The sequence below is a fragment of the Brevundimonas sp. SS2672 genome (genome assembly GCF_059579685.1).
Genome location: NZ_CM184201.1, coordinates 501,933 through 726,470, shown reverse-complemented (window position 1 = coordinate 726,470; position 224,538 = coordinate 501,933). Strand labels below are relative to the sequence as shown.

Here is a 224,538-nt window from a genome sequence, read left to right as displayed (position 1 = left end):
GTCCGGTCAGACGCTGGAGAATGCGCTTGGCGTGTTCACGACCCGTCCGGGGACGGCGACGCACCTGCTGCGGCGAAGACCCTGCGACCGTTCGGGACGGCTGCGCGACTTCGGCCCCCACCTCCCCCACCGACGACCAAGGCGAGACCCAGCCGGGCTCGCCTTTTTTCATGCCCTGGAGGCGTCCATGAGCAAACGATCGGCCATCAAGCGTCAGCTGCGCGAAGGCGTGCTGGATCTCGCCCGAATTCATTCAGGACGCCAAGGTGCGGCGATTGCCCGCCCGCGTCGGCGGCTGGTCGCCTCTGCCCTCGAACGACGAGCGGGACCAGGGCTATCTCAAGACGCTGAAGCCCAAGTCCGACGGCCAGGCCGAACTGATGGAGGCCGTCGACCACGCCAATCTGGTGCTGGCGCTCGGCCCGGCAGGCACCGGCAAGACCTATCTGGCCGTCGCCAAGGCGGTCGAGGCGCTGGAGGCGGGCAAGGTCGGCCGCATCGTCCTGAGCCGCCCCGCCGTCGAGGCCGGGGAATCGATCGGCTTCCTGCCCGGCGACATGGAGGACAAGCTGGCCCCCTACCTGCGGCCGCTCTACGACGCCCTGTCGGACCGTCTGTCGATGAAGCGGGTCAAGGCGCTGATGGCCGAGGGCCTGATCGAGATCGCCCCCATCGGCTATATGCGCGGCCGCACGCTGAACAACGCCTTCATCGTCGTGGATGAGGCGCAGAACTGCACCTACGTCCAACTGAAGATGCTGCTGACCCGTCTGGGCTGGCACTCGACCATGGTGGTCACGGGCGACCCGCACCAGTCGGACCTGCTGCCCGGCGTATCGGGCTTGTCGGATATCGCCGACAGACTTGAGGCCGTGCCCGAAATCGCCGTCGTCCGACTGGCCGAACGCGACATCGTGCGCCATCCGCTGGTGGCCAGCATGATCGGAGTGCTGTGACCCCTTTCCGCCTCTGGTGAGAGAAGGAAAAAATAGAGTCCAATTCGTCTGAATCGTCTGAAATCCCCTCTCGGCCCGGATGCAGTCTAGCACAGGGGCCGAGGGGGATGGTCGATTGTGATCCGGCGACACCGTGCATCATCCGCTGGTGGCGGGCATGATCGGGGTATTGCGCTCCTTGTCCTTCTCCCCTTGCGGGAGAAGGTGGCGGGCGAAGCCTGACGGATGAGGGGTTGCGCGACACTCGCCTCGCAACTCCTCATCGGATTTCGGAGAAACCCCTCATCCGGCCCTGACGGGCCGCCTTCTCCCACAAGGGAGAAGGAAGATCGGTTTACGCTCGCACAGCCCGGCTGGCGTCGACGCCCAGGGCGGTCACGGCGGCGGCGGCGATGTGTTCGGCGTTCAGGCCGGCCTGGGCGTACATGGCCTCGGGCTTGTCCTGATCCTGGAAGATGTCGGGCAGGTGAAGGGTGCGGATCTTCAGGCCCGCGTCCAGCGCCCCCTTTTCGGCCAGCAGTTGCAGCACGAAGGCGCCGAAGCCGCCCATGGCGCCCTCTTCCACCGTAATCAGCGCCTCATGCTCGCGGGCCAGCCGCAGAATCAGATCGGCGTCCAGCGGCTTGGCGAAGCGGGCGTCGGCGACGGTGGCCGAGACGCCGCGCGCGGCCAGCATGTCGGCGGCCTTCAGCGATTCCTGCAGGCGCGTGCCCAGCGACAGGATGGCGACGGACGTGCCTTCGCGGACGATGCGGCCCTTGCCGATCTCCAGCGGGGCGGCCAGTTCGGGGATGTCGACGCCGACGCCCTCGCCGCGCGGATAGCGGAAGGCGCTGGGGCGGTCGTCGATGGCCAGCGAGGTCGAAATCATCGCCGCCAGTTCGGCCTCGTCCGAGGCCGCCATCAGCACCATGCCCGGCAGGGCGCCCATATAGCCGATGTCGAACGACCCGGCGTGGGTCGCGCCGTCGGCCCCGACCAGACCGGCCCGGTCCATGGCGAAGCGCACCGGCAGGGACTGGATCGCCACGTCGTGGACGACCTGATCGTAGCCGCGCTGCAGGAAGGTCGAATAGAGGGCGCAGACCGGCTTCATCCCATCGGCGGCCAGGCCGGCGGCGAAGGTCACGGCGTGCTGCTCGGCGATGCCGACGTCGAAGGTGCGGTCCGGGAAAGCCTGGCCGAACAGGTCCAGCCCCGTGCCGGACGGCATGGCGGCGGTGATGGCCATGATGGTCGGGTCGGCTTCAGCGTGCTTGATCAGCTCGGTCCCGAACACCTTGGTGTAGCTGGGGGCGTTGGAGACGGACTTGGCCTGCTTGCCCGACACCACGTCGAACTTGACCACCGCGTGCAGCTTGTCGGCGCTGCTTTCGGCCGGGGCGTAACCCTTGCCCTTCTGGGTGACGACGTGGACCAGGACCGGGCGGTCGGTGATGGCCGCCGCATTCTTCAGAATGGGGACCAGATTCTCCATGTCGTGACCGTCGATCGGCCCGACGTAGTAGAAGCCCAGCTCCTCAAACAGGGTGCCGCCCACGATCATGCCGCGGGCGTATTCCTCGGCCTTGCGCGCGGCGTCGCGGAAGGGGCGCGGCATATGGTCGACGAACTTCTTCCCGACCTTGCGGATGTTCTGATAGGCGCCGCCCGAGACCTGCTTGGCCAGATAGGCGCTCATGCCGCCGACGGGCGGGGCGATCGACATGTCGTTGTCGTTCAGGATGACCATCAGCTGGCCGCTGGTGGCCTCGGCGGCGTTGTTCATCGCCTCATAGGCCATGCCCGCCGACATGGAGCCGTCGCCGATGACGGCCACGACGCGGTTGTTCCCGCCCTTGGCGTCGCGCGCGGCGGCGAAGCCCAGCGCCGCCGAGATGGAGGTCGAGGCGTGGGCTGCGCCGAACGGGTCGTATTCGCTCTCGGAGCGCTTGGTGAAGCCCGACAGGCCGCCGCCTTGACGCAGGGTGCGCATCCGATCGCGCCGCCCGGTCAGGATCTTGTGCGGGTAGCACTGGTGTCCGACGTCCCAGATCAGGATGTCGTCCGGCGTCTCGAAGACGTGATGCAGGGCGACCGTCAGCTCGACCACGCCCAGACCGGCGCCCAGGTGCCCGCCGGTGACGGACACGGCGTCGATGGTCTCGGCCCGCACCTCGTCCGCCAGCTGTTTCAGCTGGGGAATGTCGAAGCCCCGCGTGTCGGCGGGAAACTTGACGGTGTCGAGAAGCGGGGTGTTGGGCATGGGGATCGGGGGCCTTCAGACGACGGAGCGTCAAACAGTAACCCGCTGAGGGCGGGCGCGTTTCCTATCAGGACCGGCGTTTAAGCACAAAGTCCACGCTGGCCTTGAGGATTTCGGCCTCATGACCGAACAGGTCAAGGTGCGAGCGGGCCTGATCGGCCAGATGCGCGACCCTCTGCCGCGCCGCATCGACGCCCAGCAGGGTGACGAAATTGGTCTTGCCCAGCGCCGCGTCCTTGCCGCCCGCCGCCTTGCCCATCTCTTCGGCCGAACCTTCGGCGTCGAGGACATCGTCGACGATCTGATAGGCCAGACCGATGTCGTGGGCGAAGCTGGTCAGGGCGTGCCACGCCGCCTCATTGGCGTCGGCGACGATCAGCGGAATCTCGAAGGCGTAGGCGAACAGGGCGCCGGTCTTCAGGCGCTGCATCCGGGCCACCCCGCCCAGATCGTCGCGGACCCCCATCAGGTCGATCATCTGGCCGCCGGCCATGCCCCGCGCACCGGAGGCGAAGGACAGGCGCCGCGCCAGTTCGCACCGCACGGCCGGGTCGTCGTGCGTCTCCTCGTCCAGGATGATGTCGAAAGCCGCCGTCTGCAGGGCGTCGCCGGCCAGGATGGCGGTCGCCTCGTCATAGGCGATGTGCAGGGTCGGACGGCCGCGCCGCACATCGTCGTCGTCCATCGCCGGCAGGTCGTCATGCACCAGCGAATAGGCGTGGACGCATTCCAGGGCGCAGGCGGCGCGCAGGACGGCGCATTCCTCGACCTCCAGCATCCGGCCCGCCTCGATGGCGAAGAAGGGGCGCAGCCGCTTGCCCGGTCCCAGGGCGGCATAGCGCATGGCCTCGGTCAGCCGGGCCTCGGGCCCGTCGGCGCGCGGCAGAAGGCGGTCCAGGGCGACGGTGACCACATCGGCGATCTCGGCCACCCGGTCGATGACGGCCTGCTCGGGCGAATTGGCGGCGAGCATGGTCAAAACAGCCTCCCGCCCAGCGGCAGGTCGCGGTCGACGCCGACCAGGACGACATTCCCCTCGGCGTCGGGGAAGCCGAGCGTCAGCACCTCGGACATCACCGGCCCGATCTGGCGCGGCGGAAAATTGACCACGGCGGCGACCTTGCGGCCGTCCAGCTGGTCCAGCGTGTAGTGATGGGTGATCTGGGCCGAGGACTTCCTGACCCCGATCGCGTCGCCGAAGTCGATGGTCAGCTTATAGGCGGGTTTGCGGGCCTCGGGGAAAGGCTCGGCCTTGATGATCCGGCCCACGCGGACATCGACCTTCATGAAGTCGTCGAAGCCGATCTGCGGCGCGATGGCGCTTGCGTCCGACATCAGCCGAACTCGGCCGGTTCGACGCCCTTGGCCTGGCCGTCGGCGCCGACGACGATCTTCTCGACCCGCAGTTGGGCGGCCTTCAGCCGCGCCTCGCAATGGGCCTTCAGCCGTGCGCCCTCTTCATACAGGGCGATGGATTCCTCGAGCGGCGCCTGACCCGATTCCAGGCGCGAAACGATGCCCTCCAGACGCGACAGGGCGTCCTCGAAGCTGAGATCGGCGGGCACGGCGGGGGAGGCGGATGCGTCGGTCATGATGGGCGCAACCTAGAGAGGCGCGCGCGCCGCTTCAACGGCCTTCCTGAGGCCGCGACGTCAGCGCTTCACGAAACGGCGCTGGGACCAGTATTTGAAGCCCTGATTGTGCGCCAGACGCCAGCCGTGCGCCTTCAGCCGCTGGCCGACCATGTGGTTGAAATAGCCGTGCGCCAGCACTAGGACATCGTGGCCTTCCGAGGCGCGAGCGATCAGGACGCGCGCAGCCTGATCGGCGCGGACCTCGGCCTCTGCGCGGGTTTCCTGGCCCTCGTGGTGGTTGAAGGCGTGCCACCAGACGCGGGAGATCACGCCCCAGTAGCGCGGCGACAGCTTGATCCAGGACGGAAAGCGCGGCGGCGGCAGGGGGGCCTCAATGAACAGGGCGTCGACCAGCACGTCGCGGCCCGGCGCCACGGCCTTGGCGGTTTCCTGGGCGCGCGGGCGGGTGGAGGCGTAGATGGCTCCCGCCCCTTCGGCGGCGGTCAGCAGGGTCTGCGGCGGCGTCTGTCCCGCGCGAAGCCCGCCGATCTCATAGCGCCCCCACCAGTCGCGATACTGGTCCGAAGTAATCATGCATTTGCGCGACAGGGCCGGCTCGCCGTGACGGGCCAGGGTGATTGCGCCGAAACGGACGCCCGCCTCGACGGCCTGAACGGCCGCGACCGGCGTCTGAACTGCGGATTCGGAATGAGTCATGAGCGCAGGAGAAGTCATAGCACGGGATCAGCCTGTGAAACCAAGGCCTTGGCGTCCCTATACCTCCCCGATTCCAGCATTGGCGCACGCCGCGAACGACGCACATTGGACAAGGGTGGTAGCTCTCGTCGCGCGGCCCTGCAACCACGCAAAGATGACGAGGCCGTATTGAACGGGGGGCCAGGCGTCGAGGCGCGCCTTCTCCCGGCCCTCTCGCGGCGCTATGGGTCGGCCGATGAGCGCTCCCGTGATCCGCCCCGCCCGCCCCGAAGACGCCGCCGCCCTGGCCGTGCTGGGGCGCCAGACCTTCATCGACACCTTCGTCACCGGCTTCGGCATTCCCTATCCGGCCGCCGACCTGACCGCCTTTCTGGACGCCAGCTTCAACACCGAGACGCTCACCACCAAACTCGCTGAACCGGGCGCCGCCTGGTGGGTGGCCGAGCGCGAGGGCGAACTGCTGGCCTTCGCCAACGCCGGGCCGAACACCCTGCCCCACCCTGACGGCCGGGCCAGCCACGCCGAGCTGCGCCGCCTCTATGTCGGCAAGCCGGCGCAGGGCCTCGGCCTGGGCACGAAGCTGCTGAAGATCGCGCTGGAGTGGATGGAAGCCCACACCAACGGCCCCCTGTGGATCGGCGTCTGGAGCGGCAATGAGAAGGCCCAGAAGCTCTACGCCGCCTACGGCTTCGAGAAGGCGGGCGAGTATCAATATCCTGTCGGCGCCTGGATGGATGACGAGTTCATCTTGCGGCGCGGTTAATATCCGCCTCTATTTCGACGAGAACATAGAGGCCCAAGGACACCCGATGCTAAGCGGAATCTTGCTGGTAGGCGCCTTGGGGGTCGCCATGACAGCCCCAGCATCAAGGGAAATACCCCAGCATCAGCAGCTCGGCGCTGCCGTTGACCATTCCGCTCCAGGCTGGCGCACGCCACCCTCTCCCGACGCTGTAGCGCAGAACTTCCCGGGCTTCGCCATGGCTATCGGCATTTCGGGCGAGGTCGCCTTGGAATGCAGGGTTGTCGTATTGGGGCCTCCTCAGGACTGCAAAGTCACTGCGGTCGCTCCAGAAGGGCTTGGCTTCGAGAGGGCGGGCCTGAACGTGGCGGCGACCGGCGTCGCCAGACCCGCGATCGTGGACGGCGTTCAAGTGACGCGCCGGATCGCGTTCCGCATCCTGTTCTCGACGGACACCATCGAGGAAACGGCGGATGAGCCCTCCCCCTACTCCGGGCCGCCTCCATCGGCGGCAGCGCTAGCCTTGGCCAAGCAGATCGTCACCCAAGACCTCAGCGTTATAATGGCGAACGAAGAGGAATCTCTCCTGAACGGACTCGCGCCCAGCCGCATTGAGATCGTTCGCCAATGGCTGCGAGAAAAACGTCCCTTGGGCGACAATGAGTACATTGAGAGGCAAGCGCTAGCTATCGCGCGCCTATCGTCAGAAGATGAGATGATCGCCTATCTTTCGGACGGAACGCCCTCGCGTACCCCGACAGAGGACGAGTGGCTGCGCGTCACGTCGGATTTTCCTTCTAGAAGCGACGAAGCCAAATGGATCGGCCTGAGGAACAGATACTGCGCGCGCTGGTCCTGCCATCTTCCTGCGGAAGATAACTAATGCTCCTGCCCTTCTTCACCGCCCTGCGCGAGGCCAAGGTGCCCGTGTCGCTCAAGGAATGGCTCCATCTGATGGAGGCCATGGACAAGGGCGTGGCCGGGCGCGACGTGGAGGCTTTCTATCACCTGTCGCGCGCCGTTCTGGTCAAGGACGAGAAGCACTACGACCGCTTCGATCAGGTCTTCGGCAAGGTGTTCAAGGGGCTGGAGGGCGTCGGCCCCGGCGAGGAGATCACCGCCGACATCCCCGAGGACTGGCTGCGGCTGCTGACCGAAAAATACCTGACCGACGAAGAGAAGGCCCAGATCGAGGCGCTCGGCGGTTTCGAGCAGCTGATGGAGACGTTGAAACAGCGCCTCGAGGAGCAGAAGGAGCGCCACCAGGGCGGCAACCGCTGGATCGGCACGGGCGGCACCAGCCCCTTCGGCCACGTCGGCTACAACCCCGAGGGTGTCCGCATCGGCGGCCCCGGCCGTCACGGCCGCGCGGTCAAGGTCTGGGAAAAGCGCGAATACAGGAACCTGGACGACACGGTCGAACTGGGCACGCGCAACATCAAGGTCGCCTTACGCCGCCTGCGTCGCTTCGCCCGCGAAGGCGCGGCCGAGGAACTGGACATCGACGGCACCATCGACGGCACGGCGCGTCAGGGCTGGCTGGACATCCACATGCGGCCCGAGCGGCGCAATACGATCAAGGTGCTGCTGTTCCTCGACGTCGGCGGCTCGATGGACGGCCATGTCCAGCTGTGTGAAGAGCTGTTCTCGGCCGCGCGGACCGAGTTCAAGAACCTGGAGTTTTTCTACTTCCACAACTGCCTCTACGAAGGGGTGTGGAAGGACAACCGACGCCGCCACAGCGAGCGCATCCCGACCTGGGATCTGATCCACAAATACCCCGGCGACTGGCGCGCCATCTTCGTCGGCGACGCGACTATGTCGCCCTATGAGGTGACCATGCCCGGCGGCTCGGTCGAGCACTGGAACGAGGAGGCGGGCGCCGTCTGGCTGAAACGCGCCCGTGAACAGTGGGACAAGTCGGTCTGGCTGAACCCCGTCCCCGAACGCCACTGGAGCTACACCCCCTCGGTCAGCCTGATCGGCGAAGTGATGGAGCATCGCATGTTCCCCCTGACGCTGGAGGGACTGGAACGGGCGATGCGAACGCTGGCGCGCTAATCGATGCTAAGCGCGCCGAAGGCCGGCCGGATGCCCGCTGCGGTCTCCTGACGGAAGAAATAGCGGCCGGGGTGAAGAAAGAACGTCGCCTCCGACGCGCCGGGCGCCAGCAGATAGTGATCCGACGGCAGACCGGCGGCGGCTTCCGCCATCGGCAAGGCTTGGATCAGCGCCTGTTCGTTCAAGGTGGGGACCTTGATCATGACGCGCCGCCGCTCAGGATCGGCCGCCAGCCACCCTGGTCGCCCCGCCACGGGCGCCATGCGCGGGTGGAAGACCGACAGATCCATCTTCCCGGCATAGTTGGGCGAGGCGATGCTCTCGCCGTCCTTCGACGCCACGATCGGCGCTTCGGGCGCAAAACGGGTCAGGACAGCGGCGACGTGCGGCGCGTCATTCTCGGGCGCGATCGCGGGCCAGTTCATCGACTGCTCAATGGTCAACGGGTCGATGCCCGTCTTGGCCTTCAGGCGCGCGGCGAACCACAGCCCGCCCCGCCCTTCCTTCTCCATGGCGTGACTATAGCCGACGAAAACGAAGACACGCGCGTCAGGATTGGCCGACAGGATGTTGGCGATCAGGTTGTCGGCCTGCGCCTCTTCACGCGCGGCGATCTGCGCGGCGGCGTCCGCGCCCTCAGGCGCCCTTTGGTCAAAGCGTTGTTCATAATCCGAGAAGCGGTAGCCGAGTCGAGCCGCCTCGCGCACCATCTCGGCGAAGACCGGATCATGGGTGTAGTAGCCATAGCCGGCTAGGAAGGGGGCGCCTTTCGCATAGGCGCCGATCCGAACAAGGGTATCAGGCTGAGGCGGGGTGAAGGTCTCGGCGGCGAACCAGTCATAGCCCAGCGGGCGCAGCGCCCGCATGACCCGCGCTGCGAAGGCGCGGTGCCCTGAAACATTATGCGCTTCGTTCAGGATGACGATGCGGGTATTGCGAGCGGCCTCGGTAATGGCCTCCATTGCATCTCGGGCCACGGCGCCGTCGAGATCGGGCGGAACGACAGACGGCCGAGGCGGCCGTTCGTCCAGACCGACGGCGGTATCCTCATCGCCCAGAAAGGACGCGAACTGGCTCAGCATCTGGCGTGCGGCCTCGTCGCCCGCTTCGGACCGGGCCTTCAGGTCCAGATAGGTGGGCAAATAGCGGCCTTCGCTGAAGAAGAGCTCGTCATTCGACAGCGCCTCCTGCGGCCAAACAGGCGTCGCACGCGCTACGCCCGCCCCTGCAGCCCCTAACAAGATCGATCGTCGCGACCACATCCGCCTGCTTCCCCCAGCAGCAACTGACATGACGACGATACTTAAAACAGATTTCGGCAGGACTGTGGCCGCGACCGCCGCCCAGCAAGGGCGGCGGCCAGGACGAAATCAGCCCTTGTCGCCCTTCAGCGCGTCCTTGACGCCGCCGACGGCGTTCTGGACCTTGCCCGCCACCTGATCGGCGCGGCCTTCGGCATTCAGTTTTTCGTCGCCGGTCAGCTTGCCGGCGGCTTCCTTGAGCTTGCCGCCGATGTTCTTGGCGGCGCCTTCGATGCGATCGTGGTCGGGCATGGGGAGCTCCCTGTAGGGCGAGCCGCCGGGAGTGGCGGCCCTCAGGGAAAACAACCCTTTCTACTCAGCCGGGTTCCGAGGCGGCGGCGTGACGATCGCGCAGCCAGCGGGCGACGGCCCAGCTGTGGGCCTCATGACGCAGGCTGAACAGGGCGCGCATCGGCTCCAGCCAAACCAGTTCATGGTCGGCTTCCTGCTTGGTCGAGGGATCGGCGCCGGTCACGCTGACGATCCAGACGCCGCCGACGTTGTTGACCGGCGTGCCGTCCGACCTGAGGAAATACTGCGCCGCCTCTGTCAGGCGGTCGACCGGCTGGATGATCAGGCCCGTCTCCTCGGCGAACTCGCGCACCAGCGCCTGCTGCTCCGTCTCCTCGCCGTCCAGGGCGCCGCCGGGCAGGTCGAAATAGGCGTGTCCGTCGCCGCGATCCACGCGCACGCAGGCCAGGCGGCCGTCACGCTCGGCGATGCCGAAGACAGCGGGGCGGTGGATGTAGTCGAGACCGGGGCGGGCTGTGCCGAACTGAAGCTTCATCTCGCGGAGACTAAACCCGCCGCGACGCCGGACGAAACCCCCAAAGCGTCGTCTAGAGATCAAACGCCAGGCGAGCGCGCACGCCATGGTGGGAGGGATCGACCTCGATCGCCGAGCGCAGGCCGCCGGCCATGGCCGAGATGATCTTGGAGCCCAGACCCGTGCCCTTGGGCTGGCCGTCGCCCAGCCCCGGCCCGTCGTCCTCGACCGTCAGCAGGGCGCGGCGTCCATCCTCCATCCGCTCAAGGATCACACGAATCTCGCCCGCCGCGCCGGGCTCATAGGCGTATTTCACGGCGTTGGTGACCAGTTCGGTGACGATGACGCCCAGGGAGACGGCCTGGTCGGTCGTCACCTGCAGCGCCTCGGCGCGCAGGGCCAGTCGCGGTCCATCGTCGTCGGGGCCGATGGACTTGCCCAATTCCTCGACCAGGCCGGCGAGATACTCGTCCATCTGCACCCGCTCGACATCGGCCGAGGTGTAGAGGCGGCGATGGACATGGGCCACGGCCTCGATGCGGACCTGGGCCTCGCGCAGGGCGTCGCGCGCCCCCTCATCGACAAGCTGGCGCAGCTGCAGGGAGATGAAGCTGGACACCAGTTGGAGGGAGTTGCCGACGCGGTGGTTGACCTCGCGCAGCAGGGCCTCGGCGCGATCGCGCGCCTGGCGGACTTCCTCATGCGCCTCTTCGTTCTCACGCTCCAGGCGGCGGCGCAGCAAGGCGTCCTCGACAGCCGAACGCAGAAGGGCGGTGAAGTCCTCGGACACGTCCTTGATGACGTAGTCGGCGGCCCCGGCGCGCAGGGCGGCCACGGCGATGCGGCCGTCCTGGGCCCCGGTGACATAGACCACCGGCGGCGGCGTCGGCAGGGCCAGAATGTCCGGCAGGACGTCCAGCCCTTCGCGGCCGGGCATATAGTGATCCAGGGCGCAGACGTCGAACTGGCCGGCCTTCAGCGTCTCATAGCCGGTGTCGGCGTCGGGCGCGCAGGTGACCTCATAGCCGTGGCGGCCCAGCTCCTTCTGGACCAGCCGCGACAACCCCCGGTCGTCGTCGATGTACAAGAGACGGATTGAAGCCCCCGGTTCCGTCACGGCGTCAGATCTCGGGCGCCTGCATGACGGACAGGAACAGACCCAGCTGGCGGATGGCGCCCGCAAAGGCCTCATAGTCGACAGGCTTGGTGATGTAGACGTTGCAGCCCAGATCGTAGCAGCGCTGGATCTCGACCTTGTCGTCCGTGGTGGTCAGAACGACCACAGGCGCGCGTCGCAGATTGTCGTCGGACTTCACCTTTTCCAGGATATCCGTGCCCGACATGTCCGGCAGATTCAGGTCCAGGAGGATCAGCACCGGCCCGTTGTGGCGAACCTCTTCGCTGAACAGATAGTCCAGGGCCGCCTCCCCGTGATCGAAATGAACGATGTCGTTGGCGATGTTCGCCCGCCGGATGTTCTTTTCAATGAGCTTGGCGTGCCCATGGTCGTCCTCGACCATGACGATCTTCACCGAGTGGCTCACAGGCGATCTCCTTGGTAGTCACCCAGCATAGCCAGACGTTTCGGAAATTTCAGGTAAAAAGTCGACCCTTGGCCCAATTCTGATTCGATTTCGATCGAACCGCCCAGACGCCGCACGATGTTGCGCACGAAGGCCAGGCCCAGACCTTCGCCCGGCTTGTCCTGCTTGCCCGAGCGGCGGAAGAGCTCGAAGATGCGCTCGTGATCCTTGGGCGACACGCCCCGGCCGTTGTCGATGATGCGGTATTCCACCCAGCCGTCGGGCGTCTCCTGCCCCTGGACCTCGATACGGATGGGACGGTCGGGCTGCTGATACTTCACCGCATTGTCGATCAGGTTGCCGAAGATCTGCTCGACCGCCAGACGATCGCTCTCCAGCGGCGGCAGGGAGCCGACCACGATTTCGCCGCCCGTTTCAGCGACCTGATGGTGGACGGTGTCGGCGATGGTCTGGGCCACGCCGGTCATGTCCAGCCGTTCAGGCGCCAGGGCGCGCCGTCCCTCGCGCGACAGCCGCAGAATGGCGTTGATCAGCCGGTCCATCTTGGCCGTCGAGGTGCGGATGAAGCCCACGGCCTCGGGCGCGTCCTCGCGCACCGCGCGCAGGACGTCGGGGTCCGTCAGACCGGGGTGCGCCGCGTCGACCGCCGTCAGTTGCTCATCCACCATCCTTGAGACCTGCTCCAGTTCGGAGGTGTAGCCCATGACGTTGACCAGGGGCGCGCGCAGGTCGTGGCTGACGATATAGGCGAAGCGCTGGATTTCCTCGTTGGCGCGGGTCAGTTCGGCGGTGCGATCGCGGACCTCGTTCTCCAGACCCGCGTTGACGCGATCGAGCTCGAAATGCGCGGCCTCGATCTCCGCCACATAGCGCCGCACCAGCCAGACGCTGATCCCCGCCAGCACCAGGATCAGCACCCCGGCCAGGGCGTTGACCGCCACGGTCACGGCCTGGGCCCATTCCGACTGGTGGGTGCGCTCGGCCAGGCGGCGCGCCTCGATGGCGTCGATCGCCGCCAGTTCGACCCGCATGGCGTCCATCAGCGTCTTGCCCTGGCCGCCGCGAATGCGCGCGACGGCCTCGCCGATGCGGCCCGTCCGGGTCTGGTTGATGGTTTCGTCCATCAGCGCCAGACGCTCGCGAGCCATCTGCTTGACCTTGGCCACGCGTGCGGAGGACTCGGGATCGTTCTGCACCAGGGTCTCAAGGCGCTCGAGCACTGCCGGCAGCTTGGCGACGGCGTTGTCGTGCACGCCCAGATACTCGGCCCGCGCCGTCAGCATGAAACCGCGCTGCCCGGTCTCGGCGTCGGTCAGCAGCATCACCGTGTCCTTGGCCGCCAGGCGCACCTGCTGGCTGTGGTCGACGGTGTCGTTGTAGTTGGAGGTGCGCTGGATCATCACCAGCGTCGCCGTATTGACGGCCAGCAGCAGCAGCAGCGCCAGGGCCAGAAGGGCGATGATCGAGCGACTGAGGGTCGGGGTGCGCAGGAAGATTCCGAAGGTGCGCAGAGCCGGCCGGAAACGTTTCATATCCCGAACCTTATTCGCCGCCGAAGCCGTGTCCAGCCCCTACCGCAGGGTCTAGACCGAACCGACCGTCCGGAGCCGGGCCTTGGGATGAATTTCGTTCTGGCTCATCACCACCGTCTGGCCGCGGAAGCGTTCGATGATGGAGCGGACGTAGGGGCGCACCTGCGGCCCGGTCAGCAGGACCGGGTTCTCGCCCGTCATGGCGGCGCGCTCGAACACCTCGCGCACGGCGCGGATGAAGTCCTGCAGGCGGCTGGGCGCCATGGCCAGCTGCTTGTCCTCGCCCGGACCGACCAGGCTCTCGGCGAAGGCCTGCTCCCACTCGGGCGACAGGGTGACGATGGGCAGGGCGCCGTCGTCAGCCTTGTGCTGCCAGCACAGCTGGCGCGCCAGGCGACTGCGGACGTGTTCGACCAGGGTGGCGACGCTGGTGGTGTGCGGCGCGGCCTCGGCCAAGCCTTCGAGGATGGCTGGCAGGTCGCGGATCGACACCTTCTCGCGCAACAGGGCCTGAAGCACGCGCTGCAGCGTAGTGACGGTGACGACCGAGGGGATCAGTTCGTCGACCAGCTTCTGCTCCTCGCCCTTCAGCTCCTTCAGCAGCTTCTGCACCTCGGCGTAGGAGAGCAGCTCGGCCATGTTCTCCTTGAGGATTTCGGTCAGGTGGGTGGTCAGCACCGTCGAGGGATCGACGATGGTGTAGCCGCGGAAGGTCGCCTCTTCCCGCAGCGACTCGTCGATCCAGGTGGCGGGCAGACCGAAAGCGGGCTCGCGCGTGTGCTCGCCCGGCAGCTCGACCTGACGGCCCGCCGGGTCCATGGCCATCAGGGAGGCCAGGCGCACCTCGCCCGATCCGGCGTCCATCTCCTTGATGCGGATGGCGTAGCCCTGATTGGGCAGGCGCATGTTGTCGAGGATCCGGACCGACGGCATGACGAAGCCGTATTCCTGGGCCAGCGAGCGGCGCAGGGCGCGGATCTGGTCCGTCAGCCGCCGTCCCTCCAGATCGTTGATCAGGGCCAGCAGGGCGTAACCCAGCTCGATCTTCACCTCATCGATGGTCAGGGCGGTGGAGATCGGCTCCTCCACATCCTCCTTCGGCTTCAGATCGACCGGCTCGGCGGGCGGAGGCTTCAACCGGTCGCGGCCCAGCTTCCACGCCATGAAGCCCGTCCCCAGCGCCAGCGCTGCGAACGGCAGCAGCGGCATTCCCGGGATCAGGCCGATCAAGCCCGCCGTGCCCGACACCACGCCCAAGGACACCGGATTGGTCGCCAGCTGGGCGGCGAAGGCCTTGTCGGCCGAGCCTTCCACGCCCGCCTTGGTGACGAGAAAGCCCGCCGCGACCGAGACGATGATGGCCGGGATCTGCGTCACCAGACCGTCGCCGACAGTCAGCTGCACGTAGGTGTTGGCGGCGTCCATGGCCGGCATGCCGTGCTGCAGCACGCCGATCAGCAGGCCGCCGATGACGTTGATGAAGGTGATGATCAGACCCGCCACGGCGTCGCCGCGCACGAATTCCGAGGCGCCGTCCATGGCCCCGAAGAAGGTCGATTCCTGCTCCAGCTCCTTGCGGCGCAGCTTGGCCTGATCCTCGTTGATCAGCCCGGCCGAGAGGTCGGCGTCGATGGCCATCTGCTTGCCCGGCATGGAGTCCAGGGTGAAGCGGGCCGAGACCTCGGCGATACGGGTGGCGCCCTTGGTGATGACGACGAAGTTCACCACCAGCAGGATGGCGAAGATGATGACGCCGATGATGAAGTTGCCCCCCATCATCAGCTCGCCGAAGGCCTGGATGATCTTGCCCGCGCTGTCGTGGCCTTCCTGACCGTTGCTGAGGATCAGCCGCGTCGAGGCCAGGTTCAGCCCCAGCCGATACAGGGTCGAGACCAGCAGCACCGTGGGGAAGATGGCGAAGTCCAACGGCCGCTTCATCATCACGGCCGTCATCAGGATCAGCACGCTGGACACCAGCGAGATCGCCAGCAGCAGATCCAGAAGCATCTTCGGGATCGGCACGATCAGCAGCATGATGACGGCGATGACGCCGACCGCCATGCCGACCTCGCCGCGCATCAGCCAGCCGAGGGCCTCGCGCCCCGTGGGGCGCGCCAGCCCGTCCTTCATCAGGATCGGCGCATCAGCCATGACGACGTGCGAAGGTCATGCCGCCTGATGACAGGATTCGGCGGCCGTCAGCCATGCCCCAGCGCCTTGAGCGCCTGCCGGGTCGCGTCGGCGACTGCCGCCTCGCGCTGGGCGTCGGTCGAGATCCTTCGTGGCGTGGAAATAGACCGCGATAGCGATGGCGGGCCCATTCGGCGGCAGGATCAGGCCGATGTCGTTGACCGGGCCATAGCCGCCGGTGCCCGTCTTGTGCGCCACGGTCCAACCGGCGGGAACGCCCGCCTTGATCCGCCTCTGCCCCGTCGGCGTATCGACCAGCCAACGCATCAGCAGGGTCTTGGACGCCGTATCCAAGGGCGTGTCGGCCGCGACCAGCAGCCGCTGGATGTTCTTCACGGACTGGTCGGGGGTGATGGTGTCCTTGTCGTCGTCTGCGACGTTCAGTTCCGGCTCGAGCCGGTCGACGCGCGTGCTGTCGTCGCCGATGCTGCGATAGAAGGCGCGCAAGGGCTCCAGCCCGCCCATTTCGCGGATCAGGATGTTGGCGGCGGGGTTGTCGCTGACCTCGACCGCGCCCTTCATCAACTGTTCGATGGTGAGGCTCGAGCCGACCGCCGGCTCCGTGACCGGGGCGTGGCTGATCATGTCGGCCTGCGTCACCGGGATCGCCCGGTCCAACCGCTCCTGTCCCGCCTGAACCCGCAGCAGGGTCGCCGCCGCCAGGTACATCTTGAAGGTCGAGCAGTAGACGAACCGCTCATCGCCGCGCCAGGCGGCCTGCTTGCCGTCGGTCGCGACCGAGACGCCCAGACGGCCGCCGTGGCGGGCTTCCAGCGCCGACAGGTCGAGATCGAGCACGACCGGTTCGACGGCCGCTGGCTCCGTCGCTCGCGTACAGGCGCCCAGAGCGAGGGCGCCCGCGCCGATCAGCAGGGTGCGACGGTCGGCGCGCATCGGCTCAGCCCGCCGCGCCGTAGGCGGCCGCGACGCCCGACTGGGGCGCCGGGATCGGCGTGCCCTGGTCGGCGTATTCGTTCAGCTTGTTGCGCAGGGTGCGGATGGAGATGCCCAGGATCGTCGCCGCATGGGTGCGATTGCCCAGGCAGTGGCTGAGCGTGTCCAGGATCAGGGTCTTCTCCATCTCGGCCACGGTCTGGCCGACGAAGCTGCGGGTCACGGCGTCGGCGACCTGGGCCGCCTGACCGGCCACGCCGGCGTCATAGGTCGCGGCGGCGGGCGTCCCGCCTCCCTCGCTCCCGCCCAGCAGCGGGCGGCCGTCCGGCAGGCGGATGGCGTCGACGTCGATCTCGGCGCCCGTCGCCAGCAGGACGGCGCGGTGCATGGCGTTTTCCAGCTCGCGCACGTTGCCGGGCCAGCGGTGGGCGACCAGGGCGCGCCGGGCCTCGCCGCCGATGGCGCGGGGCGGCACGCCGTTGGCGGCGGCGTATTTCTTGACGAAGTGGTCGGCCAGCACGGCGATGTCGCCGGGGCGTTCGCGCAAGGAAGGCAGGCGCAGGTTCACGACGTTGAGGCGATACAGCAGGTCTTCGCGGAACGTCCCCTCGGCCACAGCCTTGGCCAGATCGCGGTTGGAGGTGGCGATGATGCGGATGTTGACGGGCACGGGCTTGGCCCCGCCGACGCGGTCGATCACCCGCTCCTGGATGGCGCGCAGCAGCTTGGCCTGAAGCCGGGCGTCCATCTCGCTGATCTCGTCCAGCAGAAGCGTGCCGCCGTCGGCCTCCTCGAACTTGCCGATCCGGCGGGCCACGGCGCCGGTGAAGGCGCCCTTCTCGTGGCCGAACAGCTCGGATTCCAGCAGGTTATCCGGGATGGCGGCGCAGTTGACGCTGATGAAGGCCTTGTCCGCCCGGCGCGAGTGGGTGTGCAGATAGCGGGCCATCACCTCCTTGCCGACACCGCTTTCGCCGGTGATCAGGATGGAGGCTTCCGAACGCGCCACCTGATCGGCGAGTTGGATGACCGACTTCATCGCCGGATCAGCCGAGATCATCGGCCGCTCGTCATCCGCCACCGCCGACAGGACGGCGGCGATCAGGTCCGCCTCGGGCGGCAGGGGGATGAACTCCTTGGCTCCGGCGCGGATGGCGTCGGCCGCCTCGCGCGCGTCGGCGTCGACGCCGCAGGCCACGACCGGCACATGAATGCGCTCGGCGTCGTTGGCGGCGATCAGGGCGGCGATGTCGATGCGGTAATCGACCATCAGCAGGTCGGCGCCCTGCCCCCGGCGCAGCTGCTCGGTCGCCTGATCGGCTCGCTCAACGTGCTGGACCTTGGCGCCGTGCGCCATGGCCATCTTCACCGCCGTCGCCAGCTGGCCGCTGAGCCGGCCCACCACCAGAAGACGCATCGCCCTACTCCTTCAAAATCCTGTCCGTGACGGGGCGGCCGATCAGGCGCCCTTGTCCTCGGTCTTGATGATTTCCGTCATGGTCACGCCCAGGCGGTCCTCGACGACGACGACCTCGCCGCGCGCCACCAGCCGATTGTTGACGAAGATGTCGATCGCCTCGCCGACCTTGCGGTCCAGCTCCAGCACCGAGCCCTTGTTCAGTTTCAGCAGCTGGGCCACCGACATGTGCGCCTTGCCCAGCACCGCCGAGATGTTGACCGGCACGTCAAAGACGGGCGCCAGGTCGACGGCGGATTTCTCACCACCCTCGTCAGCCAGATTGAGGGCGGTGGATTCGCCGAATTCCTCGAGCGAGAGATCGTCGGTGGCCATCAGAAGCCCCTCCTGTCATGGGCGCCGCCTTCAAGAGGCGGCTCGGCGTGGCCGGCTTCGGCGGCCAGGGCGGCGTCGAGGGCGGCGGCCACACGGCCCTCCGCCTCGGCCGGATCGAACTCGGCGCGGCCGTCGGCCCATTCCAGGGCGAAGGCGGCGGCGGGCCGGTGCGGCTCATCGCGGAACACCACCAGCCCCGAGAAGCCCGCCTGGGCGCACAGGGCCTCGATCTGGGCGCGGCCTTCGTCATCCAGACCCGAGGCGCGGACCAGCAGACGCGGCGTGGCGTCCATCTCCTGACCCAGGGCCTCGATGGCGGCCTCCAGCGGACGGCGCGGGAAGCGGTCAAAGGCGGCCGAACCGATCACACGCGCAGCCGCCAGGGCCAGTTCGGCGGATTCGCGCCGGTGCGCCTCGGCCACGCCGCGCAGGGCGGTCGCGGCCTGGGACACCGTCTGCGCCACGATCGACAGGGCGTCGGCGCGCAGGGCTTCGACCTCGTTCAACGCCTGCTGTCGGGCCTCAAGCCGCGCCTGGGCGATCAGGGCGTCGACCTCGGCCGGTGCGAAGGACCGCTTGGTCGGCTGCCAGGTCGAGGCGCGCAGCACGGCGCCGTCGGCCCCGAACTCGGTGTCGAAGGCGAAGGGGACGGCGTTGGAAGGGAGGGCGCTCATGTCAGTAGATCAACTCGTCGTCGCCGCCCTGGCCGGCCAGCATGATGTCGCCGCGCGCCGCCAGATCCTTGGCCACCTGGACCATGGCCATCTGGGCGTTGTCGACGTCCTTGAGGCGGACAGGCCCCATGGATTCCATGTCCTCGCGCATGATCTTCGAGGCGCGCTCGGACATGTTGGAGAAGAACATTTCGCGCAAGGAGTCCGACGCGCCCTTCAGCGCCAGCCCCAGTTGGTCCTTCTCGACCGCGCGCAGCAGGGTCTGCACCCCGCCGGGATCGAGACGCGACAGGTCCTCGAACACGAACATCAGGGCGCGGATGCGCTCGGCCGCGTCGCGGTTGCGTTCCTCCAGCGCGCCGATGAAACGGGCCTCGGTCTGGCGGTCGAAGCTGTTGAAGATGTCCGCCATCAGCTCATGGCTGTCGCGCTTGGACGTGCGCGCCAGGTTGGACATGAACTCGCTGCGCAGGGTCTGTTCGATCTTGTCGAGGATGTCGCGCTGCACCGGCTCCATGCGCAGCATCCGCTGGACGCACTCCAGGGCGAAGTCCTCGGGCAGGGCCGTCAGCACGCGCGAGGCGTGGTCCGGCTTGATCTTGGACAGGACCACCGCGACCGTCTGCGGGTATTCGTTCTTCAGATAGTTGGCGAGCACGGCCTCGTTCACATTGCCGAGCTTGTCCCACATGGTGCGGCCGGCGGGACCGCGGATCTCCTCCATCAGGGCCTCGACCCGGTCGGACGGCATGAAGGAAGCCAAGAGGCGCTGCGTCTGCTCGTAGGAGCCCATCAGCGAGCCCGAGCCGCCGATGCCGGAGACGAACTCGACCAGCACCTCTTCGACCACGGCGGCGGTGACGCTGCCCAGCCCCGCCATGGCCTGGGAGACCTCCTTGATCTCCTCGTCGTCGAGCTGCTGCCACAGGGCCGTGTGCTCTTCGCCCAGAGACAGAAGAACGACGGCGGCCTTTTCGGGCCCCGTCAGCTTCTTGGCGTCGTCGACCGCCGCGCCCTTTGAAACCAGCCGCGCCGCCATCAGGTTTCATGCATCCAGGCGCGCAGGATCGCCGTGGATTCCTCTGGGTGGCTGTCGACGAAATCGGCGACCTTCTTGATGGACGAGGCCTTCACCTGCCCCTCGATGCGGGCGATGTCGATGCGCTGCTCCATGTCGCTGGGTCCGGCCAACATGGGCGCGCCGCCCGGCAGGGTTCCGCCGACAAGCTGGGTGTCCAGCGCCGTGACGGGAATGCCGCCGGCGCCGACGACGGCGGGCGCGCCGCCCGGCCCGGTCGCCGCCTTCAGCAGCGGGCGCAGGACGAAGAAGACCAGCACGAAGCCCGTGATCACCAGGATCAGCAGCTCGACCCCGCGCATGATGTCGTTCTTGTCGAAGGCGAACAGCGACGAACCCTGCGCCTCGCCCGGCGCGGCCGAGGGCTCGCGGTTGAAGCGGACGTTGACGACCTCCAGCTTGTCGCCGCGCGCCTCGTCGATGCCGACGGCGGCGGCGACCAGGGCCTTGATCTGCTGCACCTCCTCTTCGGTGCGGGCCGCGTAGGTCGGTTCGCCCCCGCCCTCGGCGGCGGGGGTGTATTTGCCGTCGACCGCCACCGAGACAGACAGCTTCCGGACCTCGCCCGGCTCCTTCACCGTCGTCGTGGTGGTGTTGGAGATTTCATAGTTGGTCGTCTCAGTGTTCTCGGCGCGGGTCGAACCGAGCGGCGTCGCGTTGGGCGCCTCTCCGCCGGGGATGTTGTTGGTGGCGGTGACGCCGCCGTCCTGCTGGCCGGTCGTATCCTGCGACTGGCTGCCGTTGGTCGAGGTCGAGCGGACGACCTGGCCATCCGGATCGAAACGCTGCTCCTGGGTGGTCGAGCGGCTATGGTCGATGTCGGCCGTCACCTGCACGCGCGCGGCGCCGACGCCGACGACGCCCTCGACGATGTCCTTGATGCGGGCCTGCATCTGGGCCTCGGTCGAGGCCTTGGCCGCTTCGGCGGTGGCCGAGGTGAAGCCGGTGTCCTCGGACCCGGCCGCCAGGGTGCGGTTGGCCTGGTCCGTCACCGTGACCTTGTCCGGCTTCAGGTTCGGCACGGACGAGGCGACGACGTTGCGGATGGCCCGCACCTGATCGGCCGTCAGATCGCGGCCCGACAGCCCCACCACCACGGCGGCGGTGGGATCGATGGCGGCGGCCTGGAACATCTCGCGCCGAGGCATGGTGATGTGGACGCGGGCCGAGGAAATGCCGCGCATCGACATGATGGTGCGCGCCAGTTCGCCCTGCAGGGCGCGCTGTTCGTTCAGGTTCTGCTGGAACTCGGTCTGACCCAGCACCGACTGGTTGTCGAAGATCTCGTAGCCGACGCTGCCCGAGGTCACGAGCCCCTTGCCCGCCAGCATCAGGCGCGCCGCGCCGACTTCGTCGCGACTGACGAAGATGGTCGAGCCGTCGCCCTTGGAGGAGTATTTGATACTGGCCTGATCCAGGGCCGCGCCGATCTCGGCCGCCTCGCGCAGGTCGAGGTTGGAATAGAGCAAGGCGTCCGGCGCCTGGCCCACGCGCAGCATGACGGCGACCAGGACGGCGGCCACGCCTGCGGCCACGCCCAGGATGGCGGCCAGGCGTCCGACGCCGAACTTCTTCAAAGCTTCCGTGAAGCCGCCCACGCGCAACCGCCCCTGCACACGCGGGACGAACCGAACCCGCTAGGCAGAAACTGCCGCCTGGATGGTAAATGCGGCGTTAAGAGGCGTTAAAGACTTGGCAAACTCATGTCCCTCTCCCGATGGGAGAGGGGCCACGGCGCAAAAGAAAAAGGGGCTGCAGGACCATCACGCCCCGCACCCCCTTCGGCGCCCCCGGCGCCCGCCCGCCTCCTCAAGGAAGGCAGGCTGTCTTGTCGAAGACCCTTAGACCTTCTGGGCTTCGGCCTTCTTGTCGGCCGCGGCCTTGATGCGGGCCTCGGCGATGGCGTCGGCGATCAGGTGGGTCGGCTTGTTCTCGGAGACCGAACGCTCGAGGATTTCCTCGAAGGTCTCCATCAGGCGCGACAGCTTGCCTTCGACCCACGAGGCGTCATAGGCGCCGCCGGTCTGACGGGCGTTCATTTCCGAGGCGACGTTGATGATGCCGCCGCCGTTGATGACGTAGTCCGGCGAATACAGGATGCCGCGCTTGAACAGTTCGTCGCCGATGTCGGCGGTGGCCAGCTGGTTGTTGGCGGCGCCGCACACGGCCTTGACCTTCAGGCGGTCCAGCGTCTGCGGGTTCAACGTCGCACCCAGGGCGCACGGGGCGTAGATGTCGGCGGCGACGTCATAGATGGCGTCCGGGGCGACGATCTCGGCGCCCGTCCTGGCGGCGACGGCCTCCAGGTTGGCCTGGTTGACGTCGGTGATGATCAGCTTGGCGCCGGCCTTGTGCAGCTTCTCGGCCAGATAGGCGCCGACGTGGCCCACGCCCTGGATGGCGACGGTCAGGCCGGTCATGTCGTCCTGTTTGAACAGGCGGCGCGCGACGACCAGGTTCGAGCGGAACACGCCCTCGGCCGTGACCGGGCTCGGGTCGCCCGAGGCTTCCGGGCCGTCCTTCAGGCCCAGGACGTATTCGGTGACCTTGCGCGCTTCGGCGATGTCCTCGACCGAGGTGCCGACGTCTTCGGCGGCGTAGTAGTGGCCGCCCAGGCCGTTCAGATAGCGGCCGAAGGCATGGAACAGCTCAGGCGACTTCTGGGTGCGGCTGTCGCCGATGATAACCGACTTGCCGCCGCCCATCTCCAGGTCCGCGACGGCGTTCTTGTAGCTCATGCCCTTGGACAGGCGCAGCACGTCTTCCAGCGCCTCGGCGGCGGTGGCGTAGTTCCACATGCGAGTGCCGCCCACGGCCGGACCGCGCGCGGTCGAGTGCACCGCAACAATCGCCTTCAGGCCGGTTTTCTCATCATAGAAGGCGTGGACGCCTTCGTGGTTCGAGAAAGAAGGAGAATCAAACAGCGTCATGCCCATGACAGGCCTTTCCTGGGGTATTTTTTGTGCGCATGGACATACGCGCCCCTCCGACAAACGGCAAGCATCACCGTGCCGGCGCCGCCAGTTCCGGGTCGACTGCGGCTTCAGGCCCCGATTTCCGTGTTTCCTGCGTTCAGCCTTCGGCCAGGGCGGGTCGTTTCGGACGTTCAAACCGAGCCATCACCCACCGCCGCGCCGGAGTCTCGAACAGCTTCCAGCATAGCCAGCTGGCGACCAGAACCCCCGCCAGCCAGATCAGGCCGATCAGGGGCGACGGCGCCAGGAAGGGGATCTCGCTTCAGCACCACGCTGGTCGCCTCCAGCAGGGAGCCGTGCAGCAGGTAGATGGAGTAGGAGGCCCCGCCCAACACCACGCCGGGACCGACGCTCAGAATGCGCGGAGCTGAGACCGCCGTCATCCACACGACCGCCGGGAAGACGCAGGCCAGGAGCAGCAACTCGACGCCGAGGACTGTGAAGGATCGCCCCAGCACCACATAGACCGCTGCGGCCGCGACCAGGGCCAAGGCGCCCCAGGCCAGCAGGGGGCGCGCGGTCGTCTTCGCCGCATTGTCTCGCGCCAGGAAGACGCGCGCCGTCATCATGCCCAGGCAGAAGCCGGTCAGGGCGCGCAGGCCTCCGACATGGAAATTCGCCAATTGCCACCCCCCGTCCACCGATCCCATCGACCAGGTCGCCGCCGCCAGCGCCAGGAAGGCGACAGCTCCGACCACGAGCAGGAACCGCAACCCCGCCTTCGCCCAGAAAACGAAGACCACGGACATGACCATTTCCCAGAAGATCGACCAGCCGAGGTCGACATAGGGGAACAGCACCTGGGCGTCGTGCAGACCCGAGGTGTCGAGCACCGCCGGGATCATCAGCAGACCGCTGATCAGCGCATAGACCGACGCGCCCGCCTCGGCGCCCAGATTTCCGTTCGCCGCCAGCCACAGGGTCGTCAGGGCGAACCCCATCAGCGTCGCCAGCACATAGAGGGGATAGAGCCGAGCGATCCGCCGCAGCATGAAGGCTCCTGCGCCCATCGGCCGCTGCGCGCCGGGCAGCAGGACATGGGCGTAGCGGTAATAGAGAACAAACCCGCTCAGCACGAAGAAGAAGTCCACCGCCACATAGGCGTGCGGCGCCAGGGCGCTGAGCCCGAACAGCGGCGTCGCATGCATCAGGCAAACGGCCAGGGCGGCCAGTCCGCGCAGACTATCGAGGGCGGGCAGATGGGGGCGAGAAACGGTCATCCCGCTCGGTTACGACGACCGCGGTTATCATATGCTCAATATTCGGGCGGCTCAGACCTCAGCGCGCCTTCGGATCGGCCGCCAGGGCCGGCAGCACGGGCGGCGCGCCGGACGGCAGCGGACGGGCCGGATCGCGCAGCCAGGCTTCGACGTCGGCGAAGACGGTCTCGGCCTGAAGGTCGCGGTTCAGGATGTGCCAGCCGTCGGCGTAGTAGCCCGTCGTCAGGTTCGGCCGCTCGCCCGCCTGTTCCAGGGCGCGGCGCATGGGGCGTTTGGTGATGATCTGATCGTGGGCGCCGTAGAACAGCAGGGTCGGCGTCTCGATCTTCCCCAACCGACGCGTCGCCGTCTCCATCAGATCGACCAGGCCGTACAGGGAATCGAACCGCGTCGACAGGATCGACAGGGGATCGCGGCCGTTGCGGATCAGCTCCAGCGTATTGTCCGAGGCGCGGATGTCGCGCACGGCGAAGGACGGCGGCTCGACCCGCTTGGCTCCCATCAGGCGAGCGGCGGTCCACAGCCCTGCGCGGTTGAAGGCGCTCTGGCTGGACCAGCCCCACACGCCGGGGGCCAGCAGCACCACTCGATCGGCGTCCGGCGGCGCGTCGGAGCCGAAGGCGGCGATGGTCGAGGAGCCGCCCATGCTTTCGCCCGCCACCACGATCAGGGCGTTGGGCCGCTGGGCCCGGACCAGGGCGACGATGGTGCGCAGGTCCTGGCTGGTCAGGCTTTCGGCCGCGAACTCGCCCCGGTTGGGGGCCAGGCCGAAGCCGCGCTGGTCATAGGCCCAGGTCTCAATGCCCCGCGTCGCCCACCACGGCCCGGCGAAGCGGAAGGAGGCGTAGTGGTCGTTGAAGCCGTGCAGGGCGACGATGACGGCCCACGGCGCCTGGCCTTCCGGGCTCCAGCGCAGATAGGGCAGCCGCGCCCCGTCCTGCACCACGAAGGCGCCTCGGCCCAGGGTTCCCGCCTCGATGCGCGGCCCGTTGAACCCGTTGGGCGGCGTCAGCGGCGGCTGAACGTGCGGCGTGGCGCAGGCGGCGAGGGCGAGAGAAAGAAGGGCGGCGACCCATCCGCCCTTTCTTCCTTCTCCCCTCGAGGGAGAAGGTGGGCGCCGGAGGCGCTCGGATGAGGGGGCTGCGCCGACGGGCAGAACGGCCATGGATGAGGGTGAAGCAAACGCCCCCCTCATCCGTCTCGCTCCGCGAGCCACCTTCTCCCACAAGGGGAGAAGGGAAAAGCGATAGGTCACGCCAATATCTCCGCTGTCCGCCGACGAAGGTAGGGCAGAACCTCGGCCTCGAACCAGGGGTTCTTCTTCAGCCAGGCCGTGTTGCGCCAGGACGGATGCGGCAGTGGCAGGACAGAGGGCGCATAGTCGCGCCAGGCGCGGACCGTCTCGGTCATGTTCGCCTTGGTTCGATCGCCCAGGGCCCAGGTCTGGGCGTAGCCGCCGACCAGCAGGGTCAACTCGACCTTCGGCAGTTCCGCCAGCAGGCGCGCCCGCCACAGCTCGGCGCAGCGGCGCGGCGGGGGATAGTCGCCGCCTTTCGGATCGGTGCCGGGAAAGCAGAAGGCCTGGGCCGCGACGCCGATGCGCGGGTCGCCGTAGAAGGTCGCCTCGTCCACGCCCATCCAGTCGCGCAGACGAACCCCGGACGGATCGGTGAACGGCAGGCCGCTTTCATGCACGCGCCGGCCCGGCGCCTGGCCGCAGATCAACAGCCGGGTTTCGGGCGTGACCATGACCACCGGACGCGGCGTATGCGGCAGCAGTCCCAGGCACGCCCGGCAGGCGCGGATTTCGGCCAGGACGTCGTCGAGCGCCGTCTGCGGGCCGGCGTCCGGATCAGTCGAAGTCGTCATCCGACGCTTCGACCGGCGGCAGGGCCGCGAGGGCCGCGGCCGTCTCGGCCTCGGTCGGGAGGCGCAGACGGATCACGCCGCGGAAGTTGTTGGGATCGACCGCCTTGCCCTTCTTGGTGATGGTCAGCCTGCCCTGACGCATCAGGCCCAGCGCCGTCGCCTTCACCTTGGGCAGCATCCGCTGCCACTGCTCGGGCTGCAGCTCCTTGGCCACATCGGCCGGTTCGATGCTCTTGCCGCCGACGTTCTTGGGATCGGCCTTGGCCAGTTTTTCGAAAATGGCCGCTTCGATTGGATCGCTCATGCGCGCTATATGCGGCAGCGCGAGATCAGAAAGAAGGCGTAATCGCATGGTCGGCAAGATCACCATCACCGAAGGCGAGTTCGCGGGGTGGGAGACCTATGAGGTCTCCGGCGCCACCTTCGACTCCACCGTCGGCCCCTTCTATCGCAAGCCGGACCCCGACGGCTCCATGCGTTGCGCCTTCCGCGCCGAGCAGAAGCACATGAATTTCGGCGGACGGATGCACGGCGGCTGCCTGATGACCTTCGCCGACATCGCCATGTTCCAGATCGCCTATCAGGAAATGGAGGGCGCCTCGGGCGTGACGGTGCAGCTGGATTCGACCTTCATCGACGGCGCCTACGTCGGCGAACTGATCGAGGCGACGGGCGAGGTGTCCAAGGCGGGCAAGAGCCTGATCTTCGTGCGCGGCCAGATCGTCACCGGCGAGCGCCTGCTGATGACCTTCTCCGGCGTGATCCGGAAGTTCACGCCACGCGGTTGAACCTCATCTTCAGCGCCAGAACCATGGCGAGCGCGGCCGCCGGCCACAGGGCGATCAGCCCCAGGCGGCCATAGACCGCGGCCCCCATCAGCGCGCCCCCGGCCAGGCCCGCCCAGAGCGCCATATAAGGTCGGAACGCCCAGGGATCGCCGCCGCGCAGGGCGGCGGCCAGGGCGTGCCCCGTCTTGACCAGGGTTCCGGTCATATAGGTCAGGCTGACCCCGACCTCGCCGTCGCGCAGGAAGACCGAGTTCTCGACCGCCATGGCCAGGACCATCAGGCTGATCGCCAGGGGCGCGAGCCCGGCTCCGGCCGCCAGGGCGGCGCCGGCCAGCAGCGCCGCCTCCAGCGCCAGCACCCGACTGCGCGAGCGCGCGCCCTCCCCGCCCGCGACCAGGGCGCCGAGCATGGCGCCCAGAATGAACAGCAGGAGCACGCCCCCCACCGCGCCCGCCGCCAGCCACCGTCCTTCGGCCAGGCTGACGGCCAGGCGCGTGGTGTTGCCGCTCATGAAGGAGACGAACACCCCGCCCAGATGCAGGAATCCCAGGCTGTCGACATAGCCCGCCAGGGCGGCCAGCAGCAGGGCCAGCCAGCGGTCCGGCGCAGTCAGAGTGCGCAAGGTCGGATCACATCCCCGCCGCCGCCGCCGGACGAGCGCGACAGGCCTCCAGCCAGCGGGCCAGATGCGTCAACTCCTCGGGCGGCCGGTATTTGACCAGGCGGGCGAAATCCAGTCCCACGGCCCCGACGATGTCGGCGATGGTGAAGCGGTCGGCGGCGATGAACTCATGATCCGCCAGATGCCGATCCAGCGTCTTCATGAAGCGTTCGGCGCCCAGGCGGTTGTATTCGGCGACCTGGGGCTGAGGCGCCTCCAGCGCGGCCAAGGCCGGATGGGTGAAGCGCACGTTCAGCATCATTGGATTGGCCAGATACATCTCGCACCGCCGCATCCACATCTCAATGATGGCCTGCTCCTTCGGATCGCGGCCGAACAGGTTCGGCTCGGGGTGCAGCGCCTCCAGATAGCGGCAGATAGCGATGGATTCGGTCAGGCAGGTCCCGTCGTCCAGCTCCAGCGCCGGGACGTGCGGCACGCCGAACTTGGCGCGATAGGCCGGTGTGCGGTGCTCGCCCGCCAGAAGCTCGATCTCGACCCGCTCGACGTCGGTCACGCCCTTTTCCGCCATGACCCAGCGGACGCGCGGCGGATTGGGCGCGCGGCGGCTTTCATAGAGCTTCATCAAAGGGTCCCTTCGGCTGCCCTGCGCGACGCTACTAGGCGAAGACGGCGGCGGGCAAGGCCCCGACGATGCAGGCGGTCATCAGGGTGGCCAGGAAGCCGGCGAACAGCGCCTTCCACACCAGCCCCAGCACCTCTTCGCGACGCTCGGGCATCAGCACCGACAGGCCGGTGACGGTGATTCCGACCGAGCCGATATTGGCGAAACCGCACAGGGCGTAGGTCATCAGCATCCGGGTGCGCTCGCTCATCTCGGCGGCCGGAACCTTGCCCAGTTCGATGAAGGCGACGAACTCGGTCAGGGTCAGCTTGACCCCCAGCAGCCAGCCCGCCTTGTGGGCGTCGGCCCATTCCACGCCGGTCAGCCAGGCCACGGGCGCGAACAGCACGCCCAGGATGCGCTCGACCGTCAGCGGTTCGCCGGCGATGACGAAGCCGCCCAGGATGATGTTGGCCAGGGCCACCAGGGCCACGAAAACGATCAGCACGGCCGAGATGTTCAGCACCACCATCAGGCCGTCGGACGTGCCCTTGACGATGGCGTCGACGGCGCTGTCGTACTTCAGCGCCGAGTTGTAGTCGGCCACCGCCCCGCCCTCGCCGGGCTTTTCGGGGATAATGACGCGGGCCAGCATGACGCCAGCCGGCGCCGAGACGATCGAGGCCACCAGCACGTGCCCCGCAGCATTGGACAGGACCGGCGACAGAATGGTCGCATAGGCCACCATGGTCGAACCGGCGACGGTGGCCAGGCCCACCACCATCATCAGGAAGACTTCCGAACGGGTCAGCTTGTCCAGATAGGCGCGGATGACGATGGGGCTTTCGATCATGCCCAAGAAGACGTTGGCCGCCACCGCCAGCGCCGAGGCGCCGCCCAGCCCCATGGTCCGCTGAAACAGGAAGCCGAAGCCGAGGGTGATCCACTTCAGGATCTTCCAGTGCCACAACAGGGCCGACAGGGCCGAGATCACCAGGATCAACGGCAGCACGTTGAAGGCGAAGGTGAACAGCGCGCCCTCATTGGCCACGGCGTAGGGCTGGTCCCCGCCCGCCAGGAAGCCGAAGACGAACCTGGTGCCCTCTTCGGTCGCCAGCTCCAGCCCCTTCACCGCATTGTTGATGCCGTCCAGCACCACCTGCGAGCCGGGTATGGCGAAGGTCGCCAGCACCAGAGCCGCCTGCACCAGCACTGCGCCGATCGCCAGCCGCCACGGAAAGGCGCGGCGGTTCTCTGAGATCGCCCAGCAGAGGGCGACGATGACGACCAGCCCGAACAGGCTCTGGAGGTTCAGGAGGCTGAACATGAAATAAGCGGCTCCGGCCCCGGCGCGCGGCCGACGTTTGTGGTTTTGCTTGAACGCACCCTGCGGCCCGCTGGTCAAGAGCTCGCGCGACGTTCGGACGCGGCAAAGCCTTCCGTCAGCCCAAACTTCGCCGTTATGCTCCTCCCCTATCAGCGTTACGCATCAATGGGGAGGCAGGGCATGCGCAAGGAACTGATGGCGGCGCTGATGGTCGGCGGAGCAGCCCTGGCCGGGTGCGGCCCAGCTCTAGACAACTATGTCGACGAAGCCGTCGATGTCGAGTTGATGGCTCCCCCGGCGGCGCGGCAGCCGCAGGGCCTGACGCCGCAGCAGACGCTCCACGCTCTGCTCGAACAAGCGACGACACGAGCGCGCCCAGCATCGCTTACGCCTATCGATTCGGGCTCGAACTCCCTACCGAGGCGGCGCCTCGCCTCATGTTCCGCCACGAGCAGGCCTGCATCAGCGCCGGGCCGACGCAATGTCAGGTTCTCGGCGCACAATCGAACCGCGTGGGGCGAGACTCGCTGTCGGCGCGACTCGAAATGCGCGCCTCCCCTGCCTACGTCGCCCGCTTCCGCGCAGGACTGGAAAAGGAGGCCAAGGGCGCGGGCGGAAGCGTGATCGATCAAGCGGTCGAGAGCGAAGACCTGACACGGCAGTTGATCGACACAGAGGCAAGGCTGAAGGCGCTGACCACCCTGCGTGATCGGCTGCAGCAGTTGCTGTCGACCCGCAGCGGCACGCTGGAACAGTTGCTGCAGGTCGAACGTGAATTGGCGCGGGTTCAGGGAGAACTGGACGCCGCCCGATCAACGCTGGAGGTCATGCGCACACGGGTTCAGACGTCACGCTTGGACGTCTATTATCGCGCCGCAGGGCGTCTGGCGCCCGACAGCGCCCTGCGGCCTGTGTCCGACGCCATGAACTCGGCGACCTATGCCTTCATGTCTTCCCTGGGCGGTGTGATCCTGTTCGTGGCTGGCGCGCTGCCTGTCCTGCTGCTGGGCGCGCCGCTGCTCTGGCTGATTTGGCGTTGGCGCAGGCAGGTGCGCGCCCGCAAGGCCGCGGCTCAGGCAGCGCTCACGAAAGAGGCGGAGGCAAGCCCCTCCGCCTGATCGGGGTCAGAGCTGGCCGCGCACCAGCTTGCCGTAGTCGTCCATCAGACCCAACGACAGTTCGCCCGGCGTGAAGCGATAGTCGCCGACCTGCCCCACCGGGGTGACTTCGGCGGCCGAGCCGGTCAGGAAGCACTCGGAGAAGCCGGCCAGCTCTTCCGGCAGGATGTCGCGCACCACGACCTCGGTCCCGCGCGCCTGGGCCATTTCGATCACCGTCTGGCGGGTGATGCCGTCCAGGATGTGGTCGACGCGCGGCGTGTGCAGGGCGCCGTCCTTGACGAAGAAGACGTTGGCGCCGGTCGCCTCGGCGACATAGCCGCGCCAGTCCAGCATCAGGGCGTCGTTGAAGCCGCGCTTCTCGGCCGCCGTCTTGGACATGGTGCAGATCATGTACAGCCCCGCCGCCTTGGCCGTGGACGGGGCCGTCGCGGGGTCGGGGCGGCGCCATTTGGCCCACTCCAGCGCAATGCCCTTCTTCTTGACCTCGGGGTCGAAATAGCTGGGCCATTCCCAGGCGGCGATGGCCAGGTGGACCTTGCTGTTCAGCGACGAGACGCTCAGCTGTTCGGCCCCCAGATAGGCGATAGGCCGGATATAGCAGTCGATCAGGCCGTTGCGGGCGCAGGTTTCCTTGCAGGCGGCGTCGATCTCGGCCACGCTATAGGGAATCTCGAAGTCGAGCAGTTCGGCGGAGCGCTTCAGGCGCTGGCTGTGGGCTGTGAGCTTGAAGATTTCACCGCCATACATACGCTCACCCTCGAACACCGACGAGCCGTAGTGGAGGCCATGGGTCAGGACGTGCGTTTTCGCCTCCCGCCAGGGGACGAAGTCGCCGTCAAACCAGATCCAGCCGTCACGATCGTCGAAAGGAACGAAGGCCATTGAAGTACGTCTCCTGCGCAACGATCTCGGTTAGACGCCTGCCGCAACCCAGCGTCAACGGCGCCTCGCAAGGAGAATGGCGATGAGCATGGTCGAGCCGCGCGCCAATGGCCGTTCCGGCCCCGTCGCCCCGGCCGGCAGCGGACGGCACATCCTGGTCGTCGACGACGACGACCGCATCCGCGAACTGCTCAAGGAATTCCTGAGTCGCGAGGGCTATCGCGTCACCGGCGCCGCGCACGCGGGCGCGGCGCGGCGCATGGTGGAACTGATCGAGTTCGACCTGATCGTGCTGGACGTGATGATGCCGGGCGAAAGCGGCTTCGACCTGACGACCTGGATCCGCAGCCAGGCGGCCCTGTCCAAGACGCCAGTGCTGCTGCTGACCGCCAAGGGCGACCCGGACGACCGGATCGAAGGCCTGTCGCGCGGGGCCGACGACTATATGTCCAAGCCCTTCGATCCGCGCGAACTGGCGTTGCGGATCGAGGCCATCCTGCGCCGCACCGGCGGCAAGCTGATGACGCCGCGGGAAATCCACATGGGTCCCGCCGTCTTCGACATGGAGCGGCTGGAGCTGACGCGCGACGGCGCCCTTCAGCGCCTGACCGAGGCCGAGGCGCAACTGCTCAAGACTCTGGCCATCCACGCCCATTCGCCGGTCGAGCGCATGACCCTGTCGCCCGACACCGCCGATGTGACCGGTCGGGCCGTCGACGTGCAGGTCACGCGCCTGCGCCGCAAGCTGGAGGCGGACCCCAAGAACCCGCGCTACCTCCAGACCGTGCGCGGCATCGGCTATATGCTGGCCCCGGACTGAGGCGACGCCGATGCGGCTGATGCCGTTCAACGTCTGGACGCGCTGGATCAAGCGCCGGGTGCCGACCTCCCTGTGGGGCCGCTCGCTGTTGATCATCGTCCTGCCTGTCCTGATCATGCAGGCGGCGGTGACCTGGGCCTTCTTCGACGCCCACTGGCAGGCGGTGACGGCGCGCCTGTCCGAAGGCCTGGCGGGCGACGTGGCCTGGGCGGCCGAGAGCTATCGCGACGACCCCTCGGCCCGGAATCTGGCGCTGATCTCGGAACGCGCCGAGCGGTCGATGCAGTTGTCCATCGCCTTCCAGCCCGAAGCCTCCCTGCCCGCCGAAGAACGGCGCGGCGCCCTGGGACTGGTCGACCGCACGCTGGAGAAGGCGCTGGCCTCGCGGCTGGACCAGCCCTTCTGGTTCGACACCACCCGCTACCCCGCCTATGTCGACATCCGCGTGCAGGAGGCGGACGGCGTCCTGCGCGTCATCGCCCCGCGCGAGCGGGCCGTGGCGACGCAGGCCCACATCTTCGTCCTGTGGCTGATGATCGCCACCGTGCTGCTGCTGGCCGTGGCGGTGCTGTTCATCCGCAATCAGGTGCGCGCCATCGAGCGCCTGGCCCATGCGGCCGAGGCCTTCGGCCGGGGCGAAAGCGTGCCGCGTTTCAAGCCGCACGGCGCGCGCGAGGTGCGGGCCGCCGCCAGCGCCTTTCTGGACATGCGCTCGCGCATCCAGCGCCACATCGACCAGCGCACGGCTCTGCTGGCCTCGGTCAGCCATGACCTGCGCACGCCCCTGACCCGTCTTCGCCTTGAACTGGCCCTGGCGCCGCCCTTCAAGCGCGCTGAGGCAATGAAGGGCGATCTGGACGAGATGGAGCATATGATCGACGAATACCTGGCCTTTGCGCGCGGCGAGGCCGGGGAAGCCGCCCAGACGATCTCCGTGCCCGAAATGCTGCGCCGCGCCGCCGACGACGCCCGCCGCGCCGGGGCCGCCGCCGAGGTCGAGACGCCCGACGACCTGAACATGCTGGCCCGGCCGCTGGCCTTCCGCCGGGCGATCAACAACCTGGTCGGCAACGCCGCCTCCCATGGCGAGCATGTGCGGCTGTCGGCGCGTCCCCTGCCCTCCGGCGGGCTGGAGATCACGGTCGAGGACGACGGCCCCGGCATCCCCGAAGACATGCACGAAGAGGCCTTCCGCCCCTTCTCCCGGCTGGACGCCTCGCGCAACCAGAACCGCAAGGGCGTGGGTCTGGGCCTGGCGGTGGCGCGCGACGTGGCGCGCAGCCACGGCGGCGACATCGCCCTGGGCCGCAGCGAACTGGGCGGGCTCAAGGCCGCGATCCGGCTGCCGGCGGATCGTCGCGCCCCCTAGATCTTTGAGCGGCGCCCCTAGCGGAACCGTAAAATCATCGCCATCTTGTCCGGTGTTCCAGGGGGGCCTGGAATTCTGGAGCCTGACTATGCGTCCTATTGCTTTTCTTGCACCGATCGCCGCCGTTTTCGCCCTCTCCGGCGCCGCTGCGGCTCAACCCTCGGCCGTCGTCGTGACGGTCAGCCCCGACTTCGCCAAGACCGCGGCGGAACTGGGCGAGCGCGACGTTCAACAGCAGGTCAGCGACCTGACCCGCACGCTTGAGCGCGTGCTGACGGATCGTCGTGCGCTGGACGGCGCCCGGCTTGAACTGGTCATCACGGACCTGAAGCCCAACCGTCCGACCATGCAGCAACTGTCCGACAAGCCGGGCCTCGACGCCATGCGCAGCCTGTCGATCGGCGGCGCCGCGGTCGAAGGCACGGTGACGACGGCCTCCGGCGAGGTTCAACCGGTCAAGTTCGACTACTACACCCCGACCCTGGCCGACGCGCGCGGCGCCACCACCTGGACCGACGCCCAACGCGCCTATGACCGCCTGGCCCGCAACCTGGCCGACGGCCGCTTCGTCAAGCGGTGAGGCGCCTGACGATCAGCCGCTGAGTTCAGTGGACTTGGCGACCGCCGCCTTCACGGCGCTTTCGACAGAATGGTCGAGGGCGCCGTTTTCATTGAGAGCGACCAAACCCGCCTGCGTCACCCCGCCCGGCGAGGCCACACGGTCGATCAGGGCATTCAGCGCCTCGTCGCCCTCTACGCCCGCCGCAGCAGAACGCAGGGTGGCGCGCGCCAGACGGGCGGCGGCCTCACGCGACAGGCCCTCGGATTCGCCCGCTTCAGCCAGAGCTCGCGTGAAGGCGAAGAAATAGGCCGGTCCGCAACCGGACACCGCCGTCGCCGCGTGCATCAGGGCCTCGTCGTCCAGCAGCACCGTCTCGGCGATCGGCTCGAACAGATCGCGCCCTACCTTCAGGGCGTCGGCCTCAGAGGACCACAGCGTCGCCACGCCCCGCGCCTGCGCCACGCCGGTCGTCGGCATCACGCGCACGACCGGGCGGCCGTTGTAACCGTCAGAGATGGTCTCGCCGCGCACCCCGGCCATGACCGAGACGATCACCGCGTCAGCGGCCAGATGCGGCAGCACCGCCTGCGCGGCCTCCAGCCATTTGGCGGGTTTGACGCCGATGACGAAGGCGCGGGCGTTCGCCAGCTCTTCCAGCGGCGGATTGATCCGCGCGCCCTTCGCCCGCGCCGCCTCGGCGACCGGCTTTTCGGACGGCGTCAGAATAATCAGATCGGCCGGATCGACGGCGCCCGTCGCCAGCCAGCCTTCCAGAATGGCCGAGCCCAGGCGTCCCACGCCCTGAAGCACGACCGGACGTCCAGAACCGCTCATCAGGCGTTGCCCACCGTCTCGAACAGGCAGGCGTCGATCGCCTCCTTCGGCTTCTTGGAGCCGCGCACCATGAAATCGAAGGCGGGATAGTAACGGTCCGCCGCCTCGACCGCCGCGTCGATCATGGACGCGGCCTGGGCCAGGGTCGGCCGTTCGGTGTGCGGCAGGGCCAGGGCGTGGCGGAAAACGATCTCGCCTTCATCCGGCCAGATCTCGAAATGGCCCAGCCAGGTGCGCTGATTGATCATCGACACCAACTCATAGGCGGCCGCGCGGCGCGTCTTGGCCACCCGCAGGTCCAGCGCCAGACACAGTTGAAGGCAGTCGCCCTCGGGCCGCCAGGCGAACCAGAGTTCGTAGTCCTTCCAGTCGCCGGCCAGGGCGAAGGCCAGATCGCCCTCGTCCGTACGGTCGAACGGCAGGTTCTCCGCCGTCAGGACGTGTTCGACCACATCCAGCGGATCAAAGGGCAGGTCGACCTCTTCGGGTCTCACAGCATCCATCAGGCGTTCAACTTCTTCAGCAGCGACAGCGACTCGATTGAGCGCTTTCGAGGACGGTAGGCGTGTTCGCAGATTCGGCTCAACCGGCTGAATCCGGGGTCGAGGCTGCGTCTGTGGACGATCCCTTGGCGGCCTTCTTCGGGGCGACGGCGGCGGCCTTCAGCGCTGCGATCTCGGCGCGCAGGGCGGCGATCTCGTCCTTCAGCACGTCGAACTCGTCGCGACGCACCAGATCCATTTCGGCGACGAAGCGGTCGGCCTGGGCGCGCCACGCGGCCTTGGCCTCTTCGCCCGCGGCCTGGGCCAGGCCCATGGCGCCGGTGGTCAGCTTGGCGAACTCATCAAGGAGGGGATTGCGCGTCTGCATGGCGGCCTCTTGAGAACTCCCGGACCATCGGGCCCGGACATGGTTAACGGTGCATTGATTTGGGTAAACCAAACCTTACCTGCCAGCGGCCTATAGACTGCTTCGCGGGAAAAGCGCGCGACGAATGCAGTCCCGCTTGCTAGACCATGGGCCAACTTCTGAAGGCGCAGACGGAGGCCCCGTGCCCTTTCCCGAATTCGACCCCGTCCTGATCCATCTCGGCCCCTTGCCCATCCGATGGTACGCCCTGGCCTATGTGGCCGGCATCGTCCTGGGCTGGTGGTACGCCTCGCGTCTCGCCAAGACCGAGCGGCTGTGGGCGCCCGGCAAGCCGCCGGTGACGGGACCGCAACTGGACGACCTGGTGCTGTGGATCACCCTGGGCGTCATCCTGGGCGGCCGTTTCGGCTACGCCCTCTTCTACAAGCCGGCGATGTTCGCCCAACTGTTCACCGGCGACAGCTGGGGCGAGCGGCTGGAGCTGTTGCAGCTGTGGACCGGGGGCATGAGCTTCCACGGCGGCTTCCTCGGCGTGGTGATCGCGCTCGCCCTCTACGCCCGTCGCCAGAAGGTGAACCCGCTCAGCCTGGGCGATCTGATCGCCCCGGTCGCGCCGCTGGGTCTGTTTTTCGGCCGCATCGCCAACTTCATCAACGGCGAGCTGTGGGGCCGCGAGACGACCGTCCCCTGGGCCATCCGCTTCTGCAACGAGCGCATTCAGCAGATGTACGGCTTCTGCCCCGCCGGCAACGAACCGCGTCACCCCAGCCAGCTATATGAGGCCGGGCTTGAGGGCCTGCTGCTGTTCGTCGTCCTGTCGCTGGCGATCTGGAAGTGGCGGATGCTGAAGCGTCCGGGCTTCGTCACCGGCCTGTTCCTGCTGGGCTACGGCGTCTGCCGCGCCGCGCTGGAGAATGTGCGCCAGCCCGACGCCGGGCTGGAGAACCTGCCGCTGGGCCTGACCATGGGCATGATCCTGTCGATCCCGATGATGCTGGTCGGCGCCTGGCTGATCTGGCGGGCGCTGAAGAAGCCGGAAGTCGCGGAGGCGTAAGACCATCATGGCGGAGACGCTCAAGGACCGACTGGTCCGCGAGATCGTGCTGACCGGGCCGATGACGGTGGCGGACTACGTCACTCGCTGCCTGCACGACCCCAGGGGCGGCTATTACGCCACGCGCCCGGCGCTGGGGGAACGCGGCGACTTCATCACCGCGCCCATGGTCAGCCAGATGTTCGGCGAACTGATCGGCCTGTGGGCGGTCGAGACCTGGACCCGTCTCGGCGCGCCCGAGCGGGTGCGGCTGGTCGAGGTGGGCCCCGGCGACGGGACGCTGATGTCCGACGTGTTGCGCGCGGCGCGGCTGGTCCCCGGCTTCCTGCAGGCGGTGGACCTGATCCTGATCGAGCCCAGCGCCCCCTTGCGCGCCGAACAGGCCCGGCGGCTGGCTGACGCTGACGTGCACCCGCGCTGGCTCGGCGCCCTGCACAAGGTCGAGACCGACGCCCCGGTCATCCTGATCGCCAATGAGGTGCTGGACTGCCTGCCCGCGCGCCAGTTCATCAAGACGGAAGGCGGCTGGGCCGAGCGCCGCATCGGCGTCACCGACGACAATGAGCTGACCTTCGGCCTGACCGCCATCGCCGACGGCTTCGAGACGCCGGGCTTCGAGGTCGAACCGGGCCAGATCATCGAGATTTCAGAACAACAGGCCGCCTTCGGCCGCGATCTGGCCAGCCTGATCCGCGCCGCATCCGGCGCCGCCCTGCTGATCGACTACGGCCGCAGCAAACCCGAGGCCGGCGACACGCTTCAGGCCCTGCGGCGGCACCAGAAGGTCGATCCCCTGTCCACGCCGGGCGAGGCCGACCTGACGCAATGGGCCGACTTCCCCCTGGTGCTGGAGGCCGCCGTGCGCGGCGGCGTCGACGTCACCGGCTGCGTCGGTCAGGGCGCCTTCCTCAAGACGCTGGGGATCGAAGCCCGCGCCCAGCGGTTGATGCAGGGACGCCCCGAGGCCGCCCCGGTCATCCAGCGCCAGCTGGACCGCCTGACCGCGCCGGATCAGATGGGCGAACTATTCAAGGCGGCGGCGATCTTCTCGCCGCGTTCGCTGGCCCTGCCGGGCTTCTGACGCAGCCCGCCGGATGATGGAGGCTGATGCGCCCATGACCTTCACCGACCACGAACGCCAGATCCTGCTGGCGACCAAAGGCGTCGGCCCCAAGGTGATCGAACGGCTGGAGGAACTGGGCGTCGGCGGCTTCGCCCGTCTGGCCCAGGCGGATGCGGCCGTCGTCTGCGCCGGGGCCGCCGCCAGCGTCGGCTCGACCTGCTGGAAGAACAGCCCCCAGGCCCGCAAGGCCGTTCAGGCCGCCATCGACGCCGCCCGTTTCGAACTGGAAGCCGCCGCATGAGCCTGAACCCGATCACCCATCCGCTGCTGACCAAGGCCGGGGTTCGCCACGGCTTCTTCACGCGCGCGGGCGGCGTATCGGACGGCATCTATGCCGGACTGAACGCAGGCGTCGGCTCCAAGGACGACCCGGCCCGCGTCTCCGAGAACCGCCGCCGCGTCGCCGAATGGATGGGCAGCGGCGCCGACGACCTGTGCGGCTGCTATCAGGTCCACTCCGCCGTCGCCCGCGTGGCCGAAAGCGGCTGGGCCGGAGAACGCCCCGAGGGCGACGCCGTGGTCGCGGGCGTGAAGGGGCCGGTGCTAACCGTCCTAACCGCCGACTGCGCCCCCGTCCTGTTCGCCGACGCCGAGGCGGGCGTCATCGGCGCCGCCCACGCGGGCTGGAAGGGCGCCCTTGGCGGCGTCATCCACTCGACCGTCACAGCCATGCAGGCCCTAGGGGCCGAGCCGTCGCGCATCGTCGCCGTCGTCGGCCCATGCATCGCCCAAGGCTCCTATGAGGTCGGCGCCGACTACCAGGACCGCTTCGCCCACCACGACCCCGGCAGCGAACGCTTCTTCGCCCCCGGCGCAGCCGACGACAAGCGTCAGTTCGACCTGCCCGGCTTTGTCCTGTGGCGACTGGAGCAGGCGGGCGTCGGCGAGGCCGCCTGGACCGGCGACGACACGCGCGCGGACGAAAAGCGCTTCTACTCCAACCGCCGCGCCTATCTGGCGGGTGAACCGGACTTCGGCCGGTTGATCAGCGCGATTACGCTAGCCTGAGCCTTCTCCCCTTGTGGGAGAAGGTGGGCGCCGGAGGCGCTCGGATGAGGGGTGTCAGCGCGGCATCTAAAAATTAGAGAGGACGGCGACGCGACAATCTGGATGCCAGGGCGTCGCCACCCCTCATCCGTCAGGCTCCGCCTGCTACCTTCTCCCTCAAGGGGAGAAGGAAGAATTCAGCCCGCCATCGCCATGTCGGGCACGCGAACCGTCTCGCGCCAGGCATCCGGCTGGGCCAGCAGGGCGCGGACCAGCTTGTTGTTCAGGGCGTGGCCCGCCTTGACGCCTTCGTATCGGCCCAGCAGCGGTGCGCCGAGCACATACAGGTCGCCGATGGCGTCCAGCGCCTTGTGGCGCACGAACTCGCGCTCCATGCGCAGGCCGCCGGGGTTCAGGATCTGGTCGCCGTCGATCACCACGGCGTTCTCCAGCGAACCGCCGCGAGCCAGCCCGGCCTGACGCAGGGCCTCGACCTCATGGGCGAAGCCAAAGGTGCGGGCGGCCATGATGTCCGAGCGGAAGGTCGCCTCGTCGACGACGAAGTCCACCACCTGATTGCCGATGACCGGCGTGGGGAAATCGATCTCGAAGCGCATCTCATAGCGGTCGCAAGGCAGAAGGACGGCGGACTTGTCGCCCTCCTCCACCCGGATCGGCTTCAGGATCTCGATAAAGGTCTGGGGCGCTTCCTGACGACGGAAGCCCGCGCGGTCCAGCAGTTGCACGAACTGCAGCGCCGAGCCGTCCAGGATCGGCAGTTCCGGCCCGTCCACCTCGATCACGGCGTTGGAGACGCCCAGCGCCGACAGGGCGGCCATCAGGTGCTCGATCGTCGACAGGCGCACGCCCGCCACGTTCTCGATCATGGTGTTCAGGCGCGCGTCCACGACCGCCTCGCCCGAGACGGGGATGCGGTTGTCGCGGTCGGTCACGTCCGTGCGCACGAAGACAATGCCGTGGCCGGGCGCAGCCGGGCGCACGACCAGACGCACGCGGCGGCCGGTGTGCACGCCGACGCCGGCGCAGATGGCCGGGGCGACGATGGTCTGTTCGTACTGGTCGTTGCGGACCGTCACTCGGATACTCTCTGTTGCGCGACCCGCCCCAAACGGGACGGTCTTCGCCTCGCCTGTCGTTTACGCCTCAGGGCTCAAGCCCGAAATGAAAGTCGAGTTTCGGATTGTTTCGGTTCGGCGACAGCTCGACGCCTTGCGCCCACACGCAAAAACGCCCCGGAGGTCGGCTCCGGGGCGTTTCAGTATCAGGGCTTCCTGGGCCGATCAGTTCGCGAGGCGGCGGAGAAAGGAAGGGATCTCCAGGTCGTCATCCTCGGACTGGCCCACCTGCGGATCCTGCTGCTGAGGCTGCATCGACTGCGTCTGACGCAGTTGCTGGGTCGTGCGGTTCGACGACGGCGGGGGCGCATAGGATTGTTGCTGCTGCGGCTGCTGACGCTTGCGGCCGAACAGGCTCCAGCCGCTGCGACGATGATCGCGCTCGTCGTAGAAGGGCTCCTCGGCGGGCTCTTCATGACGGGCGGCCGGGCGCTGGGCCGGTTGTTGCGGCGCAGGCTGCTGACGCTGCGGGGCGCGGTCGAAATAGAGATCGCCCTGCTCCGAAGACGCCGCAGGCTGGGCGCGGCCGGCGCCCTGCTCATATTCCTCGACCCACGGATCGACGATCGGCTCCAGGTTGCGCGGCGCGTCGTGGATGACCGGTTCGGGCTTGGCCTCGATCTTCGGCTCGGGCGCGCGGGCGGCCGGGGCTTCATAGGTCGGGGTCGGCGCCGGTTGCGACGCGGCTTCACGCACCGGATCGATGCGGACTTCCGGCTGACGCGGCGCAGCGGCCGACAGACCGCCTGGGCGACCGCCGAAGGTCTGGCCCTGCGGCTCGATCTGCTGGATGACGGCCTCATCCATGCCGGTGGCGACGACCGAGACGCGGATCTTGCCGTCCAGCGCCGGGTCGAACGCGGCGCCGAAGATGATGTTGGCGTCGCCGTCCACTTCGCCGGCGATGGCGTTGGCGGCCTCGTCGACCTCCAGCAGGGTCATGTCCATGCCGCCGGTGATGTTCACCAGCACGGCCTTGGCGCCCTTCAGGCTGGTCTCGTCCAGCAGCGGGTTGGCGATGGCGTTCTGGGCCGCCAGCAGGGCGCGGTCGTCGCCCGTGGCCTCGCCCGTGCCCATCATGGCCTTGCCCATCTCGCTCATCACGGCGCGGACGTCGGCGAAGTCCAGGTTGATCAGGCCCGGCAGGATCATCAGGTCGGTGATCGAGCGCACGCCCGAGTGCAGCACCTGGTCGGCCATGCCGAAGGCGTCGGAGAAGGTGGTGCGTTCGTTGGCGACCCGGAACAGGTTCTGGTTCGGAATGACGATCAGGGTGTCGACGTAGCGCTGCAACTCGGCCACGCCGGCGTCGGCCAGGCGCATCCGGTGGCGGCCTTCGAAGGTGAAGGGCTTGGTCACCACGCCGACAGTCAGGATGCCGCGATCACGCGCGCATTTGGCGATGACCGGCGCCGCGCCGGTGCCGGTGCCGCCGCCCATGCCGCAGGTGATGAAGACCATGTGCGCGCCTTCCAGGTGCGCGTGGATCTCGTCCGCGCTCTCCTCGGCGGCGTTCATGCCGACTTCGGGGTGGGCGCCCGCGCCCAGCCCTTGCGTGATCGTCTCGCCCAGCTGGATGCGACGGTCGGTCTTGGCGAAGCTCAGATGCTGGGCGTCGGTGTTGGCGACGACGAACTCCACGCCCTCAAGGCCGGAGTCGATCATGTTGTTGACGGCGTTGCCGCCCGCTCCGCCTACGCCGAAGACGACGATGCGGGGCTTCAATTCCGTGGCTTCCGGCCTGACCAGCGAGAGAGACATTATAAAATTCCGACCTAAGGACCCTGCCCTTCGTCCCCGATGCGAACTCCCCGCCGAATCGCATTGGTTATGAGCGCGTTAAGGAAAACCCCGTCTGCGTTAACGAAGAGTTACCCTCGGTAATGCGAGTCGACGGATTTGGAAGCCCGTACCGTAGCTTGGCCGCAGATTATCCCTGCATACGACGCTGAAAACGACAAAAGGGCGGCTCCAAGAGCCGCCCTCCGCCTTTCTTGAGGATATGGTGGTAGTTACCACATCTTCCAGTTCACGCCGATGTGGTAGCGCGTGCCCCACGGATCGAAGTTGGGGTAGAGAGTGAAGCCCAACCACTTAGCTTGCTCGGCATCGAAGGCATTGGTGACGCCTGCGCGGACCGAGACATCATCCGTGACGTTGTAGCGAACCGTGAAGTCATGACGGGCGAAGTTGCCGGTGTTCGTATATTGCAACAATCGCGCGTCCGCGTTCGCCACGAAGTTGCGCATCTGCGAGATGTCCTGAGCCGTCTGCCAGTCCATCGTCCAGTTCACGCTCCACTTCGAGGTCGGACGATACGTCAGCGATGACGTCATGCGAACGCGAGGATACAACAGCGTCGAATCCAACCCCGTATAATCGTTGGGATTCTGAGCGTTGTTGAACTGCTTCTGTTCGATCAGCCACGTGCCGCCCAGGCGGTAGTCCAATCGGCCCAGGTTCAAGCCAAACATCTCTTCGATGTCGACCGAATAGTTAGCCGTGAAGTCCAGACCGCGCGTAGAGCGCTTGGCGTAGTTGATCGAGCTTTCGATGTAACCGCCGACCGGATCGCTGCTGGGAGCGCCAACCCCGAACGGAACGTCAGGGTTGTTGCGGAAGATAAAGGAGCAGGCTCCCTCATTGAGGGTGGGACCGTTGACGCAGTTCTCCGCCAACGTCTGTGCCGAAACAGAGGCGATGACGTTCGTCAGTTCGATCTCATAGTAGTCGAGAACTAAGCTGAAGTTCGGAATGAAACGGGGCTGAAGAACGACCGAGAAGGTGAACGATTCGGACTCTTCAGGCTCCAGATTCGGATTACCCCCGGACACGCCCGAGATGCTGGACGTGGAGTAAAGCCGACCAAAATCGTCCGTCGTTCCCGGCGTGTCGCCGGCAAAATCGAACGTCAAGCCTTGCTGAGCGGCCAGAGCGGTACAGTTTTTGATCCTGTTCGCACGATACTCGGCGTTAGCGGCGGCATTGATGTTGGTCGTGTTACAGGGATCGTTCGACCCAAAGAACGAGAACGTCTGCGAATAAGGACCATACACTTCTGACAGCGTCGGAGCCCGCAAAGATGTATTGAAGCTCGTCTTGAAGGCGATGTCCCGGATCGGCCGATAGACGAGGTTGACGCCGTAGACGTCGCCCGTACCGATATGGCTGTAATCGAAGTAGCGGTACGAACCGCTCAGCTCGGCATACTGGCCGAGGAAGCTGTCACGGAACAGGGGGATGGAGATTTCGCCGAAGATCTCGTCGCTCTCGTATTGCACCGGCTCCTGATCAGGACCGCTGTTCAGGAACAAGAGGCGATCACCGAATTCACGATCGCGGCCCGTGCCTTCAGTGAACTCACGCCGATGCTCGGCACCGATCGCCATGCCGATGCGGCCAGCGCCCCAGAAGTCCCACAACTGCCCGGAGAACGAGCCCAGCAGTTGCTCTTGCTCATTACGATCCGTCGTGCCGACTTCAGCGTAGATATAATCCAGTGCTTCCTGGCTCTGCTGTCCAGCGCCGAAGATGTTCAACGGCTTGCACTGATCGATTGCAGCGCGTCCAGCTTCAGAGCTGCGAACGTCACCGCCCCGCACCGGATCGCCGAGTTGCCCCATCGGGACACCCTGCTTGGCGAGCAAGGTGGAACGGCAGACAATACCGCCCGGGGCGCCAAGCAGACCCGCCGTGTCACGCACGGCGTCCGACGCGAACGCCATGCGCTCGACATCGACGCCGCGTTCACGGTTGGCGACCTCGACCTCGCCGTAGGTGTAGCCGATGTCCCAGCTACCATCCTTGACGAACAGGAAGTTGTCGAAGCGCCCTTCCAAAGAGGCCACATAGCGTGTCAGATCGCGCGTGTTGAGCTGGCTACGATCCGGGCCGCGCAGCGCCGAGCGAGCGTAGGGCGCAGCGGCAGTGCCGAGCAGTTGACCAGGTTCGGTCGCGGTCGGCTGCGAATAGATGTCGATCCTGTTGTTGAGGATCGCCTGCCGCAGATTCTCCGGAATGAAGGCGTTGTCACTTAAACGAATGTCGAATGCGCTCGTCGCACGGATGGTCGATAGCCGGTTCGCAGCCGTGCGGTCCGAGATGAAGATATCGAAGAAGGTAGGTTGTCCTTCGTCGAAGGTCTCTTCCTCGACCCGCTTCGCTTCCACACGCGCCAGGATATTGTCCGTGACACGGAAGTTGGCGCCGACCTGGAAGCGCTTGGCTTCGGACCGCGGGAAGAAGGTGTACTGGCCGTACTCCGAAGCGGGCTCCCCGTCGCCGCCGACGTTGTAAACCGGCGACAGACCCGTCCCGACGCGCGTGCCGAAGTCCGCAAGCCTCGCCGAGCCATCGCCGTTGAACACCCAGGACTTGCCAGGGGCGAGTTGAGTGCAGTTGGTGTTGTTGTAGTTCGCGGTCGGCACCGCGGAGCCAACAACGCCGCAGCTGAAATAGCTCGTATCCGGGTCATTTGTGGGGCTGGCGGCGCGGTTGTTCGCCAGATTCACGACGCCCCAGCGCAGCCGCTGCATGGTGCGAAGGTTGGAGAACAGGGTCGAGTCGATAATGCCGTCGAAAGGTCGCGCCACCGGGTCAGCATCGGTTGAGACGAGAGCCGTCGAGCCACGCAGCCAATCGACATCCGCTGCGCGGACTTCATCCGCCTTCTCGTACTCGCCAAACGCATAGACGTTCAGGCGGTCGTCGAAGAAGTTCTTGCCGACAAGCGCGGAGATGCGCTGGTTCGCCTCGCCGCCCTGGTTGATCATGCCGTAGTTGGCGTCGATCTCAGCCCCTTCGTAGTCCTTACGGAGATTGAAGTTTAGCACGCCCGACACGGCGTCGGCACCGTAAACGGACGCAGCCCCGCCGGTGATGATCTCGATGTTCTCAATCAGCAGGCGCGGGATGGTGTCCACATCGACCGCCAGAGAACCGCCGTTGGAGCCGACATGACGGCGGCCGTCAACGAGGGTCAGAGTGCGGCCGGAGCCGAGCGAGCGGAGGTTCGGCAGCGACAACCCGCCATCGCCCAAGCCGGAGCCCGTCGTATCCGACGGAACCACCGAGTTCGACAGGGCCGGAATGGTGGCCAAGTAGTCGATCATCGTCGACTGACCGCTTTCCAGCAACTGCTCGCGCTGAACCTGAATCAGAGGTGTAGGAGCGGTCGTCGGATCACGACGAATACGCGAACCGGTGACGACGATTTCGCCGACGGTCGTCGCCTGCTCATCCGCCTGAGCCGAAGGGACGTTTTCGACACTAGTCGCTTGCTGCGACTGTGCGAATGAGGGAGCTGAAACTGCGAGCATGCTCGCGAGGATCGTAGTCCCAAATAGATAATTTCGTTTCAGGTGCATGGATGCTCGCCCCCCAATCTCGGCAATTAAACTTCGACCGCTCAAAGCGAATATCGCTCAAGCCACTTCATCCGCTTTAGCCAAATTGTGTCAATGAGCAAGATTATAGCCACATTTTAGACGATATAAAACTAGCCCTGTAACAATGACGCCACACTTATGTCCCCTTTCCGCAAAGAAGCAGACGCGAGCACACACGCTCACGCGGCGCCTTCCGCGCGCTCGAGGCCGCTATTGTTCAAGATGATAAAGGCTACGGGTGTTATAAATTATCCCGCAGCCACCCCGCCGCCCGCGCCACCATGCCGCCGCGATGCACCTTGGGCGCATCCGCAGCCGTGATCTGGCGGGACATCAGCTTGCGGGCCGAGACCGCCTCGCGCGGGCCGTAGGCGGCGCGCAGCAGGACGCCTGCGGCCGAGCAGAAGGCCGGGCCAGCGGCGGCGTCGGCCAGGTGGGGCGCGCGTTGCGGGCGGCCCAGACGGACCGGGCGGTCGAAGACGCGCACGGCCAGTTCGCGCACGCCGTTCAACTGGCTGGCGCCGCCGGTAAGCACCAGGCCTGCACCGGGTTCGAGGCCCATACCGGCGTGTTTCAGGCGGTCGCGCAGCAGCTCCAGCGTCTCTTCGACGCGCGGGGCGATGACGGTCTTGAGCATGGCGCGCGGGACGATGACCGGACCGGCGGAGGCGTCCTCGCCGCGCGGCGGGGCTTCGAGCATTTCGCGGTCTTCGTTGGCGCTGGCCATGGCCGAACCGTGCAGGGTCTTCAGCCGTTCGGCGCCGACGCGCGAGGTCGACAGGCCGCGGGCGATGTCGGCGGTCACATGGTCGCCGCCGACGTTCAGGCTTTCGATATGCAGCAGGGAGCGACCGCCCCAGACCGCCGCCGAGGTCGAACCGCCGCCCATGTCGATGCACAGGGCGCCCAGCTCCATCTCATCCTCTTCCAGCGCGGCGAGGGAGGAGACGACGGGCGCAGCGGCCACGCCCTGCAGGTCCAGATGGGCCAGTTCAAGGCAGTGGCTGAGGGCGTTGAACGAGCCCTCGGACATGGAGACGACCAGCAGGTCCAGCCCCAGCGAGCCGCCGCGCATCGAGCGCGGGTCGTGGACGCCGCGCGCCCCGTCCACCGACCAGGCGATGGGCAGGACGTGGATCGGGCGGCGGTTCGGCAGACGGATCTGCGCCAGGGCCATGCCGATGGCGCGCGCCAGATCGGCGTCGCTGATCGGGTGGGAGCCGAGCGAGACGCGCGCCTGCACCCGGTGGCTGGCCATCTGGCCGATGGCCGTGGTGACGACGACGCCGGAGACGGGGGCGCCCGCCGCGCGCTCGGCGCGTTCGACGGCGTGGCCGATGGCCTGAGCCGTCTCGTCCATGTTGACGATGGCCCCGCCCTTGACGCCGCGCGACTGGACATGGCCGGCGCCGGCGACGCGGATGGTGCGGTCGGCGTGGCGCACGCCGTCGGGCTTCATGATGAAGCAGGCGACCTTGGCCTGACCGAGATCGAGCGCGGCCACGACCGGCGCGCGCGGCGCGCCCCTGCCCTGTTCCGGCTTCATGTCTCGGCTGCGTCCAACCATGGGGGCGTGTCCTAAGGGGTCAGAGGGTCAAGCGGCGCCTTCGGAAGGGCGAACAGCCACTTCTTCCGGCGTGCGAAGGTCGATGCGGGCGAAGCCCAGGTCCAGCAGGCGTTCGCGCTGGTCCAGGGCGTCGAGGCGGATGAGGGCGGATTCCTGATCCACGGCGGGCAGCTGGATCAGGGCGCCGTCCTTGAGGCGCAGGTCCCAGCGGCGCTCGTCCACGCGGACAAGGGCGTCGATCTTGGCCATCAGGCGCGGACGCTGGGCCAGCAGGGGCAGGACGTCGGAGGCCGCCTGATCGGCGCCCTTGCCCACCACCAGCGGCAGTCGGGGATAGCGGCCCGCGTCGGCGCCGGAAATGACCAGCCCCTGCGCGTCGATGACGTGGGCCTTGCCGCCCACCTGCCAGACGGCGAGGCGGTCGTGTTCCTTGACGTCGACGATCAGGGTGTCGGGCAGCAGGCGCACCACGCGCGCCTCCTTGACCCAGCCGACGGTCTGCACCCGCTCGCGCACGGCGGCCAGATCGAGGCTGACGATGGGCTGATCGGCATGGACGCCGACGGCGGCGCGCACGGCGGCGGCGGCCTCGGGCGAGGCGCCGGTGACGTGAACCTGACGCACCTTCAGACCCATGCCGGTCGTGACCGAGTCAAAGCGTTCGGAGACGGCCGTCGAGATGCGCTCGGCCCTCGCGCCCGTGGCCAGCACGGCCGCCAATATGCCGACGCCCACCACCAGGGTCGCCGCCACAACGCGCGGAGACATGTCCAGACGGCCGATCTCGGCCGCGCGGCCGGACGGAGCGCCGCGCGCGCCGCCCTTGGCCGAAGACTGTCGCCGACCGCCGCGCACTACCGCGGGCATGAGGCGTCCTCCACCATCCAACGAACCAGTTCGCGATAATCCATACCGACGAAGGCCGCCTGCTCGGGAACGAGCGAGGTCGGGGTCATGCCGGGCTGGGTGTTCACCTCCAACAGAACGAGAACGTCGTTAACATCGTCATAACGGAAGTCGGCCCTGGACACGCCTCGGCACCCCATGGCCGCGTGGGCCAACTCGGCCTGACGTAAAGCCTTGTCAAAGACGTGCGGCGGCAGCTCGGCGGGCAGGACGTGGCGCGAGCCGCCGGGCGCGTATTTGGCCTCGTAGTCGTAGAAGCCCTTGGTCGGGGTGATGTCGGTGATGGTCAGGGCGCGCGGGCCGGACGCCTCGCCCACGACGGCGACCGCCAGCTCCTTGCCGGGGATGAAGGGTTCGACCATGACCTGGTCGCCATAGGCCCAGTCCTCGGCGCCGACCTCGGCGACGGGACGATTGGCGCCCTCGCGCACCAGGAAGACGCCGACGGAGGACCCCTCGGCGTTCGGCTTGACCACATAGGGAGGGTCGATGACGTGGCGGCTGGCCACCTCATGCCGGTCGAACAGGCCGCCGCCCGGCACGATGACGCCCGCCGCGTGCAGAACGGCCTTGGACTTGTCCTTGTCCATCGCCAGGGCCGAGGCCAGGACGCCGGAATGGGTATAGGGCAGCTTCAGCGTCTCGAGGATGCCCTGGACGCAGCCGTCCTCGCCCCATTTGCCGTGCAGGGCGTTGAAGACGACGTCCGGCTTCAACGCCGTCAGCACCTGGGCGAGATCGCGCCCGGCGTCGACGCGCGTGACCTTGGCCGCCTGCCCTTCCAGGGCGTCCGCGCAACCGCGACCCGAGGACAGCGAGACCTCGCGTTCCGACGACAGGCCGCCCATCAGGACAGCGACATGGAGGGTGTTCAGGGGCGCACGCATGACCACATCCGAAGACTAGCCCGCCCCTATGCCCTGAATACGGTTAACCGGTTGGAAACGATACGGGGTCGTGGAAGGAAATTCGTCACCTTTCGCCCCTCTCCCCTTGAGGGAGAAGGTGGCTTGCGGAGCAAGACGGATGAGGGGTGCGAGGATACGGACGAGCGGCCGGGATTGGGGCCTGGATTAGGGAAACGTCGCGTCGACACCCCTCATCCGGCCCTGACGGGCCACCTTCTCCCGCAAGGGGAGAAGGATTACGGGCGCCCGATCCGTTTGATTTCCCAGTTCAATTGCACGCCCGTCTTCGCCAGCACATCCGCGCGCACGGCTTCGCCCAGCCCCTCGATATCGGCCGCCGTAGCCTCGCCGGGGTTAATCATGAAGTTGGAGTGCAGTTCGCTGAACTTGGCGCCGCCCCCGGTAACGGCGTGCAGCTTGCCGCGCCAGCCCGCCTCATCGACCAGCTTCCAAGAGGAATGGCCGTCCGGGTTCTTGAAGGTCGAGCCGCCGGTCTTCTCGCGGATCGGCTGGGTCTTCTCGCGGCGCTCGGTAATTTCCTGAATACGGGCGGCGACGGCCTCGGGCGCGTCGGGCGTCCCGCGCCAGGTCGCCTCGATCCAGATGATGTCAGCCGGGGCGTTGGAATGACGATACGTGTAGCCGAAATCGGCCAGGGCCAGCTCGACCCGCTCGCCCTTGCGGTTCAGGCCCCAGGCGGAAACCAGCACGTCTTTCGTCTCAGCGCCGTAGCAGCCCGCGTTCATCGTCAGGGCGCCGCCGATCGAGCCGGGGATGCCCGCATAGAACTCCAACCCGGCGATGCCCGCCTTGGCCGAGGCGCGCGCCACCATGCTGTCCAGCGCGCCTGCGCCCGCCGTGACCGTGACGCCGTCGGTCGTCACCTGCCCCCAGGCGCGGCCCGCCAGACGGATCACCACGCCCTCAACCCCGCCGTCGCGCACGATCAGGTTGGAGCCGACGCCGATCGTCGTCACCGGCACGTCCTCGGGCAGGGCCTTCAGGAAGTCGGCCAGATCGTCGGCGTCCGCCGGAATGAACAGGGCGTCCGCCGCCCCACCCACGCGGAACCAGGTGTAGGGGCCCAGCGGCTCGTTCAGCAGCAGCTTGCCGCGCACGGCGGGGAGATTATCGCGCCAAGGCATCATTATTTCCGCTCATCCCCGCGGAGGCGGGGACCCAGTAAGAGCTACTGCGATGCCCGCTCATGACAACCCGCGCAAGACCCCGAGCGTCGCAGCCTGAAGCCAAAGCACTGGGTCCCCGCCTCCGCGGGGAGCGGACGGTGGGGAGATTCAGCCCAGCGCCTCCAGCTGCGCCGGCAGGGCGTAGGCCCAGCTGGTGATGTCGCCGGCGCCCAGCAGGACGACCAGATCGCCAGGTTTCGCCTCTTCGCGGATGACGCGCGGCAGGGCGGCGGCGTTCTCCAGCGCCGCGACGTGGCGGTGGCCGTAGCGGCGAACGCCCTCGACCAGGGCGTGCTTGTCGACCCCCTGGATCGGCTGCTCGCCCGCCGGATAGACGTCGGCGACCAGAACGCTGTCCGCGTCCGAGAAACAGGTCGAGAAGTCCTGCATCAGATCGCGCAGGCGGGTGTAGCGGTGCGGCTGGACCACGGCGATGACGCGGCCGGGATTGTCGGCGTTGTGGACCACCTGACGCGCGGCCTTCAGCACGGCGGCGATCTCGACCGGGTGGTGGCCATAGTCGTCGATGACCCGCACGCCGTGGGCCACGCCGGTGGTGGTGAAGCGGCGCTTGACCCCGCCGAACCCGGCCAGACCGGCGCGGATGGCGTCCTCGTCCACCCCGATCTCGCGCGCCACGGCGATGGCGGCCAGGGCGTTGGAGACATTGTGCCAGCCCGCCATCGGCAGATGCAGGTTCTCGATGCGCGCGGGCTCTTCCAGAGCATCCATGCCCTGACGCTGGATCACCACGTCGAAGCGCGAGCCGTCCGGGTCCATCCGCACATTGTCGGCGCGGACCATGGCCTGCGGATTGAGGCCGTAGGTGACCAAACGACGGTTATCGATCTGGGCCGCCAGTTTCTGCACCTCGGGGTGATCCAGACAGACCACGCCGAAGCCGTAGAAGGGAATGTCCTTGATGAAGTCGCAGAAGGCCTTCTTCACCGCGTCGAAGTCGCCGTAGTGGTCCAGATGCTCCGGGTCGATGTTGGTGATGATCGCCACGGTGCATTTGAGGCGCAGGAAGGAGCCGTCGCTCTCATCCGCCTCGACCACCATCCAGTCGCCGTCGCCGACCTTGGCGTTGGTGCCATAGGCGTTGATGATGCCGCCGTTGACCACCGTCGGGTCCAGCGACCCGGCGTCCAGCAGGGCCGCCACCATCGAAGTCGTCGTCGTCTTGCCGTGGGTGCCGCCGACGCCGATCGAGAACTGCAGCCGCATCAGCTCGGCCAGCATTTCAGCCCGACGCACCAGAGGGATGCGGCGTTCGCGCGCCACCATCAGTTCGGGGTTCGTCGGCTTGACCGCCGTGGAATAGACCACCGCCGAAACGCCCTCGGTCACATGGGCGGCGTCGTGGCCGATATAGATGCGGGCGCCCAGCTTCTCCAGCCGCTCGGTGTTGGCGCTGGCCTTGGCGTCCGAGCCCTGCACCTGATAGCCGATCTTCAGCATGATCTCGGCGATGCCGCTCATGCCGATGCCGCCGATGCCGACGAAGTGGACAGGCCCGAGGGCGAACGGAACGGGGCGAAGACGACGGATCATCTTCGCCCCATAGCTCAAACAGGATGCGATTTGCACCATGCCTTCGCCGGGCTGAGCGGGTTTATGCCGCCGGGACCTCAGCCCATTCGCGCCAGAAGGCGTGCAGGGCCGCGATGTCGCCGCTGCACAGCAGGGGCATGGCCGCGCCCAGCCGGGCGTCGTCCCAGTCCCACCACTTCATTTGCATCAGCATGGCGACGCTGTCGTCGTCGAACCGCTTGCGGATGACCCTGGCCGGATTGCCGCCGACGATGGCGTAGGGCTCGACATCGCGCGTCACCAGCGCCCGCGTGCCGATCACGGCGCCGTCGCCGACCTTCACGCCCGGCATGATGATGGCTTCGCTGCCGATCCAGACGTCGTTGCCGATGACTGTGTCGCCCGCCTTCTCGAAGGCGTCGACCGCCCCAGCGAAATGCGGGACCTCGGGCATGTAGAAGAAGGGGAAGGCGCTGGCCCAGTCGTTCCGGTGCCCCTGATTGCCGGCCATGATGAAGGCCGCCCCGCTGCCGATCGAGCAGAAATCGCCGATGATCAGCCGGTCCACGCCCGGCTCAGCCATCAGATAGCGGGCGCAATCGTCAAAGCCGTGACCGTGATACCAGCCGGAATAATAGCTGTAGCGCCCGACGATGATGTTGGGATTGGTCACCAGATCGGACAGCAGTCGGCCCTTGAACGGGCTTTCGAAAACCTGAGTCATGGAAATCTCTATGTGCGCGGCCGCACCCGGTCAGCGCCGGGCAGCCATTGAATTTTACTGAAGCTATGAAGCGCGCAGCCGTCATGCGCCGGGCGAAACCGGGTCGCACAGGATGCGCCGCTCGGGGGCGTCAGGCCCGCACGGACGCTATCAGAAGGGTCTGACCGCCATTTCCATGCTGTGATCATGGCGCCCGCACCGCCCGGGCGCAATCAGCACAATCGCCGCCGCGTGAATCTTGGTTACTCCGCCTTAACCGTAAGGATTCACCATAAGCGCCTCATCTGTCCGGGGCCGCTTTTCCATGTCCGAGTTGAAGACCGACGTCATCCTGCGTGGCGACTGCATCGAGGTGCTGAAGGGCCTGCCGGACAAGTCGGTGGACATGGTCTTCGCCGACCCGCCCTATAATCTGCAGTTGGGCGGCGACCTGCTGCGTCCGGACAACTCCAAGGTCGACGCGGTCGACGACGACTGGGACAAGTTCGACAGCTTCGCCGCCTATGACGCCTTCACCCGCGCCTGGCTGGGCGAGTGCCGTCGGGTGCTGAAGGACGAGGGCAGCCTGTGGGTCATCGGCAGCTATCACAACATCTTCCGCCTGGGCGCGGCGATGCAGGATCTGGGCTTCTGGGTGCTGAACGACATCATCTGGCGCAAGTCGAACCCGATGCCGAACTTCAAGGGCACGCGCTTCACCAACGCCCATGAGACCCTGATCTGGGCCGCCAAGTCGCGCGAGCAGAAGCGCTACACCTTCAACTACGACGCGCTGAAGGCCTTCAACGAAGACACCCAGATGCGCTCGGACTGGACCCTGGCGCTGTGCACCGGCAATGAGCGGCTGAAGGACGAGAACGGCGACAAGGCCCATCCGACCCAGAAGCCCGAGGCCCTGCTGCACCGCGTCCTGCTGTCGGCCAGCCGCGTCGGCGACGTGGTGCTGGACCCCTTCTTCGGCACCGGCACGACGGGGGCGGCGGCCAGGCGTCTGGGCCGTCACTTCATCGGCATCGAGCGCGACGAGACCTACGCCAAGCTGGCTGAAAAGCGCATCAAGGCCGTCATCCCCGCCGCGCCGGAAGACCTGGTCGTCACCGGCTCCAAGAAGGCCGAGCCCAAGGTGCCGTTCGGCGCCCTGGTCGAGGCCGGGCTGCTGGCGCCGGGCGACAAGTTGTATTGCCCCAAGGGCGAGCGCGAGGCGCGGGTGCGGGCGGACGGTTCGCTGGTGTCCGGCGCCCTGACCGGCTCGATCCACAAGCTGGGCGCCCTGCTGGAAAACGCCCCGGCGTGCAACGGCTGGACCTACTGGCGCTTCAAGACGGATACGGGCCTGCGCCCCATCGACGCCCTGCGCGCCGAGATCCGGGCCGGGATGCAGTAAAGGGCGAATTCCGTTCGCTCCTAACTCACAGGCGGGATTGAAGAATATCGTTCCAGCAACGCTGGAACCCAGGCGAACCTGGGCGGATTGAGGTTGCAGCGCCGCGTATCGACGCGACGCAGGAGCCCGCCATGAAAATCGCCCAAGTCACGCCTTTGTATGAGGCCGTGCCGCCCCGTCTTTACGGCGGCACGGAGCGCGTGGTCGCCCATCTGACCGACGCCCTTGTCGATCTCGGCCACGACGTCACCCTGTTCGCCAGCGCCGATGCGCGCACCCGCGCCCGCCTGGTTCCGGTTCGCGACCAGGCCATGCGCCTGGACCCCGCCCCGCTGAAGTCGGATCTGGCGGCGCATATGAGCCAGCTGGCCGAGGTGCTGGACCGCGCCGACCGTTTCGACGTCATCCATTTCCACACCGACATGGTCCATTTCCCCTTCTTCGAGGGCTGGGCGGACAAGACGGTGACGACCCTGCACGGGCGGCTCGACCTGAAGGATCTGGCGCCCGTCTATGACCGCTGGTCGGAGTTCGGCCTGGTGTCGATCTCGGACGATCAACGCCGCCCCCTGCCCCACGCCAACTGGCGCGCGACCGTGCACCACGGCATGCCGGGCGACCTCTATCGCTTCTCGCCCCGGTCGCAGGGCTATCTGGCCTTCCTGGGCCGCATCTCGCCGGAGAAGCGCCCGGACCGCGCCATCGAGATCGCCGCCCGGCTGAACAAGCCGCTGAAGATCGCAGCCAAGGTCGACGCCGCCGACCGCGTCTATTGGGAGACGGTGATCGAGCCGCTGGTGCGGGGCAATCCCCTGGTCGAGTTCGTCGGCGAGATCGGCGATGCGGAAAAGTCCGCCTTCCTGGGCGGCGCCGAGGCCTTGCTGTTCCCCATCGACTGGCCCGAGCCGTTCGGCCTGGTGATGATCGAGGCCATGGCCTGCGGCACGCCCGTCGTGGCCTTCGCCTGCGGCTCGACTCCCGAGATCATCGAGGACGGCGCCACCGGCTTCCTGGTCTCGAGCATGGAGGAGGCGGTCGCCGCGGCCGCCCGGGCGCATCGGCTGGACCGGGAGGCGATCCGCGCGCGGTTCGACCTGCGCTTCTCGGCCACGGCCATGGCGCGGCGGTATCTGGACGTCTACGCCGATCTTCTGGCGCAGCGGCCGTTCGCGGCGCCGATGCGGAGCATCGAGGAAGAACGCAGCTTCGCCGCCCTGGCCTGACCTCTCCGCCTGATCAGCCGAGCCTGACGACGAACGCCGTTTTCATCTGAACTGAACCGCCTCCCCGGCCGTTCGCTTGTGACTTCATCAGGGGGACGAACCGCAAGCGGAGACGCTTATGGACGACGCCTATTCTGTCCAGGCCACGGCCGCCGACACCAATGATCAGGACGGTCTCGAGACCCTGATGGCGCTGAAGGACGGCGACGCCTTCCTCGTCGCCGATCACTGGGGGGACGTGAAGGCGGGCGCAGACGGCCTGTTCGAGCGGGACACGCGGCTGCTGTCCCGCTTCGTCCTGACGGTCGGGCGCGCGCGGCCGTCACGGCTCAGTTCGGGCGTGACCAAGGACAACGTCTTCTTCACCTGCCATTCCACCAACCGGCCCCTGCCGCCGATGGGCGGGCGCTCGGCCCCGGCGGGAGTGCTGCACCTGGAGCGACGACGCTTCCTTTGGAACCGGCGCCTGTTCGAGCGGGTGCGGATGGTCAACCACGGCGTCGAAGACATCCTGCTGCCGCTGACGTTCGAGTTCGACGCCGACTTCGCCGACATCTTCCAGGTGCGCGGCACGGTGCGGCCCCAGCACGGTGAAATCCATCCGCCAGTGATCGACGGACGGCGCGTGACCTTCAGCTACACCGGCCTTGACGGCGTGGGACGGACCAGTTGCCTCGCCTTCTCGGAACCGCCGGCCCGTCTCAGCGCCAACCGGGCCGAGTTCATGTTCAGTCTGCCGCGCGGGCGCAGTCTGGACCTGTTCATCGAATGCGGCCTGGACGCCTGCGAACAACCGGACGAGACGCGCTGGCGCTGGCACGCCATCCTGGCGCGGCTGGCCATGCGGCGACGGCTGCGCCGGGGCGCCATCGTCGAGGGCGGGCGCAACCAGGGCTTCAACGACTGGCTGCGACAGTCGCGGGCCGACATCGCCCTTCTGGTCACCGACCTGCCGACGGGCCCCTATCCCTATGCGGGGACGCCGTGGTTCTCGACCCCGTTCGGGCGCGACGGCATCATCACCGCCTGGCAGATGCTGTGGATCGACCCCGGCCTTGCCAAGGGGGTGCTGACCTATCTGGCCTCGCGTCAGGCGACCGAGACCAACGCCTTCATGGACTCGGCCCCCGGCAAGATCATGCACGAGACGCGCGGCGGCGAGATGAGCGTGCTGGGCGAGGTGCCGTTCGGCCTCTACTACGGGGGCGTCGACACCACCTGCCTGTTCATCGCCCTGGCCGGCGCCTACGCCAAGCGCACCAACGACTATGAGACGGTGCGCGCCCTGTGGCCCCATTTGATCGCGGCGGCGGGCTGGATGAGCGACTACGGCGACAGCAACGGCGACGGCCTGATCGACTACGCCCGCGCGGCGGACACAGGCCTTTCGAACCAGGGCTGGAAGGACTCCGAGGACTCCATCTTCCACGCCGACGGCCGCTTTCCCAAGGGGCCGATCGCCCTGCTGGAGGTCCAGGGCTACGCCTTCGCCGCCTGGAAGGCGCTGGCCGAGATGGGCGTCGTACTTGGCGACGGTCGCGCCCTCGAGTGGGCTGCGCGGGCCGAGGCGCTGCGCGCCCTGGTCGAGGACCGCTATTGGATGGAGGACGAGGGCTTCTACGCCATCGCCCTGGACGGAGACGGGGAGCAATGCCGCGCCATCGCCTCCAACGCCGGGCATCTGCTGTTCACCGGCCTGCCTTCGCACGAACGGGCGCGACAAGTGACCCGGCGAATGCTGACGGCCGAGTTCCGTTCCGGCTGGGGCTTGCGAACCTTGGCCAAGGGACAGGCTCGTTTCAACCCGATGAGCTATCACAACGGCTCGGTCTGGCCGCACGACACGGCCCTGGCGGCGGCGGGCATGGCCCGCTACGGCGAGCGGCGGGCGGTGGCCATGCTGCTGGGCGAGATCTATGGCTCGGCCGCCCATTTCCAGATGCGCCTGCCCGAACTGTTCTGCGGCTTCGTGCGCGAGACGGGCGAGCCGCCCATCGCCTATCCGGTCGCCTGCCTGCCCCAGGCCTGGGCGGCGAGTTCGGTCTTTCTGATGATGCAGTCGGTGCTGGGCCTGAACATCGACGCCGCCGAAGGCCTGGTCGAGGTCAACAATCCCGCCCTGCCCGCCGGGCTGGACCGGCTGTCGATCACGCGCCTGAAGGTCGGCGAGGGGGTGATCGACCTGCACTTCCAGCGCCTGAGCGGCCATGTGGTGGTGATGCCGCGCGAACGCAGCGGGACGGTGAACCTGAGGGCGACAGGTTAGGCGGCGCCCAGAGCCCGCTCCAGCGCCTTTCTGAACACGGTCGGCAAGGCTTTGGCCGCCTCGTCCGCCGGGGTCCATGAGAAATCGCCCTCGCCCGTCGCCACATGCACCTCCAGCGTCAGGCTGAAGTGGGTGAAGACGTGCTCCACCGCCCCGGCCGCGCGCCAGTCGCCCCCGATCGGCGGGGCGAAATCCGGCGTCGCCCCCCAGTCCGACGTCGGCAGGCCCGCCATGCCCCCCAGCAGTCCCTTGTCCGGCCGCCGCACCAGGGCGACGCGCCCCGCGCCATCCGTCAGCACATAGGCGTGGCCGCGCCGATGCGGCCGTTCGGCCTTCTTCGTCTTCAGGGGATAGCGTTCAGGCGCCCCCGTCTTCAGCGCCTCGCAGCCGAAGGTCAGCGGACATCGCTCGCATAGCGGCGACTTGGGCCGACAGACCCCCGAGCCCAGGTCCATCAAGGCCTGCGCCCAATCGCCCGGCCTGTGCGCGTCGACGAACAGGCCCGCCAGCCGCCGCAGTTCGGGCCGGGCGGCGGGCAGCGGCGTCTCGACCGCGAACAGGCGGCTCATCACCCGCTCGACATTGCCGTCGACGACGTTGGCGGGCTGGTCGAAGGCGATGGCGGCCACGGCCGCGGCGGTATAGGCGCCCACCCCCGGCAAGGCCAGCAGTTCGACCTCGGTCTGCGGGAAGGCCCCGCCGTGCTCGGCCGCCACCGCGCGGGCGCAGGCCAGCAGGTTGCGCGCCCTGGCGTAGTAGCCCAGCCCCGCCCAGGCGGCCATCAGCTCGACGTCCTCCGCCGCCGCCAGATCCTTCACCGTCGGCCAGCGCGTGGTGAACCGTTCGAAATAGGGCGTCGCGTGCGGCACCGTGGTCTGCTGCAGCATCACCTCGGACAGCCAGACGCGATAGGGGTCGGTCTTCGCCCTGGCCCCCGGCGGCGCGCGCCACGGCAGGCGGCGCGCATGGGCGTCATACCAATCGAGCAGGGCGGTGCGGAGGGAGGGGACGTCGACCATGAGTTCAGGCTATATAGAACGAATGCGCCGCACCCTGCCTACCGAAGCTGAAGCGCGCCAGATTCTGGCGCAGAGGCGTACGCGCCCGGCCCTGCGCCCGCCGCCGCCTGCGGGTCGGTCGCTGGCGCCGTTGATCAAGAAGTTGGACGCCCAGTTCGGACGCGGCGCCTCGGCGCTGGAGCCGCGCTGGGTCGAGATCGTGGGCGAACGGCTGGCGCGCGTCACCCGCCCGCAGAAGCTGACCAAGGGACGCGGCAACGCCGGCGGGACTCTGGAGCTGCGCGTCGCGGGCCCCGCCGCCCTGCTGGTCCAGCATCAGTCGGCGGACATCATTCAGCGCGTGAACCTGTTTCTCGGCGCGGGCTCGGTCGAGAAGCTGCGCATCGCCCAGGGGCCGGTGAAACCCCCGCCCGCCTCGGGCGCCAAGCCCCGCCCGCGCGGCCGCGCAGTCCTGCCGCCCCTGCCCGCCGCCACGGAAGCGGCGCTGAACGCCTCGGTCGAGGCGGCGCCTGAGGGGCTGAAGGCGGCCCTTGGCAAGCTGGGCCGCGCCGTGCTGTCGCAGCCGCCGCGCGACGAGAGGCGTTGACAAACCTTCGCCATCGGCGTTCTCGACATTCAGACGATTTCGCCTGGGCGCGCGAATCGCGCGACGTTCCTGAATCTCATTTCTGACAAGGACCATCCGATGGCCCCGACCTTCAAATACGCCGCCATGAGCCGCCGTGCGGCGCTGTCCGCCGCGGCCCTGGCCTCCATGGCCGTGCTGGCGGGTTGTTCGGGCGGAGCTTCCGGCGGCGCCGCCGAGGGCGACATGGCGCTGGGCGCCGATGAAGGCGCCAAGGTCACCGTCGTCGAATACGCCTCGGTCACCTGCGGCCACTGCGCCGTGTGGAACGAGGAAGTCTGGCCTGAATTCAAGACGAAGTACGTCGACAACAAGAAGGTCCGCTACGTCTTCCGCGAGTTCCCGACGCCGCCGCAGGACATCGCCGTCGCCGGCTTCCTGATCGCCCGCTGCGCCGGACCGGACAAGTATTTCGACGTCGTCGAGGACATCATGGCCAGCCAGAAGGAATGGATGGCGGGCGTCCAGCCGCGCACCACCCTGTTCCGCGCCGGTCAGGCGGCGGGCCTCAGCGAGCAGCAGATCAACGACTGCATCCGCGACAAGGGCGCCATCGAGGCGATGGAGAAGCGCATCCAGGCCGGCATCAGCGCCGGCGTGACCGGCACCCCCTACTTCCTCGTCAACGGCGTCAAGGTGGCGGACAGCTCGCTGTCGGGCCTGTCCGAGGTCATCGACGCAGAACTGGCGAAGTAAGCCGATGCTGCGGCCGCGCCTGACTCTCAACGCCCTGTTGGGCGCAGCCGCCCTGGCGACAGCCGCCGTCGCCAGCCCTTCGGTCGCGCTCGATCCGGCCGTGACGCGCGCCTCCACGACGGCGGCTGTCCCCGCGGTCACGGCCGCCGACCGCGTGCTGGGTCGGGCCGACGCCCCGGTGACGGTGATCGAATACGCCTCCTTCACCTGCAACCACTGCGCCGCCTGGACCAATGAGACCCTGCCGCAGTTCAAGGCGCGCTACATCGACACCGGCAAGGTGCGGCTGGTGTTCCGCGACATGCCCACGGCGCCGGCCCAGATCGCGGCGACGGCGGCGGGCATAGCGCGCTGCGCCGCGCCGAACCGCTTCTTCGATGTCGCCCACAGCCTGATGAGCGGTCAGGCCGCCGCCTTCGAAAAGGGCGACGCCCGCGACTGGTTCGCCGCAGCCGTCGCCGCCAGCGGCCGCAGCCAGGAACAGATCGAAGCCTGTATGAAGGACCCCGCGACCAGCCAGGCCCTTCAGGCCGAGGTCGAGGGCGCCGTGGCGGCCGGGGTGACCGGCACGCCCTCCTTCTTCGTCAACGGCAAGCGGGTCAGCGACCATTCGCTGGAGGCCCTGTCGGCGGCCATCGACCCGCTGATCCGGACGCGCTGATCGGGACGCGATGCAGTTCCAGCGCCTCCGGCTCGTCGGCTTCAAATCCTTCGTCGACCCGGCCGAGGTGCAGATCGAGGCCGGGCTGACCGGCATCGTCGGGCCCAACGGCTGCGGCAAGTCGAACGTGCTGGAAAGCCTGCGCTGGGTCATGGGCGCCAACTCGGCCAAGGCCATGCGCGGCCAGGGCATGGAGGACGTGATCTTCGCCGGCGCCGCGGGCCGTCCGCCGCGCAACCACGCCGAAGTCCAGCTGACCATCGACAACGCCCAGAAGCGCGCGCCCCAGCCCTTTACCGACAGTCCCATGCTGGAGGTGTCGCGCCGGATCGAACGCGGGCGCGGCTCGACCTATCGCATCAACGGCAAGGAGGTGCGGGCGCGCGACGTGCAACTGCTGTTCGCCGACGCCTCCACCGGCGCCAACAGCCCGGCGCTGGTGCGTCAGGGCCAGATCTCGGAACTGATCGCCGCCAAGCCCCAGAACCGCCGCCGCATCCTTGAAGAAGCCGGGGGCGTGGCGGGCCTGCACACCCGTCGTCATGAGGCGGAGTTGCGGCTCAAGGCGGCCGAGACCAACCTCGACCGACTGGACGACATCGGCAAGGAGCTGGAGTCGACGCTGAACCGGCTGAAACGCGAGGCGCGTCAGGCGGAGAAATACAAGAAGATATCGGCCGAGATCCGCGCGCTTCAGGCCGCGTTGCTCTACGTCCGCTGGACGGATGCGAAAACGGCGGCCGAGACGGCGGCGGCCGAACTGCGCGAGGCTGACCGGCTCGTCGCCGAGACGACCACGGCGGCGGCGGCGGCCCAGACGGCGGCCCTGAACGCTCAGGAAGGGCTGAAGCCTGCGCGTGAAGAAGACGCGGTCGCCACCGCCCTGCTGAACCGGGCCGTCATCGAACGCGACCGGCTGGACATGGCCGAACAGGCCGCCCGCGCCGAGGTCGACCGCCTGAAGGCCGAGGTCGCCCGCATCGAGGCCGACCGCGTGCGCGAGGACGGCATGGCCGCCGACGCCGGGCGCGAACTGGAACGGCTGGACCGCGAGCTCGAGAAGCTGAAGGCCGAGATCGCCGCCGCCCCCGAGCGCGGCCCCGAACTGGAACGCGCCCTGCTGGAAGCTGAGGACGCGCGCAAGGCCGCCGACGCCGAGGTCGAACGACTGGCCGGGACGCTGGCCGCCGTCGAGGCCCGCGCCAACGCCGAAAGCGCCCGCAAGCGCGACGCCGAGGCCCGGCTCGCGCGGGTGAAAGGCCAGCACGAACAGGCCCGCCGCGAACGCGAGGCGCTCGGCCCGCTGGAGACGCCTGAGATCGACACAGCGCGCACGGCGCTGGAGACGGCGCAGGCCGACCTGACCGCCGCGCGCGAGGCCGTCGAAGCCGCCGAAGCCAAACGCAGCGACATCGCCCGCGCCGAGCAGGAGGCGCGCACCGCCGCCCGCGCCGCCGAGGACCGGCTGGGCCGCCTGCAGACCGAGGCGCGCGGGCTGGCGCAACTGCTGGTCACGGGCAAGCGCGAACATCCCCCGGCGCTGGATCAGGTGTCGGCGGCCAAGGGGTATGAGGCCGCGCTGGCGGCGGCGCTGGGCGATGATCTGGACGCCGCGCTGGACGCCCGCGCGCCCGCGCACTGGGCGGGCGCCGACGCGGCGCCACCGGACTGGCCTCAAGGCGTCGAGCCCCTGTCCGCCCATGTGACGGCGCCGGACCAGCTGGCGGCGCGTCTGGCCTTCTGCGGCGTGGCCGCGCGCGAGCGGATCGCCGAACTGGCCCGCGCCCTGCCGCGCGGCGCGCGCCTGACGACGGTCGAGGGCGACCTCTATCGCTGGGACGGCTTCGTCAGCCGCGCCGACGCGCCCCGCCCCGCCGCCGTGCGTCTGGCCCAGCGCACCCGCCTGTCTGAACTGGAAGCCGAGATCGACCTCGGCAAGCCCGCGCTGGAGACGGCGCAAGCCGCGCTGAAAGCCGCAGGCGAAGCCTTCCGCGCCGCCGAGGAAGCGGTGAAGGCCGCGCGCCTGCGCCCCTTCACGCTGGACAAGCAGGTCGTCTCGGCGCGCGACCGGCTGGAATCCCTGATGCGCGATCAGGCCCGCAAGGAGGCCCGCGCCCAATCGCTGGACGAGAGCGTAGCCCGGCTGGAGGGCGAGGTTGAGGAGGCCGAGACCGCCTTCGCCGAAGCCAGTTCGGTGGAGTCGTCCTCCGACGTGGTGGTCGGCCTGCGGCAGGAACTGACCGAGGCGCGCGGCGGGGCCGAACGCGCCCGACTGGCGGCGCAGGCGGCCCGCTCGACCCGCGACGAGGAGGCCCGCGACCGCGCCATGCGCGAACAACGGCTGGGCAGCCTGACCCGCGCCCGCGAGGGCTGGGTCACGCGATCCGGCGACAGCGCCGCCCGCCTCAAGACGCTGGAGCGCGATGCGGAGAAGGCGCAAGTCGCCCTGACCAAGGCCGAAGCCGCGCCCGCCGGTTTCGCCGAGCAGCGCAACGCCCTGATGGACTCACTGGCCGAGGCCGAGAAGCGCAAGCAGGCGGCGACCGACGCCGTCGCCGTCGCCGAGGCGGGCGCGCAGGAGGCCGACCGCGCCGCACGCGCCGCCGAAACGGCTGCGTCTCATGCCCGCGAGAGCCGGGCAGGCCTGTCCGCCCGCGCCGAGGCCGCCGCCGAGAAGCTGGTCGAGAGCGCCGCCAACATCCGCGAGACGGCGCAGATGTCGCCCGAGGAGCTGGGCCGGAAGCTGACCGACGACGCCATCGCCCGCCCGCCGGACGCGGCGGGGGCCGAAAGCCTGCTCTACGGTCTTGAGCGCGAGCGCGAGGCGCTGGGCGCGGTCAACCTGCGCGCCGAGGAAGAGGCGGCCGAATACGGCGACCGGCTCAGCGCCATGAAGACCGAGCGCATCGACCTGACGCAGGCGATCGCCAAACTGCGCGACGGCATCGACGAACTGAACGCCGAGGGGCGCGAGCGGCTGATCGCCGCCTTCGAGGTCATCAACACCAACTTCAAGACCCTGTTCGAGGCCCTGTTCGGCGGCGGCCAGGCCGAGCTGAAACTGGTCGAGAGCGACGACCCGCTGGAGGCGGGGCTGGAGATCTACGCTTGTCCGCCCGGCAAGCGGCTGTCGGTGATGAGCCTGATGAGCGGCGGCGAGCAGGCCCTGACGGCGGCAGCGCTGATCTTCGGCGTCTTCCTGGCCAATCCGGCGCCGGTCTGCGTGCTGGACGAGGTCGACGCCCCGCTGGACGACGCCAACGTCGACCGCTTCTGCCGGATGCTGCACGAGATGCGCAGCCGCACCGACACCCGCTTCATCGTCATCACCCACAACCCGGTGACCATGAGCCGGATGGACCGCCTGTATGGCGTCACCATGCCCGAGCGCGGCATGAGCCAACTGGTCAGCGTCGACCTGCAACAGGCCGAAGAGATCGTCACGGCCTGACCTGAGGCGCATGGTCGAGGCGGACGCAAAAAACAGAGTCCAATTCGTCTGAATCGTCTGAAATCGGCCCGGTCGTCTCCTTGTCAGCCCGCGCCGTCGTCGGCGCGCTGAGGAGTATGCGGGATGGCTAGAAGACGGCCGATCGATCCCGTCCAGTCGAGATAAAATCCTTGGAATTCAAAGCCTAGACCAGCGGCATTGCGATGGCTGACAAGGGCGCGGTTCAGCGTTTCCTGCGCCGCATGGCCTCTCGCACATCCGCCAACGCCGGTCCGATCAGGAACCAGGGCTCGATGCAGTAGCGCGCAAACAGCCGCTTCGGATCGGCGATCAGGCGGAACAGCCATTCGACGCCCAGCCGTCCCATCCAGCGCGGCGCGGCCTTCTGAACCCCGGCCTCATAGTCGAAGGCGGCGCCCACCGGCAGGATCGGAACCGCCGGCAGAGACGCCAGATTGTCCGCGATCCACAGCTCCTGACGCGGCATCCCCATGCCGACGAACAGCACGTGCGGGGCGAAATCCCTGACCGCCGCCAGAACCGCCGTATTGCCCAAGGACCCGGGCGTCGCGTCGAAATAGCCGCTGAGCCCCTTCACCATCGCGCCCGGATAGCGGGCCGCCAGCCGCCGCGCCGCCTCTTCGGCCACGCCGTCAGCGCCGCCGACATAGAGGACGCGCCAGCCCTTGCGGTCGGCCAGGCTCCAGAAATGATCGCGCCAGTCCAGATAGGTGCAGCGGTGCTGCGGCCGCGCGGGATGGCCCAGCAGACGCGCGAAATGAATCAGCGGCGTCGAGTCCAGCTCGATCAGATCGGCCGCCTCGTACAGGCGCCGCATCCCCGGCGTGCGCCGGATCAGGTAGAGGCTGTGCAGATTGTGGTTGGCGACGATGCTCTGCACGCCCGCGTCCACGCTGCGCTCCAGATGCAGCAGCACCTCTTCGGGCCGAACCAGATCGATCGGCTCGCCCAGCAGGGTGATCCGCTCGTCGGGACGACGCGTCTGGCGAAACGGCGCGCGGATGCGTCGCCGCCGATCGGGCGGAGGGCCGGAAGGATCGAAACCGAAAGGCGCGTGGTACATGCCGTCTGTCTAGCGCGGCCGTTTCAACGGCAGGTGTGCGGACAGGGTTAACCGCCGTCGCTCCTCAGGTCACCCCTGCCCCAGGCTGTGCGTCTGACAGCAAAACGCCCGCCCTTCGATCGAAGAGCGGGCGTTGCATCTCTCGGATGCGTAAGCGGATTACTTACGCGTGGCGCGGGCCGGCTTACGGCCGCCCTGGCCCAGACCCATCTGCTTGGCCAGTTCCGAACGCGCCTTGGCGTAGTTCGGGGCGACCATGGGATAGTCTTTCGGCAGACCCCACTTGGCGCGGTATTCTTCGGGGCTCATGTTGTATTTGGTGCGCAGGTGACGCTTCAGCGACTTGAACTTGCGACCGTCCTCCAGGCAGATCAGGAAGTCCGGCGTGATCGACTTGCGAACCGGGACCGCCGGTTCCTGGGGCTCGGGCTCGGGCTCGACCGGAGCGACCGAAACGCCCGAAAGAGCCGCGTGGACCTGTGCGATCAGACCCGGCACGGCGTCAGCCGAAACGGAATTGTTGCTGACATAGGCCGACACGATGTCAGCGGTCATCTCGAGCAGTTCGGGTTTTTCTTCCATCTGCATCAGCCTCTTGCATGCCCCATTTTCAATCGACTGATCTGAATCGACCTGCCGTCGAGCGGTTTCATACTTATGTTTTGTATTGAAAGCAATGCGGAGGCGATTTCTCGCTCAAGAAGCGAAGTGTGAGCTCGAATTCAGCATAGATCAGGAACGGCCATTTCAACGACCAAAGTTATCCGCCAAGGCGAGCGCCGCCGCGCGCTCGGGCGCCGAGTATTCGTCGATCATCTGGTCTTCACCATCGCGAATGGCGCGCAGCAGGGTCGGCGTCAGAGCGGATGACAGGGACCAGTTCCAGTAACGCAGCACTGTCTGGGCGCGATCGACGGCCAGCATTTCATAGGTCAGCTGCACCCGGCTCCAATCCGGATGCACGGCGCCGTCCCCGGTCGTCTCGGGTCGACGCATGGATCGCCACAGGGTCTGAAGACTAGAACGCGTCAGCCCCGCCGCCTTGCAGAGTATAGCCACAGGCTCTCCGCCGGGATCGCCCATGATCTTGGCCGCCGTCAGCGGCTTCACCCCGGAAAGATGGCCGATCTCGCCAACCAGGTCGCGCGACAGGCCGTGGGCGGCCGCCGCAGCGACGGCGGCCTCAAGGTCAGCATAGGGGCTCTTCTCTATCGCCGCGCGATTTCGCTGACGTCTTTCAATGAACTGAAGCGCCTTGCGCGCCACCGGGTCGGCCCAGCTCTCCTCGGCCGCCAGGGCGAAGACGTCCTCGACGCTGGTCTGCATGACGTCGCGCGAGACGGCGAAACGCTGCAGGATGACGCGTCGGTCGTCCGGCCCGCACCACCAGAACATCACATAGGCCCCCGAGGGGCGCAGTTCCGGCCGCTTCAGCAGAGCCGTGCAGAGCGCGCGCGACGAACGGCTGAGAGCGATCACGCCCTCGAGGCTGGTCTGGGTCAGGCGAGCGGAGGGGTTGGCCAGGACGGCGGCGATGACCGGCTCCTCGCCCCAGCTCAACAGGGTGTCGGTCACAGCCTCCGACAGGTCGCGCCGGGCGGCCATCATCAGCCGATGCCGGATCGTGGCGTCCCGCGCGCAGCCGATCAGATCGGCGTCCGACAGGGCGGCGCAGTCTTCCAGCAACGGCGCCGCCACCGGCGGTTCGTCGCGCAACAGCAGGCGTTTCAGGGCGTCCGGCAGTTCGCCGAGAGGGGCCAGCCGCAAGGCCACGCGCCGCCGCTCCTCCAGCGTCGCCGGACGCAGCACGTCGACCAGAAGATCGCCGACCACCGCCCGCTCGAAGGCGTTGATCCGGCTGGCGGGCAGGCTGACGACATCGGCCAGCCGACGCAGCAGCACCTGCCGCGCCGTGCGCCCGCGCGGCGTGCTCGTCTCGTTCAAACTGGCCTGGGTGTCGCCCATGACGACACCTTAGGCGTCAGCGGTTAACCAGCAGTGCAGCCGCGCTCCAAGCGGCGTCACAGTCCCTCGAACAGGGCCGTCGACAGATAGCGCTCGGCGAAGCTGGGGATGATGGTCACGATGGTCTGGCCCGCATATTCATCCTGCGCCGCCAGGCGGAAGGCCGCCGCCAGGGCCGCGCCCGAGCTGATGCCGACAGGTACGCCGTCCTCGCGCGCGACGCGGCGGGCCATGTCGAAGGCCTCCTCATTGGTGACCTGCTCCACGCCGTCGATGACCGCGCGGTCGACCACGGCGGGGATGAAGCCCGCGCCGATGCCCTGAATCTTGTGCGGGCCAGGCGCGCCGCCCGACAGGACGGGCGAGGCGGTCGGCTCGACCGCGATCATCTTCACCGAGGGCTTCTTCGCCTTCAACGCATGGCCGACGCCGGTGATGGTGCCGCCGGTGCCGACGCCGGACACGACCACGTCGACGGCCCCGGCCGTATCGTTCCAGATCTCCTCGGCCGTCGTGGCCTCGTGGATCGCGGGGTTGGCCAGGTTCTCGAACTGGGCCGGGCTGACCGAGCCGGGTATTTCCGTCAGCAGTTCCTCGGCGCGGGCGATGGCGCCCTTCATGCCCTTTTCGGCCGGCGTCAGCTCCAGGCGCGCGCCCAGCAGGGCCAGCATCTTGCGCCGCTCGATCGACATGCTCTCGGGCATGACCAGGATCAGCTTGTAACCCTTGGACGCGGCGACGAAGGCCAGGGCGATGCCGGTGTTGCCGCTGGTCGGCTCGATCAGGGTCGCGCCCGGCTTGATCTTGCCCAGTTGCTCCAGCGCCTCGACCATGGCCACGCCGATGCGGTCCTTGACCGAGGCGATCGGGTTGAAGAACTCCAGCTTGGCCAGCACCGTGGCCTTGGGCTGAAGCGCCGCCGTCAGATTGGGCAGCCGCACCAGGGGGGTGTCGCCGATGGTGTCGACGATGCTGTCATAGACCCGGCCCCGCCCCGCCTTCTTGTGGCGGCTGGCGTCATAGGCGGCGTTGGAAGCGTCGGACATGGGAGGTCTCCGTGCGGGTGTCGGCTCAACAGATAAGTCTTATACGCCGCGAACAAAGCAGACCCGCGCAGGGATTCTGACGCAGGCTTTAGCAGAGCTCATCGCGCCAGGGCGCGGCGGGCGGGATCGAAGGGCAGGACCTCGCGGATCGAGATCAGGGTCTTGAAGGCGCGGACGCGGGCGTCGTCGTTCAGCATCTCGCGGGTGAAGACCTCATAGGCCTCCATCGTCGGCACCACGACATAGAGGATCAGGTCGGTGTCGCCCGTCACATACCAGGCGGCCTGAACCTCGGGCCGGGCGGTCAGCTTGTCGATCAGGGCGTCCAGAACGGCGGTGCCCTCGCGCTCCATCTCGACCAGGACGTGCATGGTCAGGGCCCGCGCCAGGCGCGCCGGGTCGACCACGGCGACGTCGGCGATGATGACGCCCTCGTCGCGCAGCCGCCGCAACCGCCGCGACACCGCCGATTCCGACAGGCCGACCTTTTCCGCCAACAGACGCGCGGGTTGGAGATTGTCGCGCCGGACCAGGGCCAGCAGGCGACGGTCGAAGGAATCGAGGTCGGTGTTTTCTTGCATTATCAGGCATCATACGCCTGTTTCTTGCGTCATGGCAGGTGAAATCAGCGAGAAACGCAGGCGGGTTTTGGCTAGGTTCCGCGCCATGTCCTCCCTGACGCTCGCCCTTCGCACGCCGCGCCTCGCGGCTATCCTGCCCTATCTCGCCCTGGTCGGCGGGATGGTGTCCCTTTCGGCCGGCACCTCCTTCGCCAAGACGCTGTATCCGATGGTCGGGCCGGCGGGGACAGCAGCGCTGCGCGTCGGCCTGTCGGCCCTGGTGCTGCTGGCGATCTTCCGGCCGTGGCGCACCGCCTTCACCCGCAACGACCTGCGGGCCCTGGCGGTCTACGGCGGAGTCATGGGGTTGATGAACCTCAGCTTCTACATGGCGCTGAACACCATTCCGCTGGGCGTGGCCCTGGCCATCGAGTTCATGGGGCCGCTGTCGGTCGCCCTGTTCAACTCGCGCCGCCTGATCCATTTCGTCTGGGTGGGCTTTGCGGTGCTGGGCCTGAGCCTGCTGCTGCCGCTCGACGGCGCCGTGGCGACGCTGGACCCCGTCGGGTGCGCCTATGCGGCGGCGGCGGGCCTCTTCTGGGCGGGTTACATCGTCTTCGGCAAGCGGGTCAGCCACCTGCCCAGCGGCGCGACCGTCGCCGTGGGCATGTCGATGGCGGCCGTGACGGTCGTGCCGTTCGGCCTCGCCGGCGCAGGACTGGCCCTGTTCGATCCGAAGATCCTGGCGCTCGGCCTGGTCGTGGCCCTGGTGTCCAGCGCCCTGCCCTATACGCTGGACATGATCGCCCTGCGCCACATTCCCAAGCGCACCTTCGGCGTGGCCGTCAGCGGCGATCCGGCCATCGGCGCCCTGGCCGGGCTGTTCGTGCTGGGCGAGCATCTCAGCACCCTGCAATGGCTGGCCATCGCCGCCATCATCACCGCCTCGGTCGGCGCGGTGCTGACCTCGCCCTCGGACGAGGCTCAGCCGCTGCAGGACCCCGCCGCCCCCGCCTGACCACAGACGCGTTTCGATGAAGTTCCTGCTGTCCCGGCTGCAACGGCCGATTCCCAACCTGATCGCCTGCCTGGTCTTCGGCGCAGTGCTGGCCCTGCTGATGCGAGCGGCGGTGAAGCTGCTGTTCTAGGGCCTAGAACTCGGTCCATTCCTCCACCGCCGGACCGTTGGCCACGGCGCGCAGGCGCGCGCGCTGGGCCTCCAGCGCCGGAGGCGGGCCGCCGCGGCCGGGCATCTCCCGACCTTTCAGCTCGCGCGCCCCGCCCTCGTCCGCGCCCGTGCGGAAACGCCCCACGAGTTCAGCCAGGTGTTCGGCCTCGGTCTTGAGATTGGCGGCCGCCGCCGTGGTCTGCTCGACCATGGCCGCGTTCTGCTGCGTCACCTGGTCCATCTGGTTCACCGCCTGATTGACCTGCCCCAGGCCCGAAGCCTGCTCCTGGGCCGAGGCGGCGATCTCGGCGACCAGGCCGTCCATCTCATTGACCTGTTCCGCGATCGTCGTCAGGGCGCGGCCCGTCTCGGCGACCAGCTCCACGCCTTGCGCCACCTCGGCGCCCGAGGCGGCGATCAGGGTCTTGATCTCCTTGGCGGCCTCGGCCGAGCGCTGGGCCAGGGCCCGCACCTCCGAGGCGACCACGGCGAAGCCGCGTCCGCTGTCGCCCGCCCGCGCCGCCTCGACCCCCGCGTTCAGCGCCAGCAGGTTGGTCTGGAAGGCGATCTCGTCGATCACGCCGACGATGTCGCTGATCTCGGCCGAGCGGCGGCTGATGCCGTCCATGGCGGCGACGGCCCGGCGCATGACGTCGCTCGACCGATCCGCCTCTGCGTGAGCCTTGGACGCGACCGTCGCCGCCTGGCGCGCGCCTTCGGCCGCCCGCTGCACGGTGACGGTGATCTGATCCAGGGCCGCCGCCGTCTCCTCCAGCGAAGCGGCCTGCTGTTCGGTGCGGCGCGACAGGTCATCCGAGGCCTGGCTGATTTCGTCGGAACCGCCGCGCAGCGTGGCCACGGCCGCCAGCACCTGCCCCAGTGCCGTGCGCAGGCTGGCGACGGCGCCGTTGAAGTCCGACTTCACCGCCTGGTGGGCGCCTTCCATCTCCTGCTCGATGGCCGCCAGGAGATCGCCGTCCGAGAGGCGGGAGAGCTGTTCAGCCAGGGCGCCGACAAGGCGAGCCTGCGCCGCCTCGGCCGCCAGGCGGGCCTGCTCCGCCCGCTGCGAGGCCTGTTCGGCCTCGGTGATGTCGACCGCCAGCTTGACCACCTTCAGCGGCCGACCGGCTTCGTCCAGCACGGGATTGTAGGAGGCTTCGAGCCAGACTTCGCGCCCGCCCTTGGCGATGCGGCGGAACTTGCGGGCGACGAAGCGGCCCTCGTTCAGTTCCCGCCAGAAGGCGCTGTAGTCGGGCGTCGACGCCTCATCGGGGTCCATGAACATCCGGTGATGCCGTCCCTGAATCTCGTCCAGGGCGTAGCCCATGGTCTGAAGCAGATTGTCGTTGGCGCCGAGAATCGTCCCGTCCAGATTGAATTCGATCACGGCCTGGGACCGCCCGATCGCCGCCATCAGGCGGTCCAGTTCCTCAAGCCGCTCCAGATCCGCAGCCTGTTTTCGCCGACGATTTCTGCTGAACATCCGACCCGCTCCCCTTCTGATTGCGGTGATGACCCTAGGCACGTCTGAGGGAAGTCTACGGCCGGAAGCTTTCTTTTTCCTTTCTCGCGCGCATAGGTTGTAACGTCAGGCCGGCTTCATCGCTCATTAACCATGATGCAGCAGTGTCCGCCCATCGGCCGCGCGCCTGGGATCGCCCCATCGCGCCTGCGGTCCAGGGGCTTTCTTTGCGCAATCTCGTCGCCGCCGTCGAAGCGATCGACCCTTTGGTCGTCACCGGCAAGGTGGCGGGCGTCAGCGGCCTGCTGATCGAGTCGCGCGGCGGCCTGTCGCGTCTGGCCGTCGGGGCGCGGGCCGAGATCGAGCGGCGCGGCCAGCCGCCCCTGCCCGCCGAGGTCGTCGGCTTTCGCGAGGCCAAGGCCCTGCTGATGCCCTTCGGCCCGGTCGAGGGCGTGGCGCCCGGCGCCGACATCAGGATCATCGACACAGCCGCCAGCGTGCGCCCCACCACCGCCTGGCTGGGCCGCATCATCGATTCCTTCGGCGAACCGATCGACGGCCTGGGGCCGTTGACGCCGGGCCTCGTCCCCTATCCCTTGCGCGCCCCGCCGCCGCCCGCCCATTCGCGCGGCCGGGTGGGCGAGCGGCTGGATCTGGGCGTTCGGGCGATGGACGTTTTCACCACCACCAGCCGAGGGCAGCGCCTGGGCATCTTCGCCGGTTCGGGCGTGGGCAAGTCGGTGCTGCTGTCCATGCTGGCGCGACAGGCGACCTGCGACGTCGTGGTGGTCGGCCTGATCGGCGAGCGGGGCCGCGAGGTTCGCGAGTTCATCGAGGAGACCCTGGGCGAAGAGGGGCTGAAGCGCGCCGTCGTCGTAGTCGCCACCAGCGACGAGCCGGCGCTGAAACGGCGTCAGGCCGCCTATATGACCATGGCCGTGGCCGAGTTCTTCCGCGATCAGGGGCTGGAGGTGCTGTGCCTGATGGACAGCGTCACCCGCTTCGCCATGGCCCAGCGCGAGATCGGCCTGGCGGCGGGCGAACCGCCGACGACCAAGGGCTATACCCCCACCGTCTTCACCGAACTGCCCAAGCTGCTGGAGCGCGCCGGGCCGGGGCCGATCCGGCCGGACGGGACCGAGGCGGGGCCGATCACCGCCCTGTTCACCGTACTGGTGGACGGGGGCGACCATGACGAGCCGATCGCCGACGCGGTGCGCGGCATCCTGGACGGCCACATCGTCATGGACCGCAAGATCGCCGAGCGCGGCCGCTTCCCCGCCATCGACGTGCTGAAGTCCGTCAGCCGCACCATGCCCGGCAACCAGTCCCCGCCCGAGCGCGAGCTGAACCGCCGCGCGCGCCAGTGCCTGAGCGCCTATTCCAACATGGAAGAGCTGATCCGCATCGGCGCCTATCGCACCGGGGCCGACCCCATCGTCGACCGCGCCATCGCCCTGAACCCGGCCCTGGAAGGCTTCTTGACCCAGGACAAGGACGACGTGACGCGCCTGGCCGACAGTTTCGACAGACTTGAAACCATCCTGAACCAAGGCATGGTGGACAAATGATCGCGGGAGACGACGCATGACGGCCTGGGCCCAATCCCTGATCCGCATCTCCAACTATGAGGTCGAGACGCTGCAGAAGCGTCTGGCCGAAATCAGCGCCCGCAAGGCCGAGGCCGAGATGCGGGTCGCCGTCCTGGACGCCGAGGCCGAGGTCGAGCGTGAGAATGCGCGGCACGACCCGTCGTCAGGCATGATGCTGCAGGCCTATCTCACCGGCTGGAAGCAGCGCCGCGCCGACGCCGAGGCCGAGGTCGCCGCCGTCGCCGCCGAGGAAGAAGGCGCCCGCGACGCCCTGACCGGCGCCTTCGAGGAACTGAAGAAGTTCGAGCACGTCGCCGAGACCACCCGGCTGAACAAGCTGATGGCCGCCGCCAAGCGCGAGGCCGCCGCCTATGACGAAATGGGCCTGCGTCGCCGTGGCTGAAAGCAGCAGCGGCGCCTCTCCCTCCCCTTCATGGGGAGGGTGGCTGAGGCCGTCAGGCCGAGGCCGGGTGGGGGCGACGTGGCTATTCAAGCGCCGAGGCCAGGATCGCCTGGCCCTCCCCACCCGGTCGCTTCGCGACCACCCTCCCCATGAAGGGGAGGGAGAAGCGCTGTGATCGACCGCCGCGCCCTGCTGGCTTCGACCCTCGCGCTCGCGTCCTGCGGCGCGGGCGAGGCGCCTGCTCCGTCGCCGACCGGTCCCATCCGCCCGCTGAAGTCCATCGCGTCCTTCCCTGTCGGGACCGTCGCCATGTCGGGCCAATTGTCCGATCAGGACTGGTTCCGTCTGGTCTCCACCCACTTCTCCCAGCTCACGCCCGAGTGGGAGATGAAGATGGAATACATCCTCCAGAAGGACGGCTCCCTGCGCTTCGACGCGCCGGACCGCATCGCCTATTTCGCGCGCGATCTGGGCATCCGCCTCTTCGGTCACGCCCTGATCTGGTATGCGCAGGATCATCCGTGGTTCACCGCCATCGTCGATGACCGCCCGCGCTTCATCGCCGAACACGACCGCTATATCGCCGAGGTCGCCGGGCGCTGGCGCAGCCAGATCGTCGGCTGGGACGTGGTCAACGAACCGGTCGAGGATGACGGGAGCGGCTATCGCGACTGCGTGTGGAGCCAGGGCCTGGGCGGCGTCGACGCCTATATCATCCGCGCCTTCGAACAGGCCCGCATCGCTGCGCCCGAGGCGACCCTGTTCCTGAACGACTACAATCTGGAGAACACGCCCAAGAAGGGCGCCGCCTTCCTGCGTCTGGTCGAGCGGCTGCTGAAGGCGGGCGCCCCGGTTCAGGGCATCGGCGTCCAGTCTCACCTCGACATCGAAATCCCCGACGGCCGGATCGCCGGCTTCATGAACGAGGCCCGCCAGTTCGGCCTGCCCATCCATGTCTCCGAACTGGACGCCTCTCTGAAACGCGGCGGCCGGATGCCCGACCTGCGTCCCGGCGCCCAGCGACGCGAACAGCAGACGGCGCGCGTGGCCGAACTGGCGGAAGCCTTCATGGACCTGCCGCCCGCGCAGCGGTTCGCCTTCACCGTCTGGGGCGTGCGCGACAGCGACTCCTGGCTGCGCCGCGCCGAGAACGACGACGGCAAGGACAGTCCGCTGCTGTTCAACGACGAGGGGCGGCCGAACCCGCTGTTCGGCGTGCTGTCAGGCGCATTCGGCGCCTGACGCCTCTTCAGGGCCGGGCCTACAGGCTGATCGGATTCAGCACGCGCACGGGCTGGCCGCGCTCCAGACCCAACTCTTCATAGGTCCAGCTGACCGTCTTGCCCTCAGGGACCAGGGCCTTGCACAGGTCAGGCGAACGGCGGGCCAGGGTCAATTCGGCGGGATCGCCGTCCTTGATCTGCACCTCGAAACTGGACGCCTCGGTGCAGCCGTTAGAGCCGACGACGACGTTCAGGCGCTGGCCGTCGAAATCGACCTTGCGGACGGCTTCCAGCGGCTCGTCCCGAGCCGCGCTCTGGTCCGTGACGATCGAGACCTTCTCTCCGCCCTCGTTGGAATAGATGACGCAACCGCCCAGCAGCGGCAGCAGGGCGACGGCGGCGACGACGGCCAGGCGCATCAGTTCGCCTCGGCAGGGGCCGAGTGGATGACGCGGGTGGTCGGCTTCTCGGTGGCGATGATGATGCAGCCCGACAGCATGGGCGCGGCGACCGCGGCGACGGCGAGGGCGATGATGAGACGACGCATAGGTGTTCCCCTTGTTGGTTGGCGGCAAACTGCCAGCCTCGCGGTTGGGGATCACGTGAATAATCGGAAAGGGAGGCCTTGAACCCAACCGCCACAGTCATAGCTACTGTGCCCCGCCTCCCCGGGGTTCATCGAGAGATTCACGCATGAGCCTGCTGTTCACCCCGCGCGCCGTCGGGCCGCTGACGCTGAAGAACCGCATCGTCATCGCCCCCATGTGCCAGTATTCGGCCGTGGACGGCGTTCCTCAGCCCTGGCACGCCCAGCATGTGGCCAGACTGGCTCTGTCGGGCGCCGGACTGGCGGTGATCGAAGCCACGGGCGTCGAGGCGGCGGGCCGCATCTCCTGGGCCGACACCGGCCTATGGAACGACGAGCAGGAAGCCGCCTTCGCCCGGATCATCCGCGACATCCGCACCTATTCGGACACGCCGATCGGGATTCAGCTGGCCCACGCCGGACGCAAGGCCTCGACCAATCCGCCGTGGATCGACCGGGGCGGGCCGGCGCCGGCGGACAAGGCGTGGGAGACCTTCTCCGCCTCGGCCCAGCCCTATCGCGACGACTGGCACACGCCGACCGCCCTGGACCAGGCGGGCATGGATCGCGTGGTCGCCGCCTTCGTCGATGCGGCCGAGCGCGCCGACCGCGCCGGGTTCGACCTTGTCGAGCTGCACGCCGCCCACGGCTACCTGCTGACCCAGTTCCTCTCGCCGTTGTCGAACGAACGGACAGACGAATACGGCGGCTCGCTGGAGAACCGGATGCGCTTCCCCTTGGGCGTCGCCCAGGCCCTGCGCGACGCCTGGCCCCGGACCAAGGCCCTGGGCGTCCGCTTCAACGGTTCGGACTGGACCGAGGGCGGCATCACCCCGGACGAGGCCGCCGTCTTCGGCCAGGCCCTGCACGAGATGGGCTATGACTACTTGCACCTTACCAGCGGCGGCAACGTCGCGACCGCGCGCATCCCCGGCGACCAGCCGGGCTATCAGTTTCCCTTCGCTGAGGCGGTCAAGGCGGCGGTCCCCGAGGCCAACGTCATGGCCGTGGGCATGATCGTCACGCCGCAACAGGCCGAAGCGGTGCTGACCGAGGGCAAGGCCGACCTGATCGCCGTCGCCCGCGCGGTTCTGGACGACCCGAACTGGGGCCATCACGCCGCCGTCGCCCTGGGCGCGGAAGAGGCCCTGCCCGTCCAGTACGAACGGGCGGACGCGACGCACTGGCCGGGCTACGCCGCCGCGCGCTCGGCCTGAGGCTCGGCGGTTTCCGTCGCAGCGATCCTGACCGCGCCGTTCAACAAGGCGTCGGCCTCGGGCTGAGGCCGACCCAGCAGGTAGCCCTGCACCTCATTGCAGCCCTGGGCGCGCAGGAAGGCCAACTGCTCCGCGGTTTCGACGCCTTCGGCCAGGACCGGGATCGACAGACTTTCGCCGATGGTCAGGACGGCGCGGATGATGGCCCGCGACTGCGGCGCCTCGCCGTCCAGTTCGGTCATGAAGGAGCGGTCTAGCTTGATCTTGTCGAAGGGGAAGGCCTTCAGCGTCGACAGGGAGGAATAGCCCGTGCCGAAGTCGTCCATGGCGATGCTCACGCCCAGAGCCTTCAGCTGGCGCAACACATGGGTGGTGCGCTCCATGTCGGTGATCATGGCCGTCTCGGTGATCTCCAGCTCCAGGCGCGACGGCGCCAGGCCGGTCTCCAGCAGGATTTGGTGCACCAGACGAGGCAGGTCGACGTGGCTCAACTGGACCGGCGACAGGTTCACGGCGATGCGATGAGGCTCGGCCCAGGCGGCGGCCTGACGGCAGGCCTGGCGCAGCACCCATTCGCCGATCGGCAGGATCAGACCGTTCTCCTCGGCCACAGGGATGAAGTCGGCCGGCGAGATGTAGCGGCCGTCGTGATCCTTCCAGCGCAGCAGAACTTCATAGCCGGTGGCCTTGCCGGTCTCGACCGAGGCCTGGACCTGGTAATGCAGCTCGAACCGCTCATTCTCGAGCGCCTCACGCAGGGCCTGGGTCACACGACGGCGCGCACGGACCGCCTGGTCCATGTCCGCCTCATAGAAGCAGACGTCCTGGGTCAGGGAGGCCTTGGCGCGATACATGGCCAGGTCGGCGTTGTTGATCAGGGTAGAGACGTCGTGGGCGTCCTCAGGCCACAGCGCCACCCCGATGCTGGCGCCGCAGGACAGGTCGGCGTGGTCGAGGGTCACGGTCTGAACAACGGCCTGACGCAGGCGCTCGGCGACAGCGCGAGCCTCGTCCCGGTCGGCGACCGAGGCCAGGGCCAGGAATTCGTCGCCGCCCTGGCGCGCGATGAACTCGCCCTCGCGCAGCGCCCCCTTCATGCGCTCGGCGATGACGCACAGCAACTGGTCTCCAACCGCGTGACCGTACAGATCATTGACTTCCTTGAACCGGTCCAGGTCCAGGGCGAACAGGGCCAGGGCCTCCCCCTCGGCGGCGGTCTGCTTCTGGCGGGTCAGACGCTCCAAGAAGGAGGCGCGGTTCGGCAGACCGGTCAGGCTGTCGTTGCGCGCCAGATGGGCGATGCGGCGCTCCTGGGCCATGCGGGCGCGCAGGTCGCGTACGGCGTAGATCATGGTGCGGCTGCGCGCGGTGAGGTCACGACGGGCCGATAGTTCGACGGGAATCTCCTGTCCCTTCGCCATCAACACGGTCTGGGTCACAGCCCCGTCATCGAGACGGCGGGCGTCCTGCACCCAGGCCTCCAGATCCGAGCCGATCAGGGCCTGGCGATCCGCGCCCGTCAGTTCCGCCAGCACTTCGTTGACGGCGACGATGACGCCGTCCCGCTCGATCGCCATGCCGTCCACGCCGGTCTCGAGCAAGTACTGCAGGCGTTCACGGTTCTGCGCCAGAGCCTCGCGGTCCAGAGCGTGGCTGGCGGCCCCGGCGCCCAGAACCAGCAGGCCCACCCCGGCCACGCCCAGCGCCAGCACGCCACGCGCGTTCTCGCCCGTCAGCATGCCGTCCAGCGGCGCCAGGGGGATGACCGTCATCGCCGCCATGGCGGTGAAGTGCAGGCAGACGATGCCCAGCACCATGGCCGCTCCGCCCTTCAACCGGGCGTAACGGTCGTCGGCCGACGCCAGATGGAAGCTCAGAGCGCCGAACAGCACCGAACCGGCGACGGATACGGCCAGATAGACGGCCGACCAATGAACCACGCCCTCGACCGACAGGGCCGCCATTCCCACAAAGTGCATTGCCGCCACGGCCGCGCCGAACAAGATCCCGCCAGCCTCGACGGAGAACCGGCGGCGCATGGAGGCGGCCGCCAGCGCCAGGCCGACGCCCAGAATCGCCACCGCCAGGGAGACGCCCGTCAGCAGCGGCTCATAGGCCGTCTCGACGCCTGGCCGGTAGGCGATCATGGCCACGAAGTGGGTGCACCAGATCGTCGCCCCGCCCGCGACGGCGCCCAGGAAGAGCCAGGACAGACGAGCCATCCCTGCGTTCTCCCTGACCCTTTTCAACAGTCCTGTGGTGATGAAGCTGCCCAGCAGGCAGATCAGGGCAGCGAGGGCGACGAGCCCCAGATGATGCTCGTCGGTAAGGCAGGTCAGGACACGCATGGAAGACGCCGGGGAGGAAAAGAGCCGGCCGTTCTAGCTCCCAGGCGTTAACCCTGGCTGTTTCGATATGGATAAAGGAAAGTTGAAAAAGGCCGCCCTAACGGCCTTCGCCCTCACTGGCTGATGGCTACGGCCGCGCCGTCCATCATGTAGGGGTTGTTGACCACGACATTGGCGCCGGGCGGCAGGCCCAGTTCCTGGAAGGTCCATTCGACCTGGACCCCGCCCTTGATCGGACGGGTGCAGCGATCCTCGTCCAGGCGACGCAGGGTGATGACCGCCGAATCCTTGAGCCGGGTGATGAAGGGCTTCACGTCGCTCTTGTCGGTGCAGCCGTTGGAGCTGACGCGGAACACGGCCAGGTCGCGGGTGAAGGCGGCGGCGTGGATCGGCTCCAGCTGGCCCGGCATCCCTTCGGTCCGCACCAGCGAGCCCGGCTTCTGGGCGCAGCCGGTCAGGACGACGGATAGCGCCACAGCGGCGCAGAAAGCGATCCGATATCTCATTTCAGCCTCCCGCGGCTCGATCCTGACAGCCGGCGCAACATGCCTTGGTTTGGCCCAAAAGGGAACCGCCGCTGCGTCGGATAAAAAAAGAGGCCCCGGCGAGCCGGAGCCTCTTCTTGATCCTGAAACCGCGCCCGACGGATCGGGCAGGTCCGTCGAACTTACGAGGAGTAGTATTCGACGACCAGGTTCGGCTCCATCTTCACCGGGTACGGAACGTCGGACAGTTCCGGCACGCGGCCGTAACGGACCGAGAAACCACGATCGCCCAGCTCCAGATAGTCAGGCAGATCGCGCTCGCTCGACTGCTGGGCTTCGAGCACCAGAGCCATGTTGCGCGACTTTTCCTTGACCTCGATGACCTGGCCCGGCTTGACGCGGTACGAACCGATGTCGACCTTCTTGCCGTCCACGGTCACGTGGCCGTGCGAGACGAACTGACGGGCGGCCCAGACGGTCGGCACGAACTTGGCGCGGTAGACGATGGCGTCCAGACGCGATTCCAGCAGACCGATCAGGTTTTCCGAGGTGTTGCCCTTGCGGCGGGCGGCTTCGGCGTAGGTCGCCGCGAATTGCTTCTCGGTGATGTTGCCGTAGTAGCCCTTCAGCTTCTGCTTGGCCTTCAGCTGCAGGCCGAAGTCAGAGACCTTGGACTTGCGGCGCTGGCCGTGCTGGCCGGGGCCGTAGGAACGCTTGTTGACGGGAGACTTGGCGCGACCCCACAGGTTTTCACCCATGGCCCGGTCGAGTTTGTACTTGGCGCTATGGCGCTTGGACATGTGTCACTCTTCATCATGATGCGGCCCGGCCCCTCCCCTATTGGAGCGGCGATCTCAACGGCGGTCCACGCATCGTCCGTAATAGACATCGCGCCTCGGGCGAAACCCGGTGCGAGAAGGCCGGGCTTATGAAGGCGGCGAGGCCGGGAGTCAATGTCGGCGGCCGTTCTCGCCTCCAGCATGACAGAAAGGAAACTTGAGCCTGCAGCCTCCGCCCGTGCAGTTGTCCGAACCAGAAGAAACAGCTCGGGAGGAGACGACATGATGGGCAAGCTCTGGCGCACGGCGGCGACGGCCCTGGCCGTTCTGACCGCGACGGCGGCGCAGGCCGGCGAGGCCGACCGACCCGACGCCCTTGTGCTCTCCGGTCGGATCATCGACGGCTCGGGCGCGGCGCCGATCCCTCAGGGCCGGGTCGTGGCGATCGACGGCGTCATCACCTGCGTCGGCAAGGCGGCCGATTGCCCCGCGCCTCCAGGCGCCGTTTTCATCGACGCGGGCGAAGGCAGCATCATGCCGGGCCTGATCGATCTGCACGCCCACCCGCGCCCCCACTACTATGGCTGGTTCCTGGCTTCGGGCGTGACCACGGTGCGGTCCGCCAACACCGATCTGGCGATGGTCCGGGCCCTGAAGGCCCTGCCCGCGCCGCAGACCCGTCTGGTCTGGGCCGGGCCGATGCTGGACGGCGAGAACAGCATCATCAAGCGCTTCTACCCTGCGGCGGAGCCGGACGGGCCGTCGCCCGCGCGCCCGGCCGACGGCCCGTCCCTGGAAGGCGTCGAACTGTTGATCGCGGGGACGCCCGAGCAGGCGATCGCCGCCGTGGACGCCCTGGCGGCGGAAGGCGCCGACTGGGTCAAGCTGTACGAACAGCTGCCGCCCGACGCCTTCACCGCCGCTGTTCAGCGCGCCAGGGCGTTGGGCCTGCCGACCATGGCCGATCTGGGCATGGCCTCGACGCGCGGTCTCGGAGGCGCGGAGGTCGATCTCCTTCAAGCCGCCGCCTTGGGCCTGGACAGTCTGGAGCACGCCAGCGGCGCGGCCCTGGCCTACCGTCGTCTGGGCGGCGATCTGGACGCAGACGTTCTCGATCCAGCCCTGATCGATCAGCTGGCCCGCGCATTGCTGACGGCGCAGACGGCGCTGGTCCCCACCCTGTCCGTCTCCCACTTCACCGCCGAGACGCAATCGCCCGATCCGGTGTTGGCCGATCTGCCGTTGGGCGATGCGCAGGGGTCGGTCCGCGGCGGGCTGGATCAGCAATGGCGCGGCGTCCATCAGCATTTCCACGCCAATGCCGAGAGCAACGGCAAGGCGAGGCTGGACGCCCGCGTCGGCGCAGCCGTGATGGTGCGTCTGGCCCAACTGGGCGGCCGCATAGGCGCAGGCTCCGACACCCCCGCCGGCGCCTACAACCTGCCGGGCGGCGGTCTTCATCTGGAAATGGAGCTGATGACCCGCGCGGGCCTGAGTCCCCTCCAGGCGCTGTCGTCGGCGACCGGAACCGCAGCGGACATCCTGCAACGCGAGGACATCGGCCGCATCGCCGTGGGACGCCGCGCCGACCTGCTGGTCGTGGAGGGCGACCCGTCGCAGGACATCCGCGACACCCGACGCCTGCGTCAAATCATACTGGACGGTCAGGTCCTTGACCCCGCCGCCCTGAAGAACAGGGCCCTACAGGACGGCGAGGCGCTGCTGGCCGCCGTCATGGCCGAGCAGGCGGACTAAATGAAAACGGCCGCCGCTTCCCTTCGGAAACGGCGGCCGCAGATCAGGCGCTCAGACGCGCGACGATCAGCCCTTGGCGGCTTCGTACAGTTCGTTGACCTTGTTCCAGTTCACCACCGACCAGAAGGCCTTGAGGTAGTCGACGCGGCGGTTCTGGTATTTGAGGTAGTAGGCGTGCTCCCACACGTCGGCGGCCAGAAGGACGGCGCCCTTCTCGTCGGCCACGTCCATCAGCGGGTTGTCCTGGTTCGGGGTCGAGGTGACCTTCAGCTTGCCGTCCTGCAGGATCAGCCAGGCCCAGCCCGAGCCGAACTGGCCGGCGCCGGCGGCGTCGAAGTCAGCCTTGAACTTGTCCATGCCGCCCAGTTCGGCGTCGATCTTGGCTGCCAGTTCGGCCGAGGGCGCGCCCGCCTTGTCGGCCGGGGCCAGCAGTTCCCAGAACAGGCTGTGGTTCCAGTGGCCGCCGCCGTTGTTGCGGACCGCCTTGGGCAGCTTCGACATCTGGGCGAACAGGTCTTCGAGCGACTTGCCCTGCAGCGAGGCGTCGGCGTCGATCGCCTTGTTCAGATTGTCGACGTAGGTCTGGTGATGCTTGTCGTGGTGGAAGGTCATCGTCTCCTTGTCGATGGCCGGCTCCAGCGCGTCATAGGCGTAGGGCAGCGGGGGCAGGGTGAAGGCCATGGGAGACTCCTCTTTACGGCGTTTGATTCCTCTGGACCCTATCTAGGGCCGCGCGCGACATACCCAAGCCTTGAACGTCGCCTTTGTTCACAATTCTCGAGCCAAAGCCGATTTTCGGAACCTAAAGCGCGAAATAGCTGTTTTCCGAACGCCCCTGACCGTCTTTCCGGTCGCTTTTCAGGGCGGTGCGCCATGTCTGGTCGTTCTCGCGACGCCTTCCTCTCCGACGCCGAAGCCGAAAGCCTGCGCCTGCAGTTGCTGGAAGTGATTCCGCGTCTCCGCCGTCATCAGCTGATCGATCTCGCCGACACCCTGCACGAAGCCGCGCGGGAGCGGCGCTGGTCGTCGGACGATCGGCTCGACCTGAGGGCCTGACGCCCTCGCCCTGCATCAGCCCGCGTGAAGCTCCTGCTTCACCCGTTCGGCCAGGGTTTTGATGTCCAGCGGCTTGGGCAGGAAGGAGACCCCCACCTCGTCCTGCAGCAGGTCCGAGAAGTCGCTCTCGGCATAGCCCGAGATGAACATCACCGGCGCGTCGCCCAGGAAGGGCCGCGCCTTCCTCAGCAGCGACGGCCCGTCCAGCCCCGGCATGATGACGTCCGAGATCAGCATGTCGATCTGGCCCGCCCATTCCTCGGCCAGGACCAGGGCCTCCTCGCCGTCGGCGGCCTCGATCACCTCATAGCCGCGCTGGCGAAGCAGGCGGGCGGCGATGCCGCGCACGGCGGCCTCGTCTTCGACGAACAGGATGCGGCCGGCGCCCGACAGGTCGCGCGGCGCCTTGACGACCTTCTCGACCACCGGGGCCTCGACCAGCTCCTCGGCCGTGGCGGCAGGCAGGAAGATGCGGAAGGCGGCGCCCGCATTCTCCAGATTGGCGACGGTGATGTGCCCCCCCGCCTGCTGGGCGATGCCGTAGACGGTGGCCAGACCCATGCCCGTCCCCTCGTTCACCGCCTTGGTGGTGAAGAAGGGCTCGAAGATCTTGTCCAGCAGGGCCGTCGGCACGCCGGGGCCGGTGTCCGACACCTCGATCAGGGCGACGTCCTCGGACGCCTCGCGCCAGCCCAGGTCGCGCGCCTGCGCGCCGGTCAGACGACGGGTCTTGATCGTGACCACGCCCGCGCCCGGCTCGACCACGCCGCGCATGGCGTCGCGGGCGTTGACGGCCAGGTTCATCACCGCCGTCTCCAGCTGGCTCTTGTCGGCCAGCACCAGCGGCAGGTCGCGACCGTAGTCCGTTTCCAGCCGCACGTCCTCGCGCAGCAGGCGACGCAACAGCACGGCGAATTCCCCGACCAGTTCGCCCAGGTCCAGCCGCTCGCGCCGCACCGTCGACTTGCGCGAAAAGGCCAGCAGCTTGCGCACCAGATCGGCGGCGCGGATGGCCGTCTGACGGATCTCGTTCAGCCCCTCATAGGAGGGATCGCCGACCGGGTGCCGCTCCAGCAGGCCGGACAGCTGCAGCTGGATGGCCGTCAGCAGGTTGTTGAAGTCGTGCGCCACCCCGCCCGCCAGCTGGCCCACGGCCTGCATCTTCTGGGCCTGCGACAGCTGCAGCTCCATCGACTTCTGCGCCGCCACGTCGAACAGCCAGACGCGGCGCCGATCGCCTTCGGGCGCGACATAGAGGTGCAGCTGGCGATCCGGGTGGGCGCGGGCGATCAGCTCGATCGGGCCGGACGATCCGGCCTCCAGCTTGGTCCTGGCCTCGGCCACGCCCGCCGGGTCGAACAGATGGCCGAAGGCGGCGTCGCCCGAGGCGGCAGGGCCGGTCAGCAGGGCCAGGGCCGCATTCGGTTCCTCGACCCGGCCGGCGAACAGGTCCTCGCCGCCGATCACGGCCGAGCCGAAGGGGGCGCCGGCCGCCATGGCGCGGGCTTCGCCCGTCGGGGCGGCGGGCTGGGGCGCGGCGGGCGCGGACGGAGCCAGCGGCAGGACGGCGTCGGGCGCGGCGCGGACCAGGAAACGCCCCTGCCCCGCCTGGCCGATCAGCACCTCGATCTCACGCGCGCCGATCTGGACGATGGCGCGGCCCTGATGTCCCTCGCGCGCCTGGGCGAAGGCCATGTAGAGAGCCTGGGCGGACTTGCCCCCTCCCTTGCCGGATCTGGGCAGGGTGGTGACGGCCCCGTTCTCCTCGGCCCAGGCGGCGTTGTAGGCCAGCACCTGGCCCGACGGCCAGACGAGGGCGGCGGGCTCGGCCATGGCGTCCAGCATCTCGACCGCCGTGTCGCCCGCTGCGGGACGCCGCTCGGACCGGCCGAACGCCGACAGCCAGATCAGCGCCGTCGCCCCCGCTGCGAAGATCAGGATCAGCCCCGGCGCGGTGAAGGCGCTGGCCCGAAACGCCGGATAGGCGATGGCCGCGATCGCCAGGGCGAAGCCGACCGCCATCACGACCAGCCACGGATCGAAGCGCGGGCGACGCACGGCGCGAGCCTTCTGGCGGTCCTGCGGTCGGGAAATGGTCATGGCGTCTCGCCCGGGCGAATCAGGGTTCGTCAGCATACCGAAGCTCTTTCACGCGCCCTAACGCGCAGCCGAGACGCCTCTCCCTCCCCTTCATGGGGAGGGTGGTCGCGCAGCGACCGGGTGGGGAGGACGAGGTGACGCTGGATGCAGCGCTTGACCAGCCAAGACGCCCCCACCCGGCTTCGGCCTGACGGCCTCAGCCACCCTCCCCATGAAGGGGAGGGAGAGACGGCGCCTTCGCCCCTCATCGCCGCTTCCTCTGCTGCATGACGAAGCCGATGACCTTGGCCGCCGCCTCGAAATGTTCGCGCGGAATGATGTCGTCCACCTCGACCGCCGCATAGAGGGCGCGGGCCAGGGGCACGTTCTCGACGATGGGCACGTCGTGCTCCCTGGCCACCTCGCGGATGCGCAGGGCCAGGGCGTCGACGCCCTTGGCGACGCAGACGGGCGCGCCGTCGCCCTGGTCCGGCTCATAGCGGAGGGCGACCGAATAGTGGGTCGGGTTGGTGATGATGACGGTGGCGTCGGGCACGGCCTGCATCATCCGCTGACGACCGCGCTGCATACGGATCTGACGCAGCTTGGCCTTTACGTGCGGGTCGCCTTCGGACTGTTTGAAGTCTTCCTTCAGCTCTTCCTTGGTCATCCGCATCCGCTTGGCGAAGCGCATCCGCTGCCACAGATAGTCGGCCCCCGCGGTCAGTCCCAGAAACACCAGGGCCGACAGCATCAGCGCCAGGGCCAGGTCGCGCGCGAAGGGCAGGATGGAGGCCGGGCTCATGGCGGCCAGGTTCTCAAGCTCGCGCGTGTGAGGCTTCAGCACCCACCAGCAGACAAGGCCGATGGCGACCAGCTTGATGAAGGTCTTGAGGAACTGCACCAGACCGTCCGGGCCGAAGATGCGCTTGAAGCCCTCCAACGGATTCACCTTGGACCATTTGGGCTTGATCTTCTCGGTGGTGAAGATGAGGCCGGACTGCGCCAGATTGCCGCCCGCCCCGCCCAGGATGACCGCGAACATCAGGGCCGCCAGAAAGGGCGCCGCCGCCCAGACGGCGCGCATGCCGATCTCGACGCCCGCCCCCGCCTCCAACCCGCCGATCATGGCGTGCGGCTGGGCCAGGAAGGGAGTCAGCGCCTCGGCGATCCGGGTCGAGAACCAGCCGCCGCCGGCCAGCAGCACGCCCGCCGCCCCGGCCAGCGACAGGGCGGCCGCCACGTCCGGCGACTTGGCGACGTCGCCCTTTTTCCGCGCATCCTCGAGTTTTCGCGGGGTGGCGTCTTCTGTTTTCGACTCGGGATCGGGGCCGTCAGCCAACGGCGCCTCCCGTGAAGAAGGCCGCCACCGAGCGGTAGCGGTCGATGAAGACCGTCCCCAGCACGCCCAGGCTCAGGGTGAACACCGACAGGCCCAGGATGACGCTGAGCGGCGCGGCGGCGAAATAGACCTGGAAGCTGGGCATGACCCGCGCCACCAGCCCGGAGGCCAGGTTGAAGATCAGGGCGAAGACCAGAACCGGCGCCGCCAGCTGCACCCCCAGCATGAAGCTCTGACTCAGGGTCCGCACCGCCATGGCGGTGAAGTCCGACACGATCAGCGGCCTGGCCGGGGCGATGGCCTCATAGGAGCCGACCATGCCGCCGATGAACAGGTGATGGGTGTTGGTGGCGAACACCAGGGTCACGCCCAGCAGCATCAGGAAGGCCGACAGGGTCGTGCCGGGCTGGGCCTGCAGGGGGTTGGCGGTCTGGGAGAAGCCGAGCGTCGTCTGCAGGGAGACGATCTCGCCCGCCGTGGTCATGGCGGTCATGAAGCTGCGCAGGACGGCGCCGATGGCCAGGCCGGTCAGCACCTCGCGGATCACCCAGCCGACGGTGGCCCCCAAGGTCGCCGGAAGAGCGGGCAGGCTGCTTCCCACGATGGGCCACAGCGCCAGCGACAGCACCAGAGCGAGCGACAGGCGCACCCTTGGCGGCACATAGGATTCGCCGAAGCCGGGCAGCAGCATCAGGATCGCCCCGACGCGCGCGAAGATCAGCCCCCCGGCCCAGACCTGTTCCGCCGTGGCGTAAGGCTCCATGCCCTCTCGCCCTCGCCTACATGCCCGCGATGCGGGCGGCGATCTCGCGCATGAAGCCGCCCAGAAGCGCGCCCATCAGCGGCAGGAACAGCAGCAGCGACACGAAGACGGCGACGATCTTGGGCGCATAGACCAGGGTCTGCTCCTGGATCTGGGTCAGGGCCTGGAACAGACCGATGGCCACGCCGACGACCAGGGCCACGATCAGGGCCGGCAGGCACAGCTGGATCGTCAGCCACAGGGCGTCGCGACCCACATCCAGAACTTCCGCGCCGTTCATCGCCGATCCCCGAAGCGCCCCGAACACACGCGCGGGACAGTGGGCAGAAAATGCCGACAGGATGGTTAACGCGACGTTAGGACGAGAGAAGGAGGTCAGGGTTCCGGTCGAGGCCGTTTCACGCGATTGACAACACCGGCGACTAGACGAACGGTTTCGCCCTCCTCGATTCCACGCCTGAAGGATGCCCCATGAAACCGTTCCTGCGTCTCGCCTCCGTCCTGATGATCGCGGCCTCGGCGTCGCTGGTCGCCGCGTGCGACAACAAGGCGCCGGAACAGACCGAGACGACCGCGGCTCCGGCCGAGGGCGCGTCGGCCGCCGCAACGGGCGCCTTCGACGTGAACGGCGTGGCGCTGTCGACCGCCAGCCTGGGCGACTTCCCCTATCTGCGCCTGCCTGAGGGCTACAAGCCGCAGAACAGCGAGACGCAGGAATTCGCCGACTTCCCCTTCTGGACCGGATCACGCTTCGAGATGGTCGAAGGCCGCATCCATCAGGTTCGGATCACCAACGACAGCGACAAGACCTTCTCGAGGCTGGAACTGCTGCGGAACATGGAGCACGCGCTGAAGGACGCCGGCGCCGTGCGCATCTTCGACGGTCAGATCCCGAGTGAAGCCGCCCATGCCCTGCCCGAAGCCGTGCAGCTGGCCGCGCTGGACGGCCTCGGCGACATCTACAACGACCCGTCGCAGACCTGGGTCATCCGCCAGGCGGACCGCACCGTCTGGGTCCACCTGCATGTCGGCAGCGCGTCCGGCTCCCTGGCCGTCGCCGAGATCAAGGCCCTGGTCCCGACCGCCGGCCTGCTGCCCGCCAGCGAACTGGCGAAAAAGATCGCCGCCGACGGCCGCGTCGCCGTGCCGGTCGAGTTCGCTCTGGACAAGGCCGACATCCTGGACGCGTCGCGGCCGCAGGTCGACGCCGTCGCCCAACTGCTGAAGGAGGATGCGGGCCTGCGCCTGTCTGTCGAGGGCCACACCGACAACACCGGCGCGCCCGCGCGCAACCGCCCCCTGTCCGAGGAACGCGCCCGCGCCGTGGTCGCCGCCCTGACGCAGCAGGGGATCGACGCCCAGCGACTGGAGGCCAAGGGCTTCGGCGCCGACAAGCCCGTCGCCGACAACGCCAGCGACGAAGGCCGCGCCCGCAATCGCCGCGTCGAGCTGGTTCGTTTGTCCTGAGCCGGAAAGAGACTGTTTTAAACAGCGGCGCCGTTTCCAAAACCGGCGCAGGGGGGTATGCAGCCTGTCATGAGCGACCAGACCCCCTTTTCCCCCGCCGTTTCCCAGGAAGAAGCCGAAGCCGCCGTCCGCACCCTGATCCGCTGGGCCGGCGACAACCCTGACCGCGAAGGCCTGATTGAAACGCCCAAGCGCGTGACCAAATCCTATCGCGAGCTGTTCCAGGGCTATGAGGTCGAGCCGCGCGACTATCTGGAAAAGACCTTCGAGGAGGTCGGCGGCTACGACGAGCTGGTCGTGCTGAAGGACATCCGCTTCGTCAGCTTCTGCGAACACCACATGCTGCCGGTGGTGGGCAAGGCGCACGTCGCCTATCTGCCGACCGACCGGGTCGTCGGCATCTCCAAACTGGCCCGCGTGGTGCGCGGCTACGCCCGCCGCCTGCAGATCCAGGAGAAGATGACCTCCGAGATCGCCAACGCCATCCAGGACGTGCTGCGTCCGCTCGGCGTCGGGGTGGTCATCGAGGCCGAGCACAGCTGCATGACCATGCGCGGCGTCGACGTTCCGGGCGCCAGTCTGTCGACCAGCTGCCTGCTGGGCGCCGTCCGCGAAGACCCGCGCACCCGCGAGGAGTTCCTGCGGCTCGTGAGAGGGTAAGGCCAGGCTTGCCGTCCGGCGGGTCCTAAGGGTTCGCCGGTTTTCCCGCTGCGGCCGACGGCGTCATGACGACCGGCGCAGTGGGCGCCTGCCCCGCCTCCAGACCGTCGATATAGGCAAGCTGAGCCTTGGCGGATCGATCTTCAGGGTCCAACTTCAACGCCTCGTCATAGGCGGCGCGAGCTTCCGGCAACCGCTGCAGTTCGATCAGGCTGAAGCCCCGGCTGCGATGCAGAGCGCCGGCGTTCAGCAGGATGCGGATCGAATCGGACGCCAGCGCCTCGCTCGCCAGTTTGAGAGCTTCTTCATTGCGCCCGGCTGCCTGCAGAGCCGACGCTTTTTCCTTAATCAGCACCCAGTCGTCGGGCTGACGCGCCAGCCCCTGATCCAACACGGCGATCGCCTCGTCCAGGCGCCTGCGTTCGACAGCCTCGCTGCCCAGCATCAGCGCGACAAGCTGGTAGACGTTGGGTTGCTGCCGCACCGTCACAGACGACGCGCCGTCTTCCTGCGCCGCAGCCTGAAGCATCGTCGCCGTCAGCACAGTCTCGCCGATTTCCAGCGTGCGCACGATCCACTCGTCGGCGTTCCGCTTTTCGACGTAAGGGTAGATGGCCGGCGCGCGCGCCAGGGCGCGCCTGAGCGCGGGGAGATGACGGTCCAGGCCTGCGTAACCTCGCGTCTGTATGTCGCGCATCGCCCGTTCCACGAGGTCGAAGTCCCGCTTCTCCTGCCCCGAAAGGTCGCCGCTCACGATATTCAACGTTACGGTCGGCCGCTCCTCCATCTTGGAAGAACTCTGGGGCGTCGAAACCTGCTGTGCGCGGACATCGCTCGGCGCCGAAAGAACTAGGGCCATGGCCAGGGCAGCCGCGCCGCCTATCCTTGCTGTAGCCGTCTTCATGATCGCCGCCTTGCTGACATACGAGTCTCGTCAATACATTACAGCGTTACATCAAGGGCGATTAATCTTGCAATGGTCCGGCCTCGTTCCTGCATGGCTCGCCCTGAACAAGGGGGTCGCCATGCTGCAGGCCGTGTTTTCGTCCCGGAATGAACCGCCGCCGATCTCGCGCGGCGGATGGCTGGATGCGCTGCGCTTCATCGTGGCCGCCCTGATCATCCTGCATCACTTCCAGATGTCGGCGCCCGTTCCCCTGGCCGAGAGCCTTCATCCCGTGTTCGAGCGAGGCGGCTTCCTGCTGACCAACTTCTTCCTGATCGACAGCGGCTATGTGCTGATGCGGGTCTACGGCCGCGCGGTCGGCTCGGGTCGCATGTCGAAGACCGACTTCTTCCTCAAGCGGGCCTTGAGGGTCTATCCGGCGCACCTGATCGTGCTGGGCCTGCTGGTCGCCCTGGTGCTGGCGGCGACGCTCGCCGGAAAGCCGCCCAGCCATCCCGAGTGGTTCGCCTGGGATCAACTGCCCGCCCAGGTCGCCCTGGTGCAGTCGTTCGGCGTGTACGGCGGCATCGGCTGGAACGCCCCGACCTGGTCGATCTCGGCCCTTCTGGGCTGCTATGTCGCCTTCCCCTTCGTGCTGCGCGGTCTCAGCCGGATCGGGCCGTGGACCGCGCTGGCCCTGGTCGTGGTCGGCTATCTGGCGGCCAATGAGCTGAGCTGGGCGATCCTGAAGTATCCCGTCTATCAGATGCCGCTGAACCTGGGCATTTGGCGCGCCCTGCCCTTGTTCATCCTCGGCATGGGGCTGGCCTGGTTCGCGCAAGGGGTGTGGATCAACCCACGCGTCGCCGGCTGGACGGGTGCGCTGGCCGCCGTCGCCCTGGCGGGGGTGCAGCATTTCGACAAGCACGCCCTGATCTCGCTGGTCTTCATCAGCCTCATCATCGTGGCGGCGGGCGCGGCGCCGGGCCGCAAGCCGTCGAAGCTGGTCGAGCAGGCGGCCATGGTGTCCTTCTCCATGTTCATCTCCAACGAGGTGGTGCGCATCGCCTGGTTCGGCCTGGCCGAGGTCTTCGCGGACAAGCTGGCCCTGGGCGACGCCTGGCGCTGGGGCCTGTGGGGCCTGGGCGTGCTGGCCGCCTTCGTCTTCGCCTTCGGCCTGCACTATCTGATCGATCAGCCGATCCAGAACCGCATCCGCGCCTGGCTGAAGGCGCGGGGCCGCGAGAAGCCTGTCAGCCAGCCGGTCGTCTCGCTGGAGGGCTAGGCTGCGCCCGCTCCGCCGAACAGGTGCAGGATGTTGCCGTCCGGATCCTTGAACCAGGCCAGACGCAGTCCCCCGGCGACATGGATGTCTCCGTCATGCTCCATGCCGTCGTAGCGCTCGAAGGCGACGCCCTTGGCCTTCAGATCGGCGACGATGTCGTCCACCTCCACGCCCACGTCCCAGACCACGGCGTTGGCCCGGTTGGTCCCGGCGAAGTCCGAGCGATAGACCGTCAGCCAGGTGGCGCCGGTGCGATAGCCCAGAACCCCGTCCATCCCGGTGTCCGCCAGATTCAGCCCCAGCACGTCCGAGTAGAAGGTCCGGGCGCGCTCCAGATCCTTCACCGCCACAATGGCCGAGGAATTCTTGTTCTTGAGCATGGGTCTCTCCTCTTCTGCTGAAGAGAAACCCCAGGCGCGCGGTTCGATCCCGCGTTCCACGCGGCTGAGCGGCCGCGTGCTGACAATCCGCCAACAAAAAAGACGCGAAGGTCGCCCTCCGCGTCTTCCTGTTTGATGAACCCGAAGGTCCGTCAGGCCTTAGAGGAGCTTGAGCTCCACAGCCGAGGTCTTGCCGCGCTGGGTTTCCAGCTCGTATTCGACCTTGGCGTTGTCATCCAGGCCCGCCAGACCCGCCTTCTGGACGGCGGTGATGTGGACGAAAACGTCCGAGCCGCCCGTGTCGGGTTGAATGAAGCCGTAGCCCTTGGTGGGGTTGAACCACTTGACCGTGCCGGTCGCCATATTGCGTCTCCGTAAACGCGCTTTGCCAGGCGGGCTTCCATGCAGGAGAGCCCGTCAGCCCATCTGGACAAGCTCGTTCAGGCGAAGGAGCGAGACGCGGGTTTGGACCCCACGTGAAATCCGGACTGCGGCGATGTTGTCACCCGACTATCCACAGCGGTCAACTGTAAAGCGAAACCGAACTGACAGTCGTTACAGTTAATTTCGCCGCCGCGCGCATACTCCCCGGCCCGCTGCGTCCAGGTGAAAGTGGTCGCGATGCGCAGCGTTGTAGTCCGGCGTCAGCACATTGCCGAACAGACGACATCCACCATCCCGCAAACGCCGAAGAAACGCCGCCCCGGCGGCCCCTGAAGGGCCCTGACCGTCCCAATCGGCGGCCAGCGTCGTCCGGCGGCCGTCCGATAGGCCCACGCCCGCCACGTCGAGCGCATTGGCGCGTGCGTGCTGGCTGGGTCGCGCCGCCGTGTCGGCCGATCCGTAGACGCGACGGCAGGCGTAGGTTCCCAGATTGTCGATCCGGACGGCCTCGGCGCCCATGATCTCGCGGGCGGCGGGACGGACGACCTCGCGATCCCACAACAGGAACCGCGCCGCCATGGGGCAGCGCATGGCCACGCCCGACGGGTCGAGGGGCGTCAAATCGCCGCCGGTCAGACGCACCGCCCCCTGCACGACGCAGAACCCGCCGTCGTCGCGATCCGGCGCCCGCTCGACCGCGACGCCCGCCTGACGCAGCAGGGTGATGCAGCGCGTCGTGCCGGTCTCGACCTCGGCGGCGGTCGCCGTCGGCGGCAGGTCCAGCGCCCGTATCTTTGCGGCCGTGGCGACGCCCATGGGCAGGCGCAGGTCGAGCGGCTTCCACGGCAGATCCTGCGGCGGGGCCCAGACGTCGATCAGGGCGAAGGCGCCGCAGGCGGCCAGGGCCAGCATCCACGCCTCGCTCCAGAGATCGGCCAGAGGGGTGGACGGCGGCGTGGACGGCGGGGGCTTGGACCTTGGCGGCGCGGAAGGGGAGGTCATCGCTGAGCCAATGCTCAGAGCGCGCGCAGGATCCCCATGGCCAAAGCCTGGCAGGCCGGGCCGCCGCGGCCCCCGTCGTTCGACAGGCCGAGCACGGCCCGACCGCCCGCCGGATCGACCAGAGCGATGGCGTGCCACAGGGTGTTGGAGCCTTCGTGAGCGATCACGGGGCCCCTGGCCCAGGGCTGGGGCGGCAGGACGATCCAGCCGCAGGCGTAGGTCCGCCCCTCGCCCGGCGTGACCAGCCGCCGCACCGTCTCGGGCTTCAGCCAGCCGTCGCCTTCGGTCAGGAAGACCTTGAGGAAACGGGCGTAGTCGGCCGCCGTCATATGCACCGTGCCCGCGGGGCCCAGGGCGAGCGGATTGTCCGATCCCGGATCGGCCGGGTCCGTCGCCAGGGCCGTTTCGCCCGTGCGGCGATGGCCCCAGGCGTTCGCTCCCCCGGAGATATTGGTCCCAGGAGCGCCGAAACCCGCCGAAGTCAGGCCCAGAGGTCCGAACACCTCGGCCTGCATGGACTCTTCCCACGACCCGCCGGTGATCGCCTCGATCGCCGCCCCGACCAGCACATAGTTGGCGTTGCCGTAGGCGAACGTCCCGCGCACGCCCGACGGCGGCGCAGACAGCGCCCGTTCGACGATGGCGCGGCGTTGCATGGTCAGGGACTGGGGATCGGCGCGGGCGGTCATCAGCCAGGCCATCCCCATGACCGCCTCGTCCTTCAGCCCCGCCGTATGGGTCATGAAGTCGTCCAGCGTCACCCCGTCCCAGCCCGCGTCGATGGTCAGGTCGGGAAAGGCCTCGGCCAGCGGCATCGCCCAGCGCGCCCGCCCCTGCTCGACCAGACGGGCGAACAGGGCCGCCGTCATCGCCTTGGTGTTGGAGCCCAGGTGCCAGCGGTCGGCCAGCGTCGCCGGATCGTCTCGCCCCGCCCGCCGCACGCCCCGCACGCCGGACCAGACCAGGCCCTCGTCCGTCACGACGCCGCCCGCCAGGGCGACCGGCTTGACCGCGTCGAAGGCCGCCACCAGGGCGGCCTCGAACGCCCCCTCCCCTTCCGCGCGCGCGGCCGAAGGCGCGACGGCAGCCGCAGCGCCGACGGCCAGGACATGACGTCGATTGATCATTTCACGCTCCTTTGCGTTGCACCCTGAACGGCGAGGCTGGCGACGCCAGTGAATTCGCCGCAAGGTTCGCCGATCGCGACACAAGGACACGCCCATGGCCAAGGACGACTACGACGACATGCTGGAAGCCCTGCAGATCCAGATGGTCGAGACCCAGGCCTGGGCCATCGAACAGGGGCTGAAGGTCGTCATCGTCTTCGAGGGGCGCGACGCCGCAGGCAAGGACGGGGCGATTAAGCGCATGACCGAATACATGGCGCCGCGCCAGACGCGGGTCGTCGCCCTGCCCAAGCCGACCGATCGCGAGACGACGCAGTGGTATTTCCAGCGCTACGCCGCCCATCTGCCGGCGGCCGGCGAAATCGTCATCTTCAACCGCTCCTGGTACAACCGGGCCGGGGTCGAGCCGGTGATGGGCTTCTGCACGCCTGCGCAATACGAGCGCTTCCTGCACGACGCCCCGCATTTCGAGCGGATGCTGACCCAGTCCGGGACCTTGCTGATCAAGCTGTGGCTGGACATCAGCCGCGACGAACAGGGCCGCCGTCTGGAGGAGCGCGTCGATCATCCGCTGAAGCGCTTCAAGGTCTCGTCCCTGGACGCCGAGGCCCAGGCGCGCTGGAGCGACTATTCCAAGGCGCGCGACGAAATGCTGAAGCGCACCCATGTCGACTATGCGCCCTGGACCGTGGTGGCGACCGACAAGAAGAAGACGGCGCGGCTGAACATCCTGCGCCACGTCCTGCGCCGCCTGAACCGGCCCGGCCTGGAGTGCCGCGAACCGGACCCGGACGTGGTCTTCCCCGGCGATGAAGCCCAGGGACGGCTGGCGGAATAGGCGTCGTCAGCCGCCGAACAGGCGCCGGTTCCTGTCGATGAAGGCGCGCATGGCCCGCACCAGCGGCCCGCCTTCGCGTCCCTTCAGATAGGCCCAGCCGGCGCCCGCCCCGATCAGGGCGCCGATGGAGTCGACGATCAGGTCCCACATGGTGTCGACCAGGCCGGACTTCTGGGTGTTGAGGCCGAACACCTGGTCCAGCATGAACTCCCAGATCTCCCACAGGGCGCCGATGGTCACGGCGAAGCAGAAGGCGAAGAAGGCTACCGTCAGGGGCGCGGCCTTCAGCTGGCTGCCCTGCACCAGCATCAGCATCAACAGGGCGCCGACCAGGCCGAAGGCCACGGCCGAACCGCCGTGCAGCACCACGTCCCACCACCAGTAACGCTCGTAGAAATCGCCCAGTTCGCCGAGGAACAGGGTGGCGCACAGGAAGACGGCGATGGCGGTGACGAAGCCGATCGGCAGGTTCAGCCCGACGCGCGGCGCCAGCCAGAACGGGACGAGCGTCAGCAGGAAGGTCCCGGCGCCGACGAAGGTGACGCTGAACTCCCCCGTCAACAGGCCGCCGACGGCCGCGCCCAGCAGCACCAGCCAGGTCAGGACGAGCAGCCAGGGGAACGGGGCCTTCCTGCGTATCGTCATCCGTCCTGTCCGACCGGCTGCTGTTCTCGGGTCTCGAGCCTAACCGGACGGCTCCGAGGCGCAAGCCCGGCGTTGCGCTTCACCCCCAGCACCAGGCCCAGCGGTCCCAGGCGACGCGCGACCTCATAGGCGGCCCAGCAGCCGCCGAAGGTGACGGCGATCAGCAGCCCCGCCTCCAGCCCCTGCGGCAGGCCCAGCTTCGACAGGTGGTAGGCCGCGACCACGGTGATCGTCTGGTGCACGATGTAGAAGCAGAAGACGCCGCCCGTTAGATAGCGCAGCCACGGCCCGCCCCGGTTCAGATAGCGTGCGCCATAGCCCAGCACCGCGGCGATGAAGGCCCACTGATCCAGCGCATAGACGAGGCGCATGGCGGCTCTCAGCGCTTCGGGCGGCGTTCCGCTGTCGCGATAGGTCCAGGCATAGGCGGCCCATCCCGCCCAGGCGCACAGGGCCAGGATCAGCGCCGGTCGCCGCAGCCGCTCATAGGTCGCCTTCAGCACCGCCGAGCGGACACTGAGAAAGCCGAACAGGAAGGCGCTGAACGACACCGCGTGGTTGTACCAGTCGTCGGTCAGGGCGTGGGTCGTCGGGAAGATGCGCGCCAGGGTCCAGCGCAGCAGAAACAGCCACAGCACCGGCCAGATCAGCAGGCCCCAGCCCTTCAAGGCGCGCTCCAGCCCGGACTGGATCACGGGCAGCAACCCCCGCCCGAACGCCAGCAGGCCCGCCAGCACCAGACTGTAGACGAACAGATAGGCCACGAACCACATGTGGTTCCACGTCGGCGTGATCAGGCAGCCGTCGGCGTCGCACCAGCCGCCGGACGCCGTGGCGTATTTCACCCAGAAGTCGGCCAGCCAGGGCGAACGCGCCGGGTCGACAACGCCCAACCCCGAAGCCGCCTCGACCACCTCATAGTAGGACTGCGGCGGCACGATCACGAACATGGCGAACAGCAGCGGCGGCAGCAGCCGCCAAGTACGCGATCCGGCGAAACGGCGCGCGGCGCCCTTTCCCTCGCGTTCAAAACTGTCGAACAGAAATCGCGTCGCCGCGCCCGAGACCAGGAACAACAGGGTCAGCCGCCAGGGGTTGGTCAGTTGCATCACCGGCTCCAGCCATTCGACCGGCCGGGGGCTGTTCACATGCCAGTCCCAGGGCACGTAGAACATGCCGACGTGGTAGAGGATCAGCAGCATGAAGGCGCAGACCCGGATCCAGTCCAGGTCATGGCGGCGCAGGACTGCGGGGTTTTCGGATGCGAGGGATTCTGAGGACATGGACGACCTGAAATGACGGAAACGACGCCATCCGTCGTGCCTCGGGCGCCTCACGTCCGGCAAGGCGCAGGGGCCGTCCGGTCAGACTCGGGGGCCGGACCGCTGGCGCCAGGGACGAGCGGCGCGGCCGCCGGGACGAACGGGGCGGACCGGCGCGACCTGCTGACCGGCGCGCCGATCATCATCGCCGTCACCCTGGGCTTTCTCGTCGTCAACGCCCTGACGGTTCAGGCCGACTGGCCGAGCCTGCGGTCATGGGCGCCCTGGGTGTGGGAAGGATCGAGCGCCCTGGCCCTGGCGTTGCTGATCTGGCTGCCGTGGATGGCGGCCGCCGCCGCGCCGACGGACCTGTTGCATGACGGCTGGCGCGCGCGAGGGCGGTTCCTGGCCCTGCACCTGGGCGCCGTCTGCCTCTACAGCCTGCTGCACGTCCTGATGATGGTGGCGATGCGGCACGGCGTCTACGCCCTGATGGGCGAGGTCTATGACTATGGCCCGCCCGTCGAGCGCTTCGTCTATGAACTGCGCAAGGATCTGCTGAGCTACACCCTGTTCGTCGGGACCTTCTGGGGCGTGCGCGGCCTGCGCGAGGCGCGCGAGACGCCGCTGCGGCCCGTCAGCTTCGACATCCGCGACGGAGCGCGGCTGATCCGGGCGCCGCTGAACGACATCCTGGCCGCAACCTCGGCGGGCAACTACGTCGAGTTCGTCCTGGCCGACGGGCGCAGGCCGCTGATGCGCGTCACCCTGGCGGCGGTCGAGGGCGAACTGGCGCGCTTCGGCTTCGTGCGAACGCACCGGGGCTGGCTGGTCAACGCCGCGCGGATGACCGGACTGCGGCCTGAAGGCTCGGGCGACTGGACGGTGGAGCTGGGCGCCCTGGACGTCCCGCTGTCACGTCGTTACTCCGAGGCGCTGGAGCGGCTGCGCGCCGCCTGAAGCCGCATCCACCCCGCGATGCCCAGGGCGCAGACAAGGCTCAGCACCGCGCCGACCGCAAAGGTCGCCTGCGGCCCGAAACCGTCCCACAGCAGGCCCGCCGCCACATTGCCCGCCAGGGCGATCAGGCCCGAGATCAGGGCGAACAGGCCGAACGCCGAGCCGCGCAGATGGGCGGGAGCCGCATCGGCGATCAGGGTCATCAGCAGGCCCTGGGAAAAGCCCATGTGCAGGCCCCACAGGGCCACGCCCAGATAGAAGACGACCTGATCGCTCGCCAGCGCCAGCGCCACATCGGCGGCGGCCAGGAAGACCAGGCTGAGCAGCAGCAGGGAGGTGCGGCCGATGCGGTCCGACAGCGCCCCCACCGGGAAGGCGGCCAGGCCGAACACCAGGTGCAGCAGGACGATGGCCGCCGGCGCGAAGGCGGCGGGGACGCCGACGTCCAGCCCCTTCATCAGCAGGAAGGACTCGCTGAACCGCGCCAGGCCGATCACCGCCGTCAGGGCGATCATGGTCCAGGTGGCGGCGTCCAGACGCAGCGCCCCCTTCAGGTTGGGCGGCTTCCTGGCGCCCTCGTCGGGACGCGGCGGGTCGGACACGCCGCCGACCAGCAGGACCACGGCCAGGAAGGCGGGGATGGAGGCCAGCCAGAACACCGCCTTGATATCGTTCGCCAGCACCACCATCAGCCCGATCGCCAGCAGCGGGCCGACGAAGCCGCCGACCGTATCCAGCGATTTTCTCAGGCCGAAGGCGCGTCCACGAATGTCCGGCGGCGTCACGGCGGCCACCAGGGCGTCGCGCGGGGCGGTGCGGACGCCCTTGCCGATCCGGTCCACGCCCTTGGCCAGCAACACCCCCTCGACCGAGGCCGCCAGAGGGAAGATCGGCTTGGACAGGGCCGCCAGTCCATAGCCCGCGACCGCCAGCCACTTGGGCCGCGAAATACGATCCGACCAGAAGCCCGACAGGAACTTCACCGCCGTCGCCACGACGACGGAAAAGCCTTCGACCAGACCGATCATCACCGCCGAGGCGCCGAGCCCCACCACCAGATAGATGGGCAGAAGCGTCTGGATCATCTCCGACGAGACATCCATCAACAGGCTGACGAGGCCCAGAATCCAGACGCTGCGGGGGATGGAGCTGCGAGCCATTCGCGCCCAGTGGCGGATACGGCGCTCACTGTCCAGCCTGGGCCGCAAACTTCATAAATCTGAGACTTCGCCTTTCCGCCAGATGGCGGTCAGAGCGCTATTTCAGTCCGTCTTCCGCCAGGGTGTGCGCCACAAGGGCGTTGGCGTGGCCGTGTCCCATGTCGTGCTCGTTCTTCAACATGGCGACCAGTTCCATGTGCTTGGCCGGGTAGCCGGCGCGGATCTCCGCCTTCCACTCGGCGACGGGGCGGCCGTACTTCTTCTCGATGGAGGGGAAATAGGACGCTGGGCCCTTGATCGGCGCTTCGGTCATCGGCGGCTCGCTTCTGTCTGATCGCAAGTAAAGGCGGTGCGGCGAGCCGATGCAACCGTCTGGAGAGACGCCGGTTCGAAGCCCCCTCTTCACCCGCAGCGTCATCAAGGTCTAAGACGGTCGGCATGAACACAGCCCCGCTTCCCGACGCCGCCGGCCAGAACTGGGTCGACCGTCATGCGCCCGAGCGTCTGAAGCCCTGGCTGAAGCTGGGCCGCTTCGACCGGCCGATCGGGACGTGGCTGCTGCTGCTGCCCGGCTGGCAGGGGATCATGCTGGCGCTGAACCAGTATGATCGGCCGTTCGGCGGCTATGAACTGTGGCTGGTCGTCGGCTTCGCCGTCGGCGCCGCCCTGATGCGCGGGGCGGGCTGTGCGGTGAACGACATCGTCGACCGCGACTTCGACGCCCAGGTGGCGCGCACCGCCCTGCGCCCCATTCCGGCGGGCCAGATCAGCGTCAAGCAGGCCTGGGCCTTCGTCGGCGCCCTCAGCCTCATCAGCCTGTGCATCCTGCTGACGATGAACCTGACGTCGGTGCTGCTGGGCGCCCTGTCGCTGGGGCTGGTGGCGGCCTATCCCTTCATGAAGCGCATCACCTGGTGGCCGCAGGCCTGGCTGGGCCTGACCTTCAACTGGGGCGCCCTGCTGGGCTTCGCCGCCGCGACGGGCGGGCTGTTCGCGCTCGGCTGGCTCTATGTCCTGAGCGTGAAGGCCAGCGGGGACAGCTACTGGATGGCTGAAGGCCTGAACCGCATGGGGAACGTCGCCCTGTCCGCGGGGCTGCTCTACGCGGGCGGCGTCTTCTGGACCCTGGGCTACGACACGATCTACGCGCTGCAGGACATCGAGGACGACGTCATGGCCGGGGTGAAGTCCTCGGCGCGGGCGCTGGGCGGCAAGGTGAAGGAAGGCGTGGCCGTCTTTTACATCCTGGCCGTGGCCCTGGCGGGCGCGGCGGGCTACGTCGCCGGTCTGGGGCCGGTCTTCTATCTCGGTCTGGCGCTCTACGCCCTGCATTTCGTCTGGCAGGTGCGGCGGCTGCAGCCGGACGATCCGAAACTTTCCCTGCGTCTTTTCAAGTCGAATCGCGATGCGGGGTTGATCCTTCTGGCCGCCATCGCGTTCAACGGCCTAGCTTTCTGATCGAACCGTTCCAAAGGAGCCCGGCATGATCCCTTCGCGCCCCCTTCGCGTCCTTCTCGTCACCGCCGCCGTCGCGGCCTCGCTCGCCGCCTGCCAGCGCAATGAGAAAAAGGACACGCCCGCCGCGCCGGCCGCCTCCGCCCACGCCGTCGAGGGGCCGCTGAAGTACGACAGCGCCACGCCCTACGCCAAGGTCAGCCTGAGCCTGCCCGAGGCCGTGCTGTCCTATCCGGCGCTCTACACCCCGCTGTACCGCGACGAGGTGGCCAAGCTGAAGGAATACGCCGAGGGCGCCCAGGCCGACCGCACCGAGGCCGGATCGCCCGAAGGCATGCCCCCCTACGAGAAGACCATCGTCTACGGCGCCCCGATCGAGACCGGCCGCCTGTTCAGCCTGATGCGGACCGACTTCGACTACTCGGGCGGCGCCCACCCGAACACGGTGGCCACCGGCCTGCTGTGGGACAAGGCCGAGACCCGCCGCATCGCCGCGGCCGACCTGTTTGCGGATCGCGCCGACACGACCAATCTGGAGCGCGCCCTCTGCCAGGCGGTGAACACCGCCAAGACCAAGCGCCCCGGCTCCACGCCGGTCTCGACCACGGGCGACATGTGGGCCTGCCCCAAGCTGAAGGACGTGGCCGTGACGCTGGCTCCGGGCACGGTTCCGGGCAAGGCGGGCGGCCTGACCTTCCTGCTCGACGCCTATGCGGTCGGCCCCTATGTCGAGGGCGCCTATTATCTGACCCTGCCGCTGTCGGCCTTCCAGAGCGCCCTGTCCCCGGAATACGCGGGCGAATTCCAGGGCGAGCCGACCAAGGCGGGCGACGTCACCGACGACCTGCGGCTGAAGGCGCCCGCCGCCTGATCCGCGATCCGTCCTGTCTCTTGAGGAAGGCGTCGATCAGGGGATCGGGATGACGCCCCCCTGTCCGGCCCTTCCTGCGACTGGCTTCGCCGACCGCCCTTCCCCTCACGGGGGAAGAAGGATTGGAGCGCCCCGTCTTGACTCACCGGCCCTCTCGCCCGACACGACCGGTCCATGATCACGCGCTATTCCCGCCCCGACGCCGTCGCCATCTGGTCGCAAGAGACCAAGTACAAGATCTGGTTCGAGATCGAGGCCCACGCCGCCACCAAGATGGCCGAGCTGGGCGTGATCCTGAAGGAATCGGCCGAGGCCATCTGGGCCAAGGGCAAGGACGCAAACTTCGACGCCGACCGCATCGACGAGATCGAGCGCACCACCAAGCACGACGTCATCGCCTTCCTGACCCATGTGTCGGAAATCGTCGGCGAGGAAGCCCGCTTCCTGCACCAGGGCATGACGTCGTCGGACGTACTGGACACATGTTTCGCGGTGCAGCTGGCGCGCTCGACCGACCTGCTGCTGGGCGGCGTCGACCGCGTCCTGGCCGCGCTGGAGACCCGCGCCAAGGAGCACAAATACACCCCGACCGTCGGCCGCTCGCACGGCATCCACGCCGAGCCTGTCACCTTCGGCCTCAAGCTGGCCGGCTATCACGCCGAGTTCCAGCGCGCCAAGCGCCGCCTGATCACCGCCCGTGAAGAGATCGCCACCTGCGCCATCTCGGGCGCCGTCGGCACCTTCGCCAACGTCGATCCGGCGGTTGAGCAATATGTCGCCGACCAGATGGGTCTGGCCGTCGAGCCCGTCTCGACCCAGATCATCCCGCGTGACCGCCACGCCGCCTATTTCGCGGCGCTCGGCGTCGTCGCCTCCTCCATCGAACGGCTGGCCACGGAAATCCGCCACCTGCAGCGCACGGAAGTCCTCGAAGCCGAGGAGTTCTTCGACAAGGGCCAGAAGGGCTCGTCGGCCATGCCGCACAAGCGCAACCCGATCCTGACCGAGAACCTGACGGGCCTGGCCCGTCTGGTCCGCTCGGCCGTGACCCCGGCGATGGAGAACGTCGCCCTGTGGCACGAGCGGGACATCAGCCACTCCTCGGTCGAGCGCGGCATCGGCCCGGACGCCACCATCCACCTGGACTTCGCCCTGCACCGTCTGGCGGGCGTGATCGAACGCCTGAACGTCTATCCCGAGAACATGCAGAAGAACCTCGACCGCCTGGGCGGCCTGGTCTTCTCGCAGCGGGTCATGCTGGCCCTGACCCAGGCGGGCGTCTCGCGTGAGGACGCCTATGCGGCGGTTCAGGAGAACGCCATGAAGGTCTGGCGCGGCGAAGGCGTCTTCATCGACTTCCTCAAGGCCGACCCGCGCGTCACCCTGCCCCACGACCAGTTGGAGGCCCTGTTCGACCTCGGCTACCACACCAAGAACGTCGACGTGGTCTTCGACCGGGTGTTCGGGGCGTGATTCCGGCAGGCGGCCTGGCGCTCAACCCCGCTCTGGTCGCCGCCGACCACGCGGAAATCTACGCCCGCGACGGCATGGTGCAGATCGGCGACTTCCTGACCAAGGAAAGCGCCGAATGGCTGGCCTCGACGCTTGAGCAGGCGACGCCCTGGCGGCTTGCTCTGTCACACCAGGGCAAGGGCCAGATGCTGAGGCCTGAAGATGCGCGCACCCTGGGCGCCGCAGAACTGCAGCGGCGGGTCGCCGCCGCCGGCGCGGACGCCGCCAACGGCTTCGCCTTCATCTACCAAGCCTACCCGATCATAAGCGCCTTGCTGGACGGCGAAGACCCTGGTCACCCGACCCATGTCCTTGCCGAATTTTTCAACAGTCCAGCCTTCCTGGCCTTCGCCCGCGCCGTGACAGGCGAAGCCAGCCTGACCAAGATCGACGCTCAGGCGACCTGTTTCCAACCGGGCAACTTCCTGACCCTGCATGACGATACGGGCGATGGGGAACGACGCGCGGCCTACACCCTGGGCCTGACCCGCGAGTGGCGCGCCGACTGGGGCGGCCAACTTCTGTTTCACGACGAAGACGGGGACGTCCTGCGGGGTTTTAAGCCGCGCTTCAACGCGTGGACCGTGTTCCGCACCCCCCAGATTCACTCCGTATCGCAGGTCGCCAACTACGCCGCCAAACCCCGCCTGACCGTGACCGGCTGGCTAAGGGACGACCCGCCTCACAAATCGAGCTGAAAGGATGGACTGGGGCAACGCGCGACGCCACGCCTTCCCGCCCGTCTTCGGCGTACACGCTCGCGTCCTGATTCTGGGCAGCCTGCCAGGCGAGGCCTCTTTAAAAGCGGCGCAGTATTATGCCCACCCGCAGAACAGCTTCTGGCGACTGATGGGAAGCCTGCTGGGTCAACCGGACCTCGCCTCCTTGCCTTACGAGGCGCGGCTGGAAAGCCTGAAGGCCGCGCGGGTCGGTCTTTGGGACGTGATCGCCTCGGCCGAGCGCAAGGGCAGTCTGGACGCCGCCATCCGCACGCCCGAGGCGGCCGATCTGATCGCCCTGACGCACCGCCTGCCCGACCTGCGAGCGATCGCCTTCAACGGCGGAACCGCCGCGCGACACGGGCGGCGCATCCTGGAAGGCGCGACGACCGCCGCCCTGATCGACCTGCCGTCGTCCAGTCCGGCCCACGCCCGCGCCTTCGAGGAAAAGCTCGCCCATTGGCGGATGCTCGAACCCTATCTGGGCTGAAGGTTCACGCGCGACGCCTGAAAATTTGGACCCGCTCGCATCCTTTTGCGTATCTGGGCCGTATCCCTTCCACCGGGGCCATGTCGTCCCGTGCGCCGCTATCGAAGGAGAGACGCCATGAATATCCGCATTGCAGTACTCGCCGTGTCCAGCGTCGCCGTCTTGACCCTGGCCGCCTGCGGTCAGAACGACGGCAAGAAACAACCGTCCATGATCGAGGGCCCCACGCCTTCGGCCGTTCCCGCCACGACCGAACCCATGGTCGGCGGCGCCGCGATGAATCCTTCCGACAACCTGGTCGCCAACGCGTCCAAGGCTCCCAACCTGACCACCCTGGTCAGCGCGCTTCAGGCCGCCGGCCTGACCGAGCGCCTGCAGGGCCCCGGCCCCTTCACGGTCTTCGCCCCTGACAACGCCGCCTTCGACAAGATTCCCGCCGCCACGCGCGAGAGTCTGATGCAGCCGGCCCAGAAGGCTGAACTGACCAAGATCCTGACCTATCACGTGGTGCCGGGCCGTTTGACCGCCGCCGATATCGCCGCCCAGGCCCAGGCCAACGGCGGAACCGCGACCCTGACCACGGTTCAGGGCGAGAAGCTGACGGTCAAGGACGCCGGCGGCGGCCAGTGGCGGATCACCGACGCCAAGGGCGGAACCTCGACCATCACCCAGGCCGACATCGCCCAGTCGAACGGCGTGGTCCACGTCGTGGACACGGTGCTGATGCCGAAATAGGCGCCGGATCGAACCGAACCGATCGAACTGATAGGCCTCAGGCGCGTTGATCAGATGCGCCCCGGCGCCTCCGGTCACCCCCGTTTCCCCGGCGGGAGGCAGATCGAAGAAGGGCCGCAACCGTCGCCGGTTGCGGCCCTTCTGTCATCGGGTGGCGATACGCCCTATTCGCCGGCGCGGATTTGTTCGCGCGCGATCGACGCCAGTTCGTCCATCTTGGAGCGAAGCTCGCCCTCGGACACCGTCATGCCCGAGGCCTTGAAATCGCCGGCCACCTTGCGGAAGACGTCTTCCTCGCCCGGCTGCTCGAAGTCGGCGCGGACCACGGCGGCCGCGTATTGCTCGGCGCTTTCGGTCGACAGGCCCATCTTCTCGGCCGCCCACAGGCCCAGCATCTTGTTGCGACGCGCGATGGCCTTGAATTCCTGTTCCTGATCGAGGGCGTACTTGGCCTCGAAGGCCTGTTCCCGATCGTCGAAGGTCGTCATGCGCGTCGTAACTCCAGTCACGGGCCAGTCTCGCCCGCAAACGGCTCTATGGCCCCCGGCGCGAGCGAACGCAACCAGACTTCGGTCGCGGATGCTGACGCAGGGTCGCTTCAGGATATTTGTGTCACAGACGCCCTTCGGTTAAAGGGCGCGTGGTTCTATTAGAGCCGCCGTCGATTCAAGGACCGCGCCGCCCCGACCTTCGGGCCGCGCGTTTTTCGTTTTGAGGCCGTCCGTTTCCTTCCCGTCCGGGACCCGAAGATGAACACCAAGCGCAAGAAGCTCTACGAGGGCAAGGCCAAGATCCTGTACGAAGGGCCTGAGCCGGGCACGCTGATCCAGTATTTCAAGGACGACGCGACCGCCTTCAACGCGCAGAAGAAGGCAACCCTGGAAGGCAAGGGCGTCATCAACAATCGCATCAGCGAATTCATCATGTCGCGCCTGAACACGATCGGCGTGACCAACCACTTCATCAAGCGTCTGAACCTGCGCGAGCAGCTGATCCGCGAAGTCGAGATCATTCCGCTGGAAGTCGTCTGCCGCAACGTCGTCGCCGGTTCGCTGGCCCAGCGCCTGGGCCAGGAAGAGGGCACGCCCCTGCCCCGTTCGATCATCGAATTCTATTACAAGAAGGATGAGCTGAACGACCCAATGGTGACCGAAGAGCACATCACGGCGTTCAACTGGGCCACCACCCAGGAACTGGACGACATCCTGGCCATGACGGTGCGGGTGAACGACTATCTGTGCGGCATGTTCGGCGCCGTCGGCATCACCCTGGTCGACTTCAAGATCGAGTTCGGCCGCGTGTGGGAGAACGACTTCAGCCGCGTCATCCTGGCCGACGAGATCAGCCCCGACTCGTGCCGCCTATGGGATTCGACCACGGGCGAGAAGCTGGACAAGGACCGCTTCCGCCGCGACATGGGCGACGTCATCGAAAGCTACACCGAGGTGGCCCGCCGCCTCGGCATCATGAAGGACATGCCGACCGTGATTCAGGGAGGGCTGCATTAATGGCCAAGGTTAAAGTTCACGTCTTCCTCAAGCCCGGCGTCCTGGACGTCCAGGGCAAGGCCGTCGAAGGCGCCCTGCAGGGTCTGGGCTGGAACGGCGTGTCGAACGCCCGCGTCGGCAAGCTGATCGAGTTCGACCTCGACGACGCCGTCGCCGACAAGGAGGCCGAGGTGAAGCGCATGTGCGACACCCTGCTGGCCAACACCGTCATCGAAAGCTACCGGATCGAAGTCGCCTGAGGCGCCTTATCCTTCTCCCCTCGGGGGAGAAGGTGGCTTGCGGAGCAAGACGGATGAGGGGGCCGCCGGCCTGGCCCTCGACATCAACCGTTCTGCACGCTGACACAGCCCCCTCATCCGAGCGCCTGCGGCGCCCACCTTCTCCCCCGAGGGGAGAAGGATCAGGCGATCACCCGCACAGATAATCCCGGCTCAGCGGCACGGCGGTCTGTTTTTTCGTCAGTTGCAGCTGGAAGACCATGTGGCCCAGTTCGCGGAAGGCGACCTCGCTGCAGGCCAGATAGAATTCCCACATCCGGCAGAAGCGCTCGTCATACATGGCCCGCGCCTCGCCGCGCCGGGCCAGAAACCGCTCGCGCCAATGCCGCAAGGTCTCGGCGTAATGCAGACGCAGCACCTCCATGTCCGTGACCCACAGGCCCGCCCGCTCGATGGCGGGCAGCACTTCCGACAGCGCCGGAATATAGCCGCCGGGGAAGATGTATTTGCGGATCCAGGGCTGGGTGCGATTGGGCGGCGAGTTACGGCCGATCGCGTGGATCACCGCCACCCCGTCGTCATCCAGCAGGCGGGCGACGGTGTCGAAATACTCCTGATAGTTCGGCGCGCCGACATGTTCGAACATGCCGACCGAGATGATGCGATCAAAGGTCTGGTCCAGGTCGCGATAGTCCTGAAGCCGGAAGTCCGCCCGGTCCGTGACGCCCAGAGCCGCCGCACGCTCATTGGCCGTCCGGTGCTGCTCTGTCGACAGGGTGACGCCCGTCACCCGCGCCCCGCGCTCGACCATGGAAAGCCCCAGCCCGCCCCAACCGGCGCCGATGTCCAGGGCGCGATGCCCCGGCTCCAGCAACAGCTTGTCGATAAGGCGGCGCTTCTTGGCGACCTGGGCCTGCTCCAGGCTAGCGTCCGGCGTCTCGAAGAAGGCGCAGGAATATTGCAGGTCGTCGTCCAGAAACAGGCGGTAGAAGTCGACCGTCAGATCATAGTGGTGATGCACATTGCTGCGCGCGTTCAGTCGATCATTGGCCTGCTCGGCGCCACGCTTGATCCGCTGCATCCAGGTCATCTTCGGCGCGCGCGGACGCAAGGCCATCTGCGAGGCGGCCAGTTCCAGAAACTCATAGATGCCGCCGCCCTCGACCTGGAATGTTCCATCCATGAAGGCTTCGCCCAACGCCAGGTCAGGATTGGCGGCGATGGCGACGGCCGCCTTCATATCGGTCAGCACGGCCGTCAGTTCCGGCTCGCCCGGCCCTGCCGTCAGCTCGCGGCCGTCGGGAAATCGCACCCGGATCGACCGCGTCTGAAAGGTTCGGTCCAACAGGGCTTGCAGCATCCCGTTCCTCCGCTCATCAAGACAGCTTGACCTTAGCTAGGGACAGAATGTCGCGACGCAACGTCCGTGACCAGTCTTTCGTTAGTCCTGTTTCAGTTTCGGCGACCTGATCCGCCGCCAAAGGGAGAACGCCGCCATGAGCTTCACTGTCAACTCGACCGCCTTTTCTGACGGAGGGGTCCTGCCTGACGCCCAGGTCAAGGCGCTGGGCGACACGTCGCCGCAGCTCTCATGGTCGGGCGCCCCGGAGGGGACCAGGAGCTTCGCCGTCACCTGTTATGACCCTGACGCGCCGACCGGATCGGGTTTCTGGCACTGGACCGTCGCCAACATTCCAGCCGATGTCGCCGAACTGGCGGCCGGCGCGGGCGCGGTCGGCGGGGCGAACCTGCCCAGGGGCGCCGTCCAGGGCCGCACCGACTACGGCGAGGCCGGTTTCGGCGGCGCCGCCCCGCCCCCAGGCCACGGCCCGCACCGCTACATCTTCACCGTCTTCGCCGTGGATGTGGACCGGCTGGACGTGACGGAAGACAACTCGGGCGCGGTCTTCGGCTTCAACCTGCACTTCCACACCCTGGCCAAGGCGTCGATCACAGCGACCTACGAAAACCGGAGCTGACGCCCGGCCTCCCGAGGCATGGACACAAAGCGTGATAAGCGCTTCGACGCCGCTCCGGTTGATGCCGTGGGCCGCGTTCCTATTTTGCAGCGCAACCTCCCCTTTTGCTGCATTGCGATACCTCATGGCCCCTGCCGACGCCGCCCCCTGCCTCGACGAAACCGGCTGCATCACGGCCGGTCGCGACATCGAGCGTGTGGCCGAGCCGGGCAAGACGGCGCTGGTGCTGCTGGCCCTGGCCATGGGCGGCTTCGCCATCGGCGTGACCGAGTTCGCGGCCATGAGCGTCCTGCCCGACTTCGCCGCAGGCCTGGGCGTCAGCGAACCCAAGGCGGGCCACGTCATCAGCGCCTATGCCGCCGGGGTGGTGGTCGGGGCGCCGATCCTGGCCGTGCTGGGCGCGCGCCTGCCGCGCTGGCTGCTGCTGATCGGCTTCATGGCCCTGTTCGCGGTCGGCAACGCGCTCAGCGCCATCGCCCCGACCTATGAGTGGATGCTGGCCTTCCGCTTTCTCAGCGGCGTGCCGCACGGGGCCTATTTCGGGGTGGCGGCGCTGGTGGCGGCGTCGCTGGTTCCTCTGCGCCTGAGAACCCGCGCGGTCTCGACCATCCTGCTGGGCCTGACGGTCGCCACGGTGATCGGGGTGCCGGTCGCCAACGCCGTCAGTCATGAGTTCGGCTGGCGCTGGACCTTCGCCATCGTCAGCGTGCTGGCGGTGCTGACCATGGCGCTGGTCGCCCTGTTCGCGCCGCGCGATCCGGCCCATCCCGACGCCAGTCCCTGGCGCGAACTGGGGGCCCTGAAGCGCGGCCAGGTCTGGCTGACGCTGGGCGTCGGCGCCGTCGGCTTCGGCGGCATGTTCGCGGTCTACGCCTACCTGGCCTCGACGCTGAAGGCGGTGACGGGCGTGGGGCCTGAGGTCCTGCCCTGGGTCTTCGCCCTGTTCGGTCTGGGGATGATGGCGGGCAATCTGCTGGGCGCCTGGGCCGCCGATCGCTTCGGCATGCTGGCGGCGGGCGGCCTGTTGCTGTGGAGCGCGGCGGCGTTGGCCCTCTACCCCTTCGCCGCGCCGCATCTGTGGGCGGTGATGATCGTGGTGCTGCTGATCGGCGGCGGCGGCGGGCTGGGCTCGGTGCTGCAGACCCGGCTGATGGACGTGGCCGGCGACGCCCAGACCCTGGCCGCCGCCCTGAATCACTCGGCCTTCAACACGGCCAACGCCATCGGCCCCCTGCTGGCGGGCATGGCGGTGGCGGCGGGCTGGGGCTGGACCTCGACCGGCTGGGTCGGCGTCGCCCTGTCGCTGGGCGGTTTCGCGGTCTGGGCGGTCGCCTGGACCACCGGTCGCAAGACGCCGCAAAGCGACGCCTGACATTCTCCACGAAGGGTGCTAGGAGGCCCGGTCATGAGCGCAGCCGTCATCGTCTTCCCCGGTTCCAACTGCGATCGCGACTGCAAGGTCGCCGTCGAACGTTCCACTGGCGAACAGGTCCAGATGGTCTGGCACGCCGAGACCGAACTGCCCAAGGGCCTCGATCTGATCGTGCTGCCGGGCGGGTTCTCCTACGGCGACTATCTGCGCTGCGGCGCGATGGCGGCCCAGGCCCCGATCATGCAGGCGGTCAAGAAGGCCGCCGACGACGGCGTCACCGTGGTCGGCATCTGCAACGGCTTCCAGGTCCTTTGCGAAGCCGGGATGCTGCCGGGCGCCCTGATGCGCAACAGCAGCCTGAAATACATCTGCAAGCCCATCAGCATCACCGTCGCCAACGGCCAGACGCGCTTCACCTCGGGCTATCAGGGCCAGCGCGAAATCGTCATGACCCAGGGCAACGCCGACGGGAACTATTACGCCGACGCCGAGACGCTGAAGCGCATCGAGGGCGAGGGCCAGGTGGTCTTCCGCTACGTCGACAACCCCAACGGCTCGGTCGCCGACATCGCCGGCCTGCAGAACGAGCGCGGCAACGTCCTGGGCATGATGCCCCACCCGGACCGCGCGTTCGAAGCCGAACTGGGCAGCGCCGACGGCGCGACCCTGTTCCAGAGCATCTACGCGGCGGCCTGACCGGCGCCATCGCCGGCCGTCGCCCCGATTGCCGTCATCCTCGGGCTTGACCCGAGGATCCAGCTGCATGACATCTGACGTCGCGCCTCAAACGGCCTTCATCCAGCAGCACCACGGCTGACGTTGCGACTCGACGAGCCTTGACCCACGGCGAAGGGGCTGGATCCTCGGGTCAAGCCCGAGGATGACGGCGGAGGGCGGCCTCATGCCCCCAACTTCGGCGCAGCCGCGCCGCTGGCGTCGATGGTGGCGAACAGGGCGCGGATCAGGTCCTGCTCCTCGGCCGTGATCTCGGGCTTCCAGACATCGAAGATCAGGATGGTGCGGTCCTGGTCGCTGTCGTTGGCGGCCTCGTGCTCGATCGTGTCGTCGAAGGCCCAGGCCTCGCCCGCCCTCCACTGGCGCTCCTCGCCGCCGACACGGAACCAGCAAGCCGGCGGCACGACCAGCGGCAGGTGACAGATCAGCCGCGTGTTGATCAGGCCGTGATGCGGCGGGATGGTCGCGCCCGCCTGCAGTTTCGAGAACAGGATCGACGGCGAACGGCTGGGGATACGGCACAGGGGCGCCGCCGCCAGCGCCTTCATCGTCTGCGGGCAGCGCGCCGCGATCTCAGGAACCTCGACCCCGTCCTTCCACAGGAAGACCGCGCTCCAGGCGTCATTGCCCAGCAGCCCCGCCTGATCGTTCCGGGGCCGGTTGGAGCGGTCCTCGATATAGGGTGCGAACAGCGCCGGTTCGGCCAGGATGGCGTCGAGTTCGGCGCGGATGGCGGGCGCCGCCGCCTCGATCTCGGCCAGCCAGGCGACGGTCTCGCGCGGCTGGAACTCGATCTGCGGCAGGCCGGGAAACATGTAGAATTTCGGCTGCTGGTAGTAGAGCCGCCGCTTGCCCGTCATCAGATCCAGAGAGGCGGCGAAGCGTGAGCTGGAGGTTGCGGGGTCGAAGCCGCGCCTGGCCAGCCCGTCGCGCAGACCCTGCTCGAAGCGACGAGCGCCCTCGGCCTGGGCTGCGGCGGCGTGTTGCAGTTCCGCCCGCAGGTCCGGCGGCGGGGCGGCGATCGCCCGACCCTGAGCCAGGGCGGCGCCGTAGAAGCTCATGGCCGAGCGATGATCCCCCTGGGCGCTGAGGGCGTCGCCCTTGAACACCAGGGCGCGCGGCTCGCGCGGGTTGATCCGCAACAGCGCCTCGGCCGCCGCCGCCAGGGCCGCAGCGTCCGACCGCTCGCGCGCCCGCCGCGCCTCGCGCAAGAGGGCGTCGACCTGAAGTCGTGGATCAGGGGAGCGAACGTCGGTCATGGGAGGATGGAACCGCCCTCCATCGCGACGGTCAAGCGTCTCAGTCGCCCTTGCGATCCAGGACGCTGGCGCTGCGGCCGGCGTCGCCGACCTCGACCTCTTCCTCGATCGGTTCGCCGTCCTCGTCGGTCGCGCGCTCCAGCGTGCCTTCGGCGCCGGATTCGTGAATGGCGGCCAGTTCGCGAGCGCCGACGCCCAGGCCCTGCTCCAGGGCGCGATTGGTCTCGACCTCTTCCTCGAGCGTCTGTTCAATGGGGTCCGGTTTGTCGGGGTCGGTCATGACGGCCTCCTTCTCAATGGCCTGAAAGCAAGGCGGGAGGACCGGTCGCGGTTCCATGCCCCGCCGATGAACCTTCTTCGGCGCCGCGCGTAGATACGGCGAAGCTGAGCCGGAGAGACGCATGACCGCCATCGAACGCCCCACCCCCGCCCAGCAGACGCGCCGCCTGGCCGTGCTGGCCGCCGCCGTCTTCGCCGTCATCGTTCCCATCGTTCAGGCCCTGGGCGGTTTCGGCCTGAGCCAGGCGGAGTTCGCCGCCGACGGAAACCAGACGTTGCGGGTGGCCGGTTACGCCTTTTCGATCTGGAGCCTGCTCTATCTGGGCCTGCTGATCTACGCCGGGCGTCAGGCCCTGCCCCAGACGGGCGAAAGCGTCCTGATCAACCGCATGGGCTGGCCGTCGGTCGTCGCCTTCTTCGGCATCGGCTTCTGGATCATCATGGCGGCGCTGAACCTCAAGGCGGCCAGCGTCATCGTCATCTTCGCCTCGCTCCTGGCCCTGCTGCTGCCGATGCTGGCCAGCGCACGCACGATCCGCGCGACCGGGGCGATGGAGCGGGACCGCTGGTTCCTGATCTGGCCGCTGGCGGCGCTGGCCGGGTGGCTGACCGTGGCGGCGCCGCTGAACCTGATCACCGTGGCGACGGCGTTTGAGGCCCTGCCCGCCGCCCTGTCGCCGACCGGCTGGGCCGTGCTGGCCGTGGCTATCACCACCCTTGTCGGGATCGGCGTGACCTGGGCCTTGCGGACCCTGGCCTATCCCCTGCCCATCGCCTGGGGCCTGGTCGGCGCCTTCGTGGCCGAGCAGGAGGTCAAGCCGGTGCTGGCCTTTACGACCCTGGCGGCGGCCTTCGTCGTGGTGGTGGCCGGCGTCATCGTCACCTTCGGCCTGAGGCGCGGAATCGAACGCCGTCGTTGAGTCTCGCCAAGGCCGCTTCGGATGGGCTGACAGACGCCCCAGAGACGGCTAGAAGGCCCGCCCATGAGCGCGCCCCAAAAGACCATCGCCCAGCTGGCCGAAGAGTACGGCCTCGCCCCCAATGAATATCAGGTCCTGCTGGACCGGCTGGGCCGCGAGCCCAACCAGGTCGAGCTGGGCGTCTTCTCGGTCATGTGGTCCGAGCACTGCTCCTACAAGTCGTCGAAGAAGCAGCTGATGAAGTTCCCGGTGACGGGCGAGCGCGTCATCTGCGGCCCCGGCGAGAACGCCGGCGTGATCGACATCGACGACGGCGACGCCTGCATCTTCAAGATGGAGAGCCACAACCACCCCTCCTACATTGAGCCCTATCAGGGCGCGGCGACGGGGGTGGGCGGCATCATGCGCGACGTCTTCACCATGGGCGCGCGCCCGGTGGCCCTGCTGAACGCCCTGCGCTTCGGCGATCCGTCGCATGAGAAGTCCAAGCGTCTGGTCAAGGGCGTGGTCAGCGGCATCGGCGGCTACGGCAACTGCGTCGGCGTGCCGACCGTCGCGGGCGAGACGAATTTCCACGCCGGGTACAACGGCAACATCCTGGTCAACGCCATGTGCGTCGGCCTGGCCCGCGCCGATGAGATCTATTATTCGGCCGCGCCGGAAGCGGGCCACGACGTGGTTTACTTCGGCTCAAAGACCGGCCGCGACGGCATCCACGGCGCCACCATGTCCTCGGCCGAGTTCGACGACGAGTCGGACGCCAAGCGCCCGACGGTGCAGGTCGGCGACCCCTTCGCCGAGAAGCTGCTGATCGAAGCCACGCTGGAGCTGATGGCCTCGGGCGCCGTGGCCGCCATTCAGGACATGGGCGCGGCGGGCCTGACCTCGTCGTCCGTCGAGATGGCGGGCAAGGGCGGCGTCGGCGTCGAGCTGGATCTGGACAAGGTGCCCCAGCGCGAAACCGGCATGACCGCCTATGAGATGATGCTATCGGAATCGCAGGAGCGCATGCTGGCCGTGCTGAAGCCCGGCTATGAAGACGTCGGCTATCGCATCTTCCAGAAGTGGGATCTGGACTTCGCCATTATCGGCAAGACGACCAACACCGGCCATCTGGTGCTGAAGCATCACGGCGAGGTGGTCTGCGACGTGCCGCTGGCCCCGCTGTTCGACGACGCGCCCCTGTATGACCGTCCGTGGGTCCAGCCCGAGCTGCAACCGCGCCTCGACCCGGCGGAAGTCCCCGCGCCGGAAAGCTGGAACGACGCCGTGCTGAAGGTCGTCGCCTGCCCCGACATGGCGTCCAAGCGCTGGATCTGGGAGCAATACGACCGCCACGTCATGGCCGACACGCTTCAGGATTCCTCGACCGGCGCCGACGCGGGCGTGATCCGCGTCCACGGCACGGAAAAGGGCCTGGCCGTCACCAGCGACTGCACCCCGCGCTATGTCCAGGCCGACCCCTATGAAGGCGGCAAGCAGGCGGTGGCCGAGGCGTGGCGCAACCTGACCGCCGTCGGATCGCGTCCCATCGCCATCACCGACAACCTGAACTTCGGCAACCCGCAGCGGCCCGAGATCATGGGCCAGATCGTGCGCGCCACCGACGGCATGGCCGAGGCCTGCCGCGAGCTGGACTTCCCGGTCGTGAGCGGCAACGTCAGCCTCTATAACGAGACCAACGGCGTCGCCATTCCGCCGACACCGACCGTCGGCGCCGTGGGCCTGCTGACCAACTACGACGTGACCACCGGCTTCGGCGGCGCAGCCGAGGGCGACCAGCTGGTGCTGATCGGCCAGACGCACGGCGAACTGGGCGCCTCCATCTATCTGCGCGAAGTTCTGGGCCGCGAGGACGGAGCCCCGCCGCCGGTCGACCTGAAGCTGGAACGCAAGACCGGCGACTTCGTGCGCGGCCTGATCGAGGCGGGCGAACTGACGGTCGTTCACGACCTGTCGGACGGCGGCCTGGTCGGGGCGGCGGCGGACATCGCCCTGGCCTCGGACGTCGGCATCGAACTGAACGCCTCCAGCCAGGCTCACGCCCACGCCTTCCTGTTCGGCGAGGACCAGGCTCGCTATCTGGTCGCCGTGGCGGACGCCGACGCCCTGATCGCCAAGGCCCAGGATGCGGGGCTGCACGCCTCGGTCGTGGGTCTGGTCAAGGGAACGGACTTCGCCTCCTCGGGTCCGAAGGGCGAGCTGTTCCGCCTGCCGGTCGCTCACCTGCGCGAGTTCCACGAAGGCTGGATGCCGAATTGGATCGAAGGCTGATGCGAGCCGCCGTCCTCACCCTCGTCGTCGCCGGCGCAGCCCTGCTGTCGGCCTGCGAGTTCGAGGGCGGCGATCCCGTCCAGCACGCCCTGCGCGATGCGGCCGCCGCCCGGCAGGCCGCCGCGCTGAAGACCACCGAGGAAGAAGAGGTCCAGGCGATCCGTCGCCCGACCGCCTCCGGCCCGGCCCTGCATGAGCCGGATGAACTGTCGCGACTGATCGCCGCACGACGCCAGGCGGTGGAGGAGACCCGCGCCGCCCTGGCCGCCGTCGCCGATCCGGCGCTGAAAGCCCAGTTGGCCGAAGATCTGAAGGCCGAGGAAGCCAGTCTGCGCGCGCTTGAAGCGCGTCGCGCCGCACAACCTTAAGGCGGATTGTCAGCAGCCGTTCATGTTGATGGTGTAGGGCGCTCGGCATAGCCAAGCCCCGACGGAGCCCTCCGCTGAAAGTCGCTGTCGTCCTGCCTTCCGGTTGCCGCTTCTCCGCATCCCAGCCGAATTCCATGGAGACGGTCGTGCGGACTCTGGCTCGCGGCGCGCAGAAGGCGGAACTCCGCATCTTCTGCTGCGAGGGCGCTGACGACCACGGCGACCTGCCGGCCCACCGCCTGCCCAGCGACAGGAAGCGGATGGCGGCGCTTGAAAAGGCGCTGAGCGACTATCAGCCGGATGTGATCGAATTCCATCAGCAGCTCCGACAGGCCCTTCATATCGCCCGCCGGTTTCCGCGCGCCACGCGGGTTCTCTATCGGCACAATGCGCTGAAGTCCCCACGCACCCCGCTTGATCGCTGGCGTTACGAGCGGCGCTTTCGCCAGTTGGACGGCCTGGTCTTCGTCAGCGAGGCCGGGCGGCGGGAATTCCTGCACGACTTTCCGCGCCAGGAGCCGAAGGCCTTCGCCGTTCCCAATCCGATCAGCGTCGATCTGTGGCGGGCGCCGGTCGAGAACCGCGAGCCTGTGATCGCCTTCGCCGGTCGCGCCATGCCGGAAAAGGGGGTGCACCTGATCTGCGCCGCCCTGCCCGCCGTGCTGGAGCGCCATCCGGACTGGCGCGCCGTGCTGATGCTCAACGACTGGGACAAGCACGCCGCCTGGGCCGCGCCGCACGTCGCGCCGTTGGAGCAGTTCGGCGATCGCGTATCGGTGCTGAAGTCCGCGCCGCTGGGCGAGGTCCAGGCGGTGATGCAACGGGCGGCCATCGCCCTGACGCCTTCGGTCTGGGCCGAGCCCCTGGGTCTGACCGCGCTGGAGGCCCATGCGGCGGGGGCGGCCCTGATCTCGTCGGGACGCGGCGGCCTGCGCGAAGCCAGCGGCCCGCACGCCGTCTATGTCGACGACCTGACCGCCGAAGGACTGGCTGCGGCGATGGACGGTCTCATCGGCGATCCCGAACGACGCCTGGCGCTGGCCCGGGCCGCACAGACCTATGTCCTGCAGACCCACGCTCCCCAGCGTCGCGCGACGCAACTCCACGACCTGCGTGAACGGTTGCTCAGCGCCAGGCGTTTGGCGGGATAGCCTCGAAGCCCCTTCATTTTGACATTATAGTCAATAAATATGGAGTCGACCTGAGAAGGAGCGCTCCATGACAGACGCCGCCGCCTCGACCTTCCGTCCCTGGACGCCGCCGCGCCGGACCGCGCGGATGAGCCTGCTGCCCTTCCTGTGGCAGAGCTGGCGCGATCCGCTGCAGATCTGGGGCGAGGCGCATTTCAGGGAGCTCTACATCAGCGGCCAGTCGCCGCTGGGACGGTCGCTGGTGGTCAGCGACCCGGCCGGCGTGCGTCATGTCCTGACCGACAACGCCGCCAACTATGTGAAGGGCGACCTGCAAAGACGGGTGCTGGGGCCCATGCTGGCCGACGGCCTGCTGCTGACCGAGGGCGAGCAGTGGCGGCGGCAACGCCGCATCATGGCGCCGCTCTTCACGCCCGCCTACACCGCCCGAACGGCGGAAATCATGGATGGGGTCTGCCGCCGCCGGGTCGAGGGCTGGCGCCTGCCGCACCACGGCGCGCGCGTGCTGAACATCGACAGCGAGATGAGCGGCCTGACCTTCGACATCCTGTCGGCGACCATGTTCTCCGACGACCTGGACGGCGACGCCGCCGGGTTTGAAAGGGCCTTGAACCAGTATCTGTCGGTCGGGGCGCGGATCAGTCCGCTCGATGCGCTGAAGGCGCCCGACTGGATCCCGCGTCTGGGCCGCGTGGCCTCGGGCGGGGCGGCGCGCTTCTTCGAGGAGCGGGTGGCGGCCCTGGTGGCGCGACGGCGCGCCCGCCTGACCCACGGCGACGCGCCCGACGACCTGCTGACCGCCCTGCTGAACGCCCGGGATGAAGAAGGCGACGGTTCGGGCCTGTCGGATCATGAGGTCGCCTCCAACATCCTGACCTTCATCCTAGCGGGACATGAGACGACGGCCAGGACCCTGGGCTGGACCCTGCACCTGATCAGCCGCGACCGCCGCGTGGCCGACATTCTGAAGGCCGAGGCGGACGGCTGGGACCGCAGTCCGGCGGGCGTGCGCGACCTGATCTGGCACCGTGCGGTGATCGAGGAGGCCATGCGTCTGTTTCCGCCCGCCCCCGCCATGATCCGGCAGGCGCTGGAGGACGACGAGATCGGCGGCCATGAGGTGGAGGCGGGTCAGAGCGTGCTGATCGCGCCCTGGGTCATCCATAGGCATGAGAAGTTGTGGGTCGAGCCCGACGCCTTCCGCCCCGAACGCTTCCTGCCCGAGAACCGCAAGTCGATCGATCGCTACGCCTGGTTGCCCTTCAGCGGCGGCCCGCGCATCTGCATCGGCGCCGCCTTCGCCATGCAGGAGGCGGTGATCGCCCTGGCCGAAATCCTGAAGGCCGCCGAGGTCGAGGCCATCACCCCGATCGAGCCCCGCCCCATCCATCAGGTCACCCTGCGCAGCCAGCGGACCCTGCGCCTGCGGCTCAGGGCGCGGAAGCGGGCCGCTGCGGCCTAGACCTGCGGGATCGCCTGGCTGAGACGGCCGCCGACGCGGATCGGCTCGACGCGCTTGGCCAGGCCGGTGCGGTCATCGGTCTCGACGAAGACGCCGCATATGGTGGCCGGACCGCTGGCCGGGGTGTAGCGCCCGCCCGACAGGCGGGTGGTGAAGCGGCGCAGGGGCTCTTCCTTGTCGTTGCCGATGACCGAGTCGTAGTCGCAGCAGCCGCCCGCGTCGGTCTGATAGGCCGTGCCGTGAGGCAGGATCTGGGCGTCCGCCGTCGGGACGTGGGTGTGGGTGCCGACCACCAGGCTGGCCCGGCCGTCGCAGAAGTGGCCCATGCCCATCTTCTCGCTGGTCGCCTCGGCGTGCATGTCGACGATGACGGCGTCGGCGACGACGCCCAGAGGCGCGGCCTCCAGCTCGCGCTCCACGGCGCTGAAGGGGTCGTCCATCGGGTCCATGTGGACGCGGCCCAGAACGTTGATGACCAGCACTCGGCGCCCGTCCGGCGTGACGAAGACGTCGGCGCCGCGTCCCGGCGCATCCATCAGGCGCGGATAGTTGGCCGGCCGGATCAGGCGCGGCTCGCGCACGATATAGGTCAGGGCTTCGCGCTGGTCCCAGCTGTGGTTGCCCAGCGTCAGGACGTCGGCCCCGGCGTTGAAGATGTCGTTGGCGGTGTTCTCGGTGATGCCGAAGCCGCCCGCGGCGTTCTCTGCATTGACCACCACGAAATCGAGCCTGAGGTCGCGCCTCAGCCCCGGAAGGTGGTCCGAAAGTCCGTCGCGCCCGGACTTGCCAACCACGTCGCCGAAAAAAGCCAGTCTCATTGGGGGAGCCTCATGGGAAGGCTCTATAGCCGGTCTCGTTCAGAACGCCATGCAAACGGATGTCATGCTGCTCCAGATCCAGGCGTTCGACCGCCTGTCCGGCATAGGCGAAGCCGATACGCCGGGCATCGGGCAGCGCCGCGAAGGTCCGGTCGTAGTAACCGCCGCCCTGCCCCAGCCGCCCGCCGTGAGCGTCGAAGGCCAGCAGGGGCGTCAGGATCAGGTCGGGCGTCACCACCTCGCCGAGAGGCAGGGGCGCGGGGCACCCGGCCGCGTCCAGCTCCAGCGGCTCGCCCGGCGCCCAGGCGCGGAAGATCATGGCCGCGTCGCGCTCCAGCACCACCGGCAGGCACAGACGACGCCCCGCCTGATGCAAGACATTGGCGAGAACGTCCGTATCCAGCTCCGATCCCATGGCGCGGTAGAGGGCGACGATCTCGCCGGAAGGAAGGGCGTCGGCATGGCCTGCGGCGCGCTCGGCCGCCTCGGGGTCGGCCTCGGCCAGACGCTTGCGAAGCGCGCGCATGGCGGCGCGAAGTTCGTGCTTGGGGGTCATCGCCGCTCGGCCCTTCGCCAATCCCACCGTCATCCTCGGGCTTGACCCGAGGATCCAGCCCAACGGCGCGCTGAACGCCGACAAGCAGAGCGCGTCGCCCAACCCGATCCTCGGGTCAAGCCCGAGGATGACGGCGGAGGGAGGAACGGGAGAAGAACTGGGCTAACACGCTCAAACAGCGAGACGCGACGCGGCGAGCGATGGCGCACAGAACGCGCTCAAGCAGCGAGCGACCGCGTCGCGAGCGTAGCGCACAAAAAAGAAGGTTGGCGGCGCCGCGTGAGCCGTAAAGCGCGTTTAAATCCTCTCGACCTGGGTAGCCAGGTGGGCTCCGTATGCCCAGGCCCTCGAGCCCGGACAGGGACAGATCCCTATGAGTGAATTAAGGTCAGAAGGATATGTTGTCTTCGACGTGAGCCGCAGCAGGACCCGCCGCCGCACAAGATAGGCGTTCGGGCGGGTTTCAACAATGGCGAACATCCCTCTCCCTCCCCTTTATGGGGAGGAAGAAACCGCGCTCAGATCGTTTGAGTGATCTTCTCGATCCTTGCGGCCACGGCGTTCAGGGCTTCGGCCACGCCGTCGCTGGCGGAGGCCGGCGCAACGGCGGCCGCAGCCGTCGCCTTGGCCCGGCCCGAGTTCTGGACCGCCGCCTGACGTTTCGCCTCTCCAAGCTCGTCGGCCAGCATCAGAGCCGCCATCAGGAACAGGCGCACGTCCCCGACCTGGCCGACCTGATCGGCCACGCCCTGCACCCGCTCGTTGAACTGGGACGCCAGGTCGCGCACCCGCGCCTCCTGACCATCGGCGCAGCCCACCGCATAGGGGCGGCCGTGAACCTCTACCGTCACCGTCGCCATCAGTTCGTCTCCTCTCGCCCAGCGGCCTGCTGTGAGGCCGCCTGCTGTTGCGCCAGCACCTCGCGCACGGCGTCGGCCGCAAGGGCCAGGGCCTGGGCGGTTTCCTGGCCGACCTCTTCAAGCTCGGCGATGCGCGCCAGATCGGCCGCGTTCGAGGGACGTGGCGCGAACAGATCGTCATCGGCGATCGGCGGCGCCGAGGCGGGCCTCGCCTTCAGCTCCAGCACCTTGCGCTCCAGATCGGCCAACGCTCGATCAATCCGCGCCTTTGCAGCCGTAACGGCGTCCATGGGGGTCCTTTCTTCCAGATTCCGTGTAGAACCTGCCGGCGCGCCGGGGTAAAGCGGCGCCGCCCCCGCTTTATCCTGTTCCTGAGGAAAGGTCTCGCCGTGACCGACGCCCAAGCCGCATTCGCCAAGCCTTCGCCCAAACAGATGGCCGACGCCATCCGGGTGCTGTCCATGGATGCGGTCGAAAAGGCCAAGAGCGGCCACCCCGGCATGCCGATGGGCATGGCCGACGTCGCCACCGTCCTCTATTCGAAATTCCTGAAGTTCGACGCCAGCCGTCCCGACTGGGCCGACCGCGACCGCTTCATCCTGTCGGCCGGTCACGGCTCGATGCTGATTTACAGCCTGCTGCACCTGACGGGCTACAAGGACGCGACCAAGGAGCAACTGGAAAACTTCCGCCAGTGGGGCTTCAAGACCGCCGGGCACCCAGAATACGGCCACATGGCCGGGATCGAGACGACCACCGGCCCGCTGGGTCAAGGTCTGGCCACCTCGGTCGGCTTCGCCCTGGCGGAGCGGCATCTGGCGGCGCGTTTCGGCAAGGATCTGGTCGATCACCGCACCTGGGTCGTCGCCGGGGACGGCTGCCTGATGGAAGGCGTGTCGCAGGAAGCGATCGCGCTGGCCGGGCGCCTGAAGCTGAACAAGCTGTGCGTCCTGTGGGACGACAATGAGATCACCATCGACGGCAAGCTGTCGCTCTCGGACGCCACCGACCAGCTGGCGCGCTTCAAGGCCTCCGGCTGGGCGGTCAAGGCCATCGACGGCCACGACTACAAGCAGATCCAGAAGGCGCTGAACTGGGCGACCAAGCAGGACAAGCCGACGCTGATCGCCTGCAAGACCAAGATCGGCAAGGGCGCCGCCACCATGGAAGGCAGCCACAAGACCCACGGCGCCGCCCTGGGCGCCACCGAGATCGCGGCGACCCGTCAGGCGCTGAACTGGCCGTTCGAGCCGTTTGAACTGCCGGAAGGGATCAAGACCGCCTGGGCCAAGGTCGGCAAGCAGGGCGCCAAGGCCCGAAAGGCCTGGGAAGCCCGCCTGCTGAACCACGACCACCGCGACGACTTCACCCGCGCCATGGCCGGCGACCTGCCCACCGGCGCCTTCGAGGCGCTGGACGCCAAGCTGAAGTCGCTGGTCGTCGACAAGCCTGCCCTGGCTACGCGCCAGTCCTCGGGCGAGGCGCTGGAGACGGTGTTCAACGCCATCCCCGAAATGGTCGGCGGCTCGGCCGACCTGACCGGCTCGAACAACACCTTCGTCAAGAACACCCAGATCATGGACGCGCCGGACTATGCCGGTCGTTACCTGAACTACGGCATCCGCGAGTTCGGCATGGCCGCGGCGATGAACGGCCTGGCGCTGCACGGCGGGATCATCCCCTACGGCGGCACCTTCATGGCGTTCGCGGACTACAGCCGCCCGGCGATCCGTCTGGGCGCCCTGATGGGCGTGCGCGCGATCCACGTCCTGACGCACGACAGCATCGGCCTGGGCGAAGACGGCCCAACGCACCAGCCGGTCGAGCATCTGGCGGCCCTGCGCGCCATCCCGAACCTGCTGACCATGCGCCCCGCCGATACGGTCGAGGCGCTGGAGTGCTGGCAGGTCGCCCTGCAGCACAAGACCACGCCGACCGCCCTGTGCCTGTCGCGCCAGAAGACCCCGGCCGTGCGCGTGACCGACGCGGGCGAGAACCTGTCCCGCAAGGGCGCCTATGAGCTGAAGGCCGCCAACGGCGCAGCGAAAGTCACCCTGTTCGGCACCGGCACCGAGGTCGCCGTCGCCCTGAAGGCCGCCGAGACGCTGGAGGCCGAAGGCGTGCCCACCCGCGTCGTCTCGGTCCCCTGCTTCGCCCTGTTCGAGCAGCAGCCCAAGGCTTATCAGGACGCCGTCATCGGCCGCGGCACGGTGCGTGTCGCCGTCGAGGCTGCGATCAAACAGGGCTGGGAACGCTTCATCGGCGAGGACGGCGGCTTTGTCGGCATGTCGTCCTTCGGCGCCTCGGCCCCGGCCGAAGTCCTCTACCGCGAGTTCGGCATCACCGCCGAGGCCGTGGTCGAAGCCGCCAAGGCCCGACTGTAACCCTCATGCGCCGCCTCGCCCTCGTCCTGAGCCTCGGCTTGTCGATGGCGGGCGGCGCGACCGCTCTCGCCACACCGGCCGAGGACGCGCCCGCCGTCGCCGAGACGCCCATCGTCATCGGCCGGTCCTACGCCCTGCCCTCGGCCGTCATGGGTCAGACGCGCGAGATCAACGTCTGGCTGCCGCCCGGATATGCTGAAAGCGTCCAGACCTATCCGGTCCTCTATGTGCTGGACGGCGGCCAGGATCAGGACTTCCACCACATCTCGGGCATCGCCCAGTTGGGGACCATCGTCGGCGCGACCCGCGATGTGATCGTCGTCGGCGTCGCCTCGGTCGACCGTCGCAACGAACTGGCCCTGCCGACGGAAGACGCCGAACTGATCGCCCGCTATCCGACGCAGGGGCATTCCGACCGCTTCCGTCGCTTCATCGGCGAAGAGGTTCAGCCCTTCATCGAGAGCCGCCTGCGCACCAGCGGCGAGACGGCGCTGATGGGCGAGTCTCTCGCGGGCCTGTTCGTGGTCGAGACCTTCCTGAAAGAGCCGCAGATGTTCGACGCCTATGTCGCCGTCAGCCCCAGCCTGTGGTGGGACGGCGGCAGGCTGGCCCGGCAGTCCGGCGCCCATCTGCGCGACCACTCCAACGATCCGCGCACCCTGATCCTGACGCTAGGCGACGAGGGCGAGATGATGCAGGCGCCGATGGACGTGCTGACCGCCAATCTGCGCGACCACGCCCTGCCCGGCGTCACATGGGACTTCACCCCGCGCCCGGCTGAAAGCCACGCCACCATCTATCACGGGGCGGCGCTGGACGCGTTTCGTCGCCTCTATGCGGTTCCGGCCGAGCCGGGAACCTGAACGACTTTTCGGAGCCTGACGCCATGAAGATCGGCACGCCGCTTACCGACCACGCCACGCGCGTCATGCTGCTGGGCTCGGGCGAGCTGGGCAAGGAGGTCGCGATCGAGCTGCAACGCCTCGGCGCCGAGGTGATCGCGGTCGACCGCTACGCCAACGCCCCGGCCATGCAGGTGGCGCACCGCAGCCACGTCATCCCGATGACCGACGCCCAGGTGCTGAACGGCGTCATCCTGGCCGAGGCGCCGCACATCATCGTGCCCGAGATCGAGGCCATCGCTACCGACGTGCTGGCCGGCATCGAAGCGGCGGGTCTGGCCCGCGTCATCCCCACCGCGCGGGCGACGCAGCTGACCATGAACCGCGAGGGCATCCGTCGTCTGGCCGCCGAGGAACTGGGCCTGCCGACCAGCCCCTATGCCTTCGCCGCCTCGGCCGAGGAGCTGGCGGCAGGCGCGCAGGCCGTGGGCTTCCCTTGCTTCGTCAAGCCGGTGATGTCGTCCTCGGGCAAGGGCCAGTCCTATGTCGAGGGGCCGGAGGGCGTGGCCGACGCCTGGGCCTATGCCGAAGCCTCGGGCCGGGTCGCGGGCGGCGTCGTCATCGTCGAGGGGCGCATCGACTTCGACTATGAGATCACCCTGCTGACGGTGCGGTCGTTGCGCGATGGCGCGGTCCGCACGGACTTCTGCGCCCCTATCGGCCACCGCCAGCAGAAGGGCGACTATGTCGAAAGCTGGCAACCGCAGGCCATGAGCGAGGCGGCGTTGAAGGCGTCGCAGGCCATCGCGGCCAAGGTGACGGAGGCTCTGGGCGGTCTCGGCGTGTTCGGCGTCGAACTGTTCGTGAAGGGCGACGAGGTCTGGTTCTCGGAGGTGTCGCCGCGCCCGCACGACACGGGGCTGGTGACTCTAGCGACGCAGGTGATGAGCGAGTTCGCGCTTCACGCCCGCGCCATCTTGGGCCTGCCGGTGGACCTCACCTTGCGCGAGCCGGGCGCCAGCGCCGTCATCTACGGCGGGATGGAGGCCGAGGGCGTGGCGTTCGAGGGCGTGGCCGAAGCTCTGTCGGTCCCGACCGCCGACCTGCGCCTGTTCGGCAAGCCCGAGGCCTATGAGCGCCGCCGCATGGGCGTGGCGCTGGCGCGGGGGGCGGACACGGACGAGGCGCGTGCCCGCGCGACCGAGGCAGCGAGCAAAGTGCGAGTGGTCGCTCCGTAATCCTTCTCCCTCTCCCGATGGGAGAGGGCTTGAGACTCCAAGAGCCGCAGGCGATTGGTTAAGGCGAAAGGGTGAGGGTTCACGGCTGAAGTCGGTCGAAGACCGTAGCGCGACGGCTTACGCCGACGGACAGGACAAGCCCCTCACCCTTTCGCGCAAGAACGACGGCTGCGCCGCCGTGCGCTCAAGCCCTCTCCCGCCGGGAGAGGGTTGAGACATCGGTCAAGCTTCTTCGACTTTTGTCGATTGGCGCCGGGCGTGATTAGGGTCCAAAAAAGGCGAAAGGTCGCACCCAGTCGACCCGGAGGACCGTTCGCATGGGCAAGCTCAAGACGGCGCTGATATTCGGCGCCATCGCCATATTGGGGGCCGCAGCCCTCGCCGTCATCGCCCTGCACCAAGGCGAAAGCATCAGCGCCGTCTGGATCGTGGTCGCGGCGCTGTGCGTCTACGCCATCGCCTACCGCTTCTACGCCCGCTACCTGGCCGGAAAGGTGCTGGGGCTGAACGCCCGCAGGCCCACGCCGGCCGTGCGGCGCAACGACGGGCTGGATTACGTCCCGACGCCGCGCAACGTCCTGTTCGGCCACCATTTCGCGGCCATTGCGGGCGCGGGGCCTCTGGTCGGGCCGGTGCTGGCGGCGCAGATGGGCTATCTGCCGGGCGTGCTGTGGATTCTGGTCGGCGCCGTGCTGGCGGGGGCGGTGCAGGACATGATCGTCCTGTTCATGTCGACCCGACGCGACGGTCGCTCGCTGGGCGACATGGTGCGCACCGAGATGGGCCCCATCCCCGGCGTCATCGCCCAGGTCGGGGTGCTGATGATCATGGTCATCATCCTGGCGGTTCTGGCGCTGGTGGTGGTCAAGGCCCTGGCCGAGAGCCCGTGGGGCACCTTCACCGTCGCCGCCACCATTCCCATCGCCGTCTTCATGGGTCTGTACACCCGCTATCTGCGGCCCGGCCGCGTAGGCGAGGTGTCGGTGATCGGCGTGGTGCTGCTGGTCCTGGCCATCATCGGCGGCGGCCATATTGCGGCTGATCCGTTCTGGGGGCCGGCCTTCACCCTGTCGGGCACGACGCTGGCCATCGCCATGATGGCCTACGGCTTCATCGCCTCGGTCATTCCGGTGTGGCTGCTGTTGGCCCCGCGCGACTACCTGTCCACCTTCCTGAAGATCGGCGCCATCGTCGCCCTGGCCGTCGGCATATTGATCGTGCGCCCGCACATCCAGATGCCCGCCATCACCCCCTTCATCGACGGAACCGGGCCGGTCTTCTCGGGCGCCCTGTTCCCCTTCCTGTTCATCACCATCGCCTGCGGGGCCGTGTCCGGCTTCCACGCCCTGATCTCGTCCGGCACCACGCCCAAGCTGCTGGAGAACGAGAACCAGATCCCGCTGATCGGCTACGGCGCCATGCTGTGCGAAAGCTTCGTGGCGATCATGGCCCTGATCGCCGCCACCGTGCTGGACCCGGCCGTCTATTTCGCCATGAACAGCCCGGTCGCCGTCATCGGCGACAACGCCGCATCCGCCGCCGCCGCCGTGGCCCAGTGGGGCTTCCACATCACCCCGGCCGAGCTGGAGAACCTGGCCCGACAGGTGGGCGAGCACTCCATCCTGTCGCGCGCAGGCGGCGCCCCGACCCTGGCCGTCGGCATGGCCCACATCCTGTCGGGCGTCATCGGCGGCGAGGCCATGATGGCCTTCTGGTACCACTTCGCCATCCTGTTCGAGGCCCTGTTCATCCTGACCACGGTCGATGCGGGCACCCGCGTCTGCCGCTTCATGATCCAGGATCTGCTGGGCATGGCCGTGCCGAAGATGCGCCAGACCCATTCCTGGACCGGCAACGTCGTGGCCACGGCCCTGACGGTCGGGCTGTGGGGCTATTTCCTCTATACCGGCGTGGTCGATCCCCTGGGCGGGATCAACAGCCTGTGGCCCCTGTTCGGCATCGCCAACCAGATGCTGGCGGCGGTCGCCCTGATCCTGGGCACGGTCGTCCTGTTCAAGATGAAGCGGCAGAGGTTCGCCTGGGCCACGGCGGTCCCAGCGGTCTGGCTGCTGATCTGCACGGTCACGGCGGGGCTGCAGAAGCTGTTCCACCCCGACGTGAAGATCGGCTTCCTGGCCCATGCCCGGAAGTATCAGGACGCCATGGCCGCCGGAGAGATCCTGGCCCCGGCCAAGACCATCGGCGACATGCACCGCGTCATCGTCAACGACTACGTCAACTCGGCGCTGACGGCGGGCTTCCTGTTCGTGGTGCTGACGGTCGTGGTCTATGGCGTCGGGGCCTGCCTCAAGGCGCTGAAGTCCGACCAACCGACCGTGGTCGAGACCCCGGCCGAGCATGAGCTGACCCTGGCCGACGAAGCCATGGACATCGCCCGTGCCTAGGCCCTCTTCATCCTCGGCGACAACCGGGGCGCGGACCTGCTCTGCGCCTGTCGCGACACGCTGGTGCGGTGGGGCAAGGACGCCCGCCGCACCGCCGGGCTGATGATCGGCCAGCCCGACTACGACGCCTATGTCGCCCATGCGAAGGCGACCCACCCGGATCAGGAACCGCTGGACCGCACCGCCTTCTTCCGCCTGCATGAGGCGCGGCGGTTCGGCGAAGGGGGCGGCTTCCGCTGCTGCTGAAGGGCTGGGCCGCGCTCGGACAGTTACAGGCGATCATACCTTGTTACGGGCCTTGTTACGGCGACGGGGTTGCAACCGCGCGCGCTCCGTCCCACTAAGGCGCCAATCATAAATAACCCTTGGTTCAGGAGACCTCCCCCCATGACCGTTCGCGTCGCCATCAACGGCTTCGGCCGCATCGGCCGCCTCGTCCTTCGCTCCATCGTCGAGCACGGCCGCAAGGACATCGAGGTCGTGGCGATCAACGACCTGGGCCCGGTCGAGACCAACGCCCACCTGTTCCGCTATGACTCGGTGCACGGCCGCTTCCCCGGCACGGTCACGACGGGCGAGGACTGGATCGACGTCGGCACGGGCAAGATCAAGGTCACGGCCGAGCGCGACCCGGCCAATCTGCCGCACGCCGAGCTGAAGGTGGACATCGCCCTGGAATGCACGGGCATCTTCACCTCTAAGGACAAGGCCTCGGCTCACCTGAAGGCCGGCGCCAAGCGCGTGCTGGTCTCGGCCCCGGCCGACGGCGCCGACAAGACCATCGTCTTCAAGGTCAACCATGAGACCCTGACCGCCGACGACATCGTCGTGTCCAACGGCTCGTGCACGACCAACGCCCTGGCCCCGGTGGCCAAGGTGCTGCACGACCTGTTCGGCATCGAGCGCGGCTATATGACCACCATCCACGCCTACACCGGCGACCAGCCGACGCTGGATACGATGCACAAGGACCTGTACCGCGGTCGCGCCGCCGCCCTGAGCATGATCCCGACCTCGACCGGCGCCGCCAAGGCCCTGGGCCTGGTCCTGCCGGAACTGAAGGGCAAGCTGGACGGCTCGTCGATCCGCGTCCCGACCCCGAACGTCTCGGTCGTCGACCTGAAGGTCGTCGCCGGTCGCGAAGTCACCGTCGAGGAAATCAACGCCGCCCTGCTGGCCGCCGCGAACGGCCCGATGAGCGGCGTCCTGGCCACGACCACCGATCCGCTGGTGTCGATCGACCTGAACCACGTGGCCGCCTCTTCGACCGCCGCCCTGCCCCAGACGCAGGTCGTCGACGGCAAGCTGGCCCGCGTCCTGACCTGGTACGACAACGAGTGGGGCTTCGCGACCCGCATGTCGGACACCGCCCTCGAGATGGCGAAGTTCCTCTAAGATCGCATAGAGAACCCCGGCATGCTCTTGTTCACAGGACTGCCGGGGTTTTTTCTATTCGCCTTGTACTCTCTGCCGTGGTCGCTTCTGGCCATCGTTGCATGGAGCCTCATCGTCTGGCTCGGGCTAAAGAAGATCGACCTTGGTCCATTGGCTGACGGCTCCTTCGTTCTTAGGAGCGGCGGCGTCGCAGCCTTGCTACTGGTCGGGATCGCCGTCCCCCTTGTGACCCGTTCATGGCCAGACCCGGCCGCGACTTTCGCCTGGTTCGGGATTCCGGTTCTCTTGGCAGGCTTTGCGGTCGCAGCTTGCCGAGAGCATGCGAAACGTGGTCGGCGTTTCATCGCCATGGCGGTCCCGGCAATCGCCCTACAAATTCAACTTATGATCCACGGCGCTCTGCTCTGGATTGGACAAATCTTCTCTGGAGGCAGCCCAATATGACCTTCCGCACCCTCGACGACGTTTCCGACCTTTCGGGCAAGGCCGCCCTGGTCCGCGTGGACTTCAACGTGCCGATGGAGGACGGGAACGTCACCGACGACACCCGTCTGAAGGCCGCCCTGCCGACCATCCACCGCCTGCGTGAGGCGGGCGCCAAGGTGGTGCTGCTGGCCCACTTCGACCGCCCCAAGGGCGAGCGCGTGCCGTCGATGAGCCTGAAGCCGGTCGTTCAGCCGCTGGAGATGCTGCTGCACGGCCCCGTGCGCTTCGCTGACGACTGCGTGGGCGACGAGGCCAAGACCGCCGTGGCCGATCTGGACGCGGGCGGCGTGCTGCTGCTGGAGAACGTCCGCTTCCACAAGGGCGAGGAAAAGAACGACCCGGCCTTCGCCCAGCAGCTGGCTGAGCTGGGCGACCTCTACGTCAACGACGCCTTCTCGGCCGCACACCGCGCCCACGCCTCGACGGAAGGGCTGGCCCGCCTGCTGCCCGCCTATGCCGGTTGCGCCATGGCGCGCGAGCTTGAGGCGCTGGATGCGGCGCTCGGCAAGCCGCAGAAGCCGGTCATCGGCATCGTCGGCGGCGCCAAGGTCTCGACCAAGCTGGACCTGCTGAAAAATCTGGTCGCCAAGCTGGACTATCTGGCCATCGGCGGCGGCATGGCCAACACCTTCCTGTTCGCCCAGGGCGTCGATGTCGGCGGTTCGCTGTGCGAAAAGGACCTGGCCGACACCGCCCGCGAGATCATCGAGGAAGCCCGCCGTCAGGGCTGCGAACTGCTGCTGCCGGTCGATGTGGTGGTGGCCAAGGGCGTCAAGCCGGGAATCGAGTCGGGCGTGCGCGCCCTGGATCGCATCGCCGCCGACGACCTGATCCTGGACGCCGGGCCGGAGACGGTCGCCCGCCTGAACCGCGCCATGGACCTGTCGAAGACCCTGATCTGGAACGGCCCGCTGGGCGTGTTCGAAGTTCCGCCCTTCGACAAGGCCACGGTCGAGGCCGCCAAACACGCCGCTGAACTGGCCAAGGCCGGCAAGCTGGTCGCCGTGGCCGGCGGCGGCGACACCGTCGCGGCCCTGAACCACGCGGGCACGGCCGACGACATGACCTTCGTCTCCACCGCGGGCGGCGCCTTCCTGGAATGGATGGAGGGCAAGGTTCTGCCGGGCGTCGAGGCCCTGCGCGCCGCTTAAGCGCAACCATCAAGGCGAGGGCTGTTCGCGGCCCTCGCCCCTGACGTCCCAAGCTTTAGTCTTCGCCGTCCATGTCGACGGCGCGCGCGACCAGATCGCGCCACGTCGGGTCGGTGTCGTCCACCAGATCGACGTCATCCAGCAGGGCCACCGCCCCGCCGCCGTCCGGCAGGATCAAGCCCAGCACTTCCATCAGATCGCCGTCGGGCCCGACATGGGCTTCGGCCTGGACGATCACGGCCGCCTGCTCGCCGTCCTCCTCCCACCAGATGACCGGCTGAGGCAGTTCCATGTCGATGACGCGCGCCTCTTCCGTATCGCCCAGGGCGAAGACGGCCTTGCCCGCCTGGACGTCATCCAGCGTCGCCACCGTGGCGGCGAAGGGCGTCAGCCGCGACCAGTCGTCGACGTCGAAACCGCCGCCGTCCTCGTCCAGCGCATCATCATTCTGGCCCATGGCCGCTCCCTGGTCTGACGCTGTTCACGCGTCGGAACCCCATAAGGCTTCAGCGTACAAAGTCCACTACGCCGCGGCGCTGTAACCCGGCGTGACTTCCCCCGCCCGAACGGCTAAGAGGTCGGGCAAAATCATAACCGGTTCAGGAGACTATCCATGGCGCGCATTACGCTGCGACAACTGCTCGACCACGCGGCGGAGCACGACTACGGCCTGCCCGCCTACAACATCAACAACATGGAGCAGGGCCTGGCCATCATGGAGGCCGCCGACGCCGTCAACGCGCCGGTCATCATCCAGGCCTCGCGCGGCGCCCGCTCCTACGCCAACGACATCGTCCTGGCCCGGCTGATCGACGCCCTGGTCGAACTGTATCCGCACATCCCGGTCTGCATGCACCAGGACCACGGCAACGGCCCCGCCACCTGCGCCACCGCCATCCAGTACGGCTTCACCTCGGTGATGATGGACGGCTCGCTGGAAGAAGACGCCAAGACGCCCGCCTCCTACGACTACAACGTCGACGTCACCCGCCGCGTCACCGAAATGGCCCACTCGTGCGGCGTCTCGGTCGAGGGCGAACTGGGCGTTCTGGGCAGCCTCGAGACCGGCATGGGCGAGGCCGAGGACGGCCACGGCTTCGAAGGCAAGCTCGACCACTCGGCCCTGCTGACCGACCCGGATCAGGCCGTCGACTTCGTCAAGGCCACCAAGGTCGACGCCCTGGCCATCGCCATGGGCACCTCGCACGGCGCCTACAAGTTCACGCGTCAGCCGGACGGCGAAGTCCTGGCCATGAACGTGATCGAGGAAATCCACCGCCGCCTGCCCAACACACACCTGGTGATGCACGGATCAAGCTCGGTGCCGCAGGACCTGCAGGACATCATCAACCAGTATGGCGGCCAGATGCCCCAGACCTGGGGCGTGCCGGTCGAGGAAATCCAGCGCGGCATCAAGAACGGCGTGCGCAAGGTCAACATCGATACCGACAACCGCATGGCCATGACCGGCGCCATCCGCAAGGTGCTGGCCGAGAAGCCGGGCGAGTTCGACCCGCGCGCCTATCTGAAGCCCGCCAAGGAAGCCATGCGCAAGCTGTGCATCGAGCGCTATCAGGCCTTCGGTTGCGAAGGCCAGGCCTCGAAGATCAAGCCCCTGTCCACCGCCCAGATGGCCAAGCGTTACGCTTCGGGCGAACTGGACCCGCGCATCGGCTGATCGCCGGTCGCGTCCTGATCGGACGGAAACGCCCGCCTCCAGTCGATGGAGGCGGGCGTTTTCATCTTCACCAGACGCCGTAGCGGCCGCCGATCGCGCCGCGCACCGCCCGCGCCTCGATCTCGGCGTAATGAAGCGCCTCCTCGGCCTGACGCGCATCCCGGCGAGCGACGCGGATTTCCTCGCGCACCTCGCGGATACGGTCGCGGATGCGACGACGTTCCTCATCGGTCAGCCCTTCCTGACGCAGTTCGCGCTGTTTGGCTTCCAGCTTGTCCTCCCGATTGCCGATGCGGCTGATCGCCGAGTTCAATGCGCTCTCCGCCGAGCTCACCGCCTGCTCGACCGCATGGATGCGTCGTCCGTCCTCATAGGCGGGCAGGAAGTCGCGCTCCTCGGCCGGGGCGCAGACTCCCCCATAGCTGTTCCCTTCACGACCCTGCCGGAAGCCGTTCTCCCACGTGCAATAGGTCCGCAACCCGTCCTCTCGCGAGGCCAGATAGGCGCTCATGTTCGGCGCCACCCCGTATTTGGCGCAGGCCTTGGCGTGATCGTCCAGACGGCTGACCTGGCGTCCGGCCGCGCCGTCGCGCCAGCCCTGACCGCCCCAATCGCCGACAAGACACTGGTCCTCGTTCATGGTGGCGCAGCCCGACAGCAGGACCACGCCCGATACAGCGACAACAGCGGCGATCAGCGACTTCATCTTCGGCCCCTCCAGGGCGTATTGCGTGCGTTCAAGGACCGATGACGCCTCTCTGCGCAAGCCATGCTATTTCGCCCTATGGCCGATGAACCCTTGCTGACGGAAGACGACGAAACGCTTGAGGAGGCGCCCCGCGACGCCGTCGAGGTGATGCAGGCGCGCATCGACGCCTCCGGCGTGCGCCTGGACAAGGCGCTGGCCGAGGCCTTCCCCGCCTTGTCGCGCGCCCGGCTTCAGGCCCTGCTGACCGACGGCGCCGTGACCCGCGACGGGCAGGTCGTCTCCAGCGGCTCGGCCAAGGCCCGACCCGGCCTCTACGTCGTCGCCCTGCCGCCTGTCGCGCCGGCGACGCCGCAACCCGAATCCCTTCCCCTGACGGTTCTGTTCGAGGACGCCGACCTGATCGTCATCGACAAGGCGCCCGGCATGGCCGCCCACCCGGCGCCCGGCTGCGAGACCGGCACCCTGGTCAACGCGCTTCTGGCGCATTGCGGCGACAGCCTGTCCGGCATCGGCGGCGTCGCCCGCCCCGGCATCGTCCACCGCCTCGACAAGGACACCTCGGGCGTCATGGTCGCCGCCAAGTCCGACCGCGCCCACGTCGGCCTGTCCGCCCTGTTCGCCGCCCATGACATCGAACGCACCTATGTGGCTCTCACGCGCGGAGCCCCCACGCCCGAGAAAGGCCGCATCCAGACCCAGATCGGCCGCTCCAGCGGCGACCGCAAGAAGATGGCCGTGCTGCGTTCCGGCGGACGCGAGGCGATCACCGACTATGTAGTCCAACAGACCTTCGGCCGCCCGGCCAAGGCCTCGAACGCCCCCCTGGCCGCCCGCGTCGCCTGCACTCTCCACACCGGCCGCACCCACCAGATCCGCGTCCACCTGGCGTCCAGAGGCGCGCCCCTGCTCGGCGATCCCATCTACGGTTCGGGCAGCCCCTCCGCCCCGGTCCGCGCGGCCGTCGAGGCGGCCGGGCTGAAACGCCAGGCCCTGCACGCCGCCGTCCTCGGCTTCGTCCATCCTGTGACCGGTCAGGCGCTGCGCTTCGAAACCGCTCCGCCCGAGGACATGCAACGCCTGGAAGCCCTTCTGGCCGACCTCTGAGGCGGCCCCAGAGCGCGCCGCTTTATTCGCAACAACATCTGTGCTAGATAGCTGGTCGACGACGACGGACCGTCGCCGCCGAATTGGGACAATCCGCCCCTTCCGCTTCGGGCAACGGATTCCCATCTTGTCAGTTGAGGGGCGAGGTGAAGATGCACGTCATGTGGTCGGAACCGTAGCGCCAGCTCATGCAGCCGGAGGGACCATATGGCCAACAATACGCTGACGGTGATGTCGCCCGAACAGGGACTGTCCCGTTATCTTACGGAAATCCGTAAGTTTCCCATGCTGACCAAGGACGAGGAGTTCATGCTCGCCAAGCGGTGGAGCGAACACCAGGACACCGAGGCCGCCCACCGTCTCGTGACCTCTCACCTGCGCCTCGTGGCCAAGATCGCCATGGGTTATCGCGGCTACGGCCTGCCGATCGGCGAGGTGATCTCGGAAGGCAACGTCGGCCTGATGCAGGCCGTCAAGAAATTCGACCCTGACAAGGGCTTCCGCCTGGCGACCTACGCCATGTGGTGGATTCGCGCGTCCATTCAGGAATACATCCTGCGCTCCTGGTCGCTCGTGAAGATGGGCACCACGGCGGCGCAGAAGAAGCTGTTCTTCAACCTGCGCAAGGCCAAGAGCCAGATCTCGGCCTTCGAGGAAGGCGATCTGCACCCCGACCACGTCTCGCACATCGCCACCAAGCTGGGCGTGACCGAGCAGGACGTCATCGACATGAACCGCCGTCTCGGCGGCGACGCCTCGCTGAACGCTCCGTTGCGCGCCGACGGCGAAAGCGAGTGGCAGGACTGGCTGGCCGACGACAACGCCGTCAGCCAGGAGACCGAACTGGCCGAGAGCGAGGAAAAGTCGATCCGCATGGGCCTGCTGCAAGAGGCCATGGAAGAGCTGACCGACCGTGAGAAGCACATCCTGACCGAACGCCGGCTCAAGGACGACCCGGTCACGCTCGAAGAACTGGCCGGTCAGTACGGCGTCAGCCGCGAGCGCGTCCGCCAGATCGAGGTCCGCGCCTTCGAAAAGCTGCAGAAGGCCATGCGCGCGGCCGCCGAAGAACGCAATCTGGTCGACGCCTGAGGGCCTGGTGGATCGCCTCAACGGTCGCTCTCTACCGTCATCCTCGGGCTTGACCCGAGGATCGAGGGCGGCGGCCCGCTCGTCCTCGCCAGCGCCGCGCTGGGGGACAGTCCGATACTCGGGTCAAGCCCGAGGATGACGGCGCAGAGGCGGCCGCAGCAGGAGCAGCGATGTCGGCGCGCCCCCTACCCCGCCCGCGCCAAGCTCTCCGGTGCGGCCAGCTTCAGCACCGCCTGAACCGGCGCCGTCAGCGAAGCCTTGGTCGGCGCTCCGGCGGCCAGCACCGTGTCCAGTCCGGCCGCGGCGATGGCCAGCGGCGCATCGCCCGTCTTGATCGCCAGCGCCTTCAGGGTCTCGGCCTGCTGCTTGATGGCGCGCACGGCCTGCAACGGGTCGCTGTCGAACTGCGTCAGGGCCGAGAACAGGATCCGCATCGCCTGATCCTTGACCGCCACCGCAGCCTCGGCGCCCGAGCGCGGCTTGTCCGCCCGTCGCTTCTGCGGCCCCGCGTAGTCGTCCGAGTTGAAGCGCCGCCGGTCCGGTCCGACATAGCCCACCGCCTCGACCCAGTCGCGCGGCTTGGTCGCCAGGTTCTCGATCCGCCGCTGCAGGTCGCCGCTGGTGAAGGGCTTTCTCAGGAACTCATGCACGCCGGAGTCCCGCGCGCCCTTGATGGCGCTGGCGGTCGCCTCGGCTGTGACCATGATGATCGGCGCGCGTCGGCACAACAGGCTGGAGCGACGGATACGCCGCACCAGAGCCTCGCCGTCCAGCTTCGGCCCCGCCCGCTCGGTGCAGATCAGCCCCGGCTCCATCTCCCGCGCCAGGTCCAGCACGCGCGACTCGTCGCCTTCGACCACCACCTCGCGCGACCCAAACCCCTTGAGCAGGTCCATCAGCAGGCGCGCGGCGGCGGGATTGGGATCGACGATCAGCACGCGCCGCACCACCGGCGCGATCCTCTGCATCGTCTTGGCGTCTAGGGCGAACACGGGGCGAGCTCCATTCCAGAGCCCGACCCTATGCTCGACGGGTTAAGGCGTCGTTGCCTTATCCCAGAATGTAAACTCAGCCTTGGAAGGGATCGCGCATCAGAATGGTGTCGTCACGCTCGGGGCTGGTCGACAGCAGAGCCACCGGCGCGCCGATCAGCTCCTCGATCCGCCGCACATACTTCAGCGCATGGGCGTTCAGATCCTTGAAGCTGCGGACGCCGCCCGTGCTCTCGGTCCAGCCTTCCAGTTCCTCGAACACCGGCTCGGCCGAGGCCTGATCCTTCAGGCTGGACGGCAGATAGTCCAGCACCTCGCCGTTGATGCGATAGCCGACGCAGATCTTCAGCGTCTTCAGCCCGTCCAGCACGTCCAGCTTGGTCAGGGCGATGCCGTCGATGCCGTTGATCGCCACCGACTGGCGCACCAGCACGGCGTCGAACCAGCCGCAGCGGCGCGACCGGCCCGTGTTCACGCCGATCTCACGCCCCACCACCGCCAGGTGCTGGCCGACCTCGTCGTTCAGTTCGCAGGCGAAGGGCCCTTCGCCCACACGGGTCGTATAGGCCTTCACGATGCCCAGCACGTAACCGACGCCGCGCGGACCGATGCCCGAGCCCGCCGCCGCCTGTCCGGCGACCGTGTTGGACGACGTCACATAGGGATAGGTGCCGTGGTCCACGTCCAGGAAGGCGCCCTGCGCCCCCTCGAACAGCACCCGCTTGCCCGCCTTCTGGGCCTGATCCAGCACGCGCCACGCCGGCTTCACATAGGGCAGGATCTTCGGCGCGATCTCCAGCAGTTGCGCCAGCAGGGCCGCCGGGTCGATCGGCTCCAGCCCCAGACCGGCGCGAAGCGGATCGTGGTGCGAGCGCAGGCGGTCGATCTTGATCTTCAGGTCGTCTTCATTGGCCAGGTCGCAGACGCGGATGGCGCGACGCCCCACCTTGTCCTCATAGGCCGGGCCGATGCCGCGCCCCGTGGTGCCGATGCGCGCGCCCGGCGCGCTGGCCGCCGCCTCGCGCGCCACGTCCAGCGCCGGATGGATCGGCAGGATCAGGCAGGCGTTGTCGGCGATGGTCAGGATGTCGGGCGTGATGGCCACGCCCTGGCCCTGGATCTTCTCGATCTCGCCGACCAGGTGCCAGGGGTCCACGACCACGCCATTGCCGATGATCGACGGCTTGCCCTGCACCACGCCCGAGGGCAGCAATGCAAGTTTATAGACCTTGCCGTCGACGACCAGCGTATGGCCGGCGTTATGGCCGCCCTGGAAGCGCACCACCATGTCGGCGCGATTGGACAGCCAGTCCACGATCTTGCCCTTGCCCTCGTCGCCCCATTGGGCGCCGACCACCGCGACGTTCGCCAAGACCGTTTCTCCGCAATCCAGAATGCGGTGGGAGCCTATAACCCCTGAATCGTCCGGAGTCGCCCCACTCGCACGGAATGAGGTGCAGAATTATCCCGCCAACTCGCCGACCGCCGTCTGGAACGCCCATTCCAGCCACGGCGTCGCGGCTACGACGTCCGCCGTCTCGATCGTGCAGCCGCACCACAGACGCAGGCCCGGCGGGGCGTAACGATGCGGCTCCATGTCATAGACCGCCCCCTCGCCTTCCAGCAGCGCCTTGAACCGCTTCACGAAAGCCTTCTGGCCCGCCTCGTCCATCGCCGCGATGCGCGGATCGACGAACTTCAGGCAGACAGAGGTGGTCGAACGGATTTCCTCCCGCTCCGGCAGGAAGCCGATCCAGTCGGTCCGCTGCACCCATTCGGCCAGGGCCGCATAGTTGGCGTTGGTGCGCGCGATCAGCGCGGGCAGGCCGCCCACGGCCTTCGCCCAGTCCAGGGCGTCGATCCAGTCCTCGATGGTCAGGATCGAAAAGGTGTTCATCGCCACCCCGTCCGCCAAGGTCCGATCGAAGCCCTTCTTGTCGACGATCCGCAGCACCTTGGGCACGGCCCGATCCGGGCGATAGGCGTCCAGCCGCGCCACGGCGCGCGGCGACAGCACCATCAGGCCGATGCCCGCCTCGCCGCCCAGCGCCTTCTGGAAGCTGAAGGTGGTCACGTCCAGCTTGTCCCACGGCAGGTCCATCGCGAACGCCGCCGAGGTCGCATCGCAGATCGTCAGCCCCTCGCGGTCATCGGCGATCCAGTCGGCGTCCGGCACGCGCACGCCCGAGGTCGTGCCGTTCCACGGAAAGACCACATCCTTCTTCGGGTCGACCCTCGCCAGGTCCGGCAGTTCGCCCCACGGCGCCGTCAGGGCCTCAGGATCCAGCCCCAGATGCTCCTTGACGTCCGCCAGCCACGTCAGGCCGAAATTCTCATAGGCGACCACCTGCACCGGCCGCTCGCCCAACATGCACCACAGCGCCGCTTCGACCGCCCCCGTGTCCGATCCCGGCGTATAGAGCATGACATAGTCGTCCGGCGGGCTCAGCACCTCGCGCGTCAGCCGCAGTCCATGCGCGAACCGCTCGACCACTTCCGGCGCGCGGATGCCCCGTCCCATCAGGTTCGTCGGCAGGTTCGCCAACTCCCAGCCCGGACGCTTGGCCGTCGGCCCGGCAGAGAACCAAGGGCGAGCGGGCTTGGCGGCAGGCTTGGGCGTCATGACGGTCTCTGAAGTCTCGCAAGAGAGGAGGAAGGCCAAGCCTTTAGGCCATCAACGGCCGGGCTTGTAGGGCCGGCGCTCACGCCATCCGGTCGCAAACCGGACCAGTTCGTCGTCCGGCGTCTCGGGCAGCGTCACCACCAGCTTCGCCATCAGGTCGCCGCGCCTGCCGTTCGCATAGGCGCCGCGTCCCTTCAGACGCAGCACCTTGCCCGAGTTCGAGCCCTTGGGAATGGTCATCATCACCGCGCCCTCGGGCGTCGGCACCTGGATCTTGCCGCCCAGCACCGCGTCCGGAACCGACACCGGCAGATCCATCGTCAGATCGGCCCCGTCGCGCTTGAACACCGGATGCGGCTGGATGCGCAGTTCGATCAGCGCGTCGCCTGACTGACCGCCCCGCCCCGGCGCGCCCTGCCCCTTCAACCGGATGGTCTGGCCTTCAGACGCCCCCTTGGGGATGGTCACGTCCAGCATCCGCCCGTCCGAGAACTGGATACGCCGCGTCGTCCCGGCGATGGCGTCCTCAAGACTGATATCCAGCGTGGCGCGCACATCCTGCCCGCGCCCGCCGCCGAAACCGCGCCCCGCGTTACGCGCCCCGCCGCCGAAGGCGCCGAAAATCTCTTCCAGATCAATGTCGTCGAAGCTGGCCCGCCCGCCGGGACCGCCTTCGCCGCGCCCGCCGAAGCCAAAGCCGCCGAAACCGCCGCCCCCCGGCCGTCCGCCCTGAGCGCCCCCGCCGCCGAAGCCACGGAACTGCTCGCGCCCATCGGCGTCGATCTCGCCGCGATCATATTTCGCGCGCTTCTCGGCGTCGCCCAACAGGTCGAAGGCGGCGGTGATGCGCTTGAACCGCTCCTCGGCGGCCTTGTCGCCGGGGTTCTTGTCGGGGTGCAGTTCCTTGGCCAGCTTGCGGAAAGCCTTCTTGATCTCATCCGCGCTCGCGCCCTTGGAAACGCCCAGTTCCTGATAGGGATCGCCAGCCAATTTTCGCTCCACTCCGGATCAACACAGACCAGAGCGTCAGTTAAGCCATGCGCCCGCCCGCCGAAAGGGGCGGACATGGTTTAGATCGGCGACATCAACGGCGCCACCGCCTCCGCCCCCCAGCCGAAAGCCTCGCCCCACTGGGCCACGGCGACGCGGGCGCTGCTTACGCCATCCGGAAAATCCACCCCCGCCTCCGCCCCGCCATAGACAGCCGCCAGCCCCTCGACCTCCCAGACCCGACGCACGACGGCGCCGTCCAGCACCCGCACCCGGAACCGTCTCGGATCGACCTCGACCGGCTCGCCCTCCCAGCCGTCGCCGCCCAGGCGCACGCGCGGCAGCCAATCCAGTCGCCATCCGCCGCCTTCCGATTGGCCCAGGAGAAGCCGACCTCAGTCGTCCCGGCTCCGCCCGGCGGCGCGCCTGCCGGCCCCGCCCGCCAGATCCGAGGCAATCCGCGCTCGACCGCATCGACCTCCGCGCGCGCCATGCCGCGCTCCAGCACGACGACCAGCGCCCCCGCTTCCGCCCCGCGCGCGGCCGCCTCCTCCGTCCCCTGCTGTCCGCGCAACAGGCCGCTCAACCGCCACACGTCGCCGCCGATCAGTTCGGCCCGGCGAAACTGCACCAACTCCCATCCGTCCACACCGCTCACCGCCAGCAGATTGGCGCCCGACAGCACCGCTTCGACCGCCCGGCTCTGCGGCGCCTGCCCCTCGATCCGCACGCTGAGCACGCCCGTCTCGCCCCAGCGCCCGACCACGCCCGGCCGCAAGGGCGCCGTCAGCGTTCCCACCGTCGCGGGCGTCTCCACCCAACCGCACCGCCCCACTCGGCTTCGCCTTCGGCTCAGCCACCCTCCCCATGAAGGGGAGGGAGAATTCCTGCGCCCCGCCCCTCATCGCCTGCGGCTCCGGCCGTCATTGCGTCCCGCGACCGGCCGCACCGTCAGGAAGTCCTCGCCCGGAATGTCCGGAAAGCCCTGGAAGTTGACCCCGTTCCCGAAGACCCCCACGCAGGTCGCCCACCGCTTGTCGCAACTGCGGCCCGCGACCGCCGCCGCGCCCAATCGGCACCGCCCATCCCCCAGCACCGCATCGCAGCCCCGGCCGTAGGTCCGCCCCACCACCCGCTCCAACGCCGCCATCGGCCCGTCCAGATCGGCGACGAAGCGCCCGTTCTCGCGCCGTATCCGCGCCAGCCTTCCCCTCCACAACCGCACCCTCAGGTCCGGCCGCATCCAGTCCACGCGCCACAGCTCGACCTCGGCGGCGTCATATCGCCCCGCCGCTATGTCCTCTTCGGTGATCGCCGCATCATCCAACCCGCCCGACGCCGACAGCGCACCCGCCGACAGCCCGACCTCGCCGTCGCCCGCCCCGCCGGTCCAGCCGCTGGCCGCCCGGCACGCCACGCCCTCGACCTCCAGATCGCGGTCATGGTCGGTGAAGCCCATCGCCCGCCCGTCAGCCCGCCTCAGAAGCCAGACATGACACAGCGTCGCCGCCCCGCTCTCGATGCGGGCGGCCAGTTCATCTGGAACAGTCCGCATGGCTCAGACCCGCACCTCGATCAGAGGCATGGCGACCATCCGCCCGGCGCCGAAGCTCTCTAGCGTCACCTCCATCCGATCCGCGTCGAACCGCACGGGTACGTCGAAGGCGAAGCCCGCCGTCACCGCCGCGCCATCCGGCGGCGCCGTCGCCAGCGTCACCCGCCCCGTCGTCGCCTCCAGCGAGAAGGCCGCCGTCTCCACGCCCGCCACCGCGACCCGCACCGATCCCTCGACCGGCTTGGCGATCAGGCGTCGGTGATCGCCGTAAGCCTTGCTCAACTGAAAGACGCGCGCCTGCCCGTCTCCCGTCCCGATCCCCTGATCCAGCGGCGCCACGGCCGCCCCCGGCGCCCCGCTCCTGAAGTCCGCAAAGTCGCGAAACCGGAACCCGTGCAGTCGCCCGCGCCGCGCCTCGAAAAACGCGGTCAGCGCCGCCATGTCGTCCAGCGACCGCAACCCCGCCCCGATCAGATAGCGCCTGCGCCCGTCCGCCCAGGGCGTCGAGCGCCGCTCGAACCCTGACGCCAGCGTCGTGATTTCCGTCCTCCGCTCGACCCCGCCGGTCGAGCCGAACGCCAGCCGCGCAGGCAGGCGCACCTCATGAAAGGCCATGCGTCCTCGCTACTTGATGTGGATTGCGTCCCGTCGCGGGACAGATTGCGAACGTTTCGCGAAAAACTTCACCCGACGGCAGTCTTCGGGTTGTCCGAACGGCCAGGCTCAGCCATGCTTTCGTCACAACACGGCCAAGCCGGAAACAAGACAGGAGATCCGCGTGCGCGGCGAAATTCTCAGCTATGACGACGTCTCGGGCACGGGCCTGATCAGCGGCGACGACAGCATCCGCTACGGCTTCACGCGCGCTGACATCCAGGCTGGCGGAACCGTCGCCGTCGGCGCCCGCGTCGACTTCGTGCCGGAAGGCATGGAGGCGACCCAGATCATGATCCTGGCCTCCACCGCCCCCGCCGCGGCCTTCGGCCAGGCCGCCGCCTCGTCGACGGGCGGCGCCCCGCTCGGCGCCTATGATTTCGCCACGGCCATGCTGTCCTTCAACGGCCGCCTGCGCCGCCAGCATTTCTGGATCAGTTGGCTGATCCTGCTCGGCGCCGGCGTGGTGCTGGGCTGGATTCCCATCCTCGGCGGCCTAATCTCGCTCGCGCTGATCTGGCCGAACCTGGCCATCACGGTGAAGCGCCTGCACGACATGGGCAAGTCGGGCTGGTTCGCCGTCATCCCCTGGGTCGCCAACATCATCGGCTTCTTCATGATCATCGGCGCCGTCGGCACCGCCATCATCACCAATCCGCAAGCCTTCGAGAGCGAAGACCCCTCCGTGGCCCTGTCCATGCTGGGCTCGATGATGGGCGGCCTCAGCATCATGCTGCTGGTCGGCCTCGGCTTCCTCCTCTGGATCGGCATCGTCGACAGCCAGAAGGGCGACAACAAGTTCGGCCCCAACCCCAAGGGCGAGTAATCGACCCACCGGTCTGTAAAGGGACGCCTCCGGGCGTCCCTTTCTTTTTGTGCTATCGCTCGACGCGCGGCGCCTCGCTGCTTGAGCTTGTCCGGCGCTATCGCCGGGCGCGCGGCGCCTCACGACTTCAGCGCGCGCCCAACGCCGTCGCCCGCGCCAGTTCTGCCAGCGTCACCTCCCCATCCGCAGCCGCCCGCGTCAGGCTGGCCCCCGCGCGCCCGAAGGCGTCCTCGATCGAGGCCGCCGCCCGTTCCGCCGGTTCCTTCAGCGCCTCCAGCGCCGCCGCGGCCTCCGCCGCCTTCACCGGCACGGCGTCGATCCCGTCCGGCCTGAAACTATCAGTCATCCGGCCACATCTCCTGCATCCGTTCCAGTTCGCCGCGCCCCAGCGGCGCCGCCTGAACCGACCCCGCCGTCAGCATCCGCCACTCCTTCAGCGACAGCCGCCAGAAGCCCTCCGGCCCCACGCTGACTTCGCCCCCGCCAAACTAGCAAACCGGCTGATAAGCTATGCTTGGGATCAGCGCGGCCAACAATTCTGCGGCAAGGACAAGCCGTATTCGCAGAAGCGGTCCATCACCATCATTGCGCTGGCAAACGGACTGGGCAGCCTGCGGGCTGAGGCTGATGCATGGAACGCCACGTTCTTCGCCCTGGGCTTTGCGCTAACGGACATCGAGCGGAACGGCCATCGCTATGCTTTCAATGGCACGGCTCGCTACCTGCTGGGCGTTGCCCAACAAGTCTATCTGGACGAGGCGGCGCGCGTGGAGCAACCGCAGGACGGAGTGCTCGGCCAACTGGGTCTCTGATCCCGCGTCGAAAATATCTCGCCGGTCGTGAGGTCCGGCTATCGCGCGACGGTCCGGCCAGAGCTAAAATGGCGCGGCCTGCCGCCTGCCTTAGAATTGACCGGGGAGCGCTGGAACGGCGTCCGCGCCGCCTACGGGCCCGAAACCGCGCCTAGCGTGGCCACTGCGATCCCGGCCTATGCCGCCGCTGCCGAGTAGCGTTTCACCGTGGCGGGTGAGAGGTCGAAGTGCCGGGCGGTCTGAGTGATGCTGGCCCCGTTCTCCCTGCGCCATGCGACCACGGCGGCGGCGTCTTGAGCCATCGGGCGGCCGAGGCTTTCCTTCCCTCTATGCGTCCTGCCCGTGGCTTCCAGAGCGGCCCTAGCGGCGGCCCGGCCTGCCTGCGTCCGCTCCTTGATACGCTGACGTTCCATGTCCGCGACTTGGGCCAGAACGGCGAGGATCAACTCCCCGACGCCGCGCCCAATGGGGCCGAGGCCGTGAACGTCCACGGTGACGCCCTTGTCGATAAGCAGGCGGACGGTGGCCTGAACGTCCAAGGCGTCCCGGCCGAGGCGGTCAACCGCATAGACATGAACCCTGTCGCCAGACCGGACCTTGCTTAGCAGATCAGCGAAGCCCGGCCGCTTAGCCGCCAGCGTCCCGCCGCTTACGCCTTCGTCGCTGAACTCTTGATCGAAGTCCCCGCCGAGGGCGAGGCGCTGGCTCTCTATGCTCTGGTCCCCGGTGCTGACCCGGTAGTAGGCAATGCGGTGCATGGCTGGCTCATAAGTTATGTGTCGCTCTAAGCTGGCTCATAAGCCCGGCTCAATTTCGCGTCAACATATCTTGTGAGCCATAGCGCATAACCTACGCGCCACGGGCATTCTCGTCCGCTGGTGTCCGTCAGCGTCCACGGGCAGTTGCGCTCCTCGGGTAGGGAGAGAGTTAGGGAGGCCACCGCTCCCGTCGTGATGCTACGTTCTGAATCTGACCTCGGAGAGGGTATGGCTTCCTACAACCTTCTCACAAACGTCACGCTCATGGCGATCCGCGAGCCTGACGTAACTCATCCGGGCATAGTGAAGGTCAGTGCGTATCGTGAGCTTTTGCGCTGACGCTCCTGCTCGCCCCCAACGAGAGCCGAGGCCAACACGTTCCTGTTAGTCAGCAGTTCAATGCTTATTCCTTCAGACGCTGGGACAGACGGAAGTGCAAGGACAGCCATTGATTTTCCAAAAAAAAAGGCTCGCTCCGGCGAGCCTTTGAGATTTTTCAACCCAAAGGACGGCGGAAGACTGATGCTTCCGCCGTCAAATACGCCTTGATTAGAACTTTAGGCGCAGACCAAACGTATAATAACGACCTATAGCGTCGTAAGTTTGCGGGAAGGTGTTACCATTGTTAGACGCCGTAGTGCCAATGTTTGAGCCAACTTCTGGCGGGGCCTCATCCAGCAGGTTGTTGACCGTAGCAGTGAAGCGCACGTTATCAGTGATGTCCCAGCGCGCCGTCAGATCGAAGTAGTTATAAGCTCCGATCGAAGCGTAAGGGGCGTACCAAGTACCGCTGCCCGGTTCTACATCAACGCCCGCTAGGTGACGCCACTGCAGCGAAGCAGCGTAGTCGCCCAACGACCAAGTGGCACGGCTGGTCCAACGTTGCTTCAGACGTGGCTCTCCGCACGAGGTCGAATAGTAGCCAACACAATCACGCAGAACGGAGGCTGGCGTGGCCTGGCTTTCGTTCTTGGTGACGATATTGCCGTTAACGCTCAAATCGACACGCCCGACATCGCCGAATCCGTAGTCGGAAAGTTCGACGCGATAATTGGCCGACAGGTCGAAACCTGACACGCGCTCATTGCCCAGGTTCGAGAGCAGCAGGGCGACGCCGCGCGCCTCCACACCGTTGATCGAACCGTTGGCCGTGTTGCGGCCAATAAGCTGACAGAACTCGTTGAACGCCAAGCTGGGGTTCAACGCAGTGCTGTAGCAACCTTGGATAACGTCGTTAACGCTATTGCTGCTAACCGTCTTGTCGATCTTGATATCGTAGTAGTCGACGCTCAGACGCAGGCTCGGCACGAAGGCAGGCTGCCAGACGGCGCCGATGGTCCAAGTGTCAGCCTCTTCCGGGCCTAGGTCGGGATTACCACCAGTCAGAACGTTGACCTGCCCCGAATTTGGCGCGGCGACAAAGCCGACAGCGGCCGTCGGCACGCCGGTGAGGCGGCAGAGGTTGCTGAGCGTCCCTGCCGTATTAGCTTGCCCGGCATTGATGCTAGACCCTTGGCAAGGGTCAACTGCAAGGTTGTTCAAACCGGTGACCTGCGGATTGAACAGTTCGCCGATGTTTGGAGCGCGGGTGGCGCGTTGAAACATGGCTCGGATACGCAGATCCTCGATAGGAGACCAATCCCCGCCGAGCTTGTAGCTGCCGTAGTCAGTCTTTTTGCCTGAGGCTTCGAACTCAGTATACCGATAACCCGCTTCCAGGTTCAGGCTGTGAACGAACGGCATATTCTCGACCAACGGGATCGACAGCTCGGCGAAGGCTTCGCGCATCTCGAATTCGCCCTCGCGGTCCGGCACCGGAGCGCCGGTGCCCAGAACTTCACCGTTGATCTGTGAGGGTGCGTCAGCGCGCGTAGCAGCGCTGGAACGGCGCCACTCCAGACCGAAGGCGGTCGCGATAGGACGGACCGCCCACGGGCTGCTCAATTGATCCGGGAGAACACCCGAAATCGAGCCCGAGACCACATCCTGTTCAATCGTCGTCTTATTGATCGAGGCCAGATTGATGTAATCGATCATCGCTTGGGTGATCGAGCCTTCAGCGCCAAAGACGTTGATCGGAACGCATCCGGCGACCGGCGTGGAGGAGCCTGGCGAGATACATTCAGAGGAGGAAACGGTGTTCAGAGCGTTGCGCAGCTTGGACAGAGAACCCCAATCGCGACGGGTTACGAGTTGCTCAGTCTCACCGTGCGATGCGTAGATATCGTAGTTCCAGCTGGCGCCAATGTCGCCACGGATACCTGCCAAAAGCTGCAGCGTCTTGTTCTCGTAATCCACCGGCCGGCTGCCCATCTCGGTGAAGCGGCGATTAATCGTCAGTGGAATGATGGTGGAGCCGCCTGCGCCGGCGACACAACTCGCAGCAGGAATGCCACGAGCCGCACAGAGTTGCTGACGCATCGGCTCTGGAATGAACGGGTTGCCGATCGGCACGCTGTAGGTGTTTCCGAAAGTGCCAGTCGGCGCGTTATCCAGCGACACGTCGCTCTTAACGTAGGTCAGGTGACTGTAGACTTCCGCCGACGGGCTGATCTTGTAAGACCCTAGGGCGTTGATCTGATAGCGGCTGAGGGGCGTTTGATAGAGGTTGAACGGGTTGTAATTGTAGCCGGCCGCATTGTAGGCGGGATCGCTCGAACCGATCAGGGCCCCTGTCGCCGGATTGATCTCGGCGCCAGCCGGAAGCGGCGTGCCGCCCGCAACCGGCGTCACGCCGAAGCGGCCAGGAACCGAAGTGCCCGAACCCAGCGGAGCGCCGGTATTGGACGAACGAGCCACCAACCCCCACGGGCGCTGGTCCTGATATAGTGGATCTGTCTTAGTGTAGCCGAAGCTGACGACAGCGTTGCCCCGATCGTCGGCGAAATTGCCGCCAACGGTCAGGTCGATCTTACGGCGAACGGCGTCGTTCTCTTCCGAAAGACCATAGGAGGAAGCGAACTCAACGCCCTCGAAATTGTCCTTCAGGATGAAGTTAACGACACCTGCGACGGCATCTGCGCCGTACACAGCCGAGGCGCCGCCGGAGACAACATCGATGCGCTCGACCAGCGCCACCGGAATAGTGTTGGTGTCGACCACGCCTTGCAGGTTGAACGGCACAACGCGGCGACCGTTGATAAGGACCAAGGTGCGGTTGGTGCCCAGGCCGCGCAGGTTGATCGTAGCGCCGCCGCCCGAGCCGTTGTTGGTGGCTGAACCGACGGCTGGCACGGCTGCGGGCAGGTCTTTGACTAGCTCTTCAACAGCCACCGGCTGCTCAAGAGCAATTTCTTCGGCACCGACCGACGAGATCGGGCTTGCCGCCTCATAGCCAGGCTGACGGATACGCGAGCCGGTGACGACGATGGCGCTGACCTCGGACACTTCCTCGCCCGTCGACTGCGCCATGGCAGGCGCGGCCATGAAGCCTAGCGCCGCTCCCCCAATAATTGTCGTTGCGAGCAAGTGCTCGCGGATGAATCTCTTCTTCAAGAGAGCCCCCTTCTGAAAAACGCGCCCCGCACTGCCGAAAGTAGGCCACATGATCGGACCGCAAACCGAACGACGACAGTTGTCGACGCAAGCTCAACCATAGCGACACACTTGGACCCTTAAGAAGCCACATTTCTCTCAAAAATGGACTAATTGAATCTATTTGACCTTTTTTTCGCCGTGCTGGCGGAAATGTCACAGGGACATTCCGCCGCCATCGGCTCTCCATGTCCGGTGGGCCGTAGCGGCTGATGAGGCGGTCTGCTCTTCGGCAAGCTGATGAACCTCTCGACGGATATCCGCGCCGACCTGAATCAACTGGTGACGAGCGAGCAGCACATCTTGCTAGCTTCATGGCTAGCTCCCTCCTGCAACTGCCCGCCAGCCCTGAGCGCGACCTTCGGTGCCGACTATCACAAGGACAGCCGCTTGCGCCTTCAGCAGTACGACTGTGTTGCTGCAGACTATGCTTGACGCCGAGCGTCCGCTGTTCCTGTGCATGCCCGAAGTCTGGGAGCACGATCTCTATGCGGGCTATGACCTGGACATGGTGGGACGGGATGTCCGCCTGCACGCCAGTATCAACAACCTGCTCGACGAGGTCAGGCCCTCCCTGCCGACCGGGGATGCCTTCAGCGGGCGCTTGGCCAAATGTAATGGCGCCTATGACACGGTTGGCCGCCGTTGCTGCTTAGGCGTCACGATCAAGTTCCAGGCCGAGCGAAGGGAGCCAATGCCGGTAGCCAAACCTTACCACCCGGATTATTATGGATCTTTTGCTCTTACACTAGTTTAAACATCGAAGTTGTACATCATACGCTCAGTAAACAATCGGCATAAAACTTCAAGGGACCCCCTCCGATCCAGAGCACGCTTGCGTCTAACCTTCGGCTGAAGGTCAGACAGTATGTAGGTCCCACGTATCAAGCGATGCGGTTCATAGGTGCGTCGACCACGCGGGGCGGCGCTCCACCCTTAAAATTTTGATGGTCCCGTGAGTGGAGCAGTGCGGCAGAACGCCAACACCCGCTCAAAGCCGGGCCACGAAGCGTTAGCTTGAATACCTCACGCCAGACACATTGGTTCAGCGCCCCACGCTCCCGCCCCAACCTGCAGGGCAGAATCGCCGAATGATTGACAGAGAGCTCGGGTTGTGGCGACATTGCTCGTATTCATAAAGATACATGCTCAGCAATAAGAGCATGAAAGGGGAGTGACCGTGAGACATCATACCCGCGCCTTGGCCGTGACCGCCGTCGCGGCCGGCCTTTCCGTCCTAGCGAGCGCCGCCTCCGCACAGGACGCCGTCCAGGTCGATGAGATCATCGTCACGGCGCGTAAGACCAGCGAACGCCTGCAAGAAGTGCCCCTGGCCATCACCGCGTTGAACGCCGAAGAGATGCAGCGCCGCGGGATTCGCGAAGTCACCGACCTGTCTTCGATCGCGCCCGGCTTGAACATCGAAAAGGATCAGGGTCGCCGCTTCGAGCGCCCGGTCATTCGCGGCCAGGCCAACGTCTTCGGCTCGCCCAACGCCGCTTCCTTCATCGATGGCGTCTATATCCCCGACAGCCTGTTCGCGACCGAAATGGCTTTCGTCGACCAGGTCGAAGTGATCAAGGGACCGCAGTCGGCCCTGTATGGCCGCCAGACGTTCTCGGGCGCCATCAGCTACACGACACGCAAGCCGTCGCAGGAGGTCGAGGGCCTGATCCGCGCGACCGCAGCCGAGCATGACGAATACAACTTCCTGATGGGTCTGAGCGGGCCTCTGGTGAAGGACGTGCTGTCCGCCCAGGCCTCGGTCAACTATTACACCTATGGCGGCGAGTATCGGAACAATGCGCCCGGCACGCCCAGCGACGGCAAGACCATCGGTCAGGAAAAGACCGTCGGCGGCACCCTTGCGCTGATGTACACGCCGACATCGGAGTTGAGCTTCATCCTGCGCGGGTCGTACGCCCACAACAACGATGGCCATGAGCCGATGGCGATCCAGCGCTCGACCGCCAACAACTGCTACCTGGATACCCGTACCCAGTACTACTGCGGCGCCATCAACGTCACTCCCGACATGATCGGCCTGAATCTGGACGAAGTCGGCGGCGGCGGCGTCGAACGCAAGACCGGCCGACTGAGCCTGACCGCTGAATACGATCATGGCGGCTACACCCTGACCTCGATCAGCGCCTACAACGACTCCGAAGAGCACCGTAAGGCCGACCTCGATTACCTGCCCCAGCGCCTGCTGGGCGGTTCGTTGCATGTCGATGATCGGGTGAACATCAAGGGCTTCAGCCAAGAGTTCCGCATCGCCTCCCCGCGCGCCGAACGCCTGCACTGGATGGCGGGCGCCTACTACTTCAACAGTGATCGCTGGGACGGACGCTATCGCTATGTGTCACGCGGCCTGCAGAACAACGGCACGATCGAAACCGAAAACCTGGCGGCTTTCGGCCTGGTCGGCTTCGACTTCACCGACAAGCTGTCTGGCACGGCCGAGGTGCGCATCGCCGAGGAGAAACTGCACCTGACCGGCGGCGACTCCAACTTCGACTATGAGGCGACCTACCGCTCGACCAATCCTCGCTTCACCCTGTCGTACAAGGCCACCGACGACCTGATGTTCTACGGCCTGGCAGCGCGCGGCAACAAGCCGGGCGGATTCAACACCGACGTGCGCCTGAGTCCGGCCGATCGTTCCTACGGCGAGGAAACCGCCTGGAACTATGAACTGGGCTTCAAGAGCGACCTGTTTGACCGCCGCGTCCGCCTGAACGTGGCCGGCTACTACATCGACTGGTCGAACCAGCAGATGACGCAGGTGGCCAACCTGTCGGCGACCGAGACCGTGTCCTTCATCCGCAACGTCGGCGAAGTCGAGGTCAAGGGCGTCGAGGTCGAGGCCCAGACCAAGATCACCTCCGATTGGTCTGTGCGCGGCACCTTCGCCTATGCAGACTCCGAATACACCAACGCCACGGACCCGGATTTCGCCACCCTGACCGGCGGCGATGGCGACGTGCGCGGCAAGGCGATCCCCAACGCGCCCAAGATCCAGTATTCTTTGGGCAGCAACTACGCTTGGTACGTCGGCGAGAACCGCTTCTTCGTCGACGGCACCTATTCCTTCCGCTCCAAGAAGTATGATCAGGTCGCCAACCTGGCCTGGGTCGACGGCCGCGACACCGCCAACGTGCAGCTTGGCTGGGAGCGCGGGCCGCACCGGGTGATCCTGTTCGGCCGCAACATCTTCGACAACATCGATCCGGTCGGCATCGTCCGCTACTCGGACTTCACCACCAACCGTCGCGGTTTCGTAGGCTCCCTGCCTCGCGGTCGCCAGATCGGACTGACCTACGAAGCCAACTTCTGACCTTCCTTCCAGAAGCCGGCCCAAGGCCCGCGGTTCACGCCGCGGGCCTTTTCTTTGCAGACTGAAGGCGGGCCAAGCCGGCGCGGATGCAAAAAGACCCCGGACGCCTATGCATCCGGGGCCTGTTCGGACCAGACCGCAGTTGGTCAGCCGATAAGGGCCGAACCCCGACGCCCTTCGGCATCGGGCTTTTCGCCGAGCACAACGTACCAGGCGCGCGGCCCATCCCGCATCCGCACCGTCGTCTCCAGCACCTCGTCGGGAGCGAACCCCGCCTCGAGCATGACTTCGGGCGCCTGGGTCGCCAGGAACTCGTCCCAGAAGGGCTCGTCATTGTTCTTGGTCTGCCAGGCGAAGATGAACTTCTCGAAGGCGCTGAAATCGGCGCCCTTCATCGGCACATCCTGATGCACCACCACGCCGCCGGGGCGCAGCACGCGGCGCGCCTCGCTGAAAATGCGACCGAGCGAGGCGCGGGAGACCTCGTGCATCATGTTGTGCGACACGACCAGGTCGAAACTTTCGTCCTCGAAGGACATGTCGCCCGCATCCATCTGACGGAAATGCGCCTTCAATCCCATCGCCTCAGCGCGGAGGTGAGCGTAGCGCAGCAGGCCCGGCGCCACGTCGACGCCGTAGACCTCCGCCTCGGGGAAAGCCGCCGCATAGCCGACCGTGGCGCCGCCGGAAGAACAGGCCAGATCCAGGATGCGACGCGGCTTGAAGCCGGGATAACGCTCAGCCAGGAATTCGATGACGGCCGCCGACTTGGAGTCGCGCGTACCGATGCCGACGCCCAGAGAATAGGCGTTGCCCCCGCTCTCATAGAAGGCGCCTGCGACGAAATCTTCCGTCGAGCCTTCTCCCAGCATGTAGCCGCCCGGCTGGCCGTGGATATGGCCCGCATAGGCGTCCGAAGGAGCGACAAAGGTCGGGCTGGTCTCGCAACTGCCGCCGGCCGGCGCATTGGCCAAGCCGGCAGCGACCGCCTTCATGCGCGGCAGTTCGCGCTGGATGGTCTCGCCGACCGAGTTCCACATGACATCCTGGGCGCTGCGGCTGAAGGCGCTCCAAATCTGGTAGAAGGGATCGCCGACCATGGCGGCCGTGATCTCCTCGACCGTTTCAGGCGCCTTGCCGGACGCCGCGGCGTAGGCAGGGCCGGCGCGGGCGTCGAGCGCAGTCCTGTTGGCGGCCTCGTAGCGGCGCAGGCGGTTCTTCAGTTGGACGATGTACTGAGTGCGCGCCGCCTCGTCGTGAAGCGGCCGAGCCAGAAGGTCATGTGTGGCCGTACGGTCGATGATCATGCGCTCTCCTCCATGTTCGACTGGCGTTCAGTCCTTCATGATGTATTATCTCAAATACCTCTTGTGCGGAAGTCTCTTTGTCGGACCGGATCATGCCCTCAACGTCGCTTCCTGCTCGCGCCGTCCGCTCGACGGATCGCCATCGACCGGATTTAGGCGCGCGCGGCGTCGTCGCCTTGCTGACCCCGGCCGAGAACCCGACAGCCGAGCCTGAACTGTCGGCCCTGCTGCCCCCCGACATCAACCTGCTGACGGCGCGCATGTACGCGCCGAACGCCGAGATGAACGTCAGGCTCAAGGCTTATGAAACACGACTGGAGGAATGGCTCACGCCATTCAACGAGGCGCCGCTGGACGCCGTCGCCTTCGCCTGCACCGGCTCGACCTATCTGCTGGGCCCGTCGCGGCGGCGGCCGCAGGCGCTGGAGCGTCTCGACGGCCCCTGCCCCGTCGTCTGCGCCGCTGACGCCCTGAAAGACGCGCTGCAGTCCTTGGGCGCGCGCCGCATCATACTGGTCAGCCCCTACCCGTCGGCGCTGACGACCGCCGCCGAGATTCATTGGCGCGCCGCCGGCTATGATGTCGTCGCCGTCGTCCAGTCGCCCCTAGCGCCCGGCGCAGCCCACCCGATCTACGGCCAGACGGCCGCCACCCTGCTGACAGGGCTGCGCCAGGGCGTGAAGGCCAGCGTCGCCGACGCCGTCGTCGCCATGGGCACCGGCGCCCCCAGCCTGGCCGCCCTGGCCGTCGTCAGCGACGAGACCGACGTCCCGATCCTGTCATCCAACCTGGCCACAGCCTGGTCCGTCGCGCGCAACCTGGGAATTGAAGACCGCCCGTCGATCACGGCGTGGCTGACGCCCGATGCGCCCTGGCGCGAACGGCTATGGAGCCGCTTTCCCGCCGTTCGCGACCGCTTGATGAGCGCCTGACATCCTATTCTGATTTCGTTTCGAGGAGTTTTCTGATGTCCACGCCCAAACCGCCCCGCCCCACCTTCTTCGAGGACACGGCCAACGACCGCCTGACCGCCATCATCACCGCCCTCGTCACCGAGGTCGCGGGCCTGAGCGACCGAGTCGCCACGCTTGAGGACCTGTTGACCGCCCAGGGCGTCCTGACAGCCGACGCGGTCGATCATCATATTCTGACCGAGGCGCAGCAGACGGCCCGTCGCGTGCGCCACGCGGCGCTGACCGACCGCGTCTTCTATGTGCTTCAGGAAGAGGTCGACGCCCTCAAGGGGCAGTTGGGCGCCTGATATGAAAACGGGCCGGGACGCCCTGCATCCCGGCCCGCGGCCCCTCGCCCCGCTCCGCTTTCGCCGACGCTCCCTCAAGCAGCGACGCGCGGAGGAGCTCGCCTCAGGTCAGCGTCGCCGCCTTGCGCAGGCCATCGATCATCGACGAACGCATCACATAGTCCTTGTGCCGCACGGGATCGGCCAACATGGCCTGCATCTCGGCCATCATGACCTTGCGGCGTTCCGGATCGCGCTCCTGCATCCGCCCACGGTTGCGATCCGCCTGCGCCAGAATCTCCTGCTCCGCGATGGGACGGCGCTGCCGGGTGTAAAGGTCCAGCAGACCTTCATCGGCACCCTCCAGAACCGCCTTGAGTTTCTCGGTCAGATTGAAGGCGTCGTGGACGCCGCCGTTCATGCCCATGCCGCCCGAAGGACTGTTGATGTGGGCGGCGTCGCCCGCCAGGATGACCCGGCCGCTGCGGTAATCAGGCGCGATCCGCATATGCACGCGATAGGGGCGGATCTCCAGCACCTTATAGGGTTCATTCCGAGCGACGATCGCCTGCAGCTTGCGCTCGATGCTGGCGCGGTCCAGCGCGTCCTCGATGGTTTCTTCGCCGCGCGGATAGAGGCTGCAGCGCCAGAAATCCTTGAGCTTGAGCAGGGAGAAGGTCCCGCCCTCGGTCCAGCAGTAGTTGACGTTCGACAGGCCGTCGAGGTGGTCCTCGAAGGGGAAATCCGTAATCGCCAGAATGGTCGTCTCGGGATAGGTCTTGCCGTCCAGATCCCAGCCCAGCAGGGTCCGCACCGCGCTGCGGGCGCCATCGGCGCCGATCAGATAGCGGCAGCGTAACGCCTGCGTCTGGCCATCCTGCTCATAGAGCACGCTGACGCCGTCCTCGTCCTGCGTCACGCCGGACACCGTCGCGCCCATACGGATATCGACGTGACGAGCGTCCGCCAGATGGTCGGCCAGGATGCGGCACAGACGGAATTGTTCGCACTGAAGCCGGAAGGGATGCTGGGTCTCGCCCTTCAGGTAGGACAGGTCGAATACGGCGCGCTCGCCTGTCTCATGCTGACGGATCTGCCACTGCTCGCACTTCAGACCCTGTGCGATCAACGGATCGGCCAGGCCGTACTGGGCCAGCATGTCCAGCGTTGGCGGGTGAAAGGTCGAGGCCCGCAGGTCTTCCGGCAACTCCGCTTCCGCCTCAAGGACGACGGCCGAAATCCCGAAAGCTTCCAGCCGCAAGGCCGCGCTCAGCCCGACCGGGCCGGCGCCGACGATGACCACTTGGGCGTCCCATTGCTGCATACTGGCGACCTCATGCCTACTTGTATCTGACTTAATACATTTGTTCGCCGATCCGGCAAGAGGGCAGTCGCAACCTCATGTGCGGACGGGGTTCGACTTCAGAACCGTAGGCAGTCCGATCAGACGCAGTGCGGCTTTGAATCCGCGGCATCGTCTCGCCTTGCGACCCGCCCCAATCACGTATTAGCTTAAACACAACACAAGTCACCACAGTATCAGGACGCCCGCTCATGGCCCTCCCCGCTTCTCCTTTCGACTGGGCTCCCCAACTCGTCACCAGCCTGATTGACGGCGCCTATGTCGGTGAGCGCGGCGGCCAACGCCTGCCCGCCTATTACCCCGGCAACGGCGAGATCATCTCGGAACTGCAGGAGGCTGACGCCAAGGAAGTCGATCGCGCAGTCCGCTCTGCCCGACGGGCCTTCAACGACCCGGCGTGGCGCGACATGTCGGTAGAGGCCCGCCAGGCGGTGCTTTACCGGATCGCCGACGCCATCGACGCAAACGCCCTGGAACTCGCAACGCTGGAGACGCTGAATGCAGGGATCGTCCGCCGCGACGTGCTCAGCCGTCAGGTTGTGCGCGCCGCCTACAACTTCCGCTTCTTCGCCGAGGCGATCAGCCAACAACCGGGTCAGGTCTGGCAGCAGATCAAGGATCACCTGACCTTCGTCACCCGCCACCCCGTCGGGGTGGCCGCCCTGATCGCGCCGTGGAACTCGCCGCTGGCGCTGGCCTCGATGAAGGTCGCCTCGGCCATCGCCTTCGGCAACACCTGCGTGCTGAAGCCGTCGGAGCAGACGCCGCTGTCGCTGGCCCGGATGGTCGAGATCATCAACACCGTCACGCCGCCGGGTGTGGTCAACCTGGTAAACGGGCGCGGCGCGGCGACAGGCGCCGCCCTGGTGGATCACCCCGAGGTCGACCTAATCGCCTTCACTGGCGGTACCGAGACAGGCCGCCACATCATGCAGGCGGCCGGGCGTCGGCTGAAGCCGGCCGCGATGGAACTGGGTGGAAAATCGGCCAACATCATCTTCGCTGACGCCGATCAGGAACGGGCCTTGGACGGCGCCCTGATCTCCATCTTCTCGAACAACGGGCAACAGTGCCTGGCCGGGTCGCGCATCCTGGTCCAGGATTCCATCTTCGACGAGTTCGTCGGCCGCTTCGTCGAACGAGCGCAGAAAATCCGTGTCGGCGACCCTCTGGACGACGCCACCGAGATCGGCCCGATCGCCTCAGCCCGTCACCGCCAGCATATCCTGTCCTATGTCGACATCGCACAGAGCCAGGGCGCGACCCTGCTGACCGGAGGCAAGGCGCTGGACCGGCCGGGCTATTTCATCGAGCCGACCGCCGTCCTGGCCCCCAGCAACAGCGACCGCGTCTGCCAGGAGGAAATCTTCGGCCCCTTCGCCGCCTTCGTGAAATTCAGCGACATGGAGGACGCCGTCCGCATGGCCAATGAAAGCCAGTTCGGCCTGGTCGGCTATTGCTGGACGCAGAACATCGACAAGGCCCTGCGCGTCAGCCAGGCGGTGCGGACCGGTCTGATGTGGGTCAACACCCCGATGGTGCGTGAACTGCGCGCGCCTTTCGGGGGCGTGAAGGATTCGGGCCTCGGCCGCGACGGGGCCGCCGCCTCCATGGCCTTCTTCACCGAAGAGAAGACGACGACCCTTCCGCTGGCCGACGTACCGCTGCGCAAGTTCGGCGTCTGATCCCGACGGGGTTGTGGCGGGCCTGTCCCGCCGCGCTTCGCGTCAACCGATGTGGCGCCACTGCGGACGGGCCGAGCTGTTATCGCGCGTCAGCAGCATGTGGTATTCATACTGATCGGGATTATAGAGGCCGACCTGATGCTCGAACGGGCGGCCGTCGCCGTCGAACACCGTCCGGCGCAGGCGCAGCAGCGGCGCCCCGATAGCCACATTCAGCTTATTGGCCGCCGCATCGTCGGCTGGAATGGCGCTGATGGTCTGTTCGGCGCGCTGCGCGCGAATCCCGCCGCCTTCAAGAATACGCATGATCGGGCGGTCATCGATAACGCTCCTGGGCGTCAGGTGGGCGACGGAGCGAGGCAGCCACACCGTCGTCACCGACAACGGCTTGTCCTTGAAGAAACGCAGCCGCTCGATGCGCAGCGCGCGATCGTCGGCCGAAAGATCCAGCGCCTGAAGTACGGCGGCAGGAGTCGGCGCCTCCGGTTCATAGGCCAGCAACCGCGCCGTCGTCTCAAGCCCCAGGGTGATGAGGTTCTCGACCAGACCCGACACCCGGCTCTCCTCTCGCTGCGCCTCGTCGGCGCGAGGGGCGACAAAGGTGCCGACGCCATGCTTGCGCCGGATCCAGCCTTCGCGCTCCAACAGATCAAGCGCGCGCCGCACGGTTACCCGCGACACGTCATAGGCCGCCGCCAGCTGCATTTCAGACGGCAGCGGCTGTTCCGGCGCAAAGGCGCTGTCCTTGATCTGCTGGCGCAGGATAGTGGTCAGTTGGTGGTAGATCGGCAGACTGCTGGATCCGCCGTCCGCCTTGAGGCTGCGCCGACCGATGTCGGCTCCTGCCCCAGCGCCCTGTCTGGCCAAGCTTATCCTCCACACGCTGGCGTCTGCGCCTGCGTCGTCAATTAGCGAACTTGTTCTTATTATCAGACCTTAGCGGCTTGGCTACTGCGGGTTGTCTCCGTCGCCGCGGCAAGCCACACAAGACGGCATGACATCCGCTTCGCCGACAGACGCCGCCCTGGATCTTCGTCCCGACCTTCTGGACGATCAGCTGCCCGTCCCCCTTTACCACCAGATCCGTCTGCTGCTGGCCGAGCGCATCCGGCGCGGCGCGTTTCCGGCCGGCTCCCTTCTGCCCGGCGAACACCAGATATCGGAAATGCTGGGCGCCTCGCGCATCACGGTCAAGCGGGCGCTCAATGAGTTGGCCGAGGCTGGTCTGGTGACACGTCATCGCGGGCGCGGCACGGTGGTGACGCCGCAGGTCGAACTGCCTGTGGTGACGGGTTCGTTTTCCACCCTGATGGATTCGCTCAAGACCATGGGACACGAGACCCAGGTCGAACTGCTGGAGAGCCGGGTCGAGGCGGCCGACGCCGATGTCGCGCGCGCCTTGGCGGTCGACCCCGGCGCGCCGGTCCAACGCATCATCCGCCTTCGCCGACTGGGCGAGACGCCCTTTTCCTATCTGGTGTCGTGGCTGCCGGATTTCGTCGCCAGCAGCTGCGATGACGCCGCCTTTGCCGAACAGTCCATGCTGGATCTTCTGGAGCGAGCCGGCGCGACCCCGCATGAAGCCGAGCTGTGGATTTCAGCCGTGGGGGCGGACACCTCCGCAGCCTCGGCGCTTGAGGTAGCGATCGGATCGCCCCTGCTCAGGATCGAACGGATCATGCGCCGGTCCGACGGGACGCCGGTCCAGTACATTCACGCCCATTATCACGCTGACCGATTCCGCTATCACCTGCTCAGCCGCCGCGAGGAAGGAAACTGGCAGGACGGCGCCTGATTTCCGCTGCGCCGCTTCAGGATCAGCTGGCGCCCGCCGCAGGACGGGCTATAGTTGGCCTATCTTTATACCATTAAGGACGGACCGACTGTGAGCGACCTTGTCTTCGAACCGACCATGATCCGCGAGAACAAGACGGCGCGCGAGTTGTTCGAAGCGGTCAAGGCCAATCCCGCCCGCGCTCGTTTCGGCTTCGGCGAGAAACTGGCCGTTGTGAACGTCGACTTCCAGCAATCCTACACCCGCCCTGATCTGTTTCCGAAAACGGCCTACGTGACCCACCCTGACCAGATCGGCTTCACCAATCGAATCTCGGCCGCCGCGCGCGCCAAGGGGATGCCGGTGATCTGGAGCCATGTGGCCTATAAGGCCGACGCGGGCGACGCCGGGGTCTGGGGCACGCGCACCGACACGCCCGACAGCCTGCAGAACATCAAATACGGGTCCGAGCGCCACGCCCTCGATCCGCGCTGCCGGATCGATGAGGCTGTGGACCTGATCTACACCAAGCGGATGCCCTCGGCCTTCTTCGAGACGCCGCTGAACTCCTACCTGCGCTGGCACAAGGTGGATACGGTGCTGGTGACGGGCGGCTCGACCTCGGGCTGCGTGCGCGCCACGGCGGTGGACAGCCTGTCCTATGGTTTCCGCACCATCGTCGCCGAGGAGTGCGTGGCGGACAAGCACGAGAGCTACCACTACGCCAATCTGACCGACCTTCAGCTGAAGTACGCCGACGTGGTGTCGGCGCAGGAAGTGCTGGACTGGCTGGCCGCGCGCTGAGCTGACGGCAGCCTGAAAAATCGAAGGGCGGCGGACCGAAATCCGCCGCCCTTCTTTTTACGCTTTTACGCTTCCCGGCCGAAGGTTGGGGGCGACGGCCGAGCCTGGAGCCGGGACGACGGCGGCCTCAGCCGCGCGCCGCCTCGACAATCTCTGAGACGCCGGCGGTCCATACGGCGTCGTCCTGGGCCAGACCGGCCAGCACGCGACGGACAGACTTCATCCGGAACGGCAGGCCGCTGACGTAGGGGGTCAGGGTGAAGCCGACGACCTGGCCGCCGAAACGCTCGGCCTCGGCCTTGTGCAGGCGGACCGCCTCCAGCACCTGATCGGCCCATTCGTCCTCGGTCTGAAGGCGCACGGTCAGCAGGGTGCGGTCATCCAGTTCATTCGACAGCGCCGCCGCCCAGACCACGCCCTTGTCGGTCTGCATCGGCACGGGAACCGTGTCCTGCTCCCAGTCCAGACAGATGTCGAAACCCGCCTCGGCGATCAGCTCCAGCGTCTGGAACGACTGCTGCCGCGCCGGGCTCATCCAGGCGCGCGGCTTCAGCCCCACCCTGTCGAAGGCGTCGCGCGTGCGGCCGATCCATTCCGCTTCGACGCCCGGCTCAAGCCCGCTCCAGTGGATGCAGTCCGCCTCCCAGCCATAGGCGGCGATCTCGTGCCCGTCGGCGAGGATGGCCTCAACCAAGGGCTGGACGCGTGCCAGCAGGACCCCATTGGTCGGAAACACCGCCTTCAGCCCCCTCGCCTTCAGCGCATCCAGAATGCGGAAAACGCCCACACGATTGCCGTAGTCGCGCGTCGTGAAGTGGCGCAGATCCGGATAGGTCGTCTGCATGGCGCCGGGGTGCTTGAACGGCTTGCCCTGCGGGTTCAGGCGATGGAACTCCAGCGGGACCACGATCATGGCGGCGGCCGTCTTGCCGTCCGGCCAGGCGATCTTCGGGCGCTCGGTCGCCGGACGCCACGGATACAGCGTCTGATCCATACCGTAGGAGCGGTGCGGATAGGTCAGATAGTCCTCAGGCAGCGCCATGGCCGAACCCCTTTCCTCCGGTCGCGCAGCCTCTTGCCGCGATATCGGCCTGCGTCTGGTCCCAGCAGTGGTCGCGATAGTAGCCCGCGATCTCGGCGCCGGTGGCGAACCACACGTCGTCGGCGTGGCCCATGATGTGTTTCAGCGCCTCTTCGAACGGGCCGATGCGGTGCGGTTGGCTGACCAGATAGGCATGCAAGGGAATGCACATGACCGTACCGCTCTGCTCGCCCTCTTCCAGCAACTGGTCGAAGTGCCGCTTCAGGATGTCGGTGTAGCGCGCCGGGCTCATCCCCAGGGCGCCGTAGGTGATGACGTCGTTCACCTCCAGCGAATAGGGCAGCGAAATCAGCTTGCCTGACGCCGTCTTCACCGGCTGCGGCTGGTCATCCTGGAACAGGTCGCAGGTGTACCAGAAGTCGTTCTCGGCGATCAGGTCCAGCGTCCGCTCGGTGTGCGTCAACGCTGGCGCCAGATAGCCGCGGATACGCTGGCCGCTGGCCTTCTCGACCGTGCGGATGGCGTCGTCGATGATGGCGCGCTCCTGCGCCTCGTCCATGCCGTAGGAATAGCGGGTGTTGTAGATGCCGTGCGAAAAGAACTCCCAGTTCCGTTCGACGCAGGCCTCGATGATCTCAGGATGGTGGTCGCAAAGGGCGACGTTCAGTGACACCGAGCCGCGCAGGCCGTATTTGTCCAGCAGTTCCATCAGCCGCCAGTGGCCGACGCGGTTGCCCCAGTCACGCTGGGAATAGGCGACGACATCGGGCGCAGGCTTGGGCCAGCCGGCGCGGCCGGGGTTCTTCGCGGGATCGAACTCATAGAACTCGATGTTCGGCGCGACCCAGAAGGCCAGTTTCTTGCCGCCGGGCCAGACGATCTTCGGCCGGTCCCGATAGGGCCAGTAGTCGTAGAGGTTGGGGTCCGCGACGGTCATGCCTTCTCCTCTTCCTGCGCTTCGTATCGCTGTCCCAGCGCCATCATCTCATCCAGGCCGATGCGGGCGTTGACCCCCATCAGGTCGGTCATGTGCGCCCGGTGCGCCGCCGTGCCGCCATCGCGCTTCAGCACCGACAGGAAGGCTTCGACAGCCGGAATGACGGCGCGCACCATGGCCCCCGGCGCGATCACCAGACGATAACCCAGCTCGGACAGGCTGTCGGCCGAACTCAGCGGCGTGTCTCCGCCCTCGACCATATTGGCCAGCAGGGGAACGCGGGCGGCAAAGCGTTCGGCCACCGCCCGCATCTGGTCCAGATCGCGCGGCGCCTCGACGAACAGGACGTCGGCCCCCGCCTCCAAGAACAGCTCGGCCCGATCGATCGCCGCCTCAAAGCCTTCGACCGCGATGGCGTCGGTGCGGGCGATGATCAGGGTGTCGTCATCATGGCGCGCATCGACGGCGGCGCGGACCTTGCCCGCCATCTCCTGCGCCGAAATCACGCCCTTGCCGCGCAGATGGCCGCACCGCTTGGGAAAGGTCTGGTCCTCGATCTGGATCGCACGGGCGCCCGCGCGCTCGAACAGCCGCACCGTCCGGCCCATGTTCAGGGCGTTGCCGAAGCCGGTGTCGGCGTCGACGATCAAGGGGATATCGATCCGCTCGGTGATGCGCGCCGCCACGTCCACGACCTGATCCAGGCTGACCAAGCCGATATCAGGCCGCCCCAACTGGGTATAGGCGACCGAGGCGCCCGACAAATAGGCCGCCTCGAACCCCGCCTGCTGGATCAGCAGGCCGGACAGGGCGTCATAACATCCCGGCGCCAGAAGGGCGTGCGACTGTTTGAGCCGACGACGCAGGTTCAACCGCTCGCTCATGCGGCGCCCGCCAACTTCTTCTTCAGGTGCGGCATCAGCCCCCCGTCATCCATCATGGCCATAAGGTGCGGCGGCAGGGGCGTGAAATCATAGCCCCGCCCCGTCGTCAGATTCGTCAGACGCCCGACCGCCAGATCGACCTCCAGCTGGTCGCCTGCGGAAATCTCGCCCGCCTGTTCAAGGGTGATGCACGGCACCCCCAGATTGATCGCATTGCGCCAGAAGATGCGGGCGAAAGAGCGCGCGATCACGGCGCGCACGCCCAGCAGGCTCAAGGACACCGCCGCCTGCTCGCGCGATGAGCCGATGCCAAAGCTGCGACCGCCGACGACGAAGTCGCCCTTGGCCACCGTACGGGCGAAGTCAGGATCGACAGCGGCCAGACAATGCTGCGCCAGTTCCTCAGGCGGCAGCTTCATCAGCGTGCCCGGCGCCATGACGTCGGTGTCGATATTGTCGCCGAAGACGAAGGCCCGACCGCTCATGCCGCCTCTCCCAGGAACTGACGCGGGTCGGCGATGCGGCCCTCGACGGCGGCGGCGGCCACCGAATAGGGCGAGCCGAGATAGACCTGAGCCGCTTTCGATCCCATCCGCCCCTTGAAGTTGCGGTTGGTCGAGGAGATGCAGACCTCGCCGTCGGCCAGCACCCCGGCGCCATAGCCGGCGCAGGCGCCGCAGCCGGACGGCAGCAGCACCGCTCCCGCCTCCATCAGCGTCTGCAAGGTGCCGTCCTGCGTCGCTGTCGTCGTGGTCTTCTGGGACGCCGGGGCGATCAACAGTCGGGTGTTCGGCGACACCTTGCGGCCCTTCAGCACGGCGGCTGCCATGCGAAGGTCTTCGATCTTGGCCCCGACGCAGGCGCCGATATAGCACTGATCCACCTTGATCCCGGCGTGTTCGGTCACGTCCTGAGTGCGCGACGGATCATGCGGCGCGGCGATCTGAGGCTGCAGCGTCGCCGCATCGAAGCGGTGAACGGCGGCGTAGACAGCATCCCGGTCCGACGCCAGCGCCAGAGCCGCCGCCTCGTCCTCCACCGGACGCCCGGCCGCGCGCAGATAGGCAAAGGTCGTCCGGTCCGGCGCCACGACCCCGGCCTCGCAGCCCAGTTCGGCGGCCATGTTGCACAGGACCATGCGCTCGGCCATCGACAGGCCCTCGACCGTGTCGCCGCCGTATTCGATGGCCTTGAAGGCGTTGTCCATGCCCAGTTCGCGGCACAGGAACAGCATGACGTCCTTGGCCGCCACGCCTGCCCCGAACCGGCCCGACCACTCGACGCGGATCGTCTCGGGCACGGCCAGCCAGGTCTCGCCGGTGGCGACGATGGCGGCCATGTCGGTCGCGCCATAGCCAGCCGCATAGGCGCCGAAGGCCCCCGCCGTCGGCGAGTGACTGTCGCCGCCCGCCACGAAGGCGCCCGGCCGGATCAGGCCATGCTCGGGCAGGACCAGATGACAGATGCCCACCATGTCGAAGAAGGCGCCGACCTGAAGTTCGGCCGCAAACTCGCGCGCAAGTTTCAGAATACTCGCGGATTCGGCGTCCACCGCCGGGACATAGTGGTCCGAAACGATGGCCACCTTTTGCGGATCCCATAGCCCCACGCCCAGCTCGCGCAGCATCGGCGCCCAGCGACGCGGCCCCGAACTGTCGTGCGCAAAGGCCAGATCGACCTGAGCCGTCACCAGTTGACCTGGCGCGACCCGGTCCAGACCGGCGGCGCGGGCGATGATCTTTTCAACGAGGGTGGAGCCCCGGCCCATGCCTTCTCCCGATGATACGCCGCACAAGGGCATTGCTGGATCAAATGATATAGTTTTATATCATCTAAACGCGCAACCTTGGCAAGCGCCTTCCCGCACCTTCCAGTCCATCAGGAACGCCCACCATGTCGAACTCCGCTGCTCCTTCCGCCCAAACCTTCCGCTGGGACGACCCGTTCGACCTGACGGGGCGTCTGACGGACGAGGAGCGGATGGTTCAGGATGCGGCGCGGTCCTATGCGCGTGAGGCCCTGCTGCCGCGCGTGGTCGCCGCCTTCCGCGACGAGGTGTTCGACCGCGCCATCATGACGGAGATGGGCGAGATGGGCTTCCTCGGCGCTATGCTGCCCGAGCAGTACGGCGGCTCCGAAGCGTCGCACGTCGCCTACGGCCTGATCGCCCGCGAGGTCGAGGCGGTCGACAGCGGCTATCGTTCGGCCATGTCGGTGCAGTCGTCGCTGGCCATGTATCCGATCTACGCCTTCGGCTCGGACGAGCAGAAGGCGAAGTTCCTGCCCAAGATGGCGGCGGGCGAACTGGTCGGTTGCTTCGGCCTGACCGAGGCCGACGGCGGGTCGGACCCGGCCTCGATGAAGACCACGGCGGTCGCGGTCGACGGCGGCTATCGCCTGAACGGCGGCAAATACTGGATCACCAACTCGCCCATCGCCGACCTGGCCATCGTCTGGGCCAAGCTGGACGGCAAGATCCGCGGCTTCATCGTCGAGCGCGACTTCGACGGCTTCACCACGGGCAAGATCGGCGACAAGCTGTCGCTTCGCGCCTCGATCACTGGCGACATCGGCCTGAACGACGTCTTCGTGCCGGAAGCCAACATCCTGCCGGGCGTGCAGGGACTGCGCGGGCCGTTCTCCTGCCTGAACAAGGCGCGCTTCGGTATCGCCTGGGGCGCCATGGGCGCGGCCGAGTTTTGCTTGCACGCCAGCCGCGACTATGTGGCCGAGCGCACCCTGTTCGGTCGCCCGCTGTCGGCGCGCCAACTGGTGCAGAAGAAGCTGGCCGACATGCAGACCGAGATCTTCCTCGGTTTTGAGGGCGCCTACGCCCTGGGCCGTCTGCTGGATGCGGGCGCCTGGGTTCCCGAGGCCATCAGCCTGATGAAGCGCAACAACTGCGGCAAGGCCCTGGCCGTGGCGCGCGAGGCCCGCGACATGCACGGCGGGGCCGGGATCACCGGCGAACTGCACGTCATGCGCCACGCCATGAACCTCGAAACCGTCAACACCTATGAGGGCGCGCACGACGTTCACGCCCTCATCCTCGGCCGCGCCATCACCGGCGAGGCCGCCTTCTGATTAAGGGTCCGTCATGACGCTCAGCCCCACGATTTCCGATTCCCCCCAAGGCCCGCTGACGGGCTTACGCGTGCTGGACCTGTCGCGGGTTCTGGCCGGGCCGTGGGCGACGCAGACTCTGGCGGACCTGGGGGCCGAAGTCATCAAGATCGAACGGCCGGGCGCGGGAGACGACACCCGCCACTGGGGTCCGCCCTTCACCACCACGGCCGACGGCGCGCCCGGCGACGCCGCCTATTTCCTGTGCGCCAACCGAGGCAAGAAGTCGGTCGAGCTGGACATCGCCAGCCCAGACGGCGCCGAGGCCGTGCGTCGCCTGGCTGCGACCTGCGACGTGGTGGTCGAGAACTTCAAGACCGGCGGGCTGAAGAAGTACGGCCTCGACTACGCCGCGCTGGCGGCGGTCAATCCGAAGCTGGTCTATTGCTCCATCACCGGCTTCGGCCAGGATGGGCCGGACGCGCACCGGGCCGGCTACGACTACATGATCCAGGCCATGGGCGGGCTGATGTCGATCACAGGCCAGCCCGACGGCGCGCCGGGCGCCGAGCCGATGAAGGTCGGGGTGGCGGTCGTGGACCTGTTCACCGGCCTTTACGCCTCCAACGCCATCCTGGCGGCGCTGTGGCACGCGCGGGCGACCGGCGAGGGGCAGCACGTCGACATCGCCCTGTTCGACGTCCAGGCGGCCATGCTGGCCAATCAGGCGACCAACTGGTTCGTCTCAGGGACCGCGCCGACGCGGATGGGCAACGCCCACCCCAATCTGGCCCCCTATCAGCCCTTCTCGTGCTCGGACGGCATGGTGATCATCGCCGTCGGCAATGACGGCCAGTTCCGCGCCCTGTGCGGCGCCCTGGGGTTGGAGATCGAGGACCGCTTCGCCAGCAACGCCCTGCGGGTCGCCGAGCGCGAGGCGCTGGGGACTCTGATCGCCGCGAAGACGGAAGGCTTCACCATGCAGGGTCTGATGCAGGCGCTGGAGGCGGCGGGCGTGCCCTGCGGCCCGGTCAACACCATCGACCAGGTGTTCGCCGAGCCTCAGGCGATCCATCGCGGCCTGACGGTCGAGCAGGCCCGGCCCGACCTGGCCGACCCCGTCTGCACCGTCGCCTCGCCTATCCGCCTGTCCAAGACGCCGGTGCGCTATGACGCCCCGCCGCCGAGGCTCGGGCAGGATACCAAAGCGGTGTTGCGCGAGCTCATGTCCAATCCCGAGCAACGTTGACAGGCGCTTCGCTTGCCCTAAGGATGATGTCTTAACTTAGATACGACTCTTCGGCGGAGACCGTTCAGGACATGTCCAAGCCTCATCCGACCGTTTCGAACAGGGTCGAAGCGAGCCGACGCCTCTGATGCCCTCCTCTCGTATCCTCGGCGGCTTACGGGACTTCGCCTTTGTCCTGATCGCCGCAATGACAGTGCTGTTCTTCCTGCTGCGGCTGACCGGCGACCCGGCCCTGGTCATCGCGGGCGAAGGCGCCTCTCCGGCTCAAATCGAGGCGATCCGCGTCGAATACGGCTTCGACAGGAGCCTGATCGTCCAGTACGGCCAGACCATGCTGCGGCTGCTTCAGGGCGACTTCGGCAAGTCGCTGACCGATGGAAGCCCGGCTCTGGGCAAGGTGCTGGCCTCCCTGCCCGCCACCCTGTTCCTGGCCGCCATGGCGCTGAGTCTGAACCTGCTGATCTCCCTGCCGCTGGGCGCCTGGCTGGGCCAGAAGCGCACTGGGGCGGCGCGACGTACGGTGCGCGGCCTGCTGACGGTGATGCAAGGCTTTCCCGGTTTCGTCATCGCCCTGCTGTTGATCAACCTGTTCGCCGCCGGGCTCGAATGGCTGCCGTCGATTGGCTACGGCGGACCGGCGACCTGGGTGCTGCCGGTGATCTCGGTCGTCTCCTTCCTGGCCCCCAAGCTGATCCGCGTGGTCGAGGCCAACACCCACGCCGCCCTAGCCGCCGACTTCGTGCGCACCGCCCGCTCGACCGGGGCGTCCGAGAACGAAATCCTGTGGCGCCATGTCCTGCCCAACGCCCTGTTGGGCGCCGTCGCCCTGATCGGCGCTGAACTGGCCTTCATGCTGACGGGTTTGGTGGTCATCGAGACCATCTTCGCCTGGCCCGGCATCGGTTGGCTGCTGGTGCAGTCCACGCTGAACCTGGACTTCCCCGTGGTGCAGGCCGTTGTCTTCGTCATGGTGGTCAGCGTCTTCCTCAGCAACGCCGTCACCGAGGCGGTGCAGGCCCTGCTGGACCCGCGCATCCGCAGCCGCGCGAGGGCTGCATCATGAGCCGCAGCCTGTCCCCCGCCATTGTCGGCGCCGGCGTGGTGGGCCTGTTCTGCCTCGCCGTCATGATCTTCGGCGACGCCCTGTCCGGCCATGACCACCGCGCCATCGACCTGTCGATGCGCCTGGCCGCCCCGCTGGCGCCGGGCCATCTATTGGGAACGGACGAACTGGGACGCGACGTGCTGGCGCGCCTGCTGAACGGAATGCGCTGGTCGGTAGGGTCGGCCCTGTGCGCTACCCTGATCGCCTTCAGCATCGGTACGACCTTCGGCCTGGCGGCGGCGCACAAGGGCGCCTGGCTGGGCGGCGCCCTGAAACTGCTGACCACCTTCACCCAGTCCTTTCCGTCCTTCGTCATGGCGGTGACGGTGATCGCCCTGCTGGGCGACAGCGGCTTCTGGGCGGTCACACTGACGCTCGGCCTGGTGACCTGGCCGGTCTTCTCCCGCGTCGTCTACGCCGAGGCCAGCAGCCTGTTTCAGCGCGAATGCGTCCAGGCCGCCGAAATGACCGGCATGAGCGTCGCGCGTCTTTACGCCCACCACGTTCTGCCGGCCCTGGTCCCGACGCTGTCGGTGCTGGTGGTCTTCCACTTCGCCGAGATGATCGTGGCCGAAAGCGCCCTGTCCTTCCTGGGCATCGGCGCGCCGCTGGGGGCCGCGACCTGGGGCGCCATGTTGAGCGAAGGACGCGCCTTCATGCTGCAGGCTCCGTGGCTGACGCTGGGCCCGGCCTTCGCCATGGTCATCATCATCGTGGCCGCCCACAGCGTGGGCCAGCACCTGCGGAACCTGACCCGATGAGCGTTGCTGACCTGAACACGGCGCACGAAATCGTGCTGGATATCCGCAAGCTGAGGCTGGAGACCGTCGCCGACCGCCGCGTCCTGATCCCCAACCTCGACCTGACGATCCGCCGCGGCGAGATCGTCGGCCTGGTCGGCCAGTCGGGGTCGGGCAAGACCCTGACCTGCTTCGCAGTCGGCGGCCTGGTTCCGCCGGGCGTGCGCGTCGCGGGCGGCGAGATTCATCTGGAAGGCCGCCGCATCGACAATCTGGCCGAGGCGGAATGGCGCGCCGTGCGCGGCGGCCGCATCGGCATGGTGTTCCAGGACCCCCTGTCCTCGTTCAACCCGGTGAAGACGGTGGGCTCCATTCTGATCGAGTCGGCGCGACGCCATCGCGGCCTCGACAAGGCCGCCGCCCGCGCCCTGGCCGTCGAAACCCTGCGCGCGATGCGCCTGCCGGGCGCCGACGCCTGCGTCGACGCCTTCCCGCACCAGTTGTCGGGCGGACAACGCCAGCGCGCCATGATCGGCCTGGCCCTGATCAACCAGCCGGCTCTGATCCTGGCCGACGAGCCGACCACCGCGCTGGACCCGACGGTCCAGTTGCAGATTCTGGCCCTGCTGCGGCGTCAGGCCCAGCAGGCCGCCGCCCTGATGATCACCCACGACATCGCCGCCGCCGGCGCCGTCTGCGACCGCATCGCCGTCATGCTGGAAGGCGAGATCGTCGAGGAAGGCCCCACGACGCAGGTGCTGTACGAGCCCCGGCATCCCTTCACCCGCAGCCTGCGGGACGCCGCCCACCTGGGGAGACGGCCATGACCACGCCGCTTCTGTCGATTCAGAACCTGGGCGTCGCATACGGCAGCGGGCGTGACCGCCGCTTCGTCCTGCGCGGCGCCGGTTTCGACCTGGCGCCCGGTCAGGTCATGGCCATCGTCGGCGAGTCGGGATCGGGCAAGTCGACCCTGGTCCGCGCCGTCGCCGGCCTGGCAACGCCTGCTGAAGGGACGATCATGTTCGAGGGCGTCGCGCTGCCGCCGCTGGGCAAACGCTCGAAGGCCATGCTGCACGGCATCCAGATGGTCTTTCAGGACCCCGGCGCCAGCCTGAACCCGCGTCAGTCCATCCGCGCCGTACTGGAAGAGCCGCTGATCGTAGTGGGCAGGTTGGACAGCGCGGCGCGACGGCGGCGGGTCGAAGAACTGATGGACCTCGTTCACTTAGAACACCGCCTGCTGGACCTACGGCCCGCCGCCCTATCCGGCGGACAGAAACAGCGCGTCGCCATCGCCCGCGCCCTATCGATGGAGCCGCGCCTGCTGATCGCCGACGAGGCGCTTTCGGCTCTGGATTTCGCCAATCAGGACAAGGTCTCCGCACTGCTGCTGGAACTGAAGGAGCGGCTGAACCTGGCTATGCTGTTCGTCTCGCACGATATGCGCAGCGTGCGCCGCATGGCCGACCACGTCTGCGTCATCGAAAGCGGCCAAGTGGTCGAACAGGGACCGGTCGCAGAGGTCCTCTATCACCCCAAGAGCGCCTATACGCAGTTGTTGCTGGCCGCCGCCCTCAACCCGGCCGCCGCCCTGGCCGATCCGCGCCTGAGCGCCGCCCTGGAAGCCGGCGGGCCGATCTCGGACGAGGCGCTGGCCGGCGTGATGGACATCATCGGCGCGAACGCCCGCATGCAGGAGCAGTCCGCCTCATGACGCCGAAACGCCTTCGCCTCTTCATCGCCGCGTGTCTGGGAGCGGCCCTGGTCGCCGCCTGCGGCCAGGGCGGCGCGAACCAGCCGACGCCTGCGACCGGCAGCCAGGTGCTGCGCGTCGCCGCCGGCAGCCTGCCCTCCAGCCTCGGCAATCCATTCCGGGGCAACAGCCGTCCCGGCTCCCTGCTGTGGCTGGCCATCTACGACGGCCTGACCGCCATCGACGACGACGACCAGTTGGGGCCGGGTCTGGCGACCGAATGGACACTGGTCGAGCCGACCGTCTGGCGCTTCAGGCTGCGTGAAGGCGTGCGTTATTCCAACGATCGCCCATTCGACGCCGAGGCCGCGGCCGAGGTCTTTGCCTTCCTGCGCTCTGATCAGGGCAAGCGCACCCTGATCGGGTCCGAAGCGCGCGGCATCGTCGAAGCGCGCGCCATCGGACCGCTGGAACTGGAGATCCGCACCGAGCGCCCCGACCCGGTCCTGCCGCGCCGTCTGGCCGCCATCATGATGATCGAACCACAGGCCGTGGCCGATATGGGCATGGACGCCTATGCTCAGAAACCGGTCGGCACCGGCGCCTTCGTCATGACCGGCTGGGACCAGCGCACCCGCCGCCTGACTCTGGCCAGAAACCCGAAATCCTGGCGGTCGTCGACGATCGACGGCGTGGTCTTCTACGAGCTGCCTAGCGCGGCCGGCCGCACCCAGGCCCTGCTGTCGGGCGATGTGGATCTGTCCCTGGTCGACCTGGAGGAGACGGAGCGGCTGGAGCGCAACGGCTTCCACGTCCTCTACACCCCCGCCATGCAGGTGAAGGCCTACTCCTTCCGAAATGTGGGCGGCGATCCGGCCTCGCCTCTGCGCGACGTGCGCGTGCGTCAGGCGCTCAACTACGCCGTCGACAAGGAGGCGATCGCCTCCCTGCTGCCGGAAAACGCCAAGCCGTCGGGTCAGCCTGCGGCCAAGGGGGTGTTCGGCTATGATCCGACCATCCCGCCTTACCTCTATGATCCCGCCAAGGCGCGTCGCCTGCTGGCCGAGGCCGGTTACCCGAACGGTTTCAACCTGACGATGGAGGTCCTGACCGACGCGGCTCCGGGCGACGACATGATGTCCCAGGCCGTGGCCGAATACTGGCGCGCCGTCGGTGTCGACACCCGCCTCAAGGTCATGACCATGCCGGACTTCCTGGTGAAGTATCAGACCAACAGCTGGGCGGGCGAGGCTCTGGCCCTGTCGTGGAACAGCTTCCAGTACTACGATGTCACCCGCGCCATGGAGGACTTTTCCTGCATGCGGCCGACGCCCTTCTTCTGCGACACGGCGATCACCGACAAGCTGAAGGTCGCGCGCGAGATCATGGACGACGACGAGCGGCTGAAGGCCTATCAGGCGCTGGGGCGGCTGTACCGAGAGGCGGCGCCTTCGCTGTTCCTGATCGAGCACCAAGACCTGTTCGCCTATGCGCCCAGGGTCGGCCACGTGAAGATCCGCCACCGCGTGCCAGTCTATGAAGAAATGACCCTGCGTTGAGCATGACCGCCGATACCGCGCACTGGAATCTCATCGTCGTCGGCGGAGGCGCCGCCGGCATGGCCGCCGCCATCTTCGCGGCGGAACGTACGTCCCGCGTCCTGTTGATCGATCACGCCGATGTGCTGGGCGGGACCCTGTGGGTCGCCAACGGCCAGTTGAGCGCGGCGGGCACGCGCCTGCAGCACGACAAGGGAATCGAAGACGACGCCCAGGCGCATTTCGACGATGTCATGCGCCTGAGTCGAGGCACGGCGAACGAGGCATTGGTGCGGCTGGCGGTATGGAACGCCGCCGAGACCTTCGACTGGCTGATGGATCAGGGCTTCGACGTCGATCCCGCCTGCCCGGTCGAGGGCGTCGGCCATGAACCCTATTCCAGAGCGCGCTACTACTGGGGCCGAAACGGCGGCGCCTCGCTGCGCGATGTCCTGATCACGCGTATCGAGCAGGCCGTCTCGGACGGCCGGATCAGCCTGCGGCTGGGCCATGAAGCGTTGACTTTGACGACCGATCCCGGCGGCGCCGTGACCGGGGTTACGACCCGCGACGCCCGCGGCGTCGAACATCATTTCAAAGCCGCCCAGGCCGTGCTGGCGACGGGCGGATATTCCGCCTCGCCCGAAGTCTATCAGGCCATGAACGACGTCCCGCTCTACACCAACCTGCCCTATGCCTATTCGCAGGGCGTCGGGCACCGGTTGGGCTGCAGCGTCGGCGGATGGCTGCGCGGCCACGAGAATTTCTTCATCAACTTCGGCTTCCTGCTGGACAGCGAACGGCCGCGCCCCGGCATGGTCGGCCGGTTGAACACCTATCCCCAGCGCCGCCTGCCGTGGGAGATCTACGTCAACGCCCATGGCGACCGCTTTGTGCGCGAAGACATGGAGTCAGTCGATGCACGCGAAAACGCCCTGCTGGAGCAACCGGACCAACGCTATTGGGTCGTGTTCGACGAACGAATCCTAACGGAAGCGCCGCCGTTCATCGCCGGCTTCAACGCCGACGAAATCCGCGCCCTGTTCTTGGAAAAGCGTCCCTTCTTCTACAAGGCGGACGATCTGAGGAAATTGGCCTCGGCGGCGGGCATCGACGCCGACGGCCTCATGCGCGCCGTGCGCGGCTATAACTACGGCGTCCATTCCGGCAACGACTTCCTGGGCCGCCGCCATCTGCCTCTCCCGATCGCGCAAGGCCCCTTCTACGCCATACGGGTGCAGGGCGCGGCGGTCAGCAGCGCGGTCGGCCTGGCTGTAAACGACCAGCTTCAAGTGATCCGCCCGGACGGCTCGGCCATACCGGGACTATGGGCCGCCGGCGAACTGCTGGGCGCCAGCCAGACCATGGGACGCGCCGTCTGCGGAGGCATGATGGCGACGCCCGCCCTGACGTTCGGACGCCTGTTGGGCCAGAGCCTCATCCCGTTGACCTCCCGAACATGATCTCCGCCTGGACCAGCGGGCGCCGCCGCTACGTCGACGGTCTCTGGGGGCAGGTCCACCTGCGCGAGTGGGGCTTCGGTCGCTCCCTGTTTCTGCTGCACCAGACGCCGTGGAGCGGAGTTCAGTTCCACCGTCTGGCGCCCTTGCTGGCGCAGACGGGCTGGCGCGTCATCGCGCCCGATACACCGGGCTATGGCCTCTCCGATCGCCCGTCCGCTCCACCGGCCATTGGCGACTATGCCGAGAACATGGCCGTCGTGTTCGACAGCCTCGACGTTCAGGACGCCGTGATCGCGGGACATCACACCGGGGCGCTGATCGCCGCCGCCTTCGCCGCCGCCCGACCTGACAGGACAAGCGGCCTGATCCTCAACAACCCGCCCTTCTACACCGCCGCAGAACGCGCTCAACGCCTGGCCCTGCCCCATCACGCCCATGCGCCCGAAGAGGGCGGCGGCCATTTCACGTCGCGTTGGCGCTTCATGCGGGGGATGGCGGACCCCGACCTGTCCGTCGCCGGACTGCACCTCGCCATCATCGCCCATCACGTGAACGACGCGAGCGCCGATCACGGTCATGCCGCCGCCTATGCCTGGGACATGGTCAACGCCGTCGACGCCATCGCCGCCCCGACGCTGGTGCTGTCCAGTCGCGGCGACGCCATTCACTCTCATGGTTCCCGGCTGCTGAAATGCAGGCCCGACTGGCGCGGCGCCGTCCTGGCTGCAGGCCCGGCGACGGCGCTGGAGTCGCCCGAAGTCTGGCGCGACGCCGTCCTGTCCTTCCTGAGCGCGCTGGACGCTACCAGTCCACCACTTGGCCGTTGAACCGTTTGAAACGGCCCGAGTCCTCGGGCGTCAGGCCGATGATCGCGTCCGCCAGGCCCTGGCCGCTATCGCGCGCCGAAATCTTGGGCGGACCGCCGACGACAGGGCGGGTGAAGTCGGTATCGACATAGCCGGGACTGAGCAGGGCGACCGTCACGCCGCGCGGCGCCAGATCCTTGGCCAGACTGCGCATGGCCATGTTCAGCGCCGCCTTGCTGGTCCGGTAGAAGTAGTTGCCGCCCGTCGTCGCCGCGATGGAGCCCAGACTGCTGGAGATTGAGACGATCTTCCTGTGCTCGCTGGCGGCGACCTGTTCGATGAAGGCTTCGGCCACGCGCATGGGCGCCATCAGATTGACCTCCATCACCCGCCGCCAGGCCTCGTAGTCCAGGGCGCCGAAGCGGGTGTCCCGCCAGGCGATCCCCGCATTGTTCACCAGGGCGTCGATCGGCGCCTCGATACGAGCGGCCAGTCTCTCCGCCGCCTTAAGGTCCGCGACGTCCAAAGGCGCGATCTGGATCAACTCGGAATGGGCGGCGCCAAGAGCCTGCAATGCTGCGGCCTCGTCCGGCGCGCGGCAGGTCGCCGTCACCGCCCAACCTCGCTCTGCCAGGGCTTCGGTCAACGCCAGCCCGATCCCTCGAGCAGCGCCTGTGACAAGAGCATGCGGCAAGTCTTCCTCCCTGATGGCGGGAAAGCACCTTGCATCACAAACAATACATCTCAAGACGCGGCTGCTGGCCTCGCTTGAAAATCATTGGCCGCCGAACAGGCGTCGCTCTCCCACACTCCCGCCCGCGTCGCCGCAGCCTATTTTCGTCTCTCTTGTTTCTATCTAGCGATGGGCAGGCGCCCTTCACCAAGCAGTCCTGATGATATGAGGCAGCGTGGCCATATGGCCCAATCAGCTAATCCCCTGCAGCGGTCCGAACTTGATCACCTAGCGCCGGATCATCTCCCCGGCTGACGACAATGCCGCGCTCCGCCATCAACTCCTCGAAGTCAGTCGTGGTGGCGCCGGTTCTAACGCTAGAGAGTGTTTCTTATTGCTCTGTGCATCGGGATTTTAACCTTGCTCGGTGTAATAGCGCAGCGTATCGCTTCGATGAACCATTATTGCCGATGGAGCGTTCTAGTAACGATGTCGTCCAGCCTCCCGCGGGGGGACGCGCGGTCCGGACGGCTGACTGCCTCACATCCGCCTCCGGGCCGCCCCCTCCAGTCTGGAACGGTGGACGTGATGAATGGCCTCAACGGATATCTGCTTTCAGCGCTAGACCAACTCTTCAAGCTGATCGTCCATCGTCAACGCCTGCTCTAACCGTGATCGCGCTGGTACTCACGCGTCTCCAGCTTGATGACTAGCTTGCGCACCTCATCGACCCTGGAGCTCATATGCTCGACCTGACGCCAGCGACGAGACCGCATCAGCTCCCGTGTGGCATGGATCTCCGCCATGCTGACGGCTTCGGCTTGATGACCGAAGTCACGACTCGTCGCCTGCGGGACGTGCAGGCTCCTACGCGATGAGTTGTGAGAAGAGATGAACCGGGTTGGTCATGAACGCTTAAGCCTGCCGCGCATTACGCAGGTGCATGGAGAAAGCGCTTGGACAAGCTCATTTACATTGTGATCGGTGTGGCGTTGATCGGTTTCGCCCTGTTCTTTCAAGCGACTGCTGGTGATCCAAGGAAGTTCACGGATGCAGATGCCGACGGTGAACCCGACGAGTCGCCGGGCGAGAAAGCCCGTGCGTTCCACCAGGACGCCGAAGATGTCTGAGGGAAGCCCCCTCCACAGGTGCGGTTACAAAGACTTCTCAGGCCTATGCCGGTATCAGCGTGATCGTCGTCATCGACTGCACTTTGCCCGCAAGCATGCACGCACCGACACGGCCATTTCGGGTGACATCCTTCCCGATCAGCCTACTGGAGACCTCAGCGCCGCCATCCTTCTTGATCAGAACTCCACCCCGGCTTGCGCCTTTACCCCGCTGCGGAAGGGGTGCTTGACCATCTGCATGTCGGTGACGAGGTCCGCCGCCTCGATCAGGGCGTCCGGGGCGTTGCGGCCGGTGATGACGACGTGGGTGTCGGCCGGGCGGCCAGCCAGGACCTCCAGCACCTCCTCGACCGGCAGGTAGTCGTAGCGCAAGGCGATGTTCAGCTCGTCGCAGACGACCATCTTCCATTCCGGGTCCATGATGCGGGCCTGGGCGGCCTCCCACGCGCGGCGGACGTTGGCGATGTCGGCGGCGCGGTCCTGGGTGTCCCAGGTGAAGCCCTCGCCCATCGGCCGCATCTCGACCAGATCGGGGAAGCTGTCGAACAGGGTCTGTTCGCCCGTCTCCATCGCCCCCTTGATGAACTGGATGATGGAGGTCTTCATCCCGTGACCGATCATGCGGCAGACCATGCCCATGGCCGCCGTCGACTTGCCCTTGCCCGTGCCGGTGTGGACGATGACCAGGCCGCGCTCGACCGTCTTGAACTGCATCATCCGGGCGCGGGCGGCCTGGATGCGCTTCATCTTCTCGGCGTGGCGGGCGTTCAGTTCGGCGTCGTGCGGATCGTTCATCGGCGTCTGGCTCCTTCAGAGGTCACGTTCAGTTCGAAGGGGGCGCCCCAGTCGGTCTCGGCGCCCCGGCCGATGGCCTCGACGGCGCGGACCATGGCGCCGCCGCGATCCAGCAGGCGGTCGGCCAGCGCGATGATCAGGGGGTTGGGCGTGGCCGTCGGCGCGGCGTCTCGCAGACGCGCGGCCCACGCGGCCTCGCACCCCGGCGCGGTGCGGGCGCAGGCGATGACATAGGCCGCCGCCGTCGAGCGGCTGACCCCCGCCCAGCAATGGATCAGCAGGGGCCGCGCGCCGGTCCAGCCTTCCGCAAAGGCCAGCAGGGCCTCGACGTGTTCCATCGAAGGCGCGACCAGACCCTCGTGCGGGACGGCGATGTCGTTGAAGCGCAGGTCCAGCCGATGCTCGGCGTCAAAGGCCGCTTCAGCCCCCGGCGAGGCCAGCGTCACCAGATGCGACGGCTGATGATCGGCCAGCAGTTGCTCGACCTGCGGCAGGGGCGAGACGATCAGCCTCATGCCGCCAGCAACCCGGCGACGGCCAGCAGGAAACCGACCTCGAACATCTGTTCGACCGCGCCCAGCACGTCGCCGGTGCGCCCGCCGATCAGCCGCTGCGCCTGCCATGCCGGGACAGCGCCGACGACCAGCCCTGCCGCCACGCCGACCAAGCCCGCCATGACCGACAGCAGGACCAGCGGCCACAGGGCGATCAGAATGGCGACCGCCAGTCCTGCCACCGAGGCGCGGTCCGGCCTGCCCTCCTTGGCCATGCCGGGGTCGCCGCCATAGGGCATCAGCGCCATCGCCCCGACCGCCGCAGCCCGGCCCAGGCCATGTGACGCGACCAGCGCCGCAGCCGCCATCCACGGCGACACAGCGACCAGCATCGCCAGCGCCGCGACCCGCAGCGCCAGCGTGAGCCCCAGCGTCAGCGCGCCGTATGAGCCGAGGCGGCTGTCCTTCATGATCTCCAGCCGCCGCGCCCGCGTCTGGCCGCCGCCCAGACCGTCGGCCGTGTCGGCCAGTCCGTCCTCGTGGAAGCCGCCGGTCATCGCCACGCCCGCCGCCACGGCCAGCAGGGCCGCGATCCACGGGCTCCACACCTGCGCCGCGCCATACAGGATCGCCGCCGCGATCAGCCCCACCACCTGCCCGACCAGCGGGAACCAGCGCGCGCTCTGCTGGATCCACTCGGGCTGGAAATCGCGCAGCGGCGGCGTCGGCAGGCGCGTCAGGAACTGCAGGGCGCAGACGAACAGCCGCGCCTCGCGCCCGATCATCGCGCGGCCTCCAATATGTCCTTCAGCTCGGCCACGTCGGACAGCAGGGCGCAGGCCGCCTTCAGCAACGGCACGGCCAGCAGCGCGCCCGTCCCCTCGCCCAACCGCATATCGAGGCCCAGCAGGGGTTCCGCCTCCACCGCCTCCAGCATCCGGCGATGCCCCGCCTCGGCCGAGGCGTGGGCGAAGATGCAGTAGTCGCGCGCATTCGGCGCCAGCCGGATCGCCAGCAGGGCCGCCGCCGAGCCGATAAAGCCGTCGACGATGACCGGCACGCCCGCCTTCGCCGCGCCCAGCAGGGCCCCGGCCATCATGGCGATTTCGAAGCCGCCGAACTGGGTCAGCGCGTCCAGCGGCGCCGTCGCGTCCGAGCGGGCGGCGGCCTGGGCCAACACAGCCTGTTTGCGCGCCATGCCCTCGGGCGAATGCCCCGCCCCCTGCCCCACGCAGTCAGCCAGAGGCGCAGGCGCCAGCCGGTGCATCAGCAGGGCGGCCGAGGCGCTGTTGCCTATGCCCATTTCGCCCAGCGCGATCACGTCAGCCCCGTCGTCGATGGCGGCCCGCGCCATGGCGGCGCCTTCCAGCAGGGCGGGCTCAGCCTGATCGCGCGTCATGGCCGGTTCGACCGAGGCGTCCTTCGTGCCCGGCGCGACCTTGGCGTGGATCAGGCCCGCGCGGTCCGACAGGTCGGCGGCGACGCCCGCGTCGATCACCTGCACCTGCGCGCCGACGACCTTGGCGAAGGCGTTGGCGCTGGCGCGGCCCATCAGCAGGGTGTCGACCATGGCCACGGTCACGCCCGCCGGATAGGCCGCCACGCCTGAGCGCGTCAGCCCATGATCTCCGGCGAAGACCAGCAGCACCGGCTTGGTCACGGTCGGACGCAGAGTCTGCTGGATCAGGCCCAGCGTTAGGGCCAGATCCTCGATCCGGCCGAGGGCGCCGACCGGCTTGGCCTTGCCGTCCAGCGCCTGCCGCAGAGACTCGCGCAGTCCCTGATCCACGGGCTGCACGGAAAGAAGGTCGGTCAATTCGGTCATGCCAGTCCTGCGATCCGGGCCAGCGCCGGAATGTCGAAATGGGTTTCCAGAACGGCGGCGATGCGGTCCAGCGCCTGATCCACCCGCGCGCCCTGATCCACGCCGTCGGATGCGGCCCCGACCTCCGCCAGCAAAGCCGCCCGCGCCTCGGCCCGATCGAACAGGCCGTGGACGTAAAGGCCCGTAATCCGCCCGTCGCCAGAGCGCGCGCCGTGCGCCGTCCCGTCGATCATGGCGACCGGACGCGCCGTATCCGGGCCGTCGGTGCGGCCGATGTGAATCTCATAGCCCTCGACCGCCGCGCCCGAGGGCGTCAGCCGTCCCTCGACGTGGCGCAGGGTCTTGGCCCCCGCCAGCACCGTCTCGACATCCAGCAGGCCCAGCCCCGGCGCCGATCCCGCCACGCCCTCGACGCCGTCAGGATCGCTGATCGTGCGGCCCAGCACCTGATAGCCGCCGCACACGCCCAGCACGCGCCCGTCGCGCCGCACATGGGCGGCGATGTCCACGTCCCAGCCCTGCGCGCGCAGGAAGGCCAGATCGGCCAGCGTCGCCTTGGTCCCCGGCAGGATGATCAGGTCCGCATCCCCCGGCAGGGCTTGCCCCGGCGGCACGAAGCCGAAGTCCACGCCCGGCTCATGCCGCAACGGATCGAAGTCGTCGAAGTTGGCGATGCGTGACAGCATGGGGACGGCGATCCGCACCTTTCCGCCACGCTGCCCGCCCGACCGCTCCAGCACCACGGCGTCCTCGGCCGGAAGCGCGCGTGCGTCCGCCAGCCACGGCGCCATGCCCAGATCCGCCCAGCCCGTGCGCCGCGTGATCTCGGCCCGGCCCTGATCGAACAGGGCCGGATCGCCGCGAAACTTGTTGATGATGAAGCCCCGGATCATCGCCCGGTCCTCGTCGTCCAGCACCGCATGGGCGCCGACCAGAGAGGCGATCACATGGCCCCGGTCGATGTCGCCGACCAGCACCACCGGCACGTTCGCCGCGCGGGCGAAACCCATGTTGGCGATGTCCCCGGCGCGCAGGTTGGTCTCGGCCGGACTGCCCGCGCCCTCGACGATCACCAAATCCGCCTCGGCCTGAAGACGGCGGAAGCTGTCCAGCACCACGTCCAGCAGGGCGGCCTTTCGGTCCTGATAGCCGGCCGCCTGCCACACGCCCTCGACCTGACCGCGCACTACCAGTTGAGCGCCGGTGTCGCTCTGCGGCTTCAGCAGGACGGGGTTCATGTCGACGGTCGCCGGGGTGCGGCAGGCCAGCGCCTGAAGCGCCTGGGCGCGGCCGATCTCGCCGGTGCGGCCAGCTTGATCGGGCGCGGTGACGGCGGCGTTGTTGGACATGTTCTGCGGCTTGAACGGCCGCACCGTGAGGCCGCGATTGGCGAAGACGCGGCAGAGGCCCGCGACCAGCACCGACTTGCCCACATCCGAGCCGCAGCCCTGGATCATCAGCGCGGCCATGCGAAGCCCCCTGCAATCAGCAGCATCAGCAACAGGGCGCAAGCGACGCCATAGACCTTCAGCCCTCGCTTCAGGTCGTGGGCGGACGGCTGCGCCCAGTCGCCGAAGACAGGTCGGTCGGTCATGACGCCGTCATAGCGGACCGGCCCGCCCAGTCGAACCCGCAGCGCGCCCGCCATGGCCGCCTCAGGCCACCCGGCGTTGGGCGAAGCGTGCTTACCCGCGTCACGCCACATGATGCGCCAGCCCTGGCCGCCCGCCAGCGCGATCAAGACGCCCGCGATGCGCGCCGGTATCCAGTTCATCACATCGTCGGTGCGCGCCGCCGCCCAGCCGAAGGCCCGCCAGCGCGGCTCCATATGGCCGATCATGCTGTCGGCGGTGTTGATCGCCTTATAGACGAACAGGCCCGGCAGGCCGCCGATCACGAACCAGAAGACCGGCGCGACCACGCCGTCGCAGAAGCTCTCGGCCAGGCTTTCCAGGGCAGCCGTCGCGACCTCGTTCTCGTCCATCGTCTCGACGTCGCGGCCGACGATCATGCCCACCGCCAGACGTGCGGCGGCCAGGTCGCCCGCCTTCAGCGGCCGGGCCACGGCGCGGACGTGGTCGAACAGGCTGCGCGCCGCCAGCCCCGTCGCGCCGCAGACCAGCAGCAGCGCCACCCCCGGCCAGAAGGGCGCGGCGGCGGCCAGCGCCTGTACGCCCCAGCCTACGCCGCCCGCGACCATCATCAGGATCATCACGACGGCGACGCCGAGGATGCGGCGCGTCCGTTCCGACCGCTCAGCCCCGTTCCACTGTCTTTCCAGCACCGCGATCAGGCCGCCGATCCACGCGACCGGGTGCGATAGGCGACGCGGCCAGCCGACGACGCCCTCGACCAGCAGGGCCCCCGCGACGATCCAGGGCGTGGGCAGGCTGCTAACGGGCACGGCCGACCATCTCCAGCACCGGGCCGCGCGCGCCGTCCAGGGTGCGCGCCTCGACGCCGTACGCCGCCTTCAGCACCTCGGGCGACAGGGCCTCGGCCGGGGCGGCGTCGGCCAGCACCCGCCCCTCGGCCAGCACGATCACCCGATCCGCCACGCGCAGGGCGGCGTCGAGGTCGTGCAGGGTCAGGACCACGCCCCGCCCCTCTTCATCCGCCAGACGCCTGAACAGGTCGCAGGCGTCCAGCACATGGCCCGGATCGAGGCCCGCCAGCGGCTCGTCCGCCAGCAGCCATTGCGGTTCTCCGGCCAGGGCGCGGGCGATCATGACGCGCGCCCGCTCGCCGCCCGACAGGGTCGAGACGATGCGGTCAGCGAAGCCTTCCACCCCCGCCACGGCCATGGCGCGGGCCACAGCGGCGCGGTCGTCCGCCCCCAAGCCCCAGGCGCCGACGTAGGGGGTGCGGCCCAGGCCGACGAAGGTCCGCCCCTCGACCGCCCAGGCGATCTCGGCGTTCTGGGGCAGGTAGGCGATGCGCCGTGATCGAGTGCGCGCAGGCAGGTCGCGCAACGCTCGGCCGTCCAGCGTCACTCGGCCCGCGTCGGGTGTCCGCAGGGCCGCCAGACAGTCCAGCAGCGTCGACTTGCCCGCCCCGTTCGGTCCGACGACCGCCGTCACCAGCCCCGGCGCGAAGGCCGCGTCGACGCCGTTCAGCACCGCCTTGTCGCCCAGTCGGACGGACAGGTTCTCCACGCTCAGGATGCTCATGCCAGCTTCCTTCTCATGCTGATCAGCAGGGCCAGGAAGAAGGGGCCGCCCAGGGCCGCCATGGCCACGCCCAGCTTGATCTCGGTCGAGGCGGGCGTCAGCCGCACCAGAATGTCCGCCGCCAGCGTCAACGCCGCGCCGCCCAGGGCCGAGGGCAGCAGCAGGCCGCTGGGCCGGGCGCCGATCAGGGGCCGCAGCAGATGCGGCACGATCAGGCCGACGAAGCCGATCGACCCCGTCACCGCCACCGCCGAGCCGACCGCCAGCGCCGCGCCCAGCGCCAGCATCATGCGCCCGGCATCCAGCCGCACGCCCAGCGATCGCGCCCCGGCCTCGCCCAGGGTCAGGGCGTCCAGCGTCTTTCCTTGCGTCAACAGCAGCAGGCACCCCAGGATCATGCCCGGCGCCGCCAGCCTCAGCTCGACCACGCTGCGGTCGGCCAGCGACCCCATCAGCCAGTTGACGATCTCGTTCACCGCCCAGGGGTTGGGCGCCAGGTTCAGCGCTAGGGCCACGCCCGCCCCCGCCATGGTCTGGATCACCACCCCGGCCAGGATGAAGGTGACGACGCTGCTGGTCGCCCCCGCCAAGGCCAGCAGCAGCAACACGCCGATCCCCGCCCCGATCATGGCCGCGACCGGCAGCACCCACGGCGCGCTGGCCGCCGCGCCCAGATAGAAGGTCAGCACCGCCCCCAGCGCCGCCATGGTCGAGACGCCCAGGATCGCCGGATCGGCCAGGGGGTTGCGGGTGTAGCCCTGCAACGCCGCCCCGGTCAGGCCCAGCACCGCCCCGACCATCAGGGCCAGCACCGTGCGCGGCAGGCGCAGCTCGAACAATATGGCCCAGGCGGGATCGCCGCGCTGGCTCGCCCAGTCGCTCAAGGGGATCCAGACGCGGCCCGCGCTCATGCTGGCGACGGACAGGGCGACGATCAGGAGCAGAAGCCCGATCATCACCACGGGACGCGGCAGGGTCATGTCAGGGCCTCCAGCGCCGTGCGGCGCGCACGAGCCAGGGCGGCGGCGGTCTGGATCAGCACCGGGCCGCCGCAATAGAGCAGCTTCTCTTCCAGTTGCGCCTGCACCATCCGACCGGACAGGGACTTCAGCGCCGGATGACGCATCACCCGGTCGGCCCAGGTGCGCGAGCCGCGGACCGGCACGCCGCTGAGCAGCACCTGCGGCGGGTCGGCCAGCAGGCGCTCGACCGGCACGTTTCCCCATTTGCCCAGACCGTATCGCCCGGCGACATTCTCGAACCCGGCGCGGGTCATCATCTCGTCCATCAGGGTGCCGCGCCCGGCGGCGAAACCGTTGGGCTGATAGATCAGGGCCGTCAGCCGCGCCGATCCGGGCGGCGGGGCGGCGGCGGCGATGGCGGCCTCGATGCGGGCGATCAGGGCCTGGCCCCGCGCCGGACGACCGACCAGGCGAGCGACCTCGCGCACCTGGTCCAGGCTGGCGGCCACGCTGTCGGGCACAGAGAACAGTTCAGTCTGAATGTTCATGCGGCCCAGCGCATTGCGCGTCGCCAGGGCGCTGTGGCGACTGGTCAGCACCAGATCGGGGCGCAAGGCGATGACCTCCTCCGCCGTCTCCCAGGTGAAGGGCAGGGTCTTGGCCACTTCGGAAATGGTCGAGCCGACCGGCTCACGCGCATAGTGGCTGAGGGCAACGATCTGCCTCCGGTCGGCGACGTGGACCAGAATGGCGTCGAGGCAGGCGTTCAGCGACACCACGCGACGCGGGGCGGCGTCGGCCGCAACCGGCCCGGCGACCAGCATCGCACCCGCACTCGCCAACGCCTGTCGCCGGGTCGCCCTCATCCGAAGGCCTCCAGCGCGCGTTGCAGTCGAGGGAAGTCGCGCTCGGCCGGAACGCCGAAGCGCAGGGCGTCGGGCGTGTGGTCGAACGGCCGGGTCAGGATGCCCGCCCGGCACAGGTGCTGGAACCAGCGCGCGGCGTGGGGCGTGCGCGTCATGCGGAACAGGCTGGTCCCGCCGATGATCTGAAACCCCGCCCGCGCCAGCAGGTCGTCCAGCCGGTCGGCCCGCTCGGCCAAGGCCGCCTCGGTCCGGCGCCGCCAGGCCTCGTCGGCGTAGGCGCCCAGCCCCAGCGCCAGGGCGTCGGCGCTGACCGGCCAGTCGCCCTGAAGCGCGCGCAATCGCCGGATCAGCTCGGGCGCCGCCAGCATGAAGCCCAGCCGCACCCCGGCCAGGCCATAGAATTTGCCGAAGGAGCGCAGGACGATCAGCCCCGGCTCGGCCCGGTCCGACACGCTGTCTCCGGGCGCGCATTCGATGAAGGACTCGTCCGCCACCAGCCAGCGCCCCGCCTTGGAGCGCGCCCGCGCCATGGCGATCAGATCGGCCCGCCGGATCAGGCGGCCGTCGGGATTGTTCGGATTGACGACGACCAGCACGCCCGCCTGCGAGGCCGCCGCCTGATCAGGCGCGATCAGGCGCGTCGCCACGCCCGCCGCCCGCCAGGCCTCGGCATGGGCGCCGTAAGTCGGGCCGACGACCTCGACCGCCCGCACGCCCAGCAGCAGGGGCAGCAGACGGATCGCCGCCTCGGCCCCCGCGACCGCCGCCGTCCGCTCGGGCGCAGCGCCGAAGGCGGCTGCGGCGACGGCCTCCAGCGCCGCCAGGGCGGCGGGATCAGGCAGGCGGTTCAGCGCCTCCTCCGACGCGCGCGGTCCCCGCCACGGCTGGGGATTGATCCCCGTGGACAGGTCCAGCCAGGGCTGCGGCGCGTCGGGATAGGCGGCGGCGGCCTTCATCAGGCCGCCGCCGTGCCGGGTCGCCGTCGTCAGGAACGCGGCGTCCTTCATCACATCAGAACCGGACGCGAACGCCGCCGAACACGCCCTGGCCCGGCGCGCCGTAGTTCAGGACCGTCTGATAGTCCTCGTCGAAGGCGTTCTCGATCCGACCGTAGACTTCGAGGTTGTCGTTGATCGGGTAGGAGGCGCGCAGATCGACCAGGGTGTAGGCGCCGACCTTCACCGTGTTCGTGTCGTTGTTGAACGTCTCGCCGACGTAACGCACGGCCACGCCGGTCTTCAGACCGAAGGCGAAGGCGTAGTCGGCGGCGAAGTTCGCCATATGCTCGGGACGGCGCGTCAGACGCTTGCCGTCCGTGGCGCCCGAGGCGCTCTTGGCGTCGGTCCAGGTATAGTTGGCGCTGACGTTCAGGCGCTCCGTCACATCCACGCGGCCGACCAGTTCGACGCCTTGCGCCTCGGTCTTCTGGACGTTGCGGTAATAGCCCCAGCGGCCCGCGCCGTTGACGGTGCACAGCGGGTCCGTCGAGGGCGTCGAGCAGCCGTTGTAGCGGATCTCATTGTCCGCCTGGCGATTGAAGTAGGTCGCCGAGACGACAGCACGGTCGAACAGGCGCTGCTCGACGCCGATCTCCCAGCTGTCGAACTCTTCGGGCTGAAGCGTCAGGTTGCCGTACTCGCTGTACAGCTCATACAGGCCCGGCGCGCGGAAGCCCTGGCCCCAGCTGGCGCGCACCACCGTATCGCCCTCGTTCAGGGCCCAGGCCGCCGCGACCTGGCCCAGCAGGTTGTCGCCATACTGGGCGTGGTCGTCATAGCGCAGGCCGCCGGTCAGGGTCAGGCCGTCCAGCACCGTCCACTGCAACTGGCCATAGGCGCTGTTCAGCTCGGCCTCGCCCCGACCGAAGGCCGGGTTCGGATCCCAGTCGCCGGGCGAGCGGGTCTTCATCTCCGACTTTTCGTGCTCCAGGCCGAAGGTCGCGTTCAGCGCCTCGGTGAAGGCGAAGGCGCCCTGATATTCCCAGCGGCGGTTCTGGCCCTCGGCGTCGAAGGTCAGGGTCTGGACCGTGTTGTCCGGGTTGAAGTTGCGGCGATCCGTATCGGTGTGCGCGTAGCCGATGCGGTTGCGGAACCGGCCGTCCAGCAGGTCGAAGTTCAGGCCGGCGTAGGCGACCAGTTCCTGGGTCTTGCCGTATTCGCGACTGTCGCCGTTGAAGGCGTCGAAGTCGTTGCGGCCGCTGGACCAGACCGAGCGCAGGTCCAGGGACACCGCGTCCGTCACCTTGACGTTCAGGCGGCCCGACAGGCCAGTGTTGGTGTAGCCGTCGTCTTCCTTGCCGGCGGCGAAGGCCGAGAAGCCGTCGGTGTCATAACGGCTGGCCGCCAGACGCCAGCTCAGGCGCTCATTAGCGCCGCCGACGCCGCCGCGGAAATAGGTCGTGCCGCGCGCGCCGGCCTCGGCGTCAAGGCTGCCTTGCAGGGCTTCGGTGGGCTCGGCCGTGACGATATTGACCACGCCGCCGATGGCCTGGCTGCCCCACAGGGTCGACTGGGCGCCGCGCAGCACCTCGATGCGCGCCGTGTCGCCGATCAGCAGGTTGCCGAAGTTGAAACCGCCCTGCGTCGAGGACGGGTCATTCAACTTGACCCCGTCGATCAGGACGACGGTGTGCTGGCTCTCGGCGCCGCGGATGTTGACGCCCGTGGACGTGCCGACGCCGCCGTTGCGGGTAAAGCTGACGCCCGGCGTCTGGGCCAGCAACTCGACCACGGCCGGGGTCTGGCGCGCCTCGATGGCGGCCTGGGTCAGGACGGTGACCGAGGCGCCGACGCGCTCGATCGGCTGGGCCGAGCGGTTGGCGGTGACGACCACGTCCTCGACGGCGGTGGCGCCGGCGCGGCCCGCCACGTCAGGAGCGGCGGCCTGTTGATCGACGGTTTCGACGGCGAAGGCGGGCGCGGCGGCCAGAAGGCTGGCGGCGGCCAGGGTAGCGAATGCGGTCCGGTTCATTCCGGGTCTCCATATGACGACGCCGCGCCGGACCGCCCGTCGCCCGGATGAGCGAAAGCGGCCGCTGACGCGGCTGGTTTACGACTGTCGTCACACGAGTTGCCTCGACCGCCCGGCACATCCCGACCGCGCGGAGAACGACGGCGACAGGCAGGTCTCCTGGCTCGCGGATCAAGGCCGGTGCGCGTCGCCTTCCCAGTAGTCGTTCAGGCCGTGGCCTTCCGGACCGCCAGTGGCGTATGACGCGCGGGCTAGCCGCTTACAGTTGCGGGAACAGCCGGAGTTTCACACTCCGTTCCCTTTCAATCCCCTTTCGGGGAACCTGACGCGACCGTGGCAGTAGGACCGCGCGCGGTTCAGGTCAACCGGAGAGACGACGCATGACCCTGACGCTGGTTCTCGGCGGCGCCCGTTCCGGCAAGAGCGGCTACGCCCAACGACAGGCCGAGAGGGCCGCCGAGGCGGCGGGCCGCCCGCCCGTCTTCATCGCCACCGCCGAGGCCTTCGACGACGAGATGCGCGACCGCATCGTCCGCCATCAGGCCGAACGCGGCCAGGGCTGGCGTCAGGTCGAGGCGCCGCTGGATCTGGCCGAGGCCGTGCGCGCCCTATCGGCCGAGGATGTGGCGGTGGTCGACTGCCTGACCCTGTGGCTCAGCAATCAGATGCTGGCCGAGCGCGACCTAGCCGCCGCCTTCGACGACCTGGCCCAGGCCCTGGCCGCCTGCCCCGCCACGCTGTGGGTCGTCAGCAATGAGGTCGGCTGGTCCCTGGTCCCCGACAATCCGCTGGGCCGACGCTTTCGCGACGAGGCCGGCCGCCTGAACCAGCGCATCGCCGCCGTCGCCGACGCCGCCTGTCTGATCGTGGCCGGGATGCGTCTGCCGCTGGAGCGGATCTAGCCTCTAAAGAGCGAAGTCCAGCCGGCCGGCCCAGCGCCGCGTCAGCTCGGGCCAGGCGTCCGCCGGTCGGCCGGCGATCAGGCGCGTTCCGAAACCATGACCGCCTTCCTGGAACAGGTGGGCTTCGGTCCTGACATCGGCCGCCTTCAGGCTTGAAAGAAGCATGAGGCTGTTCTCGACCGGCACCGAGGCGTCGTCCATCGCATGGATCAGGCAGACCGGCGCGGCGCCCGACCAGTCCATCTGCTCGAGCGAATAGGCCGCGATCGCCTCGGCGCTGGGCGCGGCGCCGAGCAGGTGGGCGCGGGACCCCGCGTGGACGTAGGGGTCCGTCATGGTCGCGACGGGGTAGAGCAACACCGTCAGATCCGGCCGCAGGGACGCCGTATCGGCGCCGTCGGTCGAGGCGTAGGCGGCGTCCGTCCGGGCGCTGGCCAGTCCCGCCAGATGGCCGCCGGCTGAGGCGCCCAGCACCGCCACGCGATCCGGCCGCACGTCGAACTCCGCCGCGCGGCTGCGGATCAGCCGGATCGCCCGCTGCACGTCCTGCAGGGGGGCGTCCGGTCCCGCCGCCCAACCGTCAGCCGGCAGCCGATAGCGCAGCACGAAACAGGTCGTCCCGCTGGCGGCGAAGACGCGGGCCACGTCGAAGCCCTCCTTGTCCAACACCGACCAGCGATAGCCGCCGCCCGGAATCAGGAGCATGGCCGAACCGTTCGGCCGGGCGGGCCGCACCACCGTCATCAGGGGATCGGTCGTGTACTGGGCGTAGCGGTCGCGATAGCTCGGGTCCGTCGACCGCTCCGGCACGATGGGAACCACGCGCACGCCTTCACCGCCCGGCGCGCCGGCGGGCCACAGGCGGACCGTCTCGGTCGGGTCGGGGGGCGCAACAGCCTGATTGCGCGCCAGGACGACGCCCGGCGCGGCGAACGCGCCGCCGGCGGCGGCTCCAACCCTCAACAGGGCGCGGCGATGGATGTTCATGAAACCCTCCCGGTGGAATTGAAGAGGGGCGCCCGCCCCCTCAGACGAGCGCCCCTCTCGGCGTCGGGTCCTTAGACCTTGGCCGGTTCGTATCTGGGCGAGATGATGTGGACCACCAGCAAGGCCACCAGATAGGCCGAGGCCGCCACCACGAAGATCGGGGTGTAGGTGCCCAGCTTGTCCAGCACGAAGCCGGCGTACTTGGCCATGATCATGCCGCCGATGCCGCCCAGCATCCCGCCGATTCCGACGACCGAGCCCACCGCTCCACGCGGGAAGACGTCGCCGGGGAAGGCGTAGAGGTTGGCCGAGAAGCCCTGGTGAGCCGCCGTGGCCAGACCGATGATCAGCACCGCGATCCACAGGTTGGAGGCGAACGCCGCAAAGGCGACCGGGACGGCGCACAGGGCGCAGATCAGCATGGTCAGCTTGCGGGCCTTGTTCAGGTTCATGCCGCGATTCATGAAGCGTCCCGACAGCCAGCCGCCGCCGACCGAGCCGACGTCGGACAGCAGGTAGATGGCGACGATCGGCGGGCCGAAGGTCTTCAGATCCAGCCCGTAGGTCTTGCCCAGGAAGTCGGGCAGCCAGAACAGGAACATCCACCAGATGGGATCGATCAGGAACTTGCCCGCGGCGTAGGCCCAGGTTTCCTTGACCGTCAGCAGCTTCTTCCAGCCGATCTTCTCGACATGGTCGGCGGGGTCCTGCTCGATCCACTCCAGTTCGGCCGTCGACAGCTTTTTCACTTCACGCGGACGGCGATAGACGATCAGCCAGATCGGCAGCCAGATCAGGCCCAGCAGGCCGGTGATGACGAAGGCCATCTGCCAGCCGAAGCTGAGCACCAGAACCGGGACGAGCAACGGCGTGACGATGGCGCCGATATTGGTGCCTGCGTTGAACAGGCCGGTGGCGAAGGCGCGTTCCTTCTTGGGGAACCACTCGGCCACGGCCTTGATGCCGCCGGGAAAGCCGCCGGCCTCGCCGACGCCCAGGATCATGCGGGCCATGATGAAGTGCGACAGGTCGCGGGCCGCGCCGTGCATCATGTGGCCGATCTGCCAGATGAAGAAGGCGACCCCCAGGCCCCAGCGCGCGCCGATCTTGTCCATGACCCGACCGAAGATCAGGTAGAAGACGGCGTAGGACGCCTGGAACCAGAAAACGATGTCGGCGTAATCCGTCTCGGACCAGCCCAACTCGGTCGACAGGGTCGGCTTCAGGAAGCCGATCATCTGACGGTCGACGTAGTTGATCACCATGGCGGCGAACAACAGCCACATGACGATCCAGCGGTATTTGCCGGCCGGAGGGGCCGTCACGCGGATCGGCCCTCCCTTTTCGGCGGTCTGCGAAGCCTCGGTCATCGAAGGCGTCCTCTTCCGTTTGTTTCCTCAGCGCGTCCCGTCTTCTGCAACCCTCTGCGGACGGGTGGGCGCCTGATTTCCTGTGTCAGCCGATCGGTCAGCCTCTCGGATCGTGTTGCGGGCGGGCCTTCACCATGCGGCAGCGAACCTCGCCGGCGCCGGCGAAACGGCAGACCGATTCATCGCCGATGTCCACGCGGTGGACGCCCGTGACCGCGCCTGTCGAGATCAGAGTCCCCGCCGTCAACGGCCGTCCGCGGCGCGCGCCGTGCTCCAGCAGGAAGCGGACCGATTCCAGCGCGCCCCCGGCCAGCGAAGCCGAGCCGCCCCGGCCCACGCTCTGGCCGTTGATCAGGGTCTCGACCTCAATGGTCTCCATCCGCGCGCGCCAGTCGGTCAGTTCGGGACCAATCACCAGTCCGCCGTTGTTGCCGAAGTCCGACGCCACCACGGCCGAGCCCAGGTCGTTGATGCTGGACAGCGGGCTGCCGGCCAGCTCCACCCCGATGAAGACGGCGTCGATCTGATCGGCCGCGTCCGCCAGCGTCCAGTCCGTGCGGTTCGGATCGACGTCGGCGCCGATGCGGGCGATGAACTCGGCCTCTACGGCGGCGAAACCGCCTTCGATGGCCGGCAGGTCCGTCGGCTGCCCGCCTGCGGTCCAGACGTTGGCCGCAAAGATGGCGCCCGCCACCCGGTGCGCGCCCAGCACGGCCTGTTGCGCCGGCGGGACGCCGCCGACCTTCCAGCCGACGACCTGGTCCGGGAACAGGGCGATCGCCTGATCCTGAATGGCGTAGGACCGGCTCAGGGCGTCAGGCGTCGCCCCCGGATAATCCGGCAGGGCTCGCGCCGCCAGCCGATGGTCCACGAAAGCCTGCGCTACGGCCAGGTCGGCGGCCGGGTCCGTCGCCGCCGTCACAGGCCGCGCTCCGAAGATAGAATCTGATGGATCAATGTGACGCCCCGATTGAAAGCTCCGGATAATGGCGGCTCATGGAAACCGGTGTCAATCATTCATCGCCAATGAACCGTGGCGTCTGACGCCCGGCGCGGCTATGGCTGGTCCAGGAACCAGGAAAGGGGGACGCCTTTGTCAGAACGGGATTCGCAACCGGCGAAATCCGGCAAGCGCGCCACCATCAATGACGTCGCCCGCGTGGCGCAGGTCTCCAAGAAGACCGTGTCGCGCGTCATCAACCAGTCTCCGTTCGTGCGCGAGGAAACCCGCGCCCGCGTTCAAGAGGCGATCGACGAACTGGGCTTCGTGCCCGATCCGCAGGCGCGCGGCCTGGCCTTCCGCCGGTCCTTCCTGGTCGGGATGATCTATGATCAGCCCAGCCCTACCTATGTGGTCAACATGCAGCAGGGCATCCTGGACGCCCTGAAGGGATCGGGCCTGGAACTGGTGGTGCATCCGTGCAGCCGCACCTCCCCCACCCTGCTGAAGGACATTCGCGGCTTCGTCGAACGCCAGCGGCTGTTCGGCGTCATCATGCCGCCCTCGGTGTCCGAGGACGAGACGGTGATTGAACTGCTGCGCGAGCTGGACACCCCCTATGTCCGCATCGCCTCGATCGCCCTGGACCAGCCCCAGAACATGGTGGTGACCAACGACTGGATCGGCGCCGCCGAGGCCGCCCGGCACCTGGTGGATCTGGGCCATCGGCGCATCGCCCTGGTGCGCGGTCTGGCCTCCTTCCGCTCATCGGTCGTGCGCGGCCAGGGCTTCATCGACGCCTTGAAGGAACGCGGCGTGGAACTGCCGCCCGCCTATGACATCCAGGGCGCCTACACCTTCGATTCGGGACGCGAGGCCGCCCACGCCCTGCTGTCCCTGCCGGAACCGCCCACCGCCATCTTCACCCTGAACGACGACATGGCCCTGGGCGTCATGCAGGCCGCGCGCGAACGGGGGCTAGAGTTGCCGCGCGACCTGTCGGTGGTAGGGTATGACGACCTGCCGATGGCGGCGCATATCTGGCCCAATCTGACCTCGGTGCGCCTGCCGATCCGCGACATGGGTCGGATGGCGGCGGAAAAACTGCTGGCGCCCATGCGCGGCGTCGATCCCGCCAGGCTGCAGCAACCGGAAATCCGCCCTTCCCTCGTGGTGCGTCGCTCCGCCATCCAGGTCTAGGCCGTCCGCCTGCGCGCAGCCGACGCGCCCGCGACAAAAGGCCTCCTCTTGCCCAAAGCACTGACACCGGTTACCAAACTGGACACGACATAGGCGGATCATCCCGCCGATGAATGATTCCGGCCTGCGGAATCCTGGAGGAACAAGGTGTACGACAAGGTTTATCACGCGACCCATCCGGACATGATGGAGGGCGCCTCCAACGAACAGCTGCGCGACCGCTATCTGGTCGGCGGCCTGTTCCAGGCGGGCCGGATCAGCCTGAACTATTCGCACAACGAGCGCATGATCATCGGCGGCGCCATGCCGACCGACGCGGTGCTGAGCCTGCCGACCCATTCCGAGCCGCCGTCGCTGGCCGGCCAGCCCTTCCTGGTCGCGCGCGAACTGGGCGTGGTCAACATCGGCGGCGCAGGCACGGTGACCGTCGACGGCGAGACCCTGGACCTGGATTTCCGTGACGGCCTCTACATTCCGATGGGCGCCGCCGACGTCTCCTTCACCTCGAAGGACGCCGCCAATCCGGCCAAATACTACCTGATCTCGACCCCGGCCCACACGCGCTACGACCTGGCCAAGATCTCGATCGCCGAGGCTGTGCCGCTGGAGATGGGTTCGCTCGAGACCTCGAACGAACGCACCATCTATCAGTACATCGTCCCCGCCAAGGTGAAGTCCTGCCAGCTGCTGCTGGGCGTGACCGTGCTGAAGCCCGGCTCGGTGTGGAACACCATGCCGCCGCACCTGCACGATCGTCGTTCGGAGGCCTATCTCTACTTCGGCCTGGGCGAAGACGACCGCGTCTTCCACTTCATGGGCGAGCCGGACAAGGCGCGTCACATCATCATGGCCGACGGCGAGGCCGTCATCAGCCCGCCGTGGTCGATCCACATGGGCGCCGGCACGTCGAACTACACCTTCATCTGGGGCATGGGCGGTGAGAACCTCGACTACACCGACATGAACAAGCTCGACATCTGTCAGCTGAAGTAAGGGGAACCAGGGCATGGCTGATCCTTTCGATCTGACGGGCAAGGTCGCCCTGGTGACCGGCGGCAACACCGGCCTGGGTCAGGGCATCGCCCTGGCCCTGGCTGCGGCCGGGGCGGACGTCGCCTCGGTCGCCCGCCGGGCGTCAGACGACACCATGGGCAAGGTCCTGGCCAAGGGCCGCAAGGCCGTCTCCATCCAGGCCGATCTGACCTCCATGGAGCCGATCGAGCGGATTCTGGACGAGACCGAGGCCGCGCTCGGCCCGGTGGACATCCTGGTGAACAACGCCGGCATCATCCGCCGCGCCGACGCCGTGGATTTCACCGAGCAGGACTGGGACGACGTGATGAACGTCAACCTCAAGGTCCTCTTCTTCCTCAGCCAGGCGGCGGTGAAGCGGATGATCGCGGGCGACCGTCCGGGCAAGATCATCAACACCGCCTCCATGCTGTCCTATCAGGGCGGCATACGGGTCCCGTCCTACACCGCGTCGAAATCCGGCGTGGCGGGGCTGACCAAGCTGATGGCCAATGAGTGGGCCAAGCATGGGATCAACGCCAACGCCATCGCACCGGGCTATTTCGCCACGGACAACACCCAGGCGCTGCAGGACGACCCGGTGCGCTCCAAGGAGATCCTCGGGCGCATTCCGGCCGGCCGCTGGGGCGATCCGGCCGACCTGGGCGGCGCGGCCGTCTTCCTGGCCAGCCGCGCCAGCGACTATGTGCAGGGGATCACCCTGCCGGTCGACGGCGGCTGGCTGGCGCGCTGATCCCGCGCTAGCGTCCAGACCATGAGCGACGACCACCCAGCAGCCCCCGGGCCTCAAACCGCGAACGGCGGCAAGATTCTCTGCTTCGGCGAGATGTTGCTGCGGTTCAGCCCGAACCAGAACGAGCTGCTGCTTCAATCCCCCGCCCTGACCGTGCGTCCGGGCGGGGCCGAGGCCAATGTCGCCGTCGCCCTGGCTCGCTTCGGCGCGCCGGCGGCGATGGCGACCGTCCTGCCCGACAACGCCTTGGGACAGGCGGCGCGCGATGAAGTGCGTCGCTATGGCGTGGACGCCTCCCCCATCGTTTTCTCGCCTGGCCGCATGGGGCTTTACTTCCTGACGCCCGGCGCCGTGCGGCGACCGTCGGAAGTCCTCTATGACCGCGCCGGCTCCGCCTTCGTCGAACGCGTCGCCGACGCCTTCGACTGGGACGCCCTGCTGGACGGCTATGAATGGCTGCACGTCTCGGGCGTGACGCCGGCCACCGGCCCCAACGGCTCGCGCGCGGCCGTCGAACTGGTCGAAGCCGCCGTCCGCAAGGGCGTCCGCATCAGCTACGACGGCAATTTCCGCGGCAAGCTGTGGGAACAGTGGGACGGCGATCCCCCCGGAACCCTGGGCCGGATGCTGGCGGGGGCCGAGGTCGCCTTCGCCGATGATCGCGACTTCGCCCTGGTGCTCGGCCGCCGCTTCGATCACGCCGACCCCGGCGCGCGCCGTCGCATGGCCGCCGCCGCCGCATTTGAGGCCTTCCCGCGCCTGCAGCGAATCTCCTGCACCCTGCGCGTTCAGGAGAGCGTCGCGGATCAGGCCCTGTCCGCCGTCATGCTGACGCGCGGCGCGAACGGCGAGGTGATCGAAACCGCCGCCGAGGCCATCCACATGACCGGCGTGGTCGACCGGGTGGGCGGCGGCGACGCCTTCGCCTCCGGCGTGCTGTTCGGCCTGTGGAGCGGCTGGTCGGACCAGGAGGCGCTCGACTTCGGTCTGGCCGCCGCCGGTCTGAAACACTCGGTGCCCGGCGACTTCAACCTGTTCACCGCCGCCGAGGTTCGCGCGGCGATGGGCGACGGGGGCTTCGACATCCGCCGCTGACGGTTTCGTGAAACCGCGCGCCGTCACAGTCGCGCTCAAACACTAGGAAACCGGTGTCATTCGTGTTTAGCTTCGCCTGCAAGCAGCCGTCAGAGCTGCGAGGCGACGCATCCGAGGGAGACACCATGTCCGCAACGTCCATGAATCGCCGCGCCCTGCTGGCCGCCGGCGCCGCCGCGACCTTCACGGCCGCTTCCGCCCCCGCCCTGGCCAGGAGCATAACGCAGACGACGCCCGACCGCGCCGCCATCGTGGCGACGATGAAGCGGGCGACCCGGTTCATGACCGATGAGGCCGCCGTCGGAGGCGGCTATGTGTGGAATGTCCTGCCGGACTTCTCGCGCCGCTGGGGCGAACTGGAAGCCTCGCCGACGATGATCTGGGTCCAGCCGCCCGGCACCGCCACGGTCGGCCACGTATTCCTGGACGCCTATCACGCCACCGGCGACGAACAGTTCTATGAAGCCGCCAAGTCCGCCGCCGACGCCCTGATCCGCGGCCAGCATCCCGCGGGCGGCTGGAACTACGTCATCGACATGGCGGGCGAGGAGTCGCTCAAGCGCTGGTACGCCACTTACGGCAAGAACGCCTGGCGGATGGAGGAATTCCACCGCTACTACGGCAACGCCACCTTCGACGACGCGGGAACGGCCGAGGCTTCGCAACTGCTGTTGCGGATCTATCTGGAGAAGCGCGAGCGCAAGTACCGCGCGCCCCTGGACAAGGCGATCCAGTTCGTTCTCGACGCCCAGTATCCGAACGGCGGCTGGCCCCAGCGCTATCCCTTCGTCGAAAACGGCGGCCTGCACGGCCATGAGGACTACACCCCCTACATCACCTTCAACGACGATGTGGCGGGCGAGAACCTGGAGTTCCTGCTCTACGCCTATCACGGGCTGGCGACGAACGGCCGTGGCGACCCGCGGGTGCTGGACGCCATCCATCGCGGCATGGACATCTTCGTGAAGACCCAGCAGCCCCTGCCCCAGCCGGCCTGGGGTCTGCAGCACTTCCCCGACACGCTGAAGCCCGCGGGCGCCCGAACCATCGAGCCCCAGGCCTTCGCCACCCACGCCACGGGAACCAACATCAAGTCGATGATGGGCTTCTATCGTCTGACCGGCGAGCGCAAATACATCGCCCGCCTGCCCGAGGCCCTGGACTGGCTGGATCAGGTGAAGACGCCCCAGAACCTGATCGCGCCGGGGCGCACCCACCCGACCTTCATCCTCGAGGGATCGAACACGCCCGTCTACATCCACCGGCGCGGGTCGAACATCACCAACGGCCAGTATTACTACGACGACAACCCCAACAACCTGATCGTCCACTACGGCTCGTTCCGCAACGTCGACACCGCCGCCCTGCGCCGCGAGTACGAGACGCTGGCGTCCCAGACCCCGGACGAGGTCAGCCGCAACTCCCCGCTCAAGGCCCGTCCGGGCGCGCTGCAACTGCCGAAATACTTCACGCTTCAGGACGTGGACGTCTGGGACATGTCCACCGACGCCCGACGCCTGACCCGGCCTGCAGCGGACCGGGCGGGTCAGTTGGTGACGACGCTGAACGCGCGCGGCTACTGGCCCTCGCTCATGACCACGACCTCCAACCCCTACATCGGGGAGGCGCCGGCGGCGGTAACGGGCGGAGAGTATCAGACCACTCGCGTCGGCGACCTGTGGGATACCTCGCCCTACACCACCGACTACCCGGTCGAGTGCGTCTCGACCCAAGTCTTCATCCGCAACATGGGCGAACTGATCGAGGCGCTGGAGGGCTGAACTCAGCCTTGAGGCGGGCGCCTAGAGCGAAATCGGTTTAGTTGGACGCATGTCCAACTAAACTCAGATATTCGCTCCAGATAATTCTGGACCATTGTTCTGGGTTCCGTCGATTCCGACTGAACCGAAAATGGTCTAGAGATAGGCGCCCACCTGCCAGGGCACGAACTCATTATCGCCGATGCCCAGGGCCTCGGACTTCGACGGCTCGCCCGAGGCCACGGCCAGCATCCGCTCGAAGATGGCCTGCCCGACCGCCTCCATCGACGCGCCCGTCAGCACCGGCGAGGCGTCGATGTCCATGTCCTCATCCATCCAACTGGCCAGCCTGGCGTTGGAGGCGACCTTGATCGACGGCGCGGGCTTGGCCCCGAACACCGAGCCCCGTCCGGTCGTGAACACGATCAGATTGGCGCCCGAGGCGATCTGGCCCGTCGCCGAGCAAGGGTCGTAACCGGGGCTGTCCATGAAGCTCAGCCCCTTGGCGGCCAGCGGTTCGGCATAGCCGATCACGTCGTTCAGCGGCGTGGAGCCCGACTTGGCCACCGCCCCCAGCGACTTCTCCAGGATGGTGGTCAGACCGCCCTTCAGATTGCCGGGCGACGGATTGTTGTTCAGCTCCATCCCGTGCCTGTCGGCATAGGCGCGCCACCAGGCAAGGCGAGCGTTCAGCTTGTCCGCCACCCCTTGCGACGCCGCACGCCGCAGAAGCAGGTGTTCGGCGCCCCAGATCTCGGGCGTCTCCGACAGCATGGCCGAACCGCCGTGGGCGACGAGCAGATCCACCGCTGCGCCCAGCGCCGGATTGGCGGTCACGCCGGACCAGCCGTCCGAGCCTCCGCATTGCAGACCGACCGTCAGGTGCGAGGCCGACACCGGCTGACGCTCGACCTTGGCGGCCTCGGCCGCCAGTTCGCGAACGATCTCGATCCCCGCCTCGATGGCGCGGGCCGTGCCGCCGGCCTCCTGAATGGTCAGGGCGCGCAAGGTCGGCCCCGCCTCCAGCCCCTCATTGGCCAGCCAGGCCGGGATCTGGTTCGCCTCGCAGCCCAGGCCGACGATGAGGATTGAATGGAAGTTCGGATGCCGGGCGTAACCCGCCAGCGTCCGCTGCAGCAGGGTCACATCGCTCGACAGCGACGAGCCTCCGCAACCGCCTTGATGGGTGAAGGCGACGACGCCGTCCACGCCGTCGGGCAGGCTGGCGTCAGGGAAGGCGTCGGCGATGCGGCGCGCCACCGTGGCCGAGCAGTTCACGCTGGTCAGGACGCCGATGTAGTTGCGCGTGCCGACCCTGCCGTCCGGCCGCACGATGCCGTTGAAGGTCGCGCCGGACAGCGGCGCCGGGCGGCGGACGTCGGCGCCCACCTCGGCCTCGCGTCCGTCCTCGGCCATGGCGAGGTTGTGGACGTGGACATGGTCCCCGGCGGCGATGGCTTCGCGCGCTCGGCCGATGACCTGGCCATAACGGCGGACCAGGCCGCCCTCCTCCACCGCCCTCCGGGCGATCTTGTGGCCGGTGGCGACGGCGGCGCGCGCCGGCGTCTCCAGGCCCTCGGGCCTCTCGCCCGCAGCAATGTCGTCCAGGGCGATGGCGACGTCATCGGCGGGGTTCAGGATCAGGACCCGGCTCATCTTCTACTCCGTCACGCGGCGGGCGGCCTCGACCGCGCCATGCTCTCTCAACGCCAGGAAGGCGGCCGTCACCGCCTCGACGAAGCGCGGCTCCTCGGCCAGCGACGTCGGGAAGACCGCCGACAGGCCCAACAGGGCGCGGACCTGGGCTTCGTCGGTCTCGGACGCCTCGATCAGTTCGGCGGTTCGGGACGCCAGCGGGTCATCGACCACGACGGTCTCTCCCTGCTCCGTCACGCCTTCCTGCCAGCGCATCCAGGCGGCGACGCCCAGGGCCATGGCTTCGATCCCCTGATCCGCCGCCAGGCGCTCGGCGGCGCCGGCCAGCAGGCGCTGCGGCAGCTTCTGCGAACCGTCCATGGCGATCTGACGCGTGCGATGCATCAGGGCGGAGTTGGAGAACCGCGCCATCAGCTCGGCGCGATAGGCGGCCACGTCCAGGCCCGGCGGCGGGTTCAGCGTCGTCTGCGCCTCGTCCCACAGAGCTTCGACATAGGCGCGGAAGGCCGGAACGGCCACCGCCTCGTGAACGTGCTCATGACCCGACAGCGCGCCCAGATAGGCGACCGCCGAGTGGGCGCCGTTCAGCAGCCTTAGCTTGGCGTCCTCCCAGGGTTCGACCGCATCGGTCAGTTGCACGCCCAGGGCGGCGAAATCGGGCCGTTCGCCGGCGAAGCGGTCCTCGATCACCCATTGGGTGAAGGGCTCGGCCTTGACCATCCCCTGGTCCTCGACGCCGAGGCGGGCCGTCAGGCGAACCACGTCCTCGGCCGTCGTCGCCGGCACGATCCGGTCGATCATGGTCTGGGGGAAAGCGCCCTCGGCCGCGATCCACTCGGCGAGCGACGGATCCACCGCCCTGGCCATGGCCAGCACCCCGGCGCGGATCCGCCGTCCATTGTGCGGAAGGTTGTCGCAGGAAATCACCGTAAAGGGACCCAACCCCGCAGCGCGCCGGGCGCGCAGGGCGGCGACGATGAAACCGGGGGCCGTGCGCGGACGCTCGATGTCCGCGATGTCGGCCGCGACGTCCGGATCCTCGACCAGCAGTTCGCCGCTGGCCGGGTCCAGGCGATAGCCCTTCTCGGTCACCGTCAGGGTGACGATGTGGACATCGGCGTCGGCCATGGCCGCGACGAGCGCCGCAGGGTCTTCGGGCCCCACCATCACGCCGCGACAGGCGCCGATGACCCGCAGGTCCTCGCGTTCGCCGTCGCGCACGACCAGGGTGTAGAGACCGTCCTGCGGGTTCAGTTGATCGCCCACGCCGGGCGACCGCAGCGACGCGCCCAGCACGCCCCAGCGCAGGTCGCCGCTCTTGAGCGCATCGTCGAACACCACCGCCTGATGCGCCCGGTGGAAGGCGCCGACGCCCAGGTGCACGACGCCCGTCCTGGCCGCCGTGCGATCATAGCCGGGCCGTACGACGTCGTCCGGCAGGTCCGTCAGGGCCGCTTCATCGAGGCGGGTCACAGCTTGTAGGCCGCCTTGACCAGATCATAGGTCAGGGCGCGCGCCACCTCCTGGGCCTCGTCCTCCTCCATCCGATGCTCGACCACTAGGCGGGCCAGGAAGCCGCAGTCCATGCGACGGGCCACATCGTGCCGCGCCGGAATGGACAGGAAGGCGCGGGTGTCGTCGTTGAAGCCGACCGTGTTGTAGAAACCCGCCGTCTCGGTGACGTTCTCGCGGAAGCGGCGCATCCCCTCCGGGCTGTCGTGGAACCACCAGCTGGGGCCCAGCTTCAGCGCCGGATAATGGCCCGCCAGCGGCGCCAGTTCGCGCGCATAGACGCTCTCGTCCAGGGTGAACAGGATCAGGGTCAGCCGGTTGTCCGAGCCGAACCGGTCCAGCAGGGGCTTCAGCGCGCGCACATAGTCGGTCCGCGTGGGAATGTCCGCGCCCTTGTCGCGGCCGAAGCGCTCGAAGACGAAGCCGTTGTGATTGCGGAAGGAGCCGGGGTGCAGCTGCATCACCAGACCATCCTCGACCGACATGGCCGCCATCTCCGTCAGCATCTGGCCGCGGAACAGTTCAGCGTCCTCGGCGCTGGCCGGCGCGGTCGACACGCGCTTGAACAGGGCCTCGGCCTCGGCGCGAGACAGGTCGGCGGTGAAGGCGGTCGGGTGGCCGTGATCCGTCGAGGTGGCGCCCATCTCGATGAAGAAGGCGCGACGATCGCGCAGCGCCTGCAGGTAGCCGTCCCACGACAGGGTGTCCCGGCCCGTCTGTTCGGCCAGGACCTTCAGATTGTCGCGGAACCCTTCATAGTCCGGGTCCAGCACGGGGTCGGGACGATAGGCGGTCAGCACCCGCCCCTTCCAGCCCGAAGCATTGATCGCCTTGTGATGCTCGAGGGTGTCGAGCGGCGACTCGGTCGTGGTCAGCACCTCGATATTGTAGCGGTCGAACAGGGCGCGCGGCCGGAAGGCTTCGGTCTGCAGGGCCGCGTCGATGACGTCGTAATAGTGGTCCGCCGTCTCGGCCGACAGGCGCACGTCCAGGCCGAAGACTTCGGCATAGACCCAGTCGTGCCACATCCGCGAAGGCGTGCCGCGGAACAGGTGATAGTTCTCGGCGAACCGTCGCCAGATCTTGCGCGGGTCCGTCTCGACCGCCCCGCCGTCGGCGCGCGGAACGCCCAGATCCTCCATCGCCATGCCCTGGCTGTAGAGCATGCGGAAGACGTAGTGATCCGGCGTGATCAGCAGCTCGGCCGGATTGGCGAAGGTGGCGTTCCCCGCGAACCAGGACGGGTCGGTGTGGCCGTGCGGGCTGATGATCGGCAGCGCCTTGATCTCGGCGTACAGCCGCCTCGCGACGGCGCGGGTGTCGGGATCGGCCGGCAGAAGACGATCAGGATTCAAGCGAAGCGGTTGGGTCATCTGAAACTCGAAATCGGAACGGAAGCGAAGCGAATCGGGCGGAGAAGAAGGGAGTCGGCGACAGGCATGAAAACGCCCGCCTGGGCGGCGCTGACGATGTCTCCCTCAGGGGCCGGGGGACGTCAGGCGCCGGCTCCGGTTGTTGTTTCGCAGGGTTCAAACCTTAGCCGGAGGAGCGTTTCGCCATCATCTTGCCACAGGATAAAAAACGTGCGTAGCTCTGTATGACACCGGTGGAACTCGCTGACAAACAGCAATTGACACCGGTTCCCGCGAAAGCGGCGACCTGAACTGGGACGGGCGTTCCCTGGCGGGTCCAACTGGGAGGAGAACCATATGCCCTATCACGCCGCCCCTGCGCGCGCCTCGCTGCTGCTCGGCGCCTCGCTCGCCGTCTTGACCTTCGCCGGCGCGGCGCAGGCTCAGTCGACGCCAGCCGACGACCAGCCGACCGCCGTCGACGAAATCGTCGTCACCGGCTTCCGCGCCAGCCTGCAGAACGCGCTCAACATCAAGCGCAAGGAAGCCGGGGTGGTGGACGCCATCTCGGCCGAAGACATCGCCGATTTCCCCGACACCAACCTGGCGGAATCGATCCAGCGCATCCCCGGCGTCTCCATCGACCGCGACGCGGGCGAAGGCCGCTCCATCACGGTGCGCGGCCTCAGCTCGGAGTTCACCCGCACCCGCATCAACGGCATCGAGGCTCAGGCGACCACCGGCGCCACGGATTCCTCGGGCGGCGTGAACCGCGGCCGCGGGTTCGACTTCAACGTCTTCGCCTCCGAACTTTTCAACAACATCACCGTACGCAAGACCGCCTCGGCCGAGGTTGAGGAAGGCTCCCTGGGCGCCACCGTCGATCTGCGCACGGCCCGGCCGTTCGACTATTCAGGCTTCAACGCCGTGGCCTCGGTCCAGGGCGGCTACAACGACCTGTCGGAGAACTGGAGCCCGCGCTTCGCCGGCCTGATCTCCAATACCTGGATGGACGGCAAGTTCGGCGCCCTGCTGTCGCTGGCCTACAGCGACAAGAGCTCCATCGAGGAAGGCTTCAGCTCGGTGCGCTGGGGTCCGGCCAATGGCGACAACGGCTTCCTGAACCCCGAGGCCCTGCCCGGCGGCAAGGATGCGGCCGGCGGCCTGTTCCACCCGCGCATTCCGCGCTACGGCCGCCTGAGCCATGAGCAGGAGCGTCTGGGCGCGACCCTGTCGCTGCAATGGCGCCCCTCGGACGCCACGACGATCAGCCTGGACGGCCTCTATTCCAAGCTGGATTCGACCCGTCAGGAGAACTTCCTCGAGGCCTGGTCGTTGAGCCGCAACGCCAGCCAGGGCGGCAAGCCTGGAGTTACGATCGTCGACGCCGTCGCCGACGCCGAAACGGGCGAACTGGTCTACCTGCTCCTCGACGGCATGGACATGCGCACGGAAGAGCGCTTCGACGAGCTGAAGAGCGAATTCTCGCAGTATACGCTGGAGATCGAACACGACTTCTCGGACAGCGTGCGCTTCAGGGGCGTGGCGGGTCGTTCCGAGTCGGAATTCGGCAACCCCCTGCAGGTCAACGCCATCATCGACCATCAGGACGGCGCCGGCTGGTCGATCGATTTCCGCGACAATCGCGACCTGCCCAAGATCGACTACGGCTTCGACGTCACCGATCCGAACCAGTGGACGATCACGGGCCCGGGGGGCGTGGCGCCGCTGTCGGAACTGCGCATCCTGTCGAGCAAGCAGTCCAATACCTACACCACCTTCGAGGGCGGCTTCGAGTTCGACATCGACGACCGCATGACCCTCAAGGTCGGCGCCAGCTACAAGGAATATCAATCCGAAGGTTCGGGCTACGCCCGCAAGACCAATGCCGCGCCCGCCATGCCGGCCGGAACCTCCATCGGCGACCTCACCTATCTGCTCGACGGCTTCGGCAGGAACCTGGACCTGCCTGCGGGCTCGGCCACGGCCTGGATCTCGCCCAACCTCGACGCGATCATGAAGGCCTACGGGGCCGACTGCCTGTGCGATACCGGCGTGGCTGAGGGCGACTTCCGTCTGCTGGGACTAGAGAACGGGTCCACGGCGCTGGGCAACTGGCGCGACGTGACGGAAAAGGACACCGGCCTATGGGCCCAGTTGGACTGGAACACCGAATGGGCGGGCATGCCGGTCCGCGGCAACTTCGGCGCACGCTGGGTGAACACCGAGATCGAGGCCGCCGGCTACTCCTCCCTCAGCGGGGTGACGACGCGCATCACCGGCTCCAACAACTATGACGACATCCTGCCGTCGCTGAACCTGTCGATCGAGCCGATCGAAAACGTCATGGTCCGCTTCGGCGCCGCCCGCGTCATGGCGCGTCCGCCCGTAACCAATCTGGTGCCGGTCTTCTCGCTCAGCGCGCCGAACGCCGCCAACCGCACGGCGTCGCTGGGCAATGTGAACCTGGACCCTTACCGCGCCGACACCTTCGACCTGTCGCTGGAATGGTATTTCGCGCCGGAGTCCCTGCTGTCGCTGGCGTTCTTCTACAAGGACATCTCGACCTACGTTCAGACGACCCAGCAACGGCTGACCTATGCCGAGCTGACGGCGATGAACCCGGAAGCCTTCCCCGCCGCCGCAGACCGTCCCCCGGCGGAAGATTACGTCTTCAGCCGTCCGACCAACACGCCGGGCGGCCCGTTGAAGGGCTTCGAGATCAGCTATCAGCAGCCCTTCACCTTCCTGCCGGGCGCCTTCTCGAACCTGGGCGTCCAGGCCAACTTCACCCATGTGGAGTCGGAAATCGACTACTGCACCACCGCCGCCTGCACCGCCTATGTGACGGCCAATCTGGTGAACCTGTCGCCCGACGCCTGGAACGCCACGCTCTACTATGACGACGGTCGGTTCAACGCCCGGGTGTCGGCGGCCTATCGCGACACCTATTACCAGCAGGTGCCGGCCTCCAACGGCGGCTCGCGCGGCATCGTCGCCACCGGCAAGACCGAGACGCTCAGCATCGACGCCTCGGCTTCGTTCGACGTCACCGACCACCTGACGCTGACGCTCGAGGGCATCAACCTCACGGACGAGGCCAACCGCCAGAACCACGGCGAGCTCGATGGGGTGCGGGACAGCACCTACGTCTACCACCACACCGGCCGTCAGGTGTTCGTGGGCGCCCGCTACAAGTTCTGACGCTTTCCACCGCCCTCCTGAGCGGTGAAACCTGGGCGCCGGCGATCCATTCGCCGGCGCCTTTTTCTTGAAGAAGCCGCGCCCCGCCCGGATCAGGCCAGGGCGTTGCGGTCCAGTTGATCCACGCGCGTGACGCCGGTCAGCGCCATGGCCACCTTCATCTCGGCCGCCATCAGGTTCAGGACGTGGCTGACCCCCGCCTCTCCCCGCGCCGCCAGGGCATAGGCCCAGGCCCGTCCGATCAGCACGCCGTCGGCGCCCAGAGCCAGCATTCGCGCGACGTCCAGGCCGCTGCGGATTCCGCCGTCGGCCAGGACCGTCAGCCGCCCCCCGACCGCCTCGGCGATCGGCGGCAGGGCGCGGGTCGAGGACAGGACGCCGTCCAGCTGACGCCCGCCGTGGTTCGACACCACCAGGCCGTCAGCCCCGAGATCGGCCACGCGCCGAGCGTCGTCAGCGTCCAGCACGCCCTTGATGATCAGCGGCCCCTTCCAGCGCTCACGCACCCAGGCCAGATCGTCCCAGGTCACGGTGGGATCGAAGTTGTCGCGCATCCAGGCGAAGAAGTCGTCGATGCCCGTCTTGCCCTTCAGCACCGGCGCGACATTGCCCAGCGAGTGGGGCCCGCCGTTGACGCCCACATCCCAGGCCCAGGCGGGTCGGCCGACCGCCTGCAGCGCGCGCCGCATGTCGCCGAAGAAGCCCGACGCCCCCGCCAGCCCTGAGTGGTAGTCGCGATAGCGCGAACCCGGCACCGGCATGTCGACCGTGAAGACCAGAGCGGGACATTTCGCCTGTTCAGCCAGATCCAGCAGGTCGGCCATGAAGGCGCGATCGCGGATCATGTAGAGCTGGAACCAGAAGGGCGTCGGACTGCCCGCCGCCACCTCTCCGATCGAACAGGCGCCGACCGTGGACAGGGTGAAGGGCACGCCGAAGGCGGCGGCGGCGCGGGCGGCCTGAACCTCGCCGCGCCTCGCATTCATTCCCGCCAGACCGACCGGCGCGAGCGCGACCGGCAAACTGACCTCTTGTCCGAACAGGGTCGTGGACAGGTCGATGTCCGACACGTCGCGCAGCACCCGCTGACGCAGGGCCACGTCGCGCAGGTCGCTGACGTTCCGCCCCAGCGTCGTCTCGGCATAGGAGCCGCCGTCGATGTATTCGAACAGGAATCGCGGCAGGCGCCGACGCGCCAGCTCGCGATAGTCGGAGATGGAGGCCGCCTTCACGCTGGACGGCCTATTGCAGGTTCACGAAGGCGCCGCCGTCGACCAGCAGGGCCGCGCCGGTGACATAGGCCGCCATGTCCGAGGCCAGGAAGGCCACGGCGCCGCCGATGTCCTCGGGCTGGCCCAGACGGCCCAGCGGGATGCGGCCTTCCATGTATTCCCGCTTCTTCGGGTCGGCTAGGTCGTCCTTGTTGATGTCGGTCAGAATAGTGCCCGGCAGAACCGAATTGCAGCGGATGCCGTGCTTGCCCAGGGCGATGGCGCAGGACTGCATCAGACTGTGCACGCCCGCCTTGGTCGGGGTGTAGTGGGTCTGGAACTCGCCGCCGACCAGGGCCGAGATCGAGCTGATGGCGACGATGGCGCCGCCGTTTCCCTGCTTGACCATCTGGTTCGCGGCGGCCTGGGTCATGAAATAGGCGCCGTGGAGGTTGACCTCCATGGTGCGCTTCAGCGTCTCCGCCGGCATGTCGAGGAAGGCGTGGAACGGGCAGATGCCGGCGTTGGAGACGAAGACGTCCACCTTGCCGAAGGCCTCGACGGCGGCCTCGACGAAGGCGGCGGCCGTTTCCGGCAGGGCCACGTCGCCCTCGACCGAGATGCAACGGCGCCCCTGCGCCTCGACCGCGGCGACCACCTCGGCCGCAGCAGCGCCGCCCGAGTGGCTGTTGATGGCGACGTCCGCGCCCTGCCTGGCCATTTCCACGGCCACGGCGGCCCCGATGCCTCGCGATCCCCCGGTGATGAGGACGACCTTGTCTTTAAGCAGCATGGAGGCTCCGTACAGTAAGCGTTTTCAGGTTTTAGGGGTCCAGCCCAGGTCGCCGCTGATGGCGTTGGCGGCGTCGGTGACCGTCTTGGTCAGTTCGGCCATTCGAGCGTCGGACATGTATTGAGCGGCGGACGAGACGCTGATCGCGGCCACGATATGCCCGTCGACGGACCGAATCGGCGCGGCGACGCAGCGGACCTGATCCTCGTTCTCCTCAAGGTCGAAGGCGTGGCCCTTCTCGGCGTAGCTGCGCATCCGCTCCAGCCAGACCGCGCGCGAGGCGGCGTCGAATTCGGCCCCTTCTGGCGCGTAGAAGTCGCACCATTCCGGCTCGCTCTTGTCCAGAATCAGCGCCTTGCCCAGTCCAGTGGAGGCGATGGGGTGACGCTCGCCGAGGCGCGAACCGATATTCACGCGGCGACGACCGGGGACCTTGTCCAGGTAAAGCGCATGACGACCGTCCAGCACGCCCAGGTGCACCGTGTCGTCGGTCACCGTGGACAGATGCTCCAGATAGGGCCGGGCGACGCGCGGCAGATGCATCTGCTGGCTGGCGGCGTGGCCCAGCTCCAGCAGCTTGGGTCCCAGGGAATAGCCCTCGCGCGGGCGGAACGACAGGATCTGCCGGTCGACCAGGGCCGAGGCCAGGCGATGGGTGGTGCTGCGCGTCAGTTCGAGCTTTTCCGACAACTCCGCCAACGGAAGGGAGCCGTCGATCAGGGCGTCGATCACGTCCAGGCCGCGCAGAAGGGTCTGGCTGCCGGAGGCCTTCGCCCCGACCTCCGCTTCGCCGTCCGCCTGTTCGCTCTTGATTGACGCCATTCGTCCCATCTCGTAATCCTCATTCCCAGAATGTAGCAAAAGACGCAAGCTGATCCCCGCAACAGGGATCGAGTTTGACGCCACGCTCGGAGGAATGCCAGTGAAATCCCGCATTATGGGAGTTATGTGCCGAAATATGGTGCATACCCGATGAGCCGCCTGCCCAGGATCAAGCACGTCCGCGCCTTCGTCGTGAAAAACGACGGCACGGGCGCCAATCATGGGGGAGGCGCCGACTATCACGACCAGGGCGACGGCCACTGGATCGACGACCACATCGCCACCCCCATGGCGAAGTATCCGGAATACCGTCAGAGCCGCCGCAGCTTCGGCATCAATGTGCTCGGCACCCTGGTGGTGGAGATCGAGGCCGACAACGGCGTCGTCGGCTTTGCGGTGACGACCGGCGGCGAACCCGCCGCCTATATCGTCGAGAAGCACCTGGCCCGCTTCCTGGAGGGCCGCGATCCGTCCGAGGTCGAGAAGATCTGGGACCAGATGTATTTCTCGACCCAGTATTACGGCCGCAAGGGGCTGGTCGTGAACGCCATCTCCGGCGTGGACCTGGCGCTGTGGGATCTGCTTGGCCGCCTGCGTCAGGAGCCGGTCTTCGCCATGCTGGGCGGGGCCGTGCGCGACGAACTGACCTTCTACGCCACCGGCGCGCGGCCGGATAAGGCCAAGGAACTGGGCTTCATCGGCGGCAAGATGCCTCTCCACCACGGCCCGGCCGAGGGTGAAGAGGGGCTGCGCAAGAACCTGGCCGAGCTTGAGGCCATGCGGAACGCCTGCGGCGACGACTTCTGGCTGATGTTCGACTGCTGGATGGCGCTCGATCTCAACTACGCCACTCGCCTGGCCCATGAAGCCCACAAACTGGGCCTGAAGTGGATCGAGGAGGCCCTCAGCCCCGACGACTACTGGGGCTATCAGGCGCTGAAGAAGAACGCGCCCAAGGGCATGCTGGTCACTACCGGCGAGCATGAAGCCACCCGCTGGGGCTTCCGCATGCTGCTGGAGATGGAATGCTGCGACATCATCCAGCCCGACGTGGGTTGGTGCGGCGGCGTGACCGAACTGCAGAAAATTTCCGCCCTGGCCGACTCCAAGGGCGTGCTGATGATCCCGCACGGATCGTCCGTCTATTCCTACCATTTCGTCGTGACGCGCCATAACAGCCCGTTCGCGGAGTTCCTGATGATGGCTCCGGGCGCCGACGAAGTCGTGCCCATGTTCCATCCGCAGTTGATCGGCGAGCCCGTTCCGGTGAACGGCAAGCTGAAAGTTCCAGACACCCCCGGTTTCGGCGTCGAGCTGAACCGCGACATCGCCCTGCACCGCCCCTACGCCCGATAAGAAGGCCTCCCCATGAAACTCCTGCGTTACGGCCCTGTGGGCCAGGAAAAGCCCGGCACTCTCGATTCAGAGGGCCGCATCCGCGATCTGTCCGGCATTGTCGCCGACATCACGCCCGACCAGCTGTGGGGCGAAGGCCTCGCCGCGCTGAAGGCCGTCGATCCCGAGAGCCTGCCTCTGGTCGAGGGCTCGCCCCGCTATGGCGTGCCGGTGAACGGCGTGCGCAAATTCATCGCCATCGGCCTGAACTTCGCCGACCACGCCGCCGAATCCAACCTGCCGATCCCGGAAGAGCCGGTGGTCTTCACCAAGGCCGTCTCCTGTTTGACGGGCCCGAATGATACCGTTGTCATTCCTCGTGGTTCGGAAAAGACCGACTGGGAAGTCGAGCTGGGCATCGTCATCGGCAAGCGCGCCTCCTACGTCGAACAGGCGGACGCCCTGGACCACGTCGCCGGCTATGTCCTGATCAATGACGTGTCCGAGCGCGCCTTCCAGACCGAGCGCGGCGGCACCTGGGACAAGGGCAAGGGCTGCGACACCTTCGGCCCGGTCGGCCCCTGGATCGTCACCACCGACGAGATCGGGGACGTGCAGCAACTCGACATGTGGCTGGACCTGAACGGCAAGCGCATGCAGACCGGCAACACCAAGACCATGATCTTCGGCGTCGCCGAGATCGTCTCCTACGTCAGCCAGTTCATGACGCTGGAGCCGGGCGACCTGATCACCACGGGCACCCCGCCCGGCGTCGGCCTGGGCCAGAAGCCCGAGCCCTTCTATCTGAAGGCGGGCGACGTCATGGAGCTGGGGATCGAGAAGCTGGGCGTGCAGCGCCAGCAGGTCGTCGCCTGGTCGAAGGACGCCGCCGCATGAGCGCCTATGAAGGACGTTTCGCTGGCCGCACCGCCGTCGTCACCGGCGGGGCCTCGGGTCTGGGCAAGGCTTCGGCCGCCCGCATCATCGCCGAAGGCGGCAAGGTCGTCCTGTGGGACCTGAACGCCGAGACGCTCAAGACCGCCGCCGAAGAGATCGGCGCGACCGGGGTCGTCGCCCTGGACGTCGCCGACCCTGACGCCGTCGCCGCCGCCGCCGCCGAATCGCACACGACCCTGGGCGGACGCATCGACATCCTGGTCGCCTCGGCCGGCATCACCGGCGCCACCGTTCCGGTGCAGGAGTTCCCGGTCGACAGCTGGAAGCGCGTGGTCGACATCAATCTGAACGGCGTCTTCTACTGCTGCCGCGCCGTCACGCCCTATATGCTCGACAGCGGCTACGGCCGGATCGTCAACGTGGCCTCGGTCGCGGGCAAGGAAGGCAATCCCAACGCCAGCGCCTATTCGGCGTCCAAGGCCGGGGTGATCGGCTTCACCAAGTCCCTGGGCAAGGAACTGGCCGGCAAGGGCGTCATCGCCAACAGCCTGACCCCCGCCACCTTCGAAAGCCCGATCCTGGAGCAACTGCCCCAGAGCCAGGTCGACTACATGCGTTCCAAGATCCCGATGGGTCGTCTGGGCGAAGTCGAGGAGAGCGCCGCCATGGTCTGTTTCATGGCGTCGGAAGAATGCAGCTTCACCACCGCCTCGACGTTCGACACGTCGGGCGGCCGCACCACCTATTAAAGGAGCGCCGCAAGTGGGCCGCGACCTTCGCATCGTCGATTGCCACGTCCACTTGTGGGACCTGTCGCGCGCTCGCTACGGCTGGCTGCAGGACGATCCCCTGCCGAACAATCCGGCGGGGGACATGTCCCCGATCGCCCACCGAGACTATCTGCTGAAGGACTATCTGGCCGACACGGCGAACTGGCGCGTCGACAAGATCGTCCACGTCGAGGCCGGCCAGCCGCGCGGCGCGCAGCTGGCCGAGACGGACTGGCTTCAGGCCATGGCCGACGACTACGGCTATCCGCACGGCGTGGTGGCCGGGGCGGACCTGACCGATCCCGATCTGGACTCCCTGCTGGAGGCCCACGCCGCCCGGTCCAGCGTCCGGGGCGTGCGCCAGATCGTCTGCTGGCACGCCGATCCGAAGAAGACCTACAATCCAACCGACCCCCTGCTCGATCCCGCGTGGCGCGCGGGCTTCGGCAAGCTGGCCCGCCACGGCCTGTCGTTCGATCTACAGCTCTATCCGTCGCAGATGGCCGAGGCGGTCGAACTGGCCGACGCCCATCCCAACATCCCCCTGATCATCAACCACGCCGGTCTGCCGACCGATCGCGACGAGGCCGGCATCGCCGTCTGGCGCGCCGGGCTGAAGGCCCTGGCCGAACGCCCCCAGGTCTCGATCAAGATTTCCGGCCTCGGCATCACCGACCGCGCCTGGACGCCCGACAGCATCCGACCGGTCGTGCTGGAGTGCATCGACATCTTCGGCGCCCGCCGGGCGATGTTCGCCAGCGATTTCCCGGTCGAGCGAGTCCACGGCGCGTTCGACGCCTTCTATTCCGCCTTCGACGCGATCACGGCCGACTTCACGGCCGAGGAACGCGACCGCCTGTTCGCCGCCAACGCCGAGGCGATCTACCGCATCTGATCCATCGTTCGCCGAGCCCGCAGCAAGACGGAGCCGGACCGAGGAAGCCCGAGAGGACGACATGAGTATCGAAACCGACGCCGCCCACACGCCCGGGGGCCTCGCCCTGCCCGCCGGAAACCTGCGCGGACCGCTGGCTTTCGCCATCGGCTGCTTCCTGATCTGGGGGCTGGCCTATGGCCTGCTGGACGTGCTGAACAAGCACTTCCAGGAAACGCTCAGCATCAGCCAGGCGGACAGCTCCTGGCTGCAGATCGCCTATTTCGGCGCCTATCTGCTGCTCAGCCTGCCGGCGGGCATGTTGCTGAACGCGCGCGGCTACAAGTTCGGCATCGTCTCTGGCCTCTGCGTCACCGCCATCGGCGCCCTGCTCTTCATCCCGGCGGCCAATGCGGGCGCCTTCCTTCCCTTCGTCGGATCCATGTTCGTGCTGGCCGCCGGCCTGTGCGTGCTCGAGACGGCCGCCGACACCTACGTCAACGTTCTGGGCGACCCGGCCAAGGCCTCGCAGCGCCTGAACCTGGCCCAGTCGTTCAACGCCCTGGGCGTCTTCATCGGCCCGATGATCGGCGGCGCGGTCTTCTTCAGCCCGACGACGACCGAAGCCCTGGGCGGCGCCACCCGCTCGATCCAGATCGTCTACGGTCTGATCGCTGTGGCCGTCCTGCTGTTCGCCGCCGTCGTCTGGCGCGCCCGCCTGCCCGAAACCGGCCTGGCCGACCACGGCGAGTCCGTCGCGGGCGACACCCCGGCCAAGCCCCATGCTCCTAAAGGATTGTCCCAGCAGCCTCACTTCATCGCCGGCGTGGTGACCCAGGCCCTCTACATCGGCGCCCAGGTCGGCATCGGCGCCTACTTCATCAATCTGGTGACCCACAACTGGCAGGACCTGACGTCGCAACAGGGCGCCTACATGCTGTCGCTGGCCGCCATCGGCTATCTGGTCGGGCGCTTCGCCGCCACGGGCCTGTTGCTCAAGGTCAAGCCGCGCGCCCTGCTGACCACCTACGGCGTCATCAACGTCATCCTGACGCTGATCGTCTCGGCGGGCATCGACAAGGTGTCGCCCATCGCCCTGATCGCCGTCTTCTTCTTCATGTCGACCATGTTCGCCACCATCTTCGCCCTGGGCACCACGGGCCTGGGGGCCAGCACCAAGAAGGCGTCGTCCCTCATGGTCATGGCCATCGGCGGCGGCGTCCTGCTGCCCTGGCCCATGGGCAAGCTGGCGGACCTGTACGGCGCCAACATCGCCTTCCTGCTGCCCGCCGCCTGCTTCGCCGTCGTCGCCTGGTACGGCTGGAAGGGCGCGGGCCTGGGCCTGAAGGCGGAGGCCTCGTGATGCGCCTGCGCTCCGCCCTCCTCGCCTGCACCCTCCTGGTCGGCGCTCCGCTGGCCGCCTGCGCCCAGACAGTCCAGCCCGTCGCAGCGGTCGCGCCTGCGACGCCGATCGACCGGCAGGCCCTGGTCACGCGCCACAACGTCGTCCTGACCGCCGTGGATCGCCACGCCCCGATCATGCTGGGCAACGGCGATCTGGGCTTCACCGCCGACATCACGGGCCTGCAGACCTTCCCGGAGCAGTATTCCGAACTGGCTCCCCTGCTGACCATGGCCCAGTGGGGCTGGCACAGCTTCCCCAATCCCGAGGGCTATACCGAGCAGGACGGCCTCGTGAACGTCACCGTCCCCGGACGCGGCGAACAGCCCTACGCCTGGATGAAGTCCTGGGCGGATGCAGAGACCAACCCCGCCTATACCTGGTTGCGGGCCAATCCGCATCGCATCTCGCTCAGCCGCATCGGCCTGACGTTCAATGACGGCCGCACGCTGGACTTCGCCAAGGTGGCCGACTCCCGCCAGACGCTGGATCTGTGGACCGGCGCCCTGACCAGCCGCTTCACCTATGACGGCCAGCCCGTCGAGGTCGTGACCCGCGTCCATCCGACCCTGGACATGGTGATGGTCGAGATCTCCTCGTCTCTGGTCGCGTCTCAGGGCCTGGGCGTTCAGGTCCGCTATCCGAGCGTGAACCCGGCCATCAACCCCGATCCCACCAGCTTCGAAGCAACGGGCGCCCAGGGCCTTGAGGTCGTCGCCTTCGATACGGGCGACGTCCGCATTCGTCGGACGCTGGACGACACCGTCTACTATTCAGGCATCATCGGCTCGGGAAAGATCGAACAAAGCGGGGCCGACAGCTTCAGCGTCGTCGCCAACGGCCGCGACCGGCTGACCGTCATGGTCCGTTTCGATCAACAGGCCGACAAGACCATCGCCCCCGCCTATTCCGCCAGCGTTGAGGCCGTCACCCGTCACTGGAACGCCTTCTGGAGCGAGGGCGGCGCCGTCGACTTCTCGGGTTCGACCGATCCGCGCGCTCATGAGCTGGAGCGTCGCGTGGTGCTGTCGCAGTATCTGTCCGCCGTGAACGGCGCGGGCGAGCTGCCGCCACAGGAAGAGGGTCTCTTCTCCAACTCCTGGTACGGCAAGTTCCACCTGGAGATGCATCCCTGGCACGCCGGCTGGCAGGCCATGTGGGGCCGCCCCGAACTGCTGGAGCGCAGCCTGCCCTGGTATCTGGGCAACCTCGACAACGCCCGCGCCGAGGCCGCGCGTCACGGGGTCAAGGGCGCCTGGTGGCCCAAGATGGTCGGGCCCGAGGGCCGCAACAGCCCCAGCCTGGTTTCGCCCTTCATCATGTGGCAGCAGCCGCACCCGATCCTGCTGGCCGAACTGATCTGGCGATCGGAAAAGGACCCTGCCGTCCTGGGCCGCTACGCCGAACTGGTCGAGGCCACCGCCGACCTGCTGGCCTCCTGGCCGATCGAGGCGAACGGCCGCCTGAATCTGGGCGCGCCGATGATCCCGGCCCAGGAAAACTATGATCCCCTGACCACGATCAACCCGACCTTCGAGGTCGAGTATTTCCGCTGGGCGCTGGAGACCGCCCAGCAATGGCGCGTCCGTCAGGGCCAGCCCCGCCGCGCCGACTGGGATCAGGCCCTGGCGAAGATCGCCCCGCCCGCGATGAAGGACGGCCTCTACCTGCCGGTCGAGAGCGTGCCGGACTTCTGGGAGACGGCCATGTCCGACGCCTGCCGCAAGCACGCGGCGGCGGCCCAGTGCAAGAACCGCGACCACCCCTCCTTCCTGATGGCCTACGGCTTCATTCCCGGCGCCCGCATCGACCCGGACGCCATGCGCCGCACCTTCGAGGCGGTGGAGCGGAACTGGGACGTGCGTCAGACCTGGGGCTGGGACTTCCCCATGATGGCCATGACCGCCGCCCGCCTGGGCGAACCGGAAAAGGCCGTCGACTGGCTGTTCGCCGATCTGAAGAACAACCAGTGGGGCGTCACCGGCATGACCCCGCGCGTCCACCTGGACGAGCACGCCGACGAACTGGTGCCGGTCTCGGCCGGAGCCGGCGGCGTCGAGATGGCGGTCAACCCCGACGGCGCCGGCTATCGGCGGGCGGCCGAGACCTACTTCCCCTCCAACGGCTCCCTGCTGATGGCGGTGGGCCTGATGGCCGGCGGCTGGGACGGTTCGACCGGCCACGCGCCCGGCTTCCCCAAGGAAGGCTGGACCGTGCGGGTCGAAGGCCTGACGCCCGCTCCCTGACCCTGCTTTGCGATTACACAAGGAACGCCCGATGACGACGTCCCGACGCCTTGCCCTGAAGGCCCTGCTAGCCGCCCCCGCTCTGGCCACCCCCGCCCTGGCGGCCCCCGCCGGCGCAGCCGCAGCGCGATCCGCTGCGCCGCAAGCCGCCGCTCCCCTGATCGAACCGCCCCTGCCGCCGGAGGGCCAGGTTCCCGCCTGGCCTGCCCCGAACACCGCGCCGCCCTCGACCCAGGAGACGCCGCACCAGGCGCCGCAATGGTCCGGCCCGGTCCCGCGCGAATGGGTCGATCCGCGCACAGGCCATCGCATCCGCCGGGTCTCGCCCGACGGCGGCGGCGGCAAGCCCTACTTCTACAAGAACATGTTCCTGCCGGCGAAGGCGGGCGCGCCCGACCTCATGGTCATCTCCACGCCCCAGGGCGTCTCGACCGTGGACCTGAAGACCTGGGCGCTCAGCGTGCTGGTTCCCGACCAGAACGCCGATCTGATGTTCACGGGGCGCAAGGGCCGTAACGTCTATTATTCGGTCACCGAGCCGGGCGAGGCCCAGCTGATGGACCGCGCCAAGACCCTCTATGTCATCGATGCGGACACCCGGCGCGTGCGCCGGATCGGCCGCATTCCGAACGGCCAGGTCAATTCGGTCAATGCCGACGAGACCCTGCTGCTCGGCTTCGTCGCCTATGATTCCCAGCCGCTCCAGCCCGGCGTCGGCGATCCGCGCAACCGCCGCTTCGACCAGGCCGAATACGAAGCAGCCGGGCCGGACGGAAAGCCGCTGAACTTCGCTCGCGCCAAGGGCGTGCGGATGCTGCAGCGCTGGGCCGCCCGCTATCCGATGGAGATCTTCGTCATCGACATGGCGACCGGCGAACGCCGCGTGATCCACAAGACCAATGAATGGATCGGCCACACCCAATTCTCGCCGACCGATCCCGATCGCATCATCTTCTGCCACGAAGGCCCCTGGCACCGGGTCGACCGCATGTGGACGATGAAGGTCGACGGCTCGGACCTGCGCAAGACGCACCAGCGGACCATGAATTTCGAGATCTTCGGCCACGAGTGGTTCAGCCCCGACGGCAGGCAGGTGCTCTATGATCTGCAGACGCCGCGCGGCCAGGTCTTCTGGGTCGCCTCCGTGGACCTGGAGACAGGCAAGCGCGTCTATCGCCGGGTCGAACAGAACGACTGGTCGGTGCACTACAACGTCTCGCCGGACGGACGGATGTTCGCGGGCGACGGCGGCGACGGCGACATGGTCGCCCATGCGCCGGACGGAAAATGGCTCGTCCTGCTGCGTCCCGAGCCGATCGTCGACGAGGATCCGTCCAGCGACAAGGACGATCAGATCAGCGTCGAGTATCTGCGATCACAGCGCCTGGTCGACCTGTCGAACCATGACTACCGGCTGGAGCCCAACCTGACCTTCACGCCGGACGGCCGATGGATCGTCTTCGTCTCCAACATGCATGGCGCCAATCACGTCTATGCGGTGGAGGTGGCGCGGGCGGCCTGACGCCCGCCGTCTCCCCTCTACGAAAAAGGGCTCCGGAGCGATCCGGGGCCCTTCCTGTTTCGGCGACACCTTGAGGCAGGTTCCGTAACCTCATGAAATCGTCGCTGTTTTCGCGGCTCACTGCAGTCTCGCACGGAGGCTGACACGAGCCTGTTGCAAAAAGCGGGAAGCTGTTGCAAGAAGTGACACGCGTATCGTCCAACTATACGCAACAGCATACCAACAAATGACACCGGTGCCACGGGCTTCGGTGCGGGGAGAGAAATATGGCACGACCCTTCCGCAACGTCCGCGCCCTCTGTGTCGCCGGCGCTTCCGCCACCGCCCTGATGTGGGGCGTTGCGCCCGCCATGGCCCAGGACGCCGCCGATCAGACCACGGGCGAGGACGCCACCGTCGTCGACGAGATCGTCGTCACCGGCTTCCGCTCCAGCCTGCAGCAGGCGCTGAACGTCAAGCGCCGCGAGGCCGGCGCCGTCGACGCCATCCTGGCTGAAGACATCGCCGACTTCCCCGACCAGAACCTGGCCGAGGCCATCCAGCGCCTGCCCGGCGTGACCATCGAACGGGTCAACGGTCAGGGCACGACCATCTCGGTGCGCGGCCTGGGCGCCGACTTCACCCGCACCCGCATCAACGGCCTGGAGGCCCAGGCGGCGTCGGGCGGCAACCGCAACCGCAGCTTCGACTTCTCGATGTTCGCGTCCGAGCTGTTCAACAGCATCAAGGTCCGCAAGACCCAGTCGGCCGAGATCGAGGAAGGCTCGCTGGGATCGACCGTCGACCTGCAGACCGGCCGCCCGCTGGACTTCGCGAACAGCGGCTTCAACTCCGCCCTGTCGGTCCAGGCCTCCTACAACGACCTGTCGGAGAAGACCGTCCCGCGCACGGCCGGCCTGCTGAGCTGGTCGAACGACAGCAAGACCTTCGGCATCCTGGGCTCCATCGCCTATTCCGAACGTTCGCCTATCCTCGAGAGCTTCAACACGACCCGTTGGCAGAAGGGCGACCCGACGAAAGCCTACGGCGTTGGTCAGAACTTCGGCGGCTGCGTTCCCTGCACCACGGAGGCCCAGCGCACTGAACTGCTGAACGCCTTCTATCCACGCATCCCACGCTACACCTTCGGCAACACCCAGGAAGACCGCCTGGGCATGACCGGCGCCCTGCAATGGCGGCCCAGCGACCGCACAGAGGTCGTTCTGGACCTGCTGTGGTCCCGCCTGAATCCCGAACTGGAAAGCCCCAACGTCGAGGCCTGGGCTTTCAGCCGCGCGGCCGTCAACAACGTCATCGTGCGCGACTACGCCATCGACGCCGGCAAGAACACCCTGTCCTACGGCGTGTTCGACAATATGCTGGTGCGCTCGGAAAACGGCTTCACCCGCAATGAAAGCACCTTCGCCCAGGCCTCGCTGAACGTCCGCCACGACTTCACGGATCGCCTGCGCGGCAACATGAAGCTGGGCCTCAACAAATCCGAAGCTCGCACGCCGACAAACGTCACCTACGCCTTCGAACAGGCGGGGGTGAACGGCTACACCATCGACTTCCGCGGCAACGATCGCCTGCCGATGATCGACTACGGCTTCGACATCACCTCGGGCAAGGACTTCACCCTGATCCAGGGCACGCGCTCCACCAGCGGCGGCGATTTCGACAACAACGTCTTCGCCGGCGCCCTGGAGTACGACTGGACGCCTTCCATCACCTTCAAGGCCGGCGGCGAATACCGCACCTACGGATTCAGCACCTGGGGCGTGGCGCGGGCTCAGACGGCTACGGCGGGCGCTGACCGGATCACCGGCGTGGACGCCCTGGGCAAGATCGTCAGCATCGACGGCAAGATCGGCGTGCCGGCGGGGTCGGACCTGAGCTTCATCGTTCCCGACATCTCGAAGATCAACGACTTCCTCAGCGTCTACGACGACCCGCTGGTGCCGAACCGCAGCGAGCGCGAAGTCGACGAAACGGACAAGGGCGTCTTCGTCCAGGCCGACTTCAACACCGAGGTCGCCAACATGACGGTGCGCGGCAACGTCGGCGTCCGCTACGCCAAGACGGAAGTCGAGATCCAAGGGCTGGCAGACGATCACCGTCAAGGATGACGCCGGCAACACGACCACCAGCTACGACTACGTCACCGCCTATAACGACTACGACGACGTCCTGCCGTCGTTCAACCTGGCCATCGAACCGCGCGACGACCTGGTGATCCGCCTGGGCGCCGCCAAGGTGATGTCGCGTCCGACCCTGGGCGACCTGACCCCGGGCGGCGGCGTCTCGCCGACCACGCGCACCGTGTCCTACGGCAACCCGCTGCTGGATCCGTTCCGCGCCACCAACTACGACCTGTCGGTCGAGTGGTATTTCCAGAACGAAGGCCTGCTGGCCGCCGCCGTCTTCTACAAGGACATCGACAGCTTCATCACCTCGGTGACGGAATCGATCGTCTGGAGCGATCTGGGTCTGCCCGACGAACTGCTGCAAGGCGCCGCGCGTCCGACCGACGTCTTCCAGGTCACGCGCAAGCTCAACGGCGAGGGCGGTTCGCTGCATGGCCTGGAGATCCAGTACCAGCAGCCCTTCACCTTCCTGCCTGGCCTGTGGTCGAACTTCGGCTTTATCGGCAACTTCACCTATGTCGACTCTGAGGTCGACTATGGCGCCGCCGGCAAGAACCGCCTGACGGGTCAGTCGAAGAACACCTTCAACACGACGCTGTATTACGAGGACGGCCCCTTCCAGGCTCGTGTCTCAGCGGCCTACCGCAGCGGCTATCTGATGTCGTTCCCGGGCGGCAACGGCAACTCGGAAGAGGGCATGAACGCGACGACCTACGTCGACGCCTCGATGTCCTACGACATCTCGGACAGCATGACGATCTCGCTGGAAGGCATCAACCTGACCGACGAGTACAACGATCGCTACGTCGACGAGACGAACCGCATCTCTGACTACCGTCACACGGGTCGCGAGATCGCTATCGGATTGCGCTGGAAATACTGATTCACCTCCCTGAACCTTTCAGCGTACCACTCGGCCCGGAGCATTTGCTCCGGGCCTTTTTTCTGTTCGGCTCCCTGCATTCGGGCGAAGAAAAACCCCGACGCCGAAACGTCGGGGTTTGAACAGTCCGTTCCGGACAAAACGCCTCAGAGGCCGACCACGCCGCGCGACGCCGTGACCTTGGGTCCCGTTCCGTCCAGGGTGTCGATGTCGCAGTCGATGAAGCGCCAGTTGTCGGCGTTGGCGATGGTCCCCGCCTCGCGCACGTCCCAACGCAGCCGCTCGAAGGTGAAGTCGCGCAGGGGCGCTTCCTCATAGGCGGCGGCCTCGAAGCCGATCTTGCCGCCCACCGCCCTGATGTCCGACAGGCGCACGTCGCGGATGCGGGGCACGCCCTGCTCGCGCGGGACCGGCGTCGCCAGCGCCCGCCAATAGTCCGGAACATCCGTCATGCCCGCGGGGATCTGGGCGTAGGAGTAGTTCGGATACCAGTTGAGATTCACCCGGAACAGGGTCGCCACGTCCTGCAAGTGGATGTCCCGCAGGGCGATGTTGTTGATGACCCCGCCGCGCGTGTGGCCCGACTTGAAGAAGATTCCCAGCGGCACGGGGTATTCGATCCGCAGGCCCGACACCTCGATGTCCTGGAACCCGCCCGAGGTCTCGCTGCCGAAGGTCATGCCGGCCAGGGCGTCGCGCACGATGCAGTCGCGCACCTTCACCTCGCGGCACGGCCGGGCGACCCTCAGGCCGTCCCAGTCGCGCCCCGCCTTGATGCAGATGGCGTCGTCGTTGACCGACAGGTCGCAGCGCTCGACCAGCACCCGCTCCGAGGAATCGATGTCGATCCCGTCGGTCGAGGGGCCCCGGCCGCCCAGGTTGTTGCGGATGATCAGGTCCGACACCTTCACGTCGCGCGAATAGCAGACGTGCACGGTCCAGAAGCCCGAACGCGCCAGGTTCAGGCCCGACACCTCGACCTGGTCCGCATCATAGACATGGATCAGGCGCGGGCGGCGACAGTCGTAGTCCGCCGCCCAGCGCAGGTCGCGCGGGTCATAATCGCGCCGCATCGCCCAATAGGCGTCCCAGAAGACCTTGCCGTCGCCGTCGACCAGCCCTTCGCCGGTGATGCGGGCGTTCCGCTCCCGATAGACGTTCAGCAGGCCCGCGGGCCACTCCATCTCGATCCCGGCGACGCGCGTGCGCACCATGGGATAGGCGGCGATGTCGCGCAGCCCCTTCAGCGTCGCGCCGCGCCCGATCAGCAGGGTGACGTTCGACTTCACGAACAGGGAGCCGGACAGATAGACGCCGGGCTTCAGCACCACCGTGCCGCCGCCCGCCCCCGCCGCCGCGTCGATGGCGGCCTGGATCGGACGGGTGTTGATGGTCTCGCCGTCCCCGACCGCGCCGAAGTCGGCGGCGTCGAAGGTCCGGCCGGTTCCCTGCGCCCAGGCGGGCGCGGCCGCCACGCCGGTCGCCAGGGTGCCGGTAATCCCGAGTTGCAACAAAGAGCGGCGATGCATAGGCGTTCCTCACATGGTCGCGCCGCAGGATGGACGGCGTCTTGTCGCGGTTTACCGGTGTCATTCCGGCTTGCGCTGGTTGAAGACCATTTTATGGTACGCATCAGCAAATAGTGAAACCCCAAACGCCACGGGGTCCGTACCGGAGAGAACGCCTGTGACGCTACGCCGCGCCGCCCCGACGATCGCATTCCTGCTCGCCAGCACCGTCTTGACCGCACCTGCGCTCGCCCAATCGGCCGCAGGCGAGCCCTGGGCGCCGCAGTCCAACCCCGGCGTCGAGGCCGAATGGCTGACCGCGCGCCCGCGCCCCAACCTGGATTTCCGCGCGGACGCCCGCCCTTCGCGCGAACAGACCCTGGCGGCGGTCGAATACGTCGCCTCCTCCCAGATCACCGACATGGCCTCGCGTCCCCTGGCCCTGTCGACCGGCAGCAATCTGACGCAGATGTCGTCCAACTGGGTGGCCGCGACCTTCTACATCGGCGCGGCGCGGCTGGCGCGCGTCTCGGACGACCCCGAGACGCTGCGCTTCCTGACGGCCGTGGCCGAGCACTACAACTACAGCCTGCGCGGCGCGCGCTCGGGTCCGACCATGCTGAACGCCGACGACCAGACCATCGGCGACCTGTATCTGGAGCTCTATTCGCGCCGGGGTCAGGACGGAGTGCTGATGCCGCTGCGCCAGCGGCTGGACTATATGATCCCGCACCTGAACCGCGCGACCGAGACTGACGCCCTGATCTGGTGGTGGGCCGACGCCCTCTACATGGCGCCGCCGGTTCTGGCGCGCATGTCGGCGGTGACCGGCGACCCGAAGTACGTCCGCGCCATGGACAAGGAGTTCCGGCGCACCATCGACCGCCTGTGGGTCCCCGAGCAGCGCCTCTTCCTGCGCGACCAGCGCTTCGAGGGCCGCACCGAGGCCAATGGCCAGCCCGTCTACTGGAGCCGCGCCAACGGCTGGGTCATGGGCGGCCTGGCCCGCACCCTGGAGGCCATGCCCGCCGATTTCGAGGGCCGTCAGGACTACGTCGACATCTTCCAGGCCATGGCCGGACGCATCCGCGAACTGCAGCAGGACGACGGCCTGTGGCGCGCCAGCCTGCTGGCCCCCGAACTCTATCCGCAGGCCGAGACCTCGGGTTCAGTCTTCTACGTCTACGCCCTGGCCTGGGGGATCAACCACGGCCTGCTGGACCGCGCGACCTATGAGCCCGCCGTGCTCAAGGGCTGGGCCGCGCTCAACCGCCACGTCCTGCCCAGCGGCCTGATCGGCGCCACGCAGAAGACCGGCGACATGCCCGTCCCGACCGATCCGAACGAGGTCGGCCTCTACACCACCGGGACCTACATCCTGGCGGGGCTGGAGGTCGCCGACCTGAACGGCCCGCAAAAGAGCCTCCCCCTGGCCGAGCCTGCGCGCGATGCGCCCGAGGTGATCGCCGCCACCACGCCCGCGCCGCCCGCGCCGGTCACCGTCGTCGGCGAGGCCGAGATCAAGCGTCGCGCCGAGGAGATGCAGGCGACCCGCGCCCTGGCCTATGATCCGTCCTCGCTGAGCCGCCCCGCCGAGGTCGAACGCCTGACCCCGCCGCCCGCCGACCAGCAGCAGCCTCGCGCCGTCGTCCGCTTCGCGCCCGACCGCCTCGACGATCTTCTGTGGGAGAACGACCGCGTCGCGCACCGCATCTACGGTCCCGCCCTGGAGGCGCGAGAAGCGCCCTCCGGCTCGGGCGTCGACGTCTGGGTCAAGCGCGTTCGCTATCCCTACATGGACCGCCAGCTGCGCTTCCCCAATTACCACGTCGATCGCGGCGAGGGGCTTGACTACTACGACGTCGGTCGTGGTCGCGGCGCGGGCGGCCTGGGCGTCTGGTACGACAACAAGCTGTGGACCAGCCGCAACTTCTCGACCTATCGCATCGAGGCGACCGGCGGCGACGAGGCCCGCTTCAGCGTCGACTATCGCCCCTGGCCCGTCGATGTGGCCCGCAAGGTCTGGGAGACGCGCGAGTTCAGCCTGCCGCTGGGCTCCAGCTTCACCCGCATGACCTCGACCCTGAACTCGGACACGAGCGAGCCCCTGATCGTCGGCGTCGGCATATCCAAGCGCCGCAACGCGGCGGGCGCCGGCTTCGTTACCCGCGACGCCGCCAACGGCCGCCTGATGTTCTGGGAGCCGGCCAATCCCGAGCACGGCTCTATCGGCATCGCCATCGCCGTCGACCCGGCCCAGGTCGAAGGCTTCGCCGAGGACGCCGACAACTATCTGATCCTGGTCCGCGTCACGCCGGGCCGGCCCTTCACCTACTACATGGGCTCCGCCTGGGACGGCGGCCTGGACTTCAAGACCCGCGAAGCCTGGGAAGCGCACGTGGCCTCCACGGCCCTGGCTTTCTGACGGCATGGGATCATCCGGGGCCTTGTCCGAACAGCCGTCGTCGGGCAATCCAGCCCTGCAACAAGGATGATCCCCATGACCGAGACGCTTGAGCTATCGCACTGGATCGGCGGCGAGAAGATCGCCGGGTCGCGGCCGGGCGAGAGCCTGAACCCGTCCGATACGCGTCAGGTCGTGGCGCGCACGCCCAAGGGCGGGGCGGCCGAGGTGGATCAGGCGGTCCAGGCGGCGCGCGCCGCCTTCGGCCCCTGGGCCGACGCCGCGCCCGAGGTCCGCTCGGACATCCTGGACCGGGCCGGGACCCTGCTGATGGAGCGGCGCGAGGCGGTCGGCCGCCTGCTGTCGCGCGAAGAGGGCAAGACCCTGGCCGAGGGCATAGGCGAGACCGCCCGCGCCGCCCGCATCCTCAAGTTCTTCGCCGGCGAAGCCCTGCGCCTGCACGGCCAGAACCTGGCCTCGACCCGGCCGGGCGTCGAGATCCAGACCTATCGCCAGCCGGTCGGGGTGTTCGGCCTGATCACCCCGTGGAACTTCCCCATCGCCATTCCGGCCTGGAAGATCGCCCCGGCCATCGCCTTCGGCAACACCGTGGTCATCAAGCCCGCCGGTCCGACCCCGGCCACGGCCGAGGCCCTGATCGCCATCCTGCATGAGGCGGGCCTGCCCGGCGGCGTGGTCAACATGGTCATCGGCGACGGCGACGTCGGCCGCGCCATCGTCGCCCATCCGGACGTGGACGGAATCAGCTTCACCGGCTCGCAGAAGGTCGGCGCCGGCGTGGCCGAGGGGGCGATGAAACGCCAGGCCCGCGTGCAGCTGGAGATGGGCGGCAAGAACCCGCTGATCGTTCTGGACGACGCCGATCTGGAGCGCGCCGTGGCCATCGCCCTGGACGGCAGCTTCTTCGCCACCGGCCAGCGCTGCACCGCCTCCAGCCGCCTGATCGTGCAGGACGGAATCCACGACCGCTTCGTCGCCGCCCTGGCCGAGAAGGTGAAGGCTTTGCGCGTCGGCGACGCCCTCGACCCTGCGACCCAGATGGGCCCCGCCGTGACCGAGGCCCAGCGCCAGACCGCCTATGACTACATCGACATCGCCCGCGACGGCGGGGGCCGCGTGCTGGCGGGCGGCGAACGTCTCAGCCTCGACAAGCCGGGCTGGTACGTCCAGCCGACCCTGATCGTCGACACCCAGGCCGACGCCCGCATCAACACCGAGGAAGTGTTCGGCCCCGTCGCCTCGACCATCCGCGTCGCCTCCTATGAAGAGGCCCTGGCGGTCGCCAACGGGGTGGAGTTCGGCCTGTCGGCGGGCATCGTCACCCAGTCGTTGAAACACGCGCGCGACTTCCAGCGCCGCGCCAAGGCGGGCATGACCATGGTCAACCTGGCCACGGCGGGCGTCGACTACCACGTCCCCTTCGGCGGCACGAAGAAGTCCAGCTACGGCCCCCGCGAACAGGGCTTCGCCGCCGCAGACTTCTACACCCAGACCAAAACCAGCTACTCCGCCGGGTGAGACGGGCGACGCGCTAGGGCTCCAGCTCGATGTCCCAGTAG

The 224,538-nt window shown here is 67.7% G+C and carries 211 protein-coding genes, 1 other RNA gene, 3 pseudogenes and 1 riboswitch (1 of these 216 cut by a window edge); of the genes and pseudogenes, 95 read left to right on the top strand and 120 right to left on the bottom strand.

Annotated elements, in window-relative coordinates; genetic code table 11:
- The first annotated feature begins 175 nt into the window (after window positions 1–175).
- Window positions 176–956, top strand: a pseudogene (locus AC52GN_RS03550) (PhoH family protein).
- Window positions 957–1,290: 334 nt separating this feature from the next.
- On the opposite strand, the gene dxs reads toward AC52GN_RS03550, so the two are convergent.
- From dxs to AC52GN_RS03525, 5 genes are all read right to left on the bottom strand, one after another.
- Window positions 1,291–3,201 (bottom strand): 1-deoxy-D-xylulose-5-phosphate synthase, encoded by a 1,911-nt coding sequence (gene dxs / locus AC52GN_RS03545; protein ID WP_496528195.1) that lies wholly within the window; start codon window positions 3,199–3,201, stop codon window positions 1,291–1,293.
- Between the two features lie 67 nt (window positions 3,202–3,268).
- Entirely contained in the window at window positions 3,269–4,174 is a 906-nt protein-coding gene (locus AC52GN_RS03540; protein ID WP_338578630.1) for a polyprenyl synthetase family protein, read from the bottom strand.
- A 2-nt stretch (window positions 4,175–4,176) separates the two neighbouring features.
- Window positions 4,177–4,536, bottom strand: a complete 360-nt coding sequence (locus AC52GN_RS03535) for a tRNA-binding protein (protein WP_346485669.1) — start codon at window positions 4,534–4,536, stop codon at window positions 4,177–4,179.
- Window positions 4,536–4,793 (bottom strand): exodeoxyribonuclease VII small subunit, encoded by a 258-nt coding sequence (locus AC52GN_RS03530; RefSeq protein ID WP_040344421.1) that lies wholly within the window; start codon window positions 4,791–4,793, stop codon window positions 4,536–4,538. Before AC52GN_RS03530 ends, AC52GN_RS03535 begins: the two co-directional genes overlap by 1 nt.
- Window positions 4,794–4,853: 60 nt before the next feature.
- Window positions 4,854–5,492 carry a histidine phosphatase family protein gene (locus AC52GN_RS03525; RefSeq protein ID WP_291778351.1) on the bottom strand — a complete coding sequence of 213 codons (639 nt, stop codon included), beginning with the start codon at window positions 5,490–5,492 and terminating at the stop codon, window positions 4,854–4,856.
- Window positions 5,493–5,727: 235 nt separating this feature from the next.
- On the opposite strand from AC52GN_RS03525, the gene AC52GN_RS03520 reads away from it, so the two are divergent.
- The 3 genes from AC52GN_RS03520 (at window position 5,728) to AC52GN_RS03510 (ending at window position 8,295) form a co-directional block, all read left to right on the top strand.
- The gene (locus AC52GN_RS03520) at window positions 5,728–6,255 is read left to right on the top strand and encodes a GNAT family N-acetyltransferase (protein ID WP_496528194.1); all 528 of its coding nucleotides are present in this window, start codon (window positions 5,728–5,730) and stop codon (window positions 6,253–6,255) included.
- 217 nt (window positions 6,256–6,472) lie between these two features.
- Window positions 6,473–7,117 carry a hypothetical protein gene (locus AC52GN_RS03515; protein ID WP_496528193.1) on the top strand — a complete coding sequence of 215 codons (645 nt, stop codon included), beginning with the start codon at window positions 6,473–6,475 and terminating at the stop codon, window positions 7,115–7,117.
- Window positions 7,117–8,295: a vWA domain-containing protein gene (locus tag AC52GN_RS03510; RefSeq protein WP_496528192.1), complete on the top strand. Its 1,179-nt coding sequence runs from the start codon at window positions 7,117–7,119 to the stop codon at window positions 8,293–8,295. The genes AC52GN_RS03515 and AC52GN_RS03510 overlap by 1 nt, the downstream gene beginning before the upstream one ends.
- Here the strand turns inward: AC52GN_RS03510 and AC52GN_RS03505 are convergent.
- From AC52GN_RS03505 to AC52GN_RS03420, 18 genes are all read right to left on the bottom strand, one after another.
- Window positions 8,292–9,437, bottom strand: coding sequence for a hypothetical protein (locus AC52GN_RS03505; protein WP_496528191.1), 1,146 nt, complete (start codon window positions 9,435–9,437; stop codon window positions 8,292–8,294). The two genes, AC52GN_RS03510 and AC52GN_RS03505, sit on opposite strands and share 4 nt — an antisense overlap.
- 228 nt (window positions 9,438–9,665) lie before the next feature.
- On the bottom strand, window positions 9,666–9,848 hold the full coding sequence (locus AC52GN_RS03500; protein WP_496528190.1) for a CsbD family protein: 183 nt from the start codon (window positions 9,846–9,848) through the stop codon (window positions 9,666–9,668).
- Window positions 9,849–9,912: 64 nt separating this feature from the next.
- Complete coding sequence (locus AC52GN_RS03495) at window positions 9,913–10,383, bottom strand: NUDIX domain-containing protein (RefSeq protein ID WP_291778341.1); 471 nt, start codon at window positions 10,381–10,383, stop codon at window positions 9,913–9,915.
- A gap of 52 nt (window positions 10,384–10,435) precedes the next feature.
- The gene (locus tag AC52GN_RS03490) at window positions 10,436–11,449 is read right to left on the bottom strand and encodes a histidine kinase dimerization/phosphoacceptor domain -containing protein (protein WP_338576261.1); all 1,014 of its coding nucleotides are present in this window, start codon (window positions 11,447–11,449) and stop codon (window positions 10,436–10,438) included.
- 34 nt (window positions 11,450–11,483) lie between these two features.
- Window positions 11,484–11,882, bottom strand: coding sequence for a response regulator (locus tag AC52GN_RS03485; protein WP_291778440.1), 399 nt, complete (start codon window positions 11,880–11,882; stop codon window positions 11,484–11,486).
- 20 nt (window positions 11,883–11,902) lie between these two features.
- Window positions 11,903–13,438, bottom strand: coding sequence for a sensor histidine kinase (locus AC52GN_RS03480; RefSeq protein ID WP_343831053.1), 1,536 nt, complete (start codon window positions 13,436–13,438; stop codon window positions 11,903–11,905).
- 51 nt (window positions 13,439–13,489) lie between these two features.
- The gene (gene flhA, locus AC52GN_RS03475) at window positions 13,490–15,589 is read right to left on the bottom strand and encodes a flagellar biosynthesis protein FlhA (RefSeq protein ID WP_496528189.1); all 2,100 of its coding nucleotides are present in this window, start codon (window positions 15,587–15,589) and stop codon (window positions 13,490–13,492) included.
- Window positions 15,590–15,604: 15 nt separating this feature from the next.
- Window positions 15,605–16,522: a class A beta-lactamase gene (gene bla / locus AC52GN_RS03470; RefSeq protein ID WP_496528188.1), complete on the bottom strand. Its 918-nt coding sequence runs from the start codon at window positions 16,520–16,522 to the stop codon at window positions 15,605–15,607.
- Window positions 16,523–16,526: 4 nt separating this feature from the next.
- Window positions 16,527–17,939, bottom strand: a complete 1,413-nt coding sequence (flbD, locus tag AC52GN_RS03465; RefSeq protein ID WP_496528187.1) for a sigma-54-dependent transcriptional regulator FlbD — start codon at window positions 17,937–17,939, stop codon at window positions 16,527–16,529.
- A gap of 42 nt (window positions 17,940–17,981) precedes the next feature.
- Complete coding sequence (fliN, locus tag AC52GN_RS03460) at window positions 17,982–18,314, bottom strand: flagellar motor switch protein FliN (protein ID WP_087141885.1); 333 nt, start codon at window positions 18,312–18,314, stop codon at window positions 17,982–17,984.
- Complete coding sequence (locus tag AC52GN_RS03455; RefSeq protein ID WP_343831049.1) at window positions 18,314–18,988, bottom strand: FliH/SctL family protein; 675 nt, start codon at window positions 18,986–18,988, stop codon at window positions 18,314–18,316. Before AC52GN_RS03455 ends, fliN begins: the two co-directional genes overlap by 1 nt.
- Window position 18,989: 1 nt before the next feature.
- Window positions 18,990–20,027 carry a flagellar motor switch protein FliG gene (gene fliG / locus AC52GN_RS03450; RefSeq protein WP_291778319.1) on the bottom strand — a complete coding sequence of 346 codons (1,038 nt, stop codon included), beginning with the start codon at window positions 20,025–20,027 and terminating at the stop codon, window positions 18,990–18,992.
- The gene (fliF, locus tag AC52GN_RS03445; protein ID WP_496528186.1) at window positions 20,027–21,664 is read right to left on the bottom strand and encodes a flagellar basal-body MS-ring/collar protein FliF; all 1,638 of its coding nucleotides are present in this window, start codon (window positions 21,662–21,664) and stop codon (window positions 20,027–20,029) included. Before fliF ends, fliG begins: the two co-directional genes overlap by 1 nt.
- Before the next feature lie 243 nt (window positions 21,665–21,907).
- The gene (locus AC52GN_RS03440; protein ID WP_291778437.1) at window positions 21,908–22,996 is read right to left on the bottom strand and encodes a Glu/Leu/Phe/Val family dehydrogenase; all 1,089 of its coding nucleotides are present in this window, start codon (window positions 22,994–22,996) and stop codon (window positions 21,908–21,910) included.
- A gap of 176 nt (window positions 22,997–23,172) precedes the next feature.
- Window positions 23,173–24,261, bottom strand: coding sequence for an acyltransferase family protein (locus AC52GN_RS03435; protein WP_496528185.1), 1,089 nt, complete (start codon window positions 24,259–24,261; stop codon window positions 23,173–23,175).
- 58 nt (window positions 24,262–24,319) lie between these two features.
- The gene (locus AC52GN_RS03430) at window positions 24,320–25,426 is read right to left on the bottom strand and encodes an alpha/beta fold hydrolase (RefSeq protein WP_496528184.1); all 1,107 of its coding nucleotides are present in this window, start codon (window positions 25,424–25,426) and stop codon (window positions 24,320–24,322) included.
- 86 nt (window positions 25,427–25,512) lie between these two features.
- The gene (locus AC52GN_RS03425) at window positions 25,513–26,130 is read right to left on the bottom strand and encodes a uracil-DNA glycosylase family protein (protein WP_291778306.1); all 618 of its coding nucleotides are present in this window, start codon (window positions 26,128–26,130) and stop codon (window positions 25,513–25,515) included.
- Window positions 26,114–26,434: a DUF3253 domain-containing protein gene (locus tag AC52GN_RS03420; protein ID WP_004370794.1), complete on the bottom strand. Its 321-nt coding sequence runs from the start codon at window positions 26,432–26,434 to the stop codon at window positions 26,114–26,116. The genes AC52GN_RS03425 and AC52GN_RS03420 overlap by 17 nt, the downstream gene beginning before the upstream one ends.
- Window positions 26,435–26,480: 46 nt before the next feature.
- On the opposite strand from AC52GN_RS03420, the gene AC52GN_RS03415 reads away from it, so the two are divergent.
- Window positions 26,481–26,918 (top strand): PaaI family thioesterase, encoded by a 438-nt coding sequence (locus tag AC52GN_RS03415; RefSeq protein ID WP_338576287.1) that lies wholly within the window; start codon window positions 26,481–26,483, stop codon window positions 26,916–26,918.
- On the opposite strand, the gene AC52GN_RS03410 is transcribed toward AC52GN_RS03415, so the two are convergent.
- From AC52GN_RS03410 to AC52GN_RS03400, 3 genes are read right to left on the bottom strand one after another with little or no spacing between them, the layout of a single operon-like run.
- Complete coding sequence (locus AC52GN_RS03410; protein ID WP_291778297.1) at window positions 26,902–27,540, bottom strand: YoaK family protein; 639 nt, start codon at window positions 27,538–27,540, stop codon at window positions 26,902–26,904. The two genes, AC52GN_RS03415 and AC52GN_RS03410, sit on opposite strands and share 17 nt — an antisense overlap.
- A gap of 7 nt (window positions 27,541–27,547) precedes the next feature.
- The gene (locus AC52GN_RS03405; protein WP_496528183.1) at window positions 27,548–28,165 is read right to left on the bottom strand and encodes a glutathione S-transferase family protein; all 618 of its coding nucleotides are present in this window, start codon (window positions 28,163–28,165) and stop codon (window positions 27,548–27,550) included.
- Window positions 28,166–28,199: 34 nt separating this feature from the next.
- Complete coding sequence (locus tag AC52GN_RS03400) at window positions 28,200–29,471, bottom strand: NupC/NupG family nucleoside CNT transporter (RefSeq protein ID WP_312220061.1); 1,272 nt, start codon at window positions 29,469–29,471, stop codon at window positions 28,200–28,202.
- Between the two features lie 233 nt (window positions 29,472–29,704).
- Here AC52GN_RS03400 and AC52GN_RS03395 point away from each other — a divergent pair, with 233 nt between their 5' ends.
- Window positions 29,705–30,589: a DUF4349 domain-containing protein gene (locus AC52GN_RS03395; RefSeq protein ID WP_496528182.1), complete on the top strand. Its 885-nt coding sequence runs from the start codon at window positions 29,705–29,707 to the stop codon at window positions 30,587–30,589.
- A gap of 6 nt (window positions 30,590–30,595) precedes the next feature.
- On the opposite strand, the gene AC52GN_RS03390 is transcribed toward AC52GN_RS03395, so the two are convergent.
- Window positions 30,596–31,474, bottom strand: a complete 879-nt coding sequence (locus AC52GN_RS03390; RefSeq protein WP_496528181.1) for a branched-chain amino acid aminotransferase — start codon at window positions 31,472–31,474, stop codon at window positions 30,596–30,598.
- Between the two features lie 88 nt (window positions 31,475–31,562).
- Between AC52GN_RS03390 and AC52GN_RS03385 the strand changes: the two genes are divergently transcribed.
- Both AC52GN_RS03385 and AC52GN_RS03380 read left to right on the top strand, forming a co-directional pair.
- The gene (locus AC52GN_RS03385) at window positions 31,563–32,294 is read left to right on the top strand and encodes a response regulator (protein WP_199683787.1); all 732 of its coding nucleotides are present in this window, start codon (window positions 31,563–31,565) and stop codon (window positions 32,292–32,294) included.
- A 10-nt stretch (window positions 32,295–32,304) separates the two neighbouring features.
- Entirely contained in the window at window positions 32,305–33,663 is a 1,359-nt protein-coding gene (locus tag AC52GN_RS03380) for an ATP-binding protein (protein WP_004370787.1), read from the top strand.
- 34 nt (window positions 33,664–33,697) lie between these two features.
- On the opposite strand, the gene AC52GN_RS03375 is transcribed toward AC52GN_RS03380, so the two are convergent.
- Complete coding sequence (locus tag AC52GN_RS03375; protein ID WP_496528180.1) at window positions 33,698–34,018, bottom strand: hypothetical protein; 321 nt, start codon at window positions 34,016–34,018, stop codon at window positions 33,698–33,700.
- On the opposite strand from AC52GN_RS03375, the gene AC52GN_RS03370 reads away from it, so the two are divergent.
- The gene (locus AC52GN_RS03370) at window positions 34,010–34,243 is read left to right on the top strand and encodes a hypothetical protein (protein ID WP_414631886.1); all 234 of its coding nucleotides are present in this window, start codon (window positions 34,010–34,012) and stop codon (window positions 34,241–34,243) included. The two genes, AC52GN_RS03375 and AC52GN_RS03370, sit on opposite strands and share 9 nt — an antisense overlap.
- Window positions 34,244–34,255: 12 nt before the next feature.
- Here AC52GN_RS03370 and AC52GN_RS03365 read toward each other — a convergent pair whose 3' ends face one another.
- The 3 genes from AC52GN_RS03365 to AC52GN_RS03355 all read right to left on the bottom strand — a co-directional run bounded on the left by AC52GN_RS03365 (window position 34,256) and on the right by AC52GN_RS03355 (window position 35,929).
- Entirely contained in the window at window positions 34,256–35,059 is an 804-nt protein-coding gene (locus AC52GN_RS03365; protein WP_496528179.1) for a pyrroline-5-carboxylate reductase family protein, read from the bottom strand.
- On the bottom strand, window positions 35,059–35,562 hold the full coding sequence (locus AC52GN_RS03360; RefSeq protein WP_004370784.1) for a type III secretion system chaperone family protein: 504 nt from the start codon (window positions 35,560–35,562) through the stop codon (window positions 35,059–35,061). The genes AC52GN_RS03365 and AC52GN_RS03360 overlap by 1 nt, the downstream gene beginning before the upstream one ends.
- Before the next feature lie 79 nt (window positions 35,563–35,641).
- Window positions 35,642–35,929, bottom strand: coding sequence for an accessory factor UbiK family protein (locus AC52GN_RS03355; RefSeq protein ID WP_303698179.1), 288 nt, complete (start codon window positions 35,927–35,929; stop codon window positions 35,642–35,644).
- A 181-nt stretch (window positions 35,930–36,110) separates the two neighbouring features.
- Here AC52GN_RS03355 and lgt point away from each other — a divergent pair, with 181 nt between their 5' ends.
- Genes lgt through pgeF form a run of 4 tightly spaced genes read left to right on the top strand, consistent with a single transcriptional unit; the run spans window position 36,111 to window position 39,114 of the window.
- Window positions 36,111–36,983, top strand: coding sequence for a prolipoprotein diacylglyceryl transferase (lgt, locus tag AC52GN_RS03350; protein WP_253111326.1), 873 nt, complete (start codon window positions 36,111–36,113; stop codon window positions 36,981–36,983).
- Between the two features lie 7 nt (window positions 36,984–36,990).
- On the top strand, window positions 36,991–38,064 hold the full coding sequence (locus tag AC52GN_RS03345) for a class I SAM-dependent methyltransferase (protein ID WP_496528178.1): 1,074 nt from the start codon (window positions 36,991–36,993) through the stop codon (window positions 38,062–38,064).
- Window positions 38,065–38,098: 34 nt separating this feature from the next.
- A complete protein-coding gene (locus AC52GN_RS03340; protein WP_496528177.1) occupies window positions 38,099–38,347 on the top strand; it encodes a helix-hairpin-helix domain-containing protein in 249 nt (82 codons plus the stop codon).
- On the top strand, window positions 38,344–39,114 hold the full coding sequence (gene pgeF, locus AC52GN_RS03335) for a peptidoglycan editing factor PgeF (protein ID WP_496528176.1): 771 nt from the start codon (window positions 38,344–38,346) through the stop codon (window positions 39,112–39,114). The genes AC52GN_RS03340 and pgeF overlap by 4 nt, the downstream gene beginning before the upstream one ends.
- A gap of 176 nt (window positions 39,115–39,290) precedes the next feature.
- Here the strand turns inward: pgeF and lpxC are convergent, their stop codons facing one another.
- The 9 genes from lpxC to catB all read right to left on the bottom strand — a co-directional run bounded on the left by lpxC (window position 39,291) and on the right by catB (window position 52,441).
- A complete protein-coding gene (lpxC, locus tag AC52GN_RS03330; protein ID WP_496528175.1) occupies window positions 39,291–40,190 on the bottom strand; it encodes a UDP-3-O-acyl-N-acetylglucosamine deacetylase in 900 nt (299 codons plus the stop codon).
- Between the two features lie 204 nt (window positions 40,191–40,394).
- Entirely contained in the window at window positions 40,395–41,990 is a 1,596-nt protein-coding gene (gene ftsZ, locus AC52GN_RS03325) for a cell division protein FtsZ (RefSeq protein WP_496528174.1), read from the bottom strand.
- Between the two features lie 251 nt (window positions 41,991–42,241).
- Window positions 42,242–45,595, bottom strand: coding sequence for a TonB-dependent receptor plug domain-containing protein (locus tag AC52GN_RS03320; RefSeq protein ID WP_496528173.1), 3,354 nt, complete (start codon window positions 45,593–45,595; stop codon window positions 42,242–42,244).
- Window positions 45,596–45,857: 262 nt separating this feature from the next.
- Window positions 45,858–47,183, bottom strand: a complete 1,326-nt coding sequence (ftsA, locus tag AC52GN_RS03315) for a cell division protein FtsA (protein WP_291778244.1) — start codon at window positions 47,181–47,183, stop codon at window positions 45,858–45,860.
- 27 nt (window positions 47,184–47,210) lie between these two features.
- The gene (locus AC52GN_RS03310) at window positions 47,211–48,050 is read right to left on the bottom strand and encodes a cell division protein FtsQ/DivIB (RefSeq protein WP_496528172.1); all 840 of its coding nucleotides are present in this window, start codon (window positions 48,048–48,050) and stop codon (window positions 47,211–47,213) included.
- Complete coding sequence (locus AC52GN_RS03305) at window positions 48,038–48,976, bottom strand: D-alanine--D-alanine ligase (protein ID WP_291778237.1); 939 nt, start codon at window positions 48,974–48,976, stop codon at window positions 48,038–48,040. The genes AC52GN_RS03310 and AC52GN_RS03305 overlap by 13 nt, the downstream gene beginning before the upstream one ends.
- A 257-nt stretch (window positions 48,977–49,233) precedes the next feature.
- Window positions 49,234–50,142, bottom strand: a complete 909-nt coding sequence (gene murB, locus AC52GN_RS03300) for a UDP-N-acetylmuramate dehydrogenase (protein WP_496528759.1) — start codon at window positions 50,140–50,142, stop codon at window positions 49,234–49,236.
- 150 nt (window positions 50,143–50,292) lie between these two features.
- The gene (murC, locus tag AC52GN_RS03295) at window positions 50,293–51,738 is read right to left on the bottom strand and encodes a UDP-N-acetylmuramate--L-alanine ligase (protein ID WP_496528171.1); all 1,446 of its coding nucleotides are present in this window, start codon (window positions 51,736–51,738) and stop codon (window positions 50,293–50,295) included.
- Between the two features lie 61 nt (window positions 51,739–51,799).
- On the bottom strand, window positions 51,800–52,441 hold the full coding sequence (catB, locus tag AC52GN_RS03290) for a type B chloramphenicol O-acetyltransferase (RefSeq protein ID WP_496528170.1): 642 nt from the start codon (window positions 52,439–52,441) through the stop codon (window positions 51,800–51,802).
- Window positions 52,442–52,745: 304 nt separating this feature from the next.
- Here catB and AC52GN_RS03285 point away from each other — a divergent pair, with 304 nt between their 5' ends.
- The 3 genes from AC52GN_RS03285 to AC52GN_RS03275 all read left to right on the top strand — a co-directional run bounded on the left by AC52GN_RS03285 (window position 52,746) and on the right by AC52GN_RS03275 (window position 57,314).
- Complete coding sequence (locus AC52GN_RS03285; RefSeq protein WP_496528169.1) at window positions 52,746–53,825, top strand: site-specific DNA-methyltransferase; 1,080 nt, start codon at window positions 52,746–52,748, stop codon at window positions 53,823–53,825.
- Between the two features lie 131 nt (window positions 53,826–53,956).
- On the top strand, window positions 53,957–55,048 hold the full coding sequence (locus tag AC52GN_RS03280; RefSeq protein ID WP_496528168.1) for a glycosyltransferase family 4 protein: 1,092 nt from the start codon (window positions 53,957–53,959) through the stop codon (window positions 55,046–55,048).
- A 118-nt stretch (window positions 55,049–55,166) separates the two neighbouring features.
- Entirely contained in the window at window positions 55,167–57,314 is a 2,148-nt protein-coding gene (locus AC52GN_RS03275; protein ID WP_496528167.1) for an amylo-alpha-1,6-glucosidase, read from the top strand.
- Here AC52GN_RS03275 and mutY read toward each other — a convergent pair.
- A complete protein-coding gene (mutY, locus tag AC52GN_RS03270; protein ID WP_496528166.1) occupies window positions 57,311–58,333 on the bottom strand; it encodes an A/G-specific adenine glycosylase in 1,023 nt (340 codons plus the stop codon). The genes AC52GN_RS03275 and mutY overlap by 4 nt on opposite strands.
- A gap of 22 nt (window positions 58,334–58,355) precedes the next feature.
- Between mutY and AC52GN_RS03265 the strand changes: the two genes are divergently transcribed.
- The 4 genes from AC52GN_RS03265 (at window position 58,356) to smc (ending at window position 63,766) form a co-directional block, all read left to right on the top strand.
- Window positions 58,356–58,919, top strand: coding sequence for a DUF721 domain-containing protein (locus tag AC52GN_RS03265; protein ID WP_496528758.1), 564 nt, complete (start codon window positions 58,356–58,358; stop codon window positions 58,917–58,919).
- A gap of 99 nt (window positions 58,920–59,018) precedes the next feature.
- Window positions 59,019–59,654: a thioredoxin domain-containing protein gene (locus AC52GN_RS03260; protein WP_291778209.1), complete on the top strand. Its 636-nt coding sequence runs from the start codon at window positions 59,019–59,021 to the stop codon at window positions 59,652–59,654.
- Between the two features lie 4 nt (window positions 59,655–59,658).
- On the top strand, window positions 59,659–60,315 hold the full coding sequence (locus tag AC52GN_RS03255; protein ID WP_496528165.1) for a DsbA family protein: 657 nt from the start codon (window positions 59,659–59,661) through the stop codon (window positions 60,313–60,315).
- A gap of 10 nt (window positions 60,316–60,325) precedes the next feature.
- On the top strand, window positions 60,326–63,766 hold the full coding sequence (gene smc / locus AC52GN_RS03250) for a chromosome segregation protein SMC (protein WP_496528164.1): 3,441 nt from the start codon (window positions 60,326–60,328) through the stop codon (window positions 63,764–63,766).
- Window positions 63,767–63,989: 223 nt separating this feature from the next.
- Here smc and AC52GN_RS03245 read toward each other — a convergent pair whose 3' ends face one another.
- The 5 genes from AC52GN_RS03245 to AC52GN_RS03225 all read right to left on the bottom strand — a co-directional run bounded on the left by AC52GN_RS03245 (window position 63,990) and on the right by AC52GN_RS03225 (window position 68,442).
- Window positions 63,990–64,850 (bottom strand): WecB/TagA/CpsF family glycosyltransferase, encoded by an 861-nt coding sequence (locus AC52GN_RS03245; RefSeq protein WP_496528163.1) that lies wholly within the window; start codon window positions 64,848–64,850, stop codon window positions 63,990–63,992.
- Window positions 64,851–65,009: 159 nt separating this feature from the next.
- A complete protein-coding gene (locus tag AC52GN_RS03240; protein ID WP_291778428.1) occupies window positions 65,010–65,432 on the bottom strand; it encodes a Ros/MucR family transcriptional regulator in 423 nt (140 codons plus the stop codon).
- 165 nt (window positions 65,433–65,597) lie between these two features.
- Window positions 65,598–66,815 (bottom strand): DUF2336 domain-containing protein, encoded by a 1,218-nt coding sequence (locus tag AC52GN_RS03235; protein ID WP_496528162.1) that lies wholly within the window; start codon window positions 66,813–66,815, stop codon window positions 65,598–65,600.
- 56 nt (window positions 66,816–66,871) lie between these two features.
- Window positions 66,872–67,861 carry a cysteine synthase A gene (gene cysK, locus AC52GN_RS03230; protein ID WP_312220277.1) on the bottom strand — a complete coding sequence of 330 codons (990 nt, stop codon included), beginning with the start codon at window positions 67,859–67,861 and terminating at the stop codon, window positions 66,872–66,874.
- 98 nt (window positions 67,862–67,959) lie between these two features.
- Entirely contained in the window at window positions 67,960–68,442 is a 483-nt protein-coding gene (locus AC52GN_RS03225; protein WP_496528161.1) for an Lrp/AsnC family transcriptional regulator, read from the bottom strand.
- Window positions 68,443–68,527: 85 nt separating this feature from the next.
- Between AC52GN_RS03225 and AC52GN_RS03220 the strand changes: the two genes are divergently transcribed.
- Entirely contained in the window at window positions 68,528–69,439 is a 912-nt protein-coding gene (locus AC52GN_RS03220; protein WP_453989602.1) for an EamA family transporter, read from the top strand.
- A 133-nt stretch (window positions 69,440–69,572) separates the two neighbouring features.
- On the opposite strand, the gene AC52GN_RS03215 is transcribed toward AC52GN_RS03220, so the two are convergent.
- The gene (locus tag AC52GN_RS03215; RefSeq protein WP_496528160.1) at window positions 69,573–71,072 is read right to left on the bottom strand and encodes a methyl-accepting chemotaxis protein; all 1,500 of its coding nucleotides are present in this window, start codon (window positions 71,070–71,072) and stop codon (window positions 69,573–69,575) included.
- Window positions 71,073–71,278: 206 nt separating this feature from the next.
- Here AC52GN_RS03215 and fliI point away from each other — a divergent pair, with 206 nt between their 5' ends.
- The 3 genes from fliI to AC52GN_RS03200 all read left to right on the top strand — a co-directional run bounded on the left by fliI (window position 71,279) and on the right by AC52GN_RS03200 (window position 74,288).
- Window positions 71,279–72,622 (top strand): flagellar protein export ATPase FliI, encoded by a 1,344-nt coding sequence (fliI, locus tag AC52GN_RS03210; RefSeq protein ID WP_496528159.1) that lies wholly within the window; start codon window positions 71,279–71,281, stop codon window positions 72,620–72,622.
- A gap of 16 nt (window positions 72,623–72,638) precedes the next feature.
- Window positions 72,639–73,046, top strand: a complete 408-nt coding sequence (locus AC52GN_RS03205; RefSeq protein WP_496528158.1) for a flagellar export protein FliJ — start codon at window positions 72,639–72,641, stop codon at window positions 73,044–73,046.
- A 171-nt stretch (window positions 73,047–73,217) separates the two neighbouring features.
- Window positions 73,218–74,288, top strand: a complete 1,071-nt coding sequence (locus tag AC52GN_RS03200; RefSeq protein WP_496528157.1) for an endo-1,4-beta-xylanase — start codon at window positions 73,218–73,220, stop codon at window positions 74,286–74,288.
- A 19-nt stretch (window positions 74,289–74,307) separates the two neighbouring features.
- Here AC52GN_RS03200 and AC52GN_RS03195 read toward each other — a convergent pair whose 3' ends face one another.
- Window positions 74,308–74,688 carry a hypothetical protein gene (locus AC52GN_RS03195; RefSeq protein ID WP_496528156.1) on the bottom strand — a complete coding sequence of 127 codons (381 nt, stop codon included), beginning with the start codon at window positions 74,686–74,688 and terminating at the stop codon, window positions 74,308–74,310.
- Window positions 74,688–74,816 (bottom strand): hypothetical protein, encoded by a 129-nt coding sequence (locus AC52GN_RS03190; protein WP_003169681.1) that lies wholly within the window; start codon window positions 74,814–74,816, stop codon window positions 74,688–74,690. Before AC52GN_RS03190 ends, AC52GN_RS03195 begins: the two co-directional genes overlap by 1 nt.
- A gap of 146 nt (window positions 74,817–74,962) precedes the next feature.
- Here AC52GN_RS03190 and AC52GN_RS03185 point away from each other — a divergent pair, with 146 nt between their 5' ends.
- Window positions 74,963–76,072: an NADH:flavin oxidoreductase/NADH oxidase gene (locus tag AC52GN_RS03185; protein ID WP_496528155.1), complete on the top strand. Its 1,110-nt coding sequence runs from the start codon at window positions 74,963–74,965 to the stop codon at window positions 76,070–76,072.
- Here the strand turns inward: AC52GN_RS03185 and AC52GN_RS03180 are convergent.
- From AC52GN_RS03180 to rpsD, 3 genes are all read right to left on the bottom strand, one after another.
- Window positions 76,048–78,420, bottom strand: coding sequence for a bifunctional diguanylate cyclase/phosphodiesterase (locus AC52GN_RS03180; RefSeq protein WP_496528154.1), 2,373 nt, complete (start codon window positions 78,418–78,420; stop codon window positions 76,048–76,050). The genes AC52GN_RS03185 and AC52GN_RS03180 overlap by 25 nt on opposite strands.
- A 113-nt stretch (window positions 78,421–78,533) precedes the next feature.
- Window positions 78,534–78,926 (bottom strand): hypothetical protein, encoded by a 393-nt coding sequence (locus AC52GN_RS03175; protein ID WP_291778166.1) that lies wholly within the window; start codon window positions 78,924–78,926, stop codon window positions 78,534–78,536.
- Window positions 78,927–79,087: 161 nt separating this feature from the next.
- Window positions 79,088–79,705 carry a 30S ribosomal protein S4 gene (rpsD, locus tag AC52GN_RS03170; protein WP_003169687.1) on the bottom strand — a complete coding sequence of 206 codons (618 nt, stop codon included), beginning with the start codon at window positions 79,703–79,705 and terminating at the stop codon, window positions 79,088–79,090.
- A gap of 261 nt (window positions 79,706–79,966) precedes the next feature.
- Here rpsD and AC52GN_RS03165 point away from each other — a divergent pair, with 261 nt between their 5' ends.
- Window positions 79,967–81,439, top strand: coding sequence for an amidohydrolase family protein (locus AC52GN_RS03165; protein WP_496528153.1), 1,473 nt, complete (start codon window positions 79,967–79,969; stop codon window positions 81,437–81,439).
- A 66-nt stretch (window positions 81,440–81,505) separates the two neighbouring features.
- Here AC52GN_RS03165 and AC52GN_RS03160 read toward each other — a convergent pair whose 3' ends face one another.
- The gene (locus tag AC52GN_RS03160) at window positions 81,506–82,120 is read right to left on the bottom strand and encodes a superoxide dismutase (RefSeq protein ID WP_338576352.1); all 615 of its coding nucleotides are present in this window, start codon (window positions 82,118–82,120) and stop codon (window positions 81,506–81,508) included.
- Between the two features lie 192 nt (window positions 82,121–82,312).
- Between AC52GN_RS03160 and AC52GN_RS03155 the strand changes: the two genes are divergently transcribed.
- Window positions 82,313–82,495 carry a hypothetical protein gene (locus AC52GN_RS03155; protein WP_291778122.1) on the top strand — a complete coding sequence of 61 codons (183 nt, stop codon included), beginning with the start codon at window positions 82,313–82,315 and terminating at the stop codon, window positions 82,493–82,495.
- 15 nt (window positions 82,496–82,510) lie between these two features.
- On the opposite strand, the gene cckA is transcribed toward AC52GN_RS03155, so the two are convergent.
- From cckA to fliQ, 4 genes are all read right to left on the bottom strand, one after another.
- Window positions 82,511–84,595: a cell cycle histidine kinase CckA gene (gene cckA, locus AC52GN_RS03150; RefSeq protein ID WP_343830971.1), complete on the bottom strand. Its 2,085-nt coding sequence runs from the start codon at window positions 84,593–84,595 to the stop codon at window positions 82,511–82,513.
- 244 nt (window positions 84,596–84,839) lie between these two features.
- Window positions 84,840–85,916: a flagellar biosynthesis protein FlhB gene (flhB, locus tag AC52GN_RS03145; protein ID WP_291778112.1), complete on the bottom strand. Its 1,077-nt coding sequence runs from the start codon at window positions 85,914–85,916 to the stop codon at window positions 84,840–84,842.
- Complete coding sequence (gene fliR / locus AC52GN_RS03140) at window positions 85,909–86,679, bottom strand: flagellar biosynthetic protein FliR (RefSeq protein ID WP_496528152.1); 771 nt, start codon at window positions 86,677–86,679, stop codon at window positions 85,909–85,911. Before fliR ends, flhB begins: the two co-directional genes overlap by 8 nt.
- A 16-nt stretch (window positions 86,680–86,695) precedes the next feature.
- Window positions 86,696–86,959: a flagellar biosynthesis protein FliQ gene (fliQ, locus tag AC52GN_RS03135; protein WP_291778108.1), complete on the bottom strand. Its 264-nt coding sequence runs from the start codon at window positions 86,957–86,959 to the stop codon at window positions 86,696–86,698.
- 191 nt (window positions 86,960–87,150) lie between these two features.
- Between fliQ and AC52GN_RS03130 the strand changes: the two genes are divergently transcribed.
- A complete protein-coding gene (locus tag AC52GN_RS03130) occupies window positions 87,151–88,146 on the top strand; it encodes an OmpA family protein (RefSeq protein WP_496528151.1) in 996 nt (331 codons plus the stop codon).
- Window positions 88,147–88,215: 69 nt separating this feature from the next.
- The gene (gene folE / locus AC52GN_RS03125) at window positions 88,216–88,806 is read left to right on the top strand and encodes a GTP cyclohydrolase I FolE (protein WP_291778102.1); all 591 of its coding nucleotides are present in this window, start codon (window positions 88,216–88,218) and stop codon (window positions 88,804–88,806) included.
- Between the two features lie 25 nt (window positions 88,807–88,831).
- On the opposite strand, the gene AC52GN_RS03120 is transcribed toward folE, so the two are convergent.
- Window positions 88,832–89,710 carry a tetratricopeptide repeat protein gene (locus tag AC52GN_RS03120; RefSeq protein WP_496528150.1) on the bottom strand — a complete coding sequence of 293 codons (879 nt, stop codon included), beginning with the start codon at window positions 89,708–89,710 and terminating at the stop codon, window positions 88,832–88,834.
- Window positions 89,711–89,831: 121 nt separating this feature from the next.
- On the opposite strand from AC52GN_RS03120, the gene AC52GN_RS03115 reads away from it, so the two are divergent.
- Complete coding sequence (locus AC52GN_RS03115; RefSeq protein ID WP_496528149.1) at window positions 89,832–90,977, top strand: acyltransferase family protein; 1,146 nt, start codon at window positions 89,832–89,834, stop codon at window positions 90,975–90,977.
- Here AC52GN_RS03115 and AC52GN_RS03110 read toward each other — a convergent pair.
- From AC52GN_RS03110 to AC52GN_RS03095, 4 genes are all read right to left on the bottom strand, one after another.
- Complete coding sequence (locus tag AC52GN_RS03110) at window positions 90,974–91,357, bottom strand: VOC family protein (protein WP_291778094.1); 384 nt, start codon at window positions 91,355–91,357, stop codon at window positions 90,974–90,976. The genes AC52GN_RS03115 and AC52GN_RS03110 overlap by 4 nt on opposite strands.
- Before the next feature lie 159 nt (window positions 91,358–91,516).
- Window positions 91,517–91,720, bottom strand: coding sequence for a cold-shock protein (locus AC52GN_RS03105; RefSeq protein ID WP_121481316.1), 204 nt, complete (start codon window positions 91,718–91,720; stop codon window positions 91,517–91,519).
- Between the two features lie 198 nt (window positions 91,721–91,918).
- Entirely contained in the window at window positions 91,919–92,743 is an 825-nt protein-coding gene (locus AC52GN_RS03100; RefSeq protein ID WP_496528148.1) for an extensin-like domain-containing protein, read from the bottom strand.
- Window positions 92,744–92,757: 14 nt separating this feature from the next.
- A complete protein-coding gene (locus tag AC52GN_RS03095) occupies window positions 92,758–93,870 on the bottom strand; it encodes a serine hydrolase domain-containing protein (RefSeq protein ID WP_496528147.1) in 1,113 nt (370 codons plus the stop codon).
- Window positions 93,871–93,964: 94 nt separating this feature from the next.
- Here AC52GN_RS03095 and ppk2 point away from each other — a divergent pair, with 94 nt between their 5' ends.
- Complete coding sequence (ppk2, locus tag AC52GN_RS03090) at window positions 93,965–94,708, top strand: polyphosphate kinase 2 (protein WP_291778075.1); 744 nt, start codon at window positions 93,965–93,967, stop codon at window positions 94,706–94,708.
- A 6-nt stretch (window positions 94,709–94,714) separates the two neighbouring features.
- Here ppk2 and AC52GN_RS03085 read toward each other — a convergent pair whose 3' ends face one another.
- A complete protein-coding gene (locus AC52GN_RS03085; protein WP_346520391.1) occupies window positions 94,715–95,353 on the bottom strand; it encodes a DUF2238 domain-containing protein in 639 nt (212 codons plus the stop codon).
- Window positions 95,350–96,636 (bottom strand): acyltransferase family protein, encoded by a 1,287-nt coding sequence (locus AC52GN_RS03080; RefSeq protein WP_496528146.1) that lies wholly within the window; start codon window positions 96,634–96,636, stop codon window positions 95,350–95,352. Before AC52GN_RS03080 ends, AC52GN_RS03085 begins: the two co-directional genes overlap by 4 nt.
- Before the next feature lie 12 nt (window positions 96,637–96,648).
- On the opposite strand from AC52GN_RS03080, the gene AC52GN_RS03075 reads away from it, so the two are divergent.
- Window positions 96,649–97,575, top strand: a complete 927-nt coding sequence (locus tag AC52GN_RS03075) for a LytTR family DNA-binding domain-containing protein (protein ID WP_496528145.1) — start codon at window positions 96,649–96,651, stop codon at window positions 97,573–97,575.
- On the opposite strand, the gene AC52GN_RS03070 is transcribed toward AC52GN_RS03075, so the two are convergent.
- The gene (locus AC52GN_RS03070; protein ID WP_496528144.1) at window positions 97,539–98,735 is read right to left on the bottom strand and encodes an MFS transporter; all 1,197 of its coding nucleotides are present in this window, start codon (window positions 98,733–98,735) and stop codon (window positions 97,539–97,541) included. The two genes, AC52GN_RS03075 and AC52GN_RS03070, sit on opposite strands and share 37 nt — an antisense overlap.
- Window positions 98,736–98,832: 97 nt before the next feature.
- A complete protein-coding gene (locus AC52GN_RS03065) occupies window positions 98,833–99,048 on the bottom strand; it encodes a DUF4287 domain-containing protein (protein ID WP_312219444.1) in 216 nt (71 codons plus the stop codon).
- A gap of 125 nt (window positions 99,049–99,173) precedes the next feature.
- On the opposite strand from AC52GN_RS03065, the gene AC52GN_RS03060 reads away from it, so the two are divergent.
- From AC52GN_RS03060 to AC52GN_RS03035, 6 genes are all read left to right on the top strand, one after another.
- Window positions 99,174–100,193: a UbiA family prenyltransferase gene (locus AC52GN_RS03060; protein WP_496528143.1), complete on the top strand. Its 1,020-nt coding sequence runs from the start codon at window positions 99,174–99,176 to the stop codon at window positions 100,191–100,193.
- Between the two features lie 25 nt (window positions 100,194–100,218).
- Window positions 100,219–101,061, top strand: coding sequence for a DUF3298 and DUF4163 domain-containing protein (locus tag AC52GN_RS03055; RefSeq protein WP_496528142.1), 843 nt, complete (start codon window positions 100,219–100,221; stop codon window positions 101,059–101,061).
- A gap of 174 nt (window positions 101,062–101,235) precedes the next feature.
- Complete coding sequence (gene purB, locus AC52GN_RS03050) at window positions 101,236–102,534, top strand: adenylosuccinate lyase (RefSeq protein ID WP_496528141.1); 1,299 nt, start codon at window positions 101,236–101,238, stop codon at window positions 102,532–102,534.
- Window positions 102,531–103,271: a 2OG-Fe(II) oxygenase family protein gene (locus AC52GN_RS03045; protein ID WP_496528140.1), complete on the top strand. Its 741-nt coding sequence runs from the start codon at window positions 102,531–102,533 to the stop codon at window positions 103,269–103,271. Before purB ends, AC52GN_RS03045 begins: the two co-directional genes overlap by 4 nt.
- 4 nt (window positions 103,272–103,275) lie before the next feature.
- Window positions 103,276–103,782 carry a DNA-deoxyinosine glycosylase gene (locus AC52GN_RS03040; protein ID WP_496528139.1) on the top strand — a complete coding sequence of 169 codons (507 nt, stop codon included), beginning with the start codon at window positions 103,276–103,278 and terminating at the stop codon, window positions 103,780–103,782.
- 117 nt (window positions 103,783–103,899) lie between these two features.
- The gene (locus tag AC52GN_RS03035; RefSeq protein WP_343830946.1) at window positions 103,900–104,517 is read left to right on the top strand and encodes a fasciclin domain-containing protein; all 618 of its coding nucleotides are present in this window, start codon (window positions 103,900–103,902) and stop codon (window positions 104,515–104,517) included.
- 164 nt (window positions 104,518–104,681) lie between these two features.
- Here the strand turns inward: AC52GN_RS03035 and AC52GN_RS03030 are convergent, their stop codons facing one another.
- Window positions 104,682–105,005 carry a DUF1476 domain-containing protein gene (locus AC52GN_RS03030; RefSeq protein ID WP_291778042.1) on the bottom strand — a complete coding sequence of 108 codons (324 nt, stop codon included), beginning with the start codon at window positions 105,003–105,005 and terminating at the stop codon, window positions 104,682–104,684.
- Between the two features lie 261 nt (window positions 105,006–105,266).
- On the opposite strand from AC52GN_RS03030, the gene purC reads away from it, so the two are divergent.
- Both purC and purS read left to right on the top strand, forming a co-directional pair.
- The gene (gene purC, locus AC52GN_RS03025; protein WP_291778039.1) at window positions 105,267–106,025 is read left to right on the top strand and encodes a phosphoribosylaminoimidazolesuccinocarboxamide synthase; all 759 of its coding nucleotides are present in this window, start codon (window positions 105,267–105,269) and stop codon (window positions 106,023–106,025) included.
- Window positions 106,025–106,264: a phosphoribosylformylglycinamidine synthase subunit PurS gene (gene purS, locus AC52GN_RS03020; protein ID WP_286950396.1), complete on the top strand. Its 240-nt coding sequence runs from the start codon at window positions 106,025–106,027 to the stop codon at window positions 106,262–106,264. The genes purC and purS overlap by 1 nt, the downstream gene beginning before the upstream one ends.
- 169 nt (window positions 106,265–106,433) lie before the next feature.
- On the opposite strand, the gene AC52GN_RS03015 is transcribed toward purS, so the two are convergent.
- Window positions 106,434–107,603 (bottom strand): class I SAM-dependent methyltransferase, encoded by a 1,170-nt coding sequence (locus AC52GN_RS03015; protein WP_496528138.1) that lies wholly within the window; start codon window positions 107,601–107,603, stop codon window positions 106,434–106,436.
- Window positions 107,604–107,739: 136 nt separating this feature from the next.
- Between AC52GN_RS03015 and AC52GN_RS03010 the strand changes: the two genes are divergently transcribed.
- From AC52GN_RS03010 to purQ, 3 genes are all read left to right on the top strand, one after another.
- Window positions 107,740–108,222 carry a YbhB/YbcL family Raf kinase inhibitor-like protein gene (locus tag AC52GN_RS03010; protein WP_496528137.1) on the top strand — a complete coding sequence of 161 codons (483 nt, stop codon included), beginning with the start codon at window positions 107,740–107,742 and terminating at the stop codon, window positions 108,220–108,222.
- Window positions 108,223–108,346: 124 nt separating this feature from the next.
- A complete protein-coding gene (locus AC52GN_RS03005) occupies window positions 108,347–109,594 on the top strand; it encodes an MFS transporter (RefSeq protein ID WP_346487289.1) in 1,248 nt (415 codons plus the stop codon).
- Window positions 109,595–109,627: 33 nt separating this feature from the next.
- Window positions 109,628–110,290, top strand: coding sequence for a phosphoribosylformylglycinamidine synthase subunit PurQ (gene purQ, locus AC52GN_RS03000; protein WP_343830935.1), 663 nt, complete (start codon window positions 109,628–109,630; stop codon window positions 110,288–110,290).
- A gap of 203 nt (window positions 110,291–110,493) precedes the next feature.
- On the opposite strand, the gene AC52GN_RS02995 is transcribed toward purQ, so the two are convergent.
- Together AC52GN_RS02995 and AC52GN_RS02990 are read right to left on the bottom strand one after the other, a co-directional pair.
- Window positions 110,494–111,588: an aspartyl/asparaginyl beta-hydroxylase domain-containing protein gene (locus AC52GN_RS02995; RefSeq protein WP_496528136.1), complete on the bottom strand. Its 1,095-nt coding sequence runs from the start codon at window positions 111,586–111,588 to the stop codon at window positions 110,494–110,496.
- Between the two features lie 40 nt (window positions 111,589–111,628).
- Window positions 111,629–111,868, bottom strand: coding sequence for a hypothetical protein (locus tag AC52GN_RS02990; protein ID WP_496528135.1), 240 nt, complete (start codon window positions 111,866–111,868; stop codon window positions 111,629–111,631).
- Window positions 111,869–111,989: 121 nt separating this feature from the next.
- On the opposite strand from AC52GN_RS02990, the gene AC52GN_RS02985 reads away from it, so the two are divergent.
- The 5 genes from AC52GN_RS02985 (at window position 111,990) to AC52GN_RS02965 (ending at window position 118,042) form a co-directional block, all read left to right on the top strand.
- A complete protein-coding gene (locus AC52GN_RS02985) occupies window positions 111,990–112,787 on the top strand; it encodes a TspO-related membrane protein (RefSeq protein ID WP_496528134.1) in 798 nt (265 codons plus the stop codon).
- Window positions 112,788–112,850: 63 nt separating this feature from the next.
- Window positions 112,851–115,061, top strand: a complete 2,211-nt coding sequence (purL, locus tag AC52GN_RS02980; RefSeq protein WP_496528133.1) for a phosphoribosylformylglycinamidine synthase subunit PurL — start codon at window positions 112,851–112,853, stop codon at window positions 115,059–115,061.
- Window positions 115,061–115,429 carry an indole-3-glycerol-phosphate synthase gene (locus tag AC52GN_RS02975; RefSeq protein ID WP_496528132.1) on the top strand — a complete coding sequence of 123 codons (369 nt, stop codon included), beginning with the start codon at window positions 115,061–115,063 and terminating at the stop codon, window positions 115,427–115,429. Before purL ends, AC52GN_RS02975 begins: the two co-directional genes overlap by 1 nt.
- 146 nt (window positions 115,430–115,575) lie before the next feature.
- A complete protein-coding gene (locus AC52GN_RS02970) occupies window positions 115,576–116,580 on the top strand; it encodes a glycosyltransferase family 4 protein (protein ID WP_291778017.1) in 1,005 nt (334 codons plus the stop codon).
- A gap of 67 nt (window positions 116,581–116,647) precedes the next feature.
- Window positions 116,648–118,042: a cytochrome P450 gene (locus AC52GN_RS02965; protein WP_496528131.1), complete on the top strand. Its 1,395-nt coding sequence runs from the start codon at window positions 116,648–116,650 to the stop codon at window positions 118,040–118,042.
- Here AC52GN_RS02965 and AC52GN_RS02960 read toward each other — a convergent pair.
- The 5 genes from AC52GN_RS02960 to AC52GN_RS02940 form a co-directional block, all read right to left on the bottom strand.
- Entirely contained in the window at window positions 118,039–118,860 is an 822-nt protein-coding gene (locus AC52GN_RS02960) for a TIGR00282 family metallophosphoesterase (RefSeq protein WP_125901736.1), read from the bottom strand. The genes AC52GN_RS02965 and AC52GN_RS02960 overlap by 4 nt on opposite strands.
- Window positions 118,861–118,870: 10 nt before the next feature.
- Entirely contained in the window at window positions 118,871–119,416 is a 546-nt protein-coding gene (locus AC52GN_RS02955; RefSeq protein ID WP_496528130.1) for a 5-formyltetrahydrofolate cyclo-ligase, read from the bottom strand.
- 268 nt (window positions 119,417–119,684) lie between these two features.
- Window positions 119,685–119,845: non-coding RNA, 6S RNA (ssrS, locus tag AC52GN_RS02950), on the bottom strand.
- Between the two features lie 89 nt (window positions 119,846–119,934).
- Window positions 119,935–120,276, bottom strand: a complete 342-nt coding sequence (locus AC52GN_RS02945; RefSeq protein WP_291778013.1) for a cell division protein ZapA — start codon at window positions 120,274–120,276, stop codon at window positions 119,935–119,937.
- Complete coding sequence (locus AC52GN_RS02940) at window positions 120,276–120,566, bottom strand: hypothetical protein (protein WP_338576401.1); 291 nt, start codon at window positions 120,564–120,566, stop codon at window positions 120,276–120,278. Before AC52GN_RS02940 ends, AC52GN_RS02945 begins: the two co-directional genes overlap by 1 nt.
- 144 nt (window positions 120,567–120,710) lie before the next feature.
- On the opposite strand from AC52GN_RS02940, the gene tkt reads away from it, so the two are divergent.
- From tkt to AC52GN_RS02900, 8 genes are all read left to right on the top strand, one after another.
- A complete protein-coding gene (gene tkt, locus AC52GN_RS02935; RefSeq protein WP_496528757.1) occupies window positions 120,711–122,660 on the top strand; it encodes a transketolase in 1,950 nt (649 codons plus the stop codon).
- Between the two features lie 5 nt (window positions 122,661–122,665).
- Entirely contained in the window at window positions 122,666–123,523 is an 858-nt protein-coding gene (locus AC52GN_RS02930; RefSeq protein WP_496528129.1) for an alpha/beta hydrolase, read from the top strand.
- A gap of 23 nt (window positions 123,524–123,546) precedes the next feature.
- Window positions 123,547–124,740, top strand: a complete 1,194-nt coding sequence (gene purT / locus AC52GN_RS02925) for a formate-dependent phosphoribosylglycinamide formyltransferase (RefSeq protein WP_496528128.1) — start codon at window positions 123,547–123,549, stop codon at window positions 124,738–124,740.
- Between the two features lie 317 nt (window positions 124,741–125,057).
- Window positions 125,058–127,145: a carbon starvation CstA family protein gene (locus AC52GN_RS02920; protein ID WP_496528127.1), complete on the top strand. Its 2,088-nt coding sequence runs from the start codon at window positions 125,058–125,060 to the stop codon at window positions 127,143–127,145.
- A gap of 63 nt (window positions 127,146–127,208) precedes the next feature.
- The gene (locus AC52GN_RS02915; RefSeq protein WP_496528126.1) at window positions 127,209–127,391 is read left to right on the top strand and encodes a YbdD/YjiX family protein; all 183 of its coding nucleotides are present in this window, start codon (window positions 127,209–127,211) and stop codon (window positions 127,389–127,391) included.
- 141 nt (window positions 127,392–127,532) lie between these two features.
- Window positions 127,533–128,540 (top strand): type I glyceraldehyde-3-phosphate dehydrogenase, encoded by a 1,008-nt coding sequence (gene gap / locus AC52GN_RS02910; RefSeq protein ID WP_343830912.1) that lies wholly within the window; start codon window positions 127,533–127,535, stop codon window positions 128,538–128,540.
- A 21-nt stretch (window positions 128,541–128,561) separates the two neighbouring features.
- The gene (locus tag AC52GN_RS02905) at window positions 128,562–128,984 is read left to right on the top strand and encodes a hypothetical protein (RefSeq protein WP_496528125.1); all 423 of its coding nucleotides are present in this window, start codon (window positions 128,562–128,564) and stop codon (window positions 128,982–128,984) included.
- Window positions 128,981–130,177, top strand: a complete 1,197-nt coding sequence (locus AC52GN_RS02900) for a phosphoglycerate kinase (protein ID WP_496528124.1) — start codon at window positions 128,981–128,983, stop codon at window positions 130,175–130,177. Before AC52GN_RS02905 ends, AC52GN_RS02900 begins: the two co-directional genes overlap by 4 nt.
- Before the next feature lie 55 nt (window positions 130,178–130,232).
- On the opposite strand, the gene AC52GN_RS02895 is transcribed toward AC52GN_RS02900, so the two are convergent.
- Window positions 130,233–130,634 carry a hypothetical protein gene (locus tag AC52GN_RS02895; RefSeq protein ID WP_496528123.1) on the bottom strand — a complete coding sequence of 134 codons (402 nt, stop codon included), beginning with the start codon at window positions 130,632–130,634 and terminating at the stop codon, window positions 130,233–130,235.
- A 156-nt stretch (window positions 130,635–130,790) separates the two neighbouring features.
- Here AC52GN_RS02895 and fba point away from each other — a divergent pair, with 156 nt between their 5' ends.
- Window positions 130,791–131,855: a class II fructose-bisphosphate aldolase gene (gene fba / locus AC52GN_RS02890; protein WP_291777996.1), complete on the top strand. Its 1,065-nt coding sequence runs from the start codon at window positions 130,791–130,793 to the stop codon at window positions 131,853–131,855.
- Between the two features lie 67 nt (window positions 131,856–131,922).
- On the opposite strand, the gene AC52GN_RS02885 is transcribed toward fba, so the two are convergent.
- Window positions 131,923–132,561: a DUF2799 domain-containing protein gene (locus AC52GN_RS02885; RefSeq protein ID WP_496528122.1), complete on the bottom strand. Its 639-nt coding sequence runs from the start codon at window positions 132,559–132,561 to the stop codon at window positions 131,923–131,925.
- A 78-nt stretch (window positions 132,562–132,639) separates the two neighbouring features.
- Between AC52GN_RS02885 and AC52GN_RS02880 the strand changes: the two genes are divergently transcribed.
- Complete coding sequence (locus AC52GN_RS02880) at window positions 132,640–133,668, top strand: RluA family pseudouridine synthase (RefSeq protein ID WP_496528756.1); 1,029 nt, start codon at window positions 132,640–132,642, stop codon at window positions 133,666–133,668.
- A 207-nt stretch (window positions 133,669–133,875) separates the two neighbouring features.
- The gene (gene rpoH, locus AC52GN_RS02875; protein WP_291777990.1) at window positions 133,876–134,760 is read left to right on the top strand and encodes an RNA polymerase sigma factor RpoH; all 885 of its coding nucleotides are present in this window, start codon (window positions 133,876–133,878) and stop codon (window positions 134,758–134,760) included.
- 185 nt (window positions 134,761–134,945) lie between these two features.
- On the opposite strand, the gene AC52GN_RS02870 is transcribed toward rpoH, so the two are convergent.
- The 8 genes and pseudogenes from AC52GN_RS02870 to AC52GN_RS02835 form a co-directional block, all read right to left on the bottom strand.
- Entirely contained in the window at window positions 134,946–135,752 is an 807-nt protein-coding gene (locus AC52GN_RS02870) for a response regulator (RefSeq protein WP_496528121.1), read from the bottom strand.
- Between the two features lie 76 nt (window positions 135,753–135,828).
- On the bottom strand, window positions 135,829–137,124 hold the full coding sequence (locus tag AC52GN_RS02865) for an adenylosuccinate synthase (protein ID WP_496528120.1): 1,296 nt from the start codon (window positions 137,122–137,124) through the stop codon (window positions 135,829–135,831).
- 90 nt (window positions 137,125–137,214) lie between these two features.
- On the bottom strand, window positions 137,215–138,375 hold the full coding sequence (locus AC52GN_RS02860) for a phosphoserine transaminase (RefSeq protein ID WP_496528119.1): 1,161 nt from the start codon (window positions 138,373–138,375) through the stop codon (window positions 137,215–137,217).
- A gap of 51 nt (window positions 138,376–138,426) precedes the next feature.
- Window positions 138,427–139,365 (bottom strand): DnaJ C-terminal domain-containing protein, encoded by a 939-nt coding sequence (locus tag AC52GN_RS02855; protein ID WP_496528118.1) that lies wholly within the window; start codon window positions 139,363–139,365, stop codon window positions 138,427–138,429.
- 80 nt (window positions 139,366–139,445) lie between these two features.
- Complete coding sequence (locus AC52GN_RS02850; protein WP_496528844.1) at window positions 139,446–139,700, bottom strand: hypothetical protein; 255 nt, start codon at window positions 139,698–139,700, stop codon at window positions 139,446–139,448.
- Between the two features lie 185 nt (window positions 139,701–139,885).
- Window positions 139,886–140,164: pseudogene (locus AC52GN_RS02845) on the bottom strand (GTA baseplate fiber-binding domain-containing protein); the annotation flags it as partial.
- Window positions 140,165–140,266: 102 nt separating this feature from the next.
- Window positions 140,267–140,920: a phage/gene transfer agent baseplate hub protein gene (locus tag AC52GN_RS02840; protein WP_496528117.1), complete on the bottom strand. Its 654-nt coding sequence runs from the start codon at window positions 140,918–140,920 to the stop codon at window positions 140,267–140,269.
- A 3-nt stretch (window positions 140,921–140,923) separates the two neighbouring features.
- Window positions 140,924–141,535, bottom strand: a complete 612-nt coding sequence (locus AC52GN_RS02835) for a phage distal tail protein, Rcc01695 family (RefSeq protein WP_338576430.1) — start codon at window positions 141,533–141,535, stop codon at window positions 140,924–140,926.
- Between the two features lie 163 nt (window positions 141,536–141,698).
- Here AC52GN_RS02835 and AC52GN_RS02830 point away from each other — a divergent pair, with 163 nt between their 5' ends.
- On the top strand, window positions 141,699–142,400 hold the full coding sequence (locus AC52GN_RS02830) for a DUF805 domain-containing protein (RefSeq protein WP_291777964.1): 702 nt from the start codon (window positions 141,699–141,701) through the stop codon (window positions 142,398–142,400).
- 133 nt (window positions 142,401–142,533) lie between these two features.
- On the opposite strand, the pseudogene AC52GN_RS02825 reads toward AC52GN_RS02830, so the two are convergent.
- The 4 genes and pseudogenes from AC52GN_RS02825 to AC52GN_RS02810 all read right to left on the bottom strand — a co-directional run.
- Window positions 142,534–142,746: pseudogene (locus tag AC52GN_RS02825) on the bottom strand (phage tail tape measure protein); the annotation flags it as partial.
- Complete coding sequence (locus tag AC52GN_RS02820) at window positions 142,739–142,867, bottom strand: phage tail assembly chaperone (protein WP_496528116.1); 129 nt, start codon at window positions 142,865–142,867, stop codon at window positions 142,739–142,741. The pseudogene AC52GN_RS02825 and the gene AC52GN_RS02820, both read right to left, overlap by 8 nt.
- Window positions 142,868–143,388: 521 nt before the next feature.
- The gene (locus tag AC52GN_RS02815) at window positions 143,389–143,970 is read right to left on the bottom strand and encodes a recombinase family protein (RefSeq protein ID WP_496528115.1); all 582 of its coding nucleotides are present in this window, start codon (window positions 143,968–143,970) and stop codon (window positions 143,389–143,391) included.
- A gap of 549 nt (window positions 143,971–144,519) precedes the next feature.
- Entirely contained in the window at window positions 144,520–147,465 is a 2,946-nt protein-coding gene (locus tag AC52GN_RS02810) for a TonB-dependent receptor domain-containing protein (RefSeq protein ID WP_496528114.1), read from the bottom strand.
- Between the two features lie 466 nt (window positions 147,466–147,931).
- Between AC52GN_RS02810 and AC52GN_RS02805 the strand changes: the two genes are divergently transcribed.
- Both AC52GN_RS02805 and AC52GN_RS02800 read left to right on the top strand, forming a co-directional pair.
- Window positions 147,932–148,261, top strand: a complete 330-nt coding sequence (locus tag AC52GN_RS02805) for a hypothetical protein (protein WP_496528113.1) — start codon at window positions 147,932–147,934, stop codon at window positions 148,259–148,261.
- Window positions 148,262–148,684: 423 nt separating this feature from the next.
- Window positions 148,685–150,841: a TonB-dependent receptor gene (locus AC52GN_RS02800; protein WP_496528112.1), complete on the top strand. Its 2,157-nt coding sequence runs from the start codon at window positions 148,685–148,687 to the stop codon at window positions 150,839–150,841.
- A gap of 146 nt (window positions 150,842–150,987) precedes the next feature.
- Here the strand turns inward: AC52GN_RS02800 and AC52GN_RS02795 are convergent, their stop codons facing one another.
- Window positions 150,988–152,148, bottom strand: coding sequence for a class I SAM-dependent methyltransferase (locus AC52GN_RS02795; RefSeq protein WP_496528111.1), 1,161 nt, complete (start codon window positions 152,146–152,148; stop codon window positions 150,988–150,990).
- 92 nt (window positions 152,149–152,240) lie between these two features.
- Here AC52GN_RS02795 and AC52GN_RS02790 point away from each other — a divergent pair, with 92 nt between their 5' ends.
- Together AC52GN_RS02790 and AC52GN_RS02785 are read left to right on the top strand one after the other, a co-directional pair.
- Window positions 152,241–153,080, top strand: a complete 840-nt coding sequence (locus tag AC52GN_RS02790) for a maleate cis-trans isomerase family protein (protein WP_496528110.1) — start codon at window positions 152,241–152,243, stop codon at window positions 153,078–153,080.
- Between the two features lie 35 nt (window positions 153,081–153,115).
- Window positions 153,116–153,409 carry a hypothetical protein gene (locus tag AC52GN_RS02785; RefSeq protein WP_496528109.1) on the top strand — a complete coding sequence of 98 codons (294 nt, stop codon included), beginning with the start codon at window positions 153,116–153,118 and terminating at the stop codon, window positions 153,407–153,409.
- 103 nt (window positions 153,410–153,512) lie between these two features.
- On the opposite strand, the gene AC52GN_RS02780 is transcribed toward AC52GN_RS02785, so the two are convergent.
- Entirely contained in the window at window positions 153,513–154,712 is a 1,200-nt protein-coding gene (locus AC52GN_RS02780) for an FAD-dependent oxidoreductase (RefSeq protein ID WP_496528108.1), read from the bottom strand.
- Between the two features lie 230 nt (window positions 154,713–154,942).
- Here AC52GN_RS02780 and AC52GN_RS02775 point away from each other — a divergent pair, with 230 nt between their 5' ends.
- Window positions 154,943–156,436 (top strand): aldehyde dehydrogenase, encoded by a 1,494-nt coding sequence (locus tag AC52GN_RS02775; protein ID WP_496528107.1) that lies wholly within the window; start codon window positions 154,943–154,945, stop codon window positions 156,434–156,436.
- Between the two features lie 42 nt (window positions 156,437–156,478).
- On the opposite strand, the gene AC52GN_RS02770 is transcribed toward AC52GN_RS02775, so the two are convergent.
- Window positions 156,479–157,303, bottom strand: coding sequence for a GntR family transcriptional regulator (locus AC52GN_RS02770; RefSeq protein ID WP_496528106.1), 825 nt, complete (start codon window positions 157,301–157,303; stop codon window positions 156,479–156,481).
- 127 nt (window positions 157,304–157,430) lie between these two features.
- Between AC52GN_RS02770 and AC52GN_RS02765 the strand changes: the two genes are divergently transcribed.
- Window positions 157,431–158,231 carry a GntR family transcriptional regulator gene (locus AC52GN_RS02765; RefSeq protein WP_291775924.1) on the top strand — a complete coding sequence of 267 codons (801 nt, stop codon included), beginning with the start codon at window positions 157,431–157,433 and terminating at the stop codon, window positions 158,229–158,231.
- Between the two features lie 90 nt (window positions 158,232–158,321).
- Window positions 158,322–159,014, top strand: coding sequence for an isochorismatase family protein (locus AC52GN_RS02760; protein WP_291775917.1), 693 nt, complete (start codon window positions 158,322–158,324; stop codon window positions 159,012–159,014).
- 127 nt (window positions 159,015–159,141) lie between these two features.
- Here AC52GN_RS02760 and AC52GN_RS02755 read toward each other — a convergent pair whose 3' ends face one another.
- Genes AC52GN_RS02755 through AC52GN_RS02735 form a run of 5 tightly spaced genes read right to left on the bottom strand, consistent with a single transcriptional unit; the run spans window position 159,142 to window position 163,645 of the window.
- Window positions 159,142–160,056, bottom strand: a complete 915-nt coding sequence (locus tag AC52GN_RS02755) for a polysaccharide deacetylase family protein (RefSeq protein WP_496528105.1) — start codon at window positions 160,054–160,056, stop codon at window positions 159,142–159,144.
- Window positions 160,043–160,993 (bottom strand): polysaccharide deacetylase family protein, encoded by a 951-nt coding sequence (locus AC52GN_RS02750; RefSeq protein ID WP_291775914.1) that lies wholly within the window; start codon window positions 160,991–160,993, stop codon window positions 160,043–160,045. The genes AC52GN_RS02755 and AC52GN_RS02750 overlap by 14 nt, the downstream gene beginning before the upstream one ends.
- Window positions 160,990–161,877 (bottom strand): isocitrate lyase/PEP mutase family protein, encoded by an 888-nt coding sequence (locus tag AC52GN_RS02745; protein ID WP_496528104.1) that lies wholly within the window; start codon window positions 161,875–161,877, stop codon window positions 160,990–160,992. The genes AC52GN_RS02750 and AC52GN_RS02745 overlap by 4 nt, the downstream gene beginning before the upstream one ends.
- Window positions 161,874–162,362, bottom strand: coding sequence for a LeuD/DmdB family oxidoreductase small subunit (locus AC52GN_RS02740; protein ID WP_496528103.1), 489 nt, complete (start codon window positions 162,360–162,362; stop codon window positions 161,874–161,876). The genes AC52GN_RS02745 and AC52GN_RS02740 overlap by 4 nt, the downstream gene beginning before the upstream one ends.
- The gene (locus tag AC52GN_RS02735; protein WP_496528102.1) at window positions 162,359–163,645 is read right to left on the bottom strand and encodes a 3-isopropylmalate dehydratase large subunit; all 1,287 of its coding nucleotides are present in this window, start codon (window positions 163,643–163,645) and stop codon (window positions 162,359–162,361) included. Before AC52GN_RS02735 ends, AC52GN_RS02740 begins: the two co-directional genes overlap by 4 nt.
- Before the next feature lie 125 nt (window positions 163,646–163,770).
- Here AC52GN_RS02735 and AC52GN_RS02730 point away from each other — a divergent pair, with 125 nt between their 5' ends.
- The 9 genes from AC52GN_RS02730 (at window position 163,771) to AC52GN_RS02690 (ending at window position 173,558) form a co-directional block, all read left to right on the top strand.
- The gene (locus AC52GN_RS02730; protein WP_496528101.1) at window positions 163,771–164,961 is read left to right on the top strand and encodes an acyl-CoA dehydrogenase; all 1,191 of its coding nucleotides are present in this window, start codon (window positions 163,771–163,773) and stop codon (window positions 164,959–164,961) included.
- Between the two features lie 13 nt (window positions 164,962–164,974).
- Complete coding sequence (locus AC52GN_RS02725) at window positions 164,975–166,189, top strand: CaiB/BaiF CoA transferase family protein (protein ID WP_496528100.1); 1,215 nt, start codon at window positions 164,975–164,977, stop codon at window positions 166,187–166,189.
- A gap of 127 nt (window positions 166,190–166,316) precedes the next feature.
- Window positions 166,317–167,252 carry an ABC transporter permease gene (locus AC52GN_RS02720; RefSeq protein ID WP_496528099.1) on the top strand — a complete coding sequence of 312 codons (936 nt, stop codon included), beginning with the start codon at window positions 166,317–166,319 and terminating at the stop codon, window positions 167,250–167,252.
- Window positions 167,249–168,055, top strand: a complete 807-nt coding sequence (locus AC52GN_RS02715; protein ID WP_496528098.1) for an ABC transporter permease — start codon at window positions 167,249–167,251, stop codon at window positions 168,053–168,055. The genes AC52GN_RS02720 and AC52GN_RS02715 overlap by 4 nt, the downstream gene beginning before the upstream one ends.
- Window positions 168,052–168,861 (top strand): ABC transporter ATP-binding protein, encoded by an 810-nt coding sequence (locus AC52GN_RS02710; RefSeq protein ID WP_496528097.1) that lies wholly within the window; start codon window positions 168,052–168,054, stop codon window positions 168,859–168,861. Before AC52GN_RS02715 ends, AC52GN_RS02710 begins: the two co-directional genes overlap by 4 nt.
- On the top strand, window positions 168,858–169,751 hold the full coding sequence (locus AC52GN_RS02705) for an ABC transporter ATP-binding protein (RefSeq protein ID WP_496528096.1): 894 nt from the start codon (window positions 168,858–168,860) through the stop codon (window positions 169,749–169,751). Before AC52GN_RS02710 ends, AC52GN_RS02705 begins: the two co-directional genes overlap by 4 nt.
- Window positions 169,748–171,289: an ABC transporter substrate-binding protein gene (locus tag AC52GN_RS02700; protein ID WP_496528095.1), complete on the top strand. Its 1,542-nt coding sequence runs from the start codon at window positions 169,748–169,750 to the stop codon at window positions 171,287–171,289. The genes AC52GN_RS02705 and AC52GN_RS02700 overlap by 4 nt, the downstream gene beginning before the upstream one ends.
- 2 nt (window positions 171,290–171,291) lie before the next feature.
- The gene (locus tag AC52GN_RS02695; protein WP_496528094.1) at window positions 171,292–172,731 is read left to right on the top strand and encodes an FAD-dependent oxidoreductase; all 1,440 of its coding nucleotides are present in this window, start codon (window positions 171,292–171,294) and stop codon (window positions 172,729–172,731) included.
- On the top strand, window positions 172,728–173,558 hold the full coding sequence (locus AC52GN_RS02690; protein WP_496528093.1) for an alpha/beta fold hydrolase: 831 nt from the start codon (window positions 172,728–172,730) through the stop codon (window positions 173,556–173,558). The genes AC52GN_RS02695 and AC52GN_RS02690 overlap by 4 nt, the downstream gene beginning before the upstream one ends.
- Here AC52GN_RS02690 and AC52GN_RS02685 read toward each other — a convergent pair.
- Entirely contained in the window at window positions 173,533–174,231 is a 699-nt protein-coding gene (locus AC52GN_RS02685) for an SDR family oxidoreductase (protein ID WP_496528092.1), read from the bottom strand. The two genes, AC52GN_RS02690 and AC52GN_RS02685, sit on opposite strands and share 26 nt — an antisense overlap.
- Before the next feature lie 935 nt (window positions 174,232–175,166).
- On the opposite strand from AC52GN_RS02685, the gene AC52GN_RS02680 reads away from it, so the two are divergent.
- Window positions 175,167–175,340: a hypothetical protein gene (locus AC52GN_RS02680; protein WP_496528091.1), complete on the top strand. Its 174-nt coding sequence runs from the start codon at window positions 175,167–175,169 to the stop codon at window positions 175,338–175,340.
- A gap of 177 nt (window positions 175,341–175,517) precedes the next feature.
- On the opposite strand, the gene cobO is transcribed toward AC52GN_RS02680, so the two are convergent.
- The 11 genes from cobO to AC52GN_RS02625 are packed head-to-tail and all read right to left on the bottom strand — an operon-like array spanning window position 175,518 to window position 186,422.
- Window positions 175,518–176,135, bottom strand: a complete 618-nt coding sequence (cobO, locus tag AC52GN_RS02675) for a cob(I)yrinic acid a,c-diamide adenosyltransferase (RefSeq protein ID WP_496528090.1) — start codon at window positions 176,133–176,135, stop codon at window positions 175,518–175,520.
- Window positions 176,132–176,650, bottom strand: coding sequence for a tyrosine phosphatase family protein (locus AC52GN_RS02670; RefSeq protein ID WP_496528089.1), 519 nt, complete (start codon window positions 176,648–176,650; stop codon window positions 176,132–176,134). Before AC52GN_RS02670 ends, cobO begins: the two co-directional genes overlap by 4 nt.
- Window positions 176,647–177,414, bottom strand: a complete 768-nt coding sequence (gene cobS / locus AC52GN_RS02665; RefSeq protein WP_496528088.1) for an adenosylcobinamide-GDP ribazoletransferase — start codon at window positions 177,412–177,414, stop codon at window positions 176,647–176,649. The genes AC52GN_RS02670 and cobS overlap by 4 nt, the downstream gene beginning before the upstream one ends.
- Complete coding sequence (gene cobT / locus AC52GN_RS02660; RefSeq protein WP_496528087.1) at window positions 177,411–178,454, bottom strand: nicotinate-nucleotide--dimethylbenzimidazole phosphoribosyltransferase; 1,044 nt, start codon at window positions 178,452–178,454, stop codon at window positions 177,411–177,413. The genes cobS and cobT overlap by 4 nt, the downstream gene beginning before the upstream one ends.
- Window positions 178,451–179,923, bottom strand: coding sequence for a cobyric acid synthase (locus AC52GN_RS02655; protein ID WP_496528086.1), 1,473 nt, complete (start codon window positions 179,921–179,923; stop codon window positions 178,451–178,453). Before AC52GN_RS02655 ends, cobT begins: the two co-directional genes overlap by 4 nt.
- Window positions 179,911–180,858, bottom strand: coding sequence for an adenosylcobinamide-phosphate synthase CbiB (gene cbiB / locus AC52GN_RS02650; RefSeq protein ID WP_496528085.1), 948 nt, complete (start codon window positions 180,856–180,858; stop codon window positions 179,911–179,913). The genes AC52GN_RS02655 and cbiB overlap by 13 nt, the downstream gene beginning before the upstream one ends.
- Window positions 180,848–181,624, bottom strand: a complete 777-nt coding sequence (locus tag AC52GN_RS02645) for an ABC transporter ATP-binding protein (protein ID WP_496528084.1) — start codon at window positions 181,622–181,624, stop codon at window positions 180,848–180,850. The genes cbiB and AC52GN_RS02645 overlap by 11 nt, the downstream gene beginning before the upstream one ends.
- Complete coding sequence (locus AC52GN_RS02640) at window positions 181,621–182,604, bottom strand: FecCD family ABC transporter permease (RefSeq protein ID WP_496528083.1); 984 nt, start codon at window positions 182,602–182,604, stop codon at window positions 181,621–181,623. Before AC52GN_RS02640 ends, AC52GN_RS02645 begins: the two co-directional genes overlap by 4 nt.
- On the bottom strand, window positions 182,601–183,410 hold the full coding sequence (locus AC52GN_RS02635; protein WP_496528082.1) for an ABC transporter substrate-binding protein: 810 nt from the start codon (window positions 183,408–183,410) through the stop codon (window positions 182,601–182,603). Before AC52GN_RS02635 ends, AC52GN_RS02640 begins: the two co-directional genes overlap by 4 nt.
- A gap of 38 nt (window positions 183,411–183,448) precedes the next feature.
- Window positions 183,449–184,459: a threonine-phosphate decarboxylase CobD gene (gene cobD, locus AC52GN_RS02630; RefSeq protein WP_496528081.1), complete on the bottom strand. Its 1,011-nt coding sequence runs from the start codon at window positions 184,457–184,459 to the stop codon at window positions 183,449–183,451.
- Between the two features lie 4 nt (window positions 184,460–184,463).
- A complete protein-coding gene (locus tag AC52GN_RS02625; RefSeq protein ID WP_496528080.1) occupies window positions 184,464–186,422 on the bottom strand; it encodes a TonB-dependent receptor plug domain-containing protein in 1,959 nt (652 codons plus the stop codon).
- 132 nt (window positions 186,423–186,554) lie between these two features.
- Window positions 186,555–186,763, bottom strand: a riboswitch (cobalamin riboswitch).
- Between the two features lie 39 nt (window positions 186,764–186,802).
- Here AC52GN_RS02625 and cobU point away from each other — a divergent pair.
- Entirely contained in the window at window positions 186,803–187,324 is a 522-nt protein-coding gene (gene cobU, locus AC52GN_RS02620; protein ID WP_496528079.1) for a bifunctional adenosylcobinamide kinase/adenosylcobinamide-phosphate guanylyltransferase, read from the top strand.
- A gap of 3 nt (window positions 187,325–187,327) precedes the next feature.
- Here the strand turns inward: cobU and AC52GN_RS02615 are convergent, their stop codons facing one another.
- The 3 genes from AC52GN_RS02615 to AC52GN_RS02605 form a co-directional block, all read right to left on the bottom strand.
- A complete protein-coding gene (locus AC52GN_RS02615) occupies window positions 187,328–188,311 on the bottom strand; it encodes an alpha/beta hydrolase (RefSeq protein WP_496528078.1) in 984 nt (327 codons plus the stop codon).
- Window positions 188,312–188,382: 71 nt separating this feature from the next.
- Entirely contained in the window at window positions 188,383–189,597 is a 1,215-nt protein-coding gene (locus AC52GN_RS02610) for an MFS transporter (protein WP_496528841.1), read from the bottom strand.
- 181 nt (window positions 189,598–189,778) lie between these two features.
- Complete coding sequence (locus AC52GN_RS02605) at window positions 189,779–190,603, bottom strand: 2-keto-4-pentenoate hydratase (protein WP_343828644.1); 825 nt, start codon at window positions 190,601–190,603, stop codon at window positions 189,779–189,781.
- 171 nt (window positions 190,604–190,774) lie between these two features.
- On the opposite strand from AC52GN_RS02605, the gene AC52GN_RS02600 reads away from it, so the two are divergent.
- The 5 genes from AC52GN_RS02600 (at window position 190,775) to AC52GN_RS02580 (ending at window position 196,462) form a co-directional block, all read left to right on the top strand.
- Window positions 190,775–191,821 (top strand): LacI family DNA-binding transcriptional regulator, encoded by a 1,047-nt coding sequence (locus AC52GN_RS02600; protein WP_496528077.1) that lies wholly within the window; start codon window positions 190,775–190,777, stop codon window positions 191,819–191,821.
- A 147-nt stretch (window positions 191,822–191,968) separates the two neighbouring features.
- Window positions 191,969–192,814 carry a 5-dehydro-4-deoxy-D-glucuronate isomerase gene (kduI, locus tag AC52GN_RS02595; RefSeq protein WP_496528076.1) on the top strand — a complete coding sequence of 282 codons (846 nt, stop codon included), beginning with the start codon at window positions 191,969–191,971 and terminating at the stop codon, window positions 192,812–192,814.
- 13 nt (window positions 192,815–192,827) lie between these two features.
- Entirely contained in the window at window positions 192,828–193,586 is a 759-nt protein-coding gene (kduD, locus tag AC52GN_RS02590; protein ID WP_496528075.1) for a 2-dehydro-3-deoxy-D-gluconate 5-dehydrogenase KduD, read from the top strand.
- 21 nt (window positions 193,587–193,607) lie between these two features.
- Window positions 193,608–194,681 (top strand): PfkB family carbohydrate kinase, encoded by a 1,074-nt coding sequence (locus AC52GN_RS02585; protein ID WP_496528074.1) that lies wholly within the window; start codon window positions 193,608–193,610, stop codon window positions 194,679–194,681.
- A 125-nt stretch (window positions 194,682–194,806) separates the two neighbouring features.
- Window positions 194,807–196,462 carry a pectate lyase gene (locus AC52GN_RS02580; protein ID WP_291776953.1) on the top strand — a complete coding sequence of 552 codons (1,656 nt, stop codon included), beginning with the start codon at window positions 194,807–194,809 and terminating at the stop codon, window positions 196,460–196,462.
- A 135-nt stretch (window positions 196,463–196,597) separates the two neighbouring features.
- Here the strand turns inward: AC52GN_RS02580 and AC52GN_RS02575 are convergent, their stop codons facing one another.
- From AC52GN_RS02575 to uxaC, 3 genes are read right to left on the bottom strand one after another with little or no spacing between them, the layout of a single operon-like run.
- A complete protein-coding gene (locus AC52GN_RS02575) occupies window positions 196,598–198,097 on the bottom strand; it encodes a UxaA family hydrolase (protein WP_496528073.1) in 1,500 nt (499 codons plus the stop codon).
- A gap of 3 nt (window positions 198,098–198,100) precedes the next feature.
- Entirely contained in the window at window positions 198,101–199,570 is a 1,470-nt protein-coding gene (locus tag AC52GN_RS02570; protein ID WP_496528072.1) for a mannitol dehydrogenase family protein, read from the bottom strand.
- Window positions 199,567–200,982 (bottom strand): glucuronate isomerase, encoded by a 1,416-nt coding sequence (uxaC, locus tag AC52GN_RS02565; RefSeq protein ID WP_496528071.1) that lies wholly within the window; start codon window positions 200,980–200,982, stop codon window positions 199,567–199,569. The genes AC52GN_RS02570 and uxaC overlap by 4 nt, the downstream gene beginning before the upstream one ends.
- 336 nt (window positions 200,983–201,318) lie before the next feature.
- On the opposite strand from uxaC, the gene AC52GN_RS02560 reads away from it, so the two are divergent.
- Entirely contained in the window at window positions 201,319–204,165 is a 2,847-nt protein-coding gene (locus tag AC52GN_RS02560) for a TonB-dependent receptor (RefSeq protein ID WP_496528070.1), read from the top strand.
- A gap of 92 nt (window positions 204,166–204,257) precedes the next feature.
- Here AC52GN_RS02560 and lldD read toward each other — a convergent pair whose 3' ends face one another.
- Genes lldD through AC52GN_RS02545 form a run of 3 tightly spaced genes read right to left on the bottom strand, consistent with a single transcriptional unit; the run spans window position 204,258 to window position 206,991 of the window.
- A complete protein-coding gene (gene lldD, locus AC52GN_RS02555; RefSeq protein WP_346520817.1) occupies window positions 204,258–205,397 on the bottom strand; it encodes an FMN-dependent L-lactate dehydrogenase LldD in 1,140 nt (379 codons plus the stop codon).
- Between the two features lie 10 nt (window positions 205,398–205,407).
- Window positions 205,408–206,169: an L-rhamnose 1-dehydrogenase Lra1 gene (gene lra1, locus AC52GN_RS02550; protein ID WP_496528069.1), complete on the bottom strand. Its 762-nt coding sequence runs from the start codon at window positions 206,167–206,169 to the stop codon at window positions 205,408–205,410.
- Window positions 206,170–206,193: 24 nt separating this feature from the next.
- Window positions 206,194–206,991: an IclR family transcriptional regulator gene (locus tag AC52GN_RS02545; protein WP_496528068.1), complete on the bottom strand. Its 798-nt coding sequence runs from the start codon at window positions 206,989–206,991 to the stop codon at window positions 206,194–206,196.
- A gap of 150 nt (window positions 206,992–207,141) precedes the next feature.
- Between AC52GN_RS02545 and rhmD the strand changes: the two genes are divergently transcribed.
- From rhmD to AC52GN_RS02500, 9 genes are all read left to right on the top strand, one after another.
- A complete protein-coding gene (gene rhmD, locus AC52GN_RS02540; RefSeq protein ID WP_496528067.1) occupies window positions 207,142–208,347 on the top strand; it encodes an L-rhamnonate dehydratase in 1,206 nt (401 codons plus the stop codon).
- Between the two features lie 12 nt (window positions 208,348–208,359).
- The gene (locus AC52GN_RS02535; protein ID WP_452111652.1) at window positions 208,360–209,223 is read left to right on the top strand and encodes a 2,4-didehydro-3-deoxy-L-rhamnonate hydrolase; all 864 of its coding nucleotides are present in this window, start codon (window positions 208,360–208,362) and stop codon (window positions 209,221–209,223) included.
- Window positions 209,220–209,972 (top strand): SDR family NAD(P)-dependent oxidoreductase, encoded by a 753-nt coding sequence (locus AC52GN_RS02530; protein WP_496528066.1) that lies wholly within the window; start codon window positions 209,220–209,222, stop codon window positions 209,970–209,972. The genes AC52GN_RS02535 and AC52GN_RS02530 overlap by 4 nt, the downstream gene beginning before the upstream one ends.
- Window positions 209,973–209,985: 13 nt before the next feature.
- Window positions 209,986–210,888, top strand: coding sequence for an amidohydrolase family protein (locus AC52GN_RS02525; RefSeq protein ID WP_496528065.1), 903 nt, complete (start codon window positions 209,986–209,988; stop codon window positions 210,886–210,888).
- A gap of 61 nt (window positions 210,889–210,949) precedes the next feature.
- The gene (locus AC52GN_RS02520) at window positions 210,950–212,230 is read left to right on the top strand and encodes a sugar MFS transporter (RefSeq protein ID WP_291776978.1); all 1,281 of its coding nucleotides are present in this window, start codon (window positions 210,950–210,952) and stop codon (window positions 212,228–212,230) included.
- On the top strand, window positions 212,230–214,515 hold the full coding sequence (locus AC52GN_RS02515; protein WP_496528064.1) for a hypothetical protein: 2,286 nt from the start codon (window positions 212,230–212,232) through the stop codon (window positions 214,513–214,515). Before AC52GN_RS02520 ends, AC52GN_RS02515 begins: the two co-directional genes overlap by 1 nt.
- A 31-nt stretch (window positions 214,516–214,546) precedes the next feature.
- Window positions 214,547–216,037 carry an oligogalacturonate lyase family protein gene (locus AC52GN_RS02510; protein WP_496528063.1) on the top strand — a complete coding sequence of 497 codons (1,491 nt, stop codon included), beginning with the start codon at window positions 214,547–214,549 and terminating at the stop codon, window positions 216,035–216,037.
- 266 nt (window positions 216,038–216,303) lie between these two features.
- Window positions 216,304–218,145: a TonB-dependent receptor gene (locus AC52GN_RS02505; protein WP_496528062.1), complete on the top strand. Its 1,842-nt coding sequence runs from the start codon at window positions 216,304–216,306 to the stop codon at window positions 218,143–218,145.
- On the top strand, window positions 218,129–219,046 hold the full coding sequence (locus tag AC52GN_RS02500) for a TonB-dependent receptor (protein ID WP_496528840.1): 918 nt from the start codon (window positions 218,129–218,131) through the stop codon (window positions 219,044–219,046). Before AC52GN_RS02505 ends, AC52GN_RS02500 begins: the two co-directional genes overlap by 17 nt.
- 146 nt (window positions 219,047–219,192) lie before the next feature.
- Here AC52GN_RS02500 and AC52GN_RS02495 read toward each other — a convergent pair whose 3' ends face one another.
- Complete coding sequence (locus AC52GN_RS02495) at window positions 219,193–220,575, bottom strand: glycoside hydrolase family 28 protein (protein WP_496528061.1); 1,383 nt, start codon at window positions 220,573–220,575, stop codon at window positions 219,193–219,195.
- A gap of 157 nt (window positions 220,576–220,732) precedes the next feature.
- On the opposite strand from AC52GN_RS02495, the gene AC52GN_RS02490 reads away from it, so the two are divergent.
- Together AC52GN_RS02490 and AC52GN_RS02485 are read left to right on the top strand one after the other, a co-directional pair.
- Complete coding sequence (locus AC52GN_RS02490; protein WP_496528060.1) at window positions 220,733–222,979, top strand: glycoside hydrolase family 88 protein; 2,247 nt, start codon at window positions 220,733–220,735, stop codon at window positions 222,977–222,979.
- A 75-nt stretch (window positions 222,980–223,054) separates the two neighbouring features.
- A complete protein-coding gene (locus AC52GN_RS02485; RefSeq protein ID WP_496528059.1) occupies window positions 223,055–224,497 on the top strand; it encodes an aldehyde dehydrogenase family protein in 1,443 nt (480 codons plus the stop codon).
- A gap of 13 nt (window positions 224,498–224,510) precedes the next feature.
- Here the strand turns inward: AC52GN_RS02485 and AC52GN_RS02480 are convergent, their stop codons facing one another.
- Window positions 224,511–224,538, bottom strand: the final stretch of a protein-coding gene (locus AC52GN_RS02480) for an HNH endonuclease (protein ID WP_496528839.1). 545 nt of this gene lie beyond the right edge of the window; the window shows 28 of its 573 coding nt (coding positions 546–573); the start codon falls outside the window, past its right edge; it ends in the stop codon at window positions 224,511–224,513.

Excerpts from the sequence above, each read along its gene's own strand:
- AC52GN_RS03030 (WP_291778042.1), bottom strand. The coding sequence starts at position 105,005 with ATGACGACCTTCGACGATCGGGAACAGGCCTTCGAGGCCAAGTACGCC.
- AC52GN_RS03105 (WP_121481316.1), bottom strand. The coding sequence starts at position 91,720 with ATGGCGACCGGCACGGTCAAGTGGTTCAACCCCACCAAGGGCTACGGC.
- AC52GN_RS02990 (WP_496528135.1), bottom strand. The coding sequence starts at position 111,868 with ATGACCGACCCCGACAAACCGGACCCCATTGAACAGACGCTCGAGGAA.
- AC52GN_RS02720 (WP_496528099.1), top strand. The coding sequence starts at position 166,317 with ATGCCCTCCTCTCGTATCCTCGGCGGCTTACGGGACTTCGCCTTTGTC.
- cobO (WP_496528090.1), bottom strand. The coding sequence starts at position 176,135 with ATGAACGATCCGCACGACGCCGAACTGAACGCCCGCCACGCCGAGAAG.
- AC52GN_RS03060 (WP_496528143.1), top strand. The coding sequence starts at position 99,174 with ATGAACACAGCCCCGCTTCCCGACGCCGCCGGCCAGAACTGGGTCGAC.
- AC52GN_RS02740 (WP_496528103.1), bottom strand. The coding sequence starts at position 162,362 with ATGAGCGGTCGGGCCTTCGTCTTCGGCGACAATATCGACACCGACGTC.
- AC52GN_RS03185 (WP_496528155.1), top strand. The coding sequence starts at position 74,963 with ATGAGCCTGCTGTTCACCCCGCGCGCCGTCGGGCCGCTGACGCTGAAG.
- AC52GN_RS03340 (WP_496528177.1), top strand. The coding sequence starts at position 38,099 with ATGACCTTCACCGACCACGAACGCCAGATCCTGCTGGCGACCAAAGGC.
- AC52GN_RS03320 (WP_496528173.1), bottom strand. The coding sequence starts at position 45,595 with ATGCACCTGAAACGAAATTATCTATTTGGGACTACGATCCTCGCGAGC.
- AC52GN_RS03055 (WP_496528142.1), top strand. The coding sequence starts at position 100,219 with ATGATCCCTTCGCGCCCCCTTCGCGTCCTTCTCGTCACCGCCGCCGTC.
- ftsA (WP_291778244.1), bottom strand. The coding sequence starts at position 47,183 with ATGGTTGGACGCAGCCGAGACATGAAGCCGGAACAGGGCAGGGGCGCG.
- AC52GN_RS02610 (WP_496528841.1), bottom strand. The coding sequence starts at position 189,597 with ATGTGGCTGTTGTTCGCCGCCATGGTGATCAACTACGTCGACCGTCAG.
- AC52GN_RS02625 (WP_496528080.1), bottom strand. The coding sequence starts at position 186,422 with ATGAACCGGACCGCATTCGCTACCCTGGCCGCCGCCAGCCTTCTGGCC.
- AC52GN_RS03305 (WP_291778237.1), bottom strand. The coding sequence starts at position 48,976 with ATGCGTGCGCCCCTGAACACCCTCCATGTCGCTGTCCTGATGGGCGGC.
- AC52GN_RS03115 (WP_496528149.1), top strand. The coding sequence starts at position 89,832 with ATGCTGCAGGCCGTGTTTTCGTCCCGGAATGAACCGCCGCCGATCTCG.
- AC52GN_RS03225 (WP_496528161.1), bottom strand. The coding sequence starts at position 68,442 with ATGCAAGAAAACACCGACCTCGATTCCTTCGACCGTCGCCTGCTGGCC.
- AC52GN_RS02585 (WP_496528074.1), top strand. The coding sequence starts at position 193,608 with ATGAGCGACGACCACCCAGCAGCCCCCGGGCCTCAAACCGCGAACGGC.
- AC52GN_RS03480 (WP_343831053.1), bottom strand. The coding sequence starts at position 13,438 with ATGAAACGTTTCCGGCCGGCTCTGCGCACCTTCGGAATCTTCCTGCGC.
- purS (WP_286950396.1), top strand. The coding sequence starts at position 106,025 with ATGGCCAAGGTTAAAGTTCACGTCTTCCTCAAGCCCGGCGTCCTGGAC.
- folE (WP_291778102.1), top strand. The coding sequence starts at position 88,216 with ATGAGCGACCAGACCCCCTTTTCCCCCGCCGTTTCCCAGGAAGAAGCC.
- AC52GN_RS02750 (WP_291775914.1), bottom strand. The coding sequence starts at position 160,993 with ATGACCGTCGCGGACCCCAACCTCTACGACTACTGGCCCTATCGGGAC.
- AC52GN_RS02485 (WP_496528059.1), top strand. The coding sequence starts at position 223,055 with ATGACCGAGACGCTTGAGCTATCGCACTGGATCGGCGGCGAGAAGATC.
- AC52GN_RS02790 (WP_496528110.1), top strand. The coding sequence starts at position 152,241 with ATGCCCTCAACGTCGCTTCCTGCTCGCGCCGTCCGCTCGACGGATCGC.
- AC52GN_RS03240 (WP_291778428.1), bottom strand. The coding sequence starts at position 65,432 with ATGGAAGAAAAACCCGAACTGCTCGAGATGACCGCTGACATCGTGTCG.
- ppk2 (WP_291778075.1), top strand. The coding sequence starts at position 93,965 with ATGGCCAAGGACGACTACGACGACATGCTGGAAGCCCTGCAGATCCAG.
- AC52GN_RS03010 (WP_496528137.1), top strand. The coding sequence starts at position 107,740 with ATGAGCTTCACTGTCAACTCGACCGCCTTTTCTGACGGAGGGGTCCTG.
- AC52GN_RS02965 (WP_496528131.1), top strand. The coding sequence starts at position 116,648 with ATGACAGACGCCGCCGCCTCGACCTTCCGTCCCTGGACGCCGCCGCGC.
- AC52GN_RS03440 (WP_291778437.1), bottom strand. The coding sequence starts at position 22,996 with ATGACGCTGTTTGATTCTCCTTCTTTCTCGAACCACGAAGGCGTCCAC.
- ftsZ (WP_496528174.1), bottom strand. The coding sequence starts at position 41,990 with ATGTCTCTCTCGCTGGTCAGGCCGGAAGCCACGGAATTGAAGCCCCGC.
- flbD (WP_496528187.1), bottom strand. The coding sequence starts at position 17,939 with ATGCGTCTTCTGGTGGTGGGCCGGCTCAGCGGCCAGCTGGCGACGGCG.
- tkt (WP_496528757.1), top strand. The coding sequence starts at position 120,711 with ATGGCCGACGCCATCCGGGTGCTGTCCATGGATGCGGTCGAAAAGGCC.
- cobD (WP_496528081.1), bottom strand. The coding sequence starts at position 184,459 with ATGAAGGACGCCGCGTTCCTGACGACGGCGACCCGGCACGGCGGCGGC.
- AC52GN_RS02885 (WP_496528122.1), bottom strand. The coding sequence starts at position 132,561 with ATGAAGTCGCTGATCGCCGCTGTTGTCGCTGTATCGGGCGTGGTCCTG.
- AC52GN_RS03175 (WP_291778166.1), bottom strand. The coding sequence starts at position 78,926 with ATGAGATATCGGATCGCTTTCTGCGCCGCTGTGGCGCTATCCGTCGTC.
- smc (WP_496528164.1), top strand. The coding sequence starts at position 60,326 with ATGCAGTTCCAGCGCCTCCGGCTCGTCGGCTTCAAATCCTTCGTCGAC.
- AC52GN_RS02580 (WP_291776953.1), top strand. The coding sequence starts at position 194,807 with ATGTCCGCAACGTCCATGAATCGCCGCGCCCTGCTGGCCGCCGGCGCC.
- AC52GN_RS03285 (WP_496528169.1), top strand. The coding sequence starts at position 52,746 with ATGTCCGAGTTGAAGACCGACGTCATCCTGCGTGGCGACTGCATCGAG.
- AC52GN_RS03360 (WP_004370784.1), bottom strand. The coding sequence starts at position 35,562 with ATGGATGCTGTGAGACCCGAAGAGGTCGACCTGCCCTTTGATCCGCTG.
- AC52GN_RS03095 (WP_496528147.1), bottom strand. The coding sequence starts at position 93,870 with ATGATCAATCGACGTCATGTCCTGGCCGTCGGCGCTGCGGCTGCCGTC.
- AC52GN_RS03385 (WP_199683787.1), top strand. The coding sequence starts at position 31,563 with ATGGTCGAGCCGCGCGCCAATGGCCGTTCCGGCCCCGTCGCCCCGGCC.
- AC52GN_RS03160 (WP_338576352.1), bottom strand. The coding sequence starts at position 82,120 with ATGGCCTTCACCCTGCCCCCGCTGCCCTACGCCTATGACGCGCTGGAG.
- fliN (WP_087141885.1), bottom strand. The coding sequence starts at position 18,314 with ATGGCCACCGACGATCTCTCGCTCGAGGAATTCGGCGAATCCACCGCC.
- AC52GN_RS02960 (WP_125901736.1), bottom strand. The coding sequence starts at position 118,860 with ATGAGACTGGCTTTTTTCGGCGACGTGGTTGGCAAGTCCGGGCGCGAC.
- flhA (WP_496528189.1), bottom strand. The coding sequence starts at position 15,589 with ATGGCTGATGCGCCGATCCTGATGAAGGACGGGCTGGCGCGCCCCACG.
- gap (WP_343830912.1), top strand. The coding sequence starts at position 127,533 with ATGACCGTTCGCGTCGCCATCAACGGCTTCGGCCGCATCGGCCGCCTC.
- AC52GN_RS03215 (WP_496528160.1), bottom strand. The coding sequence starts at position 71,072 with ATGTTCAGCAGAAATCGTCGGCGAAAACAGGCTGCGGATCTGGAGCGG.
- AC52GN_RS02755 (WP_496528105.1), bottom strand. The coding sequence starts at position 160,056 with ATGGCGCTGCCTGAGGACTATCTGACCTATCCGCACCGCTCCTACGGT.
- AC52GN_RS03085 (WP_346520391.1), bottom strand. The coding sequence starts at position 95,353 with ATGACGATACGCAGGAAGGCCCCGTTCCCCTGGCTGCTCGTCCTGACC.
- AC52GN_RS03130 (WP_496528151.1), top strand. The coding sequence starts at position 87,151 with ATGAAACCGTTCCTGCGTCTCGCCTCCGTCCTGATGATCGCGGCCTCG.
- mutY (WP_496528166.1), bottom strand. The coding sequence starts at position 58,333 with ATGGTCGACGTCCCCTCCCTCCGCACCGCCCTGCTCGATTGGTATGAC.
- AC52GN_RS03370 (WP_414631886.1), top strand. The coding sequence starts at position 34,010 with ATGCAGCAACTGTCCGACAAGCCGGGCCTCGACGCCATGCGCAGCCTG.
- AC52GN_RS03265 (WP_496528758.1), top strand. The coding sequence starts at position 58,356 with ATGCGCCGCACCCTGCCTACCGAAGCTGAAGCGCGCCAGATTCTGGCG.
- AC52GN_RS02690 (WP_496528093.1), top strand. The coding sequence starts at position 172,728 with ATGATCTCCGCCTGGACCAGCGGGCGCCGCCGCTACGTCGACGGTCTC.
- fliQ (WP_291778108.1), bottom strand. The coding sequence starts at position 86,959 with ATGAACGGCGCGGAAGTTCTGGATGTGGGTCGCGACGCCCTGTGGCTG.
- AC52GN_RS02635 (WP_496528082.1), bottom strand. The coding sequence starts at position 183,410 with ATGCTGGTCGCCGGGCCGGTTGCGGCCGACGCCGCCCCGCGTCGCGTG.
- AC52GN_RS02945 (WP_291778013.1), bottom strand. The coding sequence starts at position 120,276 with ATGGCGACGGTGACGGTAGAGGTTCACGGCCGCCCCTATGCGGTGGGC.
- AC52GN_RS03430 (WP_496528184.1), bottom strand. The coding sequence starts at position 25,426 with ATGGCCGTTCTGCCCGTCGGCGCAGCCCCCTCATCCGAGCGCCTCCGG.
- AC52GN_RS02815 (WP_496528115.1), bottom strand. The coding sequence starts at position 143,970 with ATGCACCGCATTGCCTACTACCGGGTCAGCACCGGGGACCAGAGCATA.
- AC52GN_RS02880 (WP_496528756.1), top strand. The coding sequence starts at position 132,640 with ATGGCCGATGAACCCTTGCTGACGGAAGACGACGAAACGCTTGAGGAG.
- AC52GN_RS03345 (WP_496528178.1), top strand. The coding sequence starts at position 36,991 with ATGGCGGAGACGCTCAAGGACCGACTGGTCCGCGAGATCGTGCTGACC.
- AC52GN_RS03260 (WP_291778209.1), top strand. The coding sequence starts at position 59,019 with ATGGCCCCGACCTTCAAATACGCCGCCATGAGCCGCCGTGCGGCGCTG.
- AC52GN_RS02975 (WP_496528132.1), top strand. The coding sequence starts at position 115,061 with ATGCGAGCCGCCGTCCTCACCCTCGTCGTCGCCGGCGCAGCCCTGCTG.
- AC52GN_RS03405 (WP_496528183.1), bottom strand. The coding sequence starts at position 28,165 with ATGAAGCTCTATGAAAGCCGCCGCGCGCCCAATCCGCCGCGCGTCCGC.
- lra1 (WP_496528069.1), bottom strand. The coding sequence starts at position 206,169 with ATGCTGCTTAAAGACAAGGTCGTCCTCATCACCGGGGGATCGCGAGGC.
- AC52GN_RS02930 (WP_496528129.1), top strand. The coding sequence starts at position 122,666 with ATGCGCCGCCTCGCCCTCGTCCTGAGCCTCGGCTTGTCGATGGCGGGC.
- bla (WP_496528188.1), bottom strand. The coding sequence starts at position 16,522 with ATGCGCGCCGACCGTCGCACCCTGCTGATCGGCGCGGGCGCCCTCGCT.
- AC52GN_RS02995 (WP_496528136.1), bottom strand. The coding sequence starts at position 111,588 with ATGACCGACGTTCGCTCCCCTGATCCACGACTTCAGGTCGACGCCCTC.
- pgeF (WP_496528176.1), top strand. The coding sequence starts at position 38,344 with ATGAGCCTGAACCCGATCACCCATCCGCTGCTGACCAAGGCCGGGGTT.
- dxs (WP_496528195.1), bottom strand. The coding sequence starts at position 3,201 with ATGCCCAACACCCCGCTTCTCGACACCGTCAAGTTTCCCGCCGACACG.
- AC52GN_RS02515 (WP_496528064.1), top strand. The coding sequence starts at position 212,230 with ATGCGCCTGCGCTCCGCCCTCCTCGCCTGCACCCTCCTGGTCGGCGCT.
- AC52GN_RS03400 (WP_312220061.1), bottom strand. The coding sequence starts at position 29,471 with ATGTTCAGCCTCCTGAACCTCCAGAGCCTGTTCGGGCTGGTCGTCATC.
- AC52GN_RS03380 (WP_004370787.1), top strand. The coding sequence starts at position 32,305 with ATGCGGCTGATGCCGTTCAACGTCTGGACGCGCTGGATCAAGCGCCGG.
- AC52GN_RS03195 (WP_496528156.1), bottom strand. The coding sequence starts at position 74,688 with ATGCGCCTGGCCGTCGTCGCCGCCGTCGCCCTGCTGCCGCTGCTGGGC.
- rhmD (WP_496528067.1), top strand. The coding sequence starts at position 207,142 with ATGAGCCGCCTGCCCAGGATCAAGCACGTCCGCGCCTTCGTCGTGAAA.
- rpoH (WP_291777990.1), top strand. The coding sequence starts at position 133,876 with ATGGCCAACAATACGCTGACGGTGATGTCGCCCGAACAGGGACTGTCC.
- AC52GN_RS02705 (WP_496528096.1), top strand. The coding sequence starts at position 168,858 with ATGACCACGCCGCTTCTGTCGATTCAGAACCTGGGCGTCGCATACGGC.
- AC52GN_RS02505 (WP_496528062.1), top strand. The coding sequence starts at position 216,304 with ATGGCACGACCCTTCCGCAACGTCCGCGCCCTCTGTGTCGCCGGCGCT.
- AC52GN_RS03005 (WP_346487289.1), top strand. The coding sequence starts at position 108,347 with ATGGCCCCTGCCGACGCCGCCCCCTGCCTCGACGAAACCGGCTGCATC.
- rpsD (WP_003169687.1), bottom strand. The coding sequence starts at position 79,705 with ATGTCCAAGCGCCATAGCGCCAAGTACAAACTCGACCGGGCCATGGGT.
- AC52GN_RS02510 (WP_496528063.1), top strand. The coding sequence starts at position 214,547 with ATGACGACGTCCCGACGCCTTGCCCTGAAGGCCCTGCTAGCCGCCCCC.
- AC52GN_RS03390 (WP_496528181.1), bottom strand. The coding sequence starts at position 31,474 with ATGGCCTTCGTTCCTTTCGACGATCGTGACGGCTGGATCTGGTTTGAC.
- cysK (WP_312220277.1), bottom strand. The coding sequence starts at position 67,861 with ATGTCCGACGCTTCCAACGCCGCCTATGACGCCAGCCGCCACAAGAAG.
- catB (WP_496528170.1), bottom strand. The coding sequence starts at position 52,441 with ATGACTCAGGTTTTCGAAAGCCCGTTCAAGGGCCGACTGCTGTCCGAT.
- AC52GN_RS02520 (WP_291776978.1), top strand. The coding sequence starts at position 210,950 with ATGAGTATCGAAACCGACGCCGCCCACACGCCCGGGGGCCTCGCCCTG.
- fliR (WP_496528152.1), bottom strand. The coding sequence starts at position 86,679 with ATGGAGCCTTACGCCACGGCGGAACAGGTCTGGGCCGGGGGGCTGATC.
- AC52GN_RS03110 (WP_291778094.1), bottom strand. The coding sequence starts at position 91,357 with ATGCTCAAGAACAAGAATTCCTCGGCCATTGTGGCGGTGAAGGATCTG.
- cckA (WP_343830971.1), bottom strand. The coding sequence starts at position 84,595 with ATGACCATTTCCCGACCGCAGGACCGCCAGAAGGCTCGCGCCGTGCGT.
- AC52GN_RS02780 (WP_496528108.1), bottom strand. The coding sequence starts at position 154,712 with ATGCAGCAATGGGACGCCCAAGTGGTCATCGTCGGCGCCGGCCCGGTC.
- purB (WP_496528141.1), top strand. The coding sequence starts at position 101,236 with ATGATCACGCGCTATTCCCGCCCCGACGCCGTCGCCATCTGGTCGCAA.
- purL (WP_496528133.1), top strand. The coding sequence starts at position 112,851 with ATGAGCGCGCCCCAAAAGACCATCGCCCAGCTGGCCGAAGAGTACGGC.
- purT (WP_496528128.1), top strand. The coding sequence starts at position 123,547 with ATGAAGATCGGCACGCCGCTTACCGACCACGCCACGCGCGTCATGCTG.
- AC52GN_RS03245 (WP_496528163.1), bottom strand. The coding sequence starts at position 64,850 with ATGTACCACGCGCCTTTCGGTTTCGATCCTTCCGGCCCTCCGCCCGAT.
- AC52GN_RS02745 (WP_496528104.1), bottom strand. The coding sequence starts at position 161,877 with ATGAGCGAGCGGTTGAACCTGCGTCGTCGGCTCAAACAGTCGCACGCC.
- AC52GN_RS03155 (WP_291778122.1), top strand. The coding sequence starts at position 82,313 with ATGTCTGGTCGTTCTCGCGACGCCTTCCTCTCCGACGCCGAAGCCGAA.
- AC52GN_RS02495 (WP_496528061.1), bottom strand. The coding sequence starts at position 220,575 with ATGCATCGCCGCTCTTTGTTGCAACTCGGGATTACCGGCACCCTGGCG.
- AC52GN_RS03070 (WP_496528144.1), bottom strand. The coding sequence starts at position 98,735 with ATGGCTCGCAGCTCCATCCCCCGCAGCGTCTGGATTCTGGGCCTCGTC.
- AC52GN_RS03065 (WP_312219444.1), bottom strand. The coding sequence starts at position 99,048 with ATGACCGAAGCGCCGATCAAGGGCCCAGCGTCCTATTTCCCCTCCATC.
- AC52GN_RS02985 (WP_496528134.1), top strand. The coding sequence starts at position 111,990 with ATGACCGCCATCGAACGCCCCACCCCCGCCCAGCAGACGCGCCGCCTG.
- AC52GN_RS02715 (WP_496528098.1), top strand. The coding sequence starts at position 167,249 with ATGAGCCGCAGCCTGTCCCCCGCCATTGTCGGCGCCGGCGTGGTGGGC.
- AC52GN_RS03120 (WP_496528150.1), bottom strand. The coding sequence starts at position 89,710 with ATGAAGACGGCTACAGCAAGGATAGGCGGCGCGGCTGCCCTGGCCATG.
- AC52GN_RS02730 (WP_496528101.1), top strand. The coding sequence starts at position 163,771 with ATGTCGAACTCCGCTGCTCCTTCCGCCCAAACCTTCCGCTGGGACGAC.
- AC52GN_RS03435 (WP_496528185.1), bottom strand. The coding sequence starts at position 24,261 with ATGACCGTTTCTCGCCCCCATCTGCCCGCCCTCGATAGTCTGCGCGGA.
- purQ (WP_343830935.1), top strand. The coding sequence starts at position 109,628 with ATGAGCGCAGCCGTCATCGTCTTCCCCGGTTCCAACTGCGATCGCGAC.
- AC52GN_RS03510 (WP_496528192.1), top strand. The coding sequence starts at position 7,117 with ATGCTCCTGCCCTTCTTCACCGCCCTGCGCGAGGCCAAGGTGCCCGTG.
- AC52GN_RS03415 (WP_338576287.1), top strand. The coding sequence starts at position 26,481 with ATGGTCGGCAAGATCACCATCACCGAAGGCGAGTTCGCGGGGTGGGAG.
- AC52GN_RS03180 (WP_496528154.1), bottom strand. The coding sequence starts at position 78,420 with ATGCGTGTCCTGACCTGCCTTACCGACGAGCATCATCTGGGGCTCGTC.
- AC52GN_RS02895 (WP_496528123.1), bottom strand. The coding sequence starts at position 130,634 with ATGGGCCAGAATGATGATGCGCTGGACGAGGACGGCGGCGGTTTCGAC.
- AC52GN_RS02535 (WP_452111652.1), top strand. The coding sequence starts at position 208,360 with ATGAAACTCCTGCGTTACGGCCCTGTGGGCCAGGAAAAGCCCGGCACT.
- AC52GN_RS03365 (WP_496528179.1), bottom strand. The coding sequence starts at position 35,059 with ATGAGCGGTTCTGGACGTCCGGTCGTGCTTCAGGGCGTGGGACGCCTG.
- AC52GN_RS03540 (WP_338578630.1), bottom strand. The coding sequence starts at position 4,174 with ATGCTCGCCGCCAATTCGCCCGAGCAGGCCGTCATCGACCGGGTGGCC.
- AC52GN_RS02785 (WP_496528109.1), top strand. The coding sequence starts at position 153,116 with ATGTCCACGCCCAAACCGCCCCGCCCCACCTTCTTCGAGGACACGGCC.
- AC52GN_RS03275 (WP_496528167.1), top strand. The coding sequence starts at position 55,167 with ATGGACGACGCCTATTCTGTCCAGGCCACGGCCGCCGACACCAATGAT.
- AC52GN_RS03235 (WP_496528162.1), bottom strand. The coding sequence starts at position 66,815 with ATGGGCGACACCCAGGCCAGTTTGAACGAGACGAGCACGCCGCGCGGG.
- AC52GN_RS03455 (WP_343831049.1), bottom strand. The coding sequence starts at position 18,988 with ATGAGCGCCCTCCCTTCCAACGCCGTCCCCTTCGCCTTCGACACCGAG.
- AC52GN_RS02575 (WP_496528073.1), bottom strand. The coding sequence starts at position 198,097 with ATGAGCCGGGTCCTGATCCTGAACCCCGCCGATGACGTCGCCATCGCC.
- AC52GN_RS02640 (WP_496528083.1), bottom strand. The coding sequence starts at position 182,604 with ATGACCCTGCCGCGTCCCGTGGTGATGATCGGGCTTCTGCTCCTGATC.
- murC (WP_496528171.1), bottom strand. The coding sequence starts at position 51,738 with ATGATCCGTCGTCTTCGCCCCGTTCCGTTCGCCCTCGGGCCTGTCCAC.
- AC52GN_RS02615 (WP_496528078.1), bottom strand. The coding sequence starts at position 188,311 with ATGAACATCCATCGCCGCGCCCTGTTGAGGGTTGGAGCCGCCGCCGGC.
- AC52GN_RS03205 (WP_496528158.1), top strand. The coding sequence starts at position 72,639 with ATGACGGCCTGGGCCCAATCCCTGATCCGCATCTCCAACTATGAGGTC.
- AC52GN_RS02735 (WP_496528102.1), bottom strand. The coding sequence starts at position 163,645 with ATGGGCCGGGGCTCCACCCTCGTTGAAAAGATCATCGCCCGCGCCGCC.
- AC52GN_RS02725 (WP_496528100.1), top strand. The coding sequence starts at position 164,975 with ATGACGCTCAGCCCCACGATTTCCGATTCCCCCCAAGGCCCGCTGACG.
- AC52GN_RS03420 (WP_004370794.1), bottom strand. The coding sequence starts at position 26,434 with ATGAGCGATCCAATCGAAGCGGCCATTTTCGAAAAACTGGCCAAGGCC.
- AC52GN_RS02655 (WP_496528086.1), bottom strand. The coding sequence starts at position 179,923 with ATGGCCGCGCTGATGATCCAGGGCTGCGGCTCGGATGTGGGCAAGTCG.
- cobU (WP_496528079.1), top strand. The coding sequence starts at position 186,803 with ATGACCCTGACGCTGGTTCTCGGCGGCGCCCGTTCCGGCAAGAGCGGC.
- AC52GN_RS03015 (WP_496528138.1), bottom strand. The coding sequence starts at position 107,603 with ATGCTGCAAGCCCTGTTGGACCGAACCTTTCAGACGCGGTCGATCCGG.
- AC52GN_RS02645 (WP_496528084.1), bottom strand. The coding sequence starts at position 181,624 with ATGAGCATCCTGAGCGTGGAGAACCTGTCCGTCCGACTGGGCGACAAG.
- AC52GN_RS03520 (WP_496528194.1), top strand. The coding sequence starts at position 5,728 with ATGAGCGCTCCCGTGATCCGCCCCGCCCGCCCCGAAGACGCCGCCGCC.
- cobS (WP_496528088.1), bottom strand. The coding sequence starts at position 177,414 with ATGATCGGGCGCGAGGCGCGGCTGTTCGTCTGCGCCCTGCAGTTCCTG.
- fliG (WP_291778319.1), bottom strand. The coding sequence starts at position 20,027 with ATGGCGGCGCGGCTGGTTTCAAAGGGCGCGGCGGTCGACGACGCCAAG.
- murB (WP_496528759.1), bottom strand. The coding sequence starts at position 50,142 with ATGCCTTGGCGCGATAATCTCCCCGCCGTGCGCGGCAAGCTGCTGCTG.
- AC52GN_RS03190 (WP_003169681.1), bottom strand. The coding sequence starts at position 74,816 with ATGCGTCGTCTCATCATCGCCCTCGCCGTCGCCGCGGTCGCCGCGCCC.
- AC52GN_RS02840 (WP_496528117.1), bottom strand. The coding sequence starts at position 140,920 with ATGCGGACTGTTCCAGATGAACTGGCCGCCCGCATCGAGAGCGGGGCG.
- AC52GN_RS02860 (WP_496528119.1), bottom strand. The coding sequence starts at position 138,375 with ATGACGCCCAAGCCTGCCGCCAAGCCCGCTCGCCCTTGGTTCTCTGCC.
- AC52GN_RS02795 (WP_496528111.1), bottom strand. The coding sequence starts at position 152,148 with ATGATCATCGACCGTACGGCCACACATGACCTTCTGGCTCGGCCGCTT.
- AC52GN_RS03035 (WP_343830946.1), top strand. The coding sequence starts at position 103,900 with ATGAATATCCGCATTGCAGTACTCGCCGTGTCCAGCGTCGCCGTCTTG.
- AC52GN_RS03425 (WP_291778306.1), bottom strand. The coding sequence starts at position 26,130 with ATGACGACTTCGACTGATCCGGACGCCGGCCCGCAGACGGCGCTCGAC.
- AC52GN_RS02835 (WP_338576430.1), bottom strand. The coding sequence starts at position 141,535 with ATGGCCTTTCATGAGGTGCGCCTGCCTGCGCGGCTGGCGTTCGGCTCG.
- AC52GN_RS02695 (WP_496528094.1), top strand. The coding sequence starts at position 171,292 with ATGACCGCCGATACCGCGCACTGGAATCTCATCGTCGTCGGCGGAGGC.
- AC52GN_RS03515 (WP_496528193.1), top strand. The coding sequence starts at position 6,473 with ATGGCTATCGGCATTTCGGGCGAGGTCGCCTTGGAATGCAGGGTTGTC.
- AC52GN_RS02775 (WP_496528107.1), top strand. The coding sequence starts at position 154,943 with ATGGCCCTCCCCGCTTCTCCTTTCGACTGGGCTCCCCAACTCGTCACC.
- AC52GN_RS03080 (WP_496528146.1), bottom strand. The coding sequence starts at position 96,636 with ATGTCCTCAGAATCCCTCGCATCCGAAAACCCCGCAGTCCTGCGCCGC.
- uxaC (WP_496528071.1), bottom strand. The coding sequence starts at position 200,982 with ATGACCCAACCGCTTCGCTTGAATCCTGATCGTCTTCTGCCGGCCGAT.
- AC52GN_RS03495 (WP_291778341.1), bottom strand. The coding sequence starts at position 10,383 with ATGAAGCTTCAGTTCGGCACAGCCCGCCCCGGTCTCGACTACATCCAC.
- AC52GN_RS02940 (WP_338576401.1), bottom strand. The coding sequence starts at position 120,566 with ATGGACGCCGTTACGGCTGCAAAGGCGCGGATTGATCGAGCGTTGGCC.
- AC52GN_RS03040 (WP_496528139.1), top strand. The coding sequence starts at position 103,276 with ATGGACTGGGGCAACGCGCGACGCCACGCCTTCCCGCCCGTCTTCGGC.
- AC52GN_RS03485 (WP_291778440.1), bottom strand. The coding sequence starts at position 11,882 with ATGGTCGAGGACGACCATGGGCACGCCAAGCTCATTGAAAAGAACATC.
- AC52GN_RS03535 (WP_346485669.1), bottom strand. The coding sequence starts at position 4,536 with ATGTCGGACGCAAGCGCCATCGCGCCGCAGATCGGCTTCGACGACTTC.
- AC52GN_RS02560 (WP_496528070.1), top strand. The coding sequence starts at position 201,319 with ATGCCCTATCACGCCGCCCCTGCGCGCGCCTCGCTGCTGCTCGGCGCC.
- fba (WP_291777996.1), top strand. The coding sequence starts at position 130,791 with ATGGCGCGCATTACGCTGCGACAACTGCTCGACCACGCGGCGGAGCAC.
- AC52GN_RS02710 (WP_496528097.1), top strand. The coding sequence starts at position 168,052 with ATGAGCGTTGCTGACCTGAACACGGCGCACGAAATCGTGCTGGATATC.
- purC (WP_291778039.1), top strand. The coding sequence starts at position 105,267 with ATGAACACCAAGCGCAAGAAGCTCTACGAGGGCAAGGCCAAGATCCTG.
- AC52GN_RS03310 (WP_496528172.1), bottom strand. The coding sequence starts at position 48,050 with ATGCCCGCGGTAGTGCGCGGCGGTCGGCGACAGTCTTCGGCCAAGGGC.
- AC52GN_RS03165 (WP_496528153.1), top strand. The coding sequence starts at position 79,967 with ATGATGGGCAAGCTCTGGCGCACGGCGGCGACGGCCCTGGCCGTTCTG.
- AC52GN_RS03530 (WP_040344421.1), bottom strand. The coding sequence starts at position 4,793 with ATGACCGACGCATCCGCCTCCCCCGCCGTGCCCGCCGATCTCAGCTTC.
- AC52GN_RS02805 (WP_496528113.1), top strand. The coding sequence starts at position 147,932 with ATGCTTGACGCCGAGCGTCCGCTGTTCCTGTGCATGCCCGAAGTCTGG.
- AC52GN_RS02955 (WP_496528130.1), bottom strand. The coding sequence starts at position 119,416 with ATGACCCCCAAGCACGAACTTCGCGCCGCCATGCGCGCGCTTCGCAAG.
- AC52GN_RS02545 (WP_496528068.1), bottom strand. The coding sequence starts at position 206,991 with ATGGCGTCAATCAAGAGCGAACAGGCGGACGGCGAAGCGGAGGTCGGG.
- AC52GN_RS03355 (WP_303698179.1), bottom strand. The coding sequence starts at position 35,929 with ATGCAGACGCGCAATCCCCTCCTTGATGAGTTCGCCAAGCTGACCACC.
- AC52GN_RS02920 (WP_496528127.1), top strand. The coding sequence starts at position 125,058 with ATGGGCAAGCTCAAGACGGCGCTGATATTCGGCGCCATCGCCATATTG.
- AC52GN_RS02765 (WP_291775924.1), top strand. The coding sequence starts at position 157,431 with ATGACATCCGCTTCGCCGACAGACGCCGCCCTGGATCTTCGTCCCGAC.
- AC52GN_RS03220 (WP_453989602.1), top strand. The coding sequence starts at position 68,528 with ATGTCCTCCCTGACGCTCGCCCTTCGCACGCCGCGCCTCGCGGCTATC.
- AC52GN_RS02530 (WP_496528066.1), top strand. The coding sequence starts at position 209,220 with ATGAGCGCCTATGAAGGACGTTTCGCTGGCCGCACCGCCGTCGTCACC.
- AC52GN_RS03525 (WP_291778351.1), bottom strand. The coding sequence starts at position 5,492 with ATGACTCATTCCGAATCCGCAGTTCAGACGCCGGTCGCGGCCGTTCAG.
- AC52GN_RS03500 (WP_496528190.1), bottom strand. The coding sequence starts at position 9,848 with ATGCCCGACCACGATCGCATCGAAGGCGCCGCCAAGAACATCGGCGGC.
- AC52GN_RS02670 (WP_496528089.1), bottom strand. The coding sequence starts at position 176,650 with ATGAGGCTGATCGTCTCGCCCCTGCCGCAGGTCGAGCAACTGCTGGCC.
- cobT (WP_496528087.1), bottom strand. The coding sequence starts at position 178,454 with ATGACCGAATTGACCGACCTTCTTTCCGTGCAGCCCGTGGATCAGGGA.
- AC52GN_RS02700 (WP_496528095.1), top strand. The coding sequence starts at position 169,748 with ATGACGCCGAAACGCCTTCGCCTCTTCATCGCCGCGTGTCTGGGAGCG.
- AC52GN_RS03280 (WP_496528168.1), top strand. The coding sequence starts at position 53,957 with ATGAAAATCGCCCAAGTCACGCCTTTGTATGAGGCCGTGCCGCCCCGT.
- AC52GN_RS03100 (WP_496528148.1), bottom strand. The coding sequence starts at position 92,743 with ATGACCTCCCCTTCCGCGCCGCCAAGGTCCAAGCCCCCGCCGTCCACG.
- AC52GN_RS03255 (WP_496528165.1), top strand. The coding sequence starts at position 59,659 with ATGCTGCGGCCGCGCCTGACTCTCAACGCCCTGTTGGGCGCAGCCGCC.
- AC52GN_RS02905 (WP_496528125.1), top strand. The coding sequence starts at position 128,562 with ATGCTCTTGTTCACAGGACTGCCGGGGTTTTTTCTATTCGCCTTGTAC.
- kduD (WP_496528075.1), top strand. The coding sequence starts at position 192,828 with ATGGCTGATCCTTTCGATCTGACGGGCAAGGTCGCCCTGGTGACCGGC.
- AC52GN_RS03075 (WP_496528145.1), top strand. The coding sequence starts at position 96,649 with ATGACGGAAACGACGCCATCCGTCGTGCCTCGGGCGCCTCACGTCCGG.
- AC52GN_RS02900 (WP_496528124.1), top strand. The coding sequence starts at position 128,981 with ATGACCTTCCGCACCCTCGACGACGTTTCCGACCTTTCGGGCAAGGCC.